Source organism: Natrialba magadii ATCC 43099, assembly GCF_000025625.1.
Lineage (GTDB): Archaea > Halobacteriota > Halobacteria > Halobacteriales > Natrialbaceae > Natrialba > Natrialba magadii.
On the sequence record NC_013922.1, the window covers coordinates 3,352,716 to 3,580,833 of the forward strand.

Genomic DNA, 228,118 nt, shown 5'->3' on the forward strand with positions numbered 1-228,118 from the left:
ACCGAGAGCCGCTGTCCCACGGATCCCTCCCGTCCAGACGACACACTCCGCCGGGAGTTCCTCGCCCGACTCGAGTCCCACTGTCGACGGCGTCACTCGAGTAACGGCTGTCCCAGTCCGGACGGTGACGCCGGCGGACTCGAGTGTGTCTGTCACCGCGCGCTGGAAGGGAGGGTCGAACTGTGGGGCGACGGTGTCAAGTTGTTCGAGAAGGGTGACGGTCGGCGTAGCGTTTGCGTCTGATCCGTGACGCTCGCGAACAAGTGCGGCGAGTTCGCCGGCGACCTGGATACCCGAGAGGCCGGCACCGCAGACGACGAACTGTGGGGTATCTTGGTCGCGCACGCGCAGCGCCTCCCGCGCTCGTCTCCGGACGGTAAACGCATCGGTGAGTCGTTTGAACGGGATTGCGTGCTCGCGGACACCCTCGAGTCCGTGGGTGGCAGTCTGTGCGCCAAGACAGACGGCCGCGATATCGTAGGAGAGGGTGCCATCGGAGAGTCTGATGGTTCGTCGCTCACGGTCGAGAGCCTCGACGCGCGCTACGCGGACGGTTGCCCGATCGAGGACGGACGGGAGCGAGACGGTGATCGCGTTCGCCAGTTCGGGCCGGCGGAGCACGCGGTGGAGTTCGTGCTGGACGAGGTGATCCGGCGAGTCGTTAACCAGGGTGAGTTCGAGATCCGCATCTGTGGGTACTCGCTTCTCGAGTTCGCGGGTTAGGGTCAGGCCCGCGTAGCCGCCACCGAGGACGACGACGTGCATACCCGATGTAGGTTCCGCGCGCCCAAATACTGGGGACCAAACGAACGCGTTCACGGACACGAATACGGATACAGACAAACAAACACGAACACCAACGCCAACACGAGCGCCGCGTGAGTCGCTCAAATAATCCTTTCACCTTCCCTCACCTCTTTACAAACCGATACTGTGACGTTCAGTATGCATCGCCGCCGCGTTCTCGCACACGTCGGCACTGGAACCGTCATCGGTACCGTTGGCTGTCTCAGCGTCCCCCTCCCCACTGGCGATTCGGGACAATCTTCCGACTCACCAGAATCCAGAGACGGAGCGGACTCTCAAATCCCCGATATCAGGACACAGCCGTGTCCACCATCCGAAACTGACCGTGAGAGTGCCGTCTGCTCTCACACTGTCGATCCGGATTCGGCCACGGTGTCCCTCGAGTCACGTCCAAAACGCAGTACCGTGGCCGATGGGGTGCCCGAGACAGAGATTTCTCTGACGCTTCGTAATGACTCTGCCAGCGAACTAACGTTCAATCCGTACAGTTGGCACATTCGCACCAATACAGGTGCGGGCTGGCACGATATTCAGCAGGATCGAGCCGGCAACGGTACCCTGACCGTCCCTGCTGGCGAGGTGCAGACGTGGTCGCTCGTCGACGCAGTCACTGCCGTTCGAGACGACCCCGAACTTGAACCGGGGCTGTACGCGGCAGAGCTAACCGTTCCTGCACCGACACAGGAGGACGACAGCATCGCGTGTATCGCGCTCGTTCGACTCGATGCAGCGTCGTGACCTGGGTCTGGTGTTGAGGGCAACAGTTGTCCCGCTACGCCGCTAATTCGGGACGATACAGGACAACGACCGGCCTCGAAAAATCACAAAACCGCTCTCAGAACAGGTGCTCGTCTTCGTCGAGCAAGCGAGCAGGGCCGCCGACGTCCCAGATCGTCGTCGAGACGCCGCAGTCGGCGATCTCCTCTTCGACGAACTCGGCGTGCTCCTCGGTGGTGTTGACGTAGACGCTCGCGCCTGTGTCCGTCGAGAAGTAGACCGGAATATCCTCTTCCTCGCGGAGTTCGCGCACGCGGTTGAAGATTGCGAGCGTGGCTGGCTGCCAGTAGACCCAGCCCTCGGGGCCGGTCATCGTCGTCGCCGCGAGCGAGAGCGAGTCGTGCTCGGCGAGTTCGAACGCATCCTCGAACTCGTCGTTGCGGAGCGCGTCGCGCATTTCTGCGATCTGGCTGTGAATGTGCGCGTTGCGGGCCTGGAACATGTGACTGTCCTCGGCCTCGTTGTGCGCGTCTTCGGTCTCCTTGTGGTACGGCACGAGTCCGACGACGATCTTCAGATCCTCGTGGAGGTTGCTCGGCAGTCGCTCGGAGCGACAGTCCTCGTCGTTCAGCCCGGTGTTGAGTTGCGAGAACGCACCCGTCACCGCACGAGCGGCCGACGCCGAGCCAACGCGTGCGATCGTGGAAACGGTTGGTCGGTCGGCGTCGAGGTCGGCTGCCTCGGCCAGCGCCATCGCTGCCGCGGCGAAGCCGGAGGACGAGGAGCCAAGCCCGACGTTCGTCGGGAAGCTGTTCTCACTCTCGAGTCGGACCGGGTAGACCGTATGTGCCGCGTCGGACATATCTCGGGCCTTCTCGACGACGGCGTCGACGCGCTCGGCCGCGCGGCCCTCGAGTTCCTCGCCGTCGACGACGTAGGTGTCCTCGTCGTAGTCCATCGAGAACTCGACGGTAGTGCGGGTGTGACTCGGGGCCGTACAGACGCTGATACTGTCGTGATACGGGAGTCGCTCGATATCGTCGCGCATCCCGTGATATTTGACCAGCCCCTGGATGGGGTGGGCCATCGCGGTCGCCTTCATACCCGGATAGGCGGATGATGGCCGCTTAAAGTTCACGGCATCCGATTGGTGTGCCACTGGCGAGTATCAGTCGCCCCCGGCGCGTCGTAGCGGCTGCTAGCAGGTGTTATCGACCGGGCTCCAGGACAAGCCCGCTCGACGGTGCCCGCCAGCTACTGTATCGCATCCTGTAGTGACTCGCGCCACTCCTTTGCAGCCACACTCTCTCCCTCGAGTTCACCCAGTCGCAACTCGACCGTTTCGATGTCCTCGTCGATGCGTTCGACCTCTCCGGAGACCGTCGAGCGGACCAGAAGGAGCTCGCGTTTGAGTCGCACCTCGGTTTCGTCGAGGCGCGTCGCCAGCGCATCTGTCTCGGACTCGAGTGCGGTTTCGAGCGTGTCGAGTCGCGTCTCGAGGTCGGTGAGCCGTTCGTCGCGCGCCTCGGCGGTGGACTCGAGTTCGCCAAGCCGTTCGTCGTGTGTCTGGGCAGTGGATTCGAAGCCGTCGAGGGACTGTTCGAGGTCGTCACGAGTGGCCTCGAGTTCGGCCTGTTGGGTGGCTGTTTCGGCTCGGTGGTGCTCCAGTTGCGTATCGAGGGTTTCGAGCCGATCAGCGACCGAATCGAGGTGTGGTTGGAGCGTCCCATTGATTCGTTGCCGCAGAACGTCGTCGGCCGCGTTTAGATCCTCGATATCGGATTGCAAGTGCTCGATGTCGGTTCTGATAGCGTCGAGATCGGCGTGCAGGCTGTCGAGTTCGAACGGGGTGTCGGTGGAGTGCTGGTCGTCTCGGAGTTCGGTCAGTAACGTCTCGAGAACGTCAGTTTCGGACGAGTTCGGCGGACTCTTCGACGCGGGTGTCTCATTCTGTGATGGCATCGGTATCTCCGTCTGCGGGTGGGTGATCGGACCGGCGGGCAGCAGCCAGGGGTTCCACGCCAACTGCCTTCCCGATCGGTACGTTGGCTGCCGTGAGCGTGACTGCGACCGATGACGCTTCGTGGTCAGTGACCAACCCTCCTACGTGAGATATTAATACCCCGTGTCAGTTGGACGCGCGACAACGGTTCTATGGACTCGCTATCGGACTGGCGGCCAAGATGGTACCACAGAGCGAGCGACAGACTCGACGCGAACCGAACACCTCAAATGGTCGCTCTCGCAACGAACGCTGCATGGGAACCCCGCTCGAGAGCCGCACGGAACAGGCCGAAGAACTCGTCGACCGACTCGAGGAGGCCTACCCCGACTCGACGATCTCGCTTCGATATTCGAACCGACTCGAGTTACTGATCGCCGTGATCCTCTCGGCGCAGTGTACCGACGAGCGGGTGAACACGGAAACGAAGCACCTCTTCGAGAAGTACGACGGACCGGAAGACTACGCCAACGTGCCCGAGGAGGAGCTCGCCGAGGATCTGAGTTCGATCACTTACTACAACAGCAAGGCCGGATACATCAAGGACTCCTGTGAGATGATCCTCGAGGAGCACGACGGCGAGGTGCCCGACACCATGAGTGAACTCACCGAACTGTCGGGCGTCGGCCGCAAGACGGCGAACGTGGTGCTCCAGCACGGCCACGACGTGGTCGAGGGTATCGTCGTGGACACGCACGTCCAGCGGCTCTCGCGTCGCCTCGGACTGACAGAGGAGGAGTACCCCGAACCGATCGAACAGGAACTGATGGACCTCGTCCCCGAGGGCTACTGGCAGCAGTTCACTCACCTCTGTATCGACCACGGGCGAGCGACCTGTACGGCCCGAAACCCGGACTGCAGTGACTGCGTGCTCGCGGATATCTGCCCCTCCGAGAAGGGTGACAGTGAGATTGATCTGGCGTCGGGCGAGCACTGGTAGGATCCAAGTGGCGGCGACGCGGCTTCGCTGGCCTCTACACGGCTGATCTGGATCCAACACGACCCACGCAAGCCAAACACCTTTTCAGTGAGGCGTGCTAGCTTCCGATGCGATCACTATGGTTGATGACCCAGACGAAACCGGCCAGACCGACAGGACCGGGAAAGACGAGCACGGGCGTGACGTCGAACTGAAACACGAAGACACCGACGACGACGCAGACGCAGCGGAAGAGGAACTCACCGAGGAGGAAAAGGAGGCTCGAGAGCGTCGCGACGAGGAAGAGCGTCGACAGGATATCGAGCACAAATCCGAGGAGCGTGAGGCGGAGGCGCTGGGGAACACGAATCCCAATAATCACCGGGACGAAGAGCCGCACAACAGCTAGACAGTTGTCGCCGTCACGTGCCAGTCGCGCCAACTGTCGGTAGCAGTCACAGCAACTATCGGGTACTCACGACAACTGTAGTGTAGATCGCTCACGCACGGAACGCGACCAGGCTGCATTCGGGCGAGTGCAGCGGGCGGGCGACCTCGCGTTCCGTGCTCCCGGGCCGACCGATCGACCGACCGAGATCGGATTCGACGATCACAGTGCTGGGCCAGCGCGATTCCCGGCGGATCGTACACGTTTTGGTTCGTTCTGCGGTTTTCAGTCTGGCGCACCCTCGTGTTCTCGTCCTCGACCTGTTTCTGTCTCTGTTCACTCCACAGTTCCCGATCTGTGCGACGGACTCGAGTACCCGCGCTGTCTCTTCGCTCCACTTTTGCACAGATCGCGACACCGCTGTCCCGGTCCAGTAACCCAGTTCACGTTCACATAGTGGGCTCAGGCAGCGGCCGCTGGTACGCACAGAATCGGCACTGTCCCCACCACCGACACCGTGAGTGGAGTCTCGATCGCAACGTGACCCACCGACCGGTCGTCGGCGATCAGCGCCACCGACTGCTCCTCCCGGTCGACCGTCAACACGGCCTCGTCCGGCGGGAGAACCCACTGCCGAGCATTCGTCGAAAACGGACTGATCGGAACCACGGACACAGCATCGACCGCGGGCGAGAGCCGTGGCGACTCGAGTGCACTCGCGTAGCCGTGCGTCCCGAGTGCTGTCGCGACAACGATCCCGTCCGCGCGGACGGAGCCAACCGACTCCTCCCGACTTCGGACCGAAAACTCGGAGATTGCGGCGGGTTCGGCGGCAGCGAGCGTGAGGTCGAACAGAGCACGGACAGTCGTCTCGGTGCCGTCGACCAGTGTGGCGGTGCACTCGAGTACCGGCCGCTCACAGCGCGTAATCTCTGCCTCCCCTGCGAGGACAGTTGCAAGCGCGTCAGGAAGGGATTCCTCGGCGACGGTGCTGAGGCCGGGTATCGAGCCGACCGGCAAAATAGGCGGCTGCTCATCGCCCGTGACGCTCTCGCGTGCGGCCTCCGCGAGGGCCGATTCGCCGACTGCAACGACGACCGCCGGATTGACGTTCAGAACGGGGGCGGCCTCGGTGTCGACTGCTAGTGTGGCGTCGTGCGTGAACAGGGTGGACTCGAGTGCACTGCCATCGACACCAGTGTCGGCTACCTCGCGGGCGTCACCGTCCACTGTTGGCGTCGAAATCGAGTCGGTCGGATCGACGACGCCGACAACTGGCTCGTCGTGGTCGGGTTGGACGCCGTCGTCCCGGTCGCTCATGACATCTCGTTCGCGCGGCGGGTGCAAAAGCGTAAGGTCCGAAGGGTTGGTTGGGAGTCCGCCCCGATCAGTCGCCCGCGACCGCCACGACGCTTCCGACGATCACGAGATGGCAAACAGCGTCCCGTCGCGCCCGACGGTAAGCCACAGATCGTCGGCCAGCGCGCAGCCACTCCCGAGTCCCCATTCCATTTCGTCGGTGTTGAGACGCCACTTGACGGATCCGTCGGTTACATCGAGAGCGGCCGTCATCCCACCGTCGTGGGCGGTGTAGACAGTATCCTCGTCGCTCGCCCAGAAGATCGCGCCGAAACTGTCGTCCCAGATCTTGGTGGCCCAGAGACGCTCACCCGTGTCCCGGTCCAGCCCGACGAAACCAGGGCCGCGGAAATCGTCGATGACGACGACGGAGTCGACGACGTTGGCCCATCCACCCCCAATTGAACGGTCGTCTGGACGGCACTCCCAACGGTTCTCCATCGTTTCCCAGTCGTACGAGACGAGGCCGCCGTTGTCGGAGCCATAGTACTCGCCGTCCCGAAGGACGGGATAGTTGACTGGTGTCGACAGTTCTGCGCTCGGTTCGCTCGAGCGAAGATCTCTGAGGGACGCAGCGTTCGGATACAGGACGCCACTATCGGTGATGAGTGGTAGGCGTGGCTCATTCCCGCCGCTCGCGCCAGCGCTGTCCCAGCGTACGTCCCCTGACTCGGCGTCGAGGACGTACAGCTGCGGGAGGGGCTCGAAATCCCCATCCGAGTAGTCGTACAGTTCCGTATCGGAGAGGACGACGATCGCGTCCCCGACTCGCCGAACCGAGGAGAGCCCACTGCTCAGTTTGTCACTCCGCCAGCGTTCGGTTCCGTCGGCGAGGTCGTACGCTCGAACGGACGTTTCGACGGCGGCGTAAACGGTATCGTCGACGATCGTCGGACGCCAGATACGGTGCTCCGCCTCGAAAATCGGCTCAAATTCGCCGGTATCGGGATCGATAGCGACGAACGTTCGATGTTCGTTCTCACTGGTATCGCTCGTTTCCGCTCGTCCGATAGTAGTGTACACCGTCCCATCGACGATCAGCGGATGGCGGCGAGGGTGGCCACTGGTCTCTCCGTCAGTGCTATCCTCGAGCGTCCACTGGACGCTCGGATCGTCAGAGGGACCGTCCGCGTGGGGATTGTGGAACGTGTTTCCAGTGTCGTGGCCGAGCATTCGCCAGTTGGGGTCGTCGGTGTACGTGGTGTCTCCTCGGAGGTCGAGTTCCGTCCAGTGAGCGGGTTCGCTTCTCACTTGACAGCCGGCGATACCGAGCAATCCAGTCGTGGCAACCGTCTGCAGAACAAAACGACGGCTCGTGGAGGGGGACCGTTCGGGGGACATCAGGTTACAGTACTGACCTTTACACCATAAATTCCCATGCAAATTGGGCGAACTGAACCGCTGTTCTCGTACTGCCAGAATCGACTAGTTATCGTACGGCCAGTCGCCCGTGATCTTGCTTCCCTCAGCGAGGTTCTGGTCCTCGAGATCGGCGGCGATTTCCGCTGGCTCGCGGTGCTCGATCGTCTGCTCCTCGCGTGCGAGGTCGACGGTCAGCTCCGTGAGGAGGATTGCCTGCTCGCGCAGCGTGCGCTTCTCTATTTTCTCCAGCGTGTCGGCGAAGGTGTGTCCCCAGCCGCGGCCAACCTCGTCCGAGGTCGACATCACGTGGTAGCCCGGCACCCCCCACTGGACGAACGGCCAGTGGTCGCTGTGCGGGCCGAGCTGTGGCACCGTCTCGATCGGGTGGCCGTGGCGCTCTGCGACCTCCTCTGCGGCGGCCTCGAGTTCGGGGAAGCCGTGGGTCGTCAGCGAGAGCGTGCGCCCGCGGACGACGCCGTCGTTGTTGACGATCGCCTTGATAGAACCGTGGTCCGCCTGCTCGGCGTGGTAGCCGGAGCCGACCAGTCCGACCTCCTCCGCACCGTAGGCGACGAACTCGACGCGCGTCTCGAGTTCGTCCTCGCGCGCGGCAAGTGCGTTCGCGAGTTCGACGACCATTGCGGTGCCAGCGCCGTTGTCGAGGGCACCCTCTGCGATGTCGTGGGCGTCGACGTGGCTCGTCACGAGCACGCGCTCGTCCGTCTCGGGGCCGAGTTCGGCGTGAATATTCTGGCTCGTTGCGTCGTCAATGTCCGCCTCGACGGAGACAGCAATCTCCTCGCCGTCGTAGCGTCGAGCCAGCCGCGCGCCGACCTCACTCGAGACGCCGACCGCTGGAATGTCGCCGATCGGGTCGTCCTTGGTGCCGACGCTGCCGGTCGGCGGGAGACAGCCCTCGACGTGATTGCGGTAGACGAAGCCGACGGCACCCTGATCGACCGCGTGATAGTACTTCTCCCGGCGGTGGATGTAGCGCTCGTAATACTCCGGAATGTCGCTGCGGACCATCGCGATTTTCCCTTCGAGGTCGGCGTCCTCGAAGTCCTCTGGCAGGCCGTAGCCGAGGTCGACGAGTTCGCCCGTCGCCTCGTCGCTCGGACTTCGTGGGAGCGCGATGCACTCGAGTTCCTCGTCTGGCGCGACGACCGCACTGTCGCCGCGGGTCCAGCCCTGAATGTCGAACGACTCGAGGCGGGCGTTTCGTGCGCCGGCCTCGGCAAGGGCGTCGCGGGTCAGTTCGGCGGCCTCGCGTTCGCCGTCGCTGCCAGCCATTCGATTGCCGATGTCGACCAGATTTTCGAGGTGTGTCCAGCCAACGTCGCTGGTGAACACATCACTGATCCAGGTGGTCATGGGTATGGGACAGGGGTCTCACTGGGGGCGTGTAACTGTACCGTTCGGCGATGACTGTGCCGGAACTTGGTGCGCTACTGTCGACTATCTAACCCGAAAACCGGACGTTCAGTGCGAACTGAGAATCTTTTTTACCCCGCTCGCACTCGGGGCGTGTATGCGGGAGACGCTTGCCGAGTGGCGGCCGGCCGTAGACGAGGCGATTGCCGACCTCGTGCCGCGGGAGATCGACACCGACTACCTCGAGTCGTTCTTCGGCGAGCCAACGTACGAGTACGATCCAGACGGCATCCAGCGGGCACTGTCGGATCCGCTCTGGGACTTGCTCGACCGAGGTGGGAAACGATGGCGTGCAGTGCTCTTTCTGGTCTTCATCGAGGGCTTCGGTGAAGACCCGACCGAGTACATGCCTTACGCCTGTATCCCCGAGATTTTGCACAACGGGACCATCATCGTCGACGACGTCGAGGATCAGGCGGCAAAGCGCCGCGGGGAACCGGCCCTGCACCACATCTACGGGCGCGACGTCGCGCTGAACGCCGGCAACGCACTCTACTTCCTGCCGCTGAAGCTTCTGCGGGAGAACCCCGGCGACCTGCCGGCCGAGCAGCAGTTGGCAGCCTACGAGATGCTGATGGACGAACTCAACCGGACTCACCTCGGTCAGGGGATGGACATCTGCTGGCACAACGAACGTGAAGTCCGCATCACCCCGGCGCAGTATCTCGAGATGTGTGCCTGCAAAACCGGCTGTCTCGGCCGCATCGTCGCCCGCCTCGCGGCGATCATCACCGACCAGCCCGCACACGTCGAGGAGGCCGTCGCGACCTACGCCGAACTCACCGCGGTTGCCTTCCAGATCGGCGACGACATCTTAGACGTCGAGAACTCTCTCGGCCGCGCCGGCGAGTTCGGCAAGGAGTTCGGCAACGACGTTCGCGAGGGGAAAAAGACCCTGCTCGTCATCCACGCAATCGAGGAGAGCGAACCCGCGAAGGCGGCGCGACTCCAGGAAATTCTGGAAGCCGAGACGAACACCGACGAGGAAGTCCTCGAGGCACTCTCGATTCTCGAGGAAGCTGGCAGCATCGAGTACGCCCGTGAACGGGCACTCGACCTCGCCGCCGAAGCCCGCGCAGAAATCGCTGGACTCGAGTTGAACGCGGAGACGACCGAACAGCTACACACGTTTACAGAGTTTGTGGTTGACCGAGACGAATAAGTGAGAGTCACCGACGAGTCTCCGTTCTCTTACTCCCCGGACTGCAACCGCTTCGTCGTCTGCACCAGCGGATGGCGCGCGTAGTCGACCACGTCGATATCCTCGAGTGACTCGAGTCCCTCCTTCGCAGCGGTCTCTGCCATGCCGAGTGCGATCTCGTTCTCGACGACGATCACGTAGGCGTCCATCGCGTCGATCCCCAGACGGTCGGCCGCGAGCACGCGGTGGTGACCGTCCGCTAGTAACAGCGTGCCGTCGTTGTCGATGACGACCAGCGGCTCTGCCAGCCCGCGCTCGAGTTCGTACTTGCGGCCCTCGAGTTCGTCCGCGTAGACGCGCCCTTGCGTCGGTGTCAGTTGATCGATCGCGACGGTGCGACGTTCTTGTTCCAGACTTACGCTGTGGATCTGCTCGAGCGTGCGGACCAGTTTGCCGACCTTTTCGGGCGTTGCACGTTCGATCTGGCTGCGGATTACGTCGGCGTTCGAGATAATGCCGACGAGGTTGCCCGCGTCGTCGACGACGGGGAGTTTCTGAATCCCGGAGCGGAGGATAACGCGGGCAGCGTCGTTCACCTTCATTTCCGGGTGTGCGACCAGCAGATCGGTGGTCATCACTTTGAATATGGGGTCGTCGTCGCCAGCCAGTAGCAGATCGCGAGCGCTGATGAATCCCTCCACTCGGCGGCGGTCACAGACCGGAAAACCGCTGTGTTCTTCGCTTTCTGCGATTCGCTCGGCAACCGCGCCGACGGTCGAATCCGGCGAGACAGTCACCACGTCGCGGGTCATATACTCTTTGACCTGGGGTTTGGTCCGTTCCGACGCGAGTTCCATACACAGAACGTACCGCGCCCGTCCGCAAAAGTACTGTTACTGGTGATCGTCGGCTCTGTTCTCAGACCCAGTCGCGTATGCCTCTCGATCCGCGGCGATGGCTTCCCACTCGTCTTCCTCTGCGAACAACCACCGACTCGTTCGGCTATAGGTACCGACCGGAACACCCGGTCGCGTCCGAATCGCCTCGAAGAACCGATCCGTGATCACGTCCTCGGCGACGCCAACGATTGATTCGACCTCGTCTTCGTCGTCGAGTCTGCCGAGAATCCCGACCTCGAGTTGCGCGCCGGCCATATCGGCGTGGCCGCCCGCACTCCCGATCTGGTCGAAACCGTCCCGCAAGGTCTCGCCGAGATCTACGTCGTTCGACCGCGACCGCGCGGAGAGAAACGCCATCTCGTCTCTGAACCCGAAGACGAGCGTCGTGTCGATCCCCTCCATCGCGAGGAGTTGATCCGCCGCCTGCGGCAGCGCATCTCGGTTCCCGATCCGACCAACGCTTGCGACCGCGACCGAATCGTGCTGGACGCGATTCTTGATCGCGCGGGCGATCGTCTCGAGTGTCTCGCCTTCGACAGTCGGCTGTTCGATCTGACGCAAGACGGTGGTGTCAACGTGCGGGTACAGCGTCGACGCCGCTTCGAAATCCGCAGGCGACACCTCGCGCGTGAAATCGTTCGTGTCGATTCGGATACCATAGAGGAGTGCGGTCGCCGTCGACGACTCGAACGAGAGGTTGAACCGGTCGATGTACTCTGTCAGGATGGTGCTCGTCGCGCCGGCTTGCTCGCGCAACTCGACGAAATCGCTCGGCACGGGTCCGCGTGGTGGGTGGTGATCGATGACGATATCGACGTGGCGATCCTCCGACAGTTGGTCGTTGACACCGGGTCGTGAGTGATCAACCAGCGCAATCGATCCGTAGGCATCGAGACTTTCGCCGGGTGAGAGATTCCGCAGTGAGAGATCGAGCAGGTTGACCATCGCCCGATTCTCCTGGTGGGAAATATCGCCGAAGTAGCAGGCGTCGGCTGCAACGCCGACCGACTCGGCGATATCCGTCAGCGCAACGGCACTCGCGATTGCGTCCGGGTCCGGGTTGTCGTGCATCACGACTGCAAGCGGCCCCTCAATCGTCAGCAACTGCTGATAGAGGCCGATCGCTCGCGAGGCCGTCGCCGTCGCGGTCTCCTCGAGTACGTGTTCGGCGAACGCACTTGCCGCATCGACAGTGTGGTCTGCGAGGTCGGTAAAGCGATTCCTGTCTGCCATCGTCGGGTTGCCGCCCATGTAGGCCGTGATCGATGCATCGGGGAACGCAGCGGCAGCCATCTCGAGTGCCTGTCGGTTGACGTCGGTTCGGTCGCTGCCGACGAAGACGATGTCGGGCGTGTCGATGGTGTCGAGCGTACCGAGATCAGTCGGATCGCCGCGGCGGGCGGGGATGCTCTCGTCGCGAAGGGTTTCGGCGACGCTCTCGTCGGCGGTGATGACGAGGAGTCGGCCCTCTTCGTCGCGCTCCGTGAGTCCCTCGGCGACGGCGCGGCCGACGGTTCCGCACCCGAGGACGAGCCGGAAAACCATGTATCGCGGCTTGCAACCCAGAGGGGTAAAAACTACCGGGTCTCGCCGGCGGTATGAGTGGGGTATCGCTGGCGAATTGCTCACCGATAGGACTCGGAGTGGTGGTGTGAGACGAGAAGAGGACCGCTCAGAACAAATCAAACAGAACGAATACCGTTCGCGCCGGTCGGACGCGAGCTCAGGCGAGCATCGCAGTCGCCGCGTCGACGGCCGTGTCGGCAACCGGGCCGAACAGCGGCAGCAGTGCGAGCGTCATGACGGCTGCGACGACGATTGCCGCGTACAGCCCCACAGGCTGTGCGAGTGCGTCGCGCTCGGTGACTGGCTCTTCGATCCAGACTGCCTTGACCAGCCGCGTGTAGTAGTACAGCGAGAGTGCGCTGTTGATCACCAGTGCGGCGGCGACGACGAGCAGACCGGCTTCGAGCGCGCCGGTGAACAGGAAGTACTTGCTCCAGAAGCCACCGAGCGGCGGGATACCCGCGAGACTGAACATGAATATCGCGAGCGCGAAACAGGCGACCGGAGCGCGTCGGCCAAGCCCGTTGTAATCTTCGAAGGTGCGGCCGACGCCCCAGTACTCCGCCAGGGCGACGAACAGGAACGCACCGGTGTTCATGAAGCCGTAGACGAACAGGTGCATCATCGCCGCACCCATGACGAGTTCGCCACCGCCAGCGGAGATGCCGGCGAGACCGATCAGCGCGTAGCCTGCGTGGCCGATCGAGGAGTACGCCAGCATCCGCTTGACGTTGTTCTGCGTCGCGGCGGCGAAGTTCCCGAGCGTCATCGTGACGATTGCGAGGATGACGAACGCGAGCGTCCAGTCGACACCGATTGCGCTCGCTGTATCAGCGACTGGGAACGCCTCCGTGAAGACGCGGAACGCGATCACGAAGCCAGCGGCCTTCGAAGCCGAGGACAGGAACGCTGCGATCGGGGCCGGCGCACCCTCGTAGGCCTCTGGTGCCCAGAAGTGGAACGGCACGCTCGCCGTCTTGAACGCGAAGCCACCGATGAGCATCAGGATACCGAGGCCGAGCAGTCCGCCGTACGGATCTGCGTCTCCAGCCTCGACGACCTCTGCAATGTTCGTGAGCTGTAGGTGACCCGTCGCACCGTACACCAGCGAGATTCCGTATACGAAGATCGCCGACGACAGCGCACCGATCAGGAAGTACTTCAGCCCTCCCTCGACGCTGCCGCGGTTATCCTTCAGGATCGACACCAGCGCGTAGGACGGCAGGCTCGCCAACTCGAGTGCGATGAAGATCGTCACCAGGCTGTTGGCGGCGGCCATGAACGACATGCCGGTCGCCGCGAGCAGGACGAGCGAGTAGTACTCGGCCTGGTAGGTGTGGTCCTCCATGTAATCGTAGCTCGCGACTGCCACGAGCGCCGTGACGACGGCGACGATGATCATGAAGAACAGCGCGAGCTGGTCGACGACGAACTGGTCGCCCAGCACGTCGATGACACCGCGACCGCCGTCGATCGTCGGCGTGCCGACGCCGGCCAAGATGTACCAGACGGCGACACCGAGCGAGACGATCGAACCGGCGGCCGTCGTCCCGGCGAGCAGCCCGCTGTTACGCGAGTCCGGCGAGATGCTGTCGACGATGAACAGTACCATCGCCGTCAAGGCAAGCACCAGTGCCGGCGCGAGTGCGGTCCAGGCGGGCAGTTCGAACAGTGCCATTACAGTTCACCTCCGGTCTCCAGGATCGGATCGACTGCGTCCGTAATCATTTCGAAGATCAGCTCTGGTGCGACGCCGAGCAGGATGATGAGTCCTAGCAGCACGAACATCGGTGCGATGTCGTGCAGCGGGGCGCGGTCGACGTCGTAGTCCGTTTCCAGGTGGTACGGCCCGAAGACCGTCCGCTGGAGCGCAAAGAGCAGGTAGCCCGCGACGATCACGATACCGAACATCGCGAGGGCGGTGAACACCTGCGAGTAGGCGAGTCCCTCGGCACCGAACGCGCCGAAGAAGATCGTGAACTCGCCGAAGAAGCCGCTCATCAGCGGTAGTCCCATGTAGCCAAAGGCACCGGCGACGAGGATGCCGACGGCGACTGGCATGCGGTCTGCCATCCCGGACATGTCCGTGACCATCCGGGTGTGGGTGGCGTTGTAGATGACGCCGACTGCCATGAACATCAGTCCGGAGATCAGGCCGTGGCTGACCATCTGGAAGGTCGCGCCACCGACACCGAACTGAGTCAGGGCAATCAGACCGAGAATCACGTAGCCCATCGACGAAACGGAGGAGTACGCGACGATCCGTTTCAGGTCAGTCTGGGCCAACGCGAGCATCGCGCCGTAGATGACGCTGATCACGGCGATGGCCGCGATCGGGATCACGAACGGCTCGATGATCTCGGCTGGGAACATCGTGAAGTTGAATCGCAGCAGTGCGTAGGTCCCCATCTTCAGCAGGACGCCAGCCAGCAGCACCGACGCGGGCGTCGGTGCCTCGACGTGGGCGTCCGGCAACCACGTGTGGAACGGGACGATCGGGACCTTCACCGCGAACCCGAGGAACATCGCGACGAACACGAGCGAGGCGAGCGTCGTGCCGCCGATGCCGAGGAACCCGTCAGGGCCACCGTCGAGCATCGCGGCCGTCACGTCCGGCAGTGCGAACGTCGTCACGTCACCGAGCCCGAAGACGAGTGCGATGAACGCACCGAACATCACGAGCGAGGCGACGTTCGTGTAGACGAAGAACTTGATCGCCGCGTACTTCCGGCGTGGACCGCCCCAGATCCCGATCAGTAGGTACATCGGGATGAGGACAGCCTCCCAGAAGATGAACCAGACGAAGAAGTCCAGTGCGGCGAAGACGCCGATCAGGTTCGCCTCGATGAAGAGTACGAGTCCGTAGAACTGAGACTCACGCTCGTCGATCGGCGTCCACGAACTCACGATCGCGAGCGACGAAAGGATCGTCGTCAGGACGACGAGCGGCATGCTGATGCCGTCCAGACCGACGAGCCACGAGATCGAGTACTCGCCGAACTGGATCCACTCGAACTCCGAGGCGAACGCGAGTTCGCCGCCGAGTAGCGCGTTGCCACTGCCGTCGAACGCCGAGAACATCCACAGCGAGAGCGCTGCGGGGATCAGGCTGATTGCGAACGCCAGCTTCCCAGCGATGCGATTCGGCGCAACGAACGTTACGAACGCGCCGACCAGTGCGACTGCGATCAGTGCTTCGATCATCATAGGAACCACCCTCCAACGTAGCCGAGAACCAACAGTAAGCCGATGAAGCCGGCCACCAGCAGTGCTGCGTAGTTCGTCACGAGCCCCGTCTGAATCCGTTTCAGCCGGCTACTGCTGAACAGGCTGGCGGTCGAGACGCTGTTGACCACGCCGTCGATCACCGTCTGGTCGAACCGATCTGCAGCACGCGCAAGCGGCTGGGTGAACCCTTCGGCGAGCCAGACCTGGTACTCGTCCTGATAGTAGTTCGACTCGAGTGTCTGGCGTGCGCTGCCCAGGCGTTCTTTGTGTGCGACTGGCTCTGGAACGTTGTAGAGCTTCCAGGCGAGGCCGGCACCGGAGAACGCAAGCAGCAGGGAGACGCCGGCAGCGATCAGGACAGTGAGTTGTTCACCGCCAATGTAGGCGGTTTCGAACGCGAGCAACTCGCCGTAGGCGCTGTAGGTCAGCCCCTCGACGGCACCGTACTCGCCGTCGAGCCAGTGTTCTAAGAACACAATGTCGATCTGTGCGAGCTTTGCGACGGGTGCGAGGTTCGCAATCCCGGCAACAAGTGCGAGGACACCGAGAACGATCAACGGGGCCTTCATCGACCAGCCGATATCGTGTGGGTCCTCCGCGGCTTCCGAGCGGGGTTCACCGTGGAAGGTCAGGAAGACCATCCGGAAGGTGTAGAAGCCGGTAAAGAAGACGGCGACGAGCGCCATCGCGTAGGCTGCGAGGATGATCGGCTCTTCGATGCCGATAATGAGCGCATCGTACAGAATTTCGTCCTTGGACCAGAAGCCCGAGAACGGGATAATGCCCGCGAGTGCGAGTGCGCCCGCGAGGAACGTGTAGTAGGTGATGGGTGCCTTGTCCTTGAGGCCGCCCATCTTCCACATGTCCTGTTCGTGGTGCATGAGGACGATGACGGCACCGGCACCGAGGAACAGCAGCGCCTTGAAGAAGGCGTGGTTCATCAGGTGGAAGACCCCGGCGACGTAGCCGCCGACACCGAGGCCGAGCATCATGTAGCCGTACTGGCTGATCGTCGAGTACGCCAGCACCTGCTTGATGTCGTCTTTGACGACGCCCATCGTCGCGGCAAAGAGCGCGGTGAAGCCACCGACGAACGCGATGATCGCGAGCGCGGTGGGCGACAGTGCGTAGTAGCCAAACATCCGGGCGACGAGATAGACACCCGCTGCGACCATCGTCGCCGCGTGAATCAGTGCGGAGACGGTGGTCGGACCCTCCATCGCGTCGGGAAGCCAAGTGTGCAGTGGGAACTGTGCGGACTTCCCGATGACACCGCCAAGCACCAGGAGTGCGGTGATCGTCACCCAGGTTTCGGCACCGAAGCCGAACAGGGTGTCACCGTTGTCGATTGCTGTTTCAGCGGCCGTGACGAACGAGTTATCGCCGGCGAAGGCGACCGTGCCGAACGTCGCGGCGATGGCGACGACCCCGAGCAGGAAGAAGTAGTCACCAAAGCGGGTGACGAGGAACGCCTTCTTCGCGGCCGATGGTGCCGAGCGCGTGCGGAACCAGAAACCGATCAGCAGGTACGAACAGAGGCCCACGAGCTCGAAGAACATAAACGCCATCAGCAGGTTGTCCGCGTAGACGAACGCGAGCATGCTGAACGTGAAGAGACCGAGGCTGGCGTAGTACCGCGGCAGCCCGGTCTCGCCCTCGGCGTTCATGTAGCCGAGGCTGAAGATGTGGACCAGGAACGCGATCAGCGAGACGATGACGAGCATCAGCGCGGCGAGCGGATCGATCAGGATACCGAAGGTGAACTCGATCCCGTCGGCACCAATCTCGCTCGCGGCGTCACCGATCGCCCACTGATACAGCGTCTCGTGATACACTTCACCGCTCGCGACGGCCACGAGCATCAGCACGGAGAGCGCAAGCGAGCCCCCCGTCGCGATGATGCCCGCGAGCGCGCCCTTCTTCGGCATGTACTTGCCGAACGTCAGGGCGACGACGAACGCCACGAGTGGGAACAACGCGATCGCCGGCGCGTAGTTGAACACATCCTCCATCTTACCACCTCATCGTCGTTGGAACCGTGACATCGACGTCACGGAAGTTGCGGTACAGCAGCAGGATGATCCCGAGTCCGACGGCGACCTCGGCGGCCGCGAGGGCCATCGTGAACAGGGCAAAGACCTGTCCCGAGAGATTGCCGTGGTAGAACGCGAACGCGATCAGGTTGATGTTGGCCGCGTTCAGCATGAGCTCGACGGACATCAGGAACATCAGTGCGTTTCGACGCGTCAGGATTCCGAACAGGCCGATGGCGAACAGCGCCATCGACAGGAGGACGTAGTGTTCGACGCCGACTGTCATCGGTCGTCACCTCCCGTTTCTGTCTCCGTCGCTGTCTCGGTCTCGGTGTCGGTCTCGTCCGTGCTGACGGCTGCGGAGCCAGTATCGGACACACCGCCGTCAGTGGCGGCCGTCTGCTCGTCCTGGGCTGGGCCCGAAACCGGTCCGGGACCGTCCTGGGGGAGCGCCACGATCGGCTCACCGTTTTCCTCACGCTTTGCGAGGACGATCGCACCGTCGAGTGCGGCGTCAAGCGCGAGTGCGATCAGCAAGAACGCAGCGAGGAACGCTTCCGTGTTCGGGATCGATCCCGCTTCGGACTGAAGCGGGTCAAGGTCGAACATCGCATACCCCAGTTCGGACGTGATCGCAATTCCCTCGGGGAAGCCCTGCCCGTCACCAAAGCTTGTGTTGATGGCGATCAACGCCATCAGCCCGAACAGGGCGATTGCGAGCACACCCGGGACCAGCGTGCGGCCGAGTCGAAGCCGCGGTCTGGTCGTCATGTCTGTACCACCTCATCCGTCTCCGAATCCGTCTCGTCTGTTGCGCCCTTGTGCTGTGTCAGCATCACGGCGAACGTGATGAGGATGAGGACCCCGCCGACGTAGACGAGGACCTGCATCATGGCGACGAACTCTGCCGCCTGCATCACGAAGTGTACCGCAATGCTCATCAGCGCGACGCCAAGCATGAGCGCCGAGTGCCACGGGTCCTCGAGGAGGACCACACCCAGCCCGCTGGCGAGCGTGATGAACGCAAACAGCGTGAACGCGATCAGCTCGTATGTCATTGTTGTAATAGACTGCCCGTGCTCGGGGACGGGCGACCCAGACGGTTACTGGTAATCGACCTCCCCGTCTCCCTCGCCGATCCACGCGCCCCGGTCCGGTTCGCGCGACTCGAGCGGGTCGATATCCTTGTACCACGGTACCGATTTCAGCTGCTCCTTGTTGTAGACCAGATCGTGTTTCGTATCGCCGGTAAACTCGAAATTCTGGGTGAGCAGGATGGCGTCGACGGGACAGACTTCCTCACAGAGGCGACAGTAGATACACTGTCCGATGTGGAGGTTGTACTGCTCGCCGTTTCGCTTGTCGTCCATCACGATCTGAATCGTATCGTTCGGACAGACGTTCTCACACTGGCGACACCAGATACAGCGCTCCTGGCTGAACTTGTGGACGCCGCGGAACCGCGGCGAGACATCTGGTGCTGCCGTTGGATACTCGACCGTGAACGTCGAGCCGTCCAGTGCGTGTTTCATCGTCGTTGCCATCGATTTGAGTACGCCGATCATGCAATCACCCCTACAATTGCCGCAGTGAGTCCGAGATTCGCAAAGGAGAGGACGAGTAGTCCCTTCCAGCCAATCTCGATGAGTTGGTCGATCCGCACACGTGGCACCGCAGAGCGGAGCCACTGGGTCAGGAAGAACACACCCCAGATCTTGAGGGTGAACCAGAGAATACCGAGCTCGTCCGGCCCTGGTCCGGCGGGTCCGCCGAGGAAGATCGTCGCGATGATCGCACCGCCAAGGAAGATGTGCAGGAACTCGCCCAGATAGACGAGCACGAAGTAAACCGAGGAGTACTCGGTCTGATACCCTGCAATGAGCTCTGCCGGCGCTTCGGGCATGTCGAACGGATTCCGCCCGACTTCCGCGAAGTTCGCGATCAAGAATAGGACGAATGCGAACGGGTTCACCAGCGCGAACCACGCTGGCACCGCCCACTCGAGTCCGGGGATCGTGAACAGCGTTGTCTCGTTCTGGACGGCGACGATCTCGCTCATCTGCAGCGACCCCGCAAACAGGACGACCGACATCCCGGTCACGACGAGCGGGATTTCGTACGCAACGTTCTGTGCAACCGCACGCAGACCGCCGAGCAGCGAGTACTTGTTACCCGATGCGTAGCCGGCCATCACCAGACCGATCGAAGCGATGCCAGCGACGGCGAAGACGAACGCCAGGCCGACCTCGGGGTCAGCGAGGTGGATTCCGCTGCCCATCGGGATGACGGCGAAGCCGAGCATCGCTGAGCCTGCGATCACGATCGGTGCGAGGTCGTAGGCCGGTCGATCGACGTTCTCCGGAATGATGTTCTCCTTCGAGAGGAGGCGAACCGAGTCAGCGATGATGATCCCGATTCCGCCGGGACCGAGGTGGTTAACCGCAATCCGGTCCGTGAAGGAGGCGGTGATCTTCCGTTTCGCCCACGGTCCGGCAACACCGGTCATCGCGAGGATGAAGTTCCCGACGATGAACGCGGCGACGAACGTCGCGAACAACTCGCCGGCGAGGCCGAACTGGCCCAGACCGGTGAGCTCCGTGATGTGCTCGGGGAGCAACACCGGGTCGCCGCCGTTTTGCAGCGGAAACAGGCTCGGACTGGCCGTCGCCCCGCTCATCGATCCACCTCCCCGAGAACGATGTCCAAGCTGCCCAGCGAGGCGATCAGGTCAGGGATGTACTCCCCTTCGGACATCTCTTCTAAGGCCTGCAGGTTCGAGAAGCACGGACTCCGGATCTTGAATCGACCGGGCTTGTCCGAGCCGTCCGAGCGGATGTAGATGCCGAGTTCGCCCTTTGCTCCCTCGACGGCGCGGTAGATTTCGGTGCCGGCATCCGGCTTCAGCGTGCGCGGGACGTTCGCCTGTACGTCGCGCTCGTCTTCCGGCCAGTCCTCGAGGAGGTCGAGACACTGCTCAATGATCTTCGCGGATTCCTCGACCTCCTCCATCCGACAGAGGACGCGCGCGTAGTTGTCAGCACCATCGCGTGTGATGACGTCCCAGTCGAGCTGTTCGTAGTAGCCGTACGGATCGTCACGGCGCAGGTCGTAGTCGACGCCGGAGCCACGTGCGACGGGCCCGGTACAGCCGTAATCCTTGGCGACCTCGGGCTCCAGCACGCCGGTGTCGATACAGCGGGTCTGGAAGATTTCGTTGCCCGTAATGAGGTCGTTGTATTCGGCGACCTTGGCCGGAAGCTCGTTGAGGAACTCACGGGTCAGCTCGAAGAACTCCTCGCGTGGTTCAGGCAGGTCCCAGGCAACGCCGCCGACGCGGAAGTAGTTGAACATCATCCGCTGGCCCGTCAGATCCTCCAGAATGTCCTGAATGACCTCCCGGTCGCGGAACGTGTACATGAACGTCGCGGTGAACTCGCCGTAGACGTCGAGTGCGAACGTCCCGAGCGCGAGCATGTGCGAGGCGATTCGGCACAGCTCCGCACCCATCGTCCGGATGATCTGTGCATACTCGGGAACCTCGATGTCCGCAAGGTCCTCGATCGCACGCGCGTACGCCCACTCGTTCAGTAGGCCCGCCGAGACGTAGTCCCAGCGGTCCGGGTAGGGCATTATCTGGTGACGGTAGGTGCCCTGCTCGCACATCTGCTCCTCACAGCGGTGGAGGTAGCCGATGTCCGGCTCGACGTCGGCGACCGTCTCGCCGTCCAACACCGTCTTGACGTGGAGCACGCCGTGGGTCGCCGGGTGGTGTGGTCCGATGTTCAGGAACATCGTATCCGACTCGGCGTCGCGGTGATCCGGCTGAATCGGGTTCTGGTGCTCCGTGAGCGTGACGAGCTGCGGTTTCTCCTGATCGTAGTCCTTCGAGAGGGGGTGGCCCTGCCACGTCTCCGGCAGGAGAATCCGTCGCAGATCTGGGTGGTCGTCGTACTCGATGCCGACCAGATCGTACGCCTCTCGCTCGTGCCAGTCAGCCGTCCGGAACACCGGCTCGGCACTCTGGCTGACTGGGTCGTCGACCGTCGTCGGAACGACGATGCTGACCTCGTCTGTCGGGTCAGCGAACTTCTTCATGTGATAGATCGACTCGTATCGATCCTCGTACTGCTGGGCTGTAACACACGAGAGGTGGTCGTAGCCGGCCTCGTCGCGAAGATCCGAGAGCACGCTCTGGACGTCGTTCGGGTTGATGACGAAGCCCGGCGCGTTCAGGTGATCGTCGCGCGCGATGGCGCGCTCGCCGAGCAGGGACTCGAGTTCGTCTTCAGTAGTCCCGGTTTCAGCTGCCGTGAGCTCTGCCTCGGGCTCCGTTTCGGGTTCGGTTCCCGTGCTCATGGTGAATCAGCCCAGTTGTAGCGCATGACGAGGTCGTCCTCGTCGATCTCGTGTGCGAGTTTCTGTACGAGTTCGTCCTTTTCGAGGTCGCCGAACTCCTCGAGTTCGTACGGTTTGACGACGACGGACGAGGACTCGCCGTTCTTGATTCGCTCCTGGAGTTTGAGGACGCCGTAGAGCAGCGCCTCCGGTCGCGGTGGGCAACCGGGGACGTGAATGTCGATGGGGATGATCTCCTCGGCACCCTTGACGACGTTGTACCCCTCCTGGAACGGGCCGCCGGAGATCGTACAGGAGCCCATGCCGACGACGAACTTCGGTTCGGGCATCTGGTCGTAGACGCGCTTCATGCGCGGGCCGAACTTGGAGACGATCGTTCCGGGGACGATCATCACGTCGGCCTGTCGCGGCGAGGCGCGGGGGACGCCGGCCCCGAATCGGTCCAGGTCGTGTTTGATCGCGTACGTGTGCATCATCTCGATGCTGCAGCAGGCGATCCCGAACTGGAGCATGAACATCGAGTTCCCGCGAACCCAGTTCATGAACTCGTCGAACTTCGTGAGGATGAACGGCGACGCGCCGAACGCCTCGCGAAGCTTGGAGTTGAAGCGGTCGTCGACACCCTCGCCGATTCGGGCGTCGCGGGTGTCCGTCGACGGCGCTGTGCTGTCGTAGATCGTTTGTCGTGGTTCGTCGCTACTCATGGTCGGTTATGCTCGGATTCTACCTGACGAGGTGTCTGTGCCCACTGGACCGCACCCTTTCGCCACGCCCACGCGAGTCCGACGAGGAGGATCGTGACGAAAAGCACCATTGGGCCGAGGATCTCGAGCAGCGAGACGGCGTCCGATTCGACGGCATCCAGGTACACGACCGCCCACGGAAACAGAAGGACGGTTTCGATATCGAAGATGAGGAACAGAAGCGCAACCATGTAGTACTGGATGTTGAACCGGACGCGCGTGTCGCCGGTCGGGATCTCGCCACTCTCGTAGGTGGCACGTTTGCTCGTTTCGGGTACACTCGGGCGCAGAAGGTACGATACCGCCATCATACCGAGCGGTATCAGTACTCCCACGAGTGCAAGCGCCCCGATCGCTATCCAATCGTTCATCTCCGTAACGTTCGGGAGTTTAAACCGCATGCACATAAGGGTTGATTGTTCGTTTTCCGGCCCAAGACGGGCCAAATAGAGAGATCAGCCATAAACTATCCGGCCGAATAATTGCCGTAGACTCGCCGTACGCGTTCCCGGCGGAACGTACCGCTATGCAGGAGCTCCATCGTCCGAATAAGTGGTGAAAAATAGTGATGGTCGCGCCATGGGCTGTCCGGCTGCACGAGGGGAGTGGACCGCCGGCGCATCTGCGCGACGATAGTACTCCGCTTCCTCCTCTTCTACTCCGCTTCCTCCTCTTCTACTCCGGCTACTCCGACTCGCCGCGCTCGCGGAAAGCCGGCGTTCCGTTGTCGTGTAACTCGCGCGAAACGGCACCGACACCGTCGCGCAGTTCCTCGTGGTAAGCCACAAGTCGGTTACGGACCTCGTCGTGCTGACGTGCGAGGATCTGCGCTGCCGAGAGCGCGGCGTTGAAGGATTTGCCGGCGTCGACGGCGACCAGCGGCGCACCCGCCGGCATCCCGATCACGCTGTCGACGGATTTCTCCTGAACTGGAACGCCGATCACGGGGAGCGGGTACGCGACCGACGCCGTCATATTCGGTAGATCCGCGGACTTCCCGCCGGCACCCGCAATGATAAGCTCTAGTCCGCGCTCCTCTGCCGTCTCTGCGTAGGCCGTCATCAAATCGGGTGTTCGGTGAGCCGAGGTGACGTACGTCTCGAACGTGAATCGCTCGTCCGGTGGGCGCTCGTAATCGGTCTGCTCGGCAAATCCGAGTTCGTCGACGAAGGCGTCGTACGCGCCGGGGCGCTTCCCGCCGGTCATCATCGTTTCGAGGTCGGAATCGCTGCCCATCACGATTCCAACGTCTGGTGTTTCGGCGTCGGGCCGGTCCTGGTCGGCCTCGGCGTGCAGTCGATCGATCAGCTCGGAAACGGTCTCGCTCATAGGTGACAGTTCTCTCACTCCGACGTGAACGTGACGGACTCCTCGAGTTCCCGAGCGGCCGCCAGCAGCTCGTCAGTCGTCTCGTCCTTACGGCCCGACAGCGTGACGTGCCCCATCTTTCGCAGCGGACGGGCCTCGCGCTTGCCGTACCAGTGGAGGTTCGCACCCGGCGTCTCGAGGATCCGGTCAACGTTTCGCAGTGCAGCGGGCTGAGACTCCTCGACGTCGCCGAGCAGGTTCACCGACACCGTCGGCGACCGCAGCTCTGTGGCTGCGAGTGGCCAGCCGAGCACCGCGCGGGCGTGCTGTTCGAACTGCGAACTCTGTGCACCCTCGATCGTCCAGTGACCGGAGTTGTGCGGACGTGGTGCGATTTCGTTGAGCAGAATCTCCCCGTCCTGCTCTCGCGGGCTCCCCCCGCTCGAATCTTCCGAGGCGCTATGCGCCTCGCTCGTCTCAAAGAGTTCGATACCGTAGACGCCGCGACCCTCCATTACCTCGAGGACATCCGCAGCGACCTCACGAGCGCGCTCCTCGACAGCGTCGGCCGAGCCCGCCGGCACGACTGTCTCCCGCAGGATCTCGTCCTCGTGAATGTTCTCTCCGATCGGGAACGTCGCGATTTCGTCGTCGCCCTTGACGGCGATCACCGAAATCTCGCGCTCGAAGTCGACGAACGCCTCGACCATCGCCGGCCCGGCGACGGACTCGAGTGCATCCTCGGCCTCGTCGGCTGACTCGACAGGGACGTTGCCGCGGCCGTCGTAGCCGCCGGTACGCGCCTTGAGCATCACCGGCGCGCCGTAATCGTCGATCGCCGCGCGGATATCGTCGGCGTCCTCGACCGCCCGGAACGGCGGGACCGGAACGCCGGCGGACTCGAGTTCCTGCTTCTGGACCAGTTTGTCGTGGATCGTCTCGAGTGTCTCGGGTTTTGGATGGACTGGTGTGCCGGAGTCCTCGCTGACGCGCTCGAGGACGTCCTGGTCCGCGAGTTCGATTTCGAACGTGAGCACGTCGGCGCGAGCAGCGAGTTCGCGAATGCCCGCCTCGTCGTCGAAGCCGGCGACGATCTGGTCGCGGGCGACGGGAGCCGCGGGGCAGTCGGCCGTGGGGTCGAGGACGATGACCTCGACGCCCAGTGGCGAGGCTGCTTCGGCGAGCATGCGCCCGAGCTGTCCACCACCGACGACGCCGATCGTTGGACCTGGCGTCTGTAAGGTCGTCATTGGCGGGTGTTGCGTGTGATTCCGCTTAAGAATTGGCAATCGGGGATCAGAACCGGTGTCGTCATCGAGATGGTCTCTCGACACCCCAATATAATTCGAGCCCGAAAAAGAAGGTATTTTGTATGTGATGTTAGAACAGTAATATGTGGTCGCTGAGGAATATCCGCCGGGGAGTCAATCCGACGAGACGACGTCAGCACGACGCGAGGCAACGCAGCCGATACTGGTAGTCGACGACTTGACGAAGACCTACGACATCGACGAAGAGACGACGACCGCGGTAGATGGCGTTTCGTTCACCGTCGACGAGGGAACCGTCGTCGGGCTGCTCGGCCCGAACGGCGCTGGCAAGACAACGACGATCAAGTTGCTGCTCGGGCTCGTTCGGCCGAGCAGTGGCACTGCACGAATTGGCGGGGTCGACGTGACCGAATCACCACCCGCCGTCTCACAGACGGTCGCCGCAATGCTCGAAGGGGCACGAAACGTCTACTGGCGGCTCACCGTTCGCGAGAACATTCGCTTTTTCGCACGACTTGGCGGCCAGCAGGCCGACGCCGACGAGATCGATCGGTTGATCGCACAGGTCGGCCTCCAGGGGCGAGCCGACGAACCGGTCAACGAACTCTCGCGAGGAATGAAACAGAAAGCCTCGCTGGCCTGTACGCTCGTTCGAGAGACACCCATCGTCGTTCTCGACGAACCGACGCTGGGTCTCGACGTCGAGAGTTCGTTCGAGCTTCGACAGGAACTCCGGCGACTGGCGACACAGGAGGAGCGGACGGTCCTCGTTTCGAGTCACGACATGCAGGTGATCGAAGCGCTGTGTGACCGGGTTATCATTCTGAACGAGGGGGACATCCTGGCCGACGAGACGGTCGAGAACCTCTTGAGTCTGTTTCAGACGCGGTCCGTTCGTGTGACCGTCGAGGGCCAGTTGTCGAGTGCTATCCAGACGGAACTGACGGAACGATTCGGCGCGACAGCGTGGACACCCGCGGCGACGGAGACACTGCCACCCACCAGTTCGACGCCACTCGAGTCCAGGGAAACGAGTTCTACGAACTGACGGATGTGCTCCGGAACTCGGAGACGACCTTCGCCTCCGTCGACACGCTCGAACCGGACTTAGAGGATATTTTCTTGCGTATTATTGAGACCGAGACGGAACAGGAACAGGAACAGGAACAGGAACAGGAACAGGAACAGGAACAGGAACAGGAACAGGAACAGGAACAGGAACAGGAACAGGAACGGGAACAGGAACAGGAACGGGAACAGGAGCAAGTGCACACCGATGGCTAAGCATCACTTGCTCGTTGCCGCAGTCGTCGAGAAGCAACTCGTTCTCCTTAAGCGATACTGGTTCAACACGCTCTCGATGCTCCTGGGGATGTACGCTATGTTCGCGCTGGTGTTCTTCGGCGGCCAATCGCTCGGTGGCGCGGACGTCGAGAGCGCTCTCGATATCGTCGTGATCGGCTTTTTCCTCTTTCTCGCCGCCAGCGCTGCCTACTTCGACGTTGCGAACAGCGTCATGCGGGAAGCGCAGTGGGGAACGCTCGAACAGTTGTATCTCTCTCCCTACGGAATCGACCGCGTGCTGTGCGTCAAAGCGGTGTTCAACGTTGTCCTCAGTAGCGTCCTCGCGATCGCGTTCCTCGGGCTCATGTTGCTCACGACCAGTCGGACGCTCTCGGTCGACCTCCTCACTATCGTCCCACTTCTCGTCGTGACGATCCTGCCGGCGATCGGCATCGGCTACGTCGTCGCCGGCCTCTCGTTGCTGTACAAGCGAATCGAAAACGTCCAGCAACTGCTACAGTTCGGCTTCGCTGGGCTGATTGCCGCTCCGGGAGCCGTTCAGGGGCCCGTTCTGGCTCTCTTGCCGGTCAGTCCGGGGAGCGACCTCATCACGATCGCGATGACAGAGGGAACCAGACTCTGGGAGTTTCCGCCAGCTGAAATCGTCGTACTCGTCGTCAATAGCGTCGCCTATCTCGCCGTCGGCTACGTCGTCTTCAGCAGGTTCGTCGATCGAACTCGTGACCGTGGCGTGATGGGTCACTACTGATCGCCTAGACGCAGCGGGCTGTGACAGAACGGAGAGAGACGGGTACGCGTCAGCTGCGCTCGTGTACCTCGAGTACCTTACCCGCCGCAATCGTCTGGCCCATGTCCCGAATCGCGAAGCTTCCCAGTTCGGGAATATCGCCCGATGGCTCGATGCTGAGTGGCTTCTGCGGGCGAATCGTCACGACCGCAGCGTCACCCGACTGGATGTAGTCTGGGTCTTCGTCTGCGACCTCCCCACTCGAGGGATCCATCTTTCGGTCGATGGATTCGATCGTGCAGGCGACCTGTGCGGTGTGGGCGTGGAAGACCGGCGTGTACCCCGCGGTGATGACCGAGGGATGTTGCATGACGACGATCTGGGCCTGGAACGTTTCGGCGACGCTTGGCGGCTCGTCCGCCGGACCGCAGACGTCACCGCGGCGGATGTCGTCCTTGCCGATGCCGCGGACGTTGAAGCCGACGTTGTCGCCGGGTCTGGCCTCTGGAACCTCCTCGTGGTGCATCTCGATCGTCTTGACCTCGCCGCTGACGTCGCTCGGCTGGAACGAGACGGAGTCGCCGACGTTCATGATGCCGGTTTCGATGCGGCCGACGGGAACGGTGCCAATACCCGAAATCGTGTAGACGTCCTGAATCGGCAGCCGAAGTGGCGCGTCAGTCGGTGGTTCGGGCTCTGGCAGGTCGTTTAGTGCCTCGAGAAGGATCTCGCCGTCATACCAGTCCGTGTTCTCCGAGTGCTCGGCGACGTTGTCCCCCTCGAACGCCGAAACAGGAATGAACGAGGCGTCTTCGGTGTTGAACTGGACCTGGTTGAGCAGCTGCGTGACTTCGTCGACGACCTCATCGTACGTCGATTCCTTGTAGTCGACGATGTCCATCTTGTTGACGGCGACGATGAGTTCGTCGATGCCCAGCGTGCGTGCGAGGAAGACGTGTTCCTGCGTCTGCGGCGCGACGCCGTCGTCCGCTGCGACGACGAGGACAGCGTGATCAGCCTGGCTCGCGCCCGTAATCATGTTCTTCACGAAGTCGCGGTGGCCCGGCGTGTCGACGATAGTGAAGTCGTACGCGTCGGTCGAGAACTCCTGGTGGGCGATGTCGATGGTGACGCCGCGCTCGCGCTCCTCGGAGAGATTGTCCATGACGTAGGCGAACTCGAAGCCGCCTTTCCCCTTCTCCTCGGCCTCCTCGCGGTGCTGTTCGATGACGTGCTCGGGGACGCTCCCCGTCTCGTAGAGGAGTCGCCCGACGAGCGTGCTCTTGCCGTGGTCGACGTGGCCAATGATGGCCAGGTTCTGGTGTTGACTGGTGTCGCTCATAGTGATGTGTTCCCCTAGCAATGGTACTCGCGTTTGCGCCTAAACCCTTGTTCTCCCTGGGCTGAACCGTTCAACACTCACAATTGTCGCTACCGATGACTCGTCCGGGCCGGGTCGTCGTTCGCTCCGAGACCGCTTGCGCTCGTCCGGTGTATTCGCCAATAACGGTACCTCTTTTAGGCGCGCTCACCTCGGCTCGCGTATGACCACGCTCGGATTGGTGGTCGCGGAGTTCAACCGACCGATCACCGAGCAGATGGAGCAAGAGGCCAAAGCCACAGCGCAGGCTGCGGGTGCGACGATCTACGACACCGTTAGCGTCCCTGGTGTCTACGACGCCCCACTCGCGGCGGACCGACTCGCCCGACGGTCGGACGTCGACGCCGTCGCTGTCATCGGCACCGTCATCACCGGCGATACCAACCACGACCAGGTTATCACCGATGCGACCGCCCAGCAACTCGCAGACGTCAGTCTCGAGCGTGATACCCCGGTTACACTCGGCGTCACCGGCCCCGGTATGTCCGCGGCCGAAGCGCGCGAGCGCATCGAGAACGCGGGCAAGGCAGTCGAGGGCGCGATCGACCTCGTCGACGAACTGCCCGCAGCCGACCCGGATGCGACGGCCGACTAGCAAGCTCACCACGTACGACTCGCCACGTACACCCACAATCATAATCACAATCAACCCCAATCCAAACCCCAACCCATGACCATGGAATTCACCGACCGCGTAACCCGAGTCGAACCGTCAGCAACCCTCGCCATCTCCGCGCTCGCAACCGAACTCGAGCAGGAGGGCGCGGACGTCGTCGACCTCTCCGTCGGCGAACCTGACTTCCCGACGCCGCAGAACATCGTCGACGCCGGCCAGGACGCCATGGACGCCGGCCACACCGGCTACACCACCTCCGCCGGCATCCTCAAACTCCGCGAGGCCATCTCCGAGAAACTCGCAGCAGACGGCCTCGACCACGGCCCAGAAGAGATCATCGTCACCCCTGGCGCGAAGCAGGCGCTCTACGAAATCATCCAGGCACTCGTCCAGGACGGCGACGAAGTCGCGCTGCTCGACCCCGCGTGGGTCTCCTACGAAGCGATGGTCAAGATGGCCGGCGGCGACCTCACCCGCGTCGACCTCTCCGAGACGGAGTTCCAGCTCGAGCCCGCACTCGACGACCTCGAAGCCGCCGTCTCTGACGAGACCGAACTGCTGATCGTTAACTCGCCATCGAACCCGACCGGTGCCGTCTACACCGACGCCGCACTCGAGGGCGTCCGTGATCTGGCTGTCGAACACGACATCACGGTCATCTCGGACGAAATCTACAAGGAGATTACCTACGGCGTCGAACCGACGAGTCTCGGGACACTCGAGGGCATGGCCGAGCGCACGATCACCGTCAACGGCTTCTCGAAGGCCTACTCGATGACCGGCTGGCGGCTCGGTTACTTCGCTGGTCCCAAAGACCTGATCGACCAGGCCGGCAAACTCCACAGCCACTCGGTCTCCTCGGCTGTCAACTTCGTCCAGCACGCCGGTGTGGAAGCGCTAGAGAACACCGACGACGCAGTCGCCGACATGGTCGAGGCCTTCGGCGAGCGCCGCGAACTCGTCATCGACCTGCTCGACGACCACGGCGTCGACGTCGCAGTTCCGGACGGCGCGTTCTACATGATGCTCCCCGTAGCAGACGACGATCAGGCCTGGTGTGAAGGTGCGATCGAGGACGCCCACGTCGCAACGGTCCCCGGCAGCGCGTTCGGGACACCTGGCTACGCGCGAATCTCGTACGCCGCGAGCGAGGAGCGACTCGAGGAGGGTATCGAGCGGCTGGCTGAGGAAGGCTACCTGTAACGTACCGCTCACCGCTCGCGCCATTTGCTGCCGTTCGAACACTGCATAGTGGTGGTTCCTCGATTTTATACGTGATACCGCGGCCAAACGCGGCATGGACTGCCCAACCTGCGGGAACTCGCTCAGTACCGAACAGGGAATGCGCCAGCACCATACGAAGGTACACAGCGAGCCACTCCCGAATCGAACCTGCACGGGGTGTGAGACGGAGTTCTACGATCCAAAGGCGCGCAGATCGTACTGCGACGACTGCAACCCGAACGTCGGCTCGAACAACGGCAACTGGCGCGACGCGAAAGAGACGACGACGTGCACCAACTGTGACGCGGACTTTTCGTACTACCCCTCCTCGAAGAAGGGCGTGTTCTGCCCCGGCTGCGTCGCGGACGCAGACGGCTTACTCCCGGAGAACTACGCCGAAACCGGCGACTGAGTGACGGTTGCGTGTCGCGCCTGTGATGCGCCCCTCTCAGTTCGACCCGCCGCACGCGAGTCGCAAGAACGTGGATTCTTCTGTACACTCGAGTGCTATGGTACGTGGCTCTCTGACAACGTTGTCGGACCGGCCCATCACCAGTGGGAGGGTGGAACGATCACGTACGGACAGAAGTGGTGGGCGGTTCGTCGGCGTGCACTCGAGCGGGATGACTACACGTGTCAACACTGTGGCGTCGACGCGGACGAACTCGGGCGGAATCCAGACGTGCATCATCAGGAGCCGGTTCGATCGTTTGACGAGCCTGCAGAGGCGCATCGACTGGAGAACGTGGTGTCACTCTGCCGGCCGTGCCACAGACACGCAGAGGAGGGGACGATATCGGTTCGTCCTCGAGACGAAAAGTAACACTATTGTGTAACGGCGCGCTATCCAGCGAGTGACGTGCGGAGTCCCGTGGTGGTGAGCGGTTTCGAAGGAACCGCGATCCGCACGGGGCTTCGAACGGTGTGAGAAGTCCCGTGGTGCTGAGCAGTTCCAACGGAACTGCGAAGTACACGGGGTGACGAGTGAACGATGGAGTCCCGTGGTGTAGTGGCCAATCATCTGAGCCTTTGGACGTGTCCGGTTACGGCCGTCACGGAAGTGAGCTCAGGACGGCGGTTCGAATCCGCCCGGGACTACTTTTGCGCCGAACAAACTCGTGAGGCGCAAGTATCCTTGGCGGTTCGAGCCCAGCAGACGAGAGGATTCGAGTCTGCGCGGTTCGAATCCGCCCGGGACTACTTACAGTTCTACCGCGAGCATCTCGCCCTCGTCTAGCCACGCATGCAAGCGTACAGTGGATCAGCGGAGACAGAGAGCGAGGAGCTTATTCGGCCAGCCCCCAGAGTACAAGGGGGTATGAACAATCTACGCACGGGGTTGAGTTACGGGGACGTGCTCCTCGTCCCGAATCGGTCACCGGTCGATAGCCGCAGCGATGTCGATCTGTCGACGCAACTGACGCCCTCGATCGAACTCGAGACGCCGCTGGTCTCTGCGGCGATGGACACCGTCACGGAGGCCGAGTTAGCGATCGAACTCTCTAGAACCGGAAGCATCGGCGTGCTGCACCGCTTTCTCACGCCGGAGCAGCAAGCAAATCAGGTCGAAGACGTTGCGGCGGCCGGCGAGCAGGTCGCCGCAGCGGTGGGGATCAACGAGGACTACGTCGCTCGCAGCGCGGGGCTGGTCGAGGCGGGCGTCGACGCGCTCGTCGTCGACGTCGCCCACGGGCACTTAGAGCGGACGATCGAGGCCGTCGAAACACTGAGAGCGGAATTTCCCGAGACTGATCTTATCGCGGGCAACGTCGCGACGCCCGAGGGGGTCACGGATCTCGCGGCGGCTGGCGCGGACTGTGTAAAGGTCGGAATCGGTCCCGGTTCGCACTGCACGACGCGGAAGGTGGCCGGTGCGGGCGTGCCGCAGCTGACCGCCGTGGACGACTGCGCGGACGCTGCCGAGGATCTCGAGGTAACCATCTGCGCGGACGGCGGCATCCGCACGTCGGGTGACGCGGTAAAGGCGCTGATGGCGGGCGCGGACACCGTCATGCTGGGGAGTCTCTTCGCCGGCACCGAGGAAGCCCCCGGTGCGGTGGTCGAGGTCGAGGGCACCAAGTACAAGCGCTCGCGTGGAATGGCGACGACGACCGCCGCCGAAAAGCGCGACGACAAGGAGAAGAACGTCCGCGCCGACGAGGGCGTCGAGGCGCTGACACCGTACAAAGGGCCGGTCGCCGACGTCGTTGAGGAGTTCTGCGCCGGCATCCAGTCAGGCCTCTCCTATTGTGGCGGGCACACGATCCCGGCCGCTCGAAGGAAGGCCGAGTTCATCCGCGTCGCACCCAGCGCGAAGGAACGCGAGGGCTACCACGCGGATCAGGACTGGGAAGGCGTCAGCGTAGATAGCGAAGCGGTGTCGGCCGACACGTCCGACGGGGCCACCCTCGAGAGCGACGACTGAGGGTGCCGGCGGTGTGAACTGTACTTGAGCCTCCCAACACGTCAGACCGGGATCTGACGGGCTCCGAGAGGGTCCAAAACACCATTTGGCGGCGTCTAATGGCGAGTCTGGCCTGATAGAACCATACCGCTGTGTCGACTAGATGAGGTATGGAACAGACTCGGCACGAGACTGGCGCTTCTGGCAGGCATCACCCATAGTGTCGGTGACAGCTTTGGGGCTGCATAAACGAACGTGAAATGACGATAAACGACTGAAAACAGTGCGGACGACCGGTCGCTTATTTGTACTGTACCGATGGAGCCCGGAGTACAGCAATGTCCACAGATCAATCCACACACGCCACGTCCCGATCGGTCCGCTACGACACGATCCAGTCAATTAGCAAGCTCATGCTCGGGACGATCGCGTTGCTCGCGTTCGTCGGGCTTATCTCGGTTCTCCCCGGTGTTGACCGCGTGATTCCGGGGACGCCCATCACAGTCATGGCGATCGTGAGCTTCGTCGCGACGATTGCAGTGGTGGGTCTGCTGTTGGTACTCGCACCCGGGCTCGCCGAACTCGTCCGCTCGACGCTCGGCGGCCCCCAGCAGGTGGTCGACGACCTCGCCTCGGTGGTCCATCTGTTCGTCGTCCTCATCGCCGTTCTGGTCGCCCACAGCGGCATGGCACCGGCGATCACGCCGTTCCTCGAGGGTGTGACCTGGGTGTACGACGTCGTCTTCTTCGCGATTGCCCTCCCACCGCTTGCGATCCTCGCAGCGCGCGTCTACGTCTCGCTCGACCCAATGTCGGAACTGCTCGCAGATCGTGTTGCGGGGGCAGACACGAATGCAGACGCAGCGTCGAACGCTGGGACAGCTAGCCCAGACGACAGCACAGCGACGCCGACGGGTGAGGAGAGCGAGGACACGGCGCGAAACCAGCACGCCGAACGCCGGACGATACTCGAGTCCACCGCGAGCGAGGATGGGACCGACGACACAGACGAGCGTCGGAACGATAACGAGAACGTGGACGGCTCGTCCGAGTGAATCTGCTCGATAAGCCGAGATCGAGGCACTCGAGTGCGAGTGGGCGGTGGTCGATGACCACGGTCCGGCCAGAGTGAGTGTGTCTGTGTGTGCCAAACGGCAGCCGACGCAGTGTTTGGTATCGTCGCTTGAACGAGTCGCTGGCGGTTTAACAGACCGATAATGAAGAGCCTCGTCTGCTTCTCGCTGACCAAGACACGTGCACGGACAGCTCGGACAGCACGGACAGCACGGACAGCACGGACAGCACGGACAGCACGGACAGCACGGATAGCACGGACAGCACGGACAGCACGGATAGCACGGACAGCGACTGCAGTCGACCATCACGGCCGAGTGTTGTCGTCACCGAACCACGCTCTCAGAAACCAACGAATGATACGATGAGTCGGACGTCCCGCCACGACGAGACAGCATCGAACGCACAGGAATCATCCACGAAAAACGACGGCGAGCCGGGCTCGAAGCCAGAACCGGCGAGTTCGCTCGACACCCTCGTCATCGGCATCGACGCAGGCTGCATGCCGGTCTTCGAACGCCTCTTCGAGGAAGACCGCATCCCAACGATCGAACGCCTGTGTACGGACGGTCTGACCGCGCCACTCGAGTCCCAGATTCCGCCGTGGACGCCGAGCGCCTGGCCGTCGGTCTACACTGGCCAGAACCCCGGCAAGCACGGTGCAATCGGCTTCGTCGGCTACGACGGCTACGACTGGCACGTCACCAGCAACGACGACGTCGACGCACACCCGCTGTGGACGCTGCTCGACCAGCAGGGGTACTCGAGTGTCGTCGTCAACGCGCCAGTCACACACCCGCCGGACGAGTTCGACGGGGCGGTGATCCCTGGCTTCCTCGGGCCAGAAGATCCGCTGTGTCACCCTGCGGGTGTGCTCGACGAGGTTCGCGACGAAATCGGCGAGTACCGGGTGTACCCAAACTACACGCGTGACGACGACTCAGTGCCCGAATCCGAGAAGATTACCGAGTATCAGCGACTGGTTCAGATGCGCGGTGACGCCTTTCGCTATCTTACCGACGAGTACGAGCCTGATTTTGGCTTTCTGCAGTTCCAGAAGACGGATACGGTATTCCACGAGTTTGCGGGCGATGAAGACAAGGTCAACGCCGTCTACGAGGCGACCGACGAGACGATCGCACAGGTACTCGACGATTGTGATCCGGACCGCGTCTTCCTCGTGAGCGACCACGGCATGGGACCCTACGAGGGCTACGAGTTCCGGCTCAACGAGTTCCTGCGCGACGAGGGATTCCTGGAGACGACCACGGGCGGCAAGGGGATGCCCTCCTGGACACCGATGCGGCGGCGACTCCGCGAAGGAGAAGAGTACGACACCTGGGAGCCGGGAACAGTCGCCCGCGCGGCCTCTGTCGCCGCACAGTTCGGCATTACCGCCAGCCGGATTCGGACGGTACTCGAGCGCGTCGGTCTCGCGGAGCTGGCGATCAAGTACGCACCGAGTGGCGTCTCCCGGACGGCGAACGAACAGGTGGACTTCGGTGAGTCGAAGGCCTACGTTCGCGCCCGGACGGAACTCGGTGTCCGAATCAATCTCGAGGGGCGTGAACCGATGGGCGTCGTTCCGCCCGCGGAGTACGAGGACCTCCGCGAGGTCCTCATGGAGACACTGCGCGGCGTCGAGACACCTGACGGTGAGCCGTTCTTCGAGACGGTCGCGCCCCGCGAGGAGTTCTTCCACGGCGAGAACGTCGAGGAGACGGTCGATATCGTGGCGATTCCGGCCGACTTCGAGCATGCACTTTCAGAGCAGTTCCGCGAGGATGCGGACAGCTACTTCGGACCGGTCGAGCCGTGGAATCACAAGCTCGATGGTATCTTCGTCGCCGCTGGTGAGGGGATCGACGGGACGGCCGCGGTTGATCGCACGCACCTCTTTGACGTTGCACCGACGGTCCTGGCCGCGATGGGGGTCCCCTACAGTGAGCGGATGGACGGCGAGATCGTGCCTGTTGTCGAACCGACCGAGGCGATCGAGTATCCTGCCTACGGTGGCATCGGTACCGTGGACCGTGAGCGAGACGGGTCGGATGGGGCGGGAGATCGGGAACGGGACGACGAAAGCGAAGGCGAACGTCAAAGCGAACGCGAACGGCCCGAAGCCGACGATGACGTCACGGAGCGACTCGCGGATCTGGGATATATGAACTGACCACCCAGAGCCGACAGTCGCAGCCGCTGAAACGGCTTACACACACGATAAGTATGGGATCGCGAAATCGAAGCTAGTTCGAACAGAGACCGCTATGGGGTTCATTGCAGAGATACACGTCGCCCACGACGAACTCGTGCTTGCGCCGACGATTGCTCATCATCCGGAGGTGACGATCAGGTACGAGTACGAGGTCGAAACTGCGGAGACGATGACGTACTTTGTTTCGGTTTTCACTGACGAGTACGACCACCTCGAAGCGACGTTGGAAGCCGATCCCACGGTGTCAGATCCCGCCTGTATCGCGACGTTCGAGAACCGGGCGATCTACCGTGTCCGTGTCGAGACGGATCGGCAGCTAATCCCCGAACGCTGTGCCGAGCAGGGGCTGTTCGTCTTTACGATTACGAGCGGCGACGGCGGGTGGGATGCCCGTGTTCACTTTTCGAATCGGGAGACACTGGCTGCGTTCCGTGAGTACTGTCGCGAACGTGGGATGACGTTCCGGGTACATCAGCTCTACGAGTCCACAGAGTCCGACGACGGCACCTACTTTTTGACCGAGCAACAACACGAAATCCTCTCGATGGCGTACTACGCGGGCTACTACGACATCCCGCGCGGTGTCACACAGGACGACCTCGCCGAACAGCTCGACATTACCGACTCGGCGGTCTCACAGCGCCTGCGCCGTGCGGTTGCGGAGCTAATCGGGGCCACACTCGATGACGAACGGACACCCGACGAGTATCGATGACCGGTCGTTTTCTGGCATCTTGTGACTTGGTTCGAATCCGTCATCGAGTAGCAGTTACTTGATCGTGTGCCGCCTGCTGTGGTCGGTTTTCCATCCGTTCTGGACACATCAGTAGCGTCCAGTGCTCCCTGCGTTGAGTGACGTTAGGACGTCTTTGTTCTGCTGTCCGCCAGCTGTTCTCGCTCGACACCCAGTCAATACGAAATTACTGCCCTTACTAGACTGCTAAGCCGACTCAGCAGAACTCGGCTACACTCGTCCTGTGAGGTGTTTTCATGTAGATTTCAGTGCGTGCAACGGTTGCAATTCGTACAGCAAGGGGAGATCTGTTCTCAGTGAGTTGTCGTATCGGACTTAAAGGCTTGCTATCCGAATCCATAGATACTGGACCCAGAGATCACTCAAAGAAAAGTGACTATCAATGTCGGAACGAAGTGGTATGCGGAACGCGGTACATGGGGACGGGTGCGACGAAACGGGCACATCGAACGCTGACACGGATTCTACAACTGGCTTGTCTGCTGGGAACGGAGACGTGAACGGGACCAGGAACGGGACCGAAATCGGAATCGGAGCCGGAACCGGAACCGGAACCGGAACCGAAATCCAAAACAAGAACCCACCGACCCGATCCCGGCGAACCTTCCTCCAGGGCGCATCGATCGCAGGTATTGCAGCACTCGGCCTCGGGGCGGGCGCAACGGGCTCTGCAACGGCTGTCCACGAAAACGGCGAAGACTTCGACAACGTCGTCAACATGGTCGACGCTGGCGCGGATCCCACCGGCCAGGAGTCGATCACGCCGGTACTCGAGAGCGTCCGTGCTGACAACACCATGTTGCTCTTCCCGGAGGGAGAGTACTACATCGACGAACAGTTCCGGTTCACCGGGTTCGAGAAGTTCGGTATCGTCGGGGACGGTGCCACGCTCGTCCCGGCGAACTATCACGACTTCGACGGGCCGCAGTTTCGCCTGTTTCGGCTCGGCGTCTCGTACAACCCGGGTGGAAACCTTCTCTTTGAGGGAATCGACGTCGATCAGACGGCACCCGACACGGGGATCCGAGTCATCGAGGCGACGATCGCAGATCAGCTCGAAGTCCGCGACGTGACGGTCCGCGGCGAGCACGACAGCGGCACGTGGGGACCAGGCATGTTCGCCATGACGGACCCGAACGGCGAGGGAATCGTCGAACGCTTCCGCGCCCCTGACGGTGGCATGCACGCAGATCGAACGCCGAACGCGGGCAACATCTGGCGCGGCCCGATCGGCATCGAAGCCAACACCAACGTCGGCCACATCGAGTTCAAAGACTGCGAACTCGGCGGCTTCCCGGACAACGGCCTGTACGCGATCAACGAGGAGGGCTCCATCTACGTCAACGGCGGTGAGTTCCGCAACAGCAACGGTGCGAACGTCCGCGTCGGCGGGCAGGGCAGTGTCGTTCGCGGCGCGACAGTCGAAATCGACCGGACGCGCTCGTACGACAACAGCCAGCGCGCGGTTCGTCTCGAGAACGGCGACGAACTCCACGTCGACAACGTGGATATCTCGATCACGTCGACACAGCCAACCAGCCACGCCGTCTCGGTGATGAACACCTGTCACTCCTCGCGAATCGAAAATACGTCGATCGAAATCAGCGGCGACGAGGTGAACCACGGCATCGTCGTCTCGCCAGACGCCGGCTACACCCACGTCTACGGCGGCAATATTGTCCACGAAGCGGCCGGCGGCTACCCGTTCTGGATCCGTGACAGCGACAAGGACGATCAGGTGCTCGTCGAACTGCTCGATATCTCGGGCGAGGCCGGGGTCACCGGCGCCGGCTTCCGCGACGGCATCCGCTGTGGGCGGAACGGCTGTCGGTTCAGCAACGTCTCCGTCGACCAGCCCGGTCGCAACGGTGTCGACCGGAACGGAATCTACCTCGCCGGCGACGACACCACCCTCTATCGCTGCACATTCCGGGCCAGCCAGTACCCCTACATCGACAACGGGAGCGGTAACCTCCTCCGGAACTCGACGGCTGAGTCCCACAACTCGAATCTCGAAGGCGTCCGCCTCTACCCGGGCATCGACAGCCCCGCGCTCAGAGTGAACGAGATCGGTAACGGTATCGACGACCTCGGCGCGAGCAACGTCGTCACCTGGCGGAACACGATCGTCTGAAGCCGAGCACCGCAATCTGACTACTGGGTCGCTGTCGCTCGAATCAGCTCCCGGAACGTCACGACCTCGAGGTCGCGCTCTTCGATCCACTCGAGTGTCTCGCGAATTCCATCTGCAGTCACCTCTTCTTTGAACGTGTGGGCACCGATGATGCCGAGGCCCTCGTCGGCGGCGAGCTGGTCGAGTTCAGACTGCACCTGTTCGGGCGTCGTGAACTCGATGAAGTAGTCGCGGTTCGTATCGAACGGGTCGAACGCGTCCGGATCGTTGTGCATCGAGCCCGGATTGACGTTCGCGATGCCGTCGTAGTGCTCGCGGGCGTGTTCGATCGCCCAGTCGTCGACGATGTCGTAGGGGGCGAGCAGCGTGTCGATCTCGAAGCCGTGGTCCTCGAGTTCCCGTTTGGAGCGCCCGAGAAAGTCATCCATCACGTCGTCCGGATATCGCTCGACGGTCTCACCTGCGGCGAACGACTCTCCGATGGGTTCGTCGAACTCGAGATAGCCGCCGATATCGTCAGTATCTGAGTCGTCGACGGTCCGACGAACACTCGTCTCACCGTCGGTGATTTCGACGTCGTGTCCGTGGTGGAAGCCGTGATTTCGCTGTTCGGGGTAGATGCGGGTATCGCCCGGGTCGACGTCTTCGACGAGATCGAACGCGCCGAGTGCGGTGTGATCCGTCGTATGAGACATGATCTCCCAGCCGGCGTCCTCGAGTTCGGCGATCTGTTCGACGGTCATCCAGTCGGTTCCGTTGAAGTCCTCGCGGCCGATCCACTCGGTGACGATGCCCGCGCTCGCGGGCGCGTCGAACTCCTGGTGGACCGGAAACGCCTGCTCGTAGTCTTCGATCGGGCCGTCGTCGTAGACGAAAGCGACAGCGCCGCCGTCGATTTCGGGGATGTCGTCAGCTGTCTCCTCGTCCCCGTTTCCGTCTCCATCGCTATCGCCGCTATCGCCATCACTGCCATCAGTCTCGCCACCATCACCGGACGCGTCGCCGCTACCGTCGTCAGTGCCATCCGTACTCGAGTTGTTCGATGCTGGACTCTCATCGTCCGACGAACGGAGGTCGGTACAGCCGGCGGTCAGGCCGGTGAGGCCGAGGCCGGCGGTGCCCATGAGTCGGCGACGACTCAGGCGGCGTTCTGTCGGTTCGGTACCCATTGGTGTTGTCGCTCGCTTGCCGTCGCCCGTTCATACTTATAAGTCAGTTAACCGGCTGGTCGACGCCGTACAACCGTTTGCTGTCGTCGACCGAGTGTGTGGGATTCGGTCGTTGTCGGTCGTCTCGCGGGCGCTCTGATGCGACACGTTTGGAAACTATGCGAGCGCCACACATAGCGTTGCAGCCGGCTGTGTCCGCCAGCGGCTGCTCACGCCGTTTAACCTGGGTATAATAAGGCCCCGTCGGCGTCACCGATCGATCACTGTGGCTACCGATCGCGAACGATCGACGAACGGGAGCGCTGGACAGCGGGTCGATCGGCGATGGCGGTCGGTGACTTCGGAGGTTGATCTATGAATAGAAGCATTGCAAGCGGTATCTTCTCGGTCGTCAGTACGAAGGTGATCGTTCTCATTGTTACTGCCCTCTCGACGCCGCTGCTGTACCGGTTCCTCGGTGCGTCGGGGTTCGGCGATTACTCCTTCCTGATGTCGGTGTTCGCCATCTACATGATCTTCGTGAGTTCTGGCATCACGGATGGCGTCCGGAAGTTCCTCGCAGAGGATCGAAGCGCAGCCAACTGGAGCGAGCACGTCGTCGGCTACTACTTCCGGCTCGCGGTGATCCTCGCCGTCGTGGGTGCAGCCTTGTTGCTCGCAAGCGTCCAGTTCGGACTCGTCAGCCTCGCCTTCGGCGACGAGTTGGCGATTTACTTCTACGCACTCGCGCTGCTCGTTATCACCGCGCAGTTTCGCGACTACGCGCGCAAGACGCTCATGGGGTTCGGACTTGAGCGCTACTCCGAGCCGCTGAAAGTGCTTGACAAGGTCGGCTTCGTCGTCGTCGCGATTCCGCTCGTCTACGCTGGCGCTGGCGTCCTCGGCGCGCTCGCGGGCCACCTCTTTGCGAGCCTGCTGGTTGCGACGGTCGGGCTGCTCATCGTCCACCGTCGGATCTCGCTCTCCTGCGTGTTCAGCACGCCCAGCTCTGACTTCCCACGAAAGAAGATGCTCACGTTCAACTCGATGAGCATCGCGCTCGTTTTCCTGTTGATGTCGCTCTATCACATCGACATCGTGATGCTCCAGCAGTTCCGCGAGAGCGCCGACGTCGGAAACTACCGGGCTGCACTCACACTCGCGGAGTTTCTCTGGTTCGTCCCGCTCGCCCTCCAGACGGTGTACGTCCACTCGACATCCGAACTCTGGTCGCAGAACCGTCACCGGAAGATCACCGAACTCGCCTCGCGAACGACCCGATACACGTTGCTGTTGACGGTGATCATGGCAGTCGGTCTCGCCGCACTCGCAGACGTCGCCGTCCCGATCTACTTCGGCGAGGAGGCAGTGCCCGCGATCGAGCCGCTCTTGCTCTTGCTCCCCGGCGCGCTTGGCTTCGCGCTCGCACGGCCGGTGCTCGCTATCTCGCAGGGCAACGGCACGCTCAGATACCCCGTCGCCGCAACCGGTGTCGCGGCGCTCATCAACGTGATCCTCAACGCGCTGTTGATCCCGCGCTATGGAATGCACGGTGCGGCGGTCGCGACGAGCGTCGGCTACGGCTCGATGTTCGTCTTCCACTGCGTGAGCGCGCGTCAGATCGGCTTCGATCCGCTCGCGGACGCCCGAGTCGGGCGCGGCCTTCTCGCCGCGTTGCTCTCCGGTGGGCCGATCTTCGCGCTCTCGGCGGCGATCACACACCCGATTCTCGCGCTCGTACTCGTCCCGCCGGTCGGCTTCCTGCTGTTCGTCGGTTTCGCCGTCCTCGTGGGCGCACTCGATCCGACGGAACCGTTCGAAATCCTCGGCCTCTTCCCCGATCCGATCGGCTCGAAGGCGGACGCGATTCACGACCGACTCGAACGCTCGGCCGCAAGTCATGGCGAAACCTCACGGGGCTGGCTCCAGCGACTGCTGTTCGTCGTCGGCCTCTCGCTACTCGCCTCGGGACTCGCGCTTAGCTTCCTCGGCCCAGCAGTCGACGCACTGCTCTGAGTTCTCGCTCAATTCCGTACGGGACTCGAGTGGCACCCGTTCGATCTGTAGTGACGCCGTTTGCCCCTCGAACCGAGTGAACTCGAGTACCGCGCTGTCCCTTCTTGCGATGCTGCTCTGAACGAACGTCGGCGTTGTGTGTCAGTACACACTTGCTCGCCAGACGCGTCAGCAATCAGTTCGTGAATCGCTTCAGGTGGTGCGACACGCTGTCCGGGTGCGACTCTCGTCTCGGAAGGGGAAACCCGCTACTCGACACGCGCGAGTACCGGCGACGAGATGAAAAGAAGAGGGAAACCAGAACTCAAGCACGTCGCTCATACGGATCATGGTAGCGTGTTACCGACGATCGCTTCAACGGGTCGACGATCACCGATACAGAACTCCAGCGGACTGTCTCAGTACACCTGCGCCTCAAGCTGCTCGCTCTGGGCCATGTCGAACACCATCGCGAACAGCAAGAGCGACACGCCAAGCGCGAAGACCAGCACGCTCGCGACACCCTCCAGGAACGGCACCGATAGCTGCGAGAGCGCAATGAATAACGTCCAGAGTCCAGCGAAGACGCCGACGCCAGCGGTCGCCGCGCCAAAGAGGTAGAAGAACGCAAGCGGATGGAAGTCGAGCGCGAGATACTTCGTCTTGAGCCGCCAGAAGAAGTTTCGCAGGAGCATCGTCGACACCTTCGGAATGTACTCCGAGTAGGTGATACTCGACTCCTCGTCGCCGTACACCGCCGGCATCGCCACGTCCGCGACAGCCATGTCCTCGACGTTTAACTTCACCAGCAGGTCGTTACAGTAGCCGTAGTATTCATAGAGCTCCTCGAGTGCAACCGACTCGAGTGCCGCCTGCGAGATGGCGGTGTAGCCGTTCTGGGGGTCCATCGTCTTCCAGTAGCCCGAGGCGACCTTGGTCAGGAACGTTAGGATGGTGTTGCCGATGAACCGAAATCGCGGCATTGCCTCGCGGTACTCCGCCGAGAGAAGGCGATTCCCCTTGGTGTAGTCGGCCGTGCCCTCGACGATCGGGTCGAGGAGCCGCGGCATCTGTGAGAGGTCCATCTGGCCGTCCGCGTCGACGGTGACGGTCGCGTCGACGCCGTCCTCGCGGGCGGCGAGGTAGCCGGTTTTGATCGCGCCGCCGGCACCGAGGTTCTCGCGGTGTTGAATCGGCACGACACGACCGATCGGGTCGTGGACCTGTGCGCGACTCGCCAGCGCCGAGGTGCCGCCGTCGGTGGCGATGTCGGCGTAGCCCTCCTCGCCGCTGTCGTAGCGCTGTTCGGAGGCTCGTTCGTGCCCAGTCGAGTTCGTTCGTGCGTCTCGGTCCGTCGCTGCGGCCTCGCGAATCTCCTCCCAGGTGTCGTCGGTCGACTGATCGTCGATGATGTACATTCGGTCGACGTACGCCGGCATCTCGGCGATGACGTCGCCGACGAATCCTTCCTCGTTGTACGCCGGGATCACGACGCCGACGCTACAATCTCGGTACATAGTGTGATTTGTGTGTCGTCAGTTCGTGGCGGTGTGGTCGTTCATCGTGTGCGTGTGCACAGTCGGTATCAACTGCGCACCAGCGTCACGGCTCGTTCAACTGCGCACCAGCGTCACGGCTCGTACTCGTCGAGATCCGCCGTCGTCACGACGTCGACATCGGCGTCGTCGATGTACGACAGCAGGTTCTCGAACGCGAGTTCGCTCATGCTGTTTGGGCCCATCTCCTCGAAGTGAAGCACGGCGAGTTCGCCGTGGGCTGCGGCGTGGTCGACGTAGGTTCTGGTGTCCTCACCGGCATTTCCGGAGAAGAACCCGAGGTTGTACGGGTCAGAGATCGGCAGCCCGTTCGTCCCGCCGCCGTAGCGGAACGCGCGGTCGTGATACTCTTCGACGAGGTTTCGGGTCGTCGGACCCATGACGTTTCGCGGGGTGAGGAACGTCGCCGTCCCGTCCTCGAAGCCGCGGTTCTCGAGCCAGGCGTTGGTCTGTCGGATCAACCCTTCCTGCTCAGTGTCGGAGTAGTCGGTGATGTTCTGCGCCCCCGTTCGCGGGCGAGCGGCCACGTCCCAGCCGGCCTCGACGAGGTCGTCGAGCTGGGTCAGCGAAAGGCGACCGTCGTTGCCGACCGTCTCGGGGATCACCGCTTCGACGCCCGCAAAGTCGTACTCGGAGAGCGCCTCGAGTGCGATCTCGTGGTGGCTCTCGAGTGTGCCGTCGAACAGCAGCATGACCTTCCCCCTATCTGGCCGAGGTGCGACACGGAGGTCGTCGATTGCACAGTCGATCGGGCCGTCGGTCGCGCCGCGCCGGCGCGCCGTAAGTCGGATCTCCCGGACGTTCGAGAGATCCGGCTCGCCGTCGATTCCCGCGGTTCCGAAATCGACGCGCGTCCAGCGATCCGTCGGCCCGATCAGGGTTCGACGCAGCGTGGCCGCACTACTCGAGTTCGGTGCGAACAGTTCGAGGGTGAGCACGAGTTGCTCCTGTTCGGCAAAGCGGACTGCCAGTGAGAGTGTGGAATCGGACAGATCCTCGCCGCCGGAGCGCGTCGTGTAGATGCCCGCGTATTCGGTACCCTCCGCTGCCGTGAGGGACGCAGACTGTGGCCCGCTGTAGGGGTCGTCCTCGTCGGCGTCGAGGTCGCCGGCGTCGAGCATCGTCACCCAGCCGTCGAGGTCGTCGAAGGAGACGAGTGTCTCGCCCGGTAGCTCGTCGGCGCTGTGGTAGTGGAACTCGCGTGTGTCGTCTCCGTTGCGCTCGGAATCGTTGTCGTCGTGGTCGCCGGTACCCTCACCGTCACCGCCGTCACCCCAGCCGTCGATGGTGGAGAGACAGCCAGCGACGCCGAGCGTGCCGACGGCTGCAGTCGCCGCCACGAACGATCGTCGGTTGCTGTCCGTCATTGGCTCGAGACAGAACCGTTCGGGTCTTTCTTATACACCTCTTAGTAGCCCCAGCACCGACGCCAGTTTGGCTCGGACCAACAGCCATACCGTCGCGAATCGGGGCGGGTACGAGCGTTAGTAGCTCGATAATAATGGCCCGTGGCCGCCGAAACGCAAGCAATGTCACAGCCGCGCGTCAGCGTCATTATTCCGACGTACAACAGAGCCGAGAGCCTGCCGCGAGCCATCGACAGCGCCCTCGAACAGACTCTTCCCGACTCCGAACTCGAGGTCGTCGTCGTCGACGACGGCTCCACCGACGACACCGCCTCGGTGCTCGCAGGCTACGACGACCCCCGCGTCCGCCCCGTCGTCCACGCGACTAACCAGGGCGCGAACGTCGCCCGCAACACCGGCATCGAACACGCCCGCGGCGAATACGTCGCCTTCCTCGACTCCGACGACGAGTGGCACCCCGACAAACTCGCGCACCAACTCGAGACACTCGCCGAGCGCGGCGACGACTGGGTCGGCGTCTACTGTGATACTGCACTCGAGGTACTCGAGACGAGCGATCGGGCGCGCGGGCTCGTGGCGTCACTACTTGCCCGCTCGGATGCGGAGCCGGTGCGCGAGGGCGACGACGAGCTGATTGGCGAGATTCTTGCGGATAACGTCCAGCCTGGCGCGGGTTCGACGCTGGTTGTCGAGACCGCGGTCGCACGGGCGGTCGACGGCTTCGACGAGGAGCTAGATCGGTTCCAGGATCCGGAGTTCTGTCTGCGTGTGCTTGGCGAGGGTAAACTCGCCTACGTAGACGAGGAACTCGTCGTCCGCGAAGAGACGGGCCACCCGCCGGCAGACGTGATCCGCGAGGCGGACGAGCAGTACCTCTCGCGATACGAGGACGAGGTCGAGCGCTTCGAGGCCGCGGGGTACGACATCCGCGCGAGTCACGAACTCGTGCTCGCAAAGCGCTACCTCGCAGAGGGGCGCTTCCTGCGTGGCGCGTGGCACCTTCGCGGGGCGGCGACGTCGCCGCGGCGCTGTCCCGGGCTCTGCTGGGCTGCGGGAACGGGTGTGCGACGCCGCCCGAAGACCGTTCTCGCGGGCACCGCCGTTGTCGCGCTGGTCGCTGTTGCGATGGTCGCGGCGCTCGCGCGCATCTCGGTGTCGGACCAGATCGGTCCCGATATCGACGAGCTCTCGCCAGCGGACGCGCCAGTTACGATCGACCCCGAGGACGAACACGAGGACACGTCGGCGTAAGTACCAGACTGTGCAACCGAATTCTGGGCAGTGAAACGGTCTTGCTGATTCGGTAACTAATACGGTCGGCCTGACAGCACAGGCCATGAACGTCCGCACGCTGTACCACACAGCCAGAGGAATACAGGGACTCGCCGGAACCGAGTACGACAGCGATGTCAGCCCGTCGCTTCGTCGCCGCCTGTGGCTCTGGCGACGCGGGTTCCTGAGCCGGTCGGATGCAATCTACGACATAGACGACCATCGCGTCCAGGACTACATCACCGACTACCAGCGCTACGTTCGGACGAAGCGGATCAACGGTACCTGGTCTGTCGCGCTGTCAAACAAACTCCTCTTTCACCGAGTGATGCAGCCGTTCGACGACGAGCGCATGACCGTCTACGGGATGGTAAACGACGGCTCGTTCCACGCCGTCGACACTGACAGCGCTCGTCTCAGTCCCGACGGCGGTGTCCAGTCGACTAGTTCGGTAGACACCGCGCAGACGGACACACCACACACCACCAACGCCGCCCAGCGCGTCGTCGAGCAACTCGAGTGCGACGACGACGGGAAACTGGTCCTCAAGTGGGTTCGCGGGGGCGGCGGGAACAACGTTTACCTCTGCTCGCGAACGGACGATGGCTACCGGGTCAACGGCGAGTACTACGCGGACGCCGAGTTCCGCTCGCTGGTCTCGAACCTGTCTGAATACCTCGTCTGCGAGCACGTCGAACAGGGCTCGTTCCCCGCTGACCTGTATCCAAAGACGCCGAACACGCTTCGGCTCATCACGATGTATGACGAGGAGACCCACGAGCCGTTCATCGCCGCGGGCATCCACCGGATCGGAACGACCGACTCGGAGCCGCTTGACAACTTCACGCAGGGTGGGCTCTCCGCCGAAATCGACCTCGAAACCGGGGAGCTGGGTCCCGGTGCACGGCCGCCAAACGCCGGTTCCGAATCTGATTCCGACTCCGTCTCCAGACAAGACGCCGTCTCCTGGCACACGACACACCCCGACACCGGCGCGCAGATAAAGGGTGAACGCATCCCCAACTGGGAGGCGATTCGCTCGCGGGTACTCGAGATGGCTACCTCCGCGTCGTTCCTGCCGTACATCGGCTGGGACGTGATCGTGACGGACGACGACGGCTCGTTCTCGGTGATCGAGGCGAACAGCTATCCGGGACTCAAGTCGATTCAGGTGCATGGACCGCTGCTGGCGGACGACAGGGTGCGGCGGTTCTACGAGCACCACGGCGTCTGTTAGGAGCGAGACAGTTGCTCCGCTATCAGTCGAGTCAACCGTTTGAATAGGATATCTTTGCGGCACGAAAAGTGAGTGGACCAGTTAGAGCCACGACCATTGTCGTCTTGCAACAGCACGGACCGCTTCCGGCCGGTGATTTCGCCGCACCGTTCTCGAGTACAAAACCGCCGCTGTAACGGTCTTACGCGCGCTATAGTAAACAAATCCGGGTAGAGAGTGGGAACTGGAATGCAGCGGGATTCACTCTCACGACGATCAGTACTGTCTCTTGCTGGCCTCTCGCTGGCGAGTGCAGGTGTTGCGACTGGTGCACAGACGAGCTATCATTCTCAATCCGCCCCAGGGGCGACAGACGACGAGCACGTGACACGCGAGTCGTTCCAGATTATGGAGGGGACGGAGAAGGAAACGACAGTCTACGTAACCGACGCTGAAGCCGACGGACCGACAGTGTTCGTCATCGGCGGCGTTCACGGGAACGAGACGGCCGGCTACATCGCCGCCGAGGAGATTGCCGAGTGGACGATCGACGCCGGGACACTCGTCACGTTGCCACGAGCGGACGTCGTCGCCATCGACCGGGGGACACGAGTCGACGACGACGGCATCGACCTCAATCGGCAGTTCCCCGAGGGAAGCGAGCCCCAGACCGAGCTCGCAGAGGCGATCTGGGATCTCGTCGTCAACCTCGACCCGGCCGTCATCGTCGACCTCCACGAGTCACGCGGGATCTACGCGGGCAACCCCGTCGACGGCGTCGGACAGGCGATCTTCCACGCCAACCGTGACGAAGACCGAACGGCCGCGGACAGCGCAATCGAGTACGTCAACGACAACTACATCGACGTCTCCGAACGCGCCTTCCAGACGGGCTACTTCTCCGGTCCGGACTCGGAACCAACAGGCCTACTCGTCCACAAGGCCGCACGAGAACTCGGTTCCGAAGCCTTCCTCGTCGAGACGCTCTCGACCGAGAACGAACTCGAGAAGCGAGTCACTTGGCACTCTGCCATTGTCGAGCGACTGGTCGAAGACGAACTGTTCCCCAACGAGGAGCCGAACAACGGCCACGAGCCGGAAGAGCCGATCGAAGAAGAGCCCGACGAGCCCGACGAGCCGCCCGCGGACGAAGATGATGATGAGTCAGGGGATGATGTTCCGGACGATCACACCGACCCGGTCGCCGAAATCCGGTCCGATCCGAGCAGCGCGACCGAACGAACACTCGAGCCGGAGCAGACGATCACCCTCGATGCGACCTGTTCGGAGGCACCGGACGGCGAGCTCGTGAGCTACGAGTGGAGCATCAAGAACGACGGGACGTTCAACGAGTCCGGGAAGACAGTCGACGTAACTGTCAGCGCGAGCGGCGACCACCGCGTGTTGCTGCGGGTGACTGACGATGCTGGTGCGAGCGAGACGACAGAAGTGACGCTGACAGCAGCCTAACGCGATTGGTCCAGTTCGGCAACTAATCCGGCCCTATCGCTTTTTTCAGGATCGCTTAGGATCACATCCAAGATCGCGCGTGGGAGAGCCACCGCTATCTCACGATCACGGCACTAGCCGCCGACTCAACACCCAATACTCAGCATCCAACACTCGGACTCAACACCCAACACCCACTCCAAGAAACGAAACGCGTACGGTCAGAAACGACGTTAGAATGGGTCTGTTCGAAGCTCCCACAGGTCGTCGAAGTCGATAACCTCGACGTCGGCCTGATCGATGTGCTCGAGTAGCTCCTCGTAGTCGTCCTCGTTCATCGTATTATCCTGGTCGAAGGCGTGGAAGTTCAGGATGGTACACTGATTGTGTGCCTCGGCGAGGTCGACACAGCGCTTCGAGATGTCGAGGTCGTGGCCGATGGTGCGGGGCAGTGCCAGTGGATCGAAGCCGTAGACGTTGGTCAGGTTGACATCGCCGGACTGGTTGAAGCCGCCACAGTAGTGGTAGTCCGTGAAGTACTCGAGACTCGTCTTGTCGTAGCTGTTGTGCGGGTAGACGATGTAGTTCGCGCCCTCGAACCCGTTCTCGATGAACCAGTGTTTGTCGCCGCGGACGCGCGTCTCGATTTCGTCTTCGTCCTCGTACTCGTGGATCGGGTTGTGCGTCCCGTGGACGACGATCTGGTCGCCTTCCTCCTGACGCTCCTGGAGTTCCGAGACCGTCATGATCCCGTCGCGGGCTTCCTCGGTCCACTGTGGCACCGGTGCCTGAATCGTCGTAAACCCGAACTCGTCGTGCATCGGCGAGGCCGTCTCGTAGTAGTCGCTGAAGCCGTCGTCCCAGACCAGCATCACGTATCCCTGCTCGGGCCGGTCGTGGGTTCGGATGTCGTCAATCCAGACCTCCGCCTCGTCCATCGAGTGCAACACCTGGAACTCGAGTCGGTCGATCTCGTCCAACGCCGGTTCGATCTCGCTCTCCTCGAAGACGCCCGGACTCGAGCGGAACCAGCCAACGTCAGGCTCACGATAGGTGATTTCGCGCAGCGAGTAGTAGCGATCGCTACCAAAGTTGTCGACGACGCGCAGGTTGACCGTGATGTTCTGCGGCGTCGTCGTCCGAATCGCGAACGAGAAGTCCTTCCCGGTGAGGTCCTCGTCCGGAACGTCGATCTCCGCGACGATTGTTTCGTCCTCCTCACCGGTCAGGCGCAGACTCTGTGACCCGTCGAAGACGACGTCCTCGTCGACCTCGCCCTCGCCCTGTGTGACCTCCCAGGCGTCACTGTCCTCGAAGTCGTACAGCGAGTCACCGGGCTGACCGTACTGCTCGCGGCTGTTGTACGCGGTTTCGAGTTCCGGCACGCCGTCCGCCAGCGCGGACACCGTCGTCTCGTCAGCACCGGTCGACTCGTCCCCTGGCGTCTCACCGTCGCCATCGTCGCCGCGCAGGTCGTCCAGGCGGTCGGTACAGCCCGCGAGTCCAGCGGCCGCAGCAACACTCGACCCCGCGAGCAGCCGTCGTCGTGTCATTCGGTTGTCTGCCATGGTACCTCGTCCGTACCGCCAGTGAGCCCATTATTATGGATCCGATAGCCGCTCACGAGTCTGTCTCGTTGACTCCCTGAATCGGCCGAATACCGCCGCCTCGGGACTTAACAACGGCATAGTTAATGACCACTCGACCGCAGGCGTGAAACAACAGCTGCGTGGATGGCACTCGAGTAGCCGAGTGGGACTCCTGTTCCGCAGGTCGGTGCCACCCCGCGTCTTCGCGACGAGGATTTCCAACGACTCCCAACGACTTCCAACGATGAACAAGGAACTGTTCGGTGTATTCGGCGATAGTGAGGCGTTCGAGCGGTTTCGATCACCCGACGAGTTCGACGAGTTTCTCTGTGGCTCGTCGCTCACCGTCGGCATCAGAGACCCTGGCCTCGACTACGACGGCTGGAGCGCGACGCACACTGACGACACTGGCTGCTGTGTGCTCTGGGGTGAAGCGTACGTGCCCGGTGACGAGCAAAACACCGCACGCTGGCTCCTCGAGCGCTACGATGCCGATGGGCTCGGTGCACTCCACTCGCTCAACGGCTCGTACCTCGCCGTTCTCGACGTTCGCGGTGAGGATCCGTTCGTCGCAGCAGACCCCGTTCGGTCGCGTGAGTGTTTCTACACTGCGGCACACGACGCTCGTGCGAACTGTGATGGCTGGGTGTTCGGCACCGACGCGGCTGCCGTCGGACAGACCGTTTCGGATCCAACAGTCGATACCGACGGGATACTCGAGTTCCTCCACATGGGGCTCTCGCTCGGCGAGAAAACCTGGGTAGACGACGTGTCGCGGCTCCCGCTCGATAGTCGCCTCACACCCGATGGCGTCGATTCACTGTCACGGTTCGTCTATCAACCGGCAGAGCTCGACGAGTTCGACTACGTCGACGAACTCGCCTCACGGCTCGACCGGGCGATACGCCGCCGCTCGTCGAATCCAGGACCGAAGGGACTCTTGCTCTCTGCGGGCTACGACTCGCGGATCGTCCTCTCACAGGTTGACGGGATTGACCATTGTTACACTGTTGGCTCCCCAACCGCACAGGAGGTCCAGGGTGCGAAACAGGTCGCGACCCAGTACGGCGCAACCCACACCGCGTTCACACCGGACGACCGGTACCTGTACGCCGACGAGTCGAAAGTTCGGTACTCGAACGGGATCAAGGAGTCCTTGCACATCCACCACGCCGGCTATACCGACGAACTCGCAGGCGAGATCGAAACGATGTATCACGGACTCCTCTGTGATACCTTCTTCCGCGGACACTTCACCGCCCAGGACGGCGTCGACGTCCTCGGTGCGCGCGTCCCCTTCAACCGCCTCGACCCGGATCCAGACCCCATCGAATCGCTTCTCGGAAAGTACGGCTACAGACGCGACGCCAGTCTCGATCTCGCCGAGCGAATCGGAATCGACCACGACCCCGAAACGTTCGTTCGAGAGTCCATCGCCGCTGAATTCGCCACGAACCGCTCGCGAGCGAACTCGATTCAGAACGCACTCACCTGCTGTGGCATCGCCAATCAGCCGTCCGTTCCGTTCCACAACCACCTCTCCGACCACTTTTTCACCCCGTTTCTCGCGACGGATATCGAACTCCTCGAGTGGCACCTACAGACACCGCCGGAGTATCGCACAACGGAGACGTTCCTGCAGGCGTGTCAGCGACTCGATGACGATATTCTTCGCCATCGACCACCGGATCGGCCCCACGGGACGATGCTGCTGAACGAAGTCGAGGGGTTTGTGCGGCGCAAAACGCCGTTGCTCACGTCGTTCGAGCCGCCGTGGCCCGACCGACGGGAACTGTTCGACCGCTACGAACTTGACCAACGGCTTCTCGGGTCGACAGCACAGCTCCATCCGCTCCCCCCCAGACACAAGCTTCGAGTAAACGATCTGCAAACGTGGCTCGACTTGTGGGACCCAGGAAGCAACGAGTTACTACCCTGGTTGCAGCAACCGGCACGGATTTTGTCATAGTATAGCACTGCAATCGGGTACTTTCTGTGCGGGAGACTGCGGTCAATCTTTCCGGAAACAGCCGCTAACGACCCTCTATATCGTTTATTGTATTTGAATCGTGAGAATACTTATATACCACGGGGAATTAGGCTGGAATATGCGTCTGACGCCGTCTTGGATTCGCTCTTCATCGGCCGATACCACAGAAGAGCACTCAGTAGATGGCGACGCCTCACTCGATGTCCCAATCTACTACACCTCAGACGGGGACGACTCGGTTTCTGGCCGCGATGGGGCTGTACACACCGAAAACGATACGCAATCCGCGGCCGCGTTCGTACCCGAGTCGGACGCGACACTGCTTGCAGTGCTCGATGATCTGTCGACTCCCGTGACTGTCGATGAACTGGTCGATCAATTAATTGGACGAGCAGGTCGGCCACACTCACCCTCGGAAAGGGAGTCACTGGCATCGCCATCGACAGCCTCCCCAGAGTCGACGGTTTCCGTCGAAACGTGGGCAACGATTCACGAACGCCTCCACGAGGACCGACTTCCAAAACTCGATGCGGACGGTGCACTCGAGTTCGATCCGGCACGTGGGACGATCGATCATACACAGTCCGAGACAGGAGACCAGACGATGTTCTCCCCGGCAGTTCTCGGCACAGTGTCGATTGGATTGCTCTTCGTACTCGCGATTCTGGTGACGGCGTCGATGTACACGGCAGTAACAGTGACAGTGGCAGCAACGACGTTTGCAGTTTGGCTTCTTCCGGCCTACGGCGTCGTATGAGAACAGTGTCAGCGCCAGTTGAATTGTCGTCTTGAGAGGACGGTGAGTCGGATCAATTGATGAATCGGCTGGCGGTCACCAGCGTGAACAGGAACAGAATCAGTGCACTCAGGCCAATCCCAGAGATAATCGAGAGGACCGGCAGTTCGAAGACGGCACCGAGCAGTGCGACGTAACAGACTGCGGTCGCACCGATGTAGTAATCGTCGCCGATCGAGATCGTCGGCGTGTCGTCCTCGTCTGCCGCTTCGTCCTGTTCGGTAACCTGGAGGTACTTGTCGACCTCGTCTGCGAGTGGCTTGCGTTCGACGATACCACGGTTTTGCTGGTAGTCGATCACGCCGGCTTCGTCGAGTTTCGAGAGATGTGACTGGTACAGCGGAATGTAGACTCGCTGGCGTTGCGTCGAGGTCAGTTCAGCAACGGTGGTGTCGTGTTCCCAGGCTGCGACCTGCTCTGCGACATCGCGCATACGGACTGGCTCGTCAGTTCCCCGGAGATACCGGAGTACAAGCCTCCTGCGTTCATTTTGCAGCAAGTGGAATATTTCGTCCTCGGTGAACGTTTCGTCGCGTTCGCCGTTCTCGTTGTTCTCACTCTCGACGTCCTCGACAGTCTCTCTCTCGTCAGCCCCGCCTGCGGACTCTTCCTCCGTTTCCTGTGCGTTCGAGCTGATATGTTTCGCTTTCATCGAGCCAGTCTTCCCTAATCAGGAGTGGGTAATAAAGTGTAGAAACCGGCCAGTCCAATTGAATTGGTTTCACGTCGTTTCATCACCAGGCTCAATATTTCATGACATTTTATATTCCAGCAAAACCGCTTCTAAAGCACAATATCTGGGCATTCAGAATATCCATGTGGGTTTAATTACGACGTGTTATGGAGGGATAATTCAGAAAAGTCTATCCGAGTTTTCTATAATTGCATCCAGTAAGAACATCTCGGGAGGTCGATAGACACCCTCTCCGATATCTATGTCTGAATCGTGGCATATTTGTCCCAGCATAGGGGTGTCAGAACCCGTTGAGCCGGGCTTACCAGGGCGATAATAAACCCCTCTGAGAGCCACGGATTCGGTATGAGCGACACCGATTGGTGGTTTCTCGATCTGGCAGTCGTCATCGCAACGACGGGGGCACTCTCGATCGGTCTCTTCACCGCGATTTCGGGACCCGTCCGCATCGCACTCGCCCTCCCGCTCGTTCTGTTTCTACCGGGGTATGCACTAGTCTCTGCCCTATTTCCGGACGAAGCGGATGAGACGTACCAGGACTTCGACGAGGAGAAAACCGGCCTTGGAAACCCCCTGTTGTTGACCCGGGGACTCGAGCCGATCGAGCGTGGCATCCTGTCAGTCGTCTTTAGCGTCGCCATCGTTCCAGCGATCACCCTTTTCGCGAGTGCAACCCCCAGGGGTTTGACGCTCGATCCGGTGCTCCTCGGGATTGCCCTGACAACGATCATCCTGTCACTGATCGCGATTGTTGCTCGGTATCGGTGCCCGCCGGATCAGCGGTTCGCTCCGACACAGACCAAACTATCAGTATTTTTCCCACGGTTCCGCCCGAACTCCTACTCTAAGACGAATCCGCGCCCGTACAACATCGCGATCGTCCTCGCGCTCGGTGTCCTCCTGCTGAGTGCTGGATTCGCTGTTGCCAATCCGCCACAGCACGAGGGCTACACCGAGTTCGCAGTCGAGACGAGCGAGGTCGACGGTGACATCGAAACGATGTACGATGCGGAGTACACTGCTGGCGAAGCGACATCGCTCTCCGTCTCGATCACGAACCAGGAACACAGCGAGCAGTCGTACACGACCGTCGCACTGCTCGAACGCGTCGACGACTCGGGAGAGCCCGCTGGCGAGGCAGAACAACTCGCGAGCACGTCGACCACGATCGCCGATGGCGACACGGCAGAACCGACACTCGAGTTCACCCCGTCGATGCAGGGCGACGATCTGCAGGTGACGCTGTTGCTCTACCAGGGTGAAGCGCCGGCAGAGCCGGATGCGGAGTCGGCGTATCGAGTGATCGAGTTGCCGGTTGTCGTCGAGTGAGCAGGACGGCTGCGATTGGCACTGCTGTAGAGACACAGACAGGTGGCTTTTTTGTGGCCCACTAGTTTTGTGAACGTATGATTTACGACCTCGTCGGATTCGTCCTCCAGTTCGCAGTGCTGGTCTTTGCGGCGTACCTCGGCACGATGCTCGCGCTCGGTCAGTTCCACCGACAGACGACTGGGGAACCGGGCGAGACGATGGCTCTCAGCCACCGGCTGACGCCGCGTTTTATGCGGCCGAACCACGAGCAGTATCTCTCCCCAGCGGACGATCAGAACGCGTCTGCATCGGCTGCTGGGCCGACTACCAGCGAGGAGTCGGCCGAAGATGATTCCAACCATGACGCGACCGCCAACGCGGAGAACGACACTGATCGGTAACGCAACCGCTCTCGGCTACGCACTTCCCCACCGAGACATCACGCTGGCTATCGAGCGCTACTAGACTCTAGTACAGCCGTTCAGTCACCAATCAGCTCTCTGTGAGACGTTCTGAGAGAGTCCAGACGACAAGAACAGCAGACAGTACACATACACACCACACAGTGCGTGCAGGGGAGCACTACCGGCAGTGCTACCGTGGCTATGACCGTCAATGGACGGACAGTGTGACTCGAGTGCCTACGGACAGTAATGTTTGAGTCGTCGCGTAGCAGCGCAGGGAGGACGGTGAGAGAGCAGTCACCAGAAGTCAGAGAGCAGTCGAAACGGGAGGCAAACAAGCGCCACCGAAGAGCGGCCTGAAAGCCTTACGTCGCCGGCGACGGTGCACACATCGTCACCTCACCGTTCGTGTACACCGTCGCGTGGTGTGGCTGACAGAGTCGGTCCTGAGAGACCTGTTCGATCCGGCCCTCGCCGTTCTCGTCGTTGAAGTACGTCGCATCTGTCGACTGCGTCGTCCGGTAAACGACGTACTCGTGGTCTGCAGTCCCGTCATCGGGCACCGTCGCTGTCGTCGTCGACGGATAGGCCCCCGTTCGACTGATCACCGTCTGATAGGGGTGGTCCGTGTGTAACTGCTGATCCGGTCGAATGTCCTGGCCGTCGGGACCACCAGTGAGCTCGCCGATACTCGAGACGGCCGCGAGTTCAGCCTCGGTGTAGGCGAGTTGCTCGTGCTGGTCGGAGAACACCGGGTTCTCGGCGTTGCTCTCGACGGCGAAGAGCATCGCGCCCGGGTAGATGAGTGCGACCAGCAACAGGACGGCGACGACGACGCCCGGCGACAGGTCACGAGCGAGCGTTCGGATGCCAATTGCACCGAGAATCGCCATCGGCGCGTAGAGGAACGCGAACCAGCGCGTCGGGATGAAGTTCCGGATGCCGAACATCGGCAAGACGAGGACGAATATCAGCATAATCGCGGCGGCGAGGAGTAGCGTGAACACCGACTGCTCGGCGCGCCGGCGGTGGACGACGTAGAGACAGCCGGCGAACGTCGCACCGAGCAGGAACAGGAAGCCGAGCGCGTCGATGTAGGGGATTGCCTGCTCGAGCAGCGACGCCGTCGCCTCCCCACCGTCCGCTGCCATGTCGTCGCCGGTGCTTCCGCTCGCGATGTTGAGGAAGCCAGCGCTCTCCTCGAGTGTCTGTGTGAAGAAGCTGAGCACGGTCGCGAGGAACGACTGCTCGCGGTAGGGCGTCAGCGACCAGACAAAGATCGTCAGCCCGAAGTTGAAGACGACGAGTCCAATGAGGTTGACCGGTTTCTTCGCCCGGAAGACGCTCGTATCGAGGCGGGTGAGTCCGAACGGCCCAATCACGAAGACCACCTGTGCGACAAACGCGGCGAGCAGGAGGACGAGGGTGATGAACGTCGACACCTGGTGGGTAAGAATAATCGCAACGCTCAGCAGGATCAACAGCGAGAAGTCACGCATCGTGTATTCGATGCGCATCACGCGGATGAGCGCGTACAGGATCGCGAGGAAGAACACCAGCCCGAGGCTCGTCGGGATGAGGTGCAGCCCCCACATCGAGACGTGACTGGTGAGCGCGAACAGCGCCGTTGCCAGCACAGCCCAGCGCTCGGAGACGAGCAGATTCGTCGTCGCATAGATGAGCAGGACCGATAGCGGCATCACGATACCGACGGAGAGGTACAGCGCGAGTCGCAGTGGCACGTCGAGCAGAAGCGACGACGCGACGACGAGCAGATGATAGAACGGCGAGGCGTAGTGTTTATCGTGCGAAATCGCACTGAGGGACTCCTCGGCGTGGATCGCCTCGACGAACTCCATGTGCGTCCAGACGTCGATTCCGATGTAGCCCGGTGTCGCGTATAACGCGGTAAACCGGAAGACGAGCGCGAAGAGAACGATCTGGAGCAACAGCAGCCGCCGGTTGAACACCTCTTCGCTCGTAAAGAGGATCTGGACGACGACGAGCGTCGCCAGGACGCTCGCGGCCGCGAAGTACACCGGCGTGCGCGCTCCCTGCAGGACCGTCAGAACGACCAGCGCACCGAGTCCGGCGAGGACGATACTCGGGAGTGTCATCGCGACAGGGCGAGGCAGTCGCGGCAGTGCCGTGGTTGTGTCCTGTTGATACAACGCGAGGAGATACAGCGCACACGCTGTCCCGAGGACGAACGGCACCGTGTTGAGGTAAATCTGTGACGCAACCAGTCGCAGCGGCAGGAGTCCAACTGCTAACAGGAGGCCGATGATCGCCGCGACGGTATCGAGCCGAAACGGTCGCAGTTGCGAGATCCTGTTATACACCACTGGAAACACCTCGCTGCGCAGTTTTCGATCCGGATCGCGCGGTCGGATCGAGCAGGCGCTCATACAGCGACACGAGTCGGTCGCCCATCGAATCGAGACTCAGACCGTCGATGCGCTCCCGACCCTGCGATGAACCGCCGTTCTCGAGTGCAACCGTGAGCCCGACCCCCAGTTCGTCGTCGTCGTCGCTGACGAAGCAGTTGGGAAGTCCCTCGACGGTCTCGGCGACGAAACCGACGTCGGTGGAGACGACCGGGAGGTTGCAGGCCGCGGCTTCCTTGACGACCATCGGGCCGCTCTCGCGCTTCGAGGTCACGAGCAACACGTCGCTCGCGTTCATGTAGTACGGAATCTCGGCGTGGTCGACGCCGCTAACGGTTCGGAGTTCGACATCGACGCCCGCCTGATCGACGAGGCGTTTCGCCCGCGGGAAGTCCTTGACCGCGCGCTCGCGGTCGTAGGGAAAGAGCGCGATATTTGTATCGGGATCGGTGTCCCATCCGAGATGGTTGCGAGCCTCTGCCTGCGGAATCGGACGGAACAGTTCCGTGTCGACGCCGAAGGGAATCAGTTCGTGGTCGATCTCGAGTTGGCGCGACATCACCGGGCTCGGAACGACGGTCGCGCTCGCGCGACGTGCGCCGTGCCGGCTGAGCGACCGGAGCCACTCCTGGTCAGCCATGAGGTCCGTTCCCCACAGTGTCAGGACGACCGGCCGAGTCGGCTGAGCGAGCGCGAACGGGGCGACCAGCCCGTAGTTCGCGTGGACCAGATCGTACTCGTCAGAGCGGAGTTCCGCGAGTATCTTTGGATAAAAACGGGCGTAATCGACCGGCGTCCGGCCCGAATCGCCGTGGTGTTCGCCCGGTACGCCGACCACCGTACAGTCGACGCCGCGCTCTTCGAGTACCGACACCTGCTGGTCGAAAAACGGTCGTGGCGTGGTCACTACTTGAAGTACCTTCATTGTACACTATCCGGGGTTCGTCGCAGCCGACGGCTGTTCCGGCCGCTCGCCGCGTGCAGTCGTCTCGAGTGCCTGTACGATTACGTTCGTCACGTCGACGCGCTCTGCGAGCAAGCGCTCGCGTCGCACCGCCCACGGTTCGTCGTCGCGATCGACGATCGACACCGCCTTCTCGAGTGCTCGCACGTGACGATCCTCGTCGTTGAACTCGAAGAGGAGGCCGTACTCCGAGTCGAGTTCAGCCGTGTAGCCGAGCGAGAGCGAGTTTACGTAGACCGAGGGCGTGCCGAGCACGGCGGCCTCGGCCGCGGTTGTCGCCCCCTCGCCGACGACGACGTCCGCGAAGGCGAGCAAGTCGTGCATCAGTTCGGGCGGCGTCTCGAGTTGGTACTCGGCGAGGTCGGCAGGTGGCTCGCCCTCTGCTGTCAGAAGGACCGTTGCGCCTACGTCCTCGAGTCGGTCGACGACTTCGCGCGGATCGTCGAAGCCGCCGTGGCCCACGTCGTGGGAGGCGTCCCAGCTACTGAGTCGAACGACGGCGATGGTTTCCTCACGCTCGACGCCGGCTAACTCGAGTACCGACGGATCTGGCTCGAACCGGTCGGGGTGGAGGTAGGCCAGTTCGTGGTAGCCGGGATAGGTGACCTGTTTCGCGCCGATTTCCTCGCGGTAGCACGTCGGCGTGCAAATCACGTCGGCGAACGGATAGCCCAGTTTCGTGATGAGCGTCGCGTGTTCGGTGTCGTAGAAGACGACGCTTTTCGCGCGAAGCGCCGTCGCGACGTGTGCTGCGGCGACACCGCCGATTGCGGTGATTACGTCGGGGTCGATCGCCCGCGCTCGGCGGAGAAGTTTTGCCTCGTAGGTCGCCTGCACTGCTGCGAGCGAGGCGAGCGAGTCAGCGTCGCCGGCCAGCACTTCGTGATCGATGTCGTAGCCCTCGAGCAGGGCGACCGCGACGCTGCTCTCGCGGGCGAAGACGTGGACCTCGTGGCCACGGCACTCGAGTTCCTCGATCGCGTTCCGGAAGAAGTGGACGTGGCCGGGGTGCTGGATCGTGACGATGATGCGCATTATGTAGCCTCCGTGCTGTCTGCGGTGGTCGCTGGCGCCGGTGCTGGTTCGGCGGCGTTCTCGCTCGCCGCTGGCGATCGGTCGTCCATCATCTCCGTCCGCAGCTCCAGTCCCATCCCAACGCCGATCGCGTCCCCCCGTCCCGTCATACGCGTCGATAGGTGAAGCCGGCATCCGCGGCCTCGTCTTCGTCGATCGCACCGGCAACGTCGACCAGCGCGGGATCGTCGTCGAGTTCGCTCGCGACCGCCCCCAGGTCCATCTTGGTGAACTCGTCGTGAGGTGTCGCAAGCACGATCGCGTCGAAGCCTTCGAACGAGAGTTGTTCCTGGACCTCGAGATCGAACGTTTCGCGGGCCGCCTCGTGGTTCGCGATCGGGTCGAATCCCTCGAGGTGAATGTCGTACTCGTTCAGCGTGTCGACGACGTTCGAGACTTTCGAACTGCGAAGATCGCCGACGCCGGGCTTGTAGGAGAGACCGAGGACGAGCACGCGACTGTCCCGGAGCGTCTTGTGACACTTGTTGAGCGCCTTGATCGTCAGGTCGGCGACGTGGGCCGGCATCGACTCGTTGACCTTCCGTCCCATCTGCATCAACTCCGGCTCGAAGCCCTCCTGTGCGGAGCGGTAGGAGAGGAAGTACGGATCGACCGGGATACAGTGACCGCCGACCAGCCCGGGTCGGTAGTCGTGGAAGTTCCACTTCGTGCCGGCCGCCTCGAGGACGTCCTGGGTGTCGACGTCCATGTGCTCGAGTGCAACCGAGAGTTCGTTGACAAACGCGATGTTCAGGTCACGCTGGGTGTTCTCGACGACCTTCGACGCCTCGGCGACCTCGATCGAGGGCGCACGGTGAACGCCCGCGTCGACGACGGAGCCGTAGAGGTCCGCCACGTCGTTGAGAACCGCCTCGGTCTGGCCGCTGACGACCTTGACGACGTCTGAAAGTCCGTGCTCCTCGTCACCCGGCGTCGCACGCTCGGGCGAATACCCAACGAAGAAGTCCTCACCAGCGGTCATCCCGGAGGTCTCCTCGAGTGCCGGGATGAGCACCTCGCGGGTCGAGCCTGGGTAGACGGTCGATTCAAGGATGACCGTCGTGCCGGCGCTCATCTTCGAGCCGACGGTCTGGCCGGCGCTTTCGACGTAGCTCAAGTCGGGTCGGTCGTCGTCCTGAATTGGCGTCGGAACGGCGATGACCACGTACTCGGCGTCGCTGATCGCGCCCGCGTTCGTGGTGTAGGAGATGTCGTCGTTCTGGACGGCCTCGTCCGTGAGGTCGCCAGTCGTGTCTTCGCCGTCTTTGAGCTGCTCGACGGTGGACTCATCGACATCGTAGCCGATGACCTGGTAGTCAGACTGTGCGAAGCCGACGGCGAGCGGGAGGCCGACGTAGCCGAGACCGACGACACAGATGGTCGCTTCCCTGGTGTGGTGGTCTTCTTCGACGTGCTCGAGTGTGGTCGATTCCGAACTGCGGTGCTCGAGTACCTGGTGACCGTGCATTCGATCGTCCGCTCGGTTCTCGGTGTCGCTGATTGTCGGCGTCATGGATGTCGTGTGTGGTGGATGGTGACCGGCGCACCCGTCGTGCGGCGGTTTGAGTCGGTTGTCGGTCGATTCGTGCCCGATATGGAGTCGTCCGCAGTCCCGCCGAAGCGGGATCGCTCTCGATCCCGACAAACAGCGATGAGCGGTTTACTATAGCGCTGATAAACTGTTGCAACGATCGGACGAGAACGTGATCGGCGTCGAAGACGGCTCACGGGCCTGTTCTCCGGGAGTTCCGAATTCGGTGTCGAACACCGGCTTAGCAGTCCGCTAAACCTGCTTGTATCGACCCATAATGAAGGTACCACATGGTGCAGTACCGATGCGGTCGTCGTGACCGCAGTGCGATTTGGAGCCTCGCTCCGACTCGGCTGGGCGACCGTACACGCGATCGTGACTGTCCCCGTGACCGCGGTATCCTACGGTTGTGGGGTCCGAACGGGTCGCAAGCACGGACACGAGTCCGTACGAACGGTTACGACACGGCCGCGACAGACACAGAACGAGCGACACAGAGACTGTAGACAGAAGCGCGAAATCCATGGCACCATTACCCAGTATTCAGGTTGGCGACGGACCGCATGCACCGGTCGTGGGCACCGAGCCCGCCATCGATCCGGTCCTGTCCGCCACAGTCGACGCGTACACGGTCGAAGCGACGATACCCCTTCCAGGATTGGGCGAAACGGCAGGTGGATCGTCGTACTGGCTGTTGACGATCCGTGATGCGTCGATCTGGGAGGTGTCACTCATCGCGATTCTGTTCCTGATGATCACCGCACTGGTCGGCGTCCGTGTCGTGCAGGCACTCTCCGTGGACGACCTCGGAGCACTCGCGCGACATACCGGTACAGGCACTGGCACTGGCACTGGCACTGGTACTGGTACTGGTTCCGGATCCGGCTCCAACACCGGCTCCGACACCGGAACCGGCTCACCAGAACCCCAGCATCCCGCTGGCGCTGACTCCGCACGCGCACACTCGACCGCTGCGGATCCGAACGCTCCGGCCGGCGCCGGTTCCGACGCCAACCAGCCACGCTCCTACGAACACCTCGTCTCCGCTGACACACCACCAGAGCTACTCAGCGACGAAGGGCGCGTCGTCCGACTGCTCGTGAAACACGGCGGCCAGATCCGGCAACACCAGATCGCCGACGAAACGGGCTGGTCGAAATCGAAAGTCAGCCGCATCCTCTCGAGTATGTACGACGACGGCACGATCGAGAAGACCTCTGTTGGACGAGAGAACGTGATCTCGCTTCCGGATCGGCCATTCGACGAAGACCCGTCGACCACTGATAACGCGAACAATCCGGTTCCGTAGTTGCGTCTACTGGTGGAACTCGAGTACCTGGTTACTTCTCACGGTGGCAACATGTGACAGCGGTCCAAACACCCCTGTCAGTAACGATGAGCACCCACCACACCCATCAACACCGGTATCACTACCTCCGATCAGTGTCATCCATCACCCACCAGCCGACCACTAGTCCCAGACACACTGGACGAAACCGGTTGGACCGACGAACTGGTGACCAGAGCTGGACGACTACGCTTGCTATTCAGGGTCCGTCCCACAGGCACAGCCTCGGGGCTCGAGAGTGTCTTGACTGATCACATCCGCTGTCGACACTCTGCTCTCGATCCGCCCCTCTCCTCGAGTTCACGCACTCTTCCCAGTCCCTGGCAGCGACAACCCAACCGGTTAACCCGTCGCCTGGCTGGCACGGACCTGGTCTGACCGGTGGGGAAGGGAGAGTCGACCGGTGAGTCCCGAGGGTACTCGAGTCCCAACTTGCGGACCCTGACTGCACGCTGAACGGTCAGGTGTCGAAACGGAGGAGGCGGGTCGAGAGGCGCTTACCAGCCCGCTAAACAGGGATGTACTGTGTGAAACAGTGCAAACGATGGGGCCAAACTGAGTGCTGTGATCGCGGACAAATCGGACATCGTGGACTGTTTGAGAGCTGTCAGAGAAAACAGGATGGTGCGAATATTGCCATCTAAGCGACTCTCTGTCCAGTATTAGAGGAACTATTGAAGGGGTGTCCGTCACAGCGACTGTCTTATTCGCTCTATAGTAATGGCCGCAGGAATACTCGCGTCGAGTAGATGCTCGGATCCGCCGTTCGGGCGGGACGGGCACACGCAGCTCAAAACCATGACACTGAACAGCACCGATTCACGGGCAGCTGTCTCGAGCCGAGTTACGACGGATGCGACGACCGGAGTCGCGGGCGGATTCGCGGTCACCGGCGAATCCGAACGCAGTGTCGCGTCCGGAGACGCAGTCACGGTCGGCGAACGGGGGAAACAGCGACTCCATCGCCGTCGAACCCAGTCTCCTGCAGGGAGACAGGTCGGATCGCCGTGGTTGCCCGCCTGGTCGCCACAGGCACACGTAACGGAGGTGAGCGGCTAATGTGCGGTATTATCGCGCGAATCGGACAGGGTGAAGCCGCAGATACGCTTCTCACCGGCCTCGAGAATCTCGAGTACCGTGGCTACGACTCCGCCGGAATCGCCGTCCAGAACGGCTCCGGCGTCAAAGTCCACAAGTGCTCGGGCGAAGTCTCCGAGCTCAAGTCCCAGCTCGACGGCCAGCCCCACGGCAACCTGGGCATCGGCCACACGCGCTGGTCGACCCACGGACCCCCAACTGACGAGAACGCACACCCGCACACAGACACCGTCGGCGATGTTGCCGTCGTCCACAACGGCGTTATCGACAACTACGACGATCTCAAGGCCGACCTTCAGGCGAAGGGCCACGAGTTCGAGAGCGACACCGACACCGAGGTCATCCCCCACCTCATCAACGAATACCTCGACAACGTCGACGACACCGAAATCGCTGTTCGCCAGGCAGTCGACACGCTCGAGGGCAGCTACGCCATCGCCGCGATCGTCGACGGCGAGGAGCGCGTCTACGCAGCCCGGAAGGGCTCGCCGCTCGTCCTCGGCCTCGACGACGAAGAGTGGTACCTCGCGAGCGACGTGCCGGCGTTCCTCGACCACACAGACGAGGTCATCTACCTCGAGGACGGCGATCTGGTCACGCTCGAGCCGGACTCCTACTGGATCACTGATCTCGAGGGCCAGCCGGTCGACCGCGAAGTCGACACCGTCGATTGGGATCCGGAGGATGCCGGTAAGGGCGAGTACGACCACTACATGCTGAAGGAGATCCACAACCAGCCGACCTCGCTCTCGAACACCATCGAGGGGCGGGCCGACGACGGCGACGTGGCGTTCGAAGACCTCCCAGCTGGGACGTTTGCAGAAATTGAAACAGTCCAGTTCGTCGCCTGTGGAACCTCCTACCACGCCGCGATGTACGGCGCACAGCTGCTTCGCGAGGCCGGCCTCCGCACCGAAGTCGTTCGCGCGAGCGAGTACGACGCGACGGCCGGCCCCGTCGACGAGAATACCCTCGTCGTTGCGGTCACCCAGAGCGGCGAAACCGCGGACACGCTAGACGCCGTCCGCACCGCGACCGACCGCGGCGCACGCTCACTCGCCGTCACCAACGTCGTCGGCTCGACCATCTCACGCGAGGCTGACGACGCGGTTTACATCCGCGCCGGTCCCGAGGTCGGCGTCGCCGCGACCAAGACCTTCTCTTCGCAGGCGGTCACGCTCTCGCTGCTCACCCAGCGCATCGCCGCCGACGTTCCCGAGGCCACCCCCGCTGCGGACCGCGACGCGATGCTCGCCGAACTCCAGCACCTCCCCGAGTACGTCGAGCAGGTACTCGAGTCCACCCGCGCGGAGACCCTCGCCGAAGAGACCCTCGACAGTGATTCGTACTTCTTCATCGGGAACGGCCTCGGCCACTCGGTGGCACTCGAGGGCGCGCTGAAGTTCAAGGAGATTACCTACGAGCACGCAGAGGGATTCGCGTCGGGACAGCTCAAGCACGGGCCGCTGGCGCTGGTGACTGAGGCGTCGCCGATCTTTGCAGTGGTGACGGGCGACGGTGACGAGAAGACGAAGACGAACGCGATCGAAGCGCAGTCTCGCGGCGCGCCGATCGTTGCGGTCGGGCCGGAAGAGCACGCCCTCGTCGACGTGGCGGACGAGCACCTCTCGGTGCCGGCAACGCATCCGGTCTGGGCGGGGCTGCTGGCAAACGTGCAGCTTCAGCTCGTCTCCTACCACGCGGCGGAACTGCTCGACCGGCCGATCGATAAGCCGCGGAATCTGGCGAAGAGTGTGACCGTCGAGTAGGGCCGGTGAGTACAGCCTGTCGACCACCAGGTGCGTGTAACTGCATCGGTGGTCGACCTGCGCGGTCCACTGCAGTCGTCTGGTTTTGGGTTGCGTCCGGGGTGACCCGGACGGTGACTCGGTTCGTATGTTGCGTTCGAATGTGCACTTCTATCTGAATCTGGCTGCACCCGTCTGAACCTGCCTGTACTGTTCCTGTAGCCGCTGCATCGAGTATCCACATCTCGCAGCTACACGACTGTCATGACCCACTCCTGTTCGCTTCTCCGCGCTCGTTAGCCGGTATTGCGCTGGGTGCGTTACGAGACGGTGCCAGCATCGGCACTGATCCAGTATCGGCACCCGCACTGATCCAGTATTGGCACCCGCACTGATCCAGTATTGGCACCCGCACTGATCCAGTATTGGCACCGGAACCGGCACCGGCACATCGTGCTCCTGCTAGGCGGCGACGGCCTCCACAGAAGCCTGATGGGCGAGAGAAACCACACCTGCACGTGGACGCAAGCGAGGACTGCACGCAACCCACTTGCTGACACGAACTCGAGTCCATCCCTGAATCAACTCGAGGTCGCCAACTTACTTTGCAGGACAACGCGTCTTCGGTAGCGACGAACTGGGGAGACGATCAGCACGTGAACACTCACGTCTTCGCTCCCCTGGGTACTCGAGTCCCTCACGACCACTGTGGAATTGTCATCGAAGCCCGCTTTTGCCGGCGCGGCCGCTGCAAGCGAGTGTTGGTGTCGAGCTGGTTCGACGAGCCGTTTGACGCGATTCTGTTCGGCGGACCGGGTGCGGTTCCGTACGGTGTCGCGGCGATGACACTGTTCACTGCACAGCTTGTAGTCAGACTGGTTACGATGATCGGTGCGCTGGAACTGTACTGGCGGTTGCGAGAGAATCGGCGAGCCGCTGTGGTGGACGGCGACACCACGCGGTACCTGTGGTACCGTTGTCGTACTCGATACGTGAGGGCGTACGTGAGCACGACGTCGAGAAAGTGGAGCCCGATGGAGCGGGAAAAGAACGCAGAGATGCAAGCAGGAAACCGTCCGTAACCGGCGAAATACCCGAATTACGACTCCGTTCGCTGGGAGTCCCGATCAGTCCTCCTCGAGTACGACCGTGATCTCGTCGTCGTCGTCGACCTCGAGATTGAACTCGGCCTCCTCGTAGTCGTCTGCGGTAACGATGACGGTGTACTCGCCTTCCTCGACCTCGAGTTCGGCCTCACCGTCGTCGTCGGTCGTCGCCTCAGCGTCCGGTCCGAAGAGCTGGTTCCCGGTGTAGAGTTCAATCGTCGCGTCTTCAATCTCGTCGCCGTCGTCGTCATCCTCGACGAGCGTCGTGAGGGTGTACTCGTCGTCCGCGTCGGTATCGTCCTCATCCTCATCCTCGTCTTCGTCACTCTCGAGTTCCAGCGTCACGTCCTCGTCGTCGCCGTCGATTTCGACGTCGGCTTCAGCCTCCTCGTAGCCGTCGGCGCTGGCGGTGAGTGTGTATTCGCCGTCGTCGACGGTGAACTCGACCGTGCCGTCGTCGTCGGCGGTTCGCTCGGAGGAGCTGAGTCCGCTGGTGAGTTCGACTGTCGCGTTCTCGATCTCGTCGCCGTCGTCGTCTTCGATGGTGGCCGTGAGGGTGTGTTCGTCGTCTGCGTCGTCGCCGCCGTTTTCATCGCCGTTACCCGCATCGTCCTCGTCGTCTGCGCCGTCATCGTCGTCTGCGCCGTCATCGTCGTCACCGGCACCATCGTTTGACTCGTCGCTCTCCGACCCGTCATCTGCGTCGTCGGTATCGTCAGTCTCGTCAGTCTCGTCTGTGTCACCACCGTCATCACCAGCTGTCGAATCATCGTCTCCACCGTCGGCATCCGGCTCGTCGACGTCCGGTTCTGTCTCGTCGGAATCGTCGCCGAACGGACCGAGAGCCCCGTTGATCGACGCCCCGCTCGCGGCGAGTGCAAGGCCGGCGACCAGCAGCACGACGCCGGCGACCGTCAGCATGACCTGAACACCTGTCTGGATCGAGCGCGTCTCTGTGGTGTGTCGGCGGTTACTGTTAGACATTGGCCTAGAAGTGTGATGACGGCATACGCGGCTGGCGAGACGGTTCGACGCGACTTATCGATCCGGCGTGTTCGACAGCGAGCCAGCATGGCCACAGGAACGACGATTCCTGTGGCCCTGTCGACTCGTCGTAGTGTGGTGGACGATACTGGTGTTGTTGCATTACGAGAACCGTTCTCGCTTTCGGCGGTTCACTATACACGTACTAAGGTCAGTTCAGTGTCGTGAATCTGCATGAACGGTTCGTCTCCCTCTCTCCCAGATCCGCCGACAGTCACGCAAAACCGGCCGAATAGCGCTCGGAAGAGAGACATTCATCACTTCTTGACAGTCACCCACAGAGATTTCTCAGGGCGACAGCGTCCGTTGGTACTCGAGTTCGAGCCACCCCCGAATCGTCACGATTCTTAGCAGAGTTGACAGACGATGACTGCATCGGTCAGTTGCGCAATTCGGACAGGAAGCGGCTCGACGAAAGTCGGGTGCAGCCCATCAGACAGTCGTTTAACAAGCCCATAGTATCGGATCCCCTGCTCGAAGGACCGACTATGGGAGACTACACGCTCGCGTTCAAACCGGCGATCGGTCTCTACGGCCAGCACGACCCGAGTGCCGTGCTCTTCGAGGACGGGACGCCGGTGTTTGGAATCGAAGAAGAACGGCTCACGCGCCAGAAACACGCGCCAGAGACGTTTCCGACGAACGCGATTACCGCCTGTCTCGACTACCGCAACCTCGAACTCGCCGATCTCGAGGAGATCTATCTGCCCTACGACCCGACACTCCGGTCCCGGATCCGTTCACACTACATCAGTGACGCCTTGCGCGCACCCGGCGTGACGCGAAAGCTCTCCGCACTCGAGGAGACCCTCGTTTCGGAGGTCCAGAGCAAGGTCGCGCCGACGCGAAAGATCGAGAACCGACTGGCGGAGATCGGACGGCCGGTGCCGCCGATCGAGACGCTTTCGCACCACCGCTGTCACGCCGCGAGCGCGTTCCACCCGTCGGGGTTCGACGATGCCCTGGTGGTGACCATCGACGCGAAAGGCGAGTTCGATTCGACGGTGGTCTGGCGGGGCCATCAGGGCGGGCTCACGCGTGTGAAAACGTACGAGCACCCGAACAGTCTCGGATTGTTCTTCGCGATCATCACGGAGTACCTCGGCTACCGGATGTTCAACGGCGAAGGGAAGGTGATGGGCCTTGCCCCCTACGGGGAAGAGAATCCCGAGATCGAACGCACCCTGCGGAACCTGATCGACACTGGTGCGGAGTACGACGTCACGGAACTGACCAAGCGCTGGGGAACCGGCTACGGTGTCGAACGACTCGAGAAGGAGTTCGGGCGGACCCAGAAGGAGGACTCCCAGTCGTTCACACAGTGGGAGAAGGACCTGGCCCACACGGCACAGAAGATACTCGAGGAGATCGTCACGAACATCGTCCGAACTTACGCGCCCGGCATCGGCGCTGGAAACGTCGCGCTCGCAGGCGGTGTCGCGCTCAACTGCAAACTCAACAAGGCAGTCCGGGAGACCGCCGTCGTCGACGACCTGTTCGTCCAGCCCGTCGCCCACGACGCGGGGCTCGCACTCGGCGCGGGCTGGGTCGGCCAGCGACCGTCGGCCGTCGAACCGTTGACGGACGTCTACTACGGTCCCGAGTACGACACAGCGGAGATCGAGTCAGAGCTCCAGACGAACAAGATCGAGTACGCCAAGCCGGACGATCTCGAGCGCTACGTCGCGGAACGGCTGGCAGACGGCGCGCTCGTCGGCTGGTTCCAGGGCCGGATGGAACTCGGTCCACGTGCCCTCGGCGCTCGGAGCATCCTCGCAGACCCGCGTACTGCGGCCTCGCGTGATCGCGTCAACCGCTTCGTCAAACACCGCGAGGAGTGGCGGCCGTTCGCCCCCTCGATGCGCGAGGAGGCAGCCGCGGAGTACCTCGTCGACGGCCAGCCTGCGCCGTTCATGATCAACAGCTTCGACGTCGACCCGGAGAGGACAGCCGACCTGACGGCAGTCGTCCACCCCGCAGACGAGACCACTCGTCCCCAGACAGTCCATGAGGACCAGCATCCACGATACCACCGTCTGCTCACCGAATTCGAGGCAATCACCGACGTACCAGTCCTGCTCAACACCTCGTTCAACGACCACGGCGAACCGATCGTCAATACACCCACCGAAGCGGTCAAAGACTTCTACGGCATGGGTCTCGACGTGCTGGTCCTCGAGGACTTCGTACTCGAGAAGGATGCGGCGAACACGCCCACCGGTCGGAGCCTCGACGTGGCGAGTCGGGATAGCAATCGAAGCACGTTCGTCGCAGAGGATGCGGATCACGGAAACGGATCGGCCGGCAGACACGCCGACGCCGGTGCCGAAGACACTGACGTCGAACCCAACGCGACGACGCGAATTCTCTCGAACCTCAGCACCCGCTGACGCGGCGGTACTGCGCTGTCACGGGCCAGGCGTGGTATGGCAGTTGCGTACGAAGCGACGACAATTGCGGTTTGAAGCGAGTTGATAACCGGTCTCTGTCACCTCATTCTCGGCAGATAGTGAGAGGGGTATAGTAGCCACTGCAAGTCACTGCACACCCACGGAGACAGGCGGACGGGAAGGTCGCCCGGCGCAGAAAAAACGACGCGTTTCGGATTCGAACCTTAGCTATCGGAGAGTGCAATCGTCCAGTCCCCGTCGGCCTCGACGTTGAGCCAGACCGCACCACCCGCGCTGTAAGACCGCGAGCTATCGAACGCGCCGGTCTGGTGGATCAGTTGCTCCGAGCGGCCGTCCGCGCCGTAGCCATCGACGATGAACAGGCCGTCGCCGTCGTGGGTCACGTCGAGCGAGACGTTGCCCTCGGTGTCGAACGGACCCACGTACGAGGAGCCCGACCCGGACACGTCGGTCGGCAGCGCCGTCAGATCGTCGCTGTGGACTTCGGGCTGGTCCAGATCGATCGACCACGCGCCGTCGGCGTCGACTTCGAGTTGGTACGTTCCCTCCTCGACCGTGACGATCGACTCGCCGGACTGGACCGCCGTACTCGTCGTCGGAATCATGCGAGTACCGCCGTTCGTGTCGCCAGTCGGCACCAGTTCGACCGTCAGATCCGCATCGCCGTCGTGTGAGAAGTCGGCCGTGAGGATACCCTCCTCGAGTGCAAACGTTTCGGTCGTGTTCGAGTCGATGTCCCCGAAGGAGTGGTGCTCACCGGCCTCGAGGATGACGCCCTGCTGGTCGCCCGACTCCTCGTCCGATTCGTCGCTGCCACCCATCGTTCCGTCGACCACGTCGGACGGCGTCACCACGTCGAGTCCGCGGTGCTCGATGTGATCGACCAGTTCGTCGAAGTCCTCGAGTGACATGCTGTTCCCGCTTGCCTCCTCGTCGTCCTCGAGTTCGACGATGCGTGGAATTCGAAGCACGACCAGCTGGTTGTACTGATCGCAGAGGTTGATCGCGCGGCGGACGCCGCCGTGGAGGTCGGGCCCCCAGATCTGCGAGAGCATATGGGTGTTCGTCGGCGGTGCACCGGTCGGCGAACCGCTGGCGAGGACCGCAGAATCGACGTCCTCCCGGAGAACGGTCTGGAGCGAGTCGTCCATCCGGTCGGCTGGGGCGTAGAAGTGTCGCGAGCCGTCCTCGAAGCCGAGATCGGCGAGCGTATCGCGAACGTTTGCGACGACCTGGCGCTGGCGGTCCTCGGGCATTTCCGGCAGCGGCGTGCTGACGCTCGGGTAGCCACAGATGTTCCAGCCGCGGTCGTGAAGTTCGTCGAGTTGGGCGAGGTCCATCCGTCCGCCAGAGCCGATCTGGTCCGGGTCGACCGGGACTGTGCCGGCCCAGTCGCGCTCGTCGAGTCGGTCGAGTGCGTGCTCGTAGTGTGAGGTGTGGCCGTCGTAGAACGAGAGAATTGCCTTGCCGTTGTCAGCCCCTTCGGTTTTGCGGAGGTCGTCCGCGACGAGTCGGGTACCGTCCTCGGGACCGACAGCGACGACATTTAGTCGGCGAACGTCCGAAAGGTCCGGATCGCCGTGTTTCTGGATGTAGCCGAAGTCGAGGCGGAGCCAACCCTCGTAGTCGTCCGGGATGTGGCGGATGCTGGTCAGGTGATCGCCCCGTGACGGTGCCATGAACTCGATATGGACCTGGTCGACGGCATCTGCGCGGATCGCCATCGAGGTGTCCCAGCCGTCGAGGTCGATCCCGCGGGGGAACTCTATTCGCATCGCGGCCTGGTCGCCGTCGCTCTCGACGGCGAGTGCCTGCGATCCTGTCAGAGCGTCCGGGACTGTCTCGGTTTCGCCGGTGACGGCGACCCACTCGTCGGCAGACTCGAAGTCCGAGAGGAGTTCGCCGTGGTCGATCGCGGGCCAGCTATCGCTGCCGTTCCCGTCGCCGTTTCCACCGTCTCCATCGTCGTTCGAATCAGAGCCACCGTTGGAGTCCGCCTCCGGCGACTCGTCACCGGAGAGTGCGTCGAGACAGCCCGCAACCGTGGCTGTCGACGTGACGCCGAGCGCCGCCACCAGCTGTCGCCGAGAGAGTCCACGCGTCATGTTGTGTTCACCTCTCGCTCGCGTTCGGGGACACTTTCTAATAGAGTCGTTAATTGTGCTGGCGCGAACTGTTGTGGGTCGGTGTGTGGATGGCACGGGGAACGGAACGCAGACCACAGGGACTTGTCTGGATGGTCCAGACGGCAGTAGTGGTGTGTCTCCGGGCTTTAACAGGGTGCTAAGCGGCTCGGCTCGTTCGAGGAGCCGGTACCGGATCTGGCTCTGAACACGAGTCGAACGCAGACGAAACACGGACCGAGTCCGGGCCGAACAATGATATGGGCGGCCCCCAGAGTTGGGGACAACGAGCAACGCCATATGACAAACCAGTACGATCACGCGCAAGTACAGGAGTTCTGGCAGTACGTCTGGGAACGCGACGGCGTCGCCGAACTCCCGGACGGGGCCGTCGATCCAACCTACGTTCTCGGGATGTTCCCCTACACCTCCGGGACGCTCCACATGGGTCACGTCCGAAATTACGCGATCACCGACGCGTACGCCCGTTACCGTCGGCTCCGCGGTGACGACGTCCTGCACCCGATGGGCTGGGACGCGTTCGGGCTCCCCGCGGAGAACGCCGCCTACGAACGGGCCAGCGACCCCGAATCCTGGACCCGCGCGTGTATCCGTCGAATGCGCGAGGAACTCGAGACGCTCGGCTTCGGCTACGACTGGTCACGAGAGATTACGACCTGCGAACCGTCGTACTACCGCTGGAATCAGTGGCTGTTCAAGCGGTTCCACGAGGCCGGTCTCGTCGAATTCACCGGCGCAACGGTCAACTGGTGTCCGGATTGCGAGACGGTGCTCGCCGATGCGCAGGTTGCGGTTGACGAGGGTGGCCAAGCGGTGACAGCGACAGCGGACGAAGCCGGCGACAACGGTGATAGTGCCGGCGGTGCACACGACGAGAGTAACGGCAACGCACACGTACATGAACACAGCACCGCTCGCGTCTGCTGGCGCTGTGGCACCCCCGTCGAGCAGCGCGAACTCGATCAGTGGTTCTTCACGATTACTGACTACGCCGACGAACTGGTCGACGGACTCGACGACCTCGACCAGTGGCCGGAGGGCGTCCGCGAGATTCAGCGCAACTGGATCGGTCGACAGGAAGGGGCACGGCTCACGTTCGACGTGTCGACGGCAGCTGACGAGTCGGACACCGCCGTCGATGTCTTCAGCACCCGCTCCGAGACCGTCTTCGGCGCGACGTTCGTCGCCATCTCGCCCGAACACGACCTGGCGAGTGAACTCGCGAACGCGGACGAGGACGTAGCAACGTTCGTCGACCAGGCGAGAACGAGTGCACCAGACACCGGCCATGCCGCCCGTGACGACTTCAGCACCGCAGGCGTCAAAACCGACGCGACGGCAGAGAACCCGCACACGGGAGAGGAACTGCCGGTCTACGTCGCTGAGTACGTCCTCGCGGACGTGGGAACGGGTGCGGTAATGGGCGTTCCCGGACACAACGAGCGCGATCACGAGTTCGCTCGGGAGCACGACCTGCCGGTCGAGACAGTCGTCGTTCCGCACGGCCACAACGGCACAGGATCGGACGGTGGCGTCGCTACAGATGCACCCATGACCGGCGAGGGAACGCTGGTACTCGAGTCCCCTGCTGATCGCGCCAGCGAGTACGACGGCCAACCGAGCGAGGACGTTCGAGAGCACCTCGTCGACGACCACGAGGCGATCGACCCTGACGTGACCTACCGACTCCGGGACTGGCTGATCTCACGCCAGCGCTACTGGGGGACGCCAATCCCGGTCGTCCACTGCGAGGACTGCGGGCACGTCCTCGTCCCAGACGAGGAGCTCCCGGTCGAGTTACCGGAGTTCGTCCAGACCACGGGGAATCCGCTCGACGCCGCCGAAGAGTGGAAAGAAACGAGTTGCCCGGACTGTGGCGGCCCCGCAGAGCGCGAGACGGACACGATGGACACCTTCGTCGACTCCTCGTGGTACTTCCTGCGATTCCTCTCGCCCGACCTCGCGGACGCGCCGTTCGACACGGAACTGGCGAACGAGTGGCTCCCCGTCGACGTCTACGTCGGCGGCGACGAACACGCCATCTTGCACCTGCTGTACATCCGGTTCGTGACGCGCGCGCTGGCGGATCTTGGCTTTCTCGACCAGCGCGAGCCCGTCGAACGACTCGTCAGCCAGGGGACGGTACTCTACGAGGGCGAGAAGATGTCCTCCTCGAGTGGGAACGTCGTTACGCCAGATGAGTACGGCGCGGAGACGACCCGACTGTTCGTCCTCTCGGCGGCCCACCCCGAACAGGACTTCGAGTGGACGGCAAACGACGTGCGTGGTGCGTACGACCTCCAACAGGCGCTGTACAGTATGGCGACCGAGTTCGTCGACGAAGGCGAGACCCGCGTCGAACGGGTGAGCCACGACGAGTTCGTCGACCGCGAAATCGACCGCACGATCGTCGCCGCCCGCACTGAGTTCGAGCGCTTCCGGTTCCACCGCGTCGTCACCGAGGTACAGGAACTCGCGGGACTCCTGCGCCAGTACCGCGGCTACGACCGCATCCATGGCGAGGTCTACCGCCGCGGCCTGCTCACCATCGCGGCGCTCATCTCGCCGCTCGCGCCCCACCTCGGCGAAGAGCTCTGGAACAAGCTCCGTGGCGACGGTCTCGTCGTCGAAGCCGACTGGCCGGCACTCGAGTCCGACCCGGCGACGATCGAGTCAGACTACCAGCTTGAACGGCGGCTGGTGGAGACGACGCGCGCTGACGTGCGTGATATTCTCGACGTGGCGTCGATCGATGCTCCGGACCAAATCGACCTCGTCGTGGCCGAGCCCTGGAAGTACGAGGTTGCGACGCGGCTCGCAGTGTCGGCTGGCGAACTGGACGGTGACAGCGCGACCGGGACCGTCGACACAGCGGGTGCCGATACGATCGACGTCGGCGCGCTGGCCGACGAGGTGGCTGTCGAGACGGACGTACTCGCCGAGTTCGTCGCGGACCAGCGGCGTACTGACGCTCAACACTCGTCCTCGGAGGGACTCACGGCGTCGCGCGAACAGACGCTTCTCGAGCAGGCGGCGTGGCTGCTCGCAGACGAGTTCGACGTGACTGTCAGCGTTCGCTCGGCGACGGCGGTTGGCACCGAAGACGAGACAGCGGACGCTGCAGCGGACGACGTCCCGGACGCGGACGTCGCATCTCGTGCCCGGCCGGGGAAGCCGGCGATTCGGATTCAGTGAGCGACAGTCCATCGGCCGAGCGGTGGCCGAAAGCCCCGTTCGGACGAATATGTGCGGCACAACGGCCGAGTTAGCTGCCCCAGAACAGCAAGACAGATAGGTCGGCTCTCCTAACGGCCGACAATGGCAACTGCCGACGCAGCACGAGAGCGGCTCCGAGAACGCCCCCTCGGCGTAACGATTTTCCTGTCGATCGTCGGCTACGCACTGGTTATCGGAACCTTCCTGTTCGAGCTGCCGATCTATCCGGAGTTGACGAACGCGCAGGTGAACCTGTTTACGCACGCGATTGCGGTGATTAACCTGGCGACGACGATTCTGCTGGTCGCCGGCTGGTACTGGATCCGCGTCGACGAGGTCGAGAAACATCGGCTCGCGATGATCGGCGCGTTCGTGCTAATTCTCCTCTTCTTAGTCGTCTATCTCACCCGCGTCGGCGGTGGCGGCGGCGAAAAGCAGTTTGTCGGTCCCGACCTGGTCTACTACGCCTATCTGCTGATGCTCGCGATTCACATCATCCTCTCGATCATCTCCGTTCCGGTGGTCCTCTACGCGCTGATCCTCGGGCTCACCCATACGCCCGCGGAGTTGCGCCAGACAGCCCACGCCAAGGTCGGCCGAATCGCAGCTTCGGCGTGGATTCTGAGCCTCGTCCTCGGGGTCGTCACCTATCTGCTGTTGAACCACATCTTCGACTACGAGTTCCCGTCGATGCTCGTCTCGCTGATCGGCGTCGGATAGCTGCTCGCGCTGGAGTCACTGGGGGGCGACCCGTCTCTGATCGTCTCTGATCGTCTCTGGTCGTCTCTGATACTGGCCGTCACCAGCACTCGGATACGATTCCACAAAAATCACCTCCTCGGGGCCGTCTCGGGACAGGACTTACAGGGAACGACAGCGTATGTAGGTCGTCATGGATTCGTCGTCCTGTGGGGACGAGACCAACCAGTCGCAACAACTCCGCCAGCAGCAGGTGCTGGCGGACCTCACTGACTGGTCACTATCGGTGAGTGAGCGCCACACCAGGTGGGGAGACCGGAGCGGAACCGGTGATGGAGACGACGTACCAGGAACCGATTCGGACAGCGACAGGCCACGGACACTCGAGTCCCTGTTCCACTTTACAACCGAAGCGGTTGCATCGGTGTTCGATGCTGACTCGGCGTACGTCCTGCAGGTAGACGACAGTCACGATCAGTTCCGATTGCGTGCTGGAGTCTCGACGGCGGGTGAGGAACGCGCTAGCAGCGACAGTGCGAACGGGGACGGGGACAGAGACAGAGACAGAGACAGAGATGGAGACGAACAGAACTCTGGGACCAGAAGTGCAGATCACGCCGAGCGTGTGGATGAAGCTGGTGATCGTGATCATGATAGTGATAGTGACGAGGGCGGGGACAAGAGTGGAGCTGGAACCGAGAGCGAAACCGAGACCGAGAACGGAACCGACACCACCCACACCGCCCACACCACAGACCACGACGAACCGACACCCATCGCCGTTTCAAACAGAGACCCAATTCCGGTCGACCCGACCACACAACTCGGCGAGGCACTCGAGTCCACAGAGCCAGTGCAACTCGAGGAACTGGCGGCAGACGATCGGCCCCCATCGGCTGGCGAACCGGTGTCGGATGCAGCGACGAGCGGGATGGCCGTCAGGATCGGTACAAGCGAGCACACTGATGGCGTGGCCGAGGCGATGGGGGAAGCGAGCACCAGCACCAGCACCAGCACCAGCACCGAGTCACCACAGGGCGAGGGAAGCGAAACCAGCGAAACCAGCGAAACCAGCGAAACCAGCGAAACCGACGTCGCTCGCGAAATTGACGGTTCGTGGGGGGTATTGACCGTCCATACAACGGCCGAGTGTGAGTTTACCGACGCGGACGCCACGTTCCTCAGAACGGTCGCGAACATACTGGCGTCGGCAATCGACCGGACAACGGCACAGCGTCGTCGCGACGAGGCCACGAGCTGGGCCGACAGCGTGCTCGACGCCGCACCGGTCGGCATCACACTCGTCGACACTGACGGACAGACCGTCTTCGCGAACAGGCGTGCCGAGGAGATCACCGGACGGCCACTCTCCAAACTGCAAACGTTCACGCACAACGACGAACGCTGGGGACTGGTCGATGAAGACGGCGACCCGATCTCGTTCACCGACCTGCCGTTCACCCGAGTCATCGAAACTGAGGAACCGGTTCGAAACGAGGTCGTCAGCATCAGGCGACCCTCCGGTGAACGCGTTTGGCTCTCGATACACTGCAGCCCACTGTACGACTCGATCGGCGACCTCGACGGCGTCATCTACGCCTTCAGGGACGTCACCGAACGCCGCGAACTCGAGTCCCGACTCGAGGAGATTCTGGGTCGGGTCGACGAAGCGATCTGTGCGTTCGACGAGGACTTTCGGTACACGCACGCTAACGACAGGGCTGAGGAACTCCTGCAACGCTCACGCGAGGAGCTCCTTGGGGAACAGCTCTGGGAGGCGTTCCCCGAATCGGCGAACGAGGATGTCGTCCGGAACAGCTTCCAGGAGGCGATGGACTCACAGGAGCCGACCAGCTACGAGCACTACTACGAACCGGCAAACGCCTGGCTCGAGGTGACGATCTATCCCTCCGAAACCGGCTCGTCGGTCTACTTCCGGGACGTGACCGACCGACGGGAGTACCAACGGCGGCTCGAGGAGTCGAACGAGCGCCTCGAGCAGTTCGCCTACGCAGCCTCACACGACCTGCAGGAACCACTCCGGATGGTCAGCAGCTACCTCGATCTGCTCGAAACGCGATACGCGGACGAACTGGACGAGGACGCCCAGGAGTTCATCGACTACGCCGTCGACGGAGCCGAACGGATGCGACAGATGATCAACGGGCTACTCGAGTTCTCCCGCATCGAAACACAGGGAGAACCGTTCGAGCCGGTCGATCTGGACGAGGTACTCGAGGACGTGATGCGAGACCTGCGGGTGAAAATCGTCGAGAACAGCGCCGATATTTCAGCAGCGGAGTTGCCACGAGTCGCGGGCGACGGCAACCAGTTGCGACAGGTGTTCCAGAACCTGCTGTCGAACGCGATCGTGTACTCGGGCGAGGAGCCGCCGGAAATCGATATTCAGGCACACGATACAGGCTCGGAGTGGGTAATCTCAGTAAGTGACAACGGCGTCGGTATCGATCCCGACGACACTGAACAGATCTTCGGACTGTTCGAGCGTCGACACAGCGGTGGCGAGCACACGGGAAGCGGGATCGGGCTGGCGCTCTGTGAACGGATTATCGAGCGCCACGGCGGCGAAATCTGGGTCGACAGCGAGCCAGGCGAGGGGGCAACGTTTTCGTTTACGCTTCCAACGCGGCTAGACACCGTAGATGTTGCGTCGTCGAACTCCGGGTCAGAGGCTGTAAATTCCGGATAGTACCGGTCATGCGAGCGCGTCAAAGTGAGCTAACCGGCAGACTCAATCGGTTCGTGGAATCGACCGCGCACCGAGTGCGAACGTAATCGCCGAGAGCACCGCGAGAATCGCGAGGTTCGCGAGCGCTGGGTCGAGACCAGCGATGGTCGTGGGATTCGCAGCGGGATCGGTCGCCGCGCGGACGCCGCGGGAGAAGTACGTCAGCGGTGAGAGATTCACGAGCGGTTCGAACCAGCCCGGTAGCTGGTCGAGCGAGATGAACGTCTCCGAGAGGAACAACAGGGGCAGACCGATCGCGTTACTCGCTGCAATCGCGCCGTCTTGCGAGTCGGTGTAGCTCCCGAGCAGCGCGCCGATACCACAGAAGCCGACGACGCCGACGAGAATATACGGCACGAGCAGCGCCGAGAACGTGATCTCGGCACCTGTCAGTAGAACGACAAGTGCGAGGATCAACAGACTCGCGAGACCGATGATGACCGCGTTGACAGCCGTCTGTGCGAACAGCCACTCGGTACGTGTCAGTGGCGTCGTCGCGAGCTTTTCGAAGCGGTTGCCCTCGCGGTGGCGTGCGACCTCACTTCCCATTCGCGAGAAGGGTGTAAAGAGGACGACAACGGCGAGATAGCCCGGGACGTAGTAGGCCGCCGGCTCAGCGAACAGGCCGCCCTCTCCGGGATCCGTCCGGACGAGCGCGCCAAAGATGACGATCAGAATGACCGGGAAGAAGAACGTAAAGAACACCGCGGTCCGGCGGCGGATGAACGACCGCCAGCCAGCACTCGTCGCGGATCGAATGCGTCCGAGGCGACTCATGCGGTCTCACCTGTTTGCGTGACATCGGCCGCAGACTCACCATCTGACGTCTTTTCACCACTCTCGCCAGCACTCTCCGTCCGCTCGCGCTCCATCCGATCTGCCAGTTCGAGATAGACGTCCTCGAGATCCGGCTCGGTCCACGAGAGGCTGGTGTACTCGAGTCCCTGCCGCTCGAGGGCGTCGACCACGGTCCCGATTGCGGCAGGGCCGATATCCTGCACGACGAGGGTGTCAGTCGGTGTCGACGACGACACTGTACCGTCCGCAGCTGTGCGCGATCGGCTCTGGGCGCGTTCGACGGGGTACTCGAGTTCGGCGAACGCCTCGGGGTCGGCGGCCGTCTCGATCTCGAGTCGGCTCGAGCCGCCGTACTCGGCGACCAGCGCGTCGGGGGTGCCCTGTGCGATCAGCGAGCCGTCGGCCAGCAGGCCGACACGGTCGGCCAGTCGTTCGGCTTCGGCCATATCGTGGGTCGTGAGCAGGACGGTTGTCCCGCCGGCTGCAAGTTCCTCGATCAGTCGCCAGACGGTGCGGCGGCCGGCGGGATCGATGCCGGTCGTCGGCTCGTCGAGAAAGAGTACGTCGGGGTCGTTGACCAGCGTCGAGCCGACACAGACGCGCCGTTGCTGGCCACCGGAGAGGTCCTCATACCAGGTATCACCGGTGTCAGCGAGACCAACGTCGGCGAGTACGGCGTCTGGATCGCGCGGGTCGTCATAGAGGCCGGCGTAGTAAGCGAGCAGTTCGCGGGCGGTGAGACGGTCCGGTGGCGAGAAGTCCTGTGGGAGGACACCGAGGCGGTCGCGATCGATCGCCGTCGGCGACTCATCGAGCACCGTTGCCGTGCCCGAGTCCGGCTCCGTCGTCCCTGTCAACGCGCGGACGAGCGTCGTCTTTCCCGCGCCGTTGGGGCCGATCAGTCCGAAGACTTCGCCGGCTGGAATCGAGAGCGACGCTCCCGACAGAGCGACGGTCTCGCCATAGCGCTTCTCGAGGGCCGTCGCCTCGACTACGGCAGTCATACGCGTCGCTAGCGATGCGGTGGGGGTAAGGGGTTCGGTTCGCGTCAGTCGTCCGCTGGCGCAGAGACCGACTCCGCTGTCGATTCAGCGTGCTGTTCTGACGGATTGACGACGTGGTGCTCCGGCAGGTCCGGTTCGGGCTCCCGGCCGACGGTGAAGAAGCGCTCGGTACGAGTGAGTTCCTCCGAGGCCGGGCTCGGTTTGGTGATCTGTTCGAAGCCGACGGTAACGCGTGGCGATGCTGTCTCGTCCGCATCGCCGTCTGCGGCCGTCGCGGCGGAGTCGGACGCAACTGCGTCTGGCGACGATGGCTCGGCTGCGATCCGGACCGCTGCAAGCTGATACGAGGGGTAAAACACCGGAGGCAGAATGCCGATGATGCCGTCGCGCCGGTGGAGGCGCTTGAGCCACGTTCCGGTATTGACGAGGACGCCGCCGTTGACCGCCTTGAGCATCGGTCGGTGCGTGTGACCGAAACAGAAGATGGTCGTCTCCGGTTCGCTGGCGAAGATTTCGCGGGCTGTCTCCTCGTAGGACGCCGTGGGATCGACCGTCAGCTCCGTCTCGAAGACGCCGAAGCGATTGATCGTCTTCCGGATGTCCCGGCGGACGAAGTACAGCGGGATTCCGATGAGCACCAGCATGCCGGCGATGCCGACGTTGAGCAACAACAGGAACCAGGCGGCCGTTCCGGCCGTCCCGAACCGGCCGAGGAAGGTGGTCGTCTGCTCGACGGGAAGCGTCCAGATCCCCGCCAGATGCAGTCCCGACAGCACCGCGAGTAGCGCGCTGATGTTGAACAGCAACAGGAACGGCACCAGCGAGTATCGGATGAGCGGATTCATCTCCCGGTAGAAGTACTTCGAGAAGAGCCAGATCGGCATCCGCTCGGTCGGCGTCACCGCCTGCACGTCCTTCAGCCAGTTGTACCGACCGCGGTTCGACAGCTGGCCCGCTCGACTCGTCACGAGCGTGTTGTAGTAGTACCCAAGCGGTGTCGCGTGCGGGTTCCCCCAGTCTTCGATCCGATTGTTCGAATCCTGCTGGTGGCCGTGCTCGAAGTGAATTGCCTGGTCTCCCACGGGCCGGGTGATCGACTTCTCCTGGACGAGAGTGACGTTGTACTCGGCGAATCGCTCAACGAACTCATCGTAGGCTGCCAGTTCGTGATCGTGATTCCCTGGCAGTAGCGTGATCGGGATGTTCTCGCCCGTCGACCGAAACTGTTCGAATAGCTCCGGGTACGTCTCCTCGAGTACGTCGAACTTCTCGGCACCGTCGACCCTCGTGAACTCCCAGAGGCCGAACGCGTCGCCGTTGATCACGAGCTCTGCGTTCTCGTCGGTTTCCTCGAGGCGTTCGAGGAAGGCGAGCAGTTCGTCTAAAAACTCGATCTCCTCGAGTTGTTCGTCGCCGCCGATGTGGAGGTCGCTGATGACGTAGTAGACCCGGTCGTCGTGGTCGCCATCGCCCTCGACGGGAGTCTCGGCGTCGTTGGCACCGTCTTCGTCACCATCGCCATCGTCGGATTCGGTACCCATTCGTGTATGTTCCCAGTCTGTGGCTCCACTTCGAAAGGTGTTGTCGTCTGGGGTCGCTGTGAGACAGGTGGACTCGAGTCCAGCGTCGCTTGCCAACCGACGAGAACCGCGCTCGTGCAGGCTCAACCGTTACCCTCGGGTTCGTGGTAGCGAGCCCGGAATGACACAGTTTGGCTACACCCTCTCGAGCGAGGAGCACGGCCCGACCGAACTCGTCGAGTACGCACAACGCGCCGAGGAAATCGGCTTCGACTTCGTCTCGATTTCGGATCACTTCCATCCGTGGGTCTCCGCGCAGGGAGAGTCGGCGTTTGTCTGGTCCACGCTGGGAGCCATCGCGACGGCGACCGACGAAATCGAAGTCGGGGTCGGCGTTACCTGCCCGACGATGCGAATTCATCCGGTCAACGTCGCCCACGCAGTCGCGACGGTCGACGTGATGTTCGACGACCGGTTCACGTTCGGCGTCGGCACCGGCGAGAATTTAAACGAGCACGTCACCGGCCAGCGATGGCCCGAACACGACGTTCGCCTGGAGATGTTAGAGGAGGCGATGGACGTGATGCGAAAACTCTGGACCGGCCAGACGACGAGCCATCACGGCGAACACTACACGGTCGAGAACGCTCGGCTCTACACGGTGCCAGACGACCAGCCGACCACCATCGCGAGCGCGTTCGGTCCGCAGACGGCCCGCTGGGCTGCAGGCCACGGCGACGGCATCTGGTGTTCCGGACCGAAAGGCGAGGTCGTCGAAGCGTACAGAGACGCCGGCGGCGAGGGGCCAGCCTACACGCAACTGCACATGTGCTATGCCGAGAACGAGGACGAGGCCGTCGACACTGTCCACGAGTACTGGCCCAACGGCTCCATTCCGGGCGAACTCGGTCAGGAACTCCCCACGCCGGCGCACTTCCAGCAGGCCGCCCAGCTGGTCGAACGCGAGGACATCGCCGAGGGAAGCACCGTCACCGGCCCGGACCCAGACGCTCACATCGACAGCATCGAACAGGCGATCGACGCGGGCTACGACCACGTCTACGTCCACCAGATCGGCCCCGAGCAGGAAGAGGCACTCGAGTTCTACGAGGAAGAAGTGCTGCCCGCGGTTCGGTGAGAACGAGCGGTTCAGGACAGTCGTGGTTCCAGCGGTCCGTTCTCGGTCGCCGTGCTCACTCCCCGTCCTTGTCCTTGTCCCCGTCCCCGTCCCCGTCCCCGTCCCCGTCCCCGCCCCCGTCCCTGACCCGTGAACGGCCATCGTTCTGGCGCTCCGACTGCCACCAGCTCATCGCGAGGGTTGGCAGGAAGAGCAGGACACCACCCACGACGAGCACCACGACAAACAGGAGGAACTCGAGCATCGTTCTGTCTCGACAGTACACGGTGTCGAGACCTTACTGTTTCGTCCCGACACGTTTTCAGAGAATATGAGTGTGGGAAAATTGGTACTCGAAACGGCCGTATTCCAGACGCTCAGAGATATTCAGTGCTGATCAGTCAGTTTCAATTCGTCTTCGCGTCAGGTGGCAAATTACAGTCTCCCAAGAACCCCGATACGCCTAAGGCACCGAGCCGTGTACGTGTACACGTACACGTACACGTAGACGTATGGGAACGAAGAACATTACAATCACGACGGAAGCGTACCAGAATCTCAAAGCGCACAAACGGGATGACGAGAGCTTTACGGACACGATCCTGCGCCTCACCGAGGCAGACAAGGACGTCATGAAGGGGTTCGGCATGCTCGCCGAGGACGACGGCTTCCCAGATTCGAGCGAGCGTACTCGAGTCAATCTCGATGAGGCGTTCGACGAGCGAGGGGAGCGACGGGACCGGAGCCTCTGAGATGATCGCACTGGATGCGTCGTTCGTGATCGACTATCTGAACGGCGTCGAGGCAACACGGTCGTTTCTGGAGCAGCGAGACGAACTGGTCTACTACGTGCCGACGCTGGCGCTGTTCGAAGTCGCCCGGGAAGCGGCCTGGGCCGAGAGCCGATCAGTCGCGGACGTACTGGCGGGGATCGACTGGACAGAGCCGCTGGCGTTCGACGCGGGTGCGAGTCGAGAAGCGGTGCAGATTCACGCGGAACTGCTCGAAAACGGGACGCCGATCAACGCGGCCGATGTGATGATCGCCGGCATCTGTCGACATCACGGTGCGTCGCTGGTCACGCGCGACGGCGACTTTACGGACGTTTCCGGTCTGGAACTGGTCGGCTACTGAGGAGGGCGTTGCTCTCCGCTGTGGTTCCATATAGGATTCTGCCAAGTACGAGAGACAGAGACTGTGATACTGGCAGTGGCAACGGTAGTGACAGCAAGCAGCGAGACACAAAAGCAAACCGAGAACGTGAACTGAACGCAGCGACGTTATGCGTCTTCGTACAGCGGATTCGCCGCACAGAGCTCGTCGACTTCCGCACGAACCGACTCGAGTACGTCCTCGTCGTCCGGGTCGTCGATCACGCGGGCGATGAGGTCGGCGACCGTTCGGCAGTCGTCTTCGTCGAAGCCGCGGGTCGTCAGCGCCGGCGTGCCGGCGCGGATACCCGACGGATCGAACGCCGAGCGGGTCTCGCCGGGCACCGTGTTGCCGTTGAGGACGATGCCGGCGTCCTCGAGTGCCTCCTCGGCGTCGCCGCCGGAGGTGTCGGGGTGGCTCTCGCGCAGGTCGACGAGCACGAGGTGGTTGTCGGTGCCCTCGGAGACGAGCGAGAAGCCGTGTTCTGCGAGCTGGTCGCCGAGCGCCTTCGCGTTGGCGACGGTTTGTTCGGCGTAGTCTTCGAATTCGGGTTCCAGTGCTTCTTTGAAGCCGACGGCCTTGCCGGCGACGTTGTGCATGAGCGGGCCGCCCTGGCCGCCGGGGAAGACGGCGGAGTCGACATCGTCAGCGTACTCTTCCTTGCACATGACGATGCCGCCGCGGCCGGAACGGATCGTCTTGTGGGTCGAGCCGGTGACGAAGTCGGCGGTGCCGACCGGTGAGGAGTGAACGCCGGCGGCGACGAGCCCGGTGATGTGGGCGATGTCTGCGAGGTGGAGTGCGTCGACGTCGTCGGCGACGTCCTGAATGCGCTCCCACTCGATCTCGCGTGGGTAGGCGGAGTAGCCCGAGACGATGATGTCCGGTTCGAACTCGGCGGCCTGTGCTTCGAGTCCGTCGTAGTCGATGTAGCCCGTCTCAGCGTCGACCTCGTACTGTTCGACGTCGTAGAACTGGCCGACGAAGTTCGCCGGGTGGCCGTGGCTCAGGTGGCCGCCGTGGGTCAGATCCAGCGAGAGGATCTTATCGCCCGGTTCGAGCATCGCGAAGTAGACGGCCTGGTTGGCCTGTGTACCCGAGTGAGGCTGGACGTTAACGTGGTCGGCACCGAACAGTTCCGTGGCGCGCTCGATGGCGAGTTCCTCGACCTCGTCGGCGTACTCACAGCCGCCGTAGTAACGCGAGCCGGGGTAGCCCTCGGCGTACTTGTTCGTCAGCGCGCTCCCCTGGGCGTCGATGACGGCCTCGCTGACGTGGTTCTCGCTCGCGATCATCTGCAGGGACGATCGCTGGCGGTCTACCTCTCCCTCGAGTGCGTCGGCGACGGCGGGATCGACCTCCCGTACGTGCTCGTGGTCCATGTGCGAAGTGGTGTTTGGCTGCTGTATAAGTGTACCTCTCTTCGGCAAGCCGAGCCACGAACACAAGCGATTGCAGTGGTCGTGCAGTGGCCGTGTAGTGGTCGTACAGTGGCCGTGTAGTGGCCGTGTAGTGGTCGTGCAGTGGTCGTGTAGTGGTCGTGCAGTGGTCGTGTAGTGGTCGTGCAGTGGTCGTGTAGTGGTCAAAGTGGTCGTGCAGTGGTCAAAGTGGCAAGAGTTGTCAGTCTAACTGATAGGTTCTCGCGTCCGGTGGCAGTCAACTGCCAGCTGTCGTGTTCCCTGCAAGCGATTACCATCCGATACAACTAACTACCTCGCGTTTGATCTGTCGTATTGAATGCTCGTGTGGGATGAGCGACAGGATGGTGTTCGCGTTACCGACACTGACAGCGCCACGCTGGCGATTACTGGTACAGGATTTGCCATTCGTGACTGCGATCCTGACCTTCCGCGCCCGGTCGACGAAACCCTCTCGGTACAGGCAAGCGAGCTCCGCTTTCCACACGCCGTCGTCTACGCCTTCCCGATGGATTCGTCGTCACCGATCGAACTCGACCCTTGCGGCGATCTGCTCACGCTGCCGCCCGGCGAGTACGTCGTGGACATCGACACCGAAATCAAGAGCTACCTCCAGTTTCACAGTTCGGCCCGTATCGAACGGACCGACGACTTCGAATCCGTGGTGGTTTCGTTTCCCGAACGGACTACCGTCGACCTCGGTTTTCGCAGCCACCACGAGTTCCCCGCCGATACTATCACCGTCCCTGACTCCCCTTCGGCGCTTGCGACCGCCATCTCGCATCTGGCCTCCTCGCACAAGACGACGAGCGCTGACCGATCCTATCCGACCCTCCGGGGCCATCCGCCACTTCTCGAGTCCGGCGATGAACTCCACGTCCCTGACTGCATCCGAGCCGACACACCCGAAACCGGAATCGAACTCGTCGTCCCGCCCTGCTACGAGTCGATCTATCTCGTCGCGCCACTCGCGTACTACCTGCAGGCCCGGCTTCGGACCGACGCGTCGCTCTGTCCCGACCCAGCGGCCGGTGTCGTGCTCCACCTCTCCGACCTCGACATCGACCACCACCTCGCCGGCTCGCCCGCACTCGAGTCCGACGTCACAGAACTCCTCCGGCAGACGTTCTTCCTCGACTGCCTGGTTCGCAACGCCGGCCCCTACGGGACGGCGTTAGCGGAGGAAGCAGCCCTCGACGAGGAGCAGGTCGATATCGAGCCGGCACAGCTCTACGAGGCAACACCCCAGGAGCGGCTGGCGGCCTCCCTCGATATTCCGTTCGACGCCATCGAGTCCCACCTGCCGGAGTGGCATCTCGCGACGTACGTTGCGCCCGAGTACGAGCACGTCGAGACGCTCCCGTTCCTGCTGGATCGGCTCAGTCTGCTCTACCGGCCGGAAACCTCACGCCTCGACGGCCAGGAACTGGTCGACCGGTCGCTCACCGCCTGCTACCGCGGCGGCGCTCGGTCCGGTCCCAGCGGGGATGTCGCGTCCGTCGACATCGTCAAACCCGAACTGCGACACGGGCGAGTCCACGGCTGGCTCGCAGACGGCGTCCCGATCGACGTCTTCAACGCTGCCCCCGAGGCGTACGCGAACCGACTCGAGTTCCTCGAGCGGGCGAGCGAGGAGACGTCGGTCTGTGTCGTCCTGAATGATCCAGAGATGGCCGGCGAACACAACGACGTTTCGGAAATCTATCGCGCGCGGTCGGGTGAGTTACCGATGAGCGTCACGATCACTGAAGGGGCTACGACGGACGAACTTGCGCGAATCTTCGAGGACGGGGCGGATTTCGTCCACTACATTGGCCACTGTGATGAGGCTGGTCTGCGTTGTCCAGACGGCCACCTGTCGATGACGAGTCTCGACCGCTGTGAGACGCAAACGTTCTTTCTCAACGCCTGTGGGTCGTTCTACGAGGGACGGACACTGATCGAGAAGGGAAGCGTCGCGGGAGCCGTCACCGTCAGGACAGTGCTGAACGAACACGCCGTCAAGGTCGGGTCGACCTTCGCAAAGCTGCTGGTCCACGGGTTCAGTATCGAACGAGCACTGGCGCTCGCTCGACGGCGGATCATCATGGGCAAGGACTACACTGTCGTCGGCGACGGCACTCACTCGCTCACACAGGGTGAACACCGCCTCCCGACGACGGTTCGCGTCGACGAACTCGATGCAGCAACTGGGGAGACAGTATCAGAGCTGCGAGCGGAGACGAACGTTACCGACACTGACACTAACACTAACACTGACACTGACACCGGCACCGGCACCGGCACTGACACCAGCACTGCCGATACCGATACCCGTACCGGTACCGGTACCGTACTTGAGTACCCACGCGATACCACTCCTCCCCAAACTAATGCTGATGCCGAAACTGGTGACGAGCGGTATCTGGTCACGATCGACTGCTACTCGCCGCGCCTTACGGGGTCGTACTACTTTCCCCATACTGCAGACAACGAGGTAGCGTACCTCTGTGGGTCGGAGTCGACGTTCGTGCTCTCGGCGTCGGAACTCGTGACGTTGCTCAAAGAAACGTCAGCGTCGGTGATCTACGATGGCGACATCGAGTGGTCGCACGCGATCTGGCCGACGTTCGAACCGTGAGAATTGGCAGGAAAGTGACGCGGGCTTCTCGAGTTGTGGGTGGTAGTGCTGGGTCAGGTGTCTCTGGAGAGTTGTTGTTTGCGGGCCGAGACTGTGTTGGGGTTGAGTTGGGTTGAGATTGGGGTGGTGTTGAGTTGGGATCGTGATAGGAAACAGGGTGGTTTATAACTGAAACTGGAGTCGATGCTGGAGGCCAACCGCGAACCTAGGGGCCGCCGTACGTACTCACACGCTCCATCCTGACTCGAGAGGCCACAGTTCGAATCTGTGCGCTAACTGCGAGAACGGAGTGGTGGAGGGTCCGAACGGCAGTCCAGGGGCGGGTATGTGGAACAACCATACAGACTAACAATACCAGAACAAGTGCATATAATTAGTGCAAAGTTTACTTGTTTTAGAGAATGTATTAAACACCCGACTTCGTCACGTTGAGATTCGTAATCAGTTCATGTAGATCAGATAAACATATCTGTGCAATGAATAACAACCGGACAAAAATTACTGGCTCGTCAATTAGGTGAGAAGTTCTGCCGTGAGTAGAGCCACCAAAATTAAGTACTACGCACTCGTTTACTTCTGTAGAGAGATGGCTTCGAATTTACTCAACCACCAGATTGACGATATACTGGAATCGATTCTCGAAGATGCAAGCGGTAACGTGTACATGGTCAACCCGTCACGGGATGCTATCGAGGAGTTCATTTCCGTCGCCACAGCGTTCGACGACTCGCTCCCGTCGGTCCACATGCTCGCCGACGAACGCACCCTGAAAGCGGTCATGGACGACTTCATCGTCGCCTCGAACGCAGCGGACCTCATCAGCGAGGGCGCACTCGCACTTCACACCCTCGATGAGGCACCTGAGAACTCGCTGCTCGTCACGGACGAGCGCGTCATCGCCGTCGTTCACGCCGGCGACCGCGTCGGCGGCCTCGTCACCGACGACGACAGTTTCGTCGAGGACACCTACGATACCTACGCGGCCCGCTGGGAGGACGCCTCCGCGTTCAACCTCCGGACACCGCCGATTACGGACGTTCGCGAGACGCTCGCCGACGAGATCAGTCCCGACGCCGAGGAGGACTTTACGGCGATCCTCAACTCGCTCGAGACCGCTCGCGGCGACGGCGACGGCCTCGACGAAGTCACGATTTCGCTGCTCGTCGCGGCGAAGAACGAGGCCCTGCTGTACGATATCAGCAAGTGGGGAGAGGACGTGGGCATCGCCAGCAAGGCGACGTTCAGCCGCACGAAGACCAAACTCGAGGACATGGGCCTGATCGACACCGAGAAGGTTCCGATCGATGTCGGCCGCCCACGACTTCGGCTGAAGATCGGTGACGACCGCCTGCGCGAGGCCGACAACGGCCAGCTCGCGACAGTTGCACAGTCGATTCTGAACTAACCCCTTTTGCCCCCTTTCGAGCGGTTGTGCGTTGGTGAACAGGTGTCGACTTTGTGCACCACTGTGTCGTACTCATAGCGACACTGATCGCTCAGCAGTCGAAACCGTCGGACGCCACGCCGGAAGAAACCAGAATCAACTTGAAACAGCCAATACGAGTGACACTATGTCTGGCGTGGTCTCCCGACGAACGCTCCTCCAGTCGATCGGTATTGGGGCAGCGGTGCCAGCGATCGAGACAGTGACAGGGTCGAAAACGAGTCAGTTGTCGTTTCGTGACCAGTCGCCGCCAGTAACGTGGTCACAGACCTACGACCCGGGCGGACTGGCAACCGACTCGAGCGTGAACGATCACATCGTTGTCTCCGATCTCCAGCCGAGCAGCCACGGCGTGCTAGCGGTCGGATACGGTTACACTGCAGACGCGGGCCACGGCTGGATCACGAGTATCGACGGCTCCGGCCACCGCCAGTGGGAACACGTGTTCGACGGAAACGTGGAGTTTCGCGCTATCGAGTCGGCCCAGTCCGACGGCGATAGTGATCGGTCCGAACCACACGATGCGATCGTCTGCGGTGCAACGAACTCGACAGTGCGGCCCGAGGCGGGTGCCAGAAATTTCGATCCGTACTGTGCCCGTCTCGATGATGAAGGAGAACTCACGGTGGGGTCTCACGTATCAAACGGACCACTCATACGGTGGAACATACGGTAACAGTAACAGTAACAGTAACAGCAGCAGTAACAGTGGTGGTACTCTCGGGGGAAGCGGCCGACTATTCGACATGGCGGCTGTCGGCAACCGCTACGTCGCCGTCGGAATCGAGAGCGAGAACCGGCGGCTGCCCTCTGCGATCTCGATCGCCGATAGCGGAGATCTCGAGTGGCGCTGGCAGCACCCTGCCGACGAACGAGGCACGACCTGGGCGGTCACAGCTCTCGGCGCCGACGTCGTACTCGTCGGTTCCTTGAGAGTGGACAATCAAGACGGTGAGACACCGTGGATCGCCAGAGTCGATGCGAACGGCGAGACGGTCTGGGAAACGTTCCTCTGGGATGAGGCTGACGACGCCAGACTCACCACCGTCACCCGCGGTCCCGACGAAACCGTCTTCGTCGCCGGAACCAGTGAGGGAGGCGAGATCGGATCGTTCGCGGTCGACGACCACGACGGTGACGTACAGTGGCGTCGCACCACCGACGAGACTGTGTCGGAACTCGAGGACGTGGAGGCACTCGGCGACGGCTACGCTCTCGTCGGCTCCCGCGAAACCGACGACGGAACGGCAGCCTGGGTAGGCGTGCTGGCTCAGGACGGAGAGACAGTCTGGACGACGACTCTCACCGAGGAGCGCCGCACTACCGGGACCTCCATCTGTGAAACCGCCGACGGAGGCCTCCTCGTCGGCGGTGAGACGAGAAACGACGCTTCACGTGCGTGGCTCGCCAAACTCGGTGGCGATGCGGAGGTCGAAGACAGGTGGGAGATGCCATCCCCATCGTTGCCGGGTTGGGTCACACCGTTTGTCGCTGGTATCGGAATCGGTGGCGGAGTCGCCGGCGTACTTGCACGTCGCCGGTCTGGAGCAACAGCGAGTGCGACCGCTGGAGCGAGCGACCAGACCGACGACCCGTCGAATGACGCAAACCCCAAGTCCTCGCCGTGAGATGGGTCGTGTATGTACGAGGCCGTCCACGCCTACCCCGACGGAGACAGCACGGTCGCCAGACTCGCGAAAACGGCGGCTGAGTACGGGTTCGAAGGCGTGGTCGTACGCAACGACTCGAGTACCCGCGCGGAACTGGAATTCGATGCCGACGAGATCAGCGCGGCGTACGACGTCGACGTCGTCACAGGTGTCGAGATCGACGCCGACAACGTCGAACAGGCAAGCGGTGCGGTCGGGAACTACCGAACTGATGAGACCATCGTCACGGTCTCGGGTGGCTCGCCGGTGATGAACCGCTTTGCCGTCGAGAACGAGAAGGTGGACGTGCTCGCTCATCCGATGACCGACAGCGGCGACGTGAATCACGTGCTCGCGAAGGCGGCCGCCGAGAACGGGGTCCGATTCGAGTTCGATCTCTCGGGTGTGCTCCGGACACATGGTGGCCGGCGAGTTCGAATCATCCAGTCGTTGCGGAAGTTAGAAGATATCATCGGCTACTACGACGCGCCCTACGTCGTGAGCGCGACGCCGCGCTCACACCTCGAACTGCGCGCACCCAGAGAACTGGCAGCGCTTGGCGACCAGATCGGCTTTTCGAAGTCATTTATCGAGGACGGACTCGCCGAGTGGGGCCACCTTGCCGAGCGCAATCGTCGGATTCAGTCCGAGTCCTTCATTGAGCCGGGGGTCAAACGGGGCAGGTATGAAGAAAAGCATTGAGGAACACGCCGCCCGCTTCGACGAGGCTGCAAGCGAGTACGACGACGACAGCTCCGAAGAGTACCGTGCGTGTGCGAATCTGGTAATCGAGCACGCAGCGCCTGACGCGGACGAGGTCGTCCTCGACCTCGGCACCGGAACTGGCGCAATCGCGCTCGCGCTTGCCCCCGACGCAGAACGCGTCGTCGGCCGCGACATCAGCGAGGGCATGATGGAGGAAGCAGCGTCCAAAGCGGCCGACCAGGGAATCGAGAACGTCGAATTCGATCGCGGGACGTTCCGCGAGCCCAAGTACGACGACGAGGTCGATGTCGTCACCTCCAACTTCGCGATGCACCACCTCTCGGACGAGGAAAAGCGCGAGGCTATTTCGGTCATCGGCGACCTCGGCCCGCAACGGTTCGTCCTCGGAGACCTGATGTTCTTCGATGAACCCAACCCCGACGCACCGTTCTACTCGCCCGAGGTCGACGATCCCGCGACCGTTGGCTTCCTCGCCGACGCGCTCACCGACGCCGGCTTCTCGTTGACGGCCGTCGAGCGCGTCCACGAACAGGTGGGCGTGCTGGTAGCCGAACGTGGCCATGGTCGTGACGAAACCGACGCCCAGTAACACTCCGAAGCCGTACTGAAACACCACTCCAAGCCGCAATGAAACACCTTCCCAAACACCTCCGCCCGCGCTGGCGCTATCTGGCAGTTGAACTCGAGTGCTGGCCCGATGCCTCGATCGACCGGCGGGCGTTTCAGCGCGAGTGCTGGTACGCCGGCCAGAATCTGCTCGGCGATCCGGGGGGTGCCCGCGCCGACCTCTCCGTGCTGCAGTTCGAGTTTGACTCGACGACAGGCATCGGTGAGGCGCTCGTCAAAGTCAGACACGGCTGGAGCGACGAGGCCCGGGCGGCGATCACCTGTATCGACGCCATCGGCGGTGAACCGGTCGGTGTGCGGGTCACTGGTATCAGTGGCACGATCCGTGCCGCTGAAGAAAAGTATTTAGGACGCCGCGGGCAAGATTCTGAAGAGAGACACGTCGTGTTCGGGAACGAGGAGCGAGTCGCCGTTGTGCGCGATGGATCTGTAGACGTGCGACTCGATGCGGCGTTCGCGGGGACGACAGACCTCGATTACGACGATTACGATTACGATTACGATTTAGCGTGATACTATGCAGGGACAAGCCCAACAGCAGGCGTACGACCGAGGCATCACGATCTTCTCGCCCGACGGCCGACTCTACCAGGTGGAGTACGCCCGCGAGGCGGTCAAGCGTGGCACGGCGAGTATTGGCGTTCGAACCGACGACGGCGTTGTGCTGGCCGTCGACAAGCGCGTTCCCTCGCCGCTACTCGAGGACTCGAGTGTCGAGAAGATTCACAAGGCAGACGACCACATCGGCATCGCGAGCGCCGGCCACGTTGCCGACGCGCGCCAGCTGATCGACTTCGCGCGCCGCCAGTCGCAGGTCAACCAGCTGCGTTACGGCGAGCCAATCGGCGTCGAGACGCTGACGAAGGAGGTCACAGACCACATCCAGCAGTACACCCAGGTCGGCGGTGCCCGTCCGTTCGGCGTCGCGCTGATCGTCGGCGGTGTCGAGAACGGCGAACCGCGCCTGTTCGAGACTGACCCATCCGGCACGCCGTACGAGTGGAAGGCCCTCGCTGTCGGTGCCGACCGCAGCGAACTCCAGACCTACCTGGAGGAGAACTACGACGAGGAGGCTGATCTGGACGGCGGTATCCAGCTTGCCCTCGACGCACTCGCGTCGGTCAACGACGGCTCGCTGCTGCCAAGCGAGGTCGGACTCGCGACCATCGACGCCGAAAGCGAGAGTTTCGAGCAGTTCGAACAGGACCACATCGCGGACCACCTAGAAGAGAACGACCTCCTCGACGACGGCGAGGAGGAGGCAGACGAGTAATCGAGATCACGACCAGGTCACGGTCACAGTCACCACAGCGAGTGACTGCACGTCCTCACGGACGGCGACTAACGACGATACGGAACGAACGGCGAACCGCGAACCGCACCACTTCTCGACCGGCCGTTTCGAACCCGACACTTCCACCCTGAGTCCCAACTTCGTGTTGCCGCCACCATCCCCAGTACAACGCTTGCCCAACAGCCCACCAGCAGGAAAAACTCTTTTAGGCGGCCGACGGAACTCTCTGCTATGATATCACTCGACGAGGCGGTGACAGCGCGGCTCGAATCACACGGGGCGCGCTTCGAAGTGTTGGTCGACCCCGACGCCGCGCTTGCCATGAAGCGCGACGAGTTTGACGGCGAACTGGAAGAAGTCATCGCCGCGGAGGACGTCTTCGAGAACGCCTCCCGTGGCGACCGCCCCGCCGAGGACGATCTCGAGACGGTCTTCGATACGACGGACCCACTCGAGATCATTCCCGAGGTCGTCAAAGAAGGGGAGATCCAGATCACGGCCGAACAGCGCCGCGAGATGCAAGAGCAGAAGCGCAAACAGCTGATCAACACCATCGCGCGCAACGCGGTCAACCCGCAGATGGACAACGCGCCCCACCCGCCAGAGCGAATCGAGAACGCACTCGAGGAGGCGGGCTTTACGGTCGACCCGATGGAGACGGTCGAGTCCCAGGTCGACGACGCGCTCGACGACCTTCGACCGGTGATCCCGATCCGATTCGAGGAAGTGACGATCGCGGTCCAGATTCCGGCGGAGTACGCGGGCAGTGCGCAGGCGCAGGTTCGCCAGTTCGGTGACTTAGAACGCGAGGAGTGGCAGCCCGACGGCTCGTGGATCGGCGTGGTCACGTTCCCAGCAGGGATGCAAAACGAGTTCTACGACGTCGTCAACGAGCACTCGAGTGGGAAGGCAGAGACGGAGTTGGTCAAGGACAAGGACGACCTGCAGACGCGGTGAACTGACAGAATACACTCATCTGTTGCAGGGCGGAGGAGTGTGCGAAACCGTAATCACGCTTTCCGTTTGACACTCAACTACTGAGTCTGTGGTCTCTCGATAGCTTACTCGGTGGCGTTGTCAGAGCGGTCGCAGCGGTGGTCGTCCTTCTGTTTCTCTGGTTCTATTTCTCGTCGCATACACCGCTGTTCTACCTGCTTGGCGGGATCGTTGCAGGATTCGTCCTGCCGTACGTCGCCATTGCCATCCATCATACCTGGATGCGGCCGCACGAACCTCAGTAGACGCACAAACATAGACTGTGCTACTGGGACATCCGTGCTCGCCCCTGGTTGGTACTCAGTAGTCACTGAGGTGAGAGAGGGAAACAAATAGGAGAGAAGGACTCTACTGAAATCCTCAATTGGTGATAGATTTCGCGCATCGTGCTGGATATGGAGGATCTATGCAGCACGGTAGCTCACTACTTCCCCCTCGAACCGTTGAACCACCCGCTCCTTAGATTTTGATGTAACCGAAACGTAATATCAGCATCTAATATCGGCTGATTGTGCAAGTTGAGTGCGGTCACCATCGTCAAGCCGATAATAAAAGGACGTATGGAGGCAATAATCCTCGTCAATGTTATCCACTCCAAGGAACTCAACATCAGCTGCGAAGTCGTCAACAGCACCATGTAACGCTACTGGTGATGAATCCTCAGGTGGCGTCATCACAACCGATTTGGCGGTTTCTGTATCGACAGAATACGACTCCCATTCCATGATTTCGCTTTCGAGTTCAAGAGCGAGGTGAAACGTGTGAGGTTCGCCATTTCCGTTGTGAAGCTCAACTTGGACTTCCTGAAGTGATCCAGATGTTCTGAATGTATCCAGACAACCAGCGAGCGTCGAACTCAGAAGGGGTCCGGCTGTGAGGAGTGCTTCACGTCGGGAGGGCATAGTATGAACTATCAATTCGACTGAGTAAACTATTACGTCTCACGAGGGACCCGAGCTGCGCGATCTAACTGCCACTCGGTGAACGGCCATCTCATGCCACATTTGTGCTGTATTCAGCACGCAGTTCACATCAGCACTGAAGGATTTCAACAGAGCCGAGAGAATCGAACGAGGGCGATACATTGTATCGACTCGTCCTAATCGCCTATGCTCGGTGGTAGCCAATCAGAAACCCACTCGTGAAGCCGACTGCGATCGACCCAACCGAGAGCAGCGACTCCAGCCAGTGGACGTCCATCCCGGCCTGGTGGGTCTCAGCCGCTCCCTCGCTCGTCGACACGAGCCCCGCCGAGAGCCGATCCCAGTCGACGATGAGAATCTCCTGGGACTGGAGATAGCGAACCACCATCAGTTGCACACCAAAGATAATCGCGAGCACCTTCGCGATTCGTTTGGTCGCAAAACCGAGTAGGCCGCCGAGAATCGCGCCGGCGAGGAACTCGAGTGCGAGCATCGTGGGATCGACAGAGACCATCATCGCGAGCATTCGTAGCACCGATAATGACTGTTGTGATCGAGTGAGTGTGTTGTGGGGTGATTGATCCGGCGTGGCGGGTTGGGTGTGGGAGTGTAAGTATGATGGGGTGGGCGTGGTGGATTGAGCGTGGTGGTGTGAATGCGATGGATTCGGCGTGGTGGATTGGACGCGTCGGAGTCAAGTGGTCGACCGAATACAGCAGGTGATCGGTGTGTGACCCGAGAGATCAGTGGGGCGAGCACGGGATTCAAGGCGCTTGGAACCGTACGCGCGAGTATGGCTGTGGATCGTCTAACGGAGGTGGCGGACCGGCACGACGAGCGTGGTTGATCGCGTCCCAACGGCGTTGCGAGGGCGACGACGCGGGGAACCACCACGAGCGCCGCGGCGGCATCGTCCGTTCTCTCCGCAGTTACACGAACATGATATAGTACGCAGGCAGCCACGCGCGACCAGTCGCGTCTCTGCAGCACTTCCGCTCGCAGCCACGATAGAGCGACTTCTCTTCGAACCCGAATCCGAACCCGAACCCGAACCCGAATCCGAACCCGAATCCGAACCCGAAACAGAACCCCCACTCAAATCCGCATGAGAGCAATCATCGCAAAGCGCGTCGACTCCGGAACGCCAGATACGACCGAGATCTCCGACCTCGCAGCCGCAGCAGGGTACACCGTCGCCGGCGAGGTTACCCAGTCCCGCCGGGCTGATCCGGCACTCCAGCTCGGCGAGGGGAAAGCCGAGGAGCTCGCCGAGGTCGTCGAAGCGACCGAGGCCACGACCGTCATCTTCGACAATCGGCTCGGACCCTACCAGACATACAACCTCGGCCAACTGCTCCCCGAGGGTGTCGAAGTCATCGACCGGTTCACACTGATCCTCGAAATATTCGGCCAGCGTGCCCAGACCCGAAAGGCACAGCTACAGGTCGAACTCGCCGAACTGCGCTACGAACTCCCGCGTGCCGAGGCCAAGACCAGCCTCGCAAAGCGCGACGAGCACCCCGGCTTCATGGGCCTGGGCGAGTACGACGAGAGCCGCGAACAGGACATCAAAAACCAGATCAGCCGGATCAACGACGAACTCGAGCGCATCGAGCAGACCGAGGAGCACCGCCGAGAGCGCCGGCGTGATTCCGGCTTCGATCTGGTCGCGCTCGCGGGCTACACGAACGCCGGCAAGTCGACGCTGCTGCGTCGCCTCTCGGAGGATCTCGACGTCGACGAGAACGAGGACCTCCATCAGGATCTCGACGCGACCGCCGAATCCCAGGACAAACTGTTCACCACGCTCGGGACGACGACCCGACGCGCCGCCATCGAACCGCGTGACGTGCTCGTGACCGACACTGTCGGCTTCATCAGCGACCTCCCACACTGGCTGGTCGAATCGTTCAAGTCGACACTCGACTCCGTCTACCGCGCCGACCTCGTCCTCCTCGTCGTCGACGTGAGCGAAGACGTGGACGACATCCACGAGAAACTCGTCACCAGTCACGACACCCTCTACGAGCGCAACGAGGCTCCGATCGTCACCGTGCTCAACAAGATCGACGCCGTCGACGAGGCGGAACTCGAGGAGAAGCGCGAGGCACTCTCGGCACTCGCGCCGAACCCGGTCACTGTTAGCGCGCAGGAGGGGCAAAACATCGACGCGCTGCTCGATCGGATCGACGACGAACTGCCCGACTGGGAGGAAGAGCGACTCATGCTCCCGATGACGGACGAGACGATGAGCGTGGTTTCGTGGATTCACGACAACGCCCACGTCGACGACGTGACCTACGGCGACGAGGACGTACTGGTCTCCTTCGAGGCCCGTCCGGCAGTTATCTCGCAGGCTCGCACGCGTGCGAGCGAGTTACAGGCGACTGTGGCGGACTCGGCCTGACGCTCTGGTGTCGGCGACCAATGTTGCTCTTACTGGTTCGCCTCTGGTAGTAGACCGGTCAATCGGTGGTTTGGCGGGCCAACGGACAGACGAACCGATGAACCGACGAACCCGCGAACCGGCGAACCGATGAACCGACGACTGCAGGAGAGACCCCAGGACCACTGACCCCATCTTATAAAACACAGACCTGTGTGCAGTAGGATATGGAACGTGTTGCTGTAATCGGCTCGTCGATGACCCAGTTCGGGCAACGAGACGGGTGGATTCTGGACCTCCTCGCGGAGGCCGGCCTCGCCTGTCTCGACGACGCGGGCGTCGACGCAGCCGACGTCGACCACCTCTACGTCTCGAACATGGCAAGCGGCGAGTTCGAGGGCCAGACCGGCATCATGAACGCGCTGGCCCAGGACATCGACGCGACGCCAGCGTACACCCAGCGAATCGACCAGACGAGTTCGAGCGGCGGTGCGGGCATCTACGCCGCCTGGCAGTCCATCGCCAGCGGTGCAAGCGACATGACGCTGCTCGTCGGCGGCGAAAAGATGACCCACCGGACGACCGGCGAGTCGACCGACGTGATCGCCTCGCTGACCCATCCCGTCGAGTACAAACAGGGCGTGACGCTGCCCTCCTTCGCGGGCCTGACCGCACGCCACTATCTGGAGCGCTTCGACGCACCCCGCGAGAGCCTCGCGAAGGTCGCCGTCAAGAACCACGCAAACGGCGTCCACAACCCCCATGCCCAGTTTCAGAAGGAAGTCGATCTCGAGACGGTACTCGAGTCCCCCATCGTCGCCGACCCGCTTCGGCTGTACGACTTCTGTCCGATTACGGACGGCTCGGCGGCGCTCATGCTCTGTCCAGAGTCGGTGGCACAGGAGTATACGGACGACTACGTCGTCATCTCGGGCATCGACGGCGCGACGGACACCCACGTCGTCCACGAACGCGAGGATCCGACGATCATGGGCGGCGTCGTCGAGAGCGGTGAGAGAGCCTACGAAATGAGCGGCCGCGACCCCGACGATATCGACGTCGCCGAACTCCACGATATGTTCACCATACTCGAGTTCCTCCAGATGGAGGGACTCGGCTTCGCCGAGCACGGCGAGGCCTGGAAGCTGGTCGAGGAGGGAGAAACAGAACGGGATGGCGAACTGCCGATCAACACCTCGGGCGGGCTCAAATCGAAGGGGCATCCGCTGGGGGCGAGCGGCGTTGCACAGGGCGTCGAGATTTACGAACAGCTCATGGGCGAAGCCGGCGACCGGCAGGTGGAGGCCGAGGTTGGCCTCTGCTGTAACGTCGGCGGGTTTGGTAACTGTGTGATTACGACCATCATGGAGGCAGCACAATGACGATGGAAGCAATGCGGTACGAGGACGGCACGATCAGCTACCCCGGCCATCCGCGCGGGCCGGGTGGAACGGAGCCGGTCGAGACGGTCGATCTGAGTGAGTACACCGCAGAGGTGATTACCTGGACGACCTCGATGGCGACCCCGCCAGGTGTCCGTGAGCCGAACCATCTCGCAATCGTCGAGTTCGACGTCGATGGCGAGAGTGTCCGTGCGCTGGGCCAGCTTACGACTGGTGACGTCGAGACGGGTGACGAGGTCCAGCCCGTTCACGTCGACGAGTTGCGCGAGCCAGGAGCCGGAATCCGAGAGCCTGAGAGTCAGGAGTGGGACGGCTACCGGTTCGATCCGGTCTGATCAGTGACTGGTTCCGGTCTGTGAGCCGTCACTGCTGTCGTCTTCGCCACCGTTCTCGTCGTCGCTGCTTTCGCCTGTATCGGTGGTGTCCTCGTTGCTGCTGTGGCTCCTATCTGTGCCAGCGCTGCCGTCAGCGCTGTCACTGTTGGTGTCCTGCCCGTCCTGTCTATCGCCCTGTCTATCGTCCGCAGCGGCCTCACCGTCTGCAGACTGCTCGTCGGCTTCCGGTTCGTCGGTAGACCCGTATCGGTCCCGCAGCGTCTCGAGTTCGGCGTCGACGTCGACGGTCGATTCGGGTTCGCTCGTTGATTCGACATCGACCGTGCCATCGTCGCTACGGCCGTCTGCTCTCGCCTCCGATTCGTCGTCCGTAATATCGATCCGAACCGCATCCTGTCGGTCGCTATCGACTGTGTCGGCCGCGGTAGTGTCGCTCTCAGAACCCGAACTCCCACTTGTCGCATCGCGCAGGCGAGTATCGACCTCGTCTCGAAGCTCGCGCGCTTCGGTGAGCAGGTCGCGGGCGTCCTCGTCAGCGGGGAGCGCACCCGAAGAGGCTGCTCGCTGAAGCTGTGAGAGGACGGTGTCAAGCTGTGAAAGCGTCGTTTTCCGGAGGTCGGTTGCGCGCTCGTTCGTCGCTTCGGCCGCCTCGCTCGTTCGCTCGCTGACCTCGCGTTCCGTCCGAACGAGTTTGAGTCCGCGCTGGAACGTCTCGAGTGCACGCACGCTGGACTCGAGGACGGTGATCGCAGCGGGAATCGCGACCCTGTCGGTAAAGGAGAGCACTTCGCCGGGTGTCGGCGGTCGGAGACGTGAAGGTGGTCGCGGCGGCGTTCTCCGTCGCATGCCGTTTCCGTTTGCGAGTTCCTCGCGAAGTTCGTCGATCGTCTCCGTGAGTTCGTCGACGGCGTCGGCGAGGTCGTCCGTCGGCTCCGTGGACCCTCCGCCGGAGCCAGCGTCGGGACCAGTGTCGGGATCGCTCATACGCATCCTACGGGGCCCCGGTATGAAAATCCGGGCATCGTGTTGGTGGCCGAAGAGGAACACGGCTGGCGGGCGAGGGACAAGAACGTGGGGGTCGACGCATCGCGGCCGCCCGACAGATCCAAGCGCTTTTCCTTCCACCACTCCCCTCCACTGGTGTGCGAATCGAGAACAGTTTCATCCCGGTCCGCGGCGTCGGTGAAACGACCGAGCGCCGCCTCTGGGAACACGGGATCACCCATTGGGACGACTTCGACGGCAACGTCGTCGGTGACACGCTCGCCGATCGAATCGAGGACTTCATCGCAGACGGCCGCCAGCACCTCGATCGGGGCAACCTCACGCCGTTCGCCGAGGCGCTCCCCGCCTCGAGTCGCTGGCGACTCTACGAGAACGTCCGCGAGGAGACGTGCTTTCTGGACATCGAGACCACCGGCCTCGACGCGAGTTGCAACGACGTAACGACCGTGAGCCTCCATCGGGGCGGCGAAACGAAGACGTTCGTCAAGGACCGCGACCTGACGAGCGATCGACTCGCAAGCGAACTCGAGTCCGCCTCGTTGCTGGTCACCTTCAACGGGCAGCGCTTTGACGTGCCGTTCCTCGAGACCTGCTACGATGTCGACGTGACGACGCCCCACGTCGATCTCATGTACCCCTGCAAGAAGGTCGGCCTCGATGGCGGGCTGAAGGCAATCGAACAGGATCTCGGTATCGAGCGCGAGATGCCCGATATTAGCGGTCGCGACGCGGTTCGACTCTGGCACGAGTACGAACGCGGCGACGAGAGGGCACTCGAGACGCTTATCGAGTACAACCGGGCCGACACGAAGAACATGGAACCATTGATGGACCGCGTTGCGACACGACTCCACGAGGAAGTCTTCGAGTCCGTTCAGCGGACGGCCTGAGAGCCACACCGTTCAGCGGGAACACAACAACTGAGTGACCGAAAACGCGGCCTGAACCAGCAACGCTACAGGGGTCGACTTCGTCAGCCGAGACCATGACTCAAGATAGCGACAATCGCGAGACGCGCACGTCGTTCGACGCCGACTACGAAGTCGAAGTCGACGTTCGACTGCGGGATGTCGATTTTATGGGTCACGTCAATAACGCGACGTACGCAACGTACCTCGAACAGGCCCGCGAGGCGTTCTTTACGGACGTGTTCGGAACGTCACTCGTCGATCTCGACACCGTTCTCGCCAACGTTGAACTCAACTACGAACGGCCGATCGAGGCCGACGCAACGGTCACCATTGGGCTTGCGATTGGCGACCTTGGAACGACCAGTCTGCCGATGCGCTACGAGATTCGTGCCGATGGAGCTCGCGCTGCCACCGCCAGCACAGTCCAGGTGTTTATCGACCGCGAGAGCGAACAGTCTCGACCAATTCCAGACGAGTGGCGCACCCGGCTCGAGCAGTACCAACTCGAGTAACGACCGGACGGGAGCGAACGATCGACCGAAAATGTGCTGCTCAGACGGAAGCGTCCTGTACGCTAACGTCGCCCTCACCTTCGACGATGATATGATAATCATTAAACATAAACTCGACACGTCCCGGTAACCGGTCAGAGCCGTCCTGTCGCGGTGCAAACAGCGAATCCAGTGCTTCAGGGTTGACGACATCATAGAGCGCCTCGTACTCCGGCGGTTCGATATCGGTCGGATCGACACCCTCTCGTTCGGCGACTGCGGCAATTACTTCGAAACTCGGTGACTGCGAATCAGTGGCCTCCGAACGATCGACTGAGAGTAGCATTGACCGCACTCTTTTCCCGCCCATATATAAATCCACTGGCCTCAACCCATGCTTGTGGTATTTTTATAGCCACCAGTGATTGAATGTGATCACCGATGTATTTCTTTATCATATAATATGGACAAATATAGTTGTATTCAGGCAAATTGGATGGCTTCAAGCAAGGGTATATGTCGAGAAGGAAGTGATTGCATCCCTAATTACTGATTCGAACAGCTACTACAATTGCCAGCGTTCGATCCAGCCCTACGCATTCGGCGTTGGCGATGGCGCGAGATCGTCAGCGAGGTACTCGAGTGTCTGGTCGATGCTCTCGACCTGATTCGTCTGGTGTTGGATTTCGCCTGCAATTTCTTCGGTCTGTTCGGCGATGTTCTCGGCGCTTGCGACTGTCTGATCGACCATACTCGCAACTTCTTCGGTGCTCGAAGCTTGTTGGTCGGTGGCCGCTGCTACTTCGGCGATACCGTCCGAGACCTCGTCGACGGCGTCGTGGATCTCCTCGAGGATGTTGATCGCCTGATTGACGGAATCGATCCCCCGTTCGATCCGGTCGTTGTTCGCTTCGAGACTCTCGGCGGCAGTCGCCGTGTTCTCTTCGACGTCGTTGATCATGCGCTCGATTTCCGTCGCCCGCTTCTGGGAGTCCTCTGCGAGCGTCTTGACCTCGCTCGCGACGACGGCGAAGCCGTCGCCGGCCTTGTCCGCGTGAGCAGCCTCGATCGAGGCGTTGAGCGCGAGCAGGTTCGTCTGGTCCGCGATGTTGTTGATCACTTCGACGACCTTGTCGATCTCGGCGACGCTTCGCTGAATCGTTGCCACGTCGGCTGACACGTCGCTTGCGGCCTCCTGAATCGCGCTCATTGCCGACCCGATTTCGGATGCAGACTCCTGTCCGTTTTTGGCGAGATCGCGAGCGGTTTCGCCGGCAGCAGACACCTCCTCAGCAGAGGAAGCGATCTCCTCGACGGATGCGGACAGATTCGATGTCTCGTCTGCGACCTGCATGATCGCCTCGTGTTGGTCACTGGCTTCGGCGTGGATGGTCTCGAGTCGGTCCCCAATTTCGGTGGTGCTCTCGCCGAGCGTCGCGAGCGATGTTTGCATCTCGTTTGCGGCCTCGTTGTCGTAGTCGACATCGGTATCGACACTCTCCGTTGTCGCGGCGTCGAGTTCGTCACTAATTTCTCGATCTGCGAACGACTCCTGTTTCACAGCTATTTTTGAAACAGTCCGCCGTATTAGCCGTTCTGCCCAACTAGACACTCATTTATTTCAACTGCTGTACTATCGGTCACTACTATCCGACGGTACCACAACGTTGCACCGACTGGGTAACGCTGAGAGGAGACAGATTGTAAATCGGAAGGACTGGTGCAACTTCCCACCAGATATTACCAGGGCTATCCAATACATTTACCATATGTTGAACGAGAGACTATATTGCAGGGACACAACCACCATTGCCAACGCAAGGTAGCGATACCCTGCAGTAGCCATCCATGGCTCAGTGATCACCACCAATATCACTGACTCGGCCCTCCCAGGGCCGATTTGCCAGAGGCGCACGGACGCTCTACTGAAAAGCCGTCTATTGCAGACGCTACACGCTAGACGTTAGGAGCCCAACGGTCAGCTGTTTCTCCACGTCAAACTCCGTTAGGAACAGCGTCATCGCTACAAGATGGAGCGCAGACCCCACACAGACTGATCCTACAGCCACCTCACTGGGACAAAATCTGAGAGAGCCAGGGCGGGGATTTGAACCCCGGAAGTCTCGATTACAAGTCGAGTGCATGAACCGCCCATGCTCCCCTGGCGCTGTCCGTTGGTTAGGAATCCTCCTTTGAGTGTGTATCGTTTTCGGTTTCCGGTTTCCGGGATCCGGTCACAACCGTCGTTCGCATTACAAGCACCTCGAACTCGAGTTCAGTCCTCGTCACTCACGTCAGTAAGCGGCCGCTGCATCCCGAGACGATACGGTTCAAACCCGTGTGACCGGTAGAACCGCCGCGCTGCATCGTTTGCTGCCATCACTTCGAGTAACAGCACCTCCGCACCCTGGTCCTCGAGTTCGGTCGCCGCTGCGACGAGGAGTTTCGAACCGATCCCCTGTCCTCGATAGGCAGGCAGGACGTAGAGGTTCGAGAGTAGACCGCGGGTTCGGTCGAGTTCGAGACTCCCGCGCTCGAGTGAGACGGAAGCGAAGCCGACGATATCGTGTGTGTTGTCGTCCTCACCGACTCTGGCGACGAGCAAGCCGTCTGTGATCTGATGGGCAGCGAGCGTCTCGCGCATCGCCTCGCGGTTTGCCTCAGCACGGACGGCAGAGTCGTGCTCGCGTTGGCCCTGTGCCAACTGGACCCACAGGTCAGTGACCGCGTCGATGTCGTCAGTCGTGGCGTGTTCAATCGTCAGCTCGGGGGCCATTCTCGAGTGCAGTCACGGCTGGCAGCGGTTCGGCGGTGAGCATTCGGAGCGCGGCACCGCCACCAGTGCTGACGTGCGAAAAGCCCTCGACACCGAGCTGGCGCAGCGCTGAGGCGGTGTCGCCGCCGCCAACGATGCTCATCGGCACCGACGTGGCCGCGCCGTAGAGTTCCTTCGTCCCCGTTTCGAACGTCTCGTCTTCGAAGACACCGGCCGGTCCGTTGAGGATCACTGTGCCAGCGTCTTCGAGTATTCGTTCGTAGTAGGCGAGCGTCGAATGGCCGATGTCCATCGCGGCCTCACCGTCTCGGGGCGGAAGCGCGTTGACGGCGAGTTCGTGGCGGTCGCCATCGCGCTCGACGGCGACGTCGCGTGGGAGTGCGATGCGGTCGCCGTAGGCGTCGAGCAAGTCCTGTGCGCGGTCGATTTCGTCCCAGTAGCCCTGGTCGTAGATGAAATCTGAACTCGCGTCACCGAGGTCGACCTCGTCGGCGATGAGGAAGACATTGCCGACAACGCCGGCCGTAAGCACGTGATCCGCGAGGCCCTTCTCGAGGACGCTCCAGGCGACGTCGATCGAGTCGGGGACTTTCGCACCACCGATGACGTAGACTCGCGGCTCGGGTGTCACCTCAATCGAGCCGAGGACGTCGAGTTCGGACTCCATGACGCGACCTGCGTAGCCTGGAAGTACGGTCGGGAAGCCGACCAACGAGGGCTGTGAGCGGTGTGCTGCCGCGAAGGCGTCGTTGACGTAGGCGTCGAGCACGGGCGCGAGGCCTTCAACGAGATGCGTGCGGGCTGCGCGTTCGGGCTCGAATTCCATGTACTCCTCGCTGTAGAAGCGGGTGTTCTCGAGGACGACGCACTCGCCGTTGTCGAGCGAACGGACGGCCTCGCGTGCGGCATCGGTGAAGGTAGCATCGGCGTACTCGACGGGGCGGTCGAGCAGGACAGACAGTCGATCGGCGTGTGGCGCGAGTGAGACGAAATCGTCGCCGCCGGGACGGCCCTGGTGGGCGAGAACGGCGACCCGACCGCCACGCTCCAGGAGCTCCGAGAGCGTATCGACGTGTGCGCGAAGTCGGGCGTCGTCGGCGAGTGACCCCTCGGCGTCGATCGGACTGTTGACGTCGACGCGAACGCCGACGGTTGTCCCTTCGACGTCGAGGTCGTCGAGGGTATCGATCATTGTCGACCAGTCCACCGCGGCACCCGAAAGGTCTTTCTATCGGAGAGATAGTCACCATCTGCTGATTCACGAACACGAATGGGAACGCAAGCGCGGGTGCGGGTGCGAGTGTGGGCGTGGATGTAAGTGCAAGTGCGAGTGCGAATGCGAGTCCGAACCCGGACAAAAACGAATGAACCGAACTGTCGAGTCAACCGCTCGAATCGAACCGGAGTCCGAATCCGTGTCTCGCTATACGCTCCGACAGTCCGAGCAGACAAACTGCCCGTTCGAATCCCAGAGTTCGTCCGCGAGTGAGCCACAGGTCTCACAGACGCCCTGTGTCGAGTACTCGTCGCCGCCGTTTGGCTGAATCTGGTCCTGTGGCTCGTGCTCAGTTCCGGTGAGCGGCATGGCTGCGAGTCGCTCGTCGGCTGGTTCCTCCTCGGAGAATCCGTTTGCCGCTGGATCGCTGGACTGGTTCCGGGACCGAGACTGCGTCGTGGGTTGGAACGACCCCGCGGCCGCAATAATATCCCGCTGGGTGACGAGCCCCAGCACCTCGTCGTTGCTATCGACGACGAGGTTTCGGATACTCTCGCGAGCCATGATCGTTGCCGCGTCCGGTACCGACTGCGTCGGATCGACTGTAATCACCGGCGACGTCATGATTTCTCCGACAGTCGTCTCCGCCGGGTCACCGCCGTCCTCAACGAGGCCGAGCACGTCCCACTCCGTCATGATGCCGACTGGATCGGGGCCGCGGACGACGAGCACACAGCCAGTCTGCTCTGCTCGCATCAGTGAGACCGCGCCCTGAACAGTATCCGACTCGCTCACGCCAACGTATTCGCTCGTCAAGACGTCCCTGACCGACAGTTCTGATTCCATATGTGAACAAACCGCGTGGTCGGGCTAAAAACTACCTCCACTACACTTAAGCGGCCAGCCGGCGAAGTTCTGTGATTACGGGTACAAACCGGGCCTCCTGCTGTCGTTCACGAGGCCAGCTGTTCTCGTTTCGCCCTGTTCTCACTTCCACTCGAGTTCAACACGCGTCCCGTCAGCCCGACACGTCTCGAGTGCGTGCTTTGCGTCGAAGCCAGCGTCGTGGGCGTTCTCGCCGCGGCCGACGCCAACCTGGAGTTCGACGCCGACGGCCTCTTCGACGTGGAAGATGGCGTCCTCGTAGTCGCCTTCGGTGAGGTCGGGACAGGTGACAATGATGTTGTCACCGCCGACGAAGAACGAGAGGCTATCGTGGGCGTGGCGCATGTGGCGCATGAGTTCGGCGTACCCCTGCTCGATCTCGATGAACGTGTCGAAGGCGTTGAGTTCGTCGGTGTAGTTACCGGTCGCGTCGATGACGTCGAAGTGGGCGATCTGGACGTCGTCGGTGGTTCGGTGGCCGTCCTCGATGGTCCGCCCGTCGAGACACTCTCGGCGGCTCTTGTCCTGTGCACTGCCGGCTTCCTGGATGAGCGCGGTTGCATCGGCGAGCGCCTGGACGGGCGTCGTGCCAGTCGCGACGCCGAGGCTAAGCGTCACGGGGTAGCGGTTGCCGACGGATTCCTGGAGAAGTTCGTGATCGTCCATCGACAGCCCGTTCGTTACCGCGATGATGTTGTCGAAGCGAGTGAAGAAGGTGTAGCCGCCGCGGTTACCGACGAACTGAGAGATGTCGGCGTAGAGGCGAGATTGCAACGTCTGGAGGTCGGCCTCGCGTCGCGGCTCCGGCGTCACGGTCCACGGTCCGTAGTTGTCGATCTGAACGAGCGTTACCTGCGTGTTAGTCACGGTACCCGAAGATTTCGGCCACCATCGTATAAGTGATACGTAATCCAGATTCGTGATGCGCCCTACGGTATCGAGGATCCATGGGCCAGCGGCGGAAGCTGGTTGCTGCACGGAAACAGGAACTGAGACAGAACTGAGACCGGACTCAGGCGCGTTTCTTCTCCGGATTGGCTCCCTTCGGGTGGTACTCCCAGAAGTCACCCTCGCGCATCGCCGCACCGACTGCCTTGTGCATGTCCATAATCGTCTCGAACTCCGCCTGATCGACGTACTCGAAGATGTCGCTGAGCGAAACGACTCGCTGATAGTTGACCCGAATTGGGTCGTCGCCGTACTCCGCGACGAACTCGTCGCGCTCGAGTGGGAAGTCCTCTTCCTCGTCGACCTTCTTGGCGATGATCGCCATGTCGTACTTGCGCATCCCCTCGCTGCCTTCCTCCCCGTCGGGGTCGTGTGGCCAGTCCGAACTCATACTCGGACGTGTGTGTGGGTCCCGCAAAAGGGTTGCCTTTGCTCGCGTCGCTTGCCGCTCGTCCCTCAAACGGCGAGGAACAGCATACACGGAGAACGCCCCCACAAATCGATTGTGAGGGTGACTCACACCGTCCACACGTTCAAGAACGAACGCCGACCACTCATCGTATGGCTCCGGAACTCGTCGAAGCCAGCGCAACCGACCTCGAGGATCTCGTCTCTCGCTGGTACGCACTCGCAACCGCGATGGAACCGTACGATGAACTGAACGAACTCGAGTACACCGCCCTCGATGACGTCCCCGACGACGGCTTTCGGGCGCATCTCGACGACGAGTCGATCACGGACTATCTGATCGTCCACGAGGACACCACGATCGGCTTCGTTACGCTTTGCGAGGGCTCTCACCCGTCGCGGCGCTACTCGAAGTCTCTCCGTATTGTGAACCTCGCGATCGACGAGGTACATCGGAATCAGGGCCACGGCTCGAAGGTTATCGAGCGCGTGCGAGCGCTAGCCCACGAGCGCGGCTGTGACCACCTGAAGGTTTCCTGTGAGTGGCACAACGAGGACGCGCGTCGCTTCTACCGCGAGGTGGGCTTCCGACAGAAGCAGGTCGAGTACGCAGAGTCGCTGGAGTGATTCGGTTTCGTGCTTGACACGGCTGCTCTACACCTGCTGTAGCGCCAGATCGGTCACCGTCTATTCGTCTCGCGAACCAGACCGACCTCAGAGGGCCGAACAGCAACGACACGAAGTCGACGATAGTCTGCAACCCACGTCCCGTCGACGAAGTACTCGTCACGAAGTCGGTCCTCGACCGCCCCAATCACGTCCGCGCGTTCGGCTTCTGGGACCTCCGCGAATAGCTCATCACCGAACATCTCGAGCCACGAGGTCAGCCCGTCCACGCCGCCGTCGAGTTCCGTCGGCCGATCGAACAGCGTCGCATACCGGACCTCGAAGCCGGTGGACTCGAGTACCGTTGCGTACTCGCCGACGCTCGGGAAGTACCACGGGGAGTCGACATCGTACCCGCGCTCGCCCGCGGCGGCGCGTACCGCCTCGACGATCGACTGCACGTTGCCGACGCCACCGAGTTCGGCGACGAACCGGCCGCCCGGACGCAGTGACGCCGCGACGGAGTCGAGGACGGCGTCCTGGTCTGGAATCCAGTGCAGCGCCGCGTTCGAGAAGACGGCGTCGAACTCGGCCTCGAAGGAAAAGTCGCGCGCGTCTGCGCGGACGAACTCGCGGTCGGGATAGCGTTCGCGGGCCTCGGCGAGCATCTCCCCAGAGGCGTCGAGTCCGACGACGTCAGCGCCGCTTCGTGCGATCTGGTCGGTCAGATGGCCGGTGCCACAGCCGAGGTCGAGGATTCGTTCGTCCGGTGCTGGCTCTAGCAGGTCGACGACGTCCTCACCGTACTCGAAGACGAACGAGTGATTTCCGTCGTAGGAGGTACTGTCCCACTCGGTGTCCGTGTCGTCACGTGGTGACATATCCGGAGCAAGGGCGCGCCTTACTTATCAGTGGTCATGTGTGTCAACATGACACAGGAACAAACCAGGAAACTGAAAATCGGGCATCTGATCCAAGCTGTGGCCGTTGCCAGTCTGTTGTCGTTTCCAGTCTGTCGTCGTTGCCAGTCTGTTACCGTTGTCAGCTAGTCGTCAGCCGCCTGTTCCACATCAGTCGTTTCCTTATCCGAGCCGAGCACCTCCTCCCGGTGCTCGTCGAGCAACGGCGCGCGACCACGTGGCTGCGGCGGCGTCTCGGTCATCTTGATCGGCGAGCCCGCGATCTCGACTTCCTCGTCCGTTCCAGGCTGTTCCACCGGCACGAGCATCTCTCGCGTTTCGACGTGCGGGTCCTCGAAAATCTCCTCGGTGGTCTGGACCGGTGCGACAGGGACCCGGCCCTCGAGTGTCCCCACGAGTTCGTCGTTGGTCAGTCCGCTGGCCCAGTCGGCGATTTCCTCGCGCAGCGACTCTCGGTTTTCGAGGCGCTCCGCAGCGGTGGGGTACTCCTCGGCGAGGTCCTCGCGGCCCATCGCGTCACAGACTTCGTTCCAGTGATTCGTTCCGAAGGCGGCGATGACGGTATGACCGTCCGCGGTTTCGAACGCGTCGTAGGGGAACAGCGTCGGGTGGGAGTTACCCCGTCTGGAGGGTGCCTCGCCGGTGTAAGACTGCTGGTAGATGGCGCGCTCGGTCAGGCTGAGCATGGAGTCGTACATCCCGGTGTCGACGTACTGGCCCTCGCCGGTCTGCTCGCGGTGGTTGACGGCGGCGAGGATGCCGATACAGTTCAGCGTGGCCGTGAAGAGGTCGCCGATACCGGGGCCGACCTTCGTCGGCGGGCCGTCCTCCTGGCCGGTGGTCTCCATGACGCCGCCGAGCGCCTGTGCGATGAGGTCGAAGGAGGGCTGGCCCTGTCGGTCCGTCTCGCCCGTGCGCGGATCGCCGAAGCCACGGATCGAGGAGTAGATCAGCTGTGGGTTGTACTCGGTGAGCGTTTCGTAGCCCAGGTCGTACTTCTCCATCGTGCCCGCGCGGTAGTTCTCGACGACGATGTCGGCTTCCTCGACCAGCGAGAGGAAGTCCGCGCGGTCCTCGTCGTCGTTGAAGTCGAGTTCGATGCTGCGCTTGCCGCGGTTGACGCTCTGGAAGTAGCCGCCGTAGGCTTCCTTCTCGGGGTCGTCGACGAACGGCGGATTCGAGCGGATGAGGTCGCCGCCAGGTCGTTCGATTTTGACCACGTCAGCGCCCATGTCCGCGAGTAACATCGTACAGTACGGGCCCGCGAGGACCTGCGTCAGATCCAGCACGCGCAGATTCGAAAGTGCGCCCATGATGGTGTCGTTGCGATAGCGATATCTAAACCTTTACTATTGATCATGTAGGTGTGAACTTGTGTCATTGAGGGGTAGCTAAGGTGTTTAAGGTATATTATCATGGAAGATCATTAACTTTATACCGGAGTCCATCATGGTTCTGCATACGATGTCCCAAACGGTTGTCCTCGGCGTGATCGGCTCTGACGCCCACGTCGTCGGCATTACGATCCTCGAGCAGGCATTCAGTGCAGCTGGCTTCGATGTCATCAATCTCGGCGTCCAGACTTCCCAGGAGGAGTTCGCCGAGGCCGCAGTAGCACACGATGCCGAGGCCGTACTGGTCTCATCGCTCTACGGACACGCCGAGCAGGACTGCCAGGGATTCCACGACGTGCTCGACGCCGAAGGCGTCGACGCACTCACCTACATCGGCGGCAACCTCGCCGTCGGGCAGGACGACTTCGAGCAGACGCGGGAAACGTTCGAAGACCTCGGCTTCGACCGGGTCTTCAACTCCGAAACTGATCCCGAAGAGGCAATCGCTGCGCTCCGACAGGACCTCCAGATCACGACGACGGAGGCCGAGCGCGCGACCATCAGCTCATAGAGGCCTCGATGATACGAGACGAACGCATTCCAGCCGACGAGCTACGGCGTATCGACGACGAAATCCGGTCCAACTGGCCGACGGGGGACGCAGTCGACTTCGACGAAGCCATCGACTACCACGAGTCACTGCCCGCCCACAAACAGTTCGCCGACGTCCTCGAGAACGCGGACAAGCCACTCTTGCAGCCACGAGCCGGCGTCCCGCGACTCGACGATCAGATCGAGCTACTCGAGTACCTCCACGAATCTGGGCAGGCAGACCTCCTGCCGACCACGATTGACTCGTACACGCGCGACAACGAGTACGGGAAGGCACAGGAGGGACTCGAGAAGGCCCGCGAGACCGGTGAGGACACCCTCAACGGGTTTCCGGCGGTCAACCACGGCGTGGAGGACTGTCGAAATCTGATCGAGGCGATCGACGCCCCGATTGAGGTCCGCCACGGGACGCCAGACGCGCGCCTGTTGGCGGCGATCACGTTCGCCGGCGGCTTCCAGAGCTTCGAGGGCGGGCCGATCTCCTACAACATTCCGTACACGAAACGCCACGGACTCGAGGAGACGATCGAGAAGTGGCAGTTCGTCGACCGGCTCGCAGGAGCCTACACGGAGCGCGGAGTGCGGATCAACCGCGAGCCGTTCGGTCCCCTCACGGGAACGCTGGTTCCGCCATCGATCGCGATCGCGATCATGATCGTCGAGGGCCAGCTCGCTGCGACGCAGGGCGTGCGCTCGATTACCCTCGGCTACGGACAGGTCGGCAACGTCGTCCAGGACGTTGCAGCCCTGAACGCACTCCAGAAGCTTGGCGACGAGTACCTGCCCGACGAGGTCGTCGTCACGACCGTCTTCCACGAGTGGATGGGCGGCTTCCCGCCGGACGAGGCCCGCGCCAACGGCGTGATCAGCCTCGGCGGGATGACCGCTGCCATCGCACAGCCGGACAAGGTTATCACGAAGTCGCCCCAGGAGTTCCAGGGCGTGCCGACGAAGGAGGCAAACGCCTCGGGCCTGCGCACCACGCGCCAGGTCATCGATATGGCGATCGAACAGGAGATCGACATCGACGGCATCGCGGAGGAACAGGACCTGATCGAGCGCGAAACCCGGTGTCTGATGGACACCATCTTCGAGCACGGCGACGGCGACGTCGTCCAGGGAACTATCAAGGCGTTCGACTCGGGGGCACTCGACGTGCCGTTCGCGCCGAGTGACAGCGCACGAGGGGCGGTCCTCCCGGCTCGCGACGACGACGGTCGCGTCCGCATCTTCGAGTGGGCCGACCTCGCGATGGACGACGATATCAAGGAGATCCACAAGGCCAGACTCTCGCGGCGCGCCGACACCGAGGGCCGCGATCAGTCGTTCCGCATGGTGGCAGACGACGTCGACGCGATCAGCGACGGAAAACTCATCGGTCGCCCGCAGAACGCGGGGGACGTCTAAGAGCACGACTACGACTACGACTACGACGCACATACATCGAGAATGCAGATCACAGACATCCACGCGACGCCCGGCTACTCCGGGTTCTTCTTCGACGACCAGCGCGCGATCAAACAGGGTGCCCAACAGGACGGGTTCACCTACGACGGCGAGCCCATCACCGACGGCTTCGACGAAATTCGTCAGGCCGGCGAAACCCTCATCGTCGATATCGAACTCGCCGACGGCACTACGCATCGCGGCGACTGTGCCGCAGTCCAGTACTCCGGCGCAGGCGGGCGCGATCCGCTCTTTCAGGCTGCAGAGTACGCTCCCGTCGTCGAGGGCCCCGTCGCCGAAGCACTCGCCGGACGCGACGCGACCGAGTTCCTCGCGAACGCGGACCTTCTCGAGGACCTCGAAATCGACGACAAACGACTGCACACCGCGATCCGCTACGGCGTCTCCCAGGCGCTTCTCGCCGCCGCGGCCGCAACCCAGGGGACAACCCGAACCGACGTCCTCGCCGACGCCCTCGGCACGGAGCCCGCGACCGAACCCGTACCCGTCTTCGGGCAATCCGGGGACAACCGCTACGCCAACACCGAGAAGATGTTCATCAAGGGCGTCCCCGTCCTCCCGCACGCGCTGATCAACAGCGTCGAGAAGATTGGGGAAGATGGAGAGACGCTACTCGAGTACGTCGAGTGGCTCACCGAGCGCTCGCAGGAACTCGGTCCCGATGGCTACGAGCCGCGATTCCACATCGACGTCTACGGCATGATCGGCGAGGTGTTTGGCGCGCCCTACGACCGCGACGAGGTGATCGACTACTTCGGGGCACTCGAGACGGCCGCCGCGCCGTACCCGATCCAGATCGAGGGACCGATGGACGCCGGGAGTCGCGAGGCACAGATCGAGGCGATGGTCGAGCTTCGGACAGGGCTGCAAGAAGCTGGCGTCGGCGTCGATATCGTCGCCGACGAGTGGTGTAACACCTTCGAGGACGTGCAGGCGTTCGTCGACGCAGGCGCGGCCGACGTCGTACAGATCAAGACGCCCGACCTCGGCGGGATCCACCGCAGCGGACAGGCCGTTCGGTACTGTGAGGGCACCGAGACCCGCGCCTATCTCGGCGGGACCTGCAACGAAACGGAAACGTCCGCACGCGCCTGCGCACACGTCGCGCTCGCGACGGATGCCGCACAGGTGCTCGCAAAGCCCGGCATGGGGTTCGACGAGGGCTACATGATCGTCGAAAACGAGATGCGACGGACCATCACCCAGCGGAATCGCGAGCAGACCACAGAGACAGAGACAGAAACTGACGAAATTACTGCAGATGACTAAAGAGCCACAACGGGATTCCGACACCGACACCGACACCGGGAGCGGAGAGCAACCCGAACCGCGACCGATCGACTGGACCGATCCCGACACGTTTGCACAGGCACTCGAACAGGTCGAGACGAAGGAGAAGGGCAACTACTTCGAGGACTTCTCGGAAGGCGACCTCCTCGAACACGACCCCGGGCTCACGCTCACCCGCTGGGGGAACGAGTCATGGATGAGCCAGACGCTCAACCACGACCCGGCCTACTGGCGCGCCGACGCCGCCGCGGAGCGCGGCTTCGACGAACCGCCGATCCATCCGGACTATCTCACCGCTGCCACGCTCGGCATCACTGTCGAGGACCTGAGCGAGAAAGGAGGCTACTTCCTCGGCCGGACAGACGTTCGGTTCCCTGGCACGCCGGTCTACGCCGGTACCGAACTGCACGTCGAAAGCGAGGTCGTCTCGACGGCGACCTCGAGTTCCCGTCCCGAGTTCGGCATCGTGACGTGGCGAACGCGCGGCACCGACGCCGAGACTGGTGACGTGCTCTGCTCGTACGAGCGGACGAACATGATTCCGCGGCGAGAGCCGGTTGCGACGGACGGCGGCGGGAGTGCTGCAACGGCCGACGCCGACGCAAACGGCGACAACACCCCTGCGCTCCCCGAAACGTTCGTCACCCCCGACGGCGGCTACTTCGAGGATTTCGTGGCTGCACTCGAGACGGCCGAGGGAGACGACGAGAACGCCGCAGTTGCCTATCGCCACGAGCGCGGCCGTACGCAGGACGACGTAACCGTCGCCTCGCTCCCGCTCGCGACGCTGAACACGGCCAAACAGCACCACAACATCGACGTGATGGCCGACTCGCCGTCGGGCGATATCGTCACCTACGGCGACGTGACCCGATCGACCGCGCTTGGCCACGCGCGCTCGGACGAACAGACCTGGCGCGAGGTCGGCTTCGACGACGAGCAGTTCCACACGTTCGTCGCGGCCGGCGACACCGTCTACGCGTTCACGCGCGTCCTCGACGCCGAAGACGATGCGTCCACCGACGCAGCGGGAACGGTCCGGTTCGAACACATCGCGTTCAACCAGGACGACGAACCCGTCTACTCGGGAACCAGAACAGCGGAAATCCAGAAGCGCACAGCCTAACGAGTACGTGCGACCACGCTTCCAACAAACAACACACTCATATCTGCTATGACCGACGACATCCGACTCTGCCGAACCTTCCAGACCGCACCGGCCGCCGTTCCGAAAGACGACTCGGCGAAGTACCTCGTCTCCGGCCTCGCAGCCGAGGGCTTCCAGGCACCCGACTGGCTCGTCCCCGATTTAGAGGACGGCACCGCACCCGACATGAAAGCCGAAGGCCTGGAGAACACCATCGACCGCGTGCCCGAGTACGACTTCCCCGGCGAAATCTGGCCCCGCGTCGAGTGGAGCTACGAGGACGCCGACTATCGTGAGAAGGGGCAGAATCAGATCGACCAGCTCGTCGCCGAACTCGGCGACGAAATCGAGGGCGTCGTCGTCCCCAAGGTCGGCCGACTCGAAGACGTGAAACGCGCCGCCGAAGTCGTCGCCGAGGCCGAGTCCGAACACGGCCACCCCGACGGCTCGATCGGCCTCTCGATCATCATCGAAACGGGCCGCGCGAAGTCCGACCTCCGGAAGATCGCAAAGTTCGGCGAGGACTCCCGGCTCACCGCGCTCGTCTTCGGTCCCGTCGACTACACCGCCGAACTCGGCGGCCGCGACCTCGGTGACGGCCGCCCGCGCTGGGACGGCCTTCTCGAGGAGCTCTCGAACGAGGCCAGCGCCGGCGGCCTGCTCTCGATCGGCGGCCCGTTCGACGACCTGTTCAAAGAACGCGCCGGGCTGACCTACTACAACGCCGACGACTATGCGGATCAGGTCGAACACGAAGCACACCTCGGACTCGACGGCTCCTGGTCGCTCTATCCCAAGCAGACCATCCAGGCAAACACGATCCATATGCCGACGTCCGAAGAGCTCGAACGCGACGTGAGCAAGATCGAACGGTTCAACGAGGCCAAACGCGAGGGTACCGGTGCCGTGACGCTCGACGGCCAGATGGTCGACGAAGCCACGTTCAAGGTCTTCCGTAACACGATCCAGCAGGTCCGCGCCATCGACGAGACACGGCCCGCCCAGACCGAGGACCACTACGACGACGCACTGCTGGAGCGCGCACGGGAACTCGAGTTGTCCTACCGGTAGCACACTTTTTGTGCCTTCGGTCGCGGTGTCGCGTCGACAGAACGACCGTTCTTCGGGAGTTCGTTTTTCTACGCGCTAGTGGACAGTAAGTCCAAGATAGGATACGCCTCGTAGGCCATGTCGTTCACCGCCGTATTGGAACTACAACCGTGATTGGGCGGATGATGTTACGGATGCGCTTGCTACATATTGTGGTTTACTAACTGAGTTATAATTATGGTAGAAATTTATAGAACCAATTCTACAATATGCTTGCTGCATACTGGAAACCTCAAACAACTAAATCATGAAAACAGCATTTCACGCATAATATGAAAGGAGTGAAATTAGTGATGTTCGGATTACAAGTGACTCTTGTAGGGGCTCTTTTCCCAAATGAGCAACATTGGGGCCTTATATATTTTGGAATGTTCATTTCCATTATTGGAATTATCGTCAATGACGGCAACAGGATGTCACAAGGAACGCCAGTTGGGGAGTAATTGTAGAGGTCAGAAGGATTGCCAGACTGCGCGGACTTCGTCCGTCAAATCTAGGAAGGTGAAGTAAGAAACGGTGGGGATGGGATTTGAACCACGGTCGGAGCAAAGCTCCTCCCTGATTCAAATCCCAGCGTGACGTCTTCCGCTCACAGACTCCTCGCTACGCTCGTCGTTGTTGTTCGCGGAAAACGGTGGGGATGGGATTTGAACCCATGAGGCTTGACAGCCACCTGCTCTCAAGGCAGGCGCGTTGGGCCGCTCTGCCACCCCACCTCACATGCGTCTTCCTCGTGCGTTCAAAAAGGGTTATCGGTTACGACCGCTCGAGTTGCTCGTCATCGCCAACCGAGAGCCCTAGGTCAGAGACGACCGTTGCCGTCGCCTCTGCATTTAATCGCCCGGCCTGTTTGCGGGCCTCGAGCATCGCGAGCGTCGCACACAGTCCCGCCTCGGTCCCGATCGTCGGGAGCATGGGCGCGAATCCGATTCTGTGGTCTGCGGCTGCTGCCTGCGTCGCAAGCGTCGATACCGCTGGCGTCTCGTAGGCATCAGTGAAATCGATTGGCTCGCTGAAGCCCGCGAAGTACGCCCGGCCGTTCGATGACGGACCAATCACGGTGTCGTGGCGGCGCAACGACATCGCCGCGCCGTCGATTTCGGTCCGGGCGACCAGCGGCACCGTCGGCTCGAGTACCCCCACGGCGTCAGCCCCCTCGCGCTCGAGAAGATGGGTGACGGTGTTGCCGATGCGCGCCGCGTGTGTGGAGCCGACCTGGCGTTCGAATCGGACGGGGGCGTCGTCTGCACTGTCGGCAGCGGCGACCGACTCGAGTGCATCCGCAGCGAGCGTTCGGATTTCGGCTTCGGCGTCGGTGTCGGCGTCTGTGTCGGTGTCGGTGTCGATGTTGTCGCCGAACTCGGCGGGAAGTGTGTCCTCGTCGCGGTAGTTGAGCAGCACCTCGCCGCCGCTTTGCTCGGCGGCGCGGAGTGTATCGGTGACGGCGGCTTCGTAGAGCGCGACGGCGTCGGTGTCGGTGAGTGGTGTCGATTCGACGAGCGACGACAGCACGAGTCCCGGACGCGGCGGGTCGACGGAAACGACGACGATCATGTGCGGTGGTCGGGGCCGTGAACTCTTGAACGCGGCGCTTTGCTGGGCGCTCTGCCGGAGACGAGTCGTGCTGGGGCTATATCGACCCAACTCACGACCCGACAGCACCGCGAAACTCGGACGTATTATAATCGTGGAGTCTGTGCACTCGCGTATGGCTACTCGATCACTTACGATTCCGGGACTGCTCGGCGCGCTGTCTATCGGCGTGCTGGCCGTCCTCGGCGTCTACGGATTCGTCACTGGCTACCTACTCGAGTCCCCCGGTGCGTTGTTCGTGCCGACGATTGCGACGCTCGGGCTCACGGTGGTTGTCGTGGGAGTGTTGGTTGTTGTCGGCGCGCGCTCGAAGCGCTGGCGGGAGAATCCGTACTGGTAGTATAGCGCCTTCTCGTCCGCTCGTTACCGTCCGCTACCGTTCCTGCCGTCCCTTCGTCTGGCGATAATCCGATGCCATCAGCGACGCGAAGTGCTCGACCCACGCCTGCGTCTGGTCCTCTGACTGCTCGCGCGGATCGATCATCGGAACCAGTTCGAAGCCACGGCCGCGGATCGTCGTCGCGTGTGCGTCGGGCAGCGTCAACTCGTCTGCAGGCGTCGTGGTGTACTCGGTCCCGAGTTCTGCCAGCGCGCGTTCGCCAATCGGGATCAGAATCTCGGGGTTGATCATCCGAATCTCGGCGTTGAGGTAGGGTTCACAGGTGTCGATCTCCTCGTCGGTCGGCGGCCGCTCCGGATCGCGACAGCGCGTGAGGTTCGTCAGGTACACGTTCTCGAGTGCGGGCCGGTCTGCAGGCGAGGTCGCATCGCAGAGCGCGAGGCGTTCGAGGATGCGACGGAGATCTGTCTCGGTGTCTGTGTCGCCCGCCGCCGGTCGGGCTACCAGCGGAATCCCCGTCTCGTCGGCCGCCTCGGTCGGCCGCTCGCCGACGAACAGGAAGTCCGCGCCGACGTCGCCGTAGCCGTGGACGACCTGCGTGCGCGTCTCGCAGAGTGCCGGGCAGTTCCGACACTTCTCGTCCATGCTAAACGGGTTCGCCCACGTTTGCTGATTCGCGTCCACAGCGGGTACTCGAGTGGCGAGACTAAAAACGCCGCGACTGTCGCTGTATTGGTCAGCGACCCAGGCCGCCGCGCTCGTTGACCTCGAGAATGAACTTGACGTTGCGGACGATTTCCTCGGGTGACGTGTCTTCGGTCTCGTCGTAGAGGTCGCTGGTTCGGTAGAGGATGTTCGCGAGTTGCTTGCTCTCACTCGAGTCGCCGCGGACGTCGTCAGCGATGGCGCGGATGCGTTCGACGCGCTCTGGGTCTGGGGCAAACTCGCCCTCATCGGCGCTTTCGCCGCCGTCCGTCAGTACCGCTGTGCCTTCAGTCCCCGTCATTGATCCAGCGACGGCGTGTCGTGCTGTCGGCCCTGGGAGACGCCCTGCCGGTGGACGATTCCCGTGTTGTTCGCCACGTTCTGGGTGAGCGTTCGGAGTGCATCGCCCGTCTCGCTGTCGTCGTCGAGCACTGTCGGCTGGCCGCCGTCACCGCCCTCCCGAACCGCAGGATCGAGCGGGATCGAGCCCAGGAACGGCATCTCGTGGGTTTCGGCGAACTCCTCGCCGCCGCCGGAGCCGAAGATGTCGTGCTCGCCGCCGCAGTCGGGGCAGGCGAACGTCGACATGTTCTCGGCGATGCCCAATACGACGGTGTCGTGTTTGGCGAACATCTCGAGTCCCTTCCGGGCGTCGTCGAGTGCCACGTCCTGCGGGGTCGTGACAATGACCGCGCCCGTGACGGGCATGGTCTGGAGCATCGTCAGCTGCGTGTCGCCGGTCCCGGGCGGCAGGTCGACGACGAGGTAGTCGAGGTGGCCCCACTCGACGTCCTCCGTCAGTTGCGTGATGACCTTGTGGACCATCGGGCCGCGCCAGATGACCGGATCATCCTTCCCGGTGAGGAAGGCCATGCTCATCAGTTTCACGCCGTACTTCTCTGGCGGGACGAGCGTCTCGTCCTCGGTCGCCATCGGCGGCTCGTCGGCGTCGACCATCCGCGGCACGTTCGGCCCGTAGATGTCGGCGTCGAAGAGGCCGACGCGTGCGCCGAGCTGGGAGAGGCCGGCCGCGAGGTTGACCGCGACGGTCGACTTGCCGACGCCGCCCTTCCCGGAGGCGACGGCGATGATGTTCTTGACGTTCGGCAGTACCTGTTCGTCGGTTTCGAAGTCGTCTCGGTCGGGGATGCTCGCGGAGAGGTCCGGCTCGAGTCCCTCGCCTTCGAGCAGGCGGCGAATCTCGGCGGCGATATCGGATTCGGTTGGCGAGTAGGGTGCACCAAGCGCGAGGTCGATGTCGACTGTGTCGCCCTCGACGGTGAGCTCGTTGACCAGCCCGAGAGAGACAATGTCGTCGCCGAGTTCGGGATCCTCGACCGACCGGAGACGGTCGCGAACGGCGGCTTCGTCCATGTGCGAAGGTACTTCCGGGCGTCGAAAAGGGTTGTGTTCGTGTCGGACTGGGTGTTGTGTTCCTCGAACCAGGTATGATCACGGACTGAAATCGAACCGCGGACCGCCGTACGTCGGTGGATCCGGCTCGAGTTCGACGCCCTGCTCGAAGCGGACGAAGTTGAGGTAGAACGGCCGGCCACAGCCCTCGATCGGCTCCTCCGCGAGGTCGGTGACGGGGCCGTCCTCGCCGCAGATGAACGCGATGCCGTTGGCGGCCTCCCGGGTCTCGAAATCGTCCTCGGGCGTGGCGTACTCCCAGCCCGGCTGTGAGTGTTTCGTGACCGAGCGATCCGCGAGGTCGGGACCGCGTTCGATACTGTGGACGGCGTCGCAGTAGGGACAGGTGTATCGGACGGTGATCGAAGGTGAAGCCGTCATTAGTGGTTTTAGGACGCCACGCACCGTAAGCGTGCGGTCGCCGTTGTCGTTGTGCACCACGACGGTCGAGTAGAGCCGAATCGTTTACCGGCTGGGGCTCTCAGGACCGGCTATGGCTGAGCACGAGGATGACATCGAAGCAGACGCCGAAACCGGGACCGAAACCAAGTTCGACCCCGAAAAGTTCGAGGAGAAGTACGTCTACTACTTCGAGGAACTCGAGACGGCCTACTCGAACGCCTACCAGCAACTGCACGGGCGGGTCGACTCCGAAGTCCTGCGCGCGATCGACCGGCAGGTGCTGAGCGAAAGCGAGCCGATCTACGAAGGAAACGGCGAGTTCAGCGTCGAGCTCCCCGACGATCCGAAATCGCGGGTCGGTGCCATCGGCGCTGATGAGGAACAGTTTGAGGCCGTCCTCTCCGAGTTCACCGACCGGATCGAAGGAGAGTTGCGGCGACTCTTTGGATTCGACGCCGCAGCATAGGGTTCGCCGACCGCTCGACCCGGAACACCTTTTGCGCTTACGAGAATCCATGCAGGTATGATCGACGAGACGGTCGAGGAGATACAGGACATGCAGACGCACAGCTCCTCGGTAGTCGCCGTGAACGCGACACGTGCACTCGAGGACCTGCTCGATCGCGAGTTTGCAACTGCCGAGGAGTACATCCGGTCGCTCGAGCGAAACGGCTCGGTTCTCCGGCGGGCGAACCCATCACATGCCTCGCTTCAGAACGCGGTCCGGGAGGTCGTCACAACCGTCACCGACGCCGACCCCGAGACCGTCGAGGAGGCCAAGAAACTGACGCAGGAACAGATCGACGTGGTCGTTTCGCGGGTCGAGTCAGCCAAGGACCGCGCCGCGGAGAACGCAGTCGAGCACCTTGCTGACGGTGCGACGCTACTGACCCACGACTACTCCTCGACCGTACTCGAGGCACTCGAGCAGGCGACGGCTGCAGGCAAGACCTTCGAGGTCTACGTCACCGAGGCCCGCCCGCGCTACATCGGCCGCAAGACGGTTCGCCAGCTTGCGGATCTCGATGGCGTCGAGCCGACGCTGATCACTGATAGTGCGAACGGCTACTACCTAGAAGAGTGCGACCGCGTGATCGTCGGCATGGACTGTATCGTCGACGAGACGCTCTACAACCGCGTTGGGACGTTCCCGATCGCGGCGACGGCGAGCGAACTCAACGTGCCAGTGACGGTGCTCGGCTCGGCGTCGAAGATTATCACCGAGGGCTTCGTCTTCGAGAACGAGTTCCGATCGGGCAGTGAGGTCATGCCCGAACCCGCCGAGGGCTTCGACGTTCGGAATCCAGCCTACGACGCGACGCCGGTGTCGCTGCTCGAGAGCGTGATTACGGACGAGGGACGACAGGCGTTCTAAAGAGTACAGCGAGAGTTCCATGGGTCACCTGACCCGTGGGTGAATCGCGTACGCCCCTCGTCATAACCCACATTTTATCACAGACTAGATAATTGAATTATACCAGAACTCACCGTTGCCAACCTCTCAAAACCCACGCACTGAAACATGGTAAGACGTGGTGAGACTGGTGGTGTCGAGCCATCGTAAAGTGGCTGACCTTCACGGATACGAATGTCGTGTTCGGGTGTTACTGGTTCCACGCGACCGAACGGGAGCGCGAAGGGAATTAAAGATTCACACGCTTTACCGCCCGGTTCTGGGCGTGACGCGCCTCTGGGAACGCCACGGGTCACCGGACCCGTGGTACTATACTCGCCGGAAGATTCGTTCTTCGCGGCAGACAGTCACGACCCCGTGACGACAGACTATGCCACTGTCTGTCGTACAGAGAGCATGCGCCTCGTTCAGGTGTTCGTCCCAGAGGGTGAGTTGGACCTCGTACTCGAGACGGCCGACGCGGCCGGGGTCGATTACGCCGTGTCGGCGGAGACGAGTCACGACGAGTTCGAGGCACTCGTCTCGATTCCGGTGCCGCCGGCCGGTGTTGAGCCACTTGTCGCCGAGTTCAGAGATGCGGGCCTGGCCGACGCCTCCTATACTGTTGTGACGGCTGCAGAGACCGTCGTCTCGGAGCGCACTGACGACCTGCAGGGGCGGTTCACCGGGACGCGAATCTCTCGTGAGGAGTTACAGGCACAGGCGGTCGACCTCGCGCCCGCGGCCTCTACCTACTACGTTCTGTTGATCGTGAGCACGATTATCGCGACGGCCGGTCTGTTGCTCGACTCCGCTGCGACGATTATCGGCGCGATGGTGGTCGCCCCGCTCATGGGCCCCGCGCTCGCAGCGAGCGTCGGCGTGGTCGTCGACGACGACGACCTCGCACAGCGAGGGGTCATTTTGCAGGTCGTCGGCCTGCTCGCCGCCGTCGCGACCGCCGCAATTCTCGGCTGGCTCCTCAGGGGATCGGTGTTGCTCCCGCCGGGGTTCGATATCACGACGGTTCCACAGATCCAGGAGCGAATCACGCCGAACGTCCTGGCGCTGTTTCTCGCGCTCGGCTCCGGGATTGCGGGCGTCATTAGCCTCATTCGCGACGTCGGGTCGGTGCTGGTCGGCGTCGCGATTGCCGTCGCACTCATCCCGCCGGCCGCGACGGCGGGGCTTGGAATCGCCTGGGGACACCCCGACGTCGTCGTCACAGCCGGCACACTCGTCCTCGTCAACCTGCTCTCGATCAACCTCACCGCCTTGCTGTTGCTCTGGCTCTCCGGCTACCGCCCACAGCGCACCGGCAGTGTCGACCGCGTGTACGGCCGTCTGCGCGCGCGTGTCACCGTGCTCGTGGTCGCAATCGCCGTCCTCTCACTCGTTCTCGGCGGCGTTACTTACGGCACCTACCAGACTGCTGCCGTCGAGCACGACGTCCAGACCGAACTCGCCGCGATGAGCGACGACCCCGCGTTCGGCGACCTCGAGTTTCAGGATGTCTCCGTCCAGTACGAACTGATCGACGTCTACACTGGCGACCAGCCTGCAGTTACCGTGCTCGTCGAACGCCCACCCGGCGAGACGGAGTCACCCGACTTCGTCGAGGTCGTGCGCGAGCGGTTAGAGTCGGCGACGGGAACACAACTCGAGGTCGCGACTGAACTGGTAGACACTCAGCGAAGCGGCTGACTGCTGAGGAGTCAATTCACTCCAACCTATGCGCGCTCGCCGAACGACCGCGGCGCACCCTCACGCGGACTCGCCCACTCGACGGCGTTTCGCAGGACCTGCTGAATCTCTTCGTTCTCGTAGATCGGATACGTCTCGTGACCCGGCCGGAAGTAGAAGATGCGGCCACTCCCACGGCGGTAACAACAGCCGCTGCGGAACACCTCGCCGCCCTCGAACCAACTCGTGAAAACCAGCCGGTCCGGCTCGGGCACGTCGAACGGCTCGCCGTACATCTCCGTCTCCGGCAGCTCGATACACTCGCCGAGGCCGTCCGTGATCGGATGTCCGGGATCGACTACCCACAGCCGCTCGGTCTCGCCGTCCTCGCGCCACTGAAGGCTGCAGGTCGTCCCCATGAGCCGCTTGAAAATTTTCGAGTAGTGTGCCGAGTGGAGAACGAGTAGGCCCATGCCCTCGAGTACCCGCTCCTGCACGCGGTCGACGATGTCGTCGGCGACTTCGTCGTGGGCTTCGTGGCCCCACCAGAGGAGCACATCCGTCTCGTCGAGTACGTTCTCGGTGAGCCCGTGTTCTGGCTCGTCGAGCGTGGCTGTCTGGATCTCGTACTCGTCGGCCGTCTCCTGTGTTCGGAAAATGTCCGCGAGCGCTTCGTGAATGCCGTCCGGATAGACGGCCGCCACCTCGTCGTCCTCGCGCTCGTGTCGGAACTCGTTCCAGACCGTGATCGTTCGCATGGGCACTCGTCCACCGTCGATCCCCTTAGCTCGCGTGATCTCCGGTGGAAATCATCCATTCGGAACGTATCACGAAGGAAGACTCACATCGTAACCCAATACATTAATCGGTCACAACCCTTATTTTGATCGCTGACTGCGTCACTCTATGGACTGGGACGGGCTTCGAACACCATCGTTTACGCTGGCTTCTCGCTGTACGACCTCCTCATCCTCCACACACCGCCGGTCTCGCACGCACCGATCCCGACGGGGTGATCGCCGGTGATCGGCACCGACATCGGTGTCGGGATTGTCGGCCTCGGCGGGATGGGCCACCACCACGCACGAAACGTCACGGACCTCGGCGCGACGGTCGTCGCCGGTGCCGATCTGGTCCCTGACCAGCGCGAGCGCTTCGCCGCCGAATTCGGCGCAGAAACCTACGAAACCCACGAGGACCTCGTCGTCGACGACGCAGTCGACGCCGTCATCGTCACAACGCCGAACCGCTTTCACGAACCAATCACGGTCGACGCACTCGAGGCAGGCTGTGACGTGCTCGTGGAAAAACCGCTCGCGCACACGCTCGACAGTGCAGAGCGGATTGCCGAAGCCGAAGCCGAGGCGGACGGCTTCTGCATGGTCGGCTTCCACAACCGCCACGCGGCCTCGATGACGATGTTCGAGGAACACCACGCACGCGGGCGTTTCGGCGAGCTAACACACATCGAAGCCAACTACGTCCGCCGACGCGGCGTTCCCGGCCCCGGCTCGTGGTTCACCAACGAGGATCTCTCCGGCGGCGGCGCGCTGCTCGATATCGGCGTCCACGCGCTGGACCTTGCCCTCTACGCGCTCGACTTCCCCGAAATCACCGAAGTCTCGGGCATCGCGCGAACGACCTTCGGGGCACAAGAAGAGTACGCCGATCCCGAGGGCTTCGGCGACAACTGGGATGCAAGCGCAGAGACGTACGAGGTCGACGATTCCGTCAGTGCCTTCATCCGGTGTGCTGACGGCCAGACGATCTCGCTGGAAGCCGCCTGGGCGACCAACCGCGAGGAGAGTATGGACTTTCGCATCCGCGGCACCGAAGCCGGTGCCCAGTTCGACATCGGCGACACCAACATGCAACTCCTCGGTGCCAGTTCGGCCGGCGGCGACCACTACACCGACACCCAGTTCACCGGCGATTCGACTCTAACCGGCTACAAAGAACAGGACGAACGCTTCCTCACCGCCGTCGCAACCGACTCCGAACCGTCGACGAACACAATCGGTGAGGCGCTCGTCGTCCAGCGCGTCATCGACGCCATCTACCGCTCGAGCGAGAGCGGCCACGCGGAATCGGTCGACTCTGTCGCCAGTGTGCACTCGAGTACGAGCGAAACGGGTGAACTCGAAGCTGAAGCTGAGGCGGAAGCGGATCTCTGAGCGGCCGGTACTACTGTTGTCGCTGTCGCTGCTGTCGTTGCTGCTGCTGATACTGTCTTGATCTGTTGACCGTTTTCGCTCGGTGTGGGCTGTATATTGTGGGCTGCGTGCTGTGCGCTGCGGACCGCACGCTGCGTCCTGTGCCACGTCTTGTGGTTGTGGACAGCCGACTGCGAGAAAGAGGAGTGCAGACTGTGGGCTACACAGCTAGTATCCCAAAAAGCGCTGCGTCCAATTGAGTCGAGCGCCCGACGGGCAGGCGGGTCGACCAGCGATTAGGCGGAGAGACGATCAGACGGCTTAGACGGCTTAGACGACTTCGTCGAAGTCGTGGTGGCCGTGGATGTCGACGCCCTCGTCGGTGATTTCACAGAGGAAGACACCGTTACCGGAGCCGGTGTCACGCTCTGCAGCAGACTTGATTGCGCGGGCAGCGACCGTCGTCGCCTCGTCGTTCGAGAGGTCCTCTTCGAACTCCTGCTCGAGGAGACCGTAGGCGAGTTGCATCCCGGAGCCGGTGACGGTGTAATCGTCTTCCATGACGCCGCCGGCTGGGTCGATGCTGTAGACGTGGCTCCCTTCCTCGTCGACGCCGCCCAGAATCGGGTGGATCGCAAAGAACGGGCCGCCGCGGGCGAAGTTGCCGGCGAGGGTCGCGAGTGCGTCCATGCTGATCGGCTCGCCGCGACGGGCCTCGTAGAGGTTAACCTCGGCGCGGAGGCTGCCGATGAACGACTGGGCACCGCCGACGCTGCCAACCATCGTCAGCGCGCCCGTTGGGTGGATCTGTTCGACCTTCTGGACGTTCTTGTTCGAGACGAAGCGCCCGCCGAGGCTGGCGCGCATGTCCGTCGCGATGACGACGCCGTCCTCGGTCGTGATACCGATCGTCGTCGTCCCCGTCTTGTTCACGTTGTCGAGGTCTGCACGCGAGAACTCGTTCTTGGGCATCGAGCCGACTTCCGGCTCGTATGGGTTCGGGTCGTCGGCCAGCTGGTTGACCGTCCGGGAGAAGTCCGAATTATGCTGTGGTGCTCGCATTGACCGAACGTTACGACCGGCACGATATAAAACACCGGCGGTCATCGTCCTTGTTTCCGGTTTGTCCGCCGCCCTGTTTGTCCCTGTTCGCTGTCGAGTGCGAACGGCGAGACCCAACAGAACGCGTCGGACAGCGCCCAGACCAGCGACACCGCTCAGGATGGCGTTGAATGCAGCCGCAAAACGAGCGTCGTGTTAGTGCCTGATCAGTGCTGTGCGCCCTCGTAGGCGTTCTCGACGGTGTCGATGAGGCGGTGGACCGGGAGCGTAACCCCGGCCTGGCGGGCGGCGATGGCGAGTGGCATGGCGACGATGCCAACCATGATGCACAGTTGATACAGCGCGAACAGCGTTGCGTGGTACACGCGGGAGATCATCAGCGTTCAGGCGTGGCTCAGACGAGGGTTATATATAAAAGTTCGTTATTTCTAATATTCATAATGATTGTGCCTGTTGGATCAGGTCGGCGCAGTCATGCGATTCAAGGGTGGTTGTGCTCGGGGAAACTCAAGGTGTACTCGAGTCGAAATCTGACTAAGTGGGTGGCAATCGATACGCTGAATTCGCATAACTTATAGAATTCATTTCGTTCCCGTGCGCGCTCGTCGACGCGTCTGTAGTCTGTACTCTGTAGTCTATACCATGTTCAGCAGTCGCATGCGAGTGTGCGTGATGGGGTGCACCGATATTTCCGCGATGGCGGCGCGGACGAACCGCAAGACAAGAAACCCCCCGGACCGACCACGACATATGGGCAACTATCTCGTCGCGATGGAAGCAGCGTGGCTCGTTCGTGACGTCGATTCGATAGACGACGCGATCGGTGTCGCAGTAAGCGAAGCCGGAAAGCGACTCAACAGCGAGAATATGGACTACGTCGAGGTCGAAGTCGGCGCGACGGGCTGTCCGGCCTGCGGTGAGCCGTTCGACTCCGCGTTCGTCGCGGCCCAGACTGCACTCGTCGGCCTGGGACTCGAGATGGAAGTGTTCAACGCCGACAGCGAGGAACACGCCTCTCGCATTGCAAAGAGCGAAGTCGGCGGCGCACTGCGTGACGTGCCGCTGTCGGTCGTCGAGATTATGGAAACGCCAGCGGACGAGTAACGGACGACCGCGACCACAGCGGTCGTCTTATCCCCGAGATCGTAGTGCGAAAGAGCGGGTGCCAGCAGGTATCGCTCGCCACTTCTCGACCACGAAGATTCACTCCCACCCAAAGCTCTTTCTATAACCCCTGGTTATTGGCTGCTATGGAGCTGCCAACCCCTGCGGACCTGCGCCAGCGACGGACCGACCTCGGGTTGACTCAGAGCGAACTCGCCGAGACGGCAGACGTCTCCCAGCCGCTGATCGCCCGCATCGAGGGCGGCGACGTCGATCCGCGCCTCTCGACGCTGCGTCGAATCGTCAACGCACTCGAGAAGGCCGAGAGCGACGTGGTTCGCGCGGAGGATCTGATGAACGAGGCCGTGGTGAACGTAACGCCGGACGATCCGGTGAAGGAAGCGGCGCGAAAGATGGAAGAGGAGGCCTACTCACAACTCGCCGTGATTCAGGACGGCATTCCGGTTGGCTCGATCAGTCAGAGCGATCTGGTCCACCTCGATTCCGCCGCCCGCGACGAACCGATCGCGGACCACATGAGCGAGAGTTTCCCGACGGTGTCGAAAGACGCGACCCTAGACGAGATCAGCAACCTGCTGGAGCACTACAAGGCCGTGATGATCACGGAAGCGGGAGAAACGGTTGGGATCATTACCGAGGCAGACGTCGCGTCGCGGTTCTCCTGAGCACCGGAGATGCTGCGCTCCCGCGAGCGAGGGCGGGAGCGTGAGCGGGAGCGTGAGCGTGAGCACTTGAACGGGTGGGTGATTCGGCGCTTAGTCGCTGTGGCAGGGCAGCCGGCCGGCTACCGTCTACTCGAGTGCAGGTCGCGGTGCGTTTTCGTAGCGGATCATTTTCTCCGGTTTGTCGGAGATGGTCTCGTACAGTTGCTGGAGGGTTTCCTCTGCGGCAAGGACGTTGTGTTCGTCGAGGAACTGCCGGCCGTCGTCGGTGAGCGCGTAGAATTTCCAGGGATAGCCCTGCTGGCGCTCGTCTTCGGGGAGGGAGACCTCGCGAACGACGCCGACGTCGATCAGTTTCTGGACGTGTTTGTAGACGGTTGCGTCGCTCACGCTGGGGTTCAACTGCTCGAGTTCGTACATCGAAGGCAGTTGTTCTGGGTGTTGAACGATATTCGTGAGCAGTGCGAACCGGGTCTGTTGGGTGACGAAGTGGAGGAGTTCGCGCGCGTTCGACCCCTCGGTGGTCCCAAGCCGGGTACTCATACAGCGGCCTACGGACTGTATCACCAAGTAGTTTACCCTGGAGTGAACTACTCTGGAGTGACTTACCGTAGAGTAAACAACTCTCGAAGAGTCGCTGCAAAAGAATCGGAAATAGGTTTTCTGCCAATATGCGCTGTTTCAGGGCCTGTACCCAGTATCGGAAGAATCGGAAGAATCGGAAACGACCCGGAAACGACTATAATGGCGTGCCGATACGCATTGGATATGACCAACACCGAGCCACCCGTCCCCGAGTCGGTCCTGACGAGCGCTCGCGAGCGCTTAGAGCAGGAAGAACTCACCCTCGCCGACAACGAGGCCATCCTCCACTCACTGAGCGAACTCACGCCAGTCTACGAGAACGAACGCTCCTACTTCGTCCTCGGGAGCTACGACCGCGAGCCGATCCGCCGGCTCAACCTCGTCGTCGACCGGCTCAACCGTCGCCCCGACGCCTACGCCTTCCGCATGGTCGACGTCCGCGGCGAGTGGGAAAACGGCATCCAAAAGTTTTGTCTCATTGCGGACCTCGTCACCCACGTCGTCGGCATCGCCGAGAAGGAGCCAAGTGACTTCCTCGTCGAACAGGGCCTCCTCGCGGGCACCACCGAGTTCTTCGAGAAGAGCTACGTCCTGAAACGCGAGTACCCAGACACCGAGGAGGACCATCCCTTCGGCTGGATGCAAGATGGCGTCTTCGAGCTACTCGAGTCCGAGGGCCGACTCCACCGGTGGGAGACAGAGGCGGACCTCACCGAAGCGGCAGAAAAGCTTCCCTGAGCGCTGCTTTAGTGTGTAGCTATCTTTTCCGGAAGATCAGGTGTGACCCGACACCGAAACCGGTTCGTAGGGTTCTTCCAGGTACGCCATATCCGACGCTGACAGCGAGATGTCGAGCGCCTCGACGGCCTGTTCCAGGTGCTCGACGCTCGTCGTCCCGATAATCGGTGCGTCGACCCAGTCTTTGTGCAGGAGCCAGGCGAGGGAGATCTGAGCCATCGTGACACCCTTCTCGGCCGCGAGTTCGGCGACACGTTCGTTGATCTCTCTGCCGCCACCCTCGCGGTAGGGGTGATTGTACATGTGCTCCTCTGCTTCCCCGCGGGTCGTCGCGTCGATGTCCTCGTGCGGGCGCGTGAGATATCCTCGGGCGAGCGGAGACCAGGGGAGGACACCGATATCTTCTTTCGCACAGAGCGGCAGCATCTCGCGTTCCTCCTCGCGGTAGACGAGGTTGTAGTGGTTCTGCATCGTGACGAACTGATTGAGAGCCAGTTGGTCGCTCGTGTGTAACGCATCGGCGAACTGGTGAGCCCACATCGAGGAAGCCCCCACGTACCGCACGTGACCCCGGCGGACGGCGTCGTCGAGTGCCCGCATGGTCGTCTCGATTGGCGTCTCGTCGTCCCAGCGGTGGATCTGGTAGAGATCAATCGTATCTACGCCCAGGCGCTCGCGGCTGGCCGCGAGTTCCTGCTCAATCGTTTTTCGGGAGAGTCCCCCCGAGTTGGGGTCGTCGTCGCGCATCGGATGGTAGACTTTGGTCGCGACGACGGCCTCCTGCTGGTAGTCGAACTCCGCAAGGGCATCGCCGAGGATGCGCTCGGACTCCCCTCGCGAGTACATGTTCGCGGTATCAAAGAAGTTGATCCCGAGGTCGATTGCGCGTTCGATGATTTCCTTGCTCTCCTCGTCTTCGAGTACCCACTCCCGCCAGTCCGAGGAGCCGAAGCTCATGCAGCCGAGACAGAGGCGACTCACTTCCATACCAGTGGTGCCGAGTGTCGTGTACTCCATACGCGTGCCTCGACGAGAAGGGTGAAAACAGTACTGTCCGTCGACTACCGGTTTCGGAGAGTCTGTCTGGCTCCACCAGATTTTAGTGTCGAATGAGCATACAGTCACGTGCATATGACGGACGAACACACTGACCGAGAGACCCAGCGCACCGACGAGGACAGTGGTATCGTCTCGCGCATCAAGAACGTGTTCGACCGCGACTAGCGGCACAAACGCGGACACGACAGCACAGTCGATCGGCCGTTCTTCCGTCATCCCCGCTTTCTTGGGCCGCACCAAACCCTGACAGCCTCAGCTACACGATTCCGCGTACCAGCGAGCCGAACACTGGCAACCCAATCGCCGCCCCCACGATGAGGTAGACGACCGGGGCCATCTCGAGTACCTGCGCTGTCGCCCCGCCCAGGCTGATCACGAACAGACCGAGAACGACGAGGCCGAACCCAGCTGCGGTGACGAGCGCTCGCCAGAAGGTCGTCGAGACGAGTCCAACGAGCGCACCGCCGAGGACGAGACCGATCCAGTGGAACCACGCGAACACGACGCCGAGTCCACCGGCGAGGACGAGCGCGACGGCGCGACGGCGCGGCGTCGTTCGAATGGACTCGAGTTCCTGTTCCACGCTGGCGGGGATGCCGTCGCCGCCGAGTGTGCTGGTCGTTCTTCGTTCCAGTGTGGGGTCTGATTGCGATTTCGAGTCGGGTTCGGATTCCGGATCCGACTCCGGTTCCGATTTGTGGTTCAGGTCCCCGTCCTCTCTCCCGCTGTCGTCACGATCAGGTTGTGACGTCATTGGTCACCCTCCGCGACGAACGAGACATCCGGCTCACCGTCGCCAGTCGTGCGGTCCATCGGCTTCTGCTCGCCGTTTCGCCACTGATCGAACTGATCGTCGTAATGCGGCGAGAAGTAGTCACCCGAGTTCCCACCGGGCAGGACCGCCGTCGCGTCGCCACCGGGTTCGACGACCATTCGCCAGCTCGCGCCAACTGCCGACTCGACGCGGTAGTTCTTGACCGTCGCCCGCGAGCCGTCCGTCGGTGCCGTCTCGTAGTCCAGAAACGGCGCTTCGACGGCAAATGGGTGCTCGATCGTCCGCGTCGAGTTCCAGTCACCGTAGGTTTCCCAGCCTTCGGCGTCGATTTCCGAGCGGGCGTTCTCGAGTGCCCCGAGCATCGCTTCCGCCTTCGACTGGTCGTCAAAGACCTCGCTATCCTCAGGCAACGTCGCGATGATCCAGTCGTTCGGATAGTACGACTCGTCGAGCCCCGCATCCTCGAATCCGTCCTCGAAAAGCCGGTGGCGGTAGTGGTCGAACCACCGGGCGAACACGAGCGCGCCGCGAGAGTCGCGGTCCATCCGGTAGTCCCAGTCTTCGAGGGTGTCGAAAACGTCGCCGAACTCGTCCGTGTTGCTCTCTGCGAGTGCGTCGAGCAGGTCCGGCACGAGCTGTGCTGCCCGCCCGTCGTACGTATCGTTCTGCAACTCGCGATGGAAGTCGAGGTCTGTCGGCTCGCCGCGCTCGAGTTGCTCGTCGAGGCGGTCGTAAATCCGCTCGCCCCGGTAAGGTGCCGCGTAGGCGACGCCGACGTAGTGTTCGGGGTCGTCAGCCACGCGCTGGTTCGCCGTCGCGAGCACGTCCGGATCGATCGCGTGCGGCTTCTCCTCGAAGGGGACGAAGCCGTCCCAGGAGGATTCGCCGAACGGCGTAAAGCCCTCCCACTCGCCCTCGCCCGCGGAGCCGTCGAAGATCTGATTACCGGATACCGGTTCGCCGTCTATTTCCCGAATCGGGAGTTTTCCAGTCGCGTAGTACATCGTCCGTCCGTCCGCGTCCGCGTAGACGAGATTCTGTGTGGGCAGGTCGAACTTCCGGGTGGACTCGAGTACCTCGTCCAGTCCGTCACTGCGCTCGAATTCGTAGATTGCGTCGGTCGTCCGCGTGGCAGTGTGGCCGGTCCAGGCGACGCCGACGGTCTGGCCCTCGCGCTCGAGGACGGGGCCGTGGACGGTTTTCCGGAGTGTCAGCGTTCGATTCTCGCCGCCTGCGACGGCGATTTCGCGTTCCTCGGTGTCAAAATCGCGCCACTCGCCCTGGTAGCGGTAGCGCTCGCCGTCCTCGTCGATGTCGTACTCGTAGCAGTCGAGGACGTCCGCACCGACGTTGGTGAACGACCAGGTGCCGCTGTCGTTCGCGCCGGTGATGACGAACGGGACGCCGGGGAAGGTTGCCCCACGGACCGATGTATTGGGTGTCTCGACGTGCTGTTCGTACCACAGCGGCGGCGTCATCAGGGTGAGATGGGGGTCGTAGGCGACGATTGGGAGTCCGCTCTCGGTGTGGTCGCCGGAGACGACCCAGCTGTTTGAGCCGACGCCGGGCGGTGATTCGAACCCTGAGAGCCAGCTGGTTAGTGCTGGACCGATGCTGGCGGTGGTGGTTGTGTCGGTTTCGCTGTCCTCGGGTGAGGAGTTGCTAGCAGAACCGACGGAATCAGACCGCGGCGCAGTCGCTGTCGACACAGAACTGTTCCCAGCGGATTCGCTGTCGCCAGTGTCTCCCTCGCCGTTCTCGTCCAGTCGATCCGCGTCGATCTCTTCTCGGAGAATAGGGACGTCGTGATCCAGCCGATCCGGATAGAGTTCCGCGACGACATCGTCACCGAGCCGTTCCGCAATCAACGCCTCACGTAGTTCGCCGAAATTCCCCGTCAGATCCCACGAAATCTGCTTCTCCATCAGCATCGAATCCACCGGCGTCCACGGCTCGGGCTCGGCTCCGAGCAGTTCGAACTCGAGTGGCAACTGTTCGTTTTCGATCACTGCGTTGACGCCGTCGGTGTAGGCCTGGACCAGCGGGCCGGCGGGCGTGTCGGCGACGTGTTCCCAGGTGGCCTCGGCCGCGCCCGCGAAGTCCATCGCGACGTGGAACTCGTCGTCTTCGAGCATGGCTTCGCCGACGAGTTCGGACACCTGCCCGCGCATGACTCGTCGCTGAAGATCGAGCTGGAAGAGGCGGTCGAACGCCTGCGCGTAGCCAACGGCGAAGTAGGCCGCTTCCTCGTCGTCGGCGCTGATCGTCGGCACGCCGAACTCGTCGTAGTGGATGCTGGCCTCGCCGTGAGGACTCTCGACGGTCCCTGGGAGTGTGCGGTCGGCCGCGTCCCAGGCGTCGCCCGACAGCGGGGCGAACTGGTCGAGCAGGTCGTGCGCATCGGTCAGCGCCAGTCCCCCGACACCGGCGGCGAGCACCCCGGCAAGGACAGTTCGCCGTGTGGTATCGTTCGTCACTACACACAGCCTGTTTTGCGGGTTACATAAACATCCCTGTGTTCCTCGGCCTGGACCAGCGTGCGAAACACAATATTATTCTATGTAGTGGCGACTGGACGGCCATACCATGGGTAGCAGGGGTGATTCGTGCGTAATCGGCGCGACAGTAGCGATACCGTCCGTTCGGTCACAGCGTTGTCTATCAGCTCCGTTCACATACCGAATAGGAAAATAAGCAACTAGAATTGTACTAGGACAATCTAGGATTAGTTTTATCACTGACATCGGCGATGCAGTGTATGTAGTGATTGATGATGAGGAATCGGGCAGATACTGACGTGCTGTGGGAAAACCACCTCCAGAACACACATGACTCGCACCACCGAGACGACAGAAACCGATAGTTTGCACCGCTCTCAATCGGATCCCCCCGACAGGTCACTCACAACGTGCAGTGGCACCGATGGTATCGAAGATGCGGGCGCACCACTCGTTCCAGTGAGCCCGATGAGTGACACGGCACCATCCGGGCCGCAAGTCACCGGGAGCATCTCGCCGAAGCGGTCCCGGACCAGCGTGTTAGAAGCCGAGTGTGACGCCCCACTCGTTCCGGATCTGCGGCCACTCGAACAGAACCGGCGATCAAAAACAAGCGACTAGTACCAGACAATGCACCCATCAGAACTCGACGACGACGTTTATGCACGACGTATTGACAATCCAGCTGGAAGACAGTTCCGGGACCTGCTCGATTCACAATCGTACACGTTCGCGCCGGGCATCTACCACGCACTCGATGCCCGCCTGGCCGAAATGGCAGGAATCGATGCTGCATACATGAGCGGCTATTCGACTGTCCTCGGCCAGTTCGGCTTCCCTGACCTTGAGATGGTCACGATGACGGAGATGGTCGAAAACGCCAAACGAATGGTCGAAGCAACGAACCTTCCCGTAATCGCCGACTGTGACACCGGCTACGGTGGCATACACAACGTTCGCCGTGCTGTTCGTGAATACGAGAAAGCGGGCGTTGCTGCCGTCCACATCGAAGACCAGACCTCCCCAAAGCGCTGCGGTCACATCGCTGGGAAGCAGATCGTCGGCCGCGAGGAAGCCAGATCGCGATTCGAAGCCGCGGTCGATGCGAAACAGAGTGAGGACACGGTCATCATCGCTCGAACCGACGCGTACGGGTCGGCCAACGGTGACTGGGAGGAACATCTCGAGCGAGGCCGGATCTACGCCGACGCCGGCGTCGACCTCGTCTGGCCCGAGATGCCGGACCCGTCTCGTGAGGATGCGATCAACTATGCCGAAACGATCCACGAGACACATCCTGACCTGGATCTCGCGTTCAACTATTCATCGTCGTTCGCGTGGAGCGAAGAGGACGACCCACTAACGTTTTCGGAGCTCGGCTCGCTCGGCTATCGCTACATATTCATCACCCTCTATGGGCTCCACTCCGGGGCGCATGCCGTCTATGAGGATCTGGTGAACATCGCCGAAAACGCCGAAGCAGCACAGTTCGACCTCGAAAGCCGGTACCTCGATCACGAGACCGAAAGCCACCACGAGCTTTCGTTCGTTCCGCGGTACCAGAACATCGAGTCCGAATTCGATCCAGATGCACGTGAGCGGATGACGGAATCCGCGGGGTTCAGCGAAGAGCAGTCCGAGCCGCTCACGTCGGACACCAGTGACTAAATCAGTACCACAACTCTCCCATGTCAATCCAGACTACCACCATGCGGTCTGACGGACAGCAGGATCGATCGTTTGTGCGAACGTTCTTTACCTCCCCAGCGGCGGTGGAGGGCGAGACTGATTCCGCAAAGATGCTCCGGCGTGCGGTCCAGCTTCGCGGAATGCGCGCACCAGATGTGTGGGTTCCGGACAACGAGGACGCGACAGCCCCCTCGATGCGCGACGACGGTATCGAGAATATCGTCGACATCGTCGCGGAGCACGGGGAATCGTTCCCCGGCGAGATTCACCCGCGGATCGTCTGGCACCGAGACCGACCCGACACCAGATACCAGGGTCTCCAACAGATGCTGTATATCGCCGATCCCGAGCGGGGTGCCATCGAGTACATCGACGGCTTCGTCGTCCCAGAAGTCGGCGACATCGACGACTGGAAAAAAGCCGACGAGTGTCTCACTATCATCGAAACCGAGTACGGCTTAGACGAAGGGCGACTGTCCATGTCCGTCATCGTCGAAAGCGGACAGGCAGAACTGGCGCTTGCAGACCTCCGTGACGAGATCGGGAAACCAACGAACAATCTCGAGCGTCTGTCTCTCCTCGTCGACGGCGAAGTCGACTACACGAAGGACATGCGAGCAATCACGCCCACGGGAGAGTTACCAGCGTGGCCGGAGCTACGGCACAACACTTCCAGGAGTGCAAGTGCCAACGGGTTGATTGCGATCGACGGACCCTACGATGATATCCGGGATATCGACGGCTATCACGAGCGCATGACCACCAACCAGGCGAAAGGACTGCTCGGCATCTGGGCGTTGACGCCCGAACAGGTGATTGAAGCGAATACAGCTCCGTTACCACCGAAAACCGGGTCCTGGCTACTCGACGTGAACGGCCATACGGTCGAACTGTACATGGAAGACGATGTTCACATCTACGATGGCGAGCGACTGGCACTCGAGAAGACCGAGACTGATCGCTACAGGTTCCGAGTTGGCTCTGAGGAGCAAGCGGTATGCGACGACGAACTCCACGAAGAACTTCTGAATCTGACCGACTACGTCCCGAGTCTCACCGACATCGTGGATTCGATGGAAACCTTCGAAGAGGCCACGGAAGCCGGCAAGGGCGCAATTGCGATGGAGCAGTCGACGACACTCAGCATCGATGGAGTCGAGGTTTCAATCTCCGAGGAGCGAATGTGGGACGAGGCAACGTACCAGGCAGCACAGACACCGATCAGCCTGTTTCAGGATGTCTACGAGAATCGTCCAGATCAACGCGAGGAGTTGCGGGAGATGTACGGAGAACACGTCCTAAAGCGGGCGATGAACGTCGGCTAATCCTGGTTCAGAAACCGGGCTCCTGGGCCGCAACTCCTGGGACGCAGTCATTCGTTTGCAAGCGCGGGTCGCTTCGTGAGCCAGTCGGTACGCAGACTCTCGGTGAGCAGTTTCTCTCGTCCCCACTGTAACAGATCACACACTGACCGCACAGCAGTTGTGCACTGACGTGTGGGGGGGCTTCGACGGAGAGCGTGGTCGATAGCTAACACAATGTCAGCTAGTTCGGTTCCGAACTGCTATGGGGGTCCAGTGTGTACGAACGGGTGAACGATGTCATCGCCGCAAACGAAAAACCGCGACACAGACGCCAATGCGTGCCCCGTCATCCAGTCGCTCGAACAGATCGGCTCGCAGTGGCGACTGGCCGTCCTCCACGAACTACTGACCGGCGAACAGCGCTTCAACGAACTCAAGCGCTCGACCGGTGCGAACGCGCGAACACTCTCGCGCGTTCTGGACGACCTCGGCGAGATGGGGTTCGTCGAGCGCCGCATCGAAGAAGACGCTCCGATCGCGACCTACTATAGCCTCACCGACAAGGGCGAGTCACTCGAGCCGGTGTTCGACGAAATCGAGTGCTGGGCGGGGAGTTGGCTCGACGAGGACGTGTTGACTCGAGAGTAAGGTTGCCAACAGGCCCTCACAACAGGCCGTATCAGCCGTCCAGATCCAGTTCGACCAGCTGCAGCGACCGGTCGAGATGACAGACCTCGTGTGGCGGATCACCGAGAATCTCGCTGATCCGGTGTTCCTCGTCGAACGCCACACCGTCTGGCTCACAGAACTCGTGGCTCGGACACTCGACGTACGGACACGGCCCCGAAAGGCTCGCCTTGCTGCCGGCGAACGACCCCTTACTCGGGATGTTCGCGCGCACGGACGCAGGCTCGACTTCGACAGCGCGGACGCCGCCGTCGTGCATGGCGCACTCGAGTGTCTGTGCGTTTTCGCGGACGGCGGTGACGCGGTACTTGGTGTCGGATGAGAGATTGAGACACTGGCTCCGGTAGGGACAGCCCGCGCAGCCGTCGGCCTCGCCCTCGTAGACGAATTCGGTTCCCGGATCGGCGAGGCGGGAGCCGATGAGCGTGACGGTGGTCATACCCTGGAGTATTCACCACTCGCGGTTAAGCCTCACGTCACTGGGGAGGCGTTCGTTACGCATCACGTGGTGCGGTCGATCCACGGCCCGTAAGCTCGTCTAACCGCTCGAAGTAGTCCTCTCGCGGCACCTGATAGCACGCGCGATAGTCGACCTCACCGGCGTCGAACTGTTCGGCAAGGTCGACCGTCGCTGTGAGTGCCTCGCTCCGGGTCGGAAAACTGGTACCGCCCTCGAGTGTCACCTCGGGTTCGAGATAGAACGTGACGTACCAGTCGGTCTGGCCCGTCGTATCACTCGGGTTCTGTCCTGGGCGACGGGTTCGCTTGCCGTGCGTGAGATACAGCGTCGGCAAACAGGGGGCAGGAAAGTCGTCGCCGTTGAACACGTCTGGTCGGTAGGCGAGGACGAGTCGGCCGTCCTCACCTTCGGACCAGACGTCCCAGGAATCCGGCAGGGACTCGAGTGCGGTCATGGCTACGAATTGGTGAAGCGTCCCTATAGGTTCGTCGTGATCTGCCTCGGTGTGGCCAACTTCGGAGACGGTGTGGTCGAATTCGCAGCAGCTATGTCGAACATTCGCAGTCGGTGCGAGAGAACCAGAGACACATTGTGATGAACGTATCACCGTCTCTAGGAGAGCGCGCGCGAGCAAACCACGGCAATGCAGGCCGAGAATTTACATCGATAGTCGCGAAATGGGTGTCGTGGTATCAGTTGACAGCACCGTGTATAGGAACTGTTTGCCGGTAGTCTGATCCTAATAAATATCTTTTGGGGCCAAGGTTAAGTACCTGGATTACTCACTCATTAAATACTATCGGTATCCGACTGACGGACCGATTACCCACGCCCGATCGTGGAACGCCGTCGTGTGACACCGCAGACGCGGTCGTTGCACACAGGTGCGTGGTGGAAGTTCGCACATGACACGACTGACCGTCGTCGCCACTGCTCAGACGAGCACGCCCTCGCCGGGAGACCCCGTCTCGGAACAGGGGGCATCCACGAGAGTCACCGACGGGCCGGCTGTAAGTGGCAGCCGACCCGCCGACGAGCCGCTACTGTTGGACCCGTGCCAACCCGTTGCCTCGTGCGCTTGTGATCACGGATCGAGACGCGATACGGACGACCGACGAACGCGACCCAATCGACGGGGATCCACAACTGGCAAGATAACATGACTGGTGACATCGAGACGCTCGAGGAACTCAGTGCGGAGTACAAGGAATCGATGCCCGCAGACCTGCGGGAGACCAAATCCTTCGACTGGTACCTAGAAGAGGTGTACGCAGACCCCAAGGTGACCCGCAACGCCCACCAACGCGTTGCGGATATGTTCGACTACTACGGCACCACCTACGACGAGACAGAGGGTGTCGTCGAGTACCAGCTGGCGAGCGAGGACCCGCTAAACGACGGTGAGAATACCTTCTACGGGAAGGTTATTCACCAGTCGATTCACGAGTTCGTCAACAAGGTGAAATCGGGTGCCCGCCGCCTCGGTCCCGAGCGGCGTATTAAACTCCTGCTCGGCCCAGTCGGGTCGGGGAAGTCCCACTTCGACAAGCAGGTTCGGGAGTACTTCGAGGACTACACGCTCCGCGAGGAGGGACGGATGTACACCTTCCGCTGGACGAACCTCTGTGACGTTATCAAAGACCAGGATCCGGCCGACGACACCGTTCGATCTCCGATGAATCAGGATCCGCTCGTTCTCCTGCCACGTGAGCAGCGCCAACGCGTGATCGACGACATCAACGAGCGCCTCGACGCACCCTACACGATCCAGAACGAGCAGTCGCTCGATCCCGAGAGCGAGTTCTACATGGACAAGCTGCTGGCGTACTACGACGACGACCTCCAGCAGGTACTCGAGAACCACGTCGAGATCATCCGTTTCATCGCCGACGAGAACAAGCGCCAGGGCCTGGAGACGTTCGAACCAAAGGACAAGAAGAACCAGGACGAGACCGAGCTAACGGGTGACGTCAACTACTCGAAGATCGCCATCTACGGCGAGTCCGACCCGCGCGCGTTCGATTACTCGGGTGCATTCTGTAACGCGAACAGGGGTATTTTCAGCGGTGAAGAGCTCCTGAAGCTCCAGCGGGAATTCCTCTACGACTTCCTGCACGCGACCCAGGAGCAGACGATCAAACCGAAGAACAACCCGCGGATCGACATCGACCAGGTGATCGTCGGCCGGACGAACATGCCCGAGTACAAGGACAAGAAGGGCGACGAGAAGATGGAGGCGTTCAACGACCGCACGAAGCGGATCGACTTCCCGTACGTCCTCTCCTACGAAGACGAGTCGATGATCTACGAGAAGATGCTGAACAACGCCGACGTGCCGGACATCAACGTCGAACCCCACACGCTCGAGATGGCCGGCCTCTTCGGCGTCCTCACGCGGGTCGAAGAACCCGACAGCGAGACGGTCGACCTCCTCTCGAAGGCGAAAGCGTACAACGGCGAAATCGACGAGGGCGACGATATCGACATCAAAAAGCTCCGCGACGAAGCCGAGCAGAAGGCCGAAATCGGCGAGGGCATGGTCGGCGTCTCACCCCGGTTCATCGGCGACGAGATTGCGGAGGCGATCATGGACTCCAAACACCGCTCGCGCGGCTTCCTGTCGCCGTTGACGGTGTTCAACTTCTTCGAGGAGAACCTAGAGCACCACGGCTCCATCCCCGAAGACAACTTCGAGAAGTACTACCGATACCTCGAGGTTGTCCGTGAAGAGTACAAAGAGCGCGCCATCGAGGACGTGCGCCACGCGCTCGCCTACGATCTGGACGAGATCCAGCGCCAGGGCGAGAAGTACATGGACCACGTGATGGCCTACATCGACGACGACACCATCGAGGACGAGTTGACCGGCCGCGAGCAAGAACCCGACGAGACCTTCCTTCGCTCGGTCGAGGAGAAACTCGACATTCCCGAAGACCGCAAAGAGGACTTCCGCCAGGAGGTCTCGAACTGGGTCAGCCGCAGAGCGCGCGAAGGCGAGGCGTTCAACCCGCAGGACAACGAGCGCCTGCGCCGCGCACTGGAGCGCAAGCTCTGGGAGGACAAGAAACACAACATCAACTTCTCCGCGCTGGTGTCGGCCAACGAGTTCGACGACGACGAACGCTCCGCCTGGATCGACGCGCTGATGGAACAGGGCTACTCCGAAGACGGTGCCAAGGAGGTACTCGAGTTCGCCGGCGCCGAGGTCGCCAAGGCAGAGATGGAAGACTAATATGACCGGGAACGACTACGTCTCCGAGGCCGACCGGGAACTCGAGGAGACCTACGAGAAGCCGATGGCGCTCGCGGCGTACGTCGACCGGATCTTCGAGAATCCGACGATTGCATCCCACGCCTCGAAGTACCTGCTCGAAGCGATCGAAGCGGCCGGGACACGCACGGTGGTCGAGGAGGGCGAGGAGAAGGAACGCTACCGTTTCTTCGACGATCCACACAACGACGGTGAGCACGCGATTCTCGGCAACACCGAGGTGCTCAACCGGTTCGTCGACGACCTCCGTTCGATCGCCGCGGGTCGAGCGAAAGACGAGAAGATCATCTGGTTCGAGGGACCGACCGCGACGGGCAAGTCCGAACTCAAGCGCTGTCTCGTCAACGGCCTCCGGGAGTACTCGAAGACACCAGAGGGACGCCGGTACACCATCGAGTGGAACGTCGCCACCGCCGAGACGAGCGACCGCAGCCTGAGCTACGGCGTCGATCCGACGGCTGGAGACGACCAGAACTGGTACCAGAGCCCCGTCCAGTCCCACCCGCTGTCGGTCTTTCCGGAGCAAGTTCGCTCGCAGGTGCTCGCCGATCTGAACGAGCAACTCGAGGACCACGTTCCGGTTCGGGTCGACACCGAACTCGATCCGTTCTCCCGGGAGGCGTACGACTTCCTGGAGGAGCGTTACCGCAGAGAGGGCAGCGAGGACCTGTTCTCGGCGATTGCGGACAGTGAGCACTTGCGGGTGAAGAACTACGTCGTCGACATCGGCCAGGGCGTCGGCGTCCTGCACTCGGAGGACGAGGGTCGTCCCAAGGAACGCCTCGTCGGCTCCTGGATGCACGGCATGCTCCAGGAACTGGACTCGCGCGGGCGCAAGAACCCGCAGGCGTTCAGCTACGACGGCGTACTGTCGCAGGGTAACGGCGTCCTCACGATCGTTGAGGACGCCGCCCAGCACGCCGACCTGCTGCAGAAGCTGCTGAACGTGCCCGACGAGCAGTCTGTCAAACTGGACAAGGGCATCGGGATGGACGTCGACACCCAGTTGCTGATCATCTCGAATCCCGACCTCGAGGCCCAGCTGAACCAGCACGCCGACCGAAACGGTATGGACCCGCTGAAGGCACTCAAACGCCGGCTCGACAAGCACCGCTTTGGCTACCTGACGAACCTCAGCCTCGAAACCGAACTTATCCGCCGCGAACTGACCAACGAGACCGAGGTCTGGGAGGCCGACAGCTACGACGAACTCGAGAACCGGATCCGCGAGCCGGTGCGGGCGACGATCAAGGGCCAGGATGGTCGGACGCGAACGCGCGAGTTCGCCCCACACGCCATCGAAGCGGCGGCCCTGTACGCCGTCGTCACCCGCCTCGACGAGGAAGACCTGCCAAACGGGCTCGACCTGGTCGACAAGGCGCTGATCTACGATCAGGGCTACCTGCAGGAGGGCGACACCCGTCGCGAAAAGGACGAGTTCGACTTCGACGACGACGGCCACGACGGCGACCACGGCATCCCGGTCACCTACACCCGCGATACGCTCGCCGAGTTGCTCCAGACCGAACGAGACCGCCACCACGGCGACCTCTCCGTCGAGGACGTCGTCATGCCTCGCGACGTGCTGAACGCGATGGCCGAGGGGATGGCGAACGCACCGGTGTTCTCGACCGGCGAACGCTCGGAGTTCGAGAACCGCGTCGTTCCGGTCAAGAACTACATCTTCGACCGCCAGGAGTCGGACGTCATCGAGGCAATCATGCACGAGAAACGCGTCGACGAGGAGACCGTCGGCGAGTACGTCGAACAGGTCTACGCCTGGGAGACCGACGAACCGCTGTACAACGACCGTGGCGAACGGGTCGAGCCCGATCCGCTGAAGATGAAGCTGTTCGAAATCGAGCACCTCGGCCGGTTCTCCGAGGACGAGTATCAGGGGAATCTCCCCCGGGAGAGCGTCAGGAACTTCCGCCGCGAGAAGGTGATCACTTCCCTGAATCGCCACGCCTGGGAGCACCGCGACGAGGACTTCTCGGTGGCTGATGTCGACCTGGCAGCGATTCCCGTGATCAAGTCGGTTCTGGAGAGCCACGACTGGGACGACGTGAGTCGTACCTTCGAGGACTTCGACCCACGTCAGTGGGACGATCCGCCGAGCGGGACCGAGACGGCGTCCGTCAAAGAGAACACGATCGAGACGATGGTGGCGGAGTTCGATTACTCCGAGGCGTCGGCCGAACTGACCAGCAGACACGTCATGGGACAGGTGAGCTACAGATGGGACTGATTGCTGAGGGCGCGACTGAGCCCGAGAGTACAACCGAGGTGCAAGCATGGGACTGAGAGACGACCTCGACCGATTCCGTGAGGTTGGCGAACAGCGCCGCGAAGACCTGGCTGACTTCATCCAGTACGGCGAACTCGGGAGCGGCCGACCCGACCAGATCAACATTCCGGTCAAGATCGTCTCGCTGCCCGAGTTCGAGTACGACCAGCGCGACCAGGGCGGCGTCGGCCAGGGTGAAGACGGCACACCGCAACCCGGCCAGCCGGTCGGCCAGCCACAGCCTCAGCCGGGCGACGACGGTGACGAGGACGGCGAGCCGGGCGAGGAGGGCAGCGAGCACGAGTACTACGAGATGGATCCCGAGGAGTTCGCCGAAGAACTCGACGAGGAACTCGGACTCGACCTCGAGCCGAAGGGGAAACGCGTCATCGAAGAGAAGGAGGGTCCATTCACCGACCTCACCCGAACCGGTCCGGACAGCACGCTCGACTTCGAGCGGATGTTCAAGGAGGGCCTCAAGCGCAAACTCACGATGGACTTCGACGAAGACTTCCTCCGCGAACTCTGCAAGGTCGAGGGCATCACCCCGCGGGACGTGTTCGAGTGGGCCCGCAACGAGAACATCCCGGTCTCGATGGCCTGGGTCGAAGAAGCCTACAGCGACATTCCCGAGTCCGAACGGGGCACGTGGAGTTCGATCTCAGAAGTCGAAGCAAACGTCGAACGCGAGAGCGTCCAGCAGCAGATCCGACGCGAGGGGATCAAGCACGTCCCCTTCCGCCGCGAGGACGAACGCTACCGCTACCCCGAGATCATCGAGGAGAAAGAGAAGAACGTCGTCGTCGTCAACATCCGCGACGTTTCCGGCTCGATGCGCGAGAAGAAACGCGAACTCGTCGAGCGCACCTTCACGCCGCTCGACTGGTATCTCCAGGGCAAGTACGACAACGCCGAGTTCGTCTACATCGCCCACGACGCCGAGGCCTGGGAGGTCGAGCGCGACGACTTCTTCGGCATCCGCTCCGGCGGCGGCACGAAGATCTCGAGTGCGTACGACCTCGCCGCCGAGCTGTTAGAGGAGTACCCCTGGAGCGACTGGAACCGCTACGTCTTCGCGGCGGGCGACTCCGAGAACTCCTCGAACGACACCGAAGAGCGCGTGATCCCGATGATGGAACAGATCCCCGCGAACCTCCACGCCTACGTGGAAACCCAGCCCAGCGGGAACGCGATCAACGCGACCCACGCCGAGGAACTCGAGCGCCACTTCGGCACCGACGCCGACGACGTGGCGATCGCGTACGTCAACGACGCCAACGACGTGACCGACGCGATCTACGAGATTCTCAGCACGGAGAGTGAGTCAGATGAGTAACGACCCCGCGAAACCCGGTGGTTTCCATGAGTAAACGAAACACCAACGCCGACAGATTCCGCAAACAGGCGATTGCGACCGAACTCGAGGAGCCGGTCACCGAGGCCCGCAACCTGGCGATAAAGCTCGGGCTCGAGCCGTACCCGGTCAACTACTGGATCATCGACTACGACGAGATGAACGAACTCATCGCCTACGGCGGGTTCCAGTCGCGGTACCCACACTGGCGGTGGGGGATGCAGTACGACCGGCAGCAAAAACAGGGCCAGTACGGCGGCGGCAAGGCCTTCGAAATCGTCAACAACGACAACCCGGCCCACGCGTTCCTCCAGGAGTCGAACACGATCGCCGATCAGAAGGCCGTCATCACCCACGTCGAGGCCCACTCGGACTTCTTCGCGAAGAACGAGTGGTTCGGCCTCTTCACCAGCGGCCGGGCCGACGAGGAGCAGGTCAACGCCGCGGCCATGCTCGAACGACACGCCCGCGCGATCGACGAGTACATGTCCGACCCCGAAATCGACCGCGCCGAGGTCGAGAAGTGGATCGACCACTGTCTCAGTCTCGAGGACAACATCGACCAGCACCAGGTGTTCGAACGACGGCTCGATGTCGACGGCCCCGCGGTGACGGCCGACCTCGACGAGGATCTGGCCGAAAAACTGGACGAACTCGAGCTCTCCGACGAGATCAAAGGCGAGGTGTTCGACGAGGAGTGGCTCGAACACCTCGAAGGCGAGGACGGCGGCGTCACGTTCCCCGAGGTGCCCCAGAAGGACGTCCTCGCGTTCGTCCGCGAGCACGGCAAACAGTACGACCCCGAGGCCGAGCGCGCCGTCGAGATGGAAGAGTGGCAACGCGACGTACTCGACATGATGCGCGCCGAGGCGTACTACTTCGCCGCCCAGAAGATGACCAAGGTCATGAACGAGGGCTGGGCGGCCTACTGGGAGTCGACGATGATGACCGACGAGGGCTTCGCCGGCGCAGACGAGTTCATGAACTACGCCGACCACATGGCGAAGGTGCTGGCCTCCGGCGGCCTCAACCCCTACAGCCTCGGCATGGAGCTATGGGAGTACGTCGAGAACACGACGAACCGCCAGGAGGTCCTAGAGCACTTGCTCCGCGTCGAGGGCATCTCCTGGCGCAACCTGACGGACGTGGTCGACTTCGACGACGTACGCGACCAGCTCGAGCCGCCCACCGAACTCGACTCGATCACGTCGGAGACGATCGACGACCTCGCAACGGCAGACGTGCCCGACGACTGGCTCGACCACGAAGCACTCGAGTTGGCCCGCGAGGGCGAGATCGATGTCGACCGCTACCCCTGGAAGGTACTCACCTACGAGGGGCTCGCGCGTCGTCACTACTCGCTCGTCAAGCGCCAGAACCGCGGGTTCCTGCGTCGGGTGAACCAGAACGAACTCGAGCGCATCGGACGGTACCTGTTCGACGACGCCCGGTACTCCTCGGTCGAAGAGGCGCTCGCCGAGGTTAACTACACGGCGGGCTGGGATCGCCTCTTCGACGTGCGAGAGAGCCACAACGACGTGACGTTCCTGGACGAGTTCCTCACGCAGGAGTTCATCACGGAGAACAACTACTTCACGTACGAACACTCGAAGGCGACGGGGCAGTTCCACGTCGCGAGCGACGAGGCAGACGACGTGAAGAAGAAACTCCTGTTGCAGTTCACCAACTTCGGCAAGCCGACGATCGCGGTCTACGACGGCAACTACAACAACGCGAACGAACTGCTGCTGGGCCACCAGTACAACGGCGTGATGCTCGATCTTGGGAAGGCCAGGGAGACGCTAAAGCGCATCTTCGAACTCTGGGGGCGACCGGTGAACCTGCTGACGATCGTCAAGGAGGTCAACGAGCACGATATCGAGGTCGCAAAGCGACGGAACCGCGAACCCGAGGCCGAAGAGCAGGGCAAGCTCATCCGGTACGACGGCGAGCAAGTGACGATCGAGGATGTGCGCTGGGACACGGTCGAACACCTTGCAGCCGACGACGTGGATTACGACACGAAGCCGGAGGATTGGCTGGCCTGAACTCGGTGCTCAGGTCTACCGCGTACAGCACATTGTAGCGCGGTTTCGTTGGTCAGAATCGTTCCTGGGATTGAATCGACCAGATCTGTCTATATAGTGTTTTTAAAGATGAAACATACAACCCCGTACAGGAGAGAACGAAGCAACGAGCCAATACGTATGCAGTCAGTCTAATTTCGTTCGAATGATGACATTGTCGTCAGCCAGCAATCTGTCGCCTGCCTCCAGACCTTTCGTCATCGTTCGAAAGCCGATACACACACATTTCCCGACATCCATAGTGAGCGCGGTCTTTTCGCTGTCTACACGATTGCTGGGATTGTCGCCTTGATAAAAGATTACCCTGTCTTCCCTCGCGTACTCTTTGAACTCTTTGTCGGCTTTGAGTCGGCTTGCCGGCTTCCGTGCTGTCGCCTCGATCCAGACCTTCACCGGCTCTTTGCCCCGATTGCAAACCTGAAAGACGTTGTGAAAATAGGTGAATGAGTCGGAGTTGACACCGGTTCCGGTCGCCGCTTTCCCTGACCCGATAGTCGAATTCGACGGAGAAAGGTCAATCTCGAGGTGTCCGCGCTCGTCGAGACGCGTGTAGCTCGCGTTCGAGGAGCCGGGACAACCGTCTAGTCCCAGATAGGCATCCGGATCGCGCTCGATCACGAGCTCTGCGCCCCGTTGTGTCTGGACGCTCGAGAACGCGCCCGAACCGATGAGGGCGCTGGCGCTGCCACCGCCAACGGCGAGCAGGAGTGTTCGTCGACGCATGACATTCAGGGTCCGATTACCGTTTCGGTGACTGTCCGTTCGACCCCGAGTATCGCCGCCATCTGGGGCGCCATACCTATCCCCTCGGTGCGTTCGCCCTTTGGTATACGCCGCCCGACGGGTGGCTAGTCTCGCCCTGTGAGGGGGTCGATCCGCAGACGGTAATCCACGGTCGGTCTCCGATAGGCGGTGCTTTCGCCGCTCGAGACTGGCTTTAGGAGGTGAGTGTCACTGATTCTGCTAGTTCGTACTTAACTGCCCGGCTGTTGCACCTGTGATCGAATGCTGGGAATGACAGTGATGCGTTCGACTCCCTCGAGGCACAGTCCACCGACGATCGCTAGTCGATCGGTGAGAGACCCATGAAACGACGAAAGCTCCTGCTCGGCAGCGGGTCGGCGTTCGCGGCGACCGCGTTCATCGGCACGGGTGCGTTCTCGAGGGTGGAATCCCAGCGAAGCGTGACGGTCGAGGTCGAGGAGGACGAAGACGCTTACCTCGGTCTCGCACCATCTGATTCGGAGCACGGTGACAACTTCGCTGAAATTGACGATAACGGCCACCTCGAGATCGATATCGGCGAGATCGACGACGAAGACGACAATACCGGCAGTGGAGTCAACTCGAATTCGATTACCTGGTTCGACTGCGTGTTCACCATCACGAATCAAGGGAAAGACGAGGCCAATGTCTACGTCGAAGAAGAGGATAATTTCGTGGAAGAGGAAGGGGACGAGGGAACGATCGATTTCTACACCGATGAGGCATCCGGAAGTCAGGGTGATGACGGGATCGACTCGATCGTCGGCAGCGATAACGAGATTACGTTGCCCGTTGGCGATAGCGAATGTATTGGTATCCGTGTAAACTCCGAGGAAGAGAACTCAGACGACATCGACGGCGATGTCACGATCGTCGCTGATTCAGAAGATGCAGGTGACGAGGAGAACAACAACACGTAATCTCCCCTTCATCCTACGGCTGTAACTCCGGTTCCAGAATTTTGCCGACGATAACGACTCCTGACAGACGACGGAGATGGTTGTTACATTGCCGGACACCACAGTTCACACGCCGATCGCACTTGAGGACGCCGTCACCGAACGTGGCGTCGAGACGTGGACGGGAGATCACTGCCATCGCCCAGTAGTATTCGGAGACACGAGTGAGGTTCGCGGTTCGAAGCGATGGGCTCGTACCACCTTCGAAGAGGGACAGTCGATCACACGTCTTGCCACTGGAGTTCGGGGTAGTCGTCTGGATCTTCGACCGTCCGCCAGACGTCGTCGAAGTCGAGGGCGTCCATTTCGGTCTCGGCGTCGGCACCCTGCATATCGTCTGTCGTGAGTGCCGTCAGATCGACGTCCCCCGCATCTCCTTCCCCGATCCCCGGGCCCGGTGGCTCGAGGAGTTCTTCGTCCCAGTACGATCCCTCGATCGTTCCGAGTAAGTCCGAGATCAGGAGGCCAGAAATTTCGTTCACACCGGCGAATCCGCCGCGGAAATCACCGCCAGTTTCGGCGGTTTCGACCGCTGCATACGAGGTGTAGATCTCGCCTTCGATGTCCTCGACGATCTCTCGGTCGGGATCTGCGGGACCGAACAACAATAGACTGACGAGACCGACCAGCAACTCGACGAGACCACAGATGAGCGGCCCCAGGATCGGTATCGCGCAGATCAGCGGATCGTCCTCGCCCAGGACGTTCGTCCCGACGAGGCCACCAACTGATTCCTCGTCGGCGACGACGTCGCCTCGAGCGTAGGTGTCAGTGATCGTTCCGGTGTTGATCCCGACGAGACCGCCGGCGCTCTCTTCGTCTCCGGTCACGTCACCGACCGCGTACGACTGCGTGATCGTTCCGGGAATCTCGTCCCCGTTCTCCTCGGTCGTGATGTTCGCACCTGCGAGCCCGCCGACGAGGTTCTCTCCGGTGACCGCACAGCCGGCGAACGACGTCGCTACGTCGCCGTCATTAAGTCCGACCACCCCACCGACGGCGTCGTCACCGGTGACCGTGCCATTGGGTACGGCCGCCATCTCGATAGTGCCACCGACGCCGGGATCGGGAAAGCCGACGTTCACGCCGACTACACCTCCGACGCCGTCGTCGCCAGTAATCTCGGGATCGACGATGTCGACCTCTTCGATCGTTCCCGCGTTGTTTCCAGCGGTGCCACCAACGACGTTCTCGCCTGTGATCGTCGAGTGCGTGAGAGTGAGGTCTGTGATCGTTCCAGAGTTCACGCTGAACAGGCCGACACCCTCCTCTCCGGGTCGATCGATGGTGAGTCCACAGATCTCGTATCCATTCCCGTCAAGGACGCCTTCGAACTCGTCGGGGTCTTCGTCGCCGATCGGATCGAACCCGTCGCCGCCGTGCCACTGATCGGTCTCGCTGGCGTCGATGTTCCGTCCGAGTTCGTAGTGCGCGTCGAGGTCGCCGGCCATCGCCTGGAGTTCCTGGTCGTCGGTGATCACGTACGGGTCGCTCTCGGTGCCGTTGCCCTCTGCGTCGTCAAGGATGTCGTCGTAGTCCGCTTCGTCAGGTTCCGTCCCGGAAGGCTCGCTCCAGTCTTCGATCGCGGCTTCCCTCGTGACGGTTGCCTCGATGCTCGCCGGATCGGTGATGGCCTCGATTTCGATCTCGCCGGACTCGTCCTCGTCGACGCTGACGACCACCGTCTCTGAGTCGGTCTCATCGAGGGGGAACGTGTGTGGCTCGAAATCGAACTCGTCGGACGACAGCGTTATTGTCGCGTCCTCGCCGAGTTGGTTCGTGATGGTAAACTCGTTGACGACACCGCAGTCGTTCGCCGCCTCGCCGAGTTCGCCGACGTTCTCGAGGGCAAGGAAGGCGTCTTCGTCCTCGAGGGCGCTGACATCGGTAAGTCGGTTAGACTCCGTCCGTGAAAATCCGAGCGTATCCGTCACGAGCACGGCTCCGGAGCCAGCCATCACCACCAGTGCACCGCGACGAGTTACGTTCACGAAATCGTGTATGTCTGGCACCACTACTAAATACACCCCGAGTTCTCCATGACTGTGAACCGGCGTCAGCGTTTTGAGTACGATTACCGTCGATGTTCATACTGCCGGACAGAACGAGTCGAAGATCGGCCGCGCTTCTGTGCCATTACCTTCGGGGACGGTCGCGACTTCGCGACCGACTTCTCACTGACTTCTATCCAGCAGTATCAGCCACGGGTCATGTTCATCCAAATTGAGTGTGGTTCTCACGTCATATTACTCGCCACGAGAATTTTATAACAGACAATGGTACTGGGAGGCAGATACTCTCACGCTCAGCCTTGTAAGATCGAGAATATGAAGAGAACGGGCCAGACGAACGACACAACCAAAAATATACATCATGAGTACAAGTCGACGAACGTTCCTCGCCGGTTGTGGTGTGCTAGCTGCCAGCTCGCTTCTCGGTTCGGCGGCGTTCAGCCGCACCAGCGCCGACCGATCCGTCACGGTTGATGTCGCAGTTGACACTGACGCCTACCTCGGACTCGAGCCAACCTCGCCGTTTGCGACCCTCGTCGACGGGCACCTCGAGTTGACGTTCGACGACACTCCCCAAGACATCGCAGGGGAGGGTGTCAACGTAAACAGCGAGTATCTGTTCGTCGACACCTTCGGGCTTATCAACCAGGGTGTGAAGACGATCGAAATCCTATCGGTGGAGGTTGATGAACCCAGCCCCGATCTCGAGGTAACGTTTCTCGTCGAGAACAACCCGTGGATGCCGCTGGGAGACGCTGTTCCGCTCGATCCTGGCGATTCAATCAACGTGACGGTCGAAGTCGACGTTGCGGACATCGGGTACGGTGACTATCAGGTTCCCATTACGATTGTAGCGAGTGCATAGTAACCATGGATCGACCTCCACTTGTCACCACCGCGCGCACGCTGGCTGTCCGCGGGATACAACTCGCGGTTGTTCTCGTCCTTCTGGCGCTCGCCGCTGGATACCTCCTCGGACAACCAATCTTGCTCGGGTACGTGACGAGTGGTAGTATGGAACCGACGATCGACACTGGGGACGGGTACGTGGCGATTCCAGCCGCGCTGGCTGGTGAGCCTGAACCCGGTGACGCCGTCGTCTTCGAGGCGGAGACGCATGGTGATGACGACCTAACGGTCCACCGCGTTGTCGACGCGGACAACACCGGCTATGTGACTCAGGGCGACGCAAATCCGAGAACCGACCAGGAGATGGGTGAACCGCCGGTCCGAGAGAGTCAAGTCGTTGCAACGGCTGTTCAGATCGACGACGAGGTAGTTACGATCCCCAACCTCGGCACCGCGGTCGTCGAAGCCGAGCACACTGCCGAGCGAGTCCAGAATTGGGTCGCAGTTACGTTGGGGATCCGGTGGCTCTCCGGCGCGAGTAGTCTCGCATTCGTCGTTCTGATCGCCTCAACCACCCTGTACCTCGCTGAAACGATCCGCGAACGATGGTCGCCAACCCAGCCGAGTGATACCGTCAAGGAGACGAATTCAGGGGGGATTGAGCCTCGATACGTCTGTGTCGGACTGGCGGTACTGGTCGCGACAGCGGCCCTGGCTGCCATGACCGTTCCGGTTGGAGCCCACTCTATCGAGGTCGTGAGTTCCGACCGACCGTCGGAACAACCAAGAGTGATTGAAGCAGGCACGACGGCCGAGGCCACGTACAAGACGACGAACGCCGGCCCCGTACCCGTCGTCTCCTATCTCGAAACCGACGGTGACGACATGGCAGTCGACACCACGGAGTTGTCGTTGGGCTATCGCGAGGAATTCGAGACCACGGTCGAACTCACGGCACCGGAGGAAACAGGCTACTACCAGATGTTTGTGGTTGAACAGCGGTACCTGTACGTGCTCCCGGCACCGGTGATCGAGACGCTACACGGGATTCACCCCTGGATAGCACGCGGAACGATTGTCGGCATTCTCGGGGGAATGACGTACGTCCTCACTCGATCGCTGATCGGCACCGCGCCCGCCTACTCACAGTTGAACCGATCGTCAGCCTCTCCAAACGGCTCACTATGCCGTCGACTCCTCCGGCGGCTCTATTGACACAGGGTAACACATTATGAGAGAACATGTCCTCCGAATTCGTGGTGCAGTGATGAAATATCACCGCCTATTGCTGGTCCTGTCCATTCTTGCAATAGCAGCAGGTCTCTGGATCGGATACGGTGCGTACGTTGCTCCTGGCGAAGCAACAGAAGAGCAAACAGTCCTGACCACGTCGGGGGAGATCGAACACCGGGCGGTCGTTAGCGAGTCGAACTCACTGTATCCAACCGATACCGTGCTGGAGAACGAGCCATTATATTATACTACGATCGCGCCGACCGTCGAAGGAGAATTCCACAGCCGTTACGGTTCCGTCCAAGAGGGGAACGCGACGGTGACACACGAACTCGAACTCGTGATACGGTCAGTAGACGGCGATGAGACGTACTGGATGACGAGGTCGTCGCTCGGGAGCGACACCGGACAGGCCATCGAACCCGGCGAAGAAACGACGACTGCCTTCGAGATCAACATGACCGAAGTTCAGGATCGAATCAGTGAAATCGAGAGCGACCTCGAGGATGATCCCGGTGAATCGTCCGTCGCCGTCGAAACGACAGTCACACTCGAGGGCGTCTTTGACGGCGAAGAGCGAACGGTGACGACGACGGATCAGATCCCAGTTCAACTTACTGGTGGCACGTACAGTCTCGATGACGACGAACTGTCTGGTGAGCAGATTACCGAACACGAGACCGAGTCCGCCACTCCCGTCCTGACGCGAGCGATCGGTGGGCCGCTGTTGCTACTCGGTGGCCTTGTCGGGACCGGCGGGCTTGTAGTTTTCCGACCAGACGAGTACGGCCTATCCGCGACCGAACGCGCCTGGCTCGCCTATCGTGACGACCGGGCCGAGTTCGATGCGATCATCGCGACGCTCTCTCCTCCCGAGGAGGCGTTTGACCGTCCTCGAACGTCGGTGGATTCACTCGCAAAGCTCGTTCAAGTTGGTTCCAATACGGACTCGACAGTCGTCTACGACCCGACCCGTGAGGTGTATGTCGTCGTTGGTGAGTTCCTGTACGTGTTCGAACCACCTCAGAAACCGGACAGCACTGAGCGAGGACCCGAATCTGTGAGAGGGAGTAAATCTGCCGAAACGAAATCTGAGCATGATAAGGAACCGGACCAAAGTGAAGATCAAGACGTCCTCGCACTTCCGGCGCACGACACTGATACCCACACAGAGACAATTTCCGACAAAAACACTAACGAGGCTTGAACTGAGTAACGGGGTTTCGAAGGTTCTCGCGACCTCGGCCCCATCAACGCACCAGCCAATCTCGATTGCTGACAACACTACTTACTGAACACCGTCTGTTATTTATTCTACCAGTTGGTGGAGTACGCGCATGGTCTCCGAACTGGCTGTGAGCTTCGTTATCGGCTTCGGAATCCTCCTCCTTGCGTCGTTCCTTGGGACGACATTGGCATTACGGTCGTTTTTCGGTCCCGATCATGTCGACCCCGTCTTGAAGAACTTCACGCTGGATAGTGACAATAGGGAGATAGACTCCGACCGAGGCAATCGGTAAGTCCAGTTACTGTACTTGCCACGGGCTTCACGGTTCACTTTGAATAAAGAAACCGTAGTCCCAACGACTGCTAGACGCGAACCGGCCGATCAGCCGAAATACAATCGACACCGCGAAGGCCGAGCACCAGCGCCGTCAGTCGCCGCTCGATCGACCACGCGTGGACCTCGAGATCCACCGCCTTCGCTCGCGGCACCAACTGCGTCGTCAAACAGCGCCAGTAGTTCGCCCCGATCACGTCACAGTCGAGTTCGACCGCCGTCGTCACCGGCGTCTCGAGTCGCCGGCTGACGAGCAATCCCGTTGGCTGGCTCGAATCCAACTCGCGGATCGTCCGCAACTCCGGCGCGAGAAACGAGGTCGTCACCACGCGGTTCTCGACACCCTCGAGCGCATCGAGCACGTCCGCCGCAATTCCCTGTTCCTTCATTTCGAGGTTGATTTCAACGCCAGGCGGGACGGCCTCGAGCATCTCCTCAAGTGTCGGAATTTGCTCGCCGGACTCGAGTACGGTGTGGGTTTTGAGGTCCGAAAGGGAGGCCTCTGCGACGGTGACGTCGCCGCCGGTGACGCGCTCGATTGTCTCGTCGTGGATGACGACGAGTTCGCCCGAGCCACAGCGTCGGACGTCGAATTCGACGGCGTCGGCGTACTCGGCGGCGGACTGGATGGCGTCGATAGTGTTCTCGGGGGCCGTCGCGGCGAAGCCGCGGTGAGCGATCAGTCGCATTCGATCCGGTTGATGGTGGCCAGTGGCTTCAGTGTCACGTCCGGTAGCGTGGGGTGCTGTGCTCGTCACCGCCAGTAGATGGGCTGGAACGAGTCAAACACGTGTGTACTTTACCCGGGAGAGACTCCGAAATCCATCACAAACACGCGACCATCCAAAGCGTTTAGCACCCACGTTTAAACGAGTCGGCTGAGAACGTTGCGGCAGGTGTTTCCAGCGATGTGTCGTCGACGAGTAGCAAGTCCCCAGAGCAACAGTGACTTCGATGAGTAGTCGACGAACAGAACCGTTCGATGTCCTGCTGGTCGAAGACGACCCGACCGATAGAGACCTCACCCGCGATGCCTTCGAGCAGTTGCCCGTCGACGTGACGTTTACCGTCACCCCCGACGGTGAAACTGCACTCGAGGAACTTTCCCAGCGACAGGCCGACGAGAGCGCCGAGTTACCCGCGCTCGTATTGCTCGACCTCGATTTGCCGAACGTCGACGGGTACGCGTTCCTCGAGACGATCCGAGAGGATGCGTCGCTCGTTCGGCTGCCGGTGATCGTGCTGGCGAGTTCAGACACCGAGGAGGACGTGCAGCGCAGCTACGAACTGGCCGCGAACGCGTATCTGACCAAGCCCACAGAACCGGAGGCGTTTTACTCGCTCGCGAAAGCTGTCTCGGAGTTCTGGTTCGAGCACGTGTTGTTGCCGCCGGCTTCTGGTTCGAAGTAGCGATAGCGCTAGCGAGGGAGGGCGAGAAAAGAATCGGGGGAGACAGTCGGGACAAGAAGCGGCACCTAGATTCATCCCGCCGCTCGTTGGAGTCTGTTCCATGTCGCCACAGCATACTGCCGACGTCGACTTCACGGATAGGGTCGCAATCGTCACCGGCGCGAGTGGGGCGCTCGGAAGCGCCGTCGTCGAACGATTCCGTGCAGACGGTGCGACCGTCTGTGCAGTCGATATCGTCACACCCGACGAGGAGGACAGCCTGCTCGAGCAAGAGCCAGCAGAAACGTCGGAGTTGGAGTTCTACGAGGCAAATCTGACCGACGAGGCGGATGTCTCTGCCGTGATCTCACAGATCGTCGACGATCACGGCCGAATCGATCACCTGCTGAACATCGCCGGTACCTGGCGCGGCGGCGACCCCATCGAGGACACCGATCTCGACGAGTTCGAACTACTGCTCGACGTGAACCTGAAATCGGCGTTTCTCATGTCGAAATATGCGCTCCCACACCTACAAGACAGCGAGGGATCGATCGTCAGCGTCAGCGCTCGCGCGGCACTCGAGGGCGGCGAGGGCGACGGCCCCTATCGGATCACGAAAGCAGGGATCAAACTGCTCACCGAGACGCTCGCGGCGGAGAATCGAGGCACCGTTCGGGCGAACTGCGTGCTCCCGAGTGTGATCGATACGCCGATGAATCGAGAGATGATGGCCGACGCGGATCACGACTCGTGGGTCGAACCCGGTGAAATCGCGTCCATGATGGCGTTTCTCTGCAGCGATGGGGCGGCAGCCACGAGCGGGGCGGCGGTGCCGGTATACGGCGAAGCCTGAGACGGATTGCTGTCCCGATTTCCCGGCGGTGAGTCGAACCGTGTGAGACGAGTCTCGGTGGGGGAGTGCAGCGAGTCCACCGCTGCAACCGCGACCCATGCGGCGGTTGCGGCGGAACTGACGTACAGGAAACCGTAAGAGTTGATACCCGATTCGCGACCACACATCCGGCTACTCGTCTGCGAGTCGGACGGTTTCTGACTTGATTTCGTCGTCCTCGCGCCACTGATAGTACCGGTATCGCTCGCCCGCAATCTCGACCACGGAGACGGCTGCACGCTCCGGAACGGACGGTGGCGACTCCGAGGGCGGCTCCGACGGCGGGTGCTGAGACGTGGACGTGGACGTGGATGTGGACGAGGACGAGGACGAAGCATCAGCAGCTGCCGATTCTTTCCACTCCGCAAACGACAGCGCATACTCTGCGACCGACAGCAACGTCTCGCTGTCGTGGGACTCGAGTGCCTCGACAAGTTCATCGTCGAGTGCGGCTGGTGGCTGCGGGGGAGTGGGGTCGTGTTCAGTCACGGGTTTGCTCTCACCGACGAGTGGGCGGACGAGCCCAAAACAGTCTCCGGTCTCGACTCGGTCGCAGCCCGGGTCTGGGTCGAAAGGAAAAGTAAATCAAGTGCCACAGAGCTGAACGCCACAGGGTGCAGACGACTCCCCGAGATCAGACCACTGGGAGCGGCTCAGAACGTCTCGAGGTAGCGGTCGAGTTCCCACTGGGAGACGTCGATCAGGTACTCCTCGAACTCCTGGCGCTTTGCCTCGACGAACTTCGGTCCGACGTGCTCGCCGAGTGCGCTGTAGATTGCCTCGTCCTCTTCGAGTGCGTCGACAGCTTCGCCGAGGTTCGACGGCAGCGTGTCGATGCCGTACTCTTCGCGCTTGTGCTCGTCGAACTCGTAGATGTTCTCACGCACTGGGTCGGGACACTCGAGATCGTTCTCGATGCCGTTCAGTCCGGCGTGGATCATAACCGCGATGGCGAGGTACGGGTTACACGATGGGTCGGGCGAGCGCAGTTCGACGCGCGAGGCGGCCGGAACGCGGGCAGCCGGCTTGCGGATCAGCGCCGAGCGGTTGCGGTCGGACCAGGCGACGTAGACAGGAGCTTCGTAGCCCGGAACGAGGCGTTTGTAGCTGTTGACAGTCGGGTTCGCGACGGCGGTGATTGCCGGTGCGTGCTCCAGGATACCAGCGAGGAACGAGTGCGCAGTGTCTGAGAGGTCGAACTCGTCGTCGCTGTCGTGGAACGCGTTCTCACCGTCCTCGGTGAACAGTGAGAGGTGCGTGTGCATCCCCGAGCCGTTGATCTTCGGAATCGGCTTTGGCATGAACGTCGCGTGGTAGTCGTGCTGGGCGGCGATTGCGCGGACGACCGTCCGGAACGTTCCAACGTTGTCCGCGGTCGTCAGCGCGTCGTCGTACTCGAAGTTGATCTCGTGCTGGCCCTCCGCAACCTCGTGGTGGCTGGCTTCGACTTCGAAGCCCATGCTCTCGAGGCCGTAGATGATATCGCGGCGAACGTCGCTCGCGAGGTCCTTCGGCGCGAGGTCGAAGTAGCCGCCGGCGTCGTTCGTTTTCGTCGTCGCGCGACCTTCCTCGTCCTCCTCGAAGAGGAAGAACTCCGGTTCTGGCGCGGCGTTGACCGTATAGCCCATCTCCTTGGCGCGTTCGAGTGCGTTCTTCAGCACGTAGCGTGGGTCGCCCTCGAACGGTTCGCCCGTCGAGGTATCGTAGACGTCACAGATCATCCGGGCTGCTGCGCTATCCTCGTCGTTGCGCCACGGGAGAATCGCGAACGTTTCCGGGTCCGGCTTGAGACGCATGTCCGATTCCTGAATGCGGACGAAGCCCTCGATCGAGGAGCCGTCGAAGTAAATACCCTCTGTGAACGCCTTCTCGGCCTGACGGGCCGGGACGGAGACGTTCTTGACCGTTCCCAGGATGTCCGTAAACTGCAGTCGGAGGAAGTCGACGTCCTCTGACTCGATTTTCTCCAGTACCGATTCTTCCGTTGAGGTCAGGTTCCCATCTGTCATCTTCTACTCGGTTCAGACAACTACTTCCACTACTAAAGCTCTACTGTTGTGGGCGAATATACTGAGAACGAGCGGATAGTGTATGATTGTCCAAATAGATTGTTGATCAGTAGAGAGAGCGATACTGGACTGGCAACAATTGCACGCCGAGTGGAAGAACGTGTGAGTCGAGGGTTCACCTCGCATACGTTCATGCAGACACCATGCGAGTTCCTCACTGCTCGAGTGCACGTGTGCACCGCGTTCGATCGGACACCAACTTGACGCCGACCCGCAACTGATGCCTCACAGTCTCCCTCCCACTTCTCCCACTCCTCCTACTCCCTCCACTCCAACCACACCAACCACTCCAACCACCACAGCCGCCAGTTGTTTCGCACTTCAGCCCCACTCTCCAGTATGGACGACCAGACATCGACACCGACGCCGACACCGATACCGGTCCACCTCGACGACGGCGACGCACTCGAGTCCTTCGTCGCGAGTCACGGAACGTGCCTCGTCGAGTTCTACACGAAGGGGTGCTCGCTGTGTCAGGCGATGGAGTCGGTGCTCGGCAACGTTGCACGGTCAACGGGCGTCTCCGTCGGGATGATGAATCCAAGAGACGATCCCGAACTGATCGAGCGGTTCGGCGTTCGGTCGGTGCCGAAGTTCGTGGTATTTCACGACGGAGAGCAGGTCGCGAGCCGCGCGGATGGGTTCCTGGGTGGTGACGAACTGACTGCATTTCTCGAGACGCACGCGCCCGCGATGGACGAGCGTGCGTAACTACAAGCGAGCGTAACCCGGGTGCGTAACTGCACACCTGCGAAGCGACGTAGCAGAACCGATCGAGGTTAGTTGTCTCGAGTATCGGTATCGGCACTGCTGTCGGTATCTTCGCCTGCATTAGAGTCGGCGTTTCTATCGGTGGCATCGGCAGCGTCGATAGTACCAACAACATCAGCAGCGCCGGCTTCGACGTCGTCTTTACTGACGGCTCCCTCGGCAGACTCCTCGCCGCTAGTCTCCGACCCATCCTCACTCTCCGACTCGTCGTCAGCCTCGCCCTCCGTACCATCATCACCGAGTTCAGCCAGTTCGACCTCGCCCGCGAGAACCTGCTCGCCGAGATCTGTGATATCGTAGACGCCAGGCATATGCTTCATCAGGAGCCCACGCTTGGTGAGTTCGCGACAGCGGTAGGCCGCATGGGGACCGCGACAGACGTCTTCACCAGCGATCTGATCGGGGGAGAAGTACTCTTCGCGACCGATGTACTCGAGTACTGTTTCATCGATTGGGTCGATCCAGTCTGCGTCGGTAGTATCGGCGGTGTCGTCAGTGTCGTCAGTGTCGACAGTACCGGACGTGTCGGCGGTTCCGGCGGTGTCGGTAGCGTTGGCTGCGTCGGCCGGTTTAGTTTCGGTGCGATTTCCATCTCCGTTGCCAGTGCTATCGCCATCTCCCTTTCCGTCTCTGTCTCCGTTTCCGGCTGCAGTCATAGTCGGCAGTACTCGTTCGTGGGCCAAGAAAGAATTGATCGGACGAGTGTAACGGTGACAGGTGGCCAGAGGCGGCTTCTGGAGGGTGCTGACACCGTGTGCGCTCGCGGCTCGCTCAGCTGGTACTGTAGTCGACGTGAACGTGCGGTGCGGCACTCGGCGAAAGGCCGGTGATACCGCGGTCGACGAAGGTGACATCGGTGAGGTCACCCGTAAACTCGAACTCGACGGTGCCGTCTTCGATGGTACCCTCAACTGTCGATCCGGAAAGCACGGACGTGTCGGTCGTCGCCGTTGCGTCGCAGCCCTCGATGCGTCCTTCGACCGTAATCTCGAAACTCGTTGGAACGCCGCGGCCGATGATCGTCAGCGTTCGACTGGAGCCGTCGGACGCGCCAGTTGCGACGATGGTCGCCGGCGATGGGTCAGTCGTCGCCGCTGGCGTTTCGGGGTAGCTACCCTGTACTGGCTCTCCGAGCGGGGTGTGTTCGTCTCGCACCACATCAGCATCATCCTGTGCCATACCCTTCGAAAGCAGGGTAATTACTCATAAATCTTCCCACTGAATTATCGGCACGGCTAATTGAATGTTTTCCCGTCTTACTGGTTCTGTATGGGGATACTCTGTGCGTAAGGACAAACAGAAGGTAGTGATAGAGAGACAACGGAGACCACAAAATCGCCAGGGAGGAATACGATCACGATGGATGCTGATGAGAGATTCGCTCAGCGATTGTACTCGGAACCGGCGTTCCGCAGTCGGTGCACTTCCAACTCCGTGAGACCGTCCCCGATTCCTTCTGGAGGTCCTGTCTGTACTGTAGGCGAGCACCACACTGGCACGTGTACGTCGTTCGGGACATGGGACGTTCAAATCAGCGTGCTGGCACCGACGAGACGGTAACAACCGGACCGAGCACGCGACGGTCGTGCTAACAGCCAGTCGCCAGTCGCCAGTCGCCAGTCGCCAGTCGATCGTCGGGACCTACTCAGAGGCGAATAGGCTCCACTCCGAAATGACGGCATGGGTTTCGATCTCAAGCCGCGGACTCGTCCCCGCAGGGATACGAGACGCGCTATGGACTCGAAACGACCCGACGTACAAGTGGACGAACAGCCGGACGAAGAGGGCCGCGTGACGACGACACGAACGGATGACGCCGACAGCGAGTCGGGGTTCCGAGCACGGCTGTCCGCACTGGCTCGTCGACTACACGATGCACTCGTTCGGCGGTGAGGAGACAGAACGTCCGTGCGAGGACGCTACGAGTCCTCGAGAAGGCCAAGTTCGGTCGCAACCAGATCAGCGATCTGATCGGCAATGTCGGGATCAACCTGTGCGATGTCCTCGCCGTCGTGAAGCTGGTCGTTGTGGCGCTCGACTGCGTCTGCAACACTCGAGAGCGGCACACGCGAGGTCGTCTCACAGGCGCTACAGACGATCGGAACCTGTGGGCCGTCCGTGTCGTCGGTCGTCATTTGTCGGCAGTCTCGTGGCAACCGTCATAGGTTCGTTGGTTCGGGCAGTGGGCACGAGACAGTGCGCTGCTGCGTGCAGGCTCGATCTGCGCACTCAGGGCCGCCGCAGGGCGGCAATCAACAGCGCGCCGAGCGCAGCGAGCACCGGCAGGACGCCGAATCCGGGGACGGTATCGGTTGCGCCGTCGTCAGTTCCGTTGGACTCGCTGGAATCATCATTTGTCGAGTCGTCGGCACCATCGTCCGGGTTCTCGTCTCTCTCACCATCAGTATCGACGGCTTCGTCACCGAGTTCTTCGTCTTGATCGACCGGAATGTCGGCATCACCGTCAAGTTGGAGGACGACGACCACCTGTCCGTGTGAGCCGTCAGGGTGGTACGTCCAACCACCGCCAGCCTCCTCGTAGGAGACGGCCGACTCGAGTGGGTCGATATCAGTCTCCCAGGATTCGTGTGGCTGCTCGATGTAGCCGACGAGGTCGATCTGGTCCGCGTGTGGGCCCTCGATTTGGGCTTCTCCGTACTCGACGGTCTCGTCCTCGGGGAGACCGTGCCACTCGATGCAGTGAGAGTCGAGGTAGCCGTCGCCCTGCGGAAGGTCGGCGCTGGTGCCGAACTGGTCGGCGTCGAGCGGTCGGTTGTAATGCTCGGACAGCGGGTACTCGACGACGAACGGATCGACGTCGTCGTGCCAGGACAGCGACTCGCCGGTTGGCACCGTGACGGTCGTGCCGGGAACGGAGGTTCCCTCGACGGGCTGGCCAGCCTCGTTCAACAGCGTGACGCACATTTTTCCGGAGGCATCACCGAGGTAGGGCATCCGATACTCGTCGCGTGGATTGGTGTAGCTGATCCACTCGCCGTCCGGATCTTCCATTTCGAAGTACGGGTCTCCCTCTTCGGGGACCGGTTCGACGACTGCTTCTTCGGAGACGTACACTGTCTCGTCGTCGCTCTCGCTCTCTTGTACCGCTGGTACCGGCTGACCTGTCTCTTCACTTGCACTTGCACTTGCAATTGCACTCGCACTCGCACTCGCGCCGCCGACTGCGCCGACACTCAGCGCGACGACGACGCCGATGAGGAGCACGAGGGCGACGAACGCGATCGAGTGGAGGGATGCAAAGCGGGATCGTCTCGAACGAGTTGGATGAGATGACTGTCTTCGATCTGGAGGTGTCATTGCCGGGGGTTCTGGAACACAGGATGTAGATATAGGTCGCCTACTCCCGGGTAGGACCTGCATACCTGCGGACATGTTCGGTGCTGTGAATCGGGCGCGAGATGGGGAAGGCAGATGGGTGGGGTGAGAGAAGGTGAGATGTAGTGAGGCGAGAGGGAGTGCGGTAAGGTGCGACGGTAGGAGCCGGCGGTAAGATGCGACGGTAAGATGCGGCGATGGGATGCGACGGTAAGATGCGGCGATGGGATGCGACGGTAAGATGCGGCGATGGGATGCGACGCAACGATAAGGCCACCACGAACACCGACTACGACAGAACCAAAGACTGTCCCGAGAGCTGTTCGTACAGTGCTGAGCAGCGCAGAACGTGGCTCTTATGCCTCGCTCGCTCATAGAAACGAGTCATGACTGAGGGGGACGTCGCGGCCTTTTCCCAGCTCGGTACGATGGTTCGCGGGGCGCTCTCCGAGCGCGGGTTCTCGACGCCAACGGCACCACAACGGCTTGCGATTCCGCCGCTCGCCGCCGGCGAGAACACGCTCGTCATTGCCCCCACCGGGAGTGGCAAGACCGAGACCGCCATGCTCCCCGTCTTCGACGACCTCGTCGACGAGCGCCCAGAAGGGTTCGGTGCGCTCTACATCACCCCACTTCGGGCGCTCAACCGCGACATGCTCGACCGACTCGAGTGGTGGGGCGACTTTCTCGACCTCGAGGTCGACGTTCGCCACGGCGACACGACGGACTACCAGCGCAGCAAGCAGGCCGAGGACCCGCCTGACGTGCTCATTACGACGCCCGAAACCGTCCAGGCGATGCTCACCGGTGACCGCCTCCGCGACGCGCTCGCGGACCTCTCACATGTCGTCATCGACGAGGTGCACGAACTCGCGGCCTCAAAGCGCGGCGCGCAGCTTTCGATCGGGCTCGAGCGCCTCCGCGATCTGTCCGGTGGCTTCCAGCGGATCGGGCTCTCCGCGACGGTCGGCGATCCGAGTGAGGTCGGCCAGTTCCTCACCGGCGGTCGGCGCTGTGAAATCCGCGAAATCGACGTCGGGAGCAACGTTGACGTGACCGTTCGCCAGCCCGAGATCCGGCCAGAAGACGAGCAACTCGCCGGCCAACTGATGACCGAGGCCGACACGGCGAGCCACGTCCGACTGATTCGGGACCTCGTCGAGGAACACGAATCCACGCTCATCTTCGTCAATACGCGCCAGACAGCAGAAGCACTGGGATCGCGGTTCACCGAGCTCGACCTCCCCATCGGCGTCCACCACGGCTCGCTCTCAAAAGAAGCCCGAATCGACGTCGAGGATCGGTTCAAGGCGGGCGACCTCGACGGCCTGCTCTGTACGTCCTCGATGGAGCTCGGAATCGACGTCGGCCGGGTCGATCACGTAATCCAGTACAAGAGCCCCCGGCAGGTCGCTCGCCTGCTCCAGCGGATCGGCCGCGCGGGCCACCGACGGGACGAGGTCTCGATTGGGACCATCGTCACGACCCGACCGGACGACACTTTCGAGGCGCTGTCGATCGCCCGCCGCGCTCGCGACGGGGAGGTCGAACCGGCCCGAATCCACGAGGGGAGCCTCGACGTGGTCGCAAATCAGATTCCGGGACTCGTCCACAGCCGCGGCTCAGTGCACGTTCGGGACGCCTACGAGACGATCAGCCGGGCGTATCCGTTCCGTGACCTCGAACTGGAGACGTTCCGCGAAGTTCTCGGCGAACTCCACCGCAATCGAATCGTCTGGTTCGACGAGGGCGAAGACCGCATCGAGACCTCAGGCGGCACCTGGCAGTACGTCTACGCCAACCTCTCGATGATCCCCGACGAGGAGACCTACGAGGTCCACGACATCGCCTCGAGTTCCCAGATTGGAACCTTAGACGAGCGATTCGTCGTCAACTTCGCCCAGCCCGGCGAGGTGTTCATCCAGCGCGGCGAGATGTGGCGTATCGCCGAAATCGACGACGACGAGAGCCGCGTGAAGGTCAGCCCAATCGAGGACCCCGCCGGCGAAGTCCCCTCCTGGATCGGCCAGGAGATTCCGGTCCCCGCGGCGGTCGCACAGGAGGTCGGCGAGATCCGCGCCGTCGCCGAGCCACAACTCGAGGCGGGTGCCGACGCACGCGCCGTCGGTCGCGAACTCTCGGGCCGCTACCCCGGCGACGAGTACACCCTGACCGAGGCCTGCACACAACTCGAACGACAGGTCGATGCTGACGCCGACACCGACGCCGCGGACACCTCGCCGATGCCCATGCCCACCGCAGACCGAATCGTCCTCGAACGACAGGGCAGAACCATCGTTCTCAACGCCTGCTACGGCCACATGGCAAACGAGACGCTCGGTCGCCTCCTCTCGTCGCTGCTCGGCCAGCGTGCCGGCTCCTCGGTCGGCCTCGAGACGGACCCGTACCGGATCGAACTCGAGGTTCCCACGTCGGTCGCGACGAGCGACGTCCTCGAAGTGATCGAAGAGACGGATCCCGACCACGTCCAGGCGATCATCGAACTCGGCCTCAAGAACTCCGACGCGCTCGCCTTCCGCCTGGCGCAGGTCTCGGCCAAGTTCGGCGCGCTCAAGCGCTGGCAAGGTCAGGGTTCGGGCCGGCTTTCGAACGACCGACTGCTCGCCGCACTCGAGGACACCCCGATGTACGAGGAGGCGATTCGGGAGGTGTTCCACGAGGATCTGGATGTCGAGCGAGCGGCAGCAGTGTTAGAAGGGCTGCAGTCGGGCGAGATCGAACTCGTTACTCACCGCGGACGGACACCGGTTGGACAGGGCGGTCGCTCCAGCGGCGGAAAGGAACTGCTCGCGCCGGAGAACGCCGACGCGGGCGTGATCGAGACGGTCAAGGAACGCCTGCAGGACGACCGCGTCATCCTGCTGTGTACCCACTGCACGGAGTGGAAGGCCCGGACGAAAGTAAAGCGCGTCCAGGAGCAGCCGAAGTGCCCCGAGTGTGGCTCGACTCGCATCGCCTCGCTGAACCCGTGGGCCGACGAGGTCGTCCAGGCGGTCCGTGCCGCCGAAAAGGACGACGAACAGGAGCAGATGACCGAACGCGCGTTTCGGGCCGCAAGTCTCGTCCAGAGCCACGGCAAGCAGGCTGTGATCGCGATGGCAGCCCGTGGCGTCGGCCCGCACAACGCCGCCCAGATCATCAACAAGCTTCGAGAGGACGAAACCGAGTTTTACCGGGACATTCTCTCGAAGGAGCGAGAGTACGCTCGGACGCAGGCGTTCTGGGACTGAACGACAGACCTGTCGGCACAAACGATTGAATCTGCAAGAAGAATTATTAGACGAACCTGTGTCACCGGTCTAGTGGATGCCATCTCACAGCGTTCTCCTCGTCGAAGACAGCGAGTTCATCACCGAACACGTCAGCACGGCGCTTGAATCTGCACACGGATTCGACGTCGACGCCGTGACGACCGGCGAGGCGACGCGAGCGACACTCGCGGACGAAGCACAGTCGTTCGACTGCATCGTCTCGAGCTACGAACTGCCCGACGAGACGGGGATCGACCTGGCAGCCTCTCTGGAGGAGGAGTCGGTGCCGTTCGTGCTGTTTACGGGGAACCCACTCGAGCCGCTGGTCGACGAAGCGCTGTCGGCCGGCGTCTCGGCGTTCGTCAGCAAGAGCACGCACGCGACGGGTGAGATGAACGTGTTCGCAAACCGGATTCGACTGGCGATCGAGGCCCACGGCAACTGAGCATCGTAACGACCATACAACTCGCAGGTCTCAGAAGTCGTATGAACTTCGCGCCGGGAGCGTGGAAGTACGCGCTCGTTCCCCTTCTCGCCGCACCGTTCGCGTTCATCTTCAGCGTGACGGCGAGCGTCGTCGCGCTCGCACTCGGCCTCGGGACACTCGCGTTCTTTCGTGATCCCGAGCGGACGCCGCCGGCATCAGGTGTCGTCGCGCCCGCAGACGGCACCGTCTCGGTACTCCGTGAGGAGGGCGACCGCGTTCGCCTCGGCATCTTCATGAACGTCTGGCACGTCCACGTCGTCCGTGCGCCCTTCAGCGGCACCGTCACCGACGTCGAGCACATCGACGGCGCGAACCGTCCCGCTTTCTCCAAGGAATCAGACCGGAACGAACGGGTGCACGTCGAGTTCGAGACCGGCAAAACCGATAATACATATTCTACGCCGTTACCGGCAGACAGCCCCGCCACTGTCACCTTCATCGCCGGCGCGTTCGCCCGCCGCATCCACCCCTACCGCGACCCCGGCGACACCCTCGCTCGCGGCGACCGCCTCGGCCACATCGCATTCGGCAGCCGCGTCGACGTCCTCTTCCCACCGGACGTTAGCCTCGACGACATCGCCGTCGACCCTGGCGACTCGATGACCGCCGGCGAAACCGTGGTGCTCGAGTCCGACCCACTCGAGTAGCTGAGCCAAACCCCAAACTGAAGCCGGCTTGCAGCGTAGTGGCTCGGCTTTATTCTGTTAGTACTGGTCGGTAGGCAGGAAGCGAGCGACTGGCTGACACAGCATCGCTTCGCAGCCATGGGAGACCCAGTGTGCCTGTTCCGTTCGACACCGATCCGATACCGTCGCGATGCGCCCCCGCCGGCGAGCACCAGCGATCCAGCGTACTCCCCCAGTACTCGAGTGGAGGGCGAGCGGTGCTGAGAAGATGGCCGACGGGCGGCCTGACGGATGCCCGATGAGTAGAATTAGGCGAGACTGGGCTCCGAGACCGAGAGCGAGAATACATGCCCGACACACCACACGACGATCAGCCGGACGGTGGAACCGAGCGCGAACACGACCAGCCAGGCGAGCGTGGAGACCCAACAGACGGAGACCAGGACCCGGTCGCCGACGGCGGCTCCGACTCGAGTACGCCTGGGACCAGCGACAGCCACGACGGTGAGATTGACGAGACCAGCAAACACGACCAGCTCGATGAGGTTCGTGAGAATCCCGAGGGAGAGGAGTTGACGAGCGACCACGGTGTCAAGATCAGTGACACGGATAACTCCCTGAAGGCCGGCGAGCGCGGGCCGACGATCATGGAGGACTTCCACTTCCGGGAGAAGATGACCCAGTTCGACCACGAGTCGATCCCGGAGCGCGTGGTCCACGCCCGCGGGACGGGTGCGCACGGCTACTTTCAGCCCTACGAGGACCCGGACTTGGGCGACGAGTACGACGACATAGAGGAGGTGACGAAGGCGAAGGTGCTGACCGATTCTGACCAGAAGACACCGGTTTTCACCCGGTTTTCGACCGTCGTCGGCTCACGTGGGTCCTCGGACACCGTCCGGGACGTCCGTGGCTTCGCGACGAAGTTCTATACGGAGGAGGGCAACTGGGACCTCGTCGGGAACAACATGCCGCCCTTTTTCATCCAGGACGCGATGGAGTTCCCGGACCTCGTCCACGCGATCAAACCCGAACCCGACGACGGGATGCCCCAGGCCTCTGCGGCCCACGACACGTTCTGGGACTTCGCCTCCCTCAAGCCGGAAATCAGCCACATGATCATGTGGGTGCTCTCAGGTCGCGCCCTCCCACGGGCCTACCGGATGATGCAGGGTTTCGGCGTCCACACCTTCCGACTGGTCAACGACGATGGCGAGTCGGTGTTCGTCAAGTTCCACTGGACGCCCGAACTCGGCACCCATCAGCTCGTCTGGGACGAGACGACGAAGCTCTGGGGGAAGAGCTCGGATTTCAACCGAAAAGGGCTCTACGACGTCATCGAGGAGGGGTACGATCCCGAATGGGAACTCGGCATCCAGATCTTCGACGAGGAACAGGCCGAGGAGTTCGACTTCGACGTCCTCGATCCGACGAAGATCGTCCCCGAGACCGAGGTTCCAGTACGGCCGATCGGCAAGATGGTCTTGAACGAAACGCCGGACAACTTCTTCGCCGAAGTAGAGCAGGTCGCGTTCCACCCCGGCAACGTCGTCCCCGGCATCGACTTCTCGAACGACCCGCTCTTGCAGGGCCGGCTGTTCTCCTACCAGGACACCCAGCTCAACCGCTTCGGCAGCGCCAACTGGGACGAAATCCCGATCAACCGGCCCGTCGCCGAACGGCACAACAACCAGCGCGCCGGGTTCATGCGCCAGGAGATCAACGAGGGGAAGGCTTCCTACAAGCCGAACTCGATCGGCGACGACGACCCACAGGAGGTTCCCGAGGAGGAAGGCGGCTACGAACACTACGCCGAGAAAATCTCCGGGAAGAAGATTCGCAATCGCAGCGACAGCTTCGAGGACCACTTTACGCAGGCGCGGCTGTTCTGGAACAGCATGTCCGAGCCCGAAAAACAGAACATCGTCGACGCCGCCCACTTCGAGCTCGGCAAGGTCGATCGCATGGAGATTCGCGAGCGGATGGTCTACGACCTGTTCAACAACGTCGACCACGGGTTCGCGAAACGGGTCGCCGAAGGGATCGGCGTCGAGCCACCCGAATCGCCCGGTGACGAGCTGCCGGACCACGACCGGGAGGATCCGTCGCTCAGCATGGAAAACCGGACCCCAGACACGATCGAGACCCGCAAAATCGCGATGCTAATCGACGATGACTTCGACGACGAACACGTCTCGGAGCTTCGATCGGCACTGGAGGACGAGGGCGCTCGAGTGAAGATCATCTCGAAGGTCCTCGGCGAGAAATCGGGGGCTAACGGTGAGACGGTCGAACCGGACAAACACCACGTCGCGGCGGCCTCGGTTTCGTTCGACGCGGTCCTCGTTCCCGGCGGCAGCGAGAGCGTCGACGCAATGACCCAGCAGGGCGATCCGAAGCACTTCGTCGCCGAGGCGTTCAAACACTACAAGCCAATCGCCGCAGTCGGCGAGGGAACGGAGCTGTTCGAGGCGGTCGACCTGCCGGATACGGATATCGCCGACGATGGCGACCTCGTCTCGGACGCCGGCGTCGTTACCTGTCGGAACGACGATCTGGACGAGTTCGCCGAAAAATTCATCGACGCGATTGCCCAGCACCGCCACTGGGACCGGGATCCGGAAGCAGTCCCAGCGTAGGAATAGCGGCCCCAAGTGTCGAACAGGCGTCCATCACCACGATTTCCGTCTCGGTGGTGGTCGGACGGCGACTCGCCAGCAGTACTAGACGTCCACGTCCTCGCGGGCCGCCTCGAGATGCCGACGCTCGACGACGACCTGGTCCGCCCGCTCGTTCGCTTCCTCGGGGCTGTACTCGTCTGCTACTTCTCGAATCGCCTTCATCGAGGCGTCTCGAACGAGTGCCTCCAGATCCGCGCCGGTGTAGCCTTCGAGTTCACCCGCGAGTTCAGCGAGGTCGACGTCGTCGCCAAGCGGCTTGCCGCGGCTGTGGACCTCGAGAATCTTCTCGCGGGCCGCGTGGTCTGGTTCGCCGACGTAGACGTGGGTGTCGAGTCGGCCCGGCCGCAGCAGAGCGGGGTCGATCTGATCCTTTCGGTTGGTCGCCGCGAGCACGACGAGGTTCGGATTCTCGCGCATGCCGTCGAGTTCGGTGAGCAACTGGCTCACAACGCGTTCGGTCACCTCGTGTCCCTCGCCGCGGGCGGCGGTGATGGCGTCGATTTCGTCGAAGAAGACGATCGAGGGCGCGGCCTGACGGGCGCGCTCGAACACCTTGCGGATGGCTTTCTCGCTCTCGCCGACGTAGCGGTCGATGATTTCGGGGCCGTCGACGCGGACGAAATTAACGTCCGTCTCGCCGGCCAGTGCGCGGGCGAGCAGCGTCTTTCCGGTGCCGGGCGGACCGTGCAGCAGGACACCCGAGGGCGGCTCGGTGTTGGTCTCCTCGAAGAGTTTGTCGTAGGTCAGCGGCCATTCGACGGATTCCCGAAGCGTCTGCTTTGCGGTCTCGAGACCACCAACGTTACCGAAGTTCGTATCGGGCGACTCGGCGACATACTCGCGCATCGCAGAGGGCTCGACCGATGCGAGCGCCTCGTCGAAGTGGCGCTTTTGCACCGTCGGATTCTGGTTCCACGTCGCGAGTTCGTCTTCGTCAGCCGGCCGGTTGCGAATCGCGGCCATCGCAGCTTCGCTCGCGACGGCGTCGAGGTCCGCCCCGACGAAGCCGTGCGTTCGCCGCGCGAGCGCGTCCACGCTGACGTCCTCCGCGAGCGGCATTCCGCGGGTGTGGACCTCGAGGATCTCCTTTCGGCCGGTCTCGTCGGGAACCCCGATCTGAATTTCGCGGTCGAATCGGCCGCCACGCCGGAGTGCCGGGTCGATGCTGTCGACACGGTTCGTCGCCCCGATGACGATGACCTCGCCTCGGGCATCGAGCCCGTCCATCAGCGTCAACAACTGGCCAACGATCCGGTTTTCGGCGTCGCCCTCGTCGTCTCGCGTTCCCGCGATGGAGTCGATTTCGTCGAAGAAGATGATCGTCGGCGCGTTCTCCCTTGCCTCCTCGAAGGTCCGGCGAAGCTGCTCTTCGGACTCCCCCTTGTACTTCGACATGATCTCCGGCCCCGAAATCGTCACGAAATGGGCGTCGACCTCGTTCGCAACCGCGCGAGCGATCAGCGTCTTCCCGGTGCCAGGCGGGCCGTAGAGGAGCACGCCCGAAGGCGGCTCGACACCCAGACGCTGGAACAGCTCCGGCTCTGAAAGCGGCAACTCGATCATCTCGCGGACCAACTCGAGTTCCTCGTCCAGGCCACCGATGTCCTCGTAGGTGACGCCGGAGGGCGAACTCGAGTCGGCGCTGGTCTCGACGGTTTCATCCAGCTCCGCTGGTGGCGTTCCACTCGAGTCGGCCGCCGATTCCGTGTCGGTTGCACTCCCCCCGGACGAAGTGCCGGTCTGGCTCGTGCTGGCAGCACCAGACTGTCCCGCGATACGGACTGTGGTCGAGCCCGTGATCCGAACGTCGCCGTCCGGCGTCGTGTCGACGACGGTGAACGGCTCCTGATCGACGCCTTCGACGCGGATCTGTTCGCCGGTACGAACCGGTCGGTTTCGCAACGTCTTGGTAGCTTCGTGCTCTGCGACCTGGCGCTGGCTGGTGGTGAGTCCCGGTGGCGCGGTCAGCGTCACGCGCTCGGCATCACGGATGGTGGACGTGTCCTTCGTGCGGACGGTGACCGTGTCGCCGACGTGGACGCCCGCGTTGGCGCGGGTGTCGCCGTCGATCTGGATCGCACGCTCGGGAATCGACGGGTCGGCGGGCCACATCTTCGCGACGGTCGTCTTGCCGTTCTCGCCCTCGATGACGATCGTGTCGCCGCTCAGGACGCCCAGTTGTCGCCGGGCCATTTCAGGAATGCGAGCGACGCCGCGGCCAGCGTCGCGCTTCTCGGCTGCTCGTACCGACAGCGTGACGCCGTCGGAATCCGACCCACTCATACCCGGTTCTTTTCGCTGGGAGGTCTTGAGAATTGCCCACTTCTGTGGAGGGATTCGAGTGAGATTGCAGAGGGGCAAGCGGTCGGTCGGCTCGAGTTGAGACGGATCGAACCTGTGTCCCGGCACAGAGTGGCGCGTAGCCAAGCATGCCGGAGAAACGCATTTGGGTGTCGCTGTTGGAACTCCAATATGGTGGTCCAGACCGAACGGGACGACGCCACCTGGTTCGAGTGTGAGACCTGCGGGCTGCTCTTCGACGAGAAGGAAGACGCCGCAGAGCACGAAAAACGATGTGATGGAGAAGAGCCGTCCTACATCCAGTGAGGAGTGCGGACAACGGGTGGCCAGAAGGACACCTACACCTGCAACTGACAACCTACTCGAGTCGGTCCCGATGCTCGTCGGCAAGCTCCCCAGCCTGGTCCAGGGTGTGCGTTTCGGTCCAGCGGACGCGCTCACCGTCGCCGTAGGCGAGTACAGTCTTGAGTTCGTCGCGCAGGACGCCGTGATCGATTGAGAGCACGGTTCCTGACGCGTCGCCGAGTTCGTAGACGCCGGGGCGATTCGGCGCGCTGGCGACGGCGTCGCGGTCGAGTGAGCGCCAGGGTTTCTGGAGTGGCATTTTAGCTGTCCGTTTCCGACTCGGCGACGAGTTCGTAGGCGTGCTCGCTCATCTCGTCCTCGGCGAAGACGAACACTCGCCCGTCGACGAGCGAAAGGTCCGCATCGACCCGGATCGAGTAGGCCTCGGTCGTGACCGTAACGCCCGGGAACAGCACTTCCTCGTCGTCGTCGCTGAGCATGACACGGCCGACGCCAGTTCCCTCGAGAATGTCGTCGTGTGTGTCCCGGTCGTTGACGTAGGTCATGACGCCCTCGACGCCGTCGGGATCAGTGACGAGCACGTGGACGTCCTTGCCCGGCGGCGTTGTGATCGACTCCGCGACGGGCTCTGGCGGTCCATGGTAGAAGACCTCCCGGCCGTCGAGGTACTGGACGACGATGCCACCATCGACGAGGTCGACGGTGATCGTACTCGGGGCGACGTTACTGCGCGCGCTCATTAGTCAGCCGTTCGGTCGGAGGTGGGAAAAGCAGTGCGTTCTCGCTGGTCGTTGTTGTGCTGCAAACAGTGAGCCAGCGGGTACTATCGATGATCGGCTACAGTCACACCCAAGAAGAGACAGAACCCACTCACGACCGACCGTCCCAGCAAAGCGATGGTCCACCTGATTTGGTGAACTCTCAATTACCATGTTCGAATACACTTACCCGGGATGTCAGGTCTGAGAAGACGTGGTGAACTGTAGCTAGCAGTCAGTTATATGAATAGCATTATCTATCAAACGTCTCGTTCACCTGTTTATTCTGGCATGTCGTTTGAGCGGGAGCGGTGCCGAAATAAAAATTTATTGTATATTTTATATAGGATCTGTAGTGACATCTCACATACACGCATCTCTTGATATCAACCGCCGGTCACCTCCTATCGACACGCCATTCGAGGGGCAGCCGTGGTACACGAGCCGTTCCGGCGCTGGTCGGACCCGCTTGGACGTACTCGTGTGGCTATGGGACAGCGTTCCAGTGACACGAGAAGAGTTGTCGGAACCGCCAGCCGTAAATACATTCTCTGAGAGTATGTTCGTATGGATGGTCGCGCCGTCGCACCTGCTGCCGGAACCGTTCTCAACGCGCTCGCAACGGGAACCGGTTCGGCGTTCGCGATCGATCTCGAGACGACTGCGACAGTCGAACTCGAGCAACACGAGAAACTCGCGGAACACGAAATCGACACCGTCGATGGCCACATCGTAGGCCACCCCGACGCCGACACCGACCTCATCGAACGCTGTGTCGAACTCACAATTGCGGCGTTTGCCGCCGACGCCGGACTCGACCCGGAAACTGTCGGCGGTCGCGTCCGAACCGAAAGTGAGGTTCCACTGGCCGCCGGCCTCAAAAGTTCGAGCGCGGCCGCCAACGCGACGGTGCTCGCCACCCTCGACGCACTCGGCGTCGCCGATGCGGTCGACCGAATCGACGCCTGCCGACTCGGCGTCCGTGCCGCCCGCGAAGCCGGTGTCACCGCCACCGGCGCGTTCGACGACGCCAGCGCCAGCATGCTCGGCGGCGTGACGATCACTGACAACACGGGCGACGAACTACTCGCCCGCGAAGCGTTCGACGACGACCTGCAAGCACTCGTCTACACCCCGCCAGAACAGGCCTTCAGCGCCGACGCCGACATCGACGCCTGCAAGCGCGTCGCGCCGATGGCACGCCTGGTCGAAGAACTCGCACTCGACGGCCGCTATGGCGAGGCGATGACCGTCAACGGGTTTGCGTTCTGCGGGGTACTCGAGTTCCCGACGGGACCGATGGTCGAGGCACTCCCGGATGTGAAGGGCGTGTCGCTGTCGGGGACGGGGCCGAGTTACGTTGCGATTGGCGAACAGGAGTCACTCGAAGCCGTCCGCGAACGGTGGGATGATCGCGACGGAACGACGCGGATTTTGCAGTTGCGGACGGATGGAACACGAGTGCAGGACAGGTCCAGGGAGGGCGGAGAGATATGAACTGGCGAGCGGGAAAGCGGAGCGACGAAGTCAACTGACTGAGAGACGAGATAGTATGACTCGAAACACAGCCACAGATGGCGGATCGGAGACGGAGAAACGAACACCGGAGGAGATGGATCTCGAAGAACTCCGTGAGGAAATTCAGACGATTGATCGAGAGATTGTCGAATTGATCGCCCAGCGCACCTACGTCGCGGATACAATCGCGGCGGTCAAAGACGAGAAGGATCTGCCGACGACCGACGAGAAACAAGAAGAGCAGGTGATGGACCGGGCGGGTCGAAACGCAGAGCAGTTCGACGTGGATGCGAACCTCGTGAAAGCGATCTTCCGACTCTTGATCGAGTTGAACAAAGTTGAGCAAAGGAGTACTAGATAAGCACTAAATGGGTTTCTGAGCGTGTTTACGCTACTGATTAGGGTTTCGTAATCTTTCGGTTGCTGTTCAGTTGGTTCGTATTGAACGGATTAAGCAAAAGACCGATCACCAGAACCAGCGGTCACTACACGTGCGAACAGTACGAATCTGTTCCTACGTTTGCTATAAGAAAGATTTCTCTGAATGTCGATAATAGTATGTCCCGAGTCCTCCAGCAACAATAGCAATACTGAGAAAGAGCAGAAGCAGTGGGTGAATACTCATCTGGAACATCGCTACAAGGTACGCGATAGCAAATGAGGTTACGTAAACGAGTACTGCTACGACGAGAACCCGCCCGATTTGGTCGATGAGGTCACGTTGTCTAGTAGTCATTCTCTCAATATTAGTGTGCTGAATGTATATGTTTTGTCACTCGCTGCTGTTCCATGTTTCACCTATACTGATCGCAACGCATACGTCAGTCTAGTCCGAGACTCAGTTTCAACGCCTCGTCCACCGCCTCCATCGTTTCTGTGTCGAGGCTTCCAAGAACTGAGTGAATCCGCTTTTCGATGGAGACGACACGCACCTGGTCGAGACGGATCGAGGAATCTTTCTCAAACGGCGACTTCGCTGCCTCAACAAGAACCTCGAACGGATAACCTCGATACGTTCCCGTCGCAGGTGCAACGATTGTCGTACTGGCATTTTTGTTCCCAACGTCGTTCTGGACGACGACTGCAGGACGAGTCTTTTTCATCTCGTGCCCTTCTGCTGGATCAAGGCGAACGATAACGACGTCACCGCGACGAACCTCCGTATCCTCGCTCATTCATCCAGCCCGTCCCACGCCTCGTCCGATGCTTCGTCCCACTCTTCTGCAAGCTCTTCCGCGCTCTCAGAAGCCTCGCGATACGCGGCAGCCAGTTCGTCCTCGTCAGGATGATCAGATTCTACTTCGACGACGGCGACAGTCACACGTTTGTTCGCATATTCCGTTCCGAGATAGATTCGACCTCGGTCATCGGTCTCGTTCGTTCGGAGGTCCTGAGCATCTACTTTCGTCATGTTACCGTCTTGGATCGACTGCTGAATAAGTGTTGCCCACTATTACCCACGACAGGTATTTTCTGTGACTCGTGCCATGGATTTCATCTACCTGAACAAAGTAGAGCAGCGTAAGAATCGGTAGCACGTGATGGAGATATTGTCATTCATCAGTAGGTTCTAGCGGGACTCGTTCCACCTCGATGTCTTCGTAGTCTTTCTCCGATGAGAGTACGTCCAGCGTCCGAGTTTCTGCAGTCGCGGCGTGGAACGCATCGAACGCCGTCATTCCCTCGTCGTAGTAGTTGACGGCCTTCAGAACGATCTGTCGTTCTTCCTCGTTCCGGACAGGGACGAGTTCGAGCAGATTTGCCACGAGTGGGACGTAATCAAACTCGTACCGTTCTCGGGCGAGAAGGAGTTCGAGATAGGAGAAGGCCGACGTTTCTACGTCGTACTCGTCGAGTGCTTCTTCTGCTGATTGCTGCAACCAGTCTGAGTCTTTGGCGAGCGCGAGTAAAAAGTCGGTTTCGACGTAGACCGTCATCTATCGTCCCCTTTCTCGCGGACCTCAGCTTTCGCTTCTGCTTCGATGTCCGCGCGAATATCGTCGATGGATGCGTCACGTAACTCGCCTGCCGCTTCGCGGACTGCAGCGAGTGGGTCGTCTGCAACCGGAACGAGTTCAATTCTGTCCTCGTACGTGACGATGTGGTACTTCTCCCCGTATTTTTCTCGTACGTCTTTGGGGATGTACAACCTCCCCTGCCCGTCCGTTTCTGCTGACATAGATATGACTATGATGCCATAGACAAAGAATCTTACCACCAATAGGAAATCGATGGTACAGCCCCAGTGTTTCATCTGTTCGCACATTGGATATTATCTATCTGAACAAGGTCGAGCAACGAGAGAATCGGTAACACTCGCCAGAGATATTTCGATAGCGTTCAGCAGCCGATTTTTGGATGGGACTCTCCCTGTTGTCCGCTTGAACAAGGGAGGGCAGATACGTCAGTCCTTTATCCGCGTGGGCGTCGTACGAGAACCGATCACCACCCATGCTATCGCTCCTCATTTACTACGGCACTGGAGAGGGTCAGACGGCCACTGTTGCCGACCGAATCGCCGACGTGCTTCGCAACCGCGGTCACGATGCGACTACGGTCGACGCTGCGGATGGGCTGGGAGATCATGCTCCCGAGTCGTTCGACGCCGTTCTCGTCGGGGCATCGGTCCACATGGGAACGCACCAGTCGACTGTGAGTGAGTTCGTGCGGACCGAACGCGAGGCGCTGGCGTCGCGACCGACCGCGTTCTTCCAGTTGTCGCTTGCCTCAGCCGTCGACGACGACTCAGCACGGGCGGACGCAGCGGAGTACGTCGACGAGTTCCTCGAGAAGACCGACTGGCAGCCGGACCGAATCGGACTCTTCGGTGGCGCGCTTCGGTACTCAAAGTACGGCTTCCTCAAACGGCTCGTGATGAAACGAATCGCGAAGGGGGCGACCGGCGATAGCGATACGTCCCGGGATTACGAGTACACGGACTGGTACGAGGTCGAGGCGTTCACCGCGGATTTCGCTGCGTTCGTCGAGGGGCGGCTCGATACATCAGCCGCCTCCGACCGAACCCAGGAGTAGGACTCAGCGTAGACAGGAGATGGCTCGATCTGACCCTACGTCGCGTTCCAACTATGCTAGCCGCGCTACTCGCAGCGCTCTGGCTCTCGGCGTACTGGCTCTGGAGAATCGCCTCTGGGGATACGTCTTCACCACTGTGTTCCTCGTCAAACTCGCCACGCTCGGCGGCACTATCCTCGCGATGGCCGCTTTCGAGATCCGCACCGGTGACCCATCCCGTGGCCGCAGCTCGTCATCTGCAACGAGGTGACCGCCGCTAGCGTACTACTGACGGTTCGACTCCTGCTCTCGATCGATTCCAGTACGGGGTACTCGAGTACCTCGCCGACACTCGAGACGGACCGAAGCACGTAGCGAGGAGACCCTAGCAGTACGGCAGTGGACTCACTGGACAGAACAGCGGCGCTGTCGCAAACAGATGCCGAAGCACGGGTACGTGTCCGTTGCCGACGAGAAGGAGGACCCGTTCGTCGTCCGGTTCAATCGCCCGCCAGACGTTGTGCACGATTCGGATGTTGCGGTCGTACCAGGTTGAGAGTACTCGAGGGCCGCCGAAGTTGTCGTTCTCTCCCCATCGAAGGTACGCATCGAACAGTGATTCGTCGTTTATGCCGAGTTGCTCCTCTTGGTTCAGCCAGTGGTGGAACTCCGGAATCGTCGATGATTGCAGCTGGGTCGCCATCATTTCCAACTGCTGTTCTGGATCGGACTCGAGTGCACTCTCCTTCTCGTCCGGTTCGAACCCCTGGTCGCGAAGCGATTCGAGCGAGTCGTTTCCAAGCCGTACCGGGTAGTCAACTGGAGACACCTGTTCGTGCGCCAGTTCGTCCGCGACTCGAAAGCCAAGCTGAACGACTTCACTCCGACACTCGGTGTCGGTCTCGTCTCGAAACGGGTGTGGTGGCTCGATTCGTTCTTCTGTATCGTATCGACGCTCGCCGGACCGGTACTCGTCGTAGAGGCTGTTCACCGCCTCGAACCGGTCATATGGCCGTTCGACGGCAATGCGGTCGGCGTTCCAGCGAGCGAGGTCTGTAGCGAAGGACTCGAGTTCGGTCTGTCTCTGTGCGGTGAGTACGTCGTCGCTTTCGAGATTTAGTTCGTCCAGCCTCGGATTGTCCATATGGTACGTCCCGAGGAGCATCACCTGGAGATCCGTCGAGTCGGGGGATGGCCAGCCAGTAGGGGCAGTGTCGGTCTCCGCCATTATGATACTGTTTCACTCTGACACGAAAACAGTTCGGATAGTGAGAAGTCCGCTAATTGGACGCGATCCACGACAGAAACTCGTGATCGGCGTGGGTACGGTGAGTGACGAGTGTGAGCGTGCAGTCACACTACCGATTCGTTTCGAACCACTCCGTCGCGAAGTCGACGAGCGCCGGCTGCTCGAGTAGGGTGGCCGTCGCAGCGCCAACGGCACCCTCGCGATAGTCGTGCTGGGCTTCGAACGCGGCTCCAACCTCGGGGAAATCGTCCGTTGACGTTTCGAGTTCCTCGGTGTCACGAAGGACTCGCTCACCGTCCTCGAGGACCGGCACGGTTGTCGTCGACGTTCCAAGATCGAGGTCAGCACGGTACTCGGCCAGGTGCAGCGACGTGTTTGTACTGTAGTCCGTGCCGAGCATGAGTACGTCACCGTCTCGCTCGTAGACGGACGCGAGCGGGGACTCCTCGCCGAGTCCGTAGTCGAACGGGTGGTCGGCGACGATCTCGTCGGCTGCCGAGCCCCACGCAGCGAACGAGTAGATGGGGTGTGAACTCCGGACGACGCCAGGATAGGTTCGGAAACATTCCGGAATTGCGCCCATGCCTCGCGTCGGTGTCGCGGCTGGCCGAAATGCGGGACGCTCCGTCCGGATCGTCTCGACCCAATCCGACGGAACGGGCGGATTCGACCAGACGGATGGGTCAGTATACTGTGACGTGTGCGTCGGCATCACGAGCGTTCCATCGGGAGTTACGGCGTTCTGGAGCGCCTCGACGACGGCCTGGGCGTCACCTGCAACCCAGCCCAGTGACGAGAGCGAGGAGTGAACGAGGAGGGTCTGTCCCGGCTCTACGCCCAGATCGCGCAGTTCTTCGGTTAGCGACGAGATCGTACACGGCTCCTGCACGCGATCGATGGCGTCTGCTTCGCCCATAGCTGTCACTACCGAGGAGTCATTGTAATTTCTCCGATTATACGTTGGAACGAAGGAAAAACCGCTCTCTGTGTATGATACCTCAAAAGGCGAGGTATACAAAAGTAGAGATAGTAATTAAGGAGATAGACCGTGCTACTGAGACAAAAGCACTCTCGCACGGTGAATTATCTGAGTTACTCCCTTCTGGATGGCAGGATATCACCTTTGTACAGACTCGTCCCGTAGGAGATTCTCTTCGGAGGCCGGCACATATCCTCTCGGATAGTCTCTGTTCGTGGTGCTTCGACACTCTAGTAAACATTCTGCCATTTTTGGCAGTGACTGTTCACACTCGCCGTAAAACCGACATTTAAATAATGAGACACCGTCGTCTGCGACGATGGAGACGACGGACGAGCGCTCGCCATCCCAGCGTGGTGAGCGCGTCGAGCGACTCGAGTTCAGCGTCGAGTGGCCGCCGAACCACGCCGCCGCATATCTCGTCGAGGGGCCAACAGGGGAACGGGTGCTCGTCGATGCGGGACCGCCCGGCGAGCAGGCAACGGAGACGATGCGAACCCAACTGAACGGGCTCGGCGTCGCCCTCGAAACGATCGATGCAGTCGTTATCACACACCCCCATAGCGACCACATCGGACAGGTACCGGCGCTGCGCGCAGCTGGTGTGACGGTCTACGCGCCCGAACCCGCGCTCGAGCAGGTCCGACGCGACGAGGACGACCTCGCAGCGCGCGTTCGCGAGACGACACGCTCCGCGGGCTACGAGGATGCGGCACTCGAGCGTGAGGTCGAGCGCGCGCGGCACTCGCTCGAACGGAACCGACGGCTGCTCGATCCCGACGATGCGATCGGGTTCTCGTTCGGCGACTCGTTTTGTGTGGGGGGACTCGAGTTCGAGCCGATTCACACGCCGGGTCACCAGGTACACCATGCGAGTCTCGCAACGAGCATTGGCGGCGAGCGGGTGCTGTTCAGCGGCGACGCACTCATCGAATCGTTTCGGGCGGGTGCGCTACACGTTGGCCTCGACGACGGAGCGTACGAGGCAGTCGAGGCGTTCGATGCTGGACTGGGGCGACTCGAGGATGTGACGTCTGCGCACCCGTTCGAACGGGTCTGTCCGGGCCACGGGCCGATCTTCACCGACACCGCGGGAGCGCTCGCGGACACTCGGGCTGATCTCGACTCGCTACTCGAGTCCAGAGAGGATGCTGTCGCAGCCGTCGGGCCGGCGACGCCGCTCGAGATTACGGAACACCTGTACGGCGACCTGCAGTATCCGGCGCAGTTGCTCGACACACTCGGTGCGCTCGGAACGCTCGCCGAGCGAGACGAAGTCGCGTTCGACTGGCGCGATGGCGTGCGGTACTATCGGACGGCGGATGGATCCGCTGCGCTGGGTCAGTAATAGAGGTGTCCTACTTGATGGGACGGACGGGGACGAAAACAGTAGTGACGCTATTCCAGTTTCTCGGGCTCCTCAGACCGCTCCTCTAGCTTGTACTTCTGAATCTTCCCCGAGGTCGTCCGCGGCAGTTCGTCGATAAACTCGACCTCGCGCGGGTGTTTGTATGCCGCGACGTTGTCGAGGAAGAACTGCGTGATTTCCTCCTCGGTGACGTCGACGCCAGATTCTACGTCGGGTGTCGGAACGACGAACGCCTTCGGGACCTCGTTGCGGCGCTCGTCCGGGATGCCGACGACGGCACCCTCCGCCACGGCCTCGTGTTCGGAGAGGAGTTCCTCGAGTTCGCTCGGATAGACGTTGTAGCCCGCGGTGACGATGACGTGTTTCTTCCGGTCGACGATCTCGTAGTAGTTCTCTGCGTCGCGTCGGGCGATATCACCGGTCCGGAAGTAGCCGTCGTCGGTGAAGGCAGCCTCGGTCGCCTCCGGACGGTTGTGGTAGCCCTTCATGACCTGTGGGCCGCGCACGAACAGTTCGCCCTCCTCGCCCGGCGGGACTTCCTCGCCGCTGCTGTCGACGACTTTGCAGTCAGTCATCCGGAGCGGCTGACCAATCGTCCCGTGGCGAAGGCCGAACGTCGAGTTCGACTGGGTGTGGGTCGCACCGTGAGTTTCAGTGAGCCCGTAGCCCTCCTGCATGTCGACGCCCGCGACCGATTCGAACTCCTTCTGGACGGCGACGGACATCTTCGCGCCGCCCTCGCCGGCCATCTCGAGTGTGGTCAGATCGTAGTCGCCGAACTCGTCGCTGTTGACGATGTCGACGTACATCGCGGTGACGCCGACGAAGTGGGTGATCGCCTCCTCCTCGATCAGTTCCATCGCCGTCTCGCCGTCCCAGTTTGCGGCGCTCCGGAGGAAGATGCGCCCGCCCTGAATCAGCGGCTGCCAGGCGGTGTGCGTAAAGCCGGTGATGTGATACAGCGGTAGCCAGACGAGACTGCGGGTTTCCTCGGGTTCGAGCACGCTCTCCTGGGAAAGCGTCGCGAACATCTGCGCCCGAAAGTTCCGGTGGGTTGTCTCGACACCTTTTGGCTTCCCCGTCGTTCCCGACGTGTACGGCAACAGCGCGACGTCGTCGTCCGCCCGCTCGACGAACGTCTCCTCGTCGCGAACCGATTCGAACGCGTGGATATCGTCGTCGGTGCTGGCAACGCTGATGATGGTCGGATCGGTCTCGACATCCTCGAGTCCCTCCCGAAGATGTGGGAGGAGCGCGGCGTGGGTCAGGACCGCCGTCGCGTCGGTGTCCTCGAGTTGGTAGGCGAGTTCGCGCCGGCGGTACTGCGGATTGACTGGGGAGACGGCGATGCCAGCTTTGAGCGCGCCGAGCGAGCCGATCAGGTAGGCCGGGCAGTTCGGCAAGTAGAGCAGCATGGCGTCGCCGGGTTCAATCCCCAGGTCGACGAGGCCGCCGGCGAACCGGGCGCTCTGTGCGCGAAGTTCCTCGTGTGTGTGTGCTATTCCGTGGTACTCAATCGCAACTGCGTCGCCGTGGTGGCGCGCCGTCTCGTCGTGGAGTCGAGCGGCATTACCCTCTCTGGCCGCAGCACTGAGGTCGTCCAGGTCCATGGCCCTGTATATCATACACCACTATTAAAACGTATCCCGAGTCGACACGTTCGGCAGGAATGCAGGGGCCGGGACGATGGCGGGGGTTCGGGGGATGCAGGGGCCGGGACGATGGCGGAGCCTCCACGTCGGTTGATCCACTCCAGGCACCGTTTCGTCAGCCACTGGCTTGCATCGACCTGCGTGCAACAGTACGAGCGTTTACAATGCTGTCTGGAATTGGGGTGTACATTTACAGTGGTGTGTGAGAACACCTCCGTATGGAATACCACGATTCCGAGACGGCGAAGGCAGTTGCGGGCCGTGTAGAGTCCTTCATGGACGAGGTCGTCATCCCGCGCGAGCGGGAAGCGCTTGCGACGGGCGAGCAGATTCCGATGCACGAAATCGAGGACCTCTGGGAGGAGGCAAAAGAGCGAGACCTCTTCGCTCCGCAGGTCCCCGAGGAGTACGGCGGTCAGGGACTGGACTTCAGCGATATGCTGCCCTCCTTCGAGCAGGTCGGCCGGTCACTCATCGGTGCGCACGCCATCCGCGCCAACGCGCCACAGGAGGGGAACATGCACACCCTCGAGATGGTCGGTACCGAGGAGCAAAAAGAGGAGTACCTCCGGCCGCTCGTCCAGGGGGAGATGACTTCCGCGTTCGCGATGACAGAGCCTAAACAGGGCGGGGGATCCGATCCGAAGATGCTCCAGAGCACCGCCGTCAAGGACGGCGACGAGTGGGTCATCAACGCTCACAAGTGGTGGACCTCGGACGGGCTCGACGCTGACTTCTACCTCCTGATGGCGCGGACCGATCTGGACGCCCACCCCTACGAGGGAACCTCGATCATCCTCGTTCCGCGGGACGCCGACGGCGTCGAAGTCGTCCGGAACGTTCCCCACCTCGGGGGCCACGGCATCACCGAACGCACCGGCGGCCACGCCGAAATGAAGTTCGACAACGTTCGCGTGCCCGTCGAGAACACCATCGGCGAGGAGAACGCTGGCTTCCGGATCGCCCAGATGCGTCTCGGCGGCGGTCGACTCACCCACTGTATGCGCTACTCCGGGATGGCCGAGCGCTCGCTCGACATCGCGAAGGCCTACCTCGCAGAGCGCGAGGCGTTCGGTTCGACCCTGGAAGAGAAACAGGCGCTTCGCCACCGAATCGCCGACGCCGAAACGCGACTGCACGCCGCCCGGACGATGGTCCGCCACGCCGCGCGCGAACTCGACCGCAGTGACGCACGCATCGAGGTCGCGATGGCGAAGATGTTCACCGCGAACGTGACGCAGGACACCATCGACCTCGCACTGCAGTGTTGTGGGGGCAACGGCATCGGGAAAGACCTCCCGATCGCACACTTCTACGAGGCCGTCCGCGCGTTCCGTATCGTCGACGGCGCAGACGAGGTCCACCGCCGCTCGATCGCCCGCTGGGCGTTCGAAGACGTCGACGAGACCGAGATCGAGAACACACTGCAGTTCGACGAGGACCTGCGGATCGACGACCTGGACGACTGAGAGAGCAAGAGCGAGAGAGAAAGCGTCAGAATCGGATTTCGGCTTCTCAGACTCGCTCGATAATCGTCGCCACCCCCTGTCCGAATCCGATACACATCGTCGACAGCGCAGTGTCCTTCCCGGTCCGCTCGAGTTCATGCGCCAACTTCGTCAGTAACATCGCGCCCGTCCCACCGAGCGGGTGGCCGTGCGCGATCGCCCCGCCATTGACGTTGACCTGTTCCCAGGAGACGCCGGTCTCCTCGAGCCAGGCCGCGACCACGGAGGCGAAGGCTTCGTTCACCTCGAAGAGGTCGATCTCTTCGAGTTCCATGTCGGCCTTCTCGAGTACCCCTTCGGTCGCGGGGATCGGCCCAGTGAGCATCGTGATCGGATCGACGCCGACGACCTCGGTCTGGACGATGCGGGCCATCGGCTCCCAGCCGTGCTCCTCGGCGGCTTCCCTGCTGGCGATGAGGATCGCCGACGAGCCGTCGACGATGCCGGAGGAGTTGCCTGGGTGGTGGACGCCGTTGCCTTCCTCGCGGAACGCGAGCGGCAGGCCAGCGAGCGTCTCGAGGTCGGTCTCTGGGCGCGGGTGTTCGTCCTGCTCGACGGTGATCGTCTCACGGGTCGGTTCACTCCCCGTTCGACTACCCGAGTCGCTTCCCGACTCGCTCTCTTCGCCATCTAGTGCAGTTTCGACGGGGACGACCTGGTCGTCGTAGTAACCTGCATCCCAGGCCTCACCCCACCGACGCTGGGAGTCGACGGCGAGTTCGTCGAGTTCCTCGCGGCTGAAGCCGTAGTTCTCCGCAATACGCTCTGCGCCCTCGCCCTGGTGAGTGACCTCGTCGAAGTACTCGAAGTAGGTGTCAGTGACGCCGTCGCCGTCAGAGCCCATCGGCTCGCGGGTCATGTGCTCGACGCCGCCGGCGACCAGCACGTCGTGCTGGCCGGCCATGACGTTCGCCGCGGCGAAGTTGACGGCCTGCTGGCCCGAGCCGCACATTCGGTTTAGCTGGACGCCGGGGACGCCGTCGCCCCAGCCGGCGACCATCGGCGCGAGACGACCGATGTTCGCGCCCTGCTCGCCGATCGGGGTGACGCAGCCGTAGATTACGTCCTCGACGACCTCGGGGTCGAACTTGTTTCGCTCCTCGAGTGCCTCGAGTGGTTTCGCTGCGAGATCCTGCGGGTGGGTGTCACGGAAGGAGCCGTCGCGCTTGGCGAACGGCGTTCGCACTGCGTCGACGATAACTGCCTCGTGCATGTGTGTGCGTCACAGTATTTCAGCGAGTACTATAGACGTTCCGAACGGCCAACTACTCCGGCATTCGTACGCGCTCACTCCCACTCCTCGCCGATCCCTCGCAACGCGAACGGCCCAGCCGGCAGATTGTAGCCCTTCTCGAGTGCTGTATCCACCTGGGCTTCCGTGGCGATTCCCTCGTCGACGATTTTCTGTGCCTCCTCGCGCATCGCCGCGTGACAGCGGTTGGCGACGAAGCCGTAGGAGCCCGGGTCGTCGTCGATCGTAATTCGCGTCTTTCCGAGCTCGTCGACGAGGTCCTCGGCGCGGTCGACGACCGCCTGATCGGTTTCCGGTGCCTCGACGATTTCGACCATCGACATGATCGGAACCGGATTGAAGAAGTGCGTGACGGCGACCCGCGAGGGATCCGAGACGGCGTTCGCAATTGCGGTGACCGAGAAGCCGCTCGTGTTCGAGTACAGCGGCTGGTCGTCGGTCACCGAATCGAGTTCGCGGAACACCTGTCCCTTGATCGCGAGGTCTTCGGTAACGGCTTCGATGACGAATTCCGTGCCTGCGGCCGCCTCTTCCATGTCCGTCGTGAACGAGATCCGATCGAGGATGTCCGCTTTCTCGTCCTCGTCGAGGTAGCCGCCCTCGACAGCGTCGTCGAGGCCGTAGTTTCCAGCGATGAGCCGATCCCGTGCTTCGTCTACCAACTCGTCCGATAGTTCGCGAACGCGAACCTCGTAGCCAGCCCGCGCGAGCACCTGCGCGATTCCCGCCCCCATGATCCCGCCGCCGATCACTGCAACTGGTCCCTGTGACATGCTACCGACACCACTGTGTGTTCTGTTAACGTTTTTGGTCGCGGCGCAGATCCGCCGGTGGGCGTACGCTTATGGGGTCGTTGTTCGAATCTCACGACAATGGCTACACGCTCCGCAACGATCCGTCGCGACCGAGGTGCGTCGAATGCCGACTAAGCCGCTGGCCAAACTCGAGTCCATGGTCGGCGAGTCGAAGCAGACTGTCGAAAGCTTCCGGATCGAGGCGGGGAAAGTCGACGAGTTCGCTCGGGCGATCACGGACACGAACTCGGTGTTCAGAGACGAAACCGTCGCACGAGAGCGCGGGTTCGACGCAATTCCGGCACCACTGACGTTCCCACGTGTCAAACGATTTCCGCGCTATCAGGTCGGCGCTGACGCCGAGATGGACGAACGCGAGGAGGGTCACTACGGCTTCGACCTCGGCTTTCGACCGGAGTACGTCCTCCACGGCGAACAGGCCTACGAGTACGAACGGCCGCTGCTCGTCGGCGACGTACTGACCGGCGAGACGACGCTCGCCGAGGTCTACCAGCGCGACGGCGGCCGCGCCGGTACGATGACCTTCGCTGTACTCGAGACGGCCTACCGTGACCAGTCGGGCGAGCTCGTGCTCACCGACCGGGCGACGGCGATCGAAACAGAGGGTGCGGTCGACGATGGTGGCGGCGAGGAGACATCCGCTGGTGACGCAGCGACCACTCACGAGTCCGAACCTGAGCCACATCCCGTCGACCGTCCGCAATCTACGGCCGTACTCGAGTCCGGCCAAGCCGGCCCGACCGTCGTCGCCCCCGACCTCGAGCGGCGCGACTTCGTCAAGTACGCCGGTGCGAGTGGGGATTTCAATCCGATTCACTACGACGAGCCCTACGCGACGGCGGCGGGCAACGAGAGCGTCTTCGGCCAGGGAATGTTTACGGCTGGCGTCGCCTCCCGCGTCGTGACGGACTGGTTCGGCCGCGAGACGATTTCGTCGTTCGGCGTGCGGTTTCAGTCGCGTGTCTTCCCCGGCGAGACCATCGTTGCGACGGGTGAAGTCGAGTCGGTGTCGCAGGGCGAAACTGTCGACGTGACGCTCGAAGCCGCGACGCCGGGAGGGAAGACACTTCTGACCGGGACTGCGACGGCGGATCTGTCGCGGTCGAACGACCGGTGATTGTGGGAGCGGTAGCAGCATCGGCAGCAGCACCGGCAGCAATAGCAGCAGTAGCACCTTTTCACCAAAACTGGCGTCGAAACGACGACAGTGGCCCTCGTCAGTCGGCCGCAGTTTCCGCCTCGAGTGCTGCCCGAACATCACCGTACTGGTCGAAGCGCTCGGCACCGATGTAATCGATCGTATCCTGGAGATACTGGACAAGCTGGTGGCCGATCCGATCCGGATCGTAGCCCTCGAACGGCTGGTCGTCGTAGAGTGGGTCGCTCAACAACCGATTCTCGACGTACTCTTCCATTCGCGGCTCGTAGACATCGGCGACGATATCGGGTTCGGCAATCGCGAGCTGTTTCATCACCCAGCGGCCGTTCTCGATGTGACGAGTTTCGTCCTGTCGCACCTTGCCGATGGCCTGCTGGAACGACTCGAGTACGGAGTCTCTGCCCATCTGAGTTGCCTTCAGTTCGATCATCTGGTCGAAACTGAGGTAGCCCCCGCGGGCGAGTTGCGCCTCGACGATGCCCATGTAGTTGAGGTAGGCTTCACCGAGGCTGTAGACGAGCTCGGTCCGGTCTCCGCTGTTGACCGCCGCGAGGAGGTCGTCTGCGGTGTCGTAGAGGTCGTCCGTACTGTACCCCTGTTCCTGATAGCCGCCCTCGCGGTAGGGCGCGGTGTTCTGTGTGCCGAAGACTTCCTCGAAGTACCGACTGAAGAGGTCAGTGTGCTTGGCCTCCTCGTAGACCTGCTGGGCGAGGTACATTTCCTCCTGAACGGTGTCGAAGGGGAGCTCGTCGTTCGGGAGCGCGTCGAGTGCCATCATGTACGGCGCGAGCGTCCGCGTCACGTCTTCTTCGCCGTCGTAGAAGCCAGAACACGTCGCGAGAAAGCGGTGTTGTTCGGCCTCCGAGAACTGCTCCCAATCTTCGCGGTCCTGCGTCAGGTCGTAGTCGTCCGGATCCCAGGTTCCCTCACGCTTTCCCTTCCGGTACAGTTCGTAGGACTTCTCGCGATTACTGTAGTCGATCGGCATGTGAGATTATGACGTACTCCCGGAAGATAACTGTTCGTCTGACGTTCGCGATTCGATGGTTGTTCCGCAGGAGAGTTGCAGCTTAGTCTTCCGAACCCGGTTCGACCGAGTCACGGGAGTCGTGAGAATCGCGAGAATCGCGAGAATCGTGAGCGCCGTGAGCGCCGTGAGCGCCGTGAGCGCCGTGAGCATCGTCTCGAGTACCCTCGCTATCAGCACCGAGGGGACCTGCTGCGGAGGTGTCCTCGTGATCGACGCGATCAACACGCTCGTGGGCGTCGAGCGAGGTCATCGTCAGATAGACTTGGCTGGGATCACGCTTTCGGAGCCGATACTGATAGTAGCCGTACGCGAGCACGAACCAGCCGAGTAGGACGAGACCGACAATCGGTTGCTGAAGCAACGTGATCACCCAGAAGCTGGCAGTCGTGATCGCGCCGCCGACGACAGCGAGCAGCAGGCCGCGCGAACGCCGAAGCCGGAACGGCGCATTCGCGTAGTGCTCGGGAAACTCTCGGGGCAGATTCCAGAGTCCAACGGCACAGAAGAAGTACGCGGTGAGACTCGCCAGACCGATAAACGTCGAGAGACCAACAATTTCGCCCGCGATAGGAACGAGCAAGAACGGCGGCAGGCCGAGGGCGAGAACCGAGACGTGCGGCGTGTCGAATCGGGGATGAATGCGGGAGAACGATTCGGGGAGGATACCGTCCCGGCTAGCTCGCATGAGCGTCCGCGAGAAAACGAGTAGTGTCGTGTTGACTGTCGTGACGACGGCGAAGATCGCACCCGCGGCGATGACGTACTCGCCCCACCAGGGCAGGTAGACCGACACCACTAGCGCGAGGTCCGCCTCCCCGCCGAGTTGCGTGTAGGGAACGACGCCAACGAGGACGGCGATAAGCGCGACGTAGACGACCGCGACGATACCGATACCGAGCCCGAGCACGAGCGGAATCGTCCGTTTCGGGTCGTCGATCTCCTCGCCGAGTTCGATCAGGAGGCCGAAGCCGAGGAAGGGGTAAAAGAGCGCGACGACGGCGAGCGCAAACGCACCGTAGTCCGGGAAGAACGGAGCGTAGTTCGCGGTATCAACTGCGGTCGCGCCGGGGACGATGAACGTGAGCAACGCGAGCAGCAGGCCGACGAAGAAGACGAGTTGCACCTGTGCGACGAGTCGGAGGCCGACGACGTTGATGAACAGCGTGAACGCGAGCAGGCCGTAGATGAGCGCGAGTGGCGAAACGTCGAAGAAAATCTGCGTGTACTCGGCGAAGCCGGTCGCCGTGATGAGCAGCGAGGCCCAGGCGACCAGCGGAATCGTAACTGGGACGAGAAACCCCCAGAACGGCGCGACGAGCCGCGAGATGTAGACGTAGAGGCCACCCGCGACGGGCATCGCCGAACCAAGCAGTGCGTTGTACAACACGACGAACGCTGCCGGAATCGCCGCCAGTAGCGCCGCCACCACGATCGCCGGACCGGCGTCGCCGGCAAGCGGGCCGGGCAACACGAAGATCGGCACCGCGATCGCGTTCCCAACCAGGAGCGCGAGCACACCGAGTAAACCAACGTTCGAGGACAACGTCTCCGATCCGTCCGCACTCGAACTCGAGTTGCTCATTCGCCTGACTCTCGAGTCCCCTGTCGCTGGCGAAGTCGGTAGGAGCGATACTGCCGTCCGACGGCGAAGCCGGCGAGTGCGCCAACGAACGGCAGGATGACGAGCAACAGCGCACTCGTCAACATTCCGGCCACGACGCCGCTCGCGAGCCCGAAGACCAGTCCACCCTCTGGATACTGTGCAGCCGCAATCTCGCGTTCGACCCCATCCATCTCCGATGGGACGTCCCGGAATCGTCCGATCGACATGGTGTGGGTAACCACACCATGCCCCAAGTAGGTATCGCCCCGCTCCACCCGGTGCGAGGAGCCTGGAGGGATGGCTTCAGCGAGAAGGGGACTCGAGTACCAGCGCGAAAAGTGCGCTCCGAGAGGAAAGCAGGCAGCAACAGCGAAACGGGCGAACGGACCACAGGAGCGAGTTCGGTTAAATCAGTTCGCGTGCGATCGTCCGCTTCTGAATTTCGTCCGTCCCTTCGAAGATGCGGAAGACACGCGCAGAGCGGTAGTTGCGTTCGATCGGGAGTTCTTTCATGTATCCCGCGCCGCCGTGGACCTGCATGGCGATGTCCGCCGCCTTGTTCGCGAGTTCTGCGCCGCGGAGTTTCGCCATGGACTCTTCCTTGCGGGCGCGATCGCCGTTGTCCATCTTCCAGGCGGCGTAGCGGTAGAGCTGACGGGTCTGCTCGATGTCCGTCGCGAGGTCGGCAAGCTGGAAGGAGACGCCCTGCCGATGGCCGATTGGCTTGTCGAACGTTTCGCGGTCGCGGGCGTACTCCACGGACATGTCGAGCAGGTACTGGGCTGTCCCGACCGAGTTCGCGGCGATGTTGATCCGGCCGCCGCCGATCCAGCTCATCGCTGCCGTGAATCCCTGGTCGACCTCGCCGAGGATCTGGTCCTCGCCGACGCGGCAATCGTCGAAGTGGAGTTCGGCGTGTTGGCCGGGCGTCATCCCCATCGATCGGTGAATCGTTCCGACCTCGAAGCCCGGATTGTCGGCCTCGACGAGGAAGCAGGTGATGCCGTGCAGATCGCCGTCCTCACCGCTCGTCCGCGCGAAAACCATCGCGAAGTCAGCGTAGGGCCCGTTCGTGATGTACACCTTCTGGCCGTTGATGACCCACTCGTCACCATCGTTCTCCGCAGCGGTGCCGCTCCGCTCCGAGTCGCTATGTGACTCGCTCTTCTCCGCGACGGTGTCCATATGATGGGCGTCACTACCGTGGCCCGGCTCCGTCAGCGCGAAACAGGTCGTAATCTCGCCATCCATCAGCGGCTGCAGGTACCGCTCGCGCTGCTCCTCGTCGCACGCGAGGAGAATCGGCGTTGGCCCGCCGGCACCGCCGAAGATTGCGCTGTGAAAGCCCGGCGGCCGGTTCGCCATGTGTTCGCCGACGATTGCACGAGTGAGGATATCGACGTCGCCACCGCCGACCTCCTCGGGCATCGTCATCCCGTAGAAACCCGCTTCGACTGATTTCTTGCGGATCGTCTCGACGACCTCGCGATACGCCGGTACCTGTCGGTGATTCTCGTCGACGATGTGCTTCTCGTAGTCCTGACCCAGAAACTGCTCGTACTCCTGCTCGAGTGGAGCGACCTCCTGCTCGATGAAGTCCTCGAGTGCCTTCGTAATCTGCACCGCCTCTGACGGCTCGCTGAAATCCATATCTCATATCACAGCAATTGACATATAAATGTTACCGTGCACCATACTGTTCGGCGCAGCGGAACACCTTTGTCAGCCCACAGGAATTGTGTCGTATGGGAACACAAGGCAGGAATTCGGTGGATCGGATCGACGCAGTCGTGAAGACCCTGGATGTTCTCGAGGCCCTCTGGCAGGCCGACGGCGCTGGCGTAACCGAGGTCACGGAGCGAACTGGACTCGCGAAGAGCACGGTCCACGCGCACCTGACGACGCTCCGGTCGAAGGGGTACGTCGTCCAGGAAGGCGACGAGTACCGACTGAGTCTCCGATTTCTTTCGTTTGGCGAGCACGTTAAACACGCCGAACCGCTGTACGAGGCGTCCAAGACGCCGATTGCGGATCTCGCTGAGCAGACCGGCGAGCGGGTCCTCTGTTCAACAGTACAGAACGGCCTCGGTACCGTCCTCCGTACCTGCGACGGCGACCGCTCGGTCCCCTCGGATATCACTGTCGGCACGCATACCTACCTCCACTGCTCTGCCGGCGGCAAGGCCATGCTCGCTCACTTCGACGAGGAGCGCGTTGCAGACATCGTCGACACCTGGGGCCTCCCCGCCTTTTCGGACGAGACGATCACCACCTGGGACGAGCTCACGGCCGAACTCGAGACGGTCCGCGAGGAGGGCCTCGCATATAATCACGGAGAGTACCTCCCGGGACTCAGCGCCGTCGGCGCGCCCATTCTGGACAACGACGACACGGTCTACGGTGCCGTCTCGATTTCGGGACCAACGCACCGACTCGAGAGCGAGTGGGATATCGACGACCTCCACAACCAACTGCTCTCGGCCGCGAACACTATCGAAGTCAACCTGCTGTTCACGTAGCGTTCAACGCTGTCGAACGCGTCCGGCGGCGTGGGCTCGAGTACAGTGCCTGAAACCCGACTCGTTTCACCTGTGGTTACAATCATACGATTGTAAACGCTTCGGCGTCTGTCGAAGGGTATGTTCGTATCGAGTGGGGCCAATTAGATATTCATTCTACCTGCTAAGAAGATGTAGACATAAGAAAAATAACATGATGAATAAAATTCGGCCAGGAAGTCGTAACCAGTATAGTGTCGCTTAGAGAGTCTAGCAGCGGCTAAAAGGAGTATGGCTGTTCAATAGCTGGTAAACTGGTCTATATCCATGATCGCGGTAGATAGTCTGCTTACACCAGATATATTCGACTTTCATATCTCTATCACACTACCAGACACATAGCTATCATAAGTTATACATTCATCTTCTGATTCTGACTATTTTGTCAAAACTGTTTGGGACGAGAACCAGAACTCGAGTACTGTCTGTCCGAATGCATGAAGAACCCCCACTTTCGAACGCGCAAGCGAACAGTCGCCAACGGCATCGCGTCGGTGCCCGTGAGAGTCATCCAGCGTCAGAAAATGATTGATACATCACCTCGAACAAGGCCAGAACATGGACGAGCACGAGGGAGCCGTCGGTACCGACTCCACGGCGACCGACGGAGACCACCACCCCACACAGGTCGAGTTCGCGGACGGACCGATCGTCGCCGAGTTTAGCCACTGTGACACCGTCCGCGTAACCGGCAACCTATCCGACGTGATCCTCTCACTGTTCTGGTGGGACGAGGACGGCCAAATCGGGACCATCTCCGAACCCGTCGGTGGTGTCGATGACGAGCGTGAGGTCTCCGCCACCGACGAGTTCGGCGACTTCACTCACGGTCCGATTCTCACCGGACTCGAGTGCTTCACTGGCGGCGGACCGGTCGTCCCAGGTGCTGGTGCTGTCGAACTATCGAATCCGACGGTCGATGCGTGCATCGCCGCCGTTCGATCGGAGCACGACGGGCCAGAGGAACTCGAGTCACCGTTCGATCGATCCGCGAGCACACTCGAGACGACGGAGTAGGGACCGGAGAGACGAGACGTTTTGACAGCGGAGTACGAACACGACACAGACACCCGTTCACGCTATGTACGACACGATTCTGGTCCCGACCGACGGCCGTCCGAATACGGAGCGAGCGATCGAAGAAGCGATTGGGCTCGCAGACGCCCACGACGCGACGCTGCACGCACTCTACGTCATCAACTCGGCCGAAATTGCACCGGGGGTTGATTTCGAAGATCTCGAGCCGATCGGCGAATCGGCCGTCGAATACGTCGCCGATCGCGCGGCTGTCGCCGGTGTTTCTGCCGTCGAAACGTGTGTGCAACACGGCCTCCGACATCAGGCGATCCTCGACTACGCTGACGCCCACGACGTCGACCTGATCGTCGTCGGTCGAACGAGTGGACTCGACCGGTATCTCCGAAAGAGTGTTTCCAAGCAAGTTTCCGAGGAGGCGTCTATTCCGGTGTTGGTCGTCGAGTAGCCGACACACCAACACACCAACACACCAACACACCGACACGCCGACACGCCGACACGGGTGCATGGCTACACACCAACACGTCACAGCGAGCAGAGTGACACCAATCTCGACGTGTGAGACAGGGTAGCGAGTCGAAATCGGACGTGTCTGCCGCGTCTGCAAGACACTTTTGTGGGACTCGATTAAGCCGACACGGTTCTTGTGAGTCGTCGATCGTTCAATCCGATCCGGCTGTGTATCTACTGGATCGGACTCGCGCTTGCCCGTCTCGGGTTGATAGACCCCGAGCGAGCGCAGCGAACGTCAGACCTTGCGTGGCCCCGTGTCGTCACTGGTGTCGCGCGAATGTCGAAGAACGCGGTCGACGTCGCGATGGTTGGCGTGGCGGTCGGATCGACGGCTATCGCCGGCGTCGGCTTCGCCTCGCCGTTCTGGGGGCTCGCGTTCGCCCTCGGCGGTGGGGTCGCCGGCGGTACCATTGCACTCGTCTCCCAGCGCTTCGGCGCGAACTCGTTCGACTCGCTCGGGCAGGCGGTGCGCTCGAGTACCCTCCTCGTACTCATCCTCACGCTGCCGGTGACAGCGCTGTTCTGGACGTATCCGACCGAACTCATTTCGCTCATTGGGAACGATTCAGAGACCATCGCGCTCGGTGCGGAGTACCTGCAAATCGTCGGTCTCGGGGTTCCGTTCGCCGGACTCAATCTCATCGGTAGCCGGACGTTCGTCGGCATGGACGACGCCTGGACGCCGATGATCGTCCGTGCGGGCGGTGCCGTCGCCAACATCGCGCTCAACGCGGTGCTTATCTTCGGGTTCGGGCTGGGCGTCGAGGGCGCAGCGCTCGGTACGGTACTTGCGAACGTGGTCGTCTCCGCGACGTTCGCGGTCGGACTCGTCGCGGGCTGGCTCCCCGGCGTCGGGACGTTCCCCGTTAGCGTCGATCCCTTCGGGAGCTACGTCCACGGCGAGACGGTTCGGAACCTGACGAAAATCGGACTCCCGGTCCTCGGCAGCAAGTCCGTCTGGACTGTCGCCGAGTTCCCGATGCTCGCCATCGTCGCGCTGTTCGGCCCACAGATCGTCGCCGCCTACGTCATCGCCCGGCGCATCTGGGGACTGATGAACACGCCCGGCTGGGGCTTCGGCCTGGCTGCCTCGAGTCTCGTCGGGCAGGAACTCGGCGTCGGCCACGAGTGGCGTGCAGAGCGCTACGGTCGGGAAATTATCCGCTACGCCGTAGCGGTCTACGTCGTCTCGGCCGTAATCGTCTTCGTCTTCGCGGAGCCGATCGTGCTCCTGTTCACCGACGATCCAGCCGAACTCTCGATTCCGGCCGCCGTCTCGCTCATCTACGCAGCGTGTCTCGCAATCATCCTGAAAGGCGTCTCGACGGGTGCTGAAGGTGCGCTCAAGGCCAGTGGAGACACCAAGTGGCCGTTCTATAGCCAGCTCGTCGGGATGTTCGGACTCGCGATTCCACTCGCCTATCTCGGTGCAGCCGGGCTGACGATCCCTGCGATCGGTCCGGTCCCCGTTCTGGGGGTAACGATTCCCGGCGTCGATATCGCGCCACTCGGACTGGTGGGCCTGTATCTCTCGTTCATCGCCGAGACGGCCGCTCCCGCGGTGATCAACTACTACCGGTTCTCGACCGGTCACTGGAAGGCGATCAGTCGGGGTTACCGCCCTGGTGCAGCACCGAGTGACGACTAGCGAGCGAGAGAAGCGGTCCAAGCGCACGGCCGGTTCGCTATCGACGTGGATTTTCCGACCCAGAAAACGCGCTGACATCACTAATACCATCCAGTGCAACGGTGAAATTGGGGGACGAGACAGGTCCAACATCCACCCCGCGTTGGTCCCCCATCCGATCACCCACTCGAACGGGTCCCACCCCCACTGCGAGGGCGGCTCCCGACCCGCACTCGTCACCCGTTCGACCCGCCCTCTCCCCTGACAGCGCCTGTGCCCGCGCTGTCAACCCCACTCCACTCTCACTCTCGCTTTCGTGGCGAGCGCTTCGGCCCTACAGTTGCGGTCCGTTTTGCTGAACAGTCCGAACGAACACGAGCAGTTGCGACAGCAGACTGTCCCGTCGAAGTGGACGATCACTGTCAGTCGAGAAGGGAATCCGCCACGTGTTCCAGGTCGTCTCAGCGGAACCTGCCTCGGTCGCATCAACTGAACCTGCACTCAGCCACATCAGCCGAACCAGTCTCCGATCATATCAACCGACCCGTCCTCAGCCACACCAGCTGAACCCATCCTCAGCCACACCAGCTGAACCCATCCTCAGCCGTACCAGTCGACCCCATCTCCAGTCGTCCTCAGTGCTGTCCGTACAGCGAATACATAATCGCGACCAGTCCGAGCAGTCGACTCAGATTCTCGGCGAACACCGTCACGATCCGATCCGTCGCCGCCAGCGTATTGAGCACGACGTTGAGCACGAACGGGCACAGCGTCAGCAAGAGCAGCCCAACCGCGAGATACAGCATCGAGCGCGCATCGTTTCGGCGATAGCCACGGTAGGCCTGATAGGCGATTACCGTCCCGAACAGCGCGACGAGGAAGAGACTCACAACTGTGAGGAGTTCGAACATCGTGGCCTCGTCGAGGCGAACAGGCTGGGCACTCATCGCATCCCCTCCCACATTCGGGTGAACTTGTCGGCGACGTCCTCTTCGTGGTAGTTCACCTGCAGATCGAACGAGCCGTCCTCGAGTGAGAGCTCTAGTCGATCGAGATTCGCGCTGTAGATGCTATAGTGGTTGCCGTCCGGGGCGAGTTCGGTCTCTTCAGTGACGAGTCGGCACTCCTCGAGCCGATCGAGGCGACGGTAGATCGTCGGCAGGGACGCGTCACACCGGTCACTCAGTGTACTAGCAGACATGGGTTCGACGCTCGTGTGCGTGAGGATCTCTCGCGCGTACTCGTCGTCGAGCACGGAGAGAACGGTCGAGAGATCGGTATTGGGATCGCTATCCTCACTCACTGGTAGCTGTTCGTTTCGGCATCGCTATGAAAAACGGTCCGGTTTTTCTGACCGAGAAAAGACCCCCACAATCCGGTGTCAGCGTGGCCAATCACTGCTCGAGAGCCGAATAGACGCCCGACGGTCGCACTCGTGCTATAACTCCGTCTCAGCCAGCCACGCGAACAACAGCCTACGCAACCGCGCTTCCGCCTCGCGCGAGAAAATGTGTCCCTCTCCCTCGAACACCTGCACGAACACGTCCGTCTCGAGTACCCCCGCCGCGTCGAGGCTGTCCGAAACGGGCACCGAATCGTCGGCCGCGCCGTGAAAGATGGCGACCGGTACGTCGAGCGTCGCTGCCACGTCCGCGAACGGATAGCGATAGCAATCCAGGTCGTCGAAGAATCGCTCGTCGAGTCGCTCACCGGTGTCGAACTCGAGTACCCCCTCGCGTTCGACCTGCGTTCGGTAGCGGTCGAAGGCCGAGATATCGGTGACGGGCGCGCGGGTTGCGACAGCGTCGATGCGGTCGTCGGTGGCGGCGGTGTGGAGCGCGACGGCGCCGCCGAAGCTGGAGCCGAAGAGAGTGAGTGAGCTGCAGTTGCTGTGGTCGTCCTGGAGGACGCTGTCGAGCACTGCCTGCAGATCGGCGAGGCGCGTACTGAGTGAGTGATCAACGAAGTCACGGTCGGACGCACCACAGCCGCGACAGTCGAACCGGACGGCGTTGTATCCCTCGTCGACGGCCCGCTGGCAGCGCCGTTTGTAGCTGCCTGATTTGTCACTTCGGAGCCCGTGACAGAAGACGAGCCAGTCGTCGGAGGGCGCTTCGTGGTGGACGGCGGCGACGGATTCCGGTTGGGCACTGGACTCCGATTTGGTATTGGACTCCAGTTCAGCGACTGACGATGAGCCGTCCGTAACTGAAACGGTGAACTCGCGTGGCATGCTCGCTCGTCCATTTCGGCCCAACGACCGTATTCGTTGAGGTCACAGGGTGAGGTGTCCGGCCGACCAAACCGATTCGGTAATCGTGATACTGGACCGCCGCCGCGGCAGGTTATCTCCTGCATAACTAATCAGCCGACGTGGCTGGCCTACACCAATGTGGCCATGGGAACACGCAATCGTCGGCTACGTCGTCTACTCGCTGTTTAGCCACCTCGTCTACCGCGACGCACCAAACGGGCTCGAGGCCTTTGCCGTCGTCTTCGCGTCCGTACTGCCGGATCTCATCGACAAACCGCTGGCCTGGCAGTTCGACGTCTTCGAGTCGGGATACGCACTCGGACACTCGGTCTTCTTCGCAGTGCCTCTTGCAATCGTCGTCGGCGTACTCGCTCGCTCAGTCGGCCGTCCACGCGCAGGGCTCGCCTTCGGCCTCGGCTACCTGCTGCACCTACCGAGTGACATCCTCGACACCTACGTTCGCGGCGGCGAACTCCGGTACGATATCGTGCTCTGGCCCGTCCATCCAGTCGAGTCGATCGGCGAACACACCGACTTTTTCGGCGAGTTTACCCGTCTCTTCGGGCACTACCAGCAGGAGTTGCTCGCTGGCGATCTCTCGGCGTATATGTGGTTTCAGCTCTCCATTGCAGCGTTTGCAGCCCTCCTCTGGCTCTACGACGGCGCGCCAGTCCTCCGTGAGTTCCTCCGGGGCTGTCTTCGGGTCCTCTCGAGTGGCCGGTAGCGCGACACTGGGGTCAGCGCTGGCACCGGTATGAGTCCCGTACCGATTGTTCGGGACAATCACACAGTTCATCGTACGATAATGTTGTCATTTACTATCGTATCGGTTCCAGTGAGTGTGTAGCTATAATGAGCGAGACGACGAGGTGTCATAGATTCTCGAGTGAGTACGAGCGTGACCGTGACCGCACCCATGGCCGTGGTCCGTCGAATCGGCGCAGTATCCCCTGTAACCGGGATATTACGGTCGAGATCGGCGGTAGAACCACAGCCCAACTAGATCGACGCGGGCGTGACGAGTCAGGACTCGCAACGGGGTCAGTCACAGTTGCGACGCCGAGAATCGACACCACTCACGAACGCCGCCCCCTCCGGCAGGTGAACGCATGAACGCCGATCACACCAGCGCCCAACCGGCGCGAATCACAGCCCTCCCTGACGATGCCGAATTCGCCCTCTGTCTGACTCACGACGTCGACCGTCCGTACAAGGGCTTTCGGTCGCTGTACTACGCGACACAGGAGCGCCCAGGCTATCACCTCCGGACGGCGCTCGACCGGTCGAACCCCTACTGGCAGTTCGCCGAGATCATGGAACTCGAGGACGACCTCGGCGTCCGATCGGCGTTCTACTTCCTGAACGAACAGCACCTTTTCAGGGATCGACCGCCGCGTGAATGGCTCTCGCCGGCGAACTGGGTACAGCATCTTGGTCGGTACGAAATCGACAGCGACGACATCGCCGCTACCATCCGCGACCTGTCGACAGGCGGCTGGGAGGTCGGCCTCCACGGTTCGTACCACACCCAGCACGACCGCGACCGACTGCGAACCGAAAAGGTCGCACTCGAGAACGTCCTCGGCGAGCAGCTATCCGGCGGCCGTCAACACCATCTTCGCCTCTCGGTGCCCGAGACGTGGGAACACTACCGCGAAATCGGGCTCAGCTACGACACCAGTCTCGGTTCGACGACCGACTGTGGGTTCCACGACGGCTACCACCCGATCCGCCCGTTCGGTGACGAGTTCGTCGTCTTCCCGCTGACGATCATGGACCAGGCGCTGCCGGATCCCGCGACCAACCCGGACGCCGCGCGCCGAACCTGCGAGCGGTTGCTGGTCGACGCCGCCCGGAACGACGCCGTGATGACCGTTCTCTGGCACCCGCGCTACTTTAACGAGCGGGAGTTCCCCGGCCACCGCGCGCTCTACCAGTGGCTCGTCGAGCGGGCACTCGAGTTAGGTGCGTGGGTCGGCTCACCAGGCGAGTTATATGAAACAATTGACGCCGAGACGGTGGATCAGCACCCCGTCTCGATCGGAACCGACTCGGAGGCGGATCCGGTGTCGATACCGACCCAGCCCGACCAGGAGCAGTCGCGTCGTGACCGTGGTGACCGGCGCGAGGAAGCCACGCCACAGCTTCGCTCGGCGAGCACCAGCGGAGGTGAGTCGCAGTTATGAGCAGTCGTCCAGCAGCAGTCCTCGCGGTCGTCGCCTTGCTCGTCCTGAGTAGTTTCGGCGGCGTCGCACAGGTCGGTGACTCGGCGTCGACGCCGTCACCGAACGCCTCGGCGACAAACGCGCCGCCAGCTGACAGCTACGTCATCGAACAGGACGGCTTCTGCCAGCAGATCGAGCCGCTCTCGAGTGGCGGCACGGTCGAGTCCTTCTACGACTACCGTAACCACGAGACGCACCCAGAGGGAGTCGACCGGATGTATAGCTCCTACGGCACTGAGCACCTGCAGGAGGACGACACGAGCATCCTGTTCCTCCACGAAGGAACCGATGGGGTGAGTCTCGTGACGGTTCACGACCGAGTCGATGGGAACTCCTCTGGCGGCGTGGCGACGTTCGACATCGTCGGTCTCCCGGCGGAGTCCGAGTGGGTCGTCCAGAACGACAACTACACGGGCGAGACAAACATGGCTGAGTGGTACAGCGGCGACGGCTGGCTCGGCGCATCGTGGATCTGGGCCGAGGAGCGCACCGACGGCGGTGCGATCAACGGCGGGCTCAACGACGCGTTCGCGGCGACGATCCATCCGATGTTCAACGAGGATGCAGAGCACTACGACAACGACGACCTCTACGATCCCGACTACCACGACGACGGCGAAATCGACGACTGGGAGATCCTCTCCGGCGATGCGGACAACCCGGACCGAACAGATATTCCATCGCTCGACGAGCCGGTAACGATCCGTACCGGAACGTGTGATGGCCCGTCAGTTTCGTACGAGCTTCTCGGTAGTGGGAGCGGTCCAGACGGCGGCGACGCCGATGCAGGTGTTGCAGCCGCCATCGAAAACGCAAACCCCGACGACCAGATACACCTGCAACCGACGGCAGGCTCCGGTGACGAGGTCCGATTCGACGACGTGTACGTGAGCGGCCTCGATGACGACACGGCCGTCACGTTCGAAAACAACCATCCCGACGACCTGCCAGACACTCCGGACGACGTCCCCGGACTCGGTTCGCTGGCCGTTGCCGGCGAACCCGCACTCGAGAACGTCTCGGCGACGGTGACGTTCACCGTGGACGAGACAGCACTCGAGGAGCACGGTATTGCGCCAGAAGACGTCTCCCTCTACGAGCAGGAAATGAACGAGTCGGCGTGGAACGAGTCGACGACGGAGTATCAGGGCTCCTCGGGATCGTCCCACGAGTACGCGGCGTCGGTCGAGTCACTCGAGGGGCTGACGGTTGCACAGGCCCAACCGGAGCCTGAATCAGGACTGTCGGCGATGCCCGGCTTCGGTGGTCTCGGTTCGCTCGTGGCGATCGCAGCGCTCATCGGCCTGCTCGCGGTACGCTATCGCGAGTAGGGACTACAAACTCGATTTTACCAGGACGGTGGCTTCTGGGCCAGAACTCATTTTCGGACGTCTGTTGCTGACTGTCCGTTTCCGGTTGCTCAGTCGCTTCCATTTGTACTGTCCGTGACAACCCGGTAGAGGTGGGCGGTGTCCATCTCACCATTCAATTCTCGAATTGCAGCCTGCCAATCGTCGACGCTCGCGAAGCCAGAGAGTTTTCGATAGGACTCGAGTGCCCCCGTGTCTGTTGGATCGACGGCGTCGATATGCTCGACCCGGCAATCACCCTCTTTCGGCCCCGTCCGAGATGTTCGCCACCAGGTGTCGCCGGTCGTGCGCTCGGACGCGCGGAAGGTGACGACCTCGCCGTGGTTCTCGAGCTGTGCCCGAGCGGTCGCGTCGGCAAAGACGATCGGTCCGACGTGTGCGTTGCTCATTCGGACTCACCCATGAACGAATCGACGGTCGTCTGTTTCTCTTTGTAGACGTGTGGCGTCACTTCGATCAACGGCGCGTCTACGTCGGGATCGACACACACCCACAGATCGAACTCGAGCTCCTCGCTCACGTTGGCGGGGTCGATCTCTAGGTGTTCGAGGCCGGCCGCCGGGATTGTCACTGACTTGGTCCCGCCGGCACCGAAGCGGTTGATCGCTCGCGTCAGCTCGTGTTTTCGACTGTTGATCGCCGTTTTGGTGTCGCCGATAGTATTATTTTATTGGTGTGAATTTCAATAAGTAGTTTAGACAACTCAATCATTTGATTTTCTGGAACTTCTCAGTATGAGTCCGTTCAATCTTATTTAGAGTGTCAACAAACTCTTCCGGATTCTTTAGGAATCTTATGCGAATATTTTCGTTGGAGGATTGGCTAATTATAACAGATGGCTTGAGAAAGGGGAGAATTTTGACAATAAATCCACTATCTTTCGCTATAGTAGTAATTTCTTCCGAGTGTATTACCCACTGTGGTTCCTTCAGGTAGTTGTCATACCCAATAAGTATATCATCATACACTCGGTATTCCATGTTCGAATTTCCTAGCCATATAATATAATTACTAAGAAGTAGTATAATAAGATAGGATGCAAGAAATAGAATGAGTATGCTATTTGAATGGAGAATCCTAGTAGAGGATGTTAGGAGAATGATGGCTAACACAGACCACATGAAAACAAAAGAACCAATCTGGAGCATATATAATATACTAACATAAAGGCTAGCCCAACTCCATAGTGCTCTGTTGTCTGTATCAAAAGTGTAGTTCGGCTTATTAGCTGGCATGGGTATGTGTTCTGTCGTATTATTGCTAGTTGGGTCAAAGGTAAGCGGCCACGGTCCGATTCCAGCCTCCCGGAAATCAAACAAGATCTTCGGGACTAAGGCTAATATTAATGCAGCGGCGACAGTGTCTGGTGATTGTGGAATGATGAATACTATAGCAATGCAGCCGACGAGTCCTGAATAGATGATTTCGCGTCGACGAACCGTCACTACCGATGCCTGTTTGTAAATCCCGGTAGCCTCCCAGATAGCAATGATCGATATATGCTTGAGTATAAAAATAGGAATTAACAGTATAAAGGAACTATCAACACGGCCTGTAATGGCTCCGAAGAGTACTGGTATGGCTGCTCCGCCAATTACAACAAACGCAATCCAAAATCTTAGAACATAGGGGATGTTTTTGGGATATATGTTTGGTATCTTGGGGTGTATTTGAAAATACCCTCGCTTATCTAGTAAACCCTCATACCATAAAGTAAAATCATACAGACCTGTTGGGGGATTAATAGTGTTGTCCGGTGGCCTAGCAGTGAATAGCCTTTCAACTGTAATTCGACTGATTCCGAGGAAAGTTTCTATTGCGAAAAGAATCGCGATAGTTGCTGGGTTCCAGTTGAGTGTAATTGTACCGACAACAATCGCTATGTTGGTGACAAGAATCAGTAGAAAGAGGACTTTCTTCTTATTAGACACTGTAGTATAGAGAAATTAGTAGGAAATTTAAACGTTTTCATCACACAATTCTCAAAACGCGTGTGATTTTCCAAAGTAAGAGACGTTAAATTATATGTCTGGTTGAATAGTAACAAACACTCATATCTGTACCACAGACTTCGTGTATTATCCATTCTGCGAGATTTCCAAATGAATCTACATACTCAAATATTTCTCCTACAAAGGCAGTACAGACGATTGCTCCCCACCATAAAGCAAAGCCTGCAGTAGCACAGATTACGCCAGCGGCGACGTCGTCAACCATCGTACCTATGAGAGGTCCAACAGCAGTACAATCTGCACACCCATAATTCTCGTCTGCAAGTTCGTCATATACTCCTGCTTCACCCAATTCAACAGCAGTCTTTGCAAATTCTAGATTCAGCCGTCTCAGGAATCCCCATATACCCGTTCTAGGGATCTTATCCTTTATCTGAGAAGACGCAGCTACCCACCGATGAACTGTGATTGTGATCAGTCGCTTCCCACACCCATCGACTCCGATCGCTCCGGACGAGCGTGTTGGCCGAGCTGCCGGACCGACTCGAGTTCGTCGACGAAGCCGTCGACGAGTGCCACGTCGACGAGGAGATCTGAGAGAGAAACCGTGTCGGCGAGGAACTCGTCGCGGCGGCGTTGGTAGAGGTCGTCGACAGCCGTGTCGGCTCCATCCGCGACATCGCCGGTCGCGCCGCCACTGAACAGCGTCTCGATCTCGTCGCAGATCGCGTCCGGCGATGCGACGTTTCGGATGAGCCCGCGCTTTTCGAGTTCGACGAAGTTCCCCATGTCGTCTTCGCCGACGAAGGAGTTCGAGCGAATCGCGGGCGTCCCGAGCAGCGCAGCCTCGGTGACCATCGTCTGGGTGTCTGCGACGAGCAGGTCGGCCGCCGAAAGCGCGTCGTGAAGCAGTGCCGGGTGCAGCTCGAACGAGCGGGCGGGCAGTCCCTCGAGGTTGGCGGTGTCACCTTCGTCCGAGACGAGCACGGTCACCTCCTCGGCCAACTGCTCGATGATTCGCCGGCGCTCGGTTCCCGTAATTCCCTGCTTGCCGACGTCGTGCTGGGAGCCGAAGGCGTTGAGCCGAAGAATAGCAAACGGCTCGTCCGCCCCGAGATCGAGTGCATCCCGAACGTCGGGATTCGGCTCGTACACGTCCGGATGGAGGTACGCACACTCCTTGAGCCCGTCAAAAACGTAGTGGTGCTCGCCCAGATCCTTGCGGAAGGTGTTCGGTGTTAGAACGGTGCGGGCGAACGGCGTCGAAATCGCGTGATCGAACGCCGCCGGCTCAGAATCGATCAGCAACACCGTCGGAGTTCGCAGGATGGCACCCGTGTGGGCCGCATACCCACCCATCCCGAAGATCAGATCAGGATCGAACCGTCGTGCCAGCCGAATCGCCCGCACGTAGTGGGCCGGCAGACGGCTCACGAGTGACCCCTTCGTGGTCCCGCAGGCACCGTAGACGTCGTAGGGCAGGTCGTGCCACTCGAGTAGCTCGACGGTGCAGGTGTACTCGCGAGCGAGGATCCGAACGTCGTGGCCCCGGTCCTCGAGGTCGCGAACGACGTGTTTGTACAGATGGACGTGTGCCGGCGTGTTCGTGAAGAACAGGAATTTCATGAAAGCGATGTCTCCCGAGCGTCGGTGCTCCGCCAGCGAGGTTTGTTATCACCCTCATACCAGTTCGGACGAGCATCATCGTGTGCGACTGGTTCGGACTAACCGCTTGCTGTAGTGCCATCACAACGGGTAGCGAGCGTATAATAATGGGACGCAATGGGGTGCCTCGAGTAGATGCAGTCGCAAGGATTTCCCGACACTGGCGGCGTGACCGAGACCGGCGGGCGAGTCGAGATGGGTGTGACGGCTACGGAGACCGTCGAGCAGTACGAACCCGTACTGGATGCGACGCTCGCGTACGCGCGCCGACACGATTATATCGGTCCGGACTACGGCGACGGGTTGAGCAGTCAGCTCCTCCAGGCGCTCCCCGTCGAGAATCGCGTGTTGAATCTCGTCGTCCAAGAGACGGTCAAACGCACGCCCGTCGACGTGCGGCCGCTGTTCCGCGTCGAGTGCAAGCGCAACTACAAGGGCGCGGCGCTGTTCGCGATGGCCAACCGGAACTACCAGCAGTTGGCCGCCCAGGACATCGCAGACCGCGGCGTGGCGGACCTGCCGTTCGACCCTGAAGGCGAGGCCGACCGGCTCGTCGATTGGCTCGTCGACGAACGGATCACGGACTACAGCGGTTTCTGCGGCGGTCACCGCCACCCGATCCAGCACCTCCACACCAAGGGCGTGCCCAGCGATCCTGACATCGTCTCGACTGCCTACGCTGTGCGAGCGTTCCTCCAGGCCGCCCGTACCGACGACGACGCCGAGGAGTACGCCGAACTCGCCCGTACAGCTGCCGATTTCCTCGTCGAGGACCTGAACTACCGGGAGGTCGAGACCGGCGCAAAGGTGGACTACCACATGAACCACCCCGATGACTCCTACACCGTCAACGCGGCCGCCATCGGGGCCCACATGCTCGTCGACCTCTACGACTACTTCGGCGACGAGGAGTACCGCGAGCGCGCGACGAAGATTCTCGACCATATCGCCACGGCCCAGACCGACATCGGCGGCTGGCCCTACCGCCTCCCCGCCTCTGCCTCCCACCTCTCGATGGACAGCCATCACAACGGCTTCGTCATCGAAGCCTTCCAGCACTACCGCGACGTACTCGGGAGCGACCGCTACGCCGACACGCTCGACACCGCACTCGAGTTCTACCGCGAGGACCTGTTCGACCTCGACGGCGCGCCGAACTTCGACGAGGAGCACGCCTACCCGCGCGATATTCACGCGAGCACGCAGGGGATTCTCGTGTTCACGAAGGAAGGTGAACTCGAGTTGGCGGAGCGAATCCTGCGCTGGGTGCTCGCGAACCTGCAGGTCGAGGGTGAGGAAGGACGGTACTACTACCGGAAGTACCGCCATCACACGAAGCGCGTGACACTAATGCGCTGGTGTCAGGGCTGGATGTCCTACGCGATGTCGGAGTTCCTGCTGGCGGTATCGAATTCGGACACCGACGTGCGGACAAGTACGGTCGTGAACTCGATGGACTCGAGTACGACCGAGACGGAGGCGGAGGCCCAGGCGCTGGCGCAGCCGACGACCGACGGCGGGCGACCACCGAACGACACTCCGAGCGACTGTGACGATGAGACCGACTCCCAGTCATGAGTCTTCGAACGCGGGACGGTGACGACGTCGCCGATGCCGATGCCGATGCCGATGCCGATGGTGTCCGAACAGAGGCAACGACGGGAGCAGAACCACCAGCAGACGGAGACGAACGTCCAGCGGCGGACGCGAACCAGGTCCACAGCGTCGCCGAATCCCAGCGGGTGCTCGTCATCACCGGTCTCGCGCACAAAAACGAGCGCCACTACGGCCCACTCGCGGACGTCGCCGGGGAGACGACGCTCGTCTCGCTCGCACCCGTCGAGGGCGTCGACACGGCCCGAAACGTCACCGTTCCCCAGGTCGGGCCGCGGCTCCTGCGCGTCGTCTTGCTCTTTGCCGTCGCGCTTCTCGAAGCCCGCCGGAACGAGTACGACGCGGTTGCCTCCATCTCGCTATTCCCCTACGGCTGCTACGCACTCGGGCTGAAGGCCATCTTTGGACTGCCGGCCCACCTCGGCATCATCGGTATCGATCTCGACCATCACGCGACCCAGCGGTACGGCCTGCTCGTCCGCTGGCTGTTCAGACGCTTTGATATCGTGTCAGTTCCTGGCACAGACCACGCGGCCCGACTCGAGCGCTGTGGCGTCCCCGCCGAGCGAATCGTTCGGCTGACGAATCCGATCGACGTCGAGACTTACAGGCCTGAAGCGGCCGATACTGTGGAGAACGATTCTGGCTCTGACCCCAACGACAACTCCACCGACTACGACTTCGTCTGGGTCGGCCGCTTCGGCCCCGAAAAGGATCCCCACCAATTCGTCGCGGCGATGAACGCACTCGAGTCCCGCGGGCACGATAACAACACCGCGGTCATGGTCGGCGACGGTGCACTCCACGACGAGGTCGCAGCACACATCCGGGCGCGCGGACTCGAGGACACGATCGAACTCGCGGGCTGGGTCGACGACCCGATCGACTACTACCGCCGCTCGCAGGCGTTCGTGCTCACCTCCGAGCGCGACGCGCTCCCGCTCGTCTTGCTCGAGGCGATGGCGACCGGACTTGCACCGATCGTGCCTCGCGTCGGCTCGATTCCGGACGCCGTCACGGACGGCGAGAACGGGATCATCGTCCCGGATCGCCAGCCAGAGACGATCGCCGCGGCGATGGAACGCCTCCTGGAGAAGGACGAACTGCGCCGTTCGCACGCGAGCGCGGCGACCGAGGTCCGCGACTCGTTCTCCATGTCGCAGGCTGGTTCGGATTGGGCACGAATCCTGGCTTCGATGGCCGGGGCACAGCACCACTCGAGTTCGAGTCGCTAGTCCATCGCCCAACCAGTCAGGATCGGACCCGCTACGCCAGGGTAACGACGTTGTAACAAAACCGTCAGTCATCACACGCTGACCTACATGGACATCGAACGACTCGACCTCGCGGCGTGGGACGACGCCCTCCCCGCCCGCGGCTTCGACGTCTTTCACGACCCCGACGCGCTCGCCGTCCTCGACGCCCACGCAGACAGCGAGTTGCGGCTGTACGGCGCGTTCAAAGGCCAGCAGGTCGTCGGCCTGCTCCCCGTCTTCGTCGATGACAAGCCGGTCGGACGAACGATCTTCTCGCCGCCGCCGGGACTCGGCGTCCCGCGACTCGGCCCGATCATCAACCCCAACAGCCCCAAGCAACGCAAGTGGGAGCGCATCAACGCCGCCCTCGCCGAGGGCGTCCTCGAGGACCTCGAGACCGACCGACGCTCGACGCTGTTTCGAATGACCTGCCCACTCGAGTACACCGATCCGCGACCCTACGTCTGGAACGACCTCGCGGCCGAGCCGTCGTTCACCTACGTGGTCGATCTCGAGAACTGCGCGGACGTCGAGGACGCGATGGCGGGCTTCAGCAAGAGCCTGCGAAACGAGATGCGCCGGTACGACGACCTCGACCTCTCGATCGAGACCGAAGGGATCGACGCCGCGCTGCGGGTCTACGACGACGTGGTCACGCAGTACGAGGAGTACGACGACACCGCGCCGATGTCTCGCCCGTTCCTGCGGGACCTCCTCTCGAGTCTGGACGACGACCGCTGGCGGGTGTACGTGGCGCGAACGCCCGACGGCGAGTACAAGAGCGGTATCATCACGCTGTTCTCGAACGATCTGGCGTACTACTGGCAGGGCGGCGTCACCGCCTCTTACGACCACGTGAGCGTCAACAACTGCCTCCACCGGGTGATCCTGGAGGATATCGTCACGGAGCCGGCACTCGAGTCCATCACGGGCTACGATCTGGTCGGCGCGAATACGGAGCGCCTCTGTGAGTACAAGGGGAAGTTCAACGGCGAGCTTCGACCCTACTACACCGTGGAGTCGGCCGGACTCGAGATGACGCTCGCGAAGTCGGCATACGAGCGGGTCGCTGGCTCGCTGAAGTAAGTGGGCGTAGCGAAGTGGTGGGTGGTACTGCTGTTACTGGATTCCGTTCTATCCGTCCTATCCGTCCTATCCGCCCTGTCCGTCCTGTCCTTCCTGCGGTGCTGGCGACTCCGACTTCTGGCTACGACCAACGATTACGAGGGAACCAAAATACACGAGTAATCCGACCCAGAGGTACGCCCAGGGATCAGTCGCAGCGAGGACTGCGAACAGGCCGTCGATTGCGGCCACGAGTAGCATACTGATGAAGGCGTAGTAGCCCGCCCGGTAGTATCGGCGCTGTTTTCGCTCGATGTCGGCATCGGAGCTGTATCCAGCCTCCTCGATCGTCAGCAATCCGTATCCGATCATCACTCCCGTCACGACGTACACACCAGCAAGTAGCGTCCAGGGGTCGCCGCTGTAGACGTTGTATCCGGTGAACGCGAGCGCGAGTGCGATCCCAGATCCGATCAGCAGGCGACCGCTTCGGCGTTGCTCGGCGACAGTCGCAGGTGGAGATAGCAGGGAGACCATAGCTGCGTTGTCACGTGTCTCTCGTATATGTCTGGCGGATGTCCAGTTTGGCGCTGTGAGAACGACCACAGAGTAGTCGTGTGCCGGTGACGTGAGCGGTAAGAACCACCTACGCGTCATCGGTAACCAGTCACATCCCGATCAGACGTGACATCACGCTCATTGCGCACCGAGTGTGTTCAGTCGTGGATCGGCGAACTGAGAACGTCTCGATGTCGCTGACACCGCATCACCTTGGCGTTCGCTGGCGTACACTGCTCTTAACTAACGTTCGGGATTCTGTGGTCTGACGCATGGCTCTCTTCGGCGCGGGACAGCGGACGCTTTCAGCGGTGATCGATCTCTCCGTGGCGGTGCAGGCGCTCACCGGTATCGACGGACACAACGACAGTCACACAACCACTCACGGCGACACTTATACTCTCGCTCACACTCATCCCGGCAAGAAAACACGCCCTCACACGCGAACGCACCCGCAGACGCAAACACACAGACACCGACGCAGAGATAGACACCGACAAAACACCTTGCTCACGCGATGGAACTCGAGTACCAGCAGCCGACGATGGACTGCAATTGGTGTGGCGCGAGGGTGGCGAGGTCGAAGCCGAGGCCGAGGACGAGACCGAGACCGAGACCGACTACACCGAGCAGGTGACCAGGATGAGCGATGAGCCGTGGACCCACTCCGTCGTCGTTCCGGCGATCACCGCCCCGAGCAGCGTCGCCTGCCTTCGAACCCTCGGCCGGCGCGGTATCCGGACCATCGTCGTTGCAGAGGACGAAACCGCGCCGGCGCTGCGCTCGAAGTACTGCGACGAGGCCGTTCCCGTTCCTGACCCCCACGAGGATCTGGTCGCATACAAGGACGCGCTGCTCGCCGTCGCAACTCGTTCCGACGTCCAGACGATAATCCCCGTTCGGGATGTCGACGTCTACGTCCTCGCGAAGTACAGAGCCGAGTTCGCCGACCACGTCGCCACTCCCTGGCCCAACATGGACACCCTCGCCAGCGCGCAGGACCGCATCCGTCTCTTCGACGCCGCCGAGGAGGCCGGCGTAGGTGTTCCAGAGACAGGGGTACTCGAGTCCGACCCTGATTTCGGTTCGGACGCCGACCGACCGTGGAGTCAGGAGTGGATCGTCAAGGCTCGATATGCGGTGCTCGCCGACGAATACATCGACGACTACGACCTTGGGCAGTACGTCGATCCGCCGAAGACGGAGTATCTCCGCCCCGGTGCGGAACCGGATATCGACGCGCTCACGCGGGAGATGGGCCACCAGCCGCTGCTCCAGGAGTACGTCCCAGTCACCGACGAGTACGGCTTCTTCGCGCTCTACGACCACGGCGAACCGGTCGCTACGTTCCAGCACCGCCAGATTCGCGGCTACAGCTACGCCGGCGGCGCGAGTTCCTACCGGGAGTCCGTTCGCATCCCGGCACTCGAGGAGGCCGGCCGAGACCTACTCGGACACCTCGACTGGCACGGACTGGCGATGGTCGAGTTCCTGCGCGACGAGGACGGCGAGTTCAAGCTGATGGAGATCAATCCGCGGTTCTGGTCCTCGTTGCCGTTTTCGGTGCAGGCAGGCGCGGACTTCCCGTACTACTACTGGCAGCTCGCGAACGGGGAACGCGAGGCGATCGAGCACAGTTACCAGGCGGACATCGCCGGCCACCTGCTTCGCGGGGAACTGCTCTATCTGTACTCGATTCTGTTCGACGACGTGGAGCTGGCGGAGAAGCCCTCGTTCACGGGGTCGCTCTCGGAGATTCTGTCGTCGATCGGCCGTGAGACGCGGTTCGATTACGCGAGCCTGGACGATCCGCGGCCGTTCGTTCGCGACCTGCGGAACGCGTATCAGTACTACAAAGAGAAGGAGTCGGTCAAGTAACGTGCATCGACGTGGTCACGTCCCCAACGGTGGGTAGGTCGGTCCCGACAGCTGCAGTCGGGATGACTGTGACCGATTGCCCAGTTCGACGGCGGTATCGCTACAGCGCGTCGTACTCGACGGAGACGTTCGCGTTGCCTGCGAGCCGGAAGTTCTCGATGTCGCCGCTGAACTCGTAGGCGTCACAGGCGTTGGCGATCGTTCCGGAGACGGTCGAACCTGAGATCGAACCGTTCTGGGAGCCCAGGTACGGCGTGTGCCGGACGTCGCCAGTAACGTCGAACGAGAACGTGGTCTCGCCGCTGGTGCCACAGGCGTCGATGACGATGACGTTTGTGCGGTCGTCCGATGGCTCGTCTGGTTCGTCAGACTCGTCACTGTCGTCACCCTCGTCCGTATCGTCATCGTCCGGCTCGCCGCCGGTCTGTTCGATGATTTCGTCCGGATCGAGACGCTCGCCGTCGAGTTCGACCCACATCACGTCGGGCTGGCCGATCTCGATCGACGTAATGGTTCCATCGACCCGGAACGCGTCACCGTGACCGCCGCCGGTCACACCGCCGGCGTGCCAGCCGTCGTCGGTCTCTTCGACGAAGTCCTCGGAGGTGTACGTCCCACCTTCGATGCGTCCGCCAGACGGCGTTGGGTCGGGAGCTTCTGCGAACCCAACCGGTCCGTCGGCGGTGAACTCGTAGCCAGCGTATCGTGCGTCGGGTTCGGTGACGAACGAGAGGAGGTGACCGTCAGCCGGTTCCTCATTTTCCGCGTCGTCCTCGTCGTCCGCGTCGTCCTCGTCGCTGCCATCACCTGGCCGTCCTGACCCTGACGAGCCGGATGCGGCCTCTTCTGCGCTCAGCGGAACGCCCTCAACCTCGCTCGGTTCAGTCCGCTGTGGTGTTCCGGATGACGAACCGTGAATCGCAGCGCCGCGATTGTCGTCAGTTCCGTAGCGGGTGTTTGTAACCGTCACTTCGGCGTTCTGGCCCTTCACCCAGTCCGGTGCACCGCATCGGACGTCTGCGTGTGCCGAGCCGGAGATATCGCAGTCTTTGACTGCCGTGTGCTCGTAGTAACCCCAGAAGCCCTTGTCACAGTCGACCACGACGCAGTTCTCGACGATCGATCCGTCGGTACCCACGCGGAAGCCGGCCGCACGGGAGTTTCGCGCGTAGGAATCTTTGATCACGACCGGGCCGCCACCGCCTGCACCGCTTGGGTGTCGCGAGGAGTCACCAGGGTTGCTGGCGTAGATCGAGTTGTCCGGGCAGTTCTGAATGTTGACGTTCCGAATTTCGAGATCGCCGGCGTGGCCGTTGGCCACGTTGATGCCGGTGATCCCGGGATAGGTGTTGTCGTTCTCGCTACCCATGAAGTAGACGTTCTCGATCAGTCCACTCGCGTTCGGGCTGTTCACCTGGCAGATAATCGCGTCTTCCTTGTCCGTGCTATCCCAGTTGCCGCGGAAACCGACGTTGCGAATCTCCCAGTTGTCCGCGAGCGCACGAATGTGGAACTTCGCGTTCGATGCCGTGATGTCGATCAGGACGTTCGAGAAGGTCTCGCCGTCGCTCAGATGGACCGTCTCGGTCTGGCCTGCGCCAACTTCGATCACGTCGTAATCCTCGGAGGCCGCACCGACCCCGGACATCGCGACAGCTGCTGCCGCCGAGCCGACGAGGCCGATGTAGCTTCGCCGACCAAGTAGGCTGTCATTACCGGCTGAAACGCCGTCTGCTGGTTTTTGATCGCTAGATCCGTCGCCTTCCAATACCGTATCGCGTGCCATACAGTCAGGGATTTTGAAGTCAGGATCATAAACTTTCCGTTTATCCTAATTTAGACAGACAATACAGTCAATTTCTCGTGATATAATATATAGAATCCTATGAGTGTCTATTCACTAGTTTTTATAGAAAACATATAGACATTCAGTTGCAGTCTACCCGGCCATCAGGGGATCGGTTCTCAGTCCGCCCTTCTCCTTCGAAATCGAACGCATTCACGGAATCGAGATAGTATAGGTTCTGAATAGATCTGTCACTCGCCACGTTATGCACGCTGATTTCCAGCGGAAACTACTTCTAGACGAGTTCGGCTCGTGGCTGGGTGAACGACACTCGAGTACCCCCACGCGCACTCGGCGGTCAGCGAGATGGAGCCAGCCCGTTTGGCTCACGTGGTGCGGTGCCCGGCTGATCCGCGGCGACACACCGCTGTCCCGTCTCATCGCGGCAAACTGGACGGAAGCACTGAACGGGGACGGGAGAATCGCGAGAACGAGGGGAAGGTCGAGGATGAGAACGAGGGGAAGGTCGAGGATGAAAACGAGGGAAAGGGCACGGACGAGAAAGACGAGGATGAGGATGAGGATGAGGATAAGGACGAGGATGAGGGAAAGAACGAACTGCGGTGACTTACGAGAGCACGTTCTGCACGTCGAGCATCCCACTCGTCACCGAAATTGTCGCCCAGACGAGGACGCCAACCGCGACGAGCGCGAGCAGCGACACCAGATTCGAGACCAATGGCAGCGCCACCACGACGACGGCGGCCATGCAGAGTGCAATTCCTGAAACCGCGACCACGGACTTTCCGAGGTACGGCAGCGATACCGGGAGTTCGGATCGAATGAGGTAGATGTTCACCGCGATCATGATCCCGTAGCTGACGACCGTCGAAATCGCCGCGCCGGCGATGCCGATGGTCGGGATCAACAGCAGGTTCAGCCCGAAGTTGAACCCACCGGTCACACCCTTCGAGATCGCACGGTGTTTCGCACGGCCGAGATAGTCGAGCGCATCGTTCGTGATCTTGTCGATCGCCTGGAAGACGATGAAGAACGCGAAGATCTGGATAACAAGTACGGCCTCCAGGTACTCCGGCCCGAAGACGTACTGCACCAGCGGCTCGGCGACGACGATCAGCCCCGCCGCAGCAGGGATGTAGAACAGTACGCTGTGCTTGAACGTCGTCTCGTAGATGTCAGCTGCCTTCTCGAGTTCCCCGTTAGCCTTGTACTCGCCGTAGGAGGGCGAGACGGTGAACCCGAGCGAGCTCGCCGGCGCGATGACGAAGTCCGAAATCTGCTTCGCGAGCACGTAGTAGCCGACCGCTGCCGGCGTGAGGAAGAAACCGATGAGCAGCGTATCCACCTGCTTGTAGACCACGTTCGCACCGTCCGAAACGGTCAGTGGCAGGCTGTACTCGAGTAACCGTCGTCGCAGGCCGGGCTCGCGTTCGTCGGCGGCGTCGAATTCGCCGAGCAACTGAGACAGCAAATAGAGGCCGTAGACGGCACCGAGCACGTAGCCGAGGACGTAGCCGGTGAGCGCGCCGATGACGCCGAAGCCGGCGACGAGGAACACGAGGACCGCAACCAGGGTCGTGACGTTCGTGAGAATCGTTACGCGCGCACTCCAGGGGATGCGGTTGAATCCCTGAAAGATCGTGTGGACGTAGGAGTTGATCGTCCAGCAACTGATGTAGACGACCCCGAGCGCCAGCAGCGGTGCCAGGTCGCTCTCGCCGAACAGTGTCGCCAGTTGCTGATGGAACACCGCGATCAGGATCGAGACGGTCAACATCACCGCAGTCAGGAATGTGAGCGAATCTCGGATGATGTAGGGAACTTGCCCGGGATCCGTCTCCCGAAACTCCGCGAGATAGCGCGCCGTCGACCGAGGGATGCCGAGGCGACTGAACAGCAGCGAGGCGCTGAAGACCGAAATAGCCAGAAAGAGCAGGCCGTACTCGTCGGGTGTCAGAAACAGGCTCGCGAGCGACACCATGAGCACGCCCTTCGCAATCGTCCGGACGATTTCGGCGACGAGCGTCGCCCTGAAGCCGCGAATAATCTGTTGTTTCATTCAGAACGAACCAAACTGCGCCGTCTTAGATTGTCGCCGGTGCGTCGACAGTGGTGGTACTCGAGTCCCGGAGCGCCTCGATCAGTCGGATCGTCCACTTCGAGGACTCGAGTGAGACCGGCATCTCGGCGTCGGCCTCGATGGCGCGAGCGGTTCGGTCGAACTGCGCGTAGTGGGCGTTCATCTTGATTGCCGTCTCCCAGTCGTCGTTGAGTTGGCCGTCAGCGACGAGTTTGGCGTTCGAGAGCAGCCCGGAGAGGTAGCCAGCCGAGCGGGAGATCGCCTGCTTGCCCTTCTTGAGTGAGGAAAGGTGATACTCCTCGTCGACAGTCTGGATCGTCTGGAGGACCATATCGAGTTGGATCGACTTCTCGGTGCCGTGGACGTAGATTTCGTGGCGTGGCTTCGAACTCGAGAGCATCTTCAGGCTGCAGAGCACGTCGTCTTCGGTAACGTACTGCAACTGGGCGGAGTCGTAGGCGAACTCGTCGTCGTAGTCGCCGACGAGCCGAGTGATACTCGAGATGGACTCCTCGCTTTCGGGGAAGCCGCCGACTCTGAGCGCGGAGTAGATCGGGTGGGGGAGTCCCTCCTCGAACTCGCCGCCGGGGAGGTCGAAGACCCAGGTGCCACGGTTCGCCTCGTCTGGAGTCGAGAGACCTGTGTAGATCAGGTCGACGCCACGAATCTCGCCGAGTTCGCCGGAGTGGATCATTCGGCGAGCGGTGCGCATCACCGGATCGAAGTTGTGCTGGTGGACCGGGGAGACCGGGACGTCGTGCTCGTCCGCGTAGGCTTCGAGCTCCTCGAGTTCCGCGACGGTTTCGGTGACCGGCTTCTCGATCAGCAACGGGACGCCGGCGTCGATCGCGCGCTTGGCCAGCGGGAGATGGCTCTGGACTGACGTACAGATGTGGAGCCAGTCGAGTGACTCCTGTTCGAGGAGGTCGTCGATATCGCCGTAGGCCGTGATATCGTACCGGGAGGCCGCCTCGCGCGCCCGGTCGATGTCGAGGTCGCAGATGCCGACGAGTTCCGTCCGCGGGTTCTTGTCGATTCCCGAGAGATGAACCTCCGAGACTGTGCCGGCACCGACTACTGCCGTTTTGACTGTCATTCTCCTTCGAAAGACGAACACAGAGTGCTATTGTTATAGATCTGTTACCGGTTTGGCGTGGAGACTCGGCCGATGGCGTCTGCTACTGGGGCTGATCACACGTCGGCAACGGCTCCCTTCGACGTGGTGAAACGATGGTAGCTGGTGGTTGTGCGGGGGTATGGGCGGGTAATCGTCACGCGGCCCCACGAGCTGTGAGTGGTGACCAACTGCGCGCGAGCGCTGCGCTGAGGGGACCGCGAGCGATTACGGACGCCGCGAGCGATCACCGACGAGAAGCGGAGGGAAAGAAGCCACGGACGGGAACAAGAGCGAACGAACAGGCGCGTAATCCGATCGTTGCGTTCGGAATCTGTGGATCGAACGGATCGGCCAGTTCTCCGGAGCTGGCAATAGGGGAGAGTGCACGAAAACGGGGGCGAGGACAATGAAATCGAGAATCAGTAGAGGGAGAAGACGACCAGCAGTCACACCCTCAGCCAGTGTCAACGAAGAGGTGAACGATGGCCACCGGAATCAGGCGTCACCCATGCTGGCATCGATGTAGTACCGGTCGAACTCGCCGTTCGTGTGAATTCGGTTCACACCGGGTTCGTTCTCGAGCGCGTTGAAGTCGCCGTCACTGTGGCGAAGTTCGCCGTAGGCGTACACCTCGCGGTCGTAGTCGTACTGACTCACCACGAGATAGCGGTCGTCGTCGTACTCGTCGACGAGCCCGGAACCAAACGCCGACTCGGGGACGTCGAAGTGGAGCCGCATTCGTTCTTCGTTGCCGTGAATCGCGTCATCGAACCGGTTCGGTCCGTTTCGCAGGCCGACGATCTCGACCTCGTCGTCTTGCATGTCGAAAGCGGTCTCGTAGCCGCTCATCTGTTGGTCGCTGACGTGGGGTGACGGGTTGTAGGTGTACGGCGAGGGGAAGACCGCCACGAGCGACAGCAACAGGAGGAGCGCGAAGCCGACGGCGAGCAGTGGCTGACCAGCGGGGACGAATCGTGACTCACGCCAACCACCAGAGAGACGGCTGGAGCCGGATAGTCCGTAGATTGCGAGCGCACCGAGCAGCGTCACGAAGACCATCATCAGCCCGAAGACACGGAAGTACATCGTCGAGCCCGGTGCGAGGAAGTAGATACCGAACAGCGGCCCCAGTCCGACGAGTGCGACGGCGAAGTACAGCGTCTCCGGTCGAACGCGGGCGAGCCACTCGGAATTGCGCGCGCCGAGAGCGGCCAGGATGAGCCCCGCGGCGAGCAGCGTAAAGAGGAGGTGGACGGTGAACAGTTTAAGGAAAATCTCGCCGAGGCCGCTCCCGAGCGCGCCGAGCGAGGCTCCCTGCATCGCGACTGTATCACCGGCTCCGCCACCGTCACCGAAGACGAAATCAATGGCAGCGCTCAGGAAGTAATCGATCATCCCGCTGAAGAAGCCGTGATTCGAGGTCCAGCCAAGAAAGAGCACGACCAGGAACAACGCCTGGCCGTACATCGGCGTCTGGCTCGCGATTCGCCCCTGCGAGGCGATCCGGCGCGCGAGGAACTGTACCAGCGAGATGCCGAGGAAGACGACGATCAGGTGTGCGATCAGCTGTGGATGGTAGACGACCGTCGCGACGGACACGAGCGCGAAGGCGCCACCGACGGCGGAGACCGTCGCGAGTGAACGATCGGCACGGAGGTATTTCGCGAAGAGGAAGAACAACAGTGCCGAGAACAGCACGGCCTGGGACATCGCGTGTGCCGTCATGTACATCGAAATCGTCGTGATCGGCAGGAGGAGGAACGACGAGAACGCGGCGATCACGACCGCACGGCGATCCGAGACGATCACCCCGACGCAAAGCGGGATGAAAACCCAGAAGACGATCATCGTCGCGAGGATGGCCAACAACAGCGACTGCTCGAGTGGGATGCCGACCGCGGCGTTGAGCATCGCGGTCATGGTGTGGATGCCGGGGTAGTACAGATCGAACGGAACGATCGTTCCCTCAGCCAGGGCCCGCGCCCAGCCGAGGTGGGTGAGTGCGTCGTGGTTCCCGAAGAATCGGTAGCCGCGAATCAGCGGCAGGGCAGCGAAGACGACCATCGTGAGGCCGCCGAGGACGAGCGCGAGCGGTCGGCTGGTGAACAGCCGCGCGTCGGTCTGACTAGCTGAACCCGTTCCTGTCCTCTTTCCACCACCGACCCACGACGGTGGGATAAACGCGATGGCGAGGGCGATTGCCATGGCGACGAGGAGTCCGGCCCAGACACGACCAGGGGTCATCGTGTATATCGAGAGCTCGTACCCGGTGGCGGGCGCACCGTGGGCGAGAAACGCGCTAACAGCGACTGCGAGGAAGCCAACTGCGAGGGCGAGCTTTCGGAACGGTTCTTCGGTGACGGCTGACTGAGGAGACATTCGGGGCTGGCGCGACGTTATCCCGTAGCTATCCTTGTTATTCACCGATTGCGACCGGTAAGTCTGTCAGTACCACGAGTCGGAGTTGGACGTCGGAACACAGTCGAGCATCGCGAAGAGACGACCAGATTTTAAGACGGAGCGATACGAACTGGCAACGGTAATGGTCTCCAGCAGCTCTCCCGACTCGGTTGATTTGACCAGTTCGTCTGACCCGTTCGATTCGTCCGGCTCGTCTGATCCGCTCGATTCGTCCGAATCATCGACGGCGAACGCACGACTGCTGACCGACGGGGGGAACCCGACTAGCGACTCGGCCGCCGATCCCCAGCACGATACCGCAACCGAAGTCAGGGAGGGAACCAGAGATGCGCTGTACGACACGATCGGAACCGTGGCTCTCCTCGGGTTCTCGTTACTCTTCATCGGTGTCGGCACTCGTGGACTCGTCACTGCCGACTCGACGGCGAGCGGTGCACTCGGTGTCGGGATCGGCCTGTTCGGCGTCGTGCTCGCCGCGATCGCGTTCGACGTCGTCCCGCTGAGCCGCGAGTGAGAGTACTCGCTGGTCAGCAGGTTGTCTCACCCCTGTTTCATCAACCACATCTCAGGCACCACCAGAGACGAGTCGTTTGAGTACCGTCCTGACGCTCCGATTCTCACCCCGGCGAGAACAGCCACTCCAAGACCACTAATAGCATGACTGCATTCGAAACCTGGCCCGAGTACGACCGCGTGCGAGCACTCTCCGATTCGGTTCGAAACGGATAGGATCTCGAGTGAGGAGAGAGTGAGGAGAGAGTGAGGAGAGAAAGAGCGTTAGCTGGGGTGGTTAGTCATCGTCATCGTCGTCGTCTTCGTCCTCATCTTCATCGTCGTCCTCATCCTCGTCGTCGTCTTCGTCCTCATCTTCATCATCGTCATCGTCCTCATCAGCCTCCTCCGCTGAGTCATCATCGTCATCGTCCGCATCTGCGTCGTCTGCGTCTGCACCACCAGCTATCTCACCGCCACCATCGCCGACAGTCACCCACAGATACGTCGCCCGATCCGCGTTCTCGATCGTCGGCGTCTCCGGCACCGGCTCATCGTACAGCAACACCGCCATTCGAACCGTCCCACTCTCTGCCTCCGGCGTCATCGACACCCCATCGTGGGTCGACTCGCCGTCCGCGAGCGTGTACTCGAGTCGGTCGTGTTCGATCCGATCTAAGACTTCGCCGTCGCCGATCCACTGCTCCTGCACGACGGCGGTGTAGTCCTGCTCGGATTGTTCCTGATTCTCGAGGCCGATCGTCAGCGAGACGGACTCGTTCGGAGCGGTCGTCGTCTCGTAATCGGCAGCGACCAGTTCGCCGTCGTCATCCTCAGTGAGCAGCTGGAGGTCGGTGTACTGTTCGCCGTCTTGCGGCGAGACGAGCGCGTAGCCAACGCTCGAGAGGGCGATGAGCATGCTCGCGACGAGCAGGAGGTTGATCGCGGTGTGAACTGTCGAGCCGGTGCCGAACAGTGCCGCGTGAATGGTGTCGTACGCACGTCTGAAACTGAACTCATAGCGGTTCTCTTCGGGAACACGAACGCGTCGAAGACCAGCGAGGAAGGCACAGACGAGCACGAAAGCGCAGATGAGGCCGACGACGGCCGCCGAAGAGAACGAGTAGGGAGTGAGTGCGATGCCGATCCCGAACAGCGGGAGGAGAGCGACGCTCAAACCGAACGCGAGCGCGGCGCGTTCGACACTACTCACGGTGAGTGTCTGTCCGAACAGCGGCGTTGCGGTCGTTCTCGAGGGCGGGCTCTCCCGTGGGAACAGCACGGAGACGAGAGCGTAGCCAGGTGCGACGAACAACAGCGGCAAACCGACGGCGGCGCGGAGGACGGGTGACGACACGTCGACGATCAACAGGAGGAGTACCGAAACGACGGCAACGCCAGCGATACCGACCAGATCAGTCGGGAGCCGAGCCACTGCTCTCGTTCCCCGCCCGACGGTCGCGAACGGCTGCGTGTCCAGAATCTCTTTCATGTATGCGTTAGCTATCCACCACTCGACTGGTTCGGACATTGTTACTAGTCGCGTAACCGACTGTTCGGATTCGGTAGCCGTCGCGGTACCGGCGGCCGTCGTGCGGTTCTCGGCAATTGCCGACGATCCACAGCGAAGCCACGACGCTGGCCCACCTCGGTGAAATCGGATCGCAGTGAGGCGAGGTACTCGAGTACGGAAGCGGGTCGCTTACAAAGTGCACAGCGGGCGGACCCTACGATATGGATTGGAGTGTGACTCCAGAGACAGACGCAGAGACGAAACGCGGTGATGGCTCGTTCGCCCCCAGACCGTGTCGTCTCGCCCCCAGACCAATCGGAGGTGGGCGATGAGCATCGACGTTCGCGTCGCCACGGACGACGACCGCGAACGCTGGAACGACTACGTCCAGCGCTCCCCGCAGGGAACGCTGTGTCACGAACTCGAGGCGCTCGAAGTACAGGCCGAACACTCCGGGTCGACGCTGCACCCGCTGATCGGCTTCAAAGGACAGGAGCCAGTCGGGCTCTTCCCGGTGTTCGAACTCAAAAAGCAGTTCGTGACGACCGTCTTCTCGCCGCCGCCACACATCCGCGTCCCCTACCTCGGCCCGGCGTTTCTGAACATGGGGAAGCTCAAACAGCGAAAACGTGAGCGCCGTCGCCAGCGCTTCATGGACGGCTGTCTCGAGTGGATCCAGTCCGAACTGTCGCCGCGATACGCACACATTCGAACCAGTACGGGTGTCGAGGACGCGCGGCCGTTCAAGTGGAACGAGTTCGACGCGACGCCGGAGTACACCTACGCGGTCGACCTCACACGCGAGCGCGATGATCTCCTTATGTCCTTCAGCAGCGACGCACGGAGCAATATCACGAATACCGACGAAGACGAGTACGAGGTCACCGTCGGGGACTCCGAGGAAATAACCCTCATCTACGAGCAAGTGAAACACCGCTACGAATCACAGGACATCAGCTTCGGCGTCCCACTCGAGTTCGTCCAGGACCTGGCCGACCAAACGGCGTCCGGTGCCGTTCGACCCTACACCCTGCGCGTCGACGGGGAGTTCGTCGGCGGGATTCTGGCACTCGAGTACGGCGACAGAACGGGTCGGTGGATGGGCGGTGTCCGGACGGATGCGGACGTAGACGTGGACGTGCCGACGAACGATCTGCTGGACTGGGCGATTATGGAAGACGGGATGGAACGCGGCCTCGAGACGTACGATCTCGTGGGTGCGGATACCCGCCGGATCAATCGCTACAAGGCGAAGTTCAACCCGGAACTCGAGACGTACTACAGCCTGGAGTACGGCTCGTGGGGGATGAAGACGGTGGCGTCGTTGTACGATTCGGTGAAGTGACACAGCGAACCCGCAGCAAACTGCGGTAGGTCCCAGTTACCCACCGTTTTGCACTGACTGACTGTTGTGTACTCGTGAACAACGCTGATTCGATCGATGGTGGTCCAGCCGCCAAATCCGGGTAACTGCGCGCATAACGAAAGGTCGAGCCCGTGGATCCTCCCTCGATGAACGACGATTCGTCGCTGCAGACCCTGCTCGTCGGGATCGACGCGGCCTGTGACCGCGTCCTCGAACCCCTGTTCGAGGCCGGCGATCTCCCGACGCTCGAATCGATCTACGAGGACGGCGCGAACGGCCCGCTCGAGTCCCAGATCCCGCCGTGGACCGCCAGCGCCTGGCCCTCACTCTACACCGGGAAGAACCCCGGCAAGCACGGCGTCTTCGGCTTTCTCTCCTTCGATGGCTACAACTGGGACGTCGTCAACGCCAGTGACGTACGCGAGCCCGCCCTGTGGGAACTCCTCTCTGAACACGGCATGACGAGCGTCGTCGTCAACGTCCCGGTCACCCACCCGCCCCGCGAGTTCGACGGCGCGGTGATCCCCGGCTACACCGCACCGGAGAATCCGGCCTGTCATCCCGAGGGGCTACTCGAGGACGTCCGCGAATCGATCGGCGAGTACCGCGTCTATCCCGACGAGGACGCCGCCGATCTGGGCGGTGCGTACGCCGACTGCGTCCGCATGCGCGGCGAGGCCTTCCAGTACCTCGCGGATCAGTTCGATCCCGAATTCGGCTTCCTCGAGTTCCAGGCGACGGATTCGATCTTCCACAAGAAGCCCGAAAACGACGCAGCGATCCGCGAGATCTATCGGGAAGTCGACCGCCAGCTCGCCGACATTCTCGAAACCCACGATCCGGACACCGTAATCGTCGCGAGCGACCACGGCATGGGTCCCTACGAGGGCCACGAGTTCCGGGTAAACGAGTTCCTCCGCCGCGAGGGCCACGTCGAAACCACGAACGGCGGCGAGGGGATGCCGACCTGGGCAACGGTCCGCGACGACTCACTCAAAGAAGGTGAGGAGACGACCCAGCGCGAGCAAGGCCTCTCCGAGCGCGCGATGGCCGCCGCCGCGGGCGTCGGACTCACGAGCCAGCGTATCGGAGCCGTACTGGAGCGCCTCGGACTCGCCGACTTCGCGGCTGCCCACGCACCCACGGCGCTCGTCAGCGCGGGCGCAACGCAGGTCGATTTCCCGACCTCGCGAGCGTACGTCCGCTCGCGCATCGAACTCGGCGTCCGGCTCAACGTCGAGGGTCGCGAACCGAATGGTGTCGTTCCGGAGGCGGAGTACGAAACGGTCCGCACGCAGGTCATCGACGCCCTGCGCTCCGCGCGAACGCCCGACGGCGACCCCGTCTTCGAGGCAGTCCGGCCGCGCGAGGAGTACTTCCACGGCCCCGAGAGCGAGCGCGCGGTCGATATCGTGACGGTCCCAGCCGATTTCGAACACTTCATCTCTGCAACGCTGCGAGACGAGCAGTTCGGCCCACCGAGCGAGCCCTGGAACCACAAACTCGAGGGCACCGTCGCTGTCGCGGGCGCAGGCGTCGACCACACGGCCGGCGTCAGCGACGCACACTTATTCGACGTCGCACCGACCGTACTGGCGAGCCTCGGCGTACCCACCGACGAGCGCATGGACGGTGAAGTGCTCCCGTGTCTCGACTCGAGTGGAACGACAGACTATGCCCGCCGAGACAAGGGAGATACTGTCGCGACCGACGACGATGCCGTCGAGCAGCGGCTTGCAGATCTGGGGTATCTCGAGTAGCCCCGCCACGCAGCGCCGTGTTTCTTCCGCGGTGTGCTCACCGAAACACAGATTTGTTGCGCCCACACAGTAGGAGACGAACAGATGAGAGACTGCGACGGTTCCGGCCGTGGTCTGGGCTGCCGTTCTCGTCGCTTCGAACGTGAGGTGAGGACGGCGTGACTGATTCCGACGCCAACACCAGAACAGACGTCACCATCACCGACGCCATCGATACCTACCTCCAACGCAAGGCCGTCGGCGACCCCGACGGCCCCGGCGCGGGCGCATACGCTGCCAACGCCGAATCCATCCTCCACCGCTTCGCCGACTGGCTCGACCGCGAGTTCGGGATCACCTCGCTGTTCGCACTCGAGTCCACCCACGCGCGAGCGTACGCCGCCGACCTCCGCGAGCAAACCGAGCGCGGGGCCTACACCGCCTCGAGCGCCCACACCTACTACGCCGTCGTCCGGGCCTTCCTCTCGTGGTGTGTCCGCGGCGGCATCCTCGAGACGAACCCCGCCGCAACCGATCCCGCGGAATCAGCATTGCCGAACGCGAGTGCCGGCACGGACAAAAACCAAGACGGCGACACCGACACGGACACCACCGCCTGGAACCTCGAACAACGCCGCCGCCTCGAGACCTATGCCCGCGAACGCGCTCTCTCAGCAGCCGATGCGACACCAACCGAACGGCGAAGCCGCCTTCGCGAGTACGCCATGGTCGCGCTGCTCGCGCACTCGAGTGTCCGCGGTGCGGAGCTGTTCCGAGTGCCGGAGGACGACAGACGCTCGGGGGCGACCTGGGACGACGTGGACTTCTATACGGGCACGATTCGGGTGCTCGGCAAATCTCAGCGCTTAGAGGACGTGTCGCTGCTCGCGCCGGCGAGAACGCCGCTGCGGCGGTACCGCGTGGTGCTCGATCCGCCGTCGAACGACTGGCCGCTGTTTCCGACGCGACACGCGCCGTCGATCGCCCGCCGCGTTCGCGAGGCGCTCGCGGATCGGGGATACGACGACGCGGAGATCGAGGCGCTGTTCGACGAGGCG

At 61.8% G+C, this 228,118-nt stretch carries 206 protein-coding genes, 3 tRNA genes and 1 pseudogene (2 of these 210 only partly in view); 104 read left to right on the top strand and 106 right to left on the bottom strand.

Annotated elements, in window-relative coordinates; genetic code table 11:
- On the bottom strand, nt 1-765 hold the 5' portion of the coding sequence (locus tag NMAG_RS15620) for an NAD(P)/FAD-dependent oxidoreductase (protein WP_004216009.1). 495 nt of this gene lie to the left of the window's left edge; only the first 765 of its 1,260 coding nucleotides appear in the window; it begins with the start codon at nt 763-765; its stop codon lies off the left edge, out of view.
- 180 nt (nt 766-945) lie between these two features.
- Here NMAG_RS15620 and NMAG_RS15625 point away from each other — a divergent pair, with 180 nt between their 5' ends.
- Nucleotides 946-1,545 carry a hypothetical protein gene (locus NMAG_RS15625; protein WP_004216007.1) on the top strand — a complete coding sequence of 200 codons (600 nt, stop codon included), beginning with the start codon at nt 946-948 and terminating at the stop codon, nt 1,543-1,545.
- A 97-nt stretch (nt 1,546-1,642) separates the two neighbouring features.
- Here NMAG_RS15625 and mvaD read toward each other — a convergent pair whose 3' ends face one another.
- Both mvaD and NMAG_RS15635 read right to left on the bottom strand, forming a co-directional pair.
- Nucleotides 1,643-2,626, bottom strand: a complete 984-nt coding sequence (gene mvaD, locus NMAG_RS15630; protein ID WP_012996800.1) for a phosphomevalonate decarboxylase MvaD — start codon at nt 2,624-2,626, stop codon at nt 1,643-1,645.
- Between the two features lie 152 nt (nt 2,627-2,778).
- On the bottom strand, nt 2,779-3,486 hold the full coding sequence (locus tag NMAG_RS15635; protein ID WP_004216004.1) for a coiled-coil domain-containing protein: 708 nt from the start codon (nt 3,484-3,486) through the stop codon (nt 2,779-2,781).
- A gap of 296 nt (nt 3,487-3,782) precedes the next feature.
- Here NMAG_RS15635 and nth point away from each other — a divergent pair, with 296 nt between their 5' ends.
- Both nth and NMAG_RS15645 read left to right on the top strand, forming a co-directional pair.
- Nucleotides 3,783-4,466, top strand: a complete 684-nt coding sequence (gene nth, locus NMAG_RS15640; protein WP_004216003.1) for an endonuclease III — start codon at nt 3,783-3,785, stop codon at nt 4,464-4,466.
- Between the two features lie 118 nt (nt 4,467-4,584).
- Nucleotides 4,585-4,854: a hypothetical protein gene (locus NMAG_RS15645; RefSeq protein WP_004216001.1), complete on the top strand. Its 270-nt coding sequence runs from the start codon at nt 4,585-4,587 to the stop codon at nt 4,852-4,854.
- A gap of 441 nt (nt 4,855-5,295) precedes the next feature.
- Here the strand turns inward: NMAG_RS15645 and NMAG_RS15655 are convergent, their stop codons facing one another.
- The 3 genes from NMAG_RS15655 to NMAG_RS15665 form a co-directional block, all read right to left on the bottom strand.
- Complete coding sequence (locus NMAG_RS15655; protein ID WP_004215999.1) at nt 5,296-6,153, bottom strand: NAD(+)/NADH kinase; 858 nt, start codon at nt 6,151-6,153, stop codon at nt 5,296-5,298.
- Between the two features lie 102 nt (nt 6,154-6,255).
- Complete coding sequence (locus NMAG_RS15660; RefSeq protein WP_012996801.1) at nt 6,256-7,533, bottom strand: outer membrane protein assembly factor BamB family protein; 1,278 nt, start codon at nt 7,531-7,533, stop codon at nt 6,256-6,258.
- 84 nt (nt 7,534-7,617) lie between these two features.
- Entirely contained in the window at nt 7,618-8,928 is a 1,311-nt protein-coding gene (locus NMAG_RS15665) for a M28 family peptidase (protein WP_004215996.1), read from the bottom strand.
- 157 nt (nt 8,929-9,085) lie between these two features.
- On the opposite strand from NMAG_RS15665, the gene NMAG_RS15670 reads away from it, so the two are divergent.
- Nucleotides 9,086-10,150 (top strand): polyprenyl synthetase family protein, encoded by a 1,065-nt coding sequence (locus NMAG_RS15670; protein WP_004215995.1) that lies wholly within the window; start codon nt 9,086-9,088, stop codon nt 10,148-10,150.
- A gap of 29 nt (nt 10,151-10,179) precedes the next feature.
- Here the strand turns inward: NMAG_RS15670 and NMAG_RS15675 are convergent, their stop codons facing one another.
- The 15 genes from NMAG_RS15675 to NMAG_RS15745 form a co-directional block, all read right to left on the bottom strand.
- A complete protein-coding gene (locus NMAG_RS15675; protein ID WP_004215994.1) occupies nt 10,180-10,986 on the bottom strand; it encodes a CBS domain-containing protein in 807 nt (268 codons plus the stop codon).
- 36 nt (nt 10,987-11,022) lie between these two features.
- Entirely contained in the window at nt 11,023-12,573 is a 1,551-nt protein-coding gene (locus NMAG_RS15680) for a DHH family phosphoesterase (RefSeq protein ID WP_004215993.1), read from the bottom strand.
- Between the two features lie 178 nt (nt 12,574-12,751).
- Nucleotides 12,752-14,272: an NADH-quinone oxidoreductase subunit N gene (locus tag NMAG_RS15685; RefSeq protein ID WP_004215992.1), complete on the bottom strand. Its 1,521-nt coding sequence runs from the start codon at nt 14,270-14,272 to the stop codon at nt 12,752-12,754.
- Complete coding sequence (locus tag NMAG_RS15690; RefSeq protein WP_004215991.1) at nt 14,272-15,801, bottom strand: complex I subunit 4 family protein; 1,530 nt, start codon at nt 15,799-15,801, stop codon at nt 14,272-14,274. The genes NMAG_RS15685 and NMAG_RS15690 overlap by 1 nt, the downstream gene beginning before the upstream one ends.
- Entirely contained in the window at nt 15,798-17,834 is a 2,037-nt protein-coding gene (gene nuoL / locus NMAG_RS15695) for an NADH-quinone oxidoreductase subunit L (protein WP_004215989.1), read from the bottom strand. The genes NMAG_RS15690 and nuoL overlap by 4 nt, the downstream gene beginning before the upstream one ends.
- Nucleotide 17,835: 1 nt before the next feature.
- The gene (gene nuoK, locus NMAG_RS15700) at nt 17,836-18,141 is read right to left on the bottom strand and encodes an NADH-quinone oxidoreductase subunit NuoK (protein WP_004215987.1); all 306 of its coding nucleotides are present in this window, start codon (nt 18,139-18,141) and stop codon (nt 17,836-17,838) included.
- Entirely contained in the window at nt 18,138-18,626 is a 489-nt protein-coding gene (locus NMAG_RS15705) for a hypothetical protein (RefSeq protein ID WP_004215984.1), read from the bottom strand. The genes nuoK and NMAG_RS15705 overlap by 4 nt, the downstream gene beginning before the upstream one ends.
- Nucleotides 18,623-18,913 (bottom strand): NADH-quinone oxidoreductase subunit J, encoded by a 291-nt coding sequence (locus NMAG_RS15710; protein ID WP_004215983.1) that lies wholly within the window; start codon nt 18,911-18,913, stop codon nt 18,623-18,625. The genes NMAG_RS15705 and NMAG_RS15710 overlap by 4 nt, the downstream gene beginning before the upstream one ends.
- A 45-nt stretch (nt 18,914-18,958) precedes the next feature.
- A complete protein-coding gene (locus tag NMAG_RS15715) occupies nt 18,959-19,420 on the bottom strand; it encodes a NuoI/complex I 23 kDa subunit family protein (RefSeq protein WP_004215981.1) in 462 nt (153 codons plus the stop codon).
- Nucleotides 19,417-20,532 carry a complex I subunit 1/NuoH family protein gene (locus tag NMAG_RS15720; protein ID WP_004215980.1) on the bottom strand — a complete coding sequence of 372 codons (1,116 nt, stop codon included), beginning with the start codon at nt 20,530-20,532 and terminating at the stop codon, nt 19,417-19,419. Before NMAG_RS15720 ends, NMAG_RS15715 begins: the two co-directional genes overlap by 4 nt.
- Nucleotides 20,529-22,211, bottom strand: coding sequence for an NADH-quinone oxidoreductase subunit D (locus tag NMAG_RS15725; protein WP_004215979.1), 1,683 nt, complete (start codon nt 22,209-22,211; stop codon nt 20,529-20,531). Before NMAG_RS15725 ends, NMAG_RS15720 begins: the two co-directional genes overlap by 4 nt.
- Nucleotides 22,208-22,915 (bottom strand): NADH-quinone oxidoreductase subunit B, encoded by a 708-nt coding sequence (locus tag NMAG_RS15730; RefSeq protein ID WP_004215978.1) that lies wholly within the window; start codon nt 22,913-22,915, stop codon nt 22,208-22,210. Before NMAG_RS15730 ends, NMAG_RS15725 begins: the two co-directional genes overlap by 4 nt.
- On the bottom strand, nt 22,912-23,325 hold the full coding sequence (locus tag NMAG_RS15735; RefSeq protein ID WP_004215977.1) for an NADH-quinone oxidoreductase subunit A: 414 nt from the start codon (nt 23,323-23,325) through the stop codon (nt 22,912-22,914). The genes NMAG_RS15730 and NMAG_RS15735 overlap by 4 nt, the downstream gene beginning before the upstream one ends.
- Before the next feature lie 313 nt (nt 23,326-23,638).
- Nucleotides 23,639-24,283 carry an AIR carboxylase family protein gene (locus tag NMAG_RS15740; protein WP_004215976.1) on the bottom strand — a complete coding sequence of 215 codons (645 nt, stop codon included), beginning with the start codon at nt 24,281-24,283 and terminating at the stop codon, nt 23,639-23,641.
- Nucleotides 24,284-24,297: 14 nt separating this feature from the next.
- The gene (locus tag NMAG_RS15745; protein WP_004215975.1) at nt 24,298-25,512 is read right to left on the bottom strand and encodes a 5-(carboxyamino)imidazole ribonucleotide synthase; all 1,215 of its coding nucleotides are present in this window, start codon (nt 25,510-25,512) and stop codon (nt 24,298-24,300) included.
- A 145-nt stretch (nt 25,513-25,657) separates the two neighbouring features.
- Here NMAG_RS15745 and NMAG_RS15750 point away from each other — a divergent pair, with 145 nt between their 5' ends.
- From NMAG_RS15750 to NMAG_RS15760, 3 genes are read left to right on the top strand one after another with little or no spacing between them, the layout of a single operon-like run.
- Nucleotides 25,658-26,581 (top strand): ABC transporter ATP-binding protein, encoded by a 924-nt coding sequence (locus tag NMAG_RS15750; protein ID WP_004215974.1) that lies wholly within the window; start codon nt 25,658-25,660, stop codon nt 26,579-26,581.
- Nucleotides 26,582-26,586: 5 nt separating this feature from the next.
- Complete coding sequence (locus NMAG_RS15755) at nt 26,587-26,817, top strand: hypothetical protein (protein WP_012996803.1); 231 nt, start codon at nt 26,587-26,589, stop codon at nt 26,815-26,817.
- On the top strand, nt 26,810-27,586 hold the full coding sequence (locus NMAG_RS15760; RefSeq protein WP_012996804.1) for an ABC transporter: 777 nt from the start codon (nt 26,810-26,812) through the stop codon (nt 27,584-27,586). The genes NMAG_RS15755 and NMAG_RS15760 overlap by 8 nt, the downstream gene beginning before the upstream one ends.
- Nucleotides 27,587-27,635: 49 nt before the next feature.
- Here the strand turns inward: NMAG_RS15760 and tuf are convergent, their stop codons facing one another.
- A complete protein-coding gene (gene tuf / locus NMAG_RS15765; RefSeq protein ID WP_004215971.1) occupies nt 27,636-28,907 on the bottom strand; it encodes a translation elongation factor EF-1 subunit alpha in 1,272 nt (423 codons plus the stop codon).
- Between the two features lie 202 nt (nt 28,908-29,109).
- On the opposite strand from tuf, the gene ribH reads away from it, so the two are divergent.
- From ribH to NMAG_RS15810, 9 genes and pseudogenes are all read left to right on the top strand, one after another.
- Nucleotides 29,110-29,541 carry a 6,7-dimethyl-8-ribityllumazine synthase gene (ribH, locus tag NMAG_RS15770; protein ID WP_004215970.1) on the top strand — a complete coding sequence of 144 codons (432 nt, stop codon included), beginning with the start codon at nt 29,110-29,112 and terminating at the stop codon, nt 29,539-29,541.
- 75 nt (nt 29,542-29,616) lie between these two features.
- The gene (locus tag NMAG_RS15775; RefSeq protein WP_004215969.1) at nt 29,617-30,765 is read left to right on the top strand and encodes a pyridoxal phosphate-dependent aminotransferase; all 1,149 of its coding nucleotides are present in this window, start codon (nt 29,617-29,619) and stop codon (nt 30,763-30,765) included.
- Nucleotides 30,766-30,859: 94 nt separating this feature from the next.
- Nucleotides 30,860-31,609: pseudogene (locus NMAG_RS15780) on the top strand (HNH endonuclease).
- Nucleotides 31,610-31,781: 172 nt separating this feature from the next.
- Nucleotides 31,782-31,884 (top strand) — tRNA-Gln (locus NMAG_RS15785).
- A gap of 220 nt (nt 31,885-32,104) precedes the next feature.
- Nucleotides 32,105-33,211 (top strand): guanosine monophosphate reductase, encoded by a 1,107-nt coding sequence (locus NMAG_RS15790; protein WP_004215967.1) that lies wholly within the window; start codon nt 32,105-32,107, stop codon nt 33,209-33,211.
- A gap of 317 nt (nt 33,212-33,528) precedes the next feature.
- Nucleotides 33,529-34,245 (top strand): hypothetical protein, encoded by a 717-nt coding sequence (locus NMAG_RS15795; RefSeq protein WP_004215966.1) that lies wholly within the window; start codon nt 33,529-33,531, stop codon nt 34,243-34,245.
- A 383-nt stretch (nt 34,246-34,628) separates the two neighbouring features.
- A complete protein-coding gene (locus tag NMAG_RS15800) occupies nt 34,629-36,437 on the top strand; it encodes an alkaline phosphatase family protein (protein WP_004215965.1) in 1,809 nt (602 codons plus the stop codon).
- Nucleotides 36,438-36,531: 94 nt separating this feature from the next.
- The gene (locus tag NMAG_RS15805) at nt 36,532-37,194 is read left to right on the top strand and encodes a helix-turn-helix domain-containing protein (RefSeq protein ID WP_004215964.1); all 663 of its coding nucleotides are present in this window, start codon (nt 36,532-36,534) and stop codon (nt 37,192-37,194) included.
- Nucleotides 37,195-37,633: 439 nt separating this feature from the next.
- Complete coding sequence (locus tag NMAG_RS15810) at nt 37,634-39,367, top strand: hypothetical protein (protein WP_012996807.1); 1,734 nt, start codon at nt 37,634-37,636, stop codon at nt 39,365-39,367.
- A 20-nt stretch (nt 39,368-39,387) separates the two neighbouring features.
- Here NMAG_RS15810 and NMAG_RS15815 read toward each other — a convergent pair whose 3' ends face one another.
- On the bottom strand, nt 39,388-40,536 hold the full coding sequence (locus NMAG_RS15815) for a polysaccharide deacetylase family protein (RefSeq protein ID WP_004215962.1): 1,149 nt from the start codon (nt 40,534-40,536) through the stop codon (nt 39,388-39,390).
- Nucleotides 40,537-40,890: 354 nt separating this feature from the next.
- On the opposite strand from NMAG_RS15815, the gene NMAG_RS15820 reads away from it, so the two are divergent.
- Nucleotides 40,891-42,531 (top strand): oligosaccharide flippase family protein, encoded by a 1,641-nt coding sequence (locus NMAG_RS15820; RefSeq protein ID WP_004215961.1) that lies wholly within the window; start codon nt 40,891-40,893, stop codon nt 42,529-42,531.
- Between the two features lie 398 nt (nt 42,532-42,929).
- On the opposite strand, the gene NMAG_RS15825 is transcribed toward NMAG_RS15820, so the two are convergent.
- Nucleotides 42,930-44,027, bottom strand: a complete 1,098-nt coding sequence (locus NMAG_RS15825) for a glycosyltransferase family 2 protein (RefSeq protein WP_004215960.1) — start codon at nt 44,025-44,027, stop codon at nt 42,930-42,932.
- 113 nt (nt 44,028-44,140) lie between these two features.
- Nucleotides 44,141-45,433 carry a polysaccharide deacetylase family protein gene (locus NMAG_RS15830; protein WP_004215959.1) on the bottom strand — a complete coding sequence of 431 codons (1,293 nt, stop codon included), beginning with the start codon at nt 45,431-45,433 and terminating at the stop codon, nt 44,141-44,143.
- 162 nt (nt 45,434-45,595) lie between these two features.
- Between NMAG_RS15830 and NMAG_RS15835 the strand changes: the two genes are divergently transcribed.
- From NMAG_RS15835 to NMAG_RS15845, 3 genes are all read left to right on the top strand, one after another.
- A complete protein-coding gene (locus tag NMAG_RS15835) occupies nt 45,596-46,684 on the top strand; it encodes a glycosyltransferase family 2 protein (RefSeq protein WP_012996809.1) in 1,089 nt (362 codons plus the stop codon).
- An 85-nt stretch (nt 46,685-46,769) separates the two neighbouring features.
- Complete coding sequence (locus tag NMAG_RS15840; protein ID WP_004215957.1) at nt 46,770-47,942, top strand: sugar-transfer associated ATP-grasp domain-containing protein; 1,173 nt, start codon at nt 46,770-46,772, stop codon at nt 47,940-47,942.
- A gap of 228 nt (nt 47,943-48,170) precedes the next feature.
- Entirely contained in the window at nt 48,171-49,391 is a 1,221-nt protein-coding gene (locus tag NMAG_RS15845; protein ID WP_012996810.1) for a PKD domain-containing protein, read from the top strand.
- A gap of 212 nt (nt 49,392-49,603) precedes the next feature.
- On the opposite strand, the gene NMAG_RS15850 is transcribed toward NMAG_RS15845, so the two are convergent.
- Nucleotides 49,604-50,938: a polysaccharide deacetylase family protein gene (locus NMAG_RS15850; RefSeq protein WP_004215955.1), complete on the bottom strand. Its 1,335-nt coding sequence runs from the start codon at nt 50,936-50,938 to the stop codon at nt 49,604-49,606.
- A gap of 265 nt (nt 50,939-51,203) precedes the next feature.
- Here NMAG_RS15850 and NMAG_RS15855 point away from each other — a divergent pair, with 265 nt between their 5' ends.
- Together NMAG_RS15855 and NMAG_RS15860 are read left to right on the top strand one after the other, a co-directional pair.
- On the top strand, nt 51,204-52,928 hold the full coding sequence (locus NMAG_RS15855) for an asparagine synthase-related protein (protein WP_004215954.1): 1,725 nt from the start codon (nt 51,204-51,206) through the stop codon (nt 52,926-52,928).
- A gap of 139 nt (nt 52,929-53,067) precedes the next feature.
- Nucleotides 53,068-53,706 (top strand): hypothetical protein, encoded by a 639-nt coding sequence (locus NMAG_RS15860; protein ID WP_004215952.1) that lies wholly within the window; start codon nt 53,068-53,070, stop codon nt 53,704-53,706.
- 52 nt (nt 53,707-53,758) lie between these two features.
- Here the strand turns inward: NMAG_RS15860 and NMAG_RS15865 are convergent, their stop codons facing one another.
- Nucleotides 53,759-54,397: a DUF7344 domain-containing protein gene (locus tag NMAG_RS15865; RefSeq protein ID WP_004215951.1), complete on the bottom strand. Its 639-nt coding sequence runs from the start codon at nt 54,395-54,397 to the stop codon at nt 53,759-53,761.
- 387 nt (nt 54,398-54,784) lie between these two features.
- On the opposite strand from NMAG_RS15865, the gene NMAG_RS15870 reads away from it, so the two are divergent.
- Nucleotides 54,785-55,768: a DUF1616 domain-containing protein gene (locus NMAG_RS15870; RefSeq protein ID WP_004215949.1), complete on the top strand. Its 984-nt coding sequence runs from the start codon at nt 54,785-54,787 to the stop codon at nt 55,766-55,768.
- A gap of 77 nt (nt 55,769-55,845) precedes the next feature.
- Entirely contained in the window at nt 55,846-56,151 is a 306-nt protein-coding gene (locus NMAG_RS15875) for a hypothetical protein (protein WP_004215948.1), read from the top strand.
- A gap of 368 nt (nt 56,152-56,519) precedes the next feature.
- On the opposite strand, the gene NMAG_RS15880 is transcribed toward NMAG_RS15875, so the two are convergent.
- From NMAG_RS15880 to NMAG_RS15895, 5 genes are read right to left on the bottom strand one after another with little or no spacing between them, the layout of a single operon-like run.
- A complete protein-coding gene (locus NMAG_RS15880; RefSeq protein ID WP_394295567.1) occupies nt 56,520-58,496 on the bottom strand; it encodes a hypothetical protein in 1,977 nt (658 codons plus the stop codon).
- A complete protein-coding gene (locus NMAG_RS15885) occupies nt 58,489-59,466 on the bottom strand; it encodes a glycosyltransferase (protein ID WP_012996812.1) in 978 nt (325 codons plus the stop codon). The genes NMAG_RS15880 and NMAG_RS15885 overlap by 8 nt, the downstream gene beginning before the upstream one ends.
- A gap of 6 nt (nt 59,467-59,472) precedes the next feature.
- Nucleotides 59,473-60,540 carry a DUF354 domain-containing protein gene (locus tag NMAG_RS15890; protein ID WP_004215945.1) on the bottom strand — a complete coding sequence of 356 codons (1,068 nt, stop codon included), beginning with the start codon at nt 60,538-60,540 and terminating at the stop codon, nt 59,473-59,475.
- On the bottom strand, nt 60,540-60,689 hold the full coding sequence (locus NMAG_RS22200) for a hypothetical protein (RefSeq protein ID WP_004215944.1): 150 nt from the start codon (nt 60,687-60,689) through the stop codon (nt 60,540-60,542). The genes NMAG_RS15890 and NMAG_RS22200 overlap by 1 nt, the downstream gene beginning before the upstream one ends.
- A complete protein-coding gene (locus NMAG_RS15895) occupies nt 60,686-62,092 on the bottom strand; it encodes a nucleotide sugar dehydrogenase (protein WP_004215943.1) in 1,407 nt (468 codons plus the stop codon). Before NMAG_RS15895 ends, NMAG_RS22200 begins: the two co-directional genes overlap by 4 nt.
- 541 nt (nt 62,093-62,633) lie before the next feature.
- Here NMAG_RS15895 and NMAG_RS15900 point away from each other — a divergent pair.
- The 3 genes from NMAG_RS15900 to glmS (NMAG_RS15910) all read left to right on the top strand — a co-directional run bounded on the left by NMAG_RS15900 (nt 62,634) and on the right by glmS (NMAG_RS15910) (nt 66,325).
- Nucleotides 62,634-63,419, top strand: coding sequence for a helix-turn-helix transcriptional regulator (locus NMAG_RS15900; protein WP_004215942.1), 786 nt, complete (start codon nt 62,634-62,636; stop codon nt 63,417-63,419).
- 837 nt (nt 63,420-64,256) lie between these two features.
- Complete coding sequence (locus NMAG_RS15905) at nt 64,257-64,517, top strand: hypothetical protein (RefSeq protein ID WP_148221921.1); 261 nt, start codon at nt 64,257-64,259, stop codon at nt 64,515-64,517.
- Nucleotides 64,517-66,325, top strand: coding sequence for a glutamine--fructose-6-phosphate transaminase (isomerizing) (gene glmS / locus NMAG_RS15910; RefSeq protein WP_004215940.1), 1,809 nt, complete (start codon nt 64,517-64,519; stop codon nt 66,323-66,325). The genes NMAG_RS15905 and glmS (NMAG_RS15910) overlap by 1 nt, the downstream gene beginning before the upstream one ends.
- Nucleotides 66,326-67,431: 1,106 nt before the next feature.
- Here glmS (NMAG_RS15910) and NMAG_RS15920 read toward each other — a convergent pair.
- Complete coding sequence (locus NMAG_RS15920) at nt 67,432-68,394, bottom strand: carboxypeptidase-like regulatory domain-containing protein (protein WP_012996815.1); 963 nt, start codon at nt 68,392-68,394, stop codon at nt 67,432-67,434.
- A gap of 548 nt (nt 68,395-68,942) precedes the next feature.
- Between NMAG_RS15920 and NMAG_RS15925 the strand changes: the two genes are divergently transcribed.
- A complete protein-coding gene (locus NMAG_RS15925) occupies nt 68,943-70,844 on the top strand; it encodes a carbamoyltransferase family protein (RefSeq protein ID WP_004215937.1) in 1,902 nt (633 codons plus the stop codon).
- A 224-nt stretch (nt 70,845-71,068) separates the two neighbouring features.
- Here the strand turns inward: NMAG_RS15925 and NMAG_RS15930 are convergent, their stop codons facing one another.
- Nucleotides 71,069-72,970, bottom strand: a complete 1,902-nt coding sequence (locus NMAG_RS15930; RefSeq protein WP_012996816.1) for a polysaccharide deacetylase family protein — start codon at nt 72,968-72,970, stop codon at nt 71,069-71,071.
- Nucleotides 72,971-73,288: 318 nt separating this feature from the next.
- Here NMAG_RS15930 and NMAG_RS15935 point away from each other — a divergent pair, with 318 nt between their 5' ends.
- The 3 genes from NMAG_RS15935 (at nt 73,289) to NMAG_RS15945 (ending at nt 79,634) form a co-directional block, all read left to right on the top strand.
- On the top strand, nt 73,289-76,204 hold the full coding sequence (locus NMAG_RS15935; protein ID WP_004215935.1) for a leucine--tRNA ligase: 2,916 nt from the start codon (nt 73,289-73,291) through the stop codon (nt 76,202-76,204).
- Between the two features lie 123 nt (nt 76,205-76,327).
- Complete coding sequence (locus NMAG_RS15940) at nt 76,328-76,945, top strand: DUF420 domain-containing protein (RefSeq protein ID WP_004215934.1); 618 nt, start codon at nt 76,328-76,330, stop codon at nt 76,943-76,945.
- Nucleotides 76,946-77,117: 172 nt separating this feature from the next.
- Nucleotides 77,118-79,634: an ATP-binding protein gene (locus tag NMAG_RS15945; protein ID WP_004215932.1), complete on the top strand. Its 2,517-nt coding sequence runs from the start codon at nt 77,118-77,120 to the stop codon at nt 79,632-79,634.
- Nucleotides 79,635-79,676: 42 nt separating this feature from the next.
- On the opposite strand, the gene NMAG_RS15950 is transcribed toward NMAG_RS15945, so the two are convergent.
- Genes NMAG_RS15950 through NMAG_RS15960 form a run of 3 tightly spaced genes read right to left on the bottom strand, consistent with a single transcriptional unit; the run spans nt 79,677 to nt 83,016 of the window.
- Nucleotides 79,677-80,450, bottom strand: a complete 774-nt coding sequence (locus NMAG_RS15950) for an ABC transporter permease (protein WP_004215930.1) — start codon at nt 80,448-80,450, stop codon at nt 79,677-79,679.
- Complete coding sequence (locus NMAG_RS15955) at nt 80,447-81,475, bottom strand: ABC transporter ATP-binding protein (RefSeq protein WP_004215928.1); 1,029 nt, start codon at nt 81,473-81,475, stop codon at nt 80,447-80,449. Before NMAG_RS15955 ends, NMAG_RS15950 begins: the two co-directional genes overlap by 4 nt.
- 44 nt (nt 81,476-81,519) lie before the next feature.
- Nucleotides 81,520-83,016: a metallophosphoesterase gene (locus tag NMAG_RS15960; RefSeq protein WP_004215926.1), complete on the bottom strand. Its 1,497-nt coding sequence runs from the start codon at nt 83,014-83,016 to the stop codon at nt 81,520-81,522.
- Between the two features lie 160 nt (nt 83,017-83,176).
- Between NMAG_RS15960 and NMAG_RS15965 the strand changes: the two genes are divergently transcribed.
- Nucleotides 83,177-84,133 (top strand): TIGR03557 family F420-dependent LLM class oxidoreductase, encoded by a 957-nt coding sequence (locus NMAG_RS15965; protein WP_004215925.1) that lies wholly within the window; start codon nt 83,177-83,179, stop codon nt 84,131-84,133.
- A gap of 55 nt (nt 84,134-84,188) precedes the next feature.
- Here NMAG_RS15965 and NMAG_RS15970 read toward each other — a convergent pair whose 3' ends face one another.
- A complete protein-coding gene (locus tag NMAG_RS15970) occupies nt 84,189-84,398 on the bottom strand; it encodes a hypothetical protein (protein WP_191219363.1) in 210 nt (69 codons plus the stop codon).
- 226 nt (nt 84,399-84,624) lie between these two features.
- Between NMAG_RS15970 and NMAG_RS15975 the strand changes: the two genes are divergently transcribed.
- Together NMAG_RS15975 and NMAG_RS15980 are read left to right on the top strand one after the other, a co-directional pair.
- Complete coding sequence (locus tag NMAG_RS15975; RefSeq protein WP_004215923.1) at nt 84,625-84,864, top strand: antitoxin VapB family protein; 240 nt, start codon at nt 84,625-84,627, stop codon at nt 84,862-84,864.
- Nucleotide 84,865: 1 nt separating this feature from the next.
- The gene (locus NMAG_RS15980; RefSeq protein ID WP_004215922.1) at nt 84,866-85,246 is read left to right on the top strand and encodes a PIN domain-containing protein; all 381 of its coding nucleotides are present in this window, start codon (nt 84,866-84,868) and stop codon (nt 85,244-85,246) included.
- Nucleotides 85,247-85,392: 146 nt separating this feature from the next.
- On the opposite strand, the gene glyA is transcribed toward NMAG_RS15980, so the two are convergent.
- Nucleotides 85,393-86,646, bottom strand: coding sequence for a serine hydroxymethyltransferase (gene glyA / locus NMAG_RS15985; RefSeq protein ID WP_004215921.1), 1,254 nt, complete (start codon nt 86,644-86,646; stop codon nt 85,393-85,395).
- A 355-nt stretch (nt 86,647-87,001) separates the two neighbouring features.
- On the opposite strand from glyA, the gene NMAG_RS15990 reads away from it, so the two are divergent.
- The 9 genes from NMAG_RS15990 to NMAG_RS16030 all read left to right on the top strand — a co-directional run bounded on the left by NMAG_RS15990 (nt 87,002) and on the right by NMAG_RS16030 (nt 95,999).
- Entirely contained in the window at nt 87,002-89,302 is a 2,301-nt protein-coding gene (locus NMAG_RS15990; RefSeq protein ID WP_004215919.1) for a hypothetical protein, read from the top strand.
- A 586-nt stretch (nt 89,303-89,888) separates the two neighbouring features.
- A complete protein-coding gene (tbsP, locus tag NMAG_RS15995; protein WP_004215918.1) occupies nt 89,889-90,707 on the top strand; it encodes a transcriptional regulator TbsP in 819 nt (272 codons plus the stop codon).
- 166 nt (nt 90,708-90,873) lie between these two features.
- Entirely contained in the window at nt 90,874-91,422 is a 549-nt protein-coding gene (locus tag NMAG_RS16000) for a hypothetical protein (RefSeq protein ID WP_004215917.1), read from the top strand.
- Nucleotides 91,423-91,492: 70 nt separating this feature from the next.
- Entirely contained in the window at nt 91,493-92,374 is an 882-nt protein-coding gene (locus NMAG_RS16005; protein ID WP_004215916.1) for a hypothetical protein, read from the top strand.
- 12 nt (nt 92,375-92,386) lie between these two features.
- Complete coding sequence (locus tag NMAG_RS16010) at nt 92,387-93,097, top strand: RNase P subunit p30 family protein (protein ID WP_012996817.1); 711 nt, start codon at nt 92,387-92,389, stop codon at nt 93,095-93,097.
- On the top strand, nt 93,081-93,710 hold the full coding sequence (locus NMAG_RS16015; protein ID WP_004215915.1) for a class I SAM-dependent methyltransferase: 630 nt from the start codon (nt 93,081-93,083) through the stop codon (nt 93,708-93,710). Before NMAG_RS16010 ends, NMAG_RS16015 begins: the two co-directional genes overlap by 17 nt.
- Nucleotides 93,711-93,748: 38 nt before the next feature.
- Nucleotides 93,749-94,261, top strand: a complete 513-nt coding sequence (locus tag NMAG_RS16020; protein WP_004215914.1) for an Rpp14/Pop5 family protein — start codon at nt 93,749-93,751, stop codon at nt 94,259-94,261.
- A gap of 4 nt (nt 94,262-94,265) precedes the next feature.
- The gene (psmA, locus tag NMAG_RS16025) at nt 94,266-95,021 is read left to right on the top strand and encodes an archaeal proteasome endopeptidase complex subunit alpha (RefSeq protein WP_004215913.1); all 756 of its coding nucleotides are present in this window, start codon (nt 94,266-94,268) and stop codon (nt 95,019-95,021) included.
- A gap of 252 nt (nt 95,022-95,273) precedes the next feature.
- On the top strand, nt 95,274-95,999 hold the full coding sequence (locus NMAG_RS16030) for a ribosome assembly factor SBDS (RefSeq protein ID WP_012996818.1): 726 nt from the start codon (nt 95,274-95,276) through the stop codon (nt 95,997-95,999).
- Nucleotides 96,000-96,526: 527 nt separating this feature from the next.
- Here NMAG_RS16030 and NMAG_RS21080 read toward each other — a convergent pair.
- Together NMAG_RS21080 and NMAG_RS16040 are read right to left on the bottom strand one after the other, a co-directional pair.
- On the bottom strand, nt 96,527-96,940 hold the full coding sequence (locus NMAG_RS21080) for a hypothetical protein (RefSeq protein WP_012996820.1): 414 nt from the start codon (nt 96,938-96,940) through the stop codon (nt 96,527-96,529).
- A 205-nt stretch (nt 96,941-97,145) separates the two neighbouring features.
- On the bottom strand, nt 97,146-97,475 hold the full coding sequence (locus NMAG_RS16040; protein ID WP_049916350.1) for an FUN14 domain-containing protein: 330 nt from the start codon (nt 97,473-97,475) through the stop codon (nt 97,146-97,148).
- Nucleotides 97,476-98,066: 591 nt separating this feature from the next.
- Here NMAG_RS16040 and hflX point away from each other — a divergent pair.
- The 3 genes from hflX (at nt 98,067) to NMAG_RS16055 (ending at nt 101,085) form a co-directional block, all read left to right on the top strand.
- Complete coding sequence (gene hflX, locus NMAG_RS16045) at nt 98,067-99,368, top strand: GTPase HflX (RefSeq protein WP_004215904.1); 1,302 nt, start codon at nt 98,067-98,069, stop codon at nt 99,366-99,368.
- Between the two features lie 206 nt (nt 99,369-99,574).
- On the top strand, nt 99,575-100,729 hold the full coding sequence (locus NMAG_RS16050; RefSeq protein ID WP_004215903.1) for a thiolase family protein: 1,155 nt from the start codon (nt 99,575-99,577) through the stop codon (nt 100,727-100,729).
- Nucleotides 100,726-101,085 (top strand): hypothetical protein, encoded by a 360-nt coding sequence (locus tag NMAG_RS16055; RefSeq protein WP_004215902.1) that lies wholly within the window; start codon nt 100,726-100,728, stop codon nt 101,083-101,085. Before NMAG_RS16050 ends, NMAG_RS16055 begins: the two co-directional genes overlap by 4 nt.
- On the opposite strand, the gene NMAG_RS16060 is transcribed toward NMAG_RS16055, so the two are convergent.
- The gene (locus NMAG_RS16060; RefSeq protein WP_004215901.1) at nt 101,086-102,069 is read right to left on the bottom strand and encodes a DUF7547 family protein; all 984 of its coding nucleotides are present in this window, start codon (nt 102,067-102,069) and stop codon (nt 101,086-101,088) included.
- Nucleotides 102,070-102,227: 158 nt separating this feature from the next.
- Between NMAG_RS16060 and NMAG_RS16065 the strand changes: the two genes are divergently transcribed.
- Both NMAG_RS16065 and NMAG_RS16070 read left to right on the top strand, forming a co-directional pair.
- Nucleotides 102,228-102,980 carry a ribonuclease H-like domain-containing protein gene (locus NMAG_RS16065; protein WP_004215900.1) on the top strand — a complete coding sequence of 251 codons (753 nt, stop codon included), beginning with the start codon at nt 102,228-102,230 and terminating at the stop codon, nt 102,978-102,980.
- A 95-nt stretch (nt 102,981-103,075) separates the two neighbouring features.
- Nucleotides 103,076-103,513, top strand: coding sequence for an acyl-CoA thioesterase (locus NMAG_RS16070; RefSeq protein ID WP_004215897.1), 438 nt, complete (start codon nt 103,076-103,078; stop codon nt 103,511-103,513).
- 40 nt (nt 103,514-103,553) lie between these two features.
- Here the strand turns inward: NMAG_RS16070 and NMAG_RS16075 are convergent, their stop codons facing one another.
- From NMAG_RS16075 to NMAG_RS16110, 8 genes are all read right to left on the bottom strand, one after another.
- Nucleotides 103,554-103,838 (bottom strand): HalOD1 output domain-containing protein, encoded by a 285-nt coding sequence (locus tag NMAG_RS16075; RefSeq protein ID WP_004215896.1) that lies wholly within the window; start codon nt 103,836-103,838, stop codon nt 103,554-103,556.
- Nucleotides 103,839-104,084: 246 nt separating this feature from the next.
- The gene (locus tag NMAG_RS16080; RefSeq protein ID WP_004215895.1) at nt 104,085-105,053 is read right to left on the bottom strand and encodes a methyl-accepting chemotaxis protein; all 969 of its coding nucleotides are present in this window, start codon (nt 105,051-105,053) and stop codon (nt 104,085-104,087) included.
- 531 nt (nt 105,054-105,584) lie between these two features.
- Nucleotides 105,585-105,658: transfer RNA gene (locus NMAG_RS16085), tRNA-Thr, on the bottom strand.
- 109 nt (nt 105,659-105,767) lie between these two features.
- Nucleotides 105,768-106,268, bottom strand: coding sequence for a GNAT family N-acetyltransferase (locus NMAG_RS16090; protein WP_004215894.1), 501 nt, complete (start codon nt 106,266-106,268; stop codon nt 105,768-105,770).
- The gene (locus tag NMAG_RS16095) at nt 106,246-107,460 is read right to left on the bottom strand and encodes a phosphoglycerate kinase (RefSeq protein WP_004215892.1); all 1,215 of its coding nucleotides are present in this window, start codon (nt 107,458-107,460) and stop codon (nt 106,246-106,248) included. Before NMAG_RS16095 ends, NMAG_RS16090 begins: the two co-directional genes overlap by 23 nt.
- Nucleotides 107,461-107,691: 231 nt before the next feature.
- On the bottom strand, nt 107,692-108,330 hold the full coding sequence (locus tag NMAG_RS16100; protein ID WP_004215890.1) for a CBS domain-containing protein: 639 nt from the start codon (nt 108,328-108,330) through the stop codon (nt 107,692-107,694).
- 141 nt (nt 108,331-108,471) lie between these two features.
- On the bottom strand, nt 108,472-109,236 hold the full coding sequence (locus NMAG_RS16105) for a GTP cyclohydrolase III (protein WP_004215889.1): 765 nt from the start codon (nt 109,234-109,236) through the stop codon (nt 108,472-108,474).
- A 145-nt stretch (nt 109,237-109,381) separates the two neighbouring features.
- Entirely contained in the window at nt 109,382-109,708 is a 327-nt protein-coding gene (locus NMAG_RS16110; RefSeq protein ID WP_004215888.1) for a DUF5785 family protein, read from the bottom strand.
- A gap of 170 nt (nt 109,709-109,878) precedes the next feature.
- Between NMAG_RS16110 and NMAG_RS16115 the strand changes: the two genes are divergently transcribed.
- Nucleotides 109,879-110,352, top strand: a complete 474-nt coding sequence (locus NMAG_RS16115; protein ID WP_004215884.1) for a GNAT family N-acetyltransferase — start codon at nt 109,879-109,881, stop codon at nt 110,350-110,352.
- 53 nt (nt 110,353-110,405) lie between these two features.
- Here NMAG_RS16115 and NMAG_RS16120 read toward each other — a convergent pair whose 3' ends face one another.
- Both NMAG_RS16120 and mct read right to left on the bottom strand, forming a co-directional pair.
- Complete coding sequence (locus tag NMAG_RS16120; protein WP_004215883.1) at nt 110,406-111,212, bottom strand: methyltransferase domain-containing protein; 807 nt, start codon at nt 111,210-111,212, stop codon at nt 110,406-110,408.
- Between the two features lie 164 nt (nt 111,213-111,376).
- Complete coding sequence (gene mct, locus NMAG_RS16125) at nt 111,377-112,564, bottom strand: succinyl-CoA:mesaconate CoA-transferase (RefSeq protein ID WP_004215882.1); 1,188 nt, start codon at nt 112,562-112,564, stop codon at nt 111,377-111,379.
- Between the two features lie 136 nt (nt 112,565-112,700).
- On the opposite strand from mct, the gene glmS (NMAG_RS16130) reads away from it, so the two are divergent.
- Genes glmS (NMAG_RS16130) through citE form a run of 5 tightly spaced genes read left to right on the top strand, consistent with a single transcriptional unit; the run spans nt 112,701 to nt 118,172 of the window.
- A complete protein-coding gene (gene glmS, locus NMAG_RS16130; protein ID WP_004215881.1) occupies nt 112,701-113,156 on the top strand; it encodes a methylaspartate mutase subunit S in 456 nt (151 codons plus the stop codon).
- 8 nt (nt 113,157-113,164) lie between these two features.
- A complete protein-coding gene (locus tag NMAG_RS16135; RefSeq protein WP_004215880.1) occupies nt 113,165-114,604 on the top strand; it encodes a methylaspartate mutase subunit E in 1,440 nt (479 codons plus the stop codon).
- A gap of 42 nt (nt 114,605-114,646) precedes the next feature.
- Nucleotides 114,647-115,933, top strand: a complete 1,287-nt coding sequence (locus NMAG_RS16140; RefSeq protein ID WP_004215879.1) for a methylaspartate ammonia-lyase — start codon at nt 114,647-114,649, stop codon at nt 115,931-115,933.
- The gene (gene mch / locus NMAG_RS16145; RefSeq protein WP_004215878.1) at nt 115,926-117,080 is read left to right on the top strand and encodes a 2-methylfumaryl-CoA hydratase; all 1,155 of its coding nucleotides are present in this window, start codon (nt 115,926-115,928) and stop codon (nt 117,078-117,080) included. Before NMAG_RS16140 ends, mch begins: the two co-directional genes overlap by 8 nt.
- Nucleotides 117,081-117,128: 48 nt before the next feature.
- Nucleotides 117,129-118,172, top strand: a complete 1,044-nt coding sequence (citE, locus tag NMAG_RS16150) for an L-malyl-CoA/beta-methylmalyl-CoA lyase (protein WP_004215877.1) — start codon at nt 117,129-117,131, stop codon at nt 118,170-118,172.
- Between the two features lie 671 nt (nt 118,173-118,843).
- Here citE and NMAG_RS16155 read toward each other — a convergent pair.
- Together NMAG_RS16155 and NMAG_RS16160 are read right to left on the bottom strand one after the other, a co-directional pair.
- Nucleotides 118,844-118,927, bottom strand: a tRNA-Ser gene (locus NMAG_RS16155).
- A 40-nt stretch (nt 118,928-118,967) separates the two neighbouring features.
- Nucleotides 118,968-119,765 (bottom strand): hypothetical protein, encoded by a 798-nt coding sequence (locus NMAG_RS16160; RefSeq protein WP_004215876.1) that lies wholly within the window; start codon nt 119,763-119,765, stop codon nt 118,968-118,970.
- A 154-nt stretch (nt 119,766-119,919) separates the two neighbouring features.
- Here NMAG_RS16160 and NMAG_RS16165 point away from each other — a divergent pair, with 154 nt between their 5' ends.
- The gene (locus NMAG_RS16165; RefSeq protein ID WP_004215875.1) at nt 119,920-120,144 is read left to right on the top strand and encodes a hypothetical protein; all 225 of its coding nucleotides are present in this window, start codon (nt 119,920-119,922) and stop codon (nt 120,142-120,144) included.
- A gap of 33 nt (nt 120,145-120,177) precedes the next feature.
- On the opposite strand, the gene NMAG_RS16170 is transcribed toward NMAG_RS16165, so the two are convergent.
- The 4 genes from NMAG_RS16170 to NMAG_RS16185 form a co-directional block, all read right to left on the bottom strand.
- A complete protein-coding gene (locus NMAG_RS16170; RefSeq protein WP_004215874.1) occupies nt 120,178-120,789 on the bottom strand; it encodes a uracil-DNA glycosylase in 612 nt (203 codons plus the stop codon).
- A gap of 91 nt (nt 120,790-120,880) precedes the next feature.
- On the bottom strand, nt 120,881-121,150 hold the full coding sequence (locus NMAG_RS16175) for a hypothetical protein (RefSeq protein WP_004215873.1): 270 nt from the start codon (nt 121,148-121,150) through the stop codon (nt 120,881-120,883).
- Nucleotides 121,147-122,223, bottom strand: a complete 1,077-nt coding sequence (locus NMAG_RS16180) for an Mrp/NBP35 family ATP-binding protein (RefSeq protein WP_004215872.1) — start codon at nt 122,221-122,223, stop codon at nt 121,147-121,149. Before NMAG_RS16180 ends, NMAG_RS16175 begins: the two co-directional genes overlap by 4 nt.
- A 78-nt stretch (nt 122,224-122,301) precedes the next feature.
- Nucleotides 122,302-122,643, bottom strand: a complete 342-nt coding sequence (locus NMAG_RS16185) for a hypothetical protein (protein WP_012996824.1) — start codon at nt 122,641-122,643, stop codon at nt 122,302-122,304.
- Nucleotides 122,644-122,755: 112 nt separating this feature from the next.
- Between NMAG_RS16185 and NMAG_RS16190 the strand changes: the two genes are divergently transcribed.
- The 3 genes from NMAG_RS16190 (at nt 122,756) to NMAG_RS16200 (ending at nt 125,761) form a co-directional block, all read left to right on the top strand.
- Entirely contained in the window at nt 122,756-123,130 is a 375-nt protein-coding gene (locus tag NMAG_RS16190; RefSeq protein ID WP_004215870.1) for a DUF5783 family protein, read from the top strand.
- Between the two features lie 57 nt (nt 123,131-123,187).
- The gene (locus NMAG_RS16195) at nt 123,188-124,039 is read left to right on the top strand and encodes a translation initiation factor eIF-2B (RefSeq protein WP_004215869.1); all 852 of its coding nucleotides are present in this window, start codon (nt 123,188-123,190) and stop codon (nt 124,037-124,039) included.
- 435 nt (nt 124,040-124,474) lie between these two features.
- On the top strand, nt 124,475-125,761 hold the full coding sequence (locus tag NMAG_RS16200) for a TIGR00341 family protein (protein WP_049916346.1): 1,287 nt from the start codon (nt 124,475-124,477) through the stop codon (nt 125,759-125,761).
- Nucleotides 125,762-125,787: 26 nt separating this feature from the next.
- Here NMAG_RS16200 and NMAG_RS16205 read toward each other — a convergent pair whose 3' ends face one another.
- Nucleotides 125,788-126,498, bottom strand: a complete 711-nt coding sequence (locus tag NMAG_RS16205; protein WP_004215867.1) for a ThuA domain-containing protein — start codon at nt 126,496-126,498, stop codon at nt 125,788-125,790.
- Between the two features lie 264 nt (nt 126,499-126,762).
- On the opposite strand from NMAG_RS16205, the gene NMAG_RS16210 reads away from it, so the two are divergent.
- Nucleotides 126,763-127,914, top strand: coding sequence for a Gfo/Idh/MocA family protein (locus tag NMAG_RS16210; RefSeq protein WP_004215865.1), 1,152 nt, complete (start codon nt 126,763-126,765; stop codon nt 127,912-127,914).
- 309 nt (nt 127,915-128,223) lie between these two features.
- Here the strand turns inward: NMAG_RS16210 and psmB are convergent, their stop codons facing one another.
- Nucleotides 128,224-128,955, bottom strand: a complete 732-nt coding sequence (gene psmB, locus NMAG_RS16215) for an archaeal proteasome endopeptidase complex subunit beta (RefSeq protein WP_004215863.1) — start codon at nt 128,953-128,955, stop codon at nt 128,224-128,226.
- Between the two features lie 206 nt (nt 128,956-129,161).
- Nucleotides 129,162-129,332: a hypothetical protein gene (locus NMAG_RS22205; protein WP_004215862.1), complete on the bottom strand. Its 171-nt coding sequence runs from the start codon at nt 129,330-129,332 to the stop codon at nt 129,162-129,164.
- Nucleotides 129,333-129,705: 373 nt separating this feature from the next.
- On the opposite strand from NMAG_RS22205, the gene NMAG_RS16220 reads away from it, so the two are divergent.
- Complete coding sequence (locus tag NMAG_RS16220) at nt 129,706-130,059, top strand: DUF555 domain-containing protein (protein ID WP_004215860.1); 354 nt, start codon at nt 129,706-129,708, stop codon at nt 130,057-130,059.
- A gap of 146 nt (nt 130,060-130,205) precedes the next feature.
- Complete coding sequence (locus tag NMAG_RS16225) at nt 130,206-130,745, top strand: CBS domain-containing protein (RefSeq protein WP_004215859.1); 540 nt, start codon at nt 130,206-130,208, stop codon at nt 130,743-130,745.
- 126 nt (nt 130,746-130,871) lie between these two features.
- Here the strand turns inward: NMAG_RS16225 and NMAG_RS16230 are convergent, their stop codons facing one another.
- Entirely contained in the window at nt 130,872-131,285 is a 414-nt protein-coding gene (locus NMAG_RS16230; protein ID WP_004215858.1) for a helix-turn-helix domain-containing protein, read from the bottom strand.
- Between the two features lie 225 nt (nt 131,286-131,510).
- Between NMAG_RS16230 and NMAG_RS16235 the strand changes: the two genes are divergently transcribed.
- Entirely contained in the window at nt 131,511-132,065 is a 555-nt protein-coding gene (locus tag NMAG_RS16235) for a hypothetical protein (protein ID WP_012996826.1), read from the top strand.
- Between the two features lie 36 nt (nt 132,066-132,101).
- Here NMAG_RS16235 and NMAG_RS16240 read toward each other — a convergent pair whose 3' ends face one another.
- The 3 genes from NMAG_RS16240 to NMAG_RS16250 all read right to left on the bottom strand — a co-directional run bounded on the left by NMAG_RS16240 (nt 132,102) and on the right by NMAG_RS16250 (nt 136,376).
- Entirely contained in the window at nt 132,102-133,082 is a 981-nt protein-coding gene (locus NMAG_RS16240; protein WP_004267916.1) for an aldo/keto reductase, read from the bottom strand.
- A 298-nt stretch (nt 133,083-133,380) separates the two neighbouring features.
- A complete protein-coding gene (locus NMAG_RS16245; protein WP_004267913.1) occupies nt 133,381-133,878 on the bottom strand; it encodes a hypothetical protein in 498 nt (165 codons plus the stop codon).
- Nucleotides 133,875-136,376, bottom strand: a complete 2,502-nt coding sequence (locus tag NMAG_RS16250; RefSeq protein WP_004267912.1) for a penicillin acylase family protein — start codon at nt 136,374-136,376, stop codon at nt 133,875-133,877. Before NMAG_RS16250 ends, NMAG_RS16245 begins: the two co-directional genes overlap by 4 nt.
- A 651-nt stretch (nt 136,377-137,027) precedes the next feature.
- Between NMAG_RS16250 and aceA the strand changes: the two genes are divergently transcribed.
- From aceA to NMAG_RS16265, 3 genes are all read left to right on the top strand, one after another.
- A complete protein-coding gene (gene aceA, locus NMAG_RS16255) occupies nt 137,028-138,065 on the top strand; it encodes an isocitrate lyase (RefSeq protein ID WP_004267911.1) in 1,038 nt (345 codons plus the stop codon).
- Nucleotides 138,066-138,106: 41 nt separating this feature from the next.
- On the top strand, nt 138,107-139,411 hold the full coding sequence (aceB, locus tag NMAG_RS16260; protein WP_004267910.1) for a malate synthase AceB: 1,305 nt from the start codon (nt 138,107-138,109) through the stop codon (nt 139,409-139,411).
- 273 nt (nt 139,412-139,684) lie between these two features.
- Nucleotides 139,685-140,038, top strand: a complete 354-nt coding sequence (locus NMAG_RS16265) for a winged helix-turn-helix transcriptional regulator (protein ID WP_004267909.1) — start codon at nt 139,685-139,687, stop codon at nt 140,036-140,038.
- Nucleotides 140,039-140,069: 31 nt separating this feature from the next.
- On the opposite strand, the gene NMAG_RS16270 is transcribed toward NMAG_RS16265, so the two are convergent.
- Together NMAG_RS16270 and NMAG_RS16275 are read right to left on the bottom strand one after the other, a co-directional pair.
- Nucleotides 140,070-140,516: a UPF0179 family protein gene (locus NMAG_RS16270; protein WP_004267908.1), complete on the bottom strand. Its 447-nt coding sequence runs from the start codon at nt 140,514-140,516 to the stop codon at nt 140,070-140,072.
- A 55-nt stretch (nt 140,517-140,571) separates the two neighbouring features.
- Nucleotides 140,572-140,991, bottom strand: a complete 420-nt coding sequence (locus tag NMAG_RS16275) for a DUF5820 family protein (protein ID WP_004267907.1) — start codon at nt 140,989-140,991, stop codon at nt 140,572-140,574.
- A gap of 705 nt (nt 140,992-141,696) precedes the next feature.
- Here NMAG_RS16275 and NMAG_RS16280 point away from each other — a divergent pair.
- From NMAG_RS16280 to NMAG_RS16295, 4 genes are read left to right on the top strand one after another with little or no spacing between them, the layout of a single operon-like run.
- Complete coding sequence (locus tag NMAG_RS16280; RefSeq protein ID WP_004267906.1) at nt 141,697-143,769, top strand: PrkA family serine protein kinase; 2,073 nt, start codon at nt 141,697-141,699, stop codon at nt 143,767-143,769.
- Nucleotide 143,770: 1 nt separating this feature from the next.
- A complete protein-coding gene (locus tag NMAG_RS16285) occupies nt 143,771-146,056 on the top strand; it encodes a PrkA family serine protein kinase (protein WP_004267905.1) in 2,286 nt (761 codons plus the stop codon).
- 46 nt (nt 146,057-146,102) lie between these two features.
- Complete coding sequence (locus NMAG_RS16290; RefSeq protein WP_004267904.1) at nt 146,103-147,431, top strand: YeaH/YhbH family protein; 1,329 nt, start codon at nt 146,103-146,105, stop codon at nt 147,429-147,431.
- Nucleotides 147,432-147,457: 26 nt separating this feature from the next.
- Nucleotides 147,458-149,497 (top strand): SpoVR family protein, encoded by a 2,040-nt coding sequence (locus NMAG_RS16295; protein ID WP_004267902.1) that lies wholly within the window; start codon nt 147,458-147,460, stop codon nt 149,495-149,497.
- Between the two features lie 165 nt (nt 149,498-149,662).
- Here the strand turns inward: NMAG_RS16295 and NMAG_RS16300 are convergent, their stop codons facing one another.
- Complete coding sequence (locus tag NMAG_RS16300) at nt 149,663-150,259, bottom strand: DUF1102 domain-containing protein (protein WP_004267901.1); 597 nt, start codon at nt 150,257-150,259, stop codon at nt 149,663-149,665.
- 362 nt (nt 150,260-150,621) lie between these two features.
- On the opposite strand from NMAG_RS16300, the gene NMAG_RS16305 reads away from it, so the two are divergent.
- Nucleotides 150,622-151,221, top strand: a complete 600-nt coding sequence (locus NMAG_RS16305; RefSeq protein WP_004267898.1) for a DUF1102 domain-containing protein — start codon at nt 150,622-150,624, stop codon at nt 151,219-151,221.
- A 260-nt stretch (nt 151,222-151,481) separates the two neighbouring features.
- On the opposite strand, the gene NMAG_RS16310 is transcribed toward NMAG_RS16305, so the two are convergent.
- Entirely contained in the window at nt 151,482-153,218 is a 1,737-nt protein-coding gene (locus tag NMAG_RS16310; protein WP_004267897.1) for a GLUG motif-containing protein, read from the bottom strand.
- A gap of 415 nt (nt 153,219-153,633) precedes the next feature.
- Between NMAG_RS16310 and NMAG_RS16315 the strand changes: the two genes are divergently transcribed.
- Genes NMAG_RS16315 through NMAG_RS16325 form a run of 3 tightly spaced genes read left to right on the top strand, consistent with a single transcriptional unit; the run spans nt 153,634 to nt 156,561 of the window.
- Nucleotides 153,634-154,137: a DUF1102 domain-containing protein gene (locus tag NMAG_RS16315; RefSeq protein ID WP_004267896.1), complete on the top strand. Its 504-nt coding sequence runs from the start codon at nt 153,634-153,636 to the stop codon at nt 154,135-154,137.
- Between the two features lie 5 nt (nt 154,138-154,142).
- Nucleotides 154,143-155,336, top strand: coding sequence for a signal peptidase I (locus tag NMAG_RS16320; protein ID WP_004267895.1), 1,194 nt, complete (start codon nt 154,143-154,145; stop codon nt 155,334-155,336).
- 52 nt (nt 155,337-155,388) lie between these two features.
- Nucleotides 155,389-156,561, top strand: coding sequence for a DUF5305 domain-containing protein (locus NMAG_RS16325; protein ID WP_012996829.1), 1,173 nt, complete (start codon nt 155,389-155,391; stop codon nt 156,559-156,561).
- Nucleotides 156,562-156,944: 383 nt separating this feature from the next.
- On the opposite strand, the gene NMAG_RS16335 is transcribed toward NMAG_RS16325, so the two are convergent.
- Entirely contained in the window at nt 156,945-157,604 is a 660-nt protein-coding gene (locus tag NMAG_RS16335; protein WP_004267887.1) for a glycerophosphodiester phosphodiesterase, read from the bottom strand.
- Nucleotides 157,605-157,869: 265 nt separating this feature from the next.
- Between NMAG_RS16335 and NMAG_RS16340 the strand changes: the two genes are divergently transcribed.
- Both NMAG_RS16340 and NMAG_RS16345 read left to right on the top strand, forming a co-directional pair.
- Nucleotides 157,870-158,325: a response regulator gene (locus NMAG_RS16340; protein ID WP_004267885.1), complete on the top strand. Its 456-nt coding sequence runs from the start codon at nt 157,870-157,872 to the stop codon at nt 158,323-158,325.
- A gap of 100 nt (nt 158,326-158,425) precedes the next feature.
- Nucleotides 158,426-159,160 carry an SDR family oxidoreductase gene (locus NMAG_RS16345; protein ID WP_004267884.1) on the top strand — a complete coding sequence of 245 codons (735 nt, stop codon included), beginning with the start codon at nt 158,426-158,428 and terminating at the stop codon, nt 159,158-159,160.
- Nucleotides 159,161-159,331: 171 nt separating this feature from the next.
- Here the strand turns inward: NMAG_RS16345 and NMAG_RS16350 are convergent, their stop codons facing one another.
- Nucleotides 159,332-159,688 (bottom strand): hypothetical protein, encoded by a 357-nt coding sequence (locus NMAG_RS16350; protein WP_004267883.1) that lies wholly within the window; start codon nt 159,686-159,688, stop codon nt 159,332-159,334.
- Between the two features lie 164 nt (nt 159,689-159,852).
- A complete protein-coding gene (glnA, locus tag NMAG_RS16355; protein WP_004267882.1) occupies nt 159,853-161,208 on the bottom strand; it encodes a type I glutamate--ammonia ligase in 1,356 nt (451 codons plus the stop codon).
- 399 nt (nt 161,209-161,607) lie between these two features.
- Between glnA and NMAG_RS16360 the strand changes: the two genes are divergently transcribed.
- Nucleotides 161,608-161,979, top strand: a complete 372-nt coding sequence (locus tag NMAG_RS16360; RefSeq protein WP_004267881.1) for a thioredoxin family protein — start codon at nt 161,608-161,610, stop codon at nt 161,977-161,979.
- A gap of 68 nt (nt 161,980-162,047) precedes the next feature.
- Here NMAG_RS16360 and NMAG_RS16365 read toward each other — a convergent pair whose 3' ends face one another.
- Together NMAG_RS16365 and NMAG_RS16370 are read right to left on the bottom strand one after the other, a co-directional pair.
- A complete protein-coding gene (locus tag NMAG_RS16365; protein WP_004267880.1) occupies nt 162,048-162,695 on the bottom strand; it encodes a hypothetical protein in 648 nt (215 codons plus the stop codon).
- Nucleotides 162,696-162,810: 115 nt separating this feature from the next.
- Complete coding sequence (locus NMAG_RS16370) at nt 162,811-163,218, bottom strand: hypothetical protein (RefSeq protein ID WP_004267879.1); 408 nt, start codon at nt 163,216-163,218, stop codon at nt 162,811-162,813.
- A gap of 555 nt (nt 163,219-163,773) precedes the next feature.
- On the opposite strand from NMAG_RS16370, the gene NMAG_RS22210 reads away from it, so the two are divergent.
- Nucleotides 163,774-163,932, top strand: a complete 159-nt coding sequence (locus tag NMAG_RS22210; RefSeq protein WP_160165664.1) for a hypothetical protein — start codon at nt 163,774-163,776, stop codon at nt 163,930-163,932.
- Nucleotides 163,933-163,958: 26 nt separating this feature from the next.
- Here the strand turns inward: NMAG_RS22210 and NMAG_RS16375 are convergent, their stop codons facing one another.
- A complete protein-coding gene (locus tag NMAG_RS16375; RefSeq protein WP_004267878.1) occupies nt 163,959-164,174 on the bottom strand; it encodes a hypothetical protein in 216 nt (71 codons plus the stop codon).
- Nucleotides 164,175-164,268: 94 nt separating this feature from the next.
- Nucleotides 164,269-165,357 carry a hypothetical protein gene (locus tag NMAG_RS16380; RefSeq protein ID WP_012996830.1) on the bottom strand — a complete coding sequence of 363 codons (1,089 nt, stop codon included), beginning with the start codon at nt 165,355-165,357 and terminating at the stop codon, nt 164,269-164,271.
- Nucleotides 165,358-165,761: 404 nt separating this feature from the next.
- On the opposite strand from NMAG_RS16380, the gene NMAG_RS16385 reads away from it, so the two are divergent.
- The 4 genes from NMAG_RS16385 to NMAG_RS16400 all read left to right on the top strand — a co-directional run bounded on the left by NMAG_RS16385 (nt 165,762) and on the right by NMAG_RS16400 (nt 172,399).
- A complete protein-coding gene (locus NMAG_RS16385) occupies nt 165,762-168,626 on the top strand; it encodes a DEAD/DEAH box helicase (RefSeq protein WP_004267876.1) in 2,865 nt (954 codons plus the stop codon).
- A gap of 76 nt (nt 168,627-168,702) precedes the next feature.
- Nucleotides 168,703-169,092, top strand: a complete 390-nt coding sequence (locus NMAG_RS16390; protein ID WP_004267875.1) for a response regulator — start codon at nt 168,703-168,705, stop codon at nt 169,090-169,092.
- 41 nt (nt 169,093-169,133) lie between these two features.
- Nucleotides 169,134-169,781 carry a protein sorting system archaetidylserine decarboxylase gene (locus tag NMAG_RS16395; RefSeq protein WP_004267873.1) on the top strand — a complete coding sequence of 216 codons (648 nt, stop codon included), beginning with the start codon at nt 169,134-169,136 and terminating at the stop codon, nt 169,779-169,781.
- Between the two features lie 326 nt (nt 169,782-170,107).
- Entirely contained in the window at nt 170,108-172,399 is a 2,292-nt protein-coding gene (locus NMAG_RS16400; RefSeq protein ID WP_004267867.1) for a catalase, read from the top strand.
- Between the two features lie 84 nt (nt 172,400-172,483).
- Here the strand turns inward: NMAG_RS16400 and NMAG_RS16405 are convergent, their stop codons facing one another.
- The gene (locus NMAG_RS16405) at nt 172,484-174,724 is read right to left on the bottom strand and encodes an AAA family ATPase (protein WP_004267866.1); all 2,241 of its coding nucleotides are present in this window, start codon (nt 174,722-174,724) and stop codon (nt 172,484-172,486) included.
- Nucleotides 174,725-174,913: 189 nt separating this feature from the next.
- Between NMAG_RS16405 and NMAG_RS22665 the strand changes: the two genes are divergently transcribed.
- A complete protein-coding gene (locus tag NMAG_RS22665) occupies nt 174,914-175,048 on the top strand; it encodes a DUF7128 family protein (RefSeq protein WP_004267865.1) in 135 nt (44 codons plus the stop codon).
- A gap of 52 nt (nt 175,049-175,100) precedes the next feature.
- Here the strand turns inward: NMAG_RS22665 and NMAG_RS16415 are convergent, their stop codons facing one another.
- Nucleotides 175,101-175,346, bottom strand: coding sequence for a DUF7508 domain-containing protein (locus NMAG_RS16415; protein ID WP_004267864.1), 246 nt, complete (start codon nt 175,344-175,346; stop codon nt 175,101-175,103).
- A 1-nt stretch (nt 175,347) separates the two neighbouring features.
- The gene (locus NMAG_RS16420; RefSeq protein ID WP_004267863.1) at nt 175,348-175,788 is read right to left on the bottom strand and encodes a DUF5796 family protein; all 441 of its coding nucleotides are present in this window, start codon (nt 175,786-175,788) and stop codon (nt 175,348-175,350) included.
- Nucleotides 175,789-176,373: 585 nt separating this feature from the next.
- On the opposite strand from NMAG_RS16420, the gene NMAG_RS16425 reads away from it, so the two are divergent.
- Nucleotides 176,374-177,303: a shikimate kinase gene (locus NMAG_RS16425; protein ID WP_004267862.1), complete on the top strand. Its 930-nt coding sequence runs from the start codon at nt 176,374-176,376 to the stop codon at nt 177,301-177,303.
- A gap of 55 nt (nt 177,304-177,358) precedes the next feature.
- Nucleotides 177,359-177,685 carry a chorismate mutase gene (locus tag NMAG_RS16430; RefSeq protein ID WP_004267861.1) on the top strand — a complete coding sequence of 109 codons (327 nt, stop codon included), beginning with the start codon at nt 177,359-177,361 and terminating at the stop codon, nt 177,683-177,685.
- Between the two features lie 460 nt (nt 177,686-178,145).
- Here the strand turns inward: NMAG_RS16430 and NMAG_RS16440 are convergent, their stop codons facing one another.
- The 4 genes from NMAG_RS16440 to NMAG_RS16455 form a co-directional block, all read right to left on the bottom strand.
- Nucleotides 178,146-178,499, bottom strand: a complete 354-nt coding sequence (locus NMAG_RS16440; RefSeq protein ID WP_004267859.1) for a type II toxin-antitoxin system PemK/MazF family toxin — start codon at nt 178,497-178,499, stop codon at nt 178,146-178,148.
- Nucleotides 178,496-178,735 (bottom strand): hypothetical protein, encoded by a 240-nt coding sequence (locus NMAG_RS16445; RefSeq protein WP_004267858.1) that lies wholly within the window; start codon nt 178,733-178,735, stop codon nt 178,496-178,498. The genes NMAG_RS16440 and NMAG_RS16445 overlap by 4 nt, the downstream gene beginning before the upstream one ends.
- A 142-nt stretch (nt 178,736-178,877) precedes the next feature.
- A complete protein-coding gene (locus NMAG_RS16450) occupies nt 178,878-179,261 on the bottom strand; it encodes a PIN domain-containing protein (protein WP_004267857.1) in 384 nt (127 codons plus the stop codon).
- Nucleotides 179,258-179,503 (bottom strand): hypothetical protein, encoded by a 246-nt coding sequence (locus NMAG_RS16455; RefSeq protein ID WP_004267856.1) that lies wholly within the window; start codon nt 179,501-179,503, stop codon nt 179,258-179,260. Before NMAG_RS16455 ends, NMAG_RS16450 begins: the two co-directional genes overlap by 4 nt.
- Before the next feature lie 272 nt (nt 179,504-179,775).
- Here NMAG_RS16455 and NMAG_RS16460 point away from each other — a divergent pair, with 272 nt between their 5' ends.
- Entirely contained in the window at nt 179,776-180,357 is a 582-nt protein-coding gene (locus NMAG_RS16460; protein ID WP_004267855.1) for a flavodoxin domain-containing protein, read from the top strand.
- A 364-nt stretch (nt 180,358-180,721) separates the two neighbouring features.
- Here NMAG_RS16460 and NMAG_RS16465 read toward each other — a convergent pair whose 3' ends face one another.
- Entirely contained in the window at nt 180,722-181,564 is an 843-nt protein-coding gene (locus NMAG_RS16465) for a DUF5694 domain-containing protein (RefSeq protein ID WP_004267853.1), read from the bottom strand.
- Nucleotides 181,565-181,694: 130 nt separating this feature from the next.
- A complete protein-coding gene (locus tag NMAG_RS16470; RefSeq protein ID WP_004267852.1) occupies nt 181,695-182,501 on the bottom strand; it encodes an aminoglycoside N(3)-acetyltransferase in 807 nt (268 codons plus the stop codon).
- Between the two features lie 382 nt (nt 182,502-182,883).
- Here NMAG_RS16470 and NMAG_RS16475 point away from each other — a divergent pair, with 382 nt between their 5' ends.
- Nucleotides 182,884-183,912, top strand: coding sequence for an MBL fold metallo-hydrolase (locus NMAG_RS16475; RefSeq protein WP_004267851.1), 1,029 nt, complete (start codon nt 182,884-182,886; stop codon nt 183,910-183,912).
- 50 nt (nt 183,913-183,962) lie between these two features.
- Here NMAG_RS16475 and NMAG_RS16480 read toward each other — a convergent pair whose 3' ends face one another.
- Nucleotides 183,963-185,543 (bottom strand): class I adenylate-forming enzyme family protein, encoded by a 1,581-nt coding sequence (locus tag NMAG_RS16480; RefSeq protein WP_004267850.1) that lies wholly within the window; start codon nt 185,541-185,543, stop codon nt 183,963-183,965.
- 260 nt (nt 185,544-185,803) lie between these two features.
- On the opposite strand from NMAG_RS16480, the gene NMAG_RS16485 reads away from it, so the two are divergent.
- Nucleotides 185,804-187,054 (top strand): acyl-CoA dehydrogenase family protein, encoded by a 1,251-nt coding sequence (locus tag NMAG_RS16485; protein ID WP_004267849.1) that lies wholly within the window; start codon nt 185,804-185,806, stop codon nt 187,052-187,054.
- A gap of 46 nt (nt 187,055-187,100) precedes the next feature.
- On the opposite strand, the gene NMAG_RS16490 is transcribed toward NMAG_RS16485, so the two are convergent.
- The gene (locus tag NMAG_RS16490) at nt 187,101-188,306 is read right to left on the bottom strand and encodes a thiolase family protein (protein WP_004215855.1); all 1,206 of its coding nucleotides are present in this window, start codon (nt 188,304-188,306) and stop codon (nt 187,101-187,103) included.
- Between the two features lie 74 nt (nt 188,307-188,380).
- Nucleotides 188,381-189,118, bottom strand: coding sequence for a 3-hydroxyacyl-CoA dehydrogenase family protein (locus tag NMAG_RS16495; protein WP_004215854.1), 738 nt, complete (start codon nt 189,116-189,118; stop codon nt 188,381-188,383).
- 145 nt (nt 189,119-189,263) lie between these two features.
- Between NMAG_RS16495 and NMAG_RS16500 the strand changes: the two genes are divergently transcribed.
- Entirely contained in the window at nt 189,264-190,277 is a 1,014-nt protein-coding gene (locus tag NMAG_RS16500) for an FAS1-like dehydratase domain-containing protein (protein WP_004215852.1), read from the top strand.
- Between the two features lie 100 nt (nt 190,278-190,377).
- On the opposite strand, the gene NMAG_RS16505 is transcribed toward NMAG_RS16500, so the two are convergent.
- The 4 genes from NMAG_RS16505 to NMAG_RS16520 all read right to left on the bottom strand — a co-directional run bounded on the left by NMAG_RS16505 (nt 190,378) and on the right by NMAG_RS16520 (nt 194,602).
- On the bottom strand, nt 190,378-191,307 hold the full coding sequence (locus NMAG_RS16505) for a R2-like ligand-binding oxidase (RefSeq protein ID WP_012996832.1): 930 nt from the start codon (nt 191,305-191,307) through the stop codon (nt 190,378-190,380).
- An 82-nt stretch (nt 191,308-191,389) separates the two neighbouring features.
- Nucleotides 191,390-192,931: an APC family permease gene (locus NMAG_RS16510; protein ID WP_004267847.1), complete on the bottom strand. Its 1,542-nt coding sequence runs from the start codon at nt 192,929-192,931 to the stop codon at nt 191,390-191,392.
- A complete protein-coding gene (locus NMAG_RS16515; protein ID WP_004267846.1) occupies nt 192,928-193,179 on the bottom strand; it encodes a hypothetical protein in 252 nt (83 codons plus the stop codon). Before NMAG_RS16515 ends, NMAG_RS16510 begins: the two co-directional genes overlap by 4 nt.
- Before the next feature lie 178 nt (nt 193,180-193,357).
- Nucleotides 193,358-194,602, bottom strand: a complete 1,245-nt coding sequence (locus tag NMAG_RS16520; protein WP_004267845.1) for an acyl-CoA dehydrogenase family protein — start codon at nt 194,600-194,602, stop codon at nt 193,358-193,360.
- Between the two features lie 95 nt (nt 194,603-194,697).
- Here NMAG_RS16520 and NMAG_RS16525 point away from each other — a divergent pair, with 95 nt between their 5' ends.
- From NMAG_RS16525 to NMAG_RS16540, 4 genes are all read left to right on the top strand, one after another.
- Complete coding sequence (locus tag NMAG_RS16525; RefSeq protein ID WP_012996833.1) at nt 194,698-195,471, top strand: IclR family transcriptional regulator; 774 nt, start codon at nt 194,698-194,700, stop codon at nt 195,469-195,471.
- Between the two features lie 597 nt (nt 195,472-196,068).
- Nucleotides 196,069-196,527, top strand: a complete 459-nt coding sequence (locus NMAG_RS16530; protein ID WP_004267843.1) for a hypothetical protein — start codon at nt 196,069-196,071, stop codon at nt 196,525-196,527.
- Between the two features lie 64 nt (nt 196,528-196,591).
- Nucleotides 196,592-196,993: a universal stress protein gene (locus NMAG_RS16535; protein ID WP_004267842.1), complete on the top strand. Its 402-nt coding sequence runs from the start codon at nt 196,592-196,594 to the stop codon at nt 196,991-196,993.
- Nucleotides 196,994-197,194: 201 nt separating this feature from the next.
- Nucleotides 197,195-198,709 carry an MATE family efflux transporter gene (locus NMAG_RS16540; RefSeq protein ID WP_004267841.1) on the top strand — a complete coding sequence of 505 codons (1,515 nt, stop codon included), beginning with the start codon at nt 197,195-197,197 and terminating at the stop codon, nt 198,707-198,709.
- A 614-nt stretch (nt 198,710-199,323) separates the two neighbouring features.
- Here the strand turns inward: NMAG_RS16540 and NMAG_RS16545 are convergent.
- From NMAG_RS16545 to NMAG_RS16555, 3 genes are all read right to left on the bottom strand, one after another.
- Complete coding sequence (locus tag NMAG_RS16545) at nt 199,324-199,635, bottom strand: DUF7521 family protein (RefSeq protein ID WP_004267840.1); 312 nt, start codon at nt 199,633-199,635, stop codon at nt 199,324-199,326.
- On the bottom strand, nt 199,632-199,991 hold the full coding sequence (locus NMAG_RS16550) for an ArsR/SmtB family transcription factor (RefSeq protein WP_004267839.1): 360 nt from the start codon (nt 199,989-199,991) through the stop codon (nt 199,632-199,634). The genes NMAG_RS16545 and NMAG_RS16550 overlap by 4 nt, the downstream gene beginning before the upstream one ends.
- Nucleotides 199,992-200,126: 135 nt before the next feature.
- Nucleotides 200,127-200,921, bottom strand: coding sequence for an alpha/beta hydrolase family protein (locus NMAG_RS16555; protein ID WP_004267838.1), 795 nt, complete (start codon nt 200,919-200,921; stop codon nt 200,127-200,129).
- A gap of 157 nt (nt 200,922-201,078) precedes the next feature.
- Here NMAG_RS16555 and NMAG_RS16560 point away from each other — a divergent pair, with 157 nt between their 5' ends.
- The 3 genes from NMAG_RS16560 to NMAG_RS16570 all read left to right on the top strand — a co-directional run bounded on the left by NMAG_RS16560 (nt 201,079) and on the right by NMAG_RS16570 (nt 204,498).
- Nucleotides 201,079-201,666 (top strand): metal-dependent hydrolase, encoded by a 588-nt coding sequence (locus NMAG_RS16560; protein ID WP_004267837.1) that lies wholly within the window; start codon nt 201,079-201,081, stop codon nt 201,664-201,666.
- Nucleotides 201,667-202,051: 385 nt separating this feature from the next.
- Nucleotides 202,052-203,128 (top strand): polysaccharide deacetylase family protein, encoded by a 1,077-nt coding sequence (locus tag NMAG_RS16565; protein WP_004267836.1) that lies wholly within the window; start codon nt 202,052-202,054, stop codon nt 203,126-203,128.
- On the top strand, nt 203,125-204,498 hold the full coding sequence (locus NMAG_RS16570; protein ID WP_004267835.1) for a hypothetical protein: 1,374 nt from the start codon (nt 203,125-203,127) through the stop codon (nt 204,496-204,498). The genes NMAG_RS16565 and NMAG_RS16570 overlap by 4 nt, the downstream gene beginning before the upstream one ends.
- Nucleotides 204,499-204,587: 89 nt before the next feature.
- Here the strand turns inward: NMAG_RS16570 and NMAG_RS16575 are convergent, their stop codons facing one another.
- The 5 genes from NMAG_RS16575 to NMAG_RS16590 form a co-directional block, all read right to left on the bottom strand.
- Complete coding sequence (locus NMAG_RS16575) at nt 204,588-204,926, bottom strand: hypothetical protein (protein ID WP_004267834.1); 339 nt, start codon at nt 204,924-204,926, stop codon at nt 204,588-204,590.
- Nucleotides 204,923-205,108, bottom strand: coding sequence for a hypothetical protein (locus NMAG_RS16580; RefSeq protein ID WP_004267833.1), 186 nt, complete (start codon nt 205,106-205,108; stop codon nt 204,923-204,925). Before NMAG_RS16580 ends, NMAG_RS16575 begins: the two co-directional genes overlap by 4 nt.
- Before the next feature lie 136 nt (nt 205,109-205,244).
- Complete coding sequence (locus NMAG_RS16585) at nt 205,245-206,468, bottom strand: hypothetical protein (RefSeq protein WP_012996834.1); 1,224 nt, start codon at nt 206,466-206,468, stop codon at nt 205,245-205,247.
- An 85-nt stretch (nt 206,469-206,553) separates the two neighbouring features.
- Nucleotides 206,554-206,754, bottom strand: a complete 201-nt coding sequence (locus NMAG_RS21755; RefSeq protein ID WP_148221922.1) for a hypothetical protein — start codon at nt 206,752-206,754, stop codon at nt 206,554-206,556.
- Nucleotides 206,755-206,963: 209 nt separating this feature from the next.
- Nucleotides 206,964-208,115, bottom strand: a complete 1,152-nt coding sequence (locus NMAG_RS16590) for a DUF354 domain-containing protein (RefSeq protein WP_004267831.1) — start codon at nt 208,113-208,115, stop codon at nt 206,964-206,966.
- Between the two features lie 174 nt (nt 208,116-208,289).
- On the opposite strand from NMAG_RS16590, the gene NMAG_RS16595 reads away from it, so the two are divergent.
- The 3 genes from NMAG_RS16595 (at nt 208,290) to NMAG_RS16605 (ending at nt 212,110) form a co-directional block, all read left to right on the top strand.
- The gene (locus NMAG_RS16595) at nt 208,290-209,732 is read left to right on the top strand and encodes a hypothetical protein (RefSeq protein WP_004267830.1); all 1,443 of its coding nucleotides are present in this window, start codon (nt 208,290-208,292) and stop codon (nt 209,730-209,732) included.
- Nucleotides 209,729-211,003, top strand: a complete 1,275-nt coding sequence (locus NMAG_RS16600; protein WP_004267829.1) for a glycosyltransferase — start codon at nt 209,729-209,731, stop codon at nt 211,001-211,003. Before NMAG_RS16595 ends, NMAG_RS16600 begins: the two co-directional genes overlap by 4 nt.
- Before the next feature lie 87 nt (nt 211,004-211,090).
- Entirely contained in the window at nt 211,091-212,110 is a 1,020-nt protein-coding gene (locus NMAG_RS16605) for a GNAT family N-acetyltransferase (RefSeq protein WP_004267828.1), read from the top strand.
- A 66-nt stretch (nt 212,111-212,176) separates the two neighbouring features.
- Here the strand turns inward: NMAG_RS16605 and NMAG_RS16610 are convergent, their stop codons facing one another.
- The gene (locus NMAG_RS16610) at nt 212,177-212,626 is read right to left on the bottom strand and encodes a DUF3784 domain-containing protein (protein ID WP_004267827.1); all 450 of its coding nucleotides are present in this window, start codon (nt 212,624-212,626) and stop codon (nt 212,177-212,179) included.
- Nucleotides 212,627-213,289: 663 nt separating this feature from the next.
- On the opposite strand from NMAG_RS16610, the gene NMAG_RS16615 reads away from it, so the two are divergent.
- Nucleotides 213,290-214,525 carry a carboxylate--amine ligase gene (locus NMAG_RS16615; RefSeq protein ID WP_191219385.1) on the top strand — a complete coding sequence of 412 codons (1,236 nt, stop codon included), beginning with the start codon at nt 213,290-213,292 and terminating at the stop codon, nt 214,523-214,525.
- Nucleotides 214,526-214,625: 100 nt separating this feature from the next.
- Here the strand turns inward: NMAG_RS16615 and NMAG_RS16620 are convergent, their stop codons facing one another.
- Entirely contained in the window at nt 214,626-216,311 is a 1,686-nt protein-coding gene (locus NMAG_RS16620; RefSeq protein WP_004267825.1) for a hypothetical protein, read from the bottom strand.
- Between the two features lie 366 nt (nt 216,312-216,677).
- On the opposite strand from NMAG_RS16620, the gene NMAG_RS16625 reads away from it, so the two are divergent.
- Nucleotides 216,678-216,938, top strand: coding sequence for a hypothetical protein (locus tag NMAG_RS16625; protein WP_012996835.1), 261 nt, complete (start codon nt 216,678-216,680; stop codon nt 216,936-216,938).
- Between the two features lies 1 nt (nt 216,939).
- Here the strand turns inward: NMAG_RS16625 and NMAG_RS16630 are convergent, their stop codons facing one another.
- The 3 genes from NMAG_RS16630 to NMAG_RS16640 all read right to left on the bottom strand — a co-directional run bounded on the left by NMAG_RS16630 (nt 216,940) and on the right by NMAG_RS16640 (nt 221,908).
- Complete coding sequence (locus tag NMAG_RS16630) at nt 216,940-218,391, bottom strand: flippase (RefSeq protein WP_004267823.1); 1,452 nt, start codon at nt 218,389-218,391, stop codon at nt 216,940-216,942.
- A gap of 25 nt (nt 218,392-218,416) precedes the next feature.
- Nucleotides 218,417-219,508, bottom strand: a complete 1,092-nt coding sequence (locus NMAG_RS16635; RefSeq protein WP_004267822.1) for a Gfo/Idh/MocA family protein — start codon at nt 219,506-219,508, stop codon at nt 218,417-218,419.
- Between the two features lie 516 nt (nt 219,509-220,024).
- The gene (locus NMAG_RS16640) at nt 220,025-221,908 is read right to left on the bottom strand and encodes a hypothetical protein (RefSeq protein WP_004267821.1); all 1,884 of its coding nucleotides are present in this window, start codon (nt 221,906-221,908) and stop codon (nt 220,025-220,027) included.
- Nucleotides 221,909-222,071: 163 nt separating this feature from the next.
- Between NMAG_RS16640 and NMAG_RS16645 the strand changes: the two genes are divergently transcribed.
- Nucleotides 222,072-222,464, top strand: coding sequence for a hypothetical protein (locus tag NMAG_RS16645; RefSeq protein WP_004267820.1), 393 nt, complete (start codon nt 222,072-222,074; stop codon nt 222,462-222,464).
- A gap of 276 nt (nt 222,465-222,740) precedes the next feature.
- Here the strand turns inward: NMAG_RS16645 and NMAG_RS16650 are convergent, their stop codons facing one another.
- Nucleotides 222,741-223,934: a DUF1616 domain-containing protein gene (locus NMAG_RS16650; protein ID WP_004267819.1), complete on the bottom strand. Its 1,194-nt coding sequence runs from the start codon at nt 223,932-223,934 to the stop codon at nt 222,741-222,743.
- Nucleotides 223,935-224,283: 349 nt separating this feature from the next.
- On the opposite strand from NMAG_RS16650, the gene NMAG_RS16655 reads away from it, so the two are divergent.
- The 3 genes from NMAG_RS16655 to NMAG_RS16665 all read left to right on the top strand — a co-directional run.
- The gene (locus NMAG_RS16655) at nt 224,284-225,300 is read left to right on the top strand and encodes a lipid II:glycine glycyltransferase FemX (protein WP_004267818.1); all 1,017 of its coding nucleotides are present in this window, start codon (nt 224,284-224,286) and stop codon (nt 225,298-225,300) included.
- A 167-nt stretch (nt 225,301-225,467) separates the two neighbouring features.
- Entirely contained in the window at nt 225,468-227,081 is a 1,614-nt protein-coding gene (locus NMAG_RS16660; RefSeq protein ID WP_004267817.1) for an alkaline phosphatase family protein, read from the top strand.
- A 158-nt stretch (nt 227,082-227,239) separates the two neighbouring features.
- A protein-coding gene (locus NMAG_RS16665) for a tyrosine-type recombinase/integrase (protein WP_004267816.1) crosses the window boundary here: on the top strand, nt 227,240-228,118 show its 5' portion. Its footprint extends 333 nt past the window's final position; only the first 879 of its 1,212 coding nucleotides appear in the window; the start codon lies at nt 227,240-227,242; its stop codon lies off the right edge, out of view.

What these genes read in the sequence shown, in the direction of transcription:
- NMAG_RS15625 (WP_004216007.1), top strand. Translation starts at nt 946, where the DNA reads ATGCATCGCCGCCGCGTTCTCGCACACGTCGGCACTGGAACCGTCATC.
- mvaD (WP_012996800.1), bottom strand. Translation starts at nt 2,626, where the DNA reads ATGAAGGCGACCGCGATGGCCCACCCCATCCAGGGGCTGGTCAAATAT.
- NMAG_RS15635 (WP_004216004.1), bottom strand. Translation starts at nt 3,486, where the DNA reads ATGCCATCACAGAATGAGACACCCGCGTCGAAGAGTCCGCCGAACTCG.
- nth (WP_004216003.1), top strand. Translation starts at nt 3,783, where the DNA reads ATGGGAACCCCGCTCGAGAGCCGCACGGAACAGGCCGAAGAACTCGTC.
- NMAG_RS15645 (WP_004216001.1), top strand. Translation starts at nt 4,585, where the DNA reads ATGGTTGATGACCCAGACGAAACCGGCCAGACCGACAGGACCGGGAAA.
- NMAG_RS15655 (WP_004215999.1), bottom strand. Translation starts at nt 6,153, where the DNA reads ATGAGCGACCGGGACGACGGCGTCCAACCCGACCACGACGAGCCAGTT.
- NMAG_RS15660 (WP_012996801.1), bottom strand. Translation starts at nt 7,533, where the DNA reads ATGTCCCCCGAACGGTCCCCCTCCACGAGCCGTCGTTTTGTTCTGCAG.
- NMAG_RS15665 (WP_004215996.1), bottom strand. Translation starts at nt 8,928, where the DNA reads ATGACCACCTGGATCAGTGATGTGTTCACCAGCGACGTTGGCTGGACA.
- NMAG_RS15670 (WP_004215995.1), top strand. Translation starts at nt 9,086, where the DNA reads ATGCGGGAGACGCTTGCCGAGTGGCGGCCGGCCGTAGACGAGGCGATT.
- NMAG_RS15675 (WP_004215994.1), bottom strand. Translation starts at nt 10,986, where the DNA reads ATGGAACTCGCGTCGGAACGGACCAAACCCCAGGTCAAAGAGTATATG.
- NMAG_RS15680 (WP_004215993.1), bottom strand. Translation starts at nt 12,573, where the DNA reads ATGGTTTTCCGGCTCGTCCTCGGGTGCGGAACCGTCGGCCGCGCCGTC.
- NMAG_RS15685 (WP_004215992.1), bottom strand. Translation starts at nt 14,272, where the DNA reads ATGGCACTGTTCGAACTGCCCGCCTGGACCGCACTCGCGCCGGCACTG.
- NMAG_RS15690 (WP_004215991.1), bottom strand. Translation starts at nt 15,801, where the DNA reads ATGATGATCGAAGCACTGATCGCAGTCGCACTGGTCGGCGCGTTCGTA.
- nuoL (WP_004215989.1), bottom strand. Translation starts at nt 17,834, where the DNA reads ATGGAGGATGTGTTCAACTACGCGCCGGCGATCGCGTTGTTCCCACTC.
- nuoK (WP_004215987.1), bottom strand. Translation starts at nt 18,141, where the DNA reads ATGACAGTCGGCGTCGAACACTACGTCCTCCTGTCGATGGCGCTGTTC.
- NMAG_RS15705 (WP_004215984.1), bottom strand. Translation starts at nt 18,626, where the DNA reads ATGACGACCAGACCGCGGCTTCGACTCGGCCGCACGCTGGTCCCGGGT.
- NMAG_RS15710 (WP_004215983.1), bottom strand. Translation starts at nt 18,913, where the DNA reads ATGACATACGAGCTGATCGCGTTCACGCTGTTTGCGTTCATCACGCTC.
- NMAG_RS15715 (WP_004215981.1), bottom strand. Translation starts at nt 19,420, where the DNA reads ATGATCGGCGTACTCAAATCGATGGCAACGACGATGAAACACGCACTG.
- NMAG_RS15720 (WP_004215980.1), bottom strand. Translation starts at nt 20,532, where the DNA reads ATGAGCGGGGCGACGGCCAGTCCGAGCCTGTTTCCGCTGCAAAACGGC.
- NMAG_RS15725 (WP_004215979.1), bottom strand. Translation starts at nt 22,211, where the DNA reads ATGAGCACGGGAACCGAACCCGAAACGGAGCCCGAGGCAGAGCTCACG.
- NMAG_RS15730 (WP_004215978.1), bottom strand. Translation starts at nt 22,915, where the DNA reads ATGAGTAGCGACGAACCACGACAAACGATCTACGACAGCACAGCGCCG.
- NMAG_RS15735 (WP_004215977.1), bottom strand. Translation starts at nt 23,325, where the DNA reads ATGAACGATTGGATAGCGATCGGGGCGCTTGCACTCGTGGGAGTACTG.
- NMAG_RS15740 (WP_004215976.1), bottom strand. Translation starts at nt 24,283, where the DNA reads ATGAGCGAGACCGTTTCCGAGCTGATCGATCGACTGCACGCCGAGGCC.
- NMAG_RS15745 (WP_004215975.1), bottom strand. Translation starts at nt 25,512, where the DNA reads ATGACGACCTTACAGACGCCAGGTCCAACGATCGGCGTCGTCGGTGGT.
- NMAG_RS15760 (WP_012996804.1), top strand. Translation starts at nt 26,810, where the DNA reads ATGGCTAAGCATCACTTGCTCGTTGCCGCAGTCGTCGAGAAGCAACTC.
- tuf (WP_004215971.1), bottom strand. Translation starts at nt 28,907, where the DNA reads ATGAGCGACACCAGTCAACACCAGAACCTGGCCATCATTGGCCACGTC.
- ribH (WP_004215970.1), top strand. Translation starts at nt 29,110, where the DNA reads ATGACCACGCTCGGATTGGTGGTCGCGGAGTTCAACCGACCGATCACC.
- NMAG_RS15775 (WP_004215969.1), top strand. Translation starts at nt 29,617, where the DNA reads ATGACCATGGAATTCACCGACCGCGTAACCCGAGTCGAACCGTCAGCA.
- NMAG_RS15790 (WP_004215967.1), top strand. Translation starts at nt 32,105, where the DNA reads ATGAACAATCTACGCACGGGGTTGAGTTACGGGGACGTGCTCCTCGTC.
- NMAG_RS15795 (WP_004215966.1), top strand. Translation starts at nt 33,529, where the DNA reads ATGTCCACAGATCAATCCACACACGCCACGTCCCGATCGGTCCGCTAC.
- NMAG_RS15800 (WP_004215965.1), top strand. Translation starts at nt 34,629, where the DNA reads ATGAGTCGGACGTCCCGCCACGACGAGACAGCATCGAACGCACAGGAA.
- NMAG_RS15805 (WP_004215964.1), top strand. Translation starts at nt 36,532, where the DNA reads ATGGGGTTCATTGCAGAGATACACGTCGCCCACGACGAACTCGTGCTT.
- NMAG_RS15810 (WP_012996807.1), top strand. Translation starts at nt 37,634, where the DNA reads ATGCGGAACGCGGTACATGGGGACGGGTGCGACGAAACGGGCACATCG.
- NMAG_RS15815 (WP_004215962.1), bottom strand. Translation starts at nt 40,536, where the DNA reads ATGGGTACCGAACCGACAGAACGCCGCCTGAGTCGTCGCCGACTCATG.
- NMAG_RS15820 (WP_004215961.1), top strand. Translation starts at nt 40,891, where the DNA reads ATGAATAGAAGCATTGCAAGCGGTATCTTCTCGGTCGTCAGTACGAAG.
- NMAG_RS15825 (WP_004215960.1), bottom strand. Translation starts at nt 44,027, where the DNA reads ATGTACCGAGATTGTAGCGTCGGCGTCGTGATCCCGGCGTACAACGAG.
- NMAG_RS15830 (WP_004215959.1), bottom strand. Translation starts at nt 45,433, where the DNA reads ATGACGGACAGCAACCGACGATCGTTCGTGGCGGCGACTGCAGCCGTC.
- NMAG_RS15835 (WP_012996809.1), top strand. Translation starts at nt 45,596, where the DNA reads ATGTCACAGCCGCGCGTCAGCGTCATTATTCCGACGTACAACAGAGCC.
- NMAG_RS15840 (WP_004215957.1), top strand. Translation starts at nt 46,770, where the DNA reads ATGAACGTCCGCACGCTGTACCACACAGCCAGAGGAATACAGGGACTC.
- NMAG_RS15845 (WP_012996810.1), top strand. Translation starts at nt 48,171, where the DNA reads ATGCAGCGGGATTCACTCTCACGACGATCAGTACTGTCTCTTGCTGGC.
- NMAG_RS15850 (WP_004215955.1), bottom strand. Translation starts at nt 50,938, where the DNA reads ATGGCAGACAACCGAATGACACGACGACGGCTGCTCGCGGGGTCGAGT.
- NMAG_RS15855 (WP_004215954.1), top strand. Translation starts at nt 51,204, where the DNA reads ATGAACAAGGAACTGTTCGGTGTATTCGGCGATAGTGAGGCGTTCGAG.
- NMAG_RS15860 (WP_004215952.1), top strand. Translation starts at nt 53,068, where the DNA reads ATGCGTCTGACGCCGTCTTGGATTCGCTCTTCATCGGCCGATACCACA.
- NMAG_RS15865 (WP_004215951.1), bottom strand. Translation starts at nt 54,397, where the DNA reads ATGAAAGCGAAACATATCAGCTCGAACGCACAGGAAACGGAGGAAGAG.
- NMAG_RS15870 (WP_004215949.1), top strand. Translation starts at nt 54,785, where the DNA reads ATGAGCGACACCGATTGGTGGTTTCTCGATCTGGCAGTCGTCATCGCA.
- NMAG_RS15875 (WP_004215948.1), top strand. Translation starts at nt 55,846, where the DNA reads ATGATTTACGACCTCGTCGGATTCGTCCTCCAGTTCGCAGTGCTGGTC.
- NMAG_RS15885 (WP_012996812.1), bottom strand. Translation starts at nt 59,466, where the DNA reads ATGAAGGTACTTCAAGTAGTGACCACGCCACGACCGTTTTTCGACCAG.
- NMAG_RS15890 (WP_004215945.1), bottom strand. Translation starts at nt 60,540, where the DNA reads ATGCGCATCATCGTCACGATCCAGCACCCCGGCCACGTCCACTTCTTC.
- NMAG_RS22200 (WP_004215944.1), bottom strand. Translation starts at nt 60,689, where the DNA reads ATGACGGGACGGGGGGACGCGATCGGCGTTGGGATGGGACTGGAGCTG.
- NMAG_RS15895 (WP_004215943.1), bottom strand. Translation starts at nt 62,092, where the DNA reads ATGACGCCGACAATCAGCGACACCGAGAACCGAGCGGACGATCGAATG.
- NMAG_RS15900 (WP_004215942.1), top strand. Translation starts at nt 62,634, where the DNA reads ATGGCACCATTACCCAGTATTCAGGTTGGCGACGGACCGCATGCACCG.
- NMAG_RS15905 (WP_148221921.1), top strand. Translation starts at nt 64,257, where the DNA reads ATGACACTGAACAGCACCGATTCACGGGCAGCTGTCTCGAGCCGAGTT.
- glmS (WP_004215940.1), top strand. Translation starts at nt 64,517, where the DNA reads ATGTGCGGTATTATCGCGCGAATCGGACAGGGTGAAGCCGCAGATACG.
- NMAG_RS15920 (WP_012996815.1), bottom strand. Translation starts at nt 68,394, where the DNA reads ATGTCTAACAGTAACCGCCGACACACCACAGAGACGCGCTCGATCCAG.
- NMAG_RS15925 (WP_004215937.1), top strand. Translation starts at nt 68,943, where the DNA reads ATGGGAGACTACACGCTCGCGTTCAAACCGGCGATCGGTCTCTACGGC.
- NMAG_RS15930 (WP_012996816.1), bottom strand. Translation starts at nt 72,970, where the DNA reads ATGACGCGTGGACTCTCTCGGCGACAGCTGGTGGCGGCGCTCGGCGTC.
- NMAG_RS15935 (WP_004215935.1), top strand. Translation starts at nt 73,289, where the DNA reads ATGACAAACCAGTACGATCACGCGCAAGTACAGGAGTTCTGGCAGTAC.
- NMAG_RS15940 (WP_004215934.1), top strand. Translation starts at nt 76,328, where the DNA reads ATGGCAACTGCCGACGCAGCACGAGAGCGGCTCCGAGAACGCCCCCTC.
- NMAG_RS15945 (WP_004215932.1), top strand. Translation starts at nt 77,118, where the DNA reads ATGGATTCGTCGTCCTGTGGGGACGAGACCAACCAGTCGCAACAACTC.
- NMAG_RS15950 (WP_004215930.1), bottom strand. Translation starts at nt 80,450, where the DNA reads ATGAGTCGCCTCGGACGCATTCGATCCGCGACGAGTGCTGGCTGGCGG.
- NMAG_RS15955 (WP_004215928.1), bottom strand. Translation starts at nt 81,475, where the DNA reads ATGACTGCCGTAGTCGAGGCGACGGCCCTCGAGAAGCGCTATGGCGAG.
- NMAG_RS15960 (WP_004215926.1), bottom strand. Translation starts at nt 83,016, where the DNA reads ATGGGTACCGAATCCGACGATGGCGATGGTGACGAAGACGGTGCCAAC.
- NMAG_RS15965 (WP_004215925.1), top strand. Translation starts at nt 83,177, where the DNA reads ATGACACAGTTTGGCTACACCCTCTCGAGCGAGGAGCACGGCCCGACC.
- NMAG_RS15975 (WP_004215923.1), top strand. Translation starts at nt 84,625, where the DNA reads ATGGGAACGAAGAACATTACAATCACGACGGAAGCGTACCAGAATCTC.
- NMAG_RS15980 (WP_004215922.1), top strand. Translation starts at nt 84,866, where the DNA reads ATGATCGCACTGGATGCGTCGTTCGTGATCGACTATCTGAACGGCGTC.
- glyA (WP_004215921.1), bottom strand. Translation starts at nt 86,646, where the DNA reads ATGGACCACGAGCACGTACGGGAGGTCGATCCCGCCGTCGCCGACGCA.
- NMAG_RS15990 (WP_004215919.1), top strand. Translation starts at nt 87,002, where the DNA reads ATGCTCGTGTGGGATGAGCGACAGGATGGTGTTCGCGTTACCGACACT.
- tbsP (WP_004215918.1), top strand. Translation starts at nt 89,889, where the DNA reads ATGGCTTCGAATTTACTCAACCACCAGATTGACGATATACTGGAATCG.
- NMAG_RS16000 (WP_004215917.1), top strand. Translation starts at nt 90,874, where the DNA reads ATGTCTGGCGTGGTCTCCCGACGAACGCTCCTCCAGTCGATCGGTATT.
- NMAG_RS16005 (WP_004215916.1), top strand. Translation starts at nt 91,493, where the DNA reads ATGGCGGCTGTCGGCAACCGCTACGTCGCCGTCGGAATCGAGAGCGAG.
- NMAG_RS16010 (WP_012996817.1), top strand. Translation starts at nt 92,387, where the DNA reads ATGTACGAGGCCGTCCACGCCTACCCCGACGGAGACAGCACGGTCGCC.
- NMAG_RS16015 (WP_004215915.1), top strand. Translation starts at nt 93,081, where the DNA reads ATGAAGAAAAGCATTGAGGAACACGCCGCCCGCTTCGACGAGGCTGCA.
- NMAG_RS16020 (WP_004215914.1), top strand. Translation starts at nt 93,749, where the DNA reads ATGAAACACCTTCCCAAACACCTCCGCCCGCGCTGGCGCTATCTGGCA.
- psmA (WP_004215913.1), top strand. Translation starts at nt 94,266, where the DNA reads ATGCAGGGACAAGCCCAACAGCAGGCGTACGACCGAGGCATCACGATC.
- NMAG_RS16030 (WP_012996818.1), top strand. Translation starts at nt 95,274, where the DNA reads ATGATATCACTCGACGAGGCGGTGACAGCGCGGCTCGAATCACACGGG.
- NMAG_RS21080 (WP_012996820.1), bottom strand. Translation starts at nt 96,940, where the DNA reads ATGCCCTCCCGACGTGAAGCACTCCTCACAGCCGGACCCCTTCTGAGT.
- NMAG_RS16040 (WP_049916350.1), bottom strand. Translation starts at nt 97,475, where the DNA reads ATGGTCTCTGTCGATCCCACGATGCTCGCACTCGAGTTCCTCGCCGGC.
- hflX (WP_004215904.1), top strand. Translation starts at nt 98,067, where the DNA reads ATGAGAGCAATCATCGCAAAGCGCGTCGACTCCGGAACGCCAGATACG.
- NMAG_RS16050 (WP_004215903.1), top strand. Translation starts at nt 99,575, where the DNA reads ATGGAACGTGTTGCTGTAATCGGCTCGTCGATGACCCAGTTCGGGCAA.
- NMAG_RS16055 (WP_004215902.1), top strand. Translation starts at nt 100,726, where the DNA reads ATGACGATGGAAGCAATGCGGTACGAGGACGGCACGATCAGCTACCCC.
- NMAG_RS16060 (WP_004215901.1), bottom strand. Translation starts at nt 102,069, where the DNA reads ATGAGCGATCCCGACACTGGTCCCGACGCTGGCTCCGGCGGAGGGTCC.
- NMAG_RS16070 (WP_004215897.1), top strand. Translation starts at nt 103,076, where the DNA reads ATGACTCAAGATAGCGACAATCGCGAGACGCGCACGTCGTTCGACGCC.
- NMAG_RS16075 (WP_004215896.1), bottom strand. Translation starts at nt 103,838, where the DNA reads ATGCTACTCTCAGTCGATCGTTCGGAGGCCACTGATTCGCAGTCACCG.
- NMAG_RS16090 (WP_004215894.1), bottom strand. Translation starts at nt 106,268, where the DNA reads ATGGCCCCCGAGCTGACGATTGAACACGCCACGACTGACGACATCGAC.
- NMAG_RS16095 (WP_004215892.1), bottom strand. Translation starts at nt 107,460, where the DNA reads ATGATCGATACCCTCGACGACCTCGACGTCGAAGGGACAACCGTCGGC.
- NMAG_RS16100 (WP_004215890.1), bottom strand. Translation starts at nt 108,330, where the DNA reads ATGGAATCAGAACTGTCGGTCAGGGACGTCTTGACGAGCGAATACGTT.
- NMAG_RS16110 (WP_004215888.1), bottom strand. Translation starts at nt 109,708, where the DNA reads ATGAGTTCGGACTGGCCACACGACCCCGACGGGGAGGAAGGCAGCGAG.
- NMAG_RS16115 (WP_004215884.1), top strand. Translation starts at nt 109,879, where the DNA reads ATGGCTCCGGAACTCGTCGAAGCCAGCGCAACCGACCTCGAGGATCTC.
- NMAG_RS16120 (WP_004215883.1), bottom strand. Translation starts at nt 111,212, where the DNA reads ATGTCACCACGTGACGACACGGACACCGAGTGGGACAGTACCTCCTAC.
- mct (WP_004215882.1), bottom strand. Translation starts at nt 112,564, where the DNA reads ATGGGCGCACTTTCGAATCTGCGCGTGCTGGATCTGACGCAGGTCCTC.
- glmS (WP_004215881.1), top strand. Translation starts at nt 112,701, where the DNA reads ATGGTTCTGCATACGATGTCCCAAACGGTTGTCCTCGGCGTGATCGGC.
- NMAG_RS16135 (WP_004215880.1), top strand. Translation starts at nt 113,165, where the DNA reads ATGATACGAGACGAACGCATTCCAGCCGACGAGCTACGGCGTATCGAC.
- NMAG_RS16140 (WP_004215879.1), top strand. Translation starts at nt 114,647, where the DNA reads ATGCAGATCACAGACATCCACGCGACGCCCGGCTACTCCGGGTTCTTC.
- mch (WP_004215878.1), top strand. Translation starts at nt 115,926, where the DNA reads ATGACTAAAGAGCCACAACGGGATTCCGACACCGACACCGACACCGGG.
- citE (WP_004215877.1), top strand. Translation starts at nt 117,129, where the DNA reads ATGACCGACGACATCCGACTCTGCCGAACCTTCCAGACCGCACCGGCC.
- NMAG_RS16160 (WP_004215876.1), bottom strand. Translation starts at nt 119,765, where the DNA reads ATGATCGTCGTCGTTTCCGTCGACCCGCCGCGTCCGGGACTCGTGCTG.
- NMAG_RS16165 (WP_004215875.1), top strand. Translation starts at nt 119,920, where the DNA reads ATGGCTACTCGATCACTTACGATTCCGGGACTGCTCGGCGCGCTGTCT.
- NMAG_RS16170 (WP_004215874.1), bottom strand. Translation starts at nt 120,789, where the DNA reads ATGGACGAGAAGTGTCGGAACTGCCCGGCACTCTGCGAGACGCGCACG.
- NMAG_RS16175 (WP_004215873.1), bottom strand. Translation starts at nt 121,150, where the DNA reads ATGACGGGGACTGAAGGCACAGCGGTACTGACGGACGGCGGCGAAAGC.
- NMAG_RS16180 (WP_004215872.1), bottom strand. Translation starts at nt 122,223, where the DNA reads ATGGACGAAGCCGCCGTTCGCGACCGTCTCCGGTCGGTCGAGGATCCC.
- NMAG_RS16185 (WP_012996824.1), bottom strand. Translation starts at nt 122,643, where the DNA reads ATGACGGCTTCACCTTCGATCACCGTCCGATACACCTGTCCCTACTGC.
- NMAG_RS16190 (WP_004215870.1), top strand. Translation starts at nt 122,756, where the DNA reads ATGGCTGAGCACGAGGATGACATCGAAGCAGACGCCGAAACCGGGACC.
- NMAG_RS16195 (WP_004215869.1), top strand. Translation starts at nt 123,188, where the DNA reads ATGATCGACGAGACGGTCGAGGAGATACAGGACATGCAGACGCACAGC.
- NMAG_RS16200 (WP_049916346.1), top strand. Translation starts at nt 124,475, where the DNA reads ATGCGCCTCGTTCAGGTGTTCGTCCCAGAGGGTGAGTTGGACCTCGTA.
- NMAG_RS16205 (WP_004215867.1), bottom strand. Translation starts at nt 126,498, where the DNA reads ATGCGAACGATCACGGTCTGGAACGAGTTCCGACACGAGCGCGAGGAC.
- psmB (WP_004215863.1), bottom strand. Translation starts at nt 128,955, where the DNA reads ATGCGAGCACCACAGCATAATTCGGACTTCTCCCGGACGGTCAACCAG.
- NMAG_RS22205 (WP_004215862.1), bottom strand. Translation starts at nt 129,332, where the DNA reads ATGATCTCCCGCGTGTACCACGCAACGCTGTTCGCGCTGTATCAACTG.
- NMAG_RS16220 (WP_004215860.1), top strand. Translation starts at nt 129,706, where the DNA reads ATGGGCAACTATCTCGTCGCGATGGAAGCAGCGTGGCTCGTTCGTGAC.
- NMAG_RS16225 (WP_004215859.1), top strand. Translation starts at nt 130,206, where the DNA reads ATGGAGCTGCCAACCCCTGCGGACCTGCGCCAGCGACGGACCGACCTC.
- NMAG_RS16230 (WP_004215858.1), bottom strand. Translation starts at nt 131,285, where the DNA reads ATGAGTACCCGGCTTGGGACCACCGAGGGGTCGAACGCGCGCGAACTC.
- NMAG_RS16235 (WP_012996826.1), top strand. Translation starts at nt 131,511, where the DNA reads ATGACCAACACCGAGCCACCCGTCCCCGAGTCGGTCCTGACGAGCGCT.
- NMAG_RS16240 (WP_004267916.1), bottom strand. Translation starts at nt 133,082, where the DNA reads ATGGAGTACACGACACTCGGCACCACTGGTATGGAAGTGAGTCGCCTC.
- NMAG_RS16245 (WP_004267913.1), bottom strand. Translation starts at nt 133,878, where the DNA reads ATGACGTCACAACCTGATCGTGACGACAGCGGGAGAGAGGACGGGGAC.
- aceA (WP_004267911.1), top strand. Translation starts at nt 137,028, where the DNA reads ATGCACCCATCAGAACTCGACGACGACGTTTATGCACGACGTATTGAC.
- aceB (WP_004267910.1), top strand. Translation starts at nt 138,107, where the DNA reads ATGCGGTCTGACGGACAGCAGGATCGATCGTTTGTGCGAACGTTCTTT.
- NMAG_RS16265 (WP_004267909.1), top strand. Translation starts at nt 139,685, where the DNA reads ATGTCATCGCCGCAAACGAAAAACCGCGACACAGACGCCAATGCGTGC.
- NMAG_RS16270 (WP_004267908.1), bottom strand. Translation starts at nt 140,516, where the DNA reads ATGACCACCGTCACGCTCATCGGCTCCCGCCTCGCCGATCCGGGAACC.
- NMAG_RS16275 (WP_004267907.1), bottom strand. Translation starts at nt 140,991, where the DNA reads ATGACCGCACTCGAGTCCCTGCCGGATTCCTGGGACGTCTGGTCCGAA.
- NMAG_RS16280 (WP_004267906.1), top strand. Translation starts at nt 141,697, where the DNA reads ATGACTGGTGACATCGAGACGCTCGAGGAACTCAGTGCGGAGTACAAG.
- NMAG_RS16285 (WP_004267905.1), top strand. Translation starts at nt 143,771, where the DNA reads ATGACCGGGAACGACTACGTCTCCGAGGCCGACCGGGAACTCGAGGAG.
- NMAG_RS16290 (WP_004267904.1), top strand. Translation starts at nt 146,103, where the DNA reads ATGGGACTGAGAGACGACCTCGACCGATTCCGTGAGGTTGGCGAACAG.
- NMAG_RS16295 (WP_004267902.1), top strand. Translation starts at nt 147,458, where the DNA reads ATGAGTAAACGAAACACCAACGCCGACAGATTCCGCAAACAGGCGATT.
- NMAG_RS16300 (WP_004267901.1), bottom strand. Translation starts at nt 150,259, where the DNA reads ATGCGTCGACGAACACTCCTGCTCGCCGTTGGCGGTGGCAGCGCCAGC.
- NMAG_RS16305 (WP_004267898.1), top strand. Translation starts at nt 150,622, where the DNA reads ATGAAACGACGAAAGCTCCTGCTCGGCAGCGGGTCGGCGTTCGCGGCG.
- NMAG_RS16310 (WP_004267897.1), bottom strand. Translation starts at nt 153,218, where the DNA reads ATGGCTGGCTCCGGAGCCGTGCTCGTGACGGATACGCTCGGATTTTCA.
- NMAG_RS16315 (WP_004267896.1), top strand. Translation starts at nt 153,634, where the DNA reads ATGAGTACAAGTCGACGAACGTTCCTCGCCGGTTGTGGTGTGCTAGCT.
- NMAG_RS16320 (WP_004267895.1), top strand. Translation starts at nt 154,143, where the DNA reads ATGGATCGACCTCCACTTGTCACCACCGCGCGCACGCTGGCTGTCCGC.
- NMAG_RS16325 (WP_012996829.1), top strand. Translation starts at nt 155,389, where the DNA reads ATGAAATATCACCGCCTATTGCTGGTCCTGTCCATTCTTGCAATAGCA.
- NMAG_RS16335 (WP_004267887.1), bottom strand. Translation starts at nt 157,604, where the DNA reads ATGCGACTGATCGCTCACCGCGGCTTCGCCGCGACGGCCCCCGAGAAC.
- NMAG_RS16340 (WP_004267885.1), top strand. Translation starts at nt 157,870, where the DNA reads ATGAGTAGTCGACGAACAGAACCGTTCGATGTCCTGCTGGTCGAAGAC.
- NMAG_RS16345 (WP_004267884.1), top strand. Translation starts at nt 158,426, where the DNA reads ATGTCGCCACAGCATACTGCCGACGTCGACTTCACGGATAGGGTCGCA.
- glnA (WP_004267882.1), bottom strand. Translation starts at nt 161,208, where the DNA reads ATGACAGATGGGAACCTGACCTCAACGGAAGAATCGGTACTGGAGAAA.
- NMAG_RS16360 (WP_004267881.1), top strand. Translation starts at nt 161,608, where the DNA reads ATGGACGACCAGACATCGACACCGACGCCGACACCGATACCGGTCCAC.
- NMAG_RS16365 (WP_004267880.1), bottom strand. Translation starts at nt 162,695, where the DNA reads ATGACTGCAGCCGGAAACGGAGACAGAGACGGAAAGGGAGATGGCGAT.
- NMAG_RS16370 (WP_004267879.1), bottom strand. Translation starts at nt 163,218, where the DNA reads ATGGCACAGGATGATGCTGATGTGGTGCGAGACGAACACACCCCGCTC.
- NMAG_RS22210 (WP_160165664.1), top strand. Translation starts at nt 163,774, where the DNA reads ATGGACTCGAAACGACCCGACGTACAAGTGGACGAACAGCCGGACGAA.
- NMAG_RS16375 (WP_004267878.1), bottom strand. Translation starts at nt 164,174, where the DNA reads ATGACGACCGACGACACGGACGGCCCACAGGTTCCGATCGTCTGTAGC.
- NMAG_RS16380 (WP_012996830.1), bottom strand. Translation starts at nt 165,357, where the DNA reads ATGACACCTCCAGATCGAAGACAGTCATCTCATCCAACTCGTTCGAGA.
- NMAG_RS16385 (WP_004267876.1), top strand. Translation starts at nt 165,762, where the DNA reads ATGACTGAGGGGGACGTCGCGGCCTTTTCCCAGCTCGGTACGATGGTT.
- NMAG_RS16390 (WP_004267875.1), top strand. Translation starts at nt 168,703, where the DNA reads ATGCCATCTCACAGCGTTCTCCTCGTCGAAGACAGCGAGTTCATCACC.
- NMAG_RS16395 (WP_004267873.1), top strand. Translation starts at nt 169,134, where the DNA reads ATGAACTTCGCGCCGGGAGCGTGGAAGTACGCGCTCGTTCCCCTTCTC.
- NMAG_RS16400 (WP_004267867.1), top strand. Translation starts at nt 170,108, where the DNA reads ATGCCCGACACACCACACGACGATCAGCCGGACGGTGGAACCGAGCGC.
- NMAG_RS16405 (WP_004267866.1), bottom strand. Translation starts at nt 174,724, where the DNA reads ATGAGTGGGTCGGATTCCGACGGCGTCACGCTGTCGGTACGAGCAGCC.
- NMAG_RS22665 (WP_004267865.1), top strand. Translation starts at nt 174,914, where the DNA reads ATGGTGGTCCAGACCGAACGGGACGACGCCACCTGGTTCGAGTGTGAG.
- NMAG_RS16415 (WP_004267864.1), bottom strand. Translation starts at nt 175,346, where the DNA reads ATGCCACTCCAGAAACCCTGGCGCTCACTCGACCGCGACGCCGTCGCC.
- NMAG_RS16420 (WP_004267863.1), bottom strand. Translation starts at nt 175,788, where the DNA reads ATGAGCGCGCGCAGTAACGTCGCCCCGAGTACGATCACCGTCGACCTC.
- NMAG_RS16425 (WP_004267862.1), top strand. Translation starts at nt 176,374, where the DNA reads ATGGATGGTCGCGCCGTCGCACCTGCTGCCGGAACCGTTCTCAACGCG.
- NMAG_RS16430 (WP_004267861.1), top strand. Translation starts at nt 177,359, where the DNA reads ATGACTCGAAACACAGCCACAGATGGCGGATCGGAGACGGAGAAACGA.
- NMAG_RS16440 (WP_004267859.1), bottom strand. Translation starts at nt 178,499, where the DNA reads ATGAGCGAGGATACGGAGGTTCGTCGCGGTGACGTCGTTATCGTTCGC.
- NMAG_RS16445 (WP_004267858.1), bottom strand. Translation starts at nt 178,735, where the DNA reads ATGACGAAAGTAGATGCTCAGGACCTCCGAACGAACGAGACCGATGAC.
- NMAG_RS16450 (WP_004267857.1), bottom strand. Translation starts at nt 179,261, where the DNA reads ATGACGGTCTACGTCGAAACCGACTTTTTACTCGCGCTCGCCAAAGAC.
- NMAG_RS16455 (WP_004267856.1), bottom strand. Translation starts at nt 179,503, where the DNA reads ATGTCAGCAGAAACGGACGGGCAGGGGAGGTTGTACATCCCCAAAGAC.
- NMAG_RS16460 (WP_004267855.1), top strand. Translation starts at nt 179,776, where the DNA reads ATGCTATCGCTCCTCATTTACTACGGCACTGGAGAGGGTCAGACGGCC.
- NMAG_RS16465 (WP_004267853.1), bottom strand. Translation starts at nt 181,564, where the DNA reads ATGGCGGAGACCGACACTGCCCCTACTGGCTGGCCATCCCCCGACTCG.
- NMAG_RS16470 (WP_004267852.1), bottom strand. Translation starts at nt 182,501, where the DNA reads ATGGGCGAAGCAGACGCCATCGATCGCGTGCAGGAGCCGTGTACGATC.
- NMAG_RS16475 (WP_004267851.1), top strand. Translation starts at nt 182,884, where the DNA reads ATGGAGACGACGGACGAGCGCTCGCCATCCCAGCGTGGTGAGCGCGTC.
- NMAG_RS16480 (WP_004267850.1), bottom strand. Translation starts at nt 185,543, where the DNA reads ATGGACCTGGACGACCTCAGTGCTGCGGCCAGAGAGGGTAATGCCGCT.
- NMAG_RS16485 (WP_004267849.1), top strand. Translation starts at nt 185,804, where the DNA reads ATGGAATACCACGATTCCGAGACGGCGAAGGCAGTTGCGGGCCGTGTA.
- NMAG_RS16490 (WP_004215855.1), bottom strand. Translation starts at nt 188,306, where the DNA reads ATGCACGAGGCAGTTATCGTCGACGCAGTGCGAACGCCGTTCGCCAAG.
- NMAG_RS16495 (WP_004215854.1), bottom strand. Translation starts at nt 189,118, where the DNA reads ATGTCACAGGGACCAGTTGCAGTGATCGGCGGCGGGATCATGGGGGCG.
- NMAG_RS16500 (WP_004215852.1), top strand. Translation starts at nt 189,264, where the DNA reads ATGCCGACTAAGCCGCTGGCCAAACTCGAGTCCATGGTCGGCGAGTCG.
- NMAG_RS16505 (WP_012996832.1), bottom strand. Translation starts at nt 191,307, where the DNA reads ATGCCGATCGACTACAGTAATCGCGAGAAGTCCTACGAACTGTACCGG.
- NMAG_RS16510 (WP_004267847.1), bottom strand. Translation starts at nt 192,931, where the DNA reads ATGAGCAACTCGAGTTCGAGTGCGGACGGATCGGAGACGTTGTCCTCG.
- NMAG_RS16515 (WP_004267846.1), bottom strand. Translation starts at nt 193,179, where the DNA reads ATGTCGATCGGACGATTCCGGGACGTCCCATCGGAGATGGATGGGGTC.
- NMAG_RS16520 (WP_004267845.1), bottom strand. Translation starts at nt 194,602, where the DNA reads ATGGATTTCAGCGAGCCGTCAGAGGCGGTGCAGATTACGAAGGCACTC.
- NMAG_RS16525 (WP_012996833.1), top strand. Translation starts at nt 194,698, where the DNA reads ATGGGAACACAAGGCAGGAATTCGGTGGATCGGATCGACGCAGTCGTG.
- NMAG_RS16530 (WP_004267843.1), top strand. Translation starts at nt 196,069, where the DNA reads ATGGACGAGCACGAGGGAGCCGTCGGTACCGACTCCACGGCGACCGAC.
- NMAG_RS16535 (WP_004267842.1), top strand. Translation starts at nt 196,592, where the DNA reads ATGTACGACACGATTCTGGTCCCGACCGACGGCCGTCCGAATACGGAG.
- NMAG_RS16545 (WP_004267840.1), bottom strand. Translation starts at nt 199,635, where the DNA reads ATGAGTGCCCAGCCTGTTCGCCTCGACGAGGCCACGATGTTCGAACTC.
- NMAG_RS16555 (WP_004267838.1), bottom strand. Translation starts at nt 200,921, where the DNA reads ATGCCACGCGAGTTCACCGTTTCAGTTACGGACGGCTCATCGTCAGTC.
- NMAG_RS16560 (WP_004267837.1), top strand. Translation starts at nt 201,079, where the DNA reads ATGTGGCCATGGGAACACGCAATCGTCGGCTACGTCGTCTACTCGCTG.
- NMAG_RS16565 (WP_004267836.1), top strand. Translation starts at nt 202,052, where the DNA reads ATGAACGCCGATCACACCAGCGCCCAACCGGCGCGAATCACAGCCCTC.
- NMAG_RS16570 (WP_004267835.1), top strand. Translation starts at nt 203,125, where the DNA reads ATGAGCAGTCGTCCAGCAGCAGTCCTCGCGGTCGTCGCCTTGCTCGTC.
- NMAG_RS16575 (WP_004267834.1), bottom strand. Translation starts at nt 204,926, where the DNA reads ATGAGCAACGCACACGTCGGACCGATCGTCTTTGCCGACGCGACCGCT.
- NMAG_RS21755 (WP_148221922.1), bottom strand. Translation starts at nt 206,754, where the DNA reads ATGGTTGACGACGTCGCCGCTGGCGTAATCTGTGCTACTGCAGGCTTT.
- NMAG_RS16590 (WP_004267831.1), bottom strand. Translation starts at nt 208,115, where the DNA reads ATGAAATTCCTGTTCTTCACGAACACGCCGGCACACGTCCATCTGTAC.
- NMAG_RS16595 (WP_004267830.1), top strand. Translation starts at nt 208,290, where the DNA reads ATGCAGTCGCAAGGATTTCCCGACACTGGCGGCGTGACCGAGACCGGC.
- NMAG_RS16600 (WP_004267829.1), top strand. Translation starts at nt 209,729, where the DNA reads ATGAGTCTTCGAACGCGGGACGGTGACGACGTCGCCGATGCCGATGCC.
- NMAG_RS16605 (WP_004267828.1), top strand. Translation starts at nt 211,091, where the DNA reads ATGGACATCGAACGACTCGACCTCGCGGCGTGGGACGACGCCCTCCCC.
- NMAG_RS16610 (WP_004267827.1), bottom strand. Translation starts at nt 212,626, where the DNA reads ATGGTCTCCCTGCTATCTCCACCTGCGACTGTCGCCGAGCAACGCCGA.
- NMAG_RS16615 (WP_191219385.1), top strand. Translation starts at nt 213,290, where the DNA reads ATGAGCGATGAGCCGTGGACCCACTCCGTCGTCGTTCCGGCGATCACC.
- NMAG_RS16620 (WP_004267825.1), bottom strand. Translation starts at nt 216,311, where the DNA reads ATGGCACGCGATACGGTATTGGAAGGCGACGGATCTAGCGATCAAAAA.
- NMAG_RS16625 (WP_012996835.1), top strand. Translation starts at nt 216,678, where the DNA reads ATGGAGCCAGCCCGTTTGGCTCACGTGGTGCGGTGCCCGGCTGATCCG.
- NMAG_RS16630 (WP_004267823.1), bottom strand. Translation starts at nt 218,391, where the DNA reads ATGAAACAACAGATTATTCGCGGCTTCAGGGCGACGCTCGTCGCCGAA.
- NMAG_RS16635 (WP_004267822.1), bottom strand. Translation starts at nt 219,508, where the DNA reads ATGACAGTCAAAACGGCAGTAGTCGGTGCCGGCACAGTCTCGGAGGTT.
- NMAG_RS16640 (WP_004267821.1), bottom strand. Translation starts at nt 221,908, where the DNA reads ATGTCTCCTCAGTCAGCCGTCACCGAAGAACCGTTCCGAAAGCTCGCC.
- NMAG_RS16645 (WP_004267820.1), top strand. Translation starts at nt 222,072, where the DNA reads ATGGTCTCCAGCAGCTCTCCCGACTCGGTTGATTTGACCAGTTCGTCT.
- NMAG_RS16650 (WP_004267819.1), bottom strand. Translation starts at nt 223,934, where the DNA reads ATGAAAGAGATTCTGGACACGCAGCCGTTCGCGACCGTCGGGCGGGGA.
- NMAG_RS16655 (WP_004267818.1), top strand. Translation starts at nt 224,284, where the DNA reads ATGAGCATCGACGTTCGCGTCGCCACGGACGACGACCGCGAACGCTGG.
- NMAG_RS16660 (WP_004267817.1), top strand. Translation starts at nt 225,468, where the DNA reads ATGAACGACGATTCGTCGCTGCAGACCCTGCTCGTCGGGATCGACGCG.